The organism is Pseudonocardia sp. TRM90224, from assembly GCF_021245725.1.
Classification (GTDB): domain Bacteria; phylum Actinomycetota; class Actinomycetes; order Mycobacteriales; family Pseudonocardiaceae; genus Pseudonocardia.
Genome location: NZ_JAJGSX010000014.1, coordinates 1 through 230,686, shown reverse-complemented (window position 1 = coordinate 230,686; position 230,686 = coordinate 1). Strand labels below are relative to the sequence as shown.

General features: G+C 72.1%; 193 protein-coding genes, 2 tRNA genes and 4 pseudogenes (1 of these 199 cut by a window edge). 103 read left to right on the top strand and 96 right to left on the bottom strand.

Annotated features, from left to right (window positions below):
* A pseudogene (locus tag LL648_RS21195) lies at positions 1 to 414 on the top strand (superoxide dismutase); it begins 185 nt to the left of the window's first position.
* Positions 415 to 431: 17 nt separating this feature from the next.
* Here LL648_RS21195 and LL648_RS21190 read toward each other — a convergent pair.
* Positions 432 to 1,772: an FAD-binding oxidoreductase gene (locus LL648_RS21190; protein ID WP_232664368.1), complete on the bottom strand. Its 1,341-nt coding sequence runs from the start codon at positions 1,770 to 1,772 to the stop codon at positions 432 to 434.
* Positions 1,773 to 1,835: 63 nt separating this feature from the next.
* Between LL648_RS21190 and LL648_RS21185 the strand changes: the two genes are divergently transcribed.
* Positions 1,836 to 2,786 (top strand): helix-turn-helix transcriptional regulator, encoded by a 951-nt coding sequence (locus LL648_RS21185; RefSeq protein ID WP_232664367.1) that lies wholly within the window; start codon positions 1,836 to 1,838, stop codon positions 2,784 to 2,786.
* A gap of 124 nt (positions 2,787 to 2,910) precedes the next feature.
* Here LL648_RS21185 and LL648_RS21180 read toward each other — a convergent pair whose 3' ends face one another.
* Positions 2,911 to 4,479: a phytoene desaturase family protein gene (locus tag LL648_RS21180; protein ID WP_232664366.1), complete on the bottom strand. Its 1,569-nt coding sequence runs from the start codon at positions 4,477 to 4,479 to the stop codon at positions 2,911 to 2,913.
* 24 nt (positions 4,480 to 4,503) lie between these two features.
* Between LL648_RS21180 and LL648_RS21175 the strand changes: the two genes are divergently transcribed.
* From LL648_RS21175 to LL648_RS21165, 3 genes are all read left to right on the top strand, one after another.
* On the top strand, positions 4,504 to 5,238 hold the full coding sequence (locus LL648_RS21175) for a 2-phosphosulfolactate phosphatase (RefSeq protein WP_232664365.1): 735 nt from the start codon (positions 4,504 to 4,506) through the stop codon (positions 5,236 to 5,238).
* Positions 5,239 to 5,257: 19 nt separating this feature from the next.
* Positions 5,258 to 6,049 (top strand): MBL fold metallo-hydrolase, encoded by a 792-nt coding sequence (locus LL648_RS21170; protein ID WP_441344307.1) that lies wholly within the window; start codon positions 5,258 to 5,260, stop codon positions 6,047 to 6,049.
* A gap of 120 nt (positions 6,050 to 6,169) precedes the next feature.
* Positions 6,170 to 8,731, top strand: a complete 2,562-nt coding sequence (locus tag LL648_RS21165; RefSeq protein WP_232664363.1) for a carboxylate--amine ligase/circularly permuted type 2 ATP-grasp protein — start codon at positions 6,170 to 6,172, stop codon at positions 8,729 to 8,731.
* Positions 8,732 to 8,742: 11 nt separating this feature from the next.
* On the opposite strand, the gene LL648_RS21160 is transcribed toward LL648_RS21165, so the two are convergent.
* Together LL648_RS21160 and LL648_RS21155 are read right to left on the bottom strand one after the other, a co-directional pair.
* Positions 8,743 to 9,435 carry a YdcF family protein gene (locus LL648_RS21160; RefSeq protein WP_308190366.1) on the bottom strand — a complete coding sequence of 231 codons (693 nt, stop codon included), beginning with the start codon at positions 9,433 to 9,435 and terminating at the stop codon, positions 8,743 to 8,745.
* Positions 9,436 to 9,437: 2 nt separating this feature from the next.
* Complete coding sequence (locus LL648_RS21155; protein WP_232664362.1) at positions 9,438 to 10,229, bottom strand: LLM class flavin-dependent oxidoreductase; 792 nt, start codon at positions 10,227 to 10,229, stop codon at positions 9,438 to 9,440.
* Between the two features lie 42 nt (positions 10,230 to 10,271).
* On the opposite strand from LL648_RS21155, the gene LL648_RS21150 reads away from it, so the two are divergent.
* Together LL648_RS21150 and LL648_RS21145 are read left to right on the top strand one after the other, a co-directional pair.
* A complete protein-coding gene (locus tag LL648_RS21150; RefSeq protein WP_232664361.1) occupies positions 10,272 to 12,053 on the top strand; it encodes an N-acetylglutaminylglutamine amidotransferase in 1,782 nt (593 codons plus the stop codon).
* Entirely contained in the window at positions 12,054 to 13,877 is a 1,824-nt protein-coding gene (locus LL648_RS21145) for a S9 family peptidase (RefSeq protein WP_232664360.1), read from the top strand.
* On the opposite strand, the gene LL648_RS21140 is transcribed toward LL648_RS21145, so the two are convergent.
* Complete coding sequence (locus LL648_RS21140) at positions 13,852 to 15,360, bottom strand: serine/threonine-protein kinase (RefSeq protein ID WP_232664359.1); 1,509 nt, start codon at positions 15,358 to 15,360, stop codon at positions 13,852 to 13,854. The two genes, LL648_RS21145 and LL648_RS21140, sit on opposite strands and share 26 nt — an antisense overlap.
* Before the next feature lie 329 nt (positions 15,361 to 15,689).
* Positions 15,690 to 15,935: pseudogene (locus LL648_RS46005) on the bottom strand (transglycosylase family protein); the annotation flags it as partial.
* 479 nt (positions 15,936 to 16,414) lie between these two features.
* On the opposite strand from LL648_RS46005, the gene LL648_RS21130 reads away from it, so the two are divergent.
* Positions 16,415 to 16,849, top strand: a complete 435-nt coding sequence (locus tag LL648_RS21130; protein ID WP_232664358.1) for a CBS domain-containing protein — start codon at positions 16,415 to 16,417, stop codon at positions 16,847 to 16,849.
* A 50-nt stretch (positions 16,850 to 16,899) separates the two neighbouring features.
* Here the strand turns inward: LL648_RS21130 and LL648_RS21125 are convergent, their stop codons facing one another.
* Positions 16,900 to 17,514, bottom strand: a complete 615-nt coding sequence (locus tag LL648_RS21125) for a mycothiol-dependent nitroreductase Rv2466c family protein (protein ID WP_232664357.1) — start codon at positions 17,512 to 17,514, stop codon at positions 16,900 to 16,902.
* A gap of 158 nt (positions 17,515 to 17,672) precedes the next feature.
* On the opposite strand from LL648_RS21125, the gene pepN reads away from it, so the two are divergent.
* Positions 17,673 to 20,240, top strand: coding sequence for an aminopeptidase N (pepN, locus tag LL648_RS21120; protein ID WP_232664356.1), 2,568 nt, complete (start codon positions 17,673 to 17,675; stop codon positions 20,238 to 20,240).
* Between the two features lie 6 nt (positions 20,241 to 20,246).
* Here pepN and LL648_RS21115 read toward each other — a convergent pair whose 3' ends face one another.
* A complete protein-coding gene (locus tag LL648_RS21115; RefSeq protein WP_232664355.1) occupies positions 20,247 to 20,702 on the bottom strand; it encodes a hypothetical protein in 456 nt (151 codons plus the stop codon).
* A 254-nt stretch (positions 20,703 to 20,956) separates the two neighbouring features.
* Between LL648_RS21115 and LL648_RS21110 the strand changes: the two genes are divergently transcribed.
* Entirely contained in the window at positions 20,957 to 21,211 is a 255-nt protein-coding gene (locus LL648_RS21110; RefSeq protein ID WP_232664354.1) for a hypothetical protein, read from the top strand.
* 7 nt (positions 21,212 to 21,218) lie between these two features.
* Positions 21,219 to 21,890 (top strand): phosphatase PAP2 family protein, encoded by a 672-nt coding sequence (locus LL648_RS21105; RefSeq protein ID WP_232664353.1) that lies wholly within the window; start codon positions 21,219 to 21,221, stop codon positions 21,888 to 21,890.
* Here the strand turns inward: LL648_RS21105 and LL648_RS21100 are convergent.
* The 8 genes from LL648_RS21100 to LL648_RS21065 form a co-directional block, all read right to left on the bottom strand.
* Positions 21,877 to 22,416: a pyridoxamine 5'-phosphate oxidase family protein gene (locus LL648_RS21100; RefSeq protein WP_232664352.1), complete on the bottom strand. Its 540-nt coding sequence runs from the start codon at positions 22,414 to 22,416 to the stop codon at positions 21,877 to 21,879. The two genes, LL648_RS21105 and LL648_RS21100, sit on opposite strands and share 14 nt — an antisense overlap.
* Before the next feature lie 533 nt (positions 22,417 to 22,949).
* Complete coding sequence (locus LL648_RS21095; protein WP_232664351.1) at positions 22,950 to 23,447, bottom strand: DUF5130 family protein; 498 nt, start codon at positions 23,445 to 23,447, stop codon at positions 22,950 to 22,952.
* Positions 23,434 to 23,679: an aa3-type cytochrome oxidase subunit CtaJ gene (gene ctaJ, locus LL648_RS21090; RefSeq protein WP_232664350.1), complete on the bottom strand. Its 246-nt coding sequence runs from the start codon at positions 23,677 to 23,679 to the stop codon at positions 23,434 to 23,436. The genes LL648_RS21095 and ctaJ overlap by 14 nt, the downstream gene beginning before the upstream one ends.
* 36 nt (positions 23,680 to 23,715) lie before the next feature.
* Entirely contained in the window at positions 23,716 to 25,152 is a 1,437-nt protein-coding gene (locus LL648_RS21085; protein WP_232664349.1) for an amidase, read from the bottom strand.
* A 183-nt stretch (positions 25,153 to 25,335) separates the two neighbouring features.
* On the bottom strand, positions 25,336 to 26,367 hold the full coding sequence (locus LL648_RS21080) for a glycoside hydrolase family 6 protein (RefSeq protein ID WP_232664348.1): 1,032 nt from the start codon (positions 26,365 to 26,367) through the stop codon (positions 25,336 to 25,338).
* 86 nt (positions 26,368 to 26,453) lie between these two features.
* Complete coding sequence (locus tag LL648_RS21075) at positions 26,454 to 27,554, bottom strand: glycoside hydrolase family 6 protein (RefSeq protein ID WP_232664347.1); 1,101 nt, start codon at positions 27,552 to 27,554, stop codon at positions 26,454 to 26,456.
* Positions 27,551 to 29,500: a kelch motif-containing protein gene (locus LL648_RS21070; RefSeq protein WP_232664346.1), complete on the bottom strand. Its 1,950-nt coding sequence runs from the start codon at positions 29,498 to 29,500 to the stop codon at positions 27,551 to 27,553. The genes LL648_RS21075 and LL648_RS21070 overlap by 4 nt, the downstream gene beginning before the upstream one ends.
* The gene (locus tag LL648_RS21065; protein ID WP_232664345.1) at positions 29,497 to 31,275 is read right to left on the bottom strand and encodes a glycosyltransferase family 2 protein; all 1,779 of its coding nucleotides are present in this window, start codon (positions 31,273 to 31,275) and stop codon (positions 29,497 to 29,499) included. Before LL648_RS21065 ends, LL648_RS21070 begins: the two co-directional genes overlap by 4 nt.
* A gap of 651 nt (positions 31,276 to 31,926) precedes the next feature.
* Between LL648_RS21065 and LL648_RS21060 the strand changes: the two genes are divergently transcribed.
* From LL648_RS21060 to LL648_RS21015, 10 genes are all read left to right on the top strand, one after another.
* A complete protein-coding gene (locus LL648_RS21060) occupies positions 31,927 to 33,081 on the top strand; it encodes a glycosyltransferase family 2 protein (RefSeq protein ID WP_232664344.1) in 1,155 nt (384 codons plus the stop codon).
* A gap of 1 nt (position 33,082) precedes the next feature.
* Positions 33,083 to 34,165 (top strand): GNAT family N-acetyltransferase, encoded by a 1,083-nt coding sequence (locus LL648_RS45295; RefSeq protein ID WP_232664343.1) that lies wholly within the window; start codon positions 33,083 to 33,085, stop codon positions 34,163 to 34,165.
* Positions 34,166 to 34,178: 13 nt separating this feature from the next.
* A complete protein-coding gene (locus LL648_RS21050) occupies positions 34,179 to 35,129 on the top strand; it encodes an NAD-dependent epimerase/dehydratase family protein (protein WP_232664342.1) in 951 nt (316 codons plus the stop codon).
* 170 nt (positions 35,130 to 35,299) lie between these two features.
* A complete protein-coding gene (locus tag LL648_RS21045) occupies positions 35,300 to 36,394 on the top strand; it encodes a Gfo/Idh/MocA family protein (RefSeq protein WP_232664341.1) in 1,095 nt (364 codons plus the stop codon).
* Positions 36,391 to 37,410, top strand: coding sequence for an NAD-dependent epimerase/dehydratase family protein (locus tag LL648_RS21040; protein WP_232664340.1), 1,020 nt, complete (start codon positions 36,391 to 36,393; stop codon positions 37,408 to 37,410). The genes LL648_RS21045 and LL648_RS21040 overlap by 4 nt, the downstream gene beginning before the upstream one ends.
* Positions 37,407 to 38,543, top strand: coding sequence for a DegT/DnrJ/EryC1/StrS family aminotransferase (locus LL648_RS21035; protein WP_232664339.1), 1,137 nt, complete (start codon positions 37,407 to 37,409; stop codon positions 38,541 to 38,543). The genes LL648_RS21040 and LL648_RS21035 overlap by 4 nt, the downstream gene beginning before the upstream one ends.
* Positions 38,540 to 39,649 carry a DegT/DnrJ/EryC1/StrS family aminotransferase gene (locus tag LL648_RS21030; RefSeq protein ID WP_232664338.1) on the top strand — a complete coding sequence of 370 codons (1,110 nt, stop codon included), beginning with the start codon at positions 38,540 to 38,542 and terminating at the stop codon, positions 39,647 to 39,649. The genes LL648_RS21035 and LL648_RS21030 overlap by 4 nt, the downstream gene beginning before the upstream one ends.
* Positions 39,646 to 40,239: an acyltransferase gene (locus LL648_RS21025; RefSeq protein ID WP_232664337.1), complete on the top strand. Its 594-nt coding sequence runs from the start codon at positions 39,646 to 39,648 to the stop codon at positions 40,237 to 40,239. Before LL648_RS21030 ends, LL648_RS21025 begins: the two co-directional genes overlap by 4 nt.
* Positions 40,240 to 40,325: 86 nt before the next feature.
* Positions 40,326 to 41,147: a hypothetical protein gene (locus LL648_RS21020; protein WP_232664336.1), complete on the top strand. Its 822-nt coding sequence runs from the start codon at positions 40,326 to 40,328 to the stop codon at positions 41,145 to 41,147.
* Complete coding sequence (locus LL648_RS21015) at positions 41,147 to 41,980, top strand: polysaccharide deacetylase family protein (protein WP_232664335.1); 834 nt, start codon at positions 41,147 to 41,149, stop codon at positions 41,978 to 41,980. Before LL648_RS21020 ends, LL648_RS21015 begins: the two co-directional genes overlap by 1 nt.
* 143 nt (positions 41,981 to 42,123) lie before the next feature.
* Here LL648_RS21015 and LL648_RS21010 read toward each other — a convergent pair whose 3' ends face one another.
* The 3 genes from LL648_RS21010 to LL648_RS21000 all read right to left on the bottom strand — a co-directional run bounded on the left by LL648_RS21010 (position 42,124) and on the right by LL648_RS21000 (position 45,645).
* Positions 42,124 to 44,304: a terpene synthase family protein gene (locus LL648_RS21010; protein WP_232664334.1), complete on the bottom strand. Its 2,181-nt coding sequence runs from the start codon at positions 44,302 to 44,304 to the stop codon at positions 42,124 to 42,126.
* A gap of 19 nt (positions 44,305 to 44,323) precedes the next feature.
* Entirely contained in the window at positions 44,324 to 45,085 is a 762-nt protein-coding gene (locus LL648_RS21005; RefSeq protein WP_232664333.1) for a bestrophin-like domain, read from the bottom strand.
* A gap of 155 nt (positions 45,086 to 45,240) precedes the next feature.
* Positions 45,241 to 45,645 carry a hypothetical protein gene (locus tag LL648_RS21000; protein ID WP_232664332.1) on the bottom strand — a complete coding sequence of 135 codons (405 nt, stop codon included), beginning with the start codon at positions 45,643 to 45,645 and terminating at the stop codon, positions 45,241 to 45,243.
* A 706-nt stretch (positions 45,646 to 46,351) separates the two neighbouring features.
* On the opposite strand from LL648_RS21000, the gene LL648_RS20995 reads away from it, so the two are divergent.
* The 3 genes from LL648_RS20995 to LL648_RS20985 are packed head-to-tail and all read left to right on the top strand — an operon-like array spanning position 46,352 to position 50,217.
* Positions 46,352 to 47,767 carry a family 2B encapsulin nanocompartment shell protein gene (locus tag LL648_RS20995; RefSeq protein ID WP_232664331.1) on the top strand — a complete coding sequence of 472 codons (1,416 nt, stop codon included), beginning with the start codon at positions 46,352 to 46,354 and terminating at the stop codon, positions 47,765 to 47,767.
* 3 nt (positions 47,768 to 47,770) lie between these two features.
* On the top strand, positions 47,771 to 49,177 hold the full coding sequence (locus LL648_RS20990) for a family 2B encapsulin nanocompartment shell protein (RefSeq protein WP_232664330.1): 1,407 nt from the start codon (positions 47,771 to 47,773) through the stop codon (positions 49,175 to 49,177).
* Positions 49,174 to 50,217 carry a family 2 encapsulin nanocompartment cargo protein polyprenyl transferase gene (locus LL648_RS20985; RefSeq protein WP_232664329.1) on the top strand — a complete coding sequence of 348 codons (1,044 nt, stop codon included), beginning with the start codon at positions 49,174 to 49,176 and terminating at the stop codon, positions 50,215 to 50,217. Before LL648_RS20990 ends, LL648_RS20985 begins: the two co-directional genes overlap by 4 nt.
* 87 nt (positions 50,218 to 50,304) lie before the next feature.
* Here LL648_RS20985 and LL648_RS20980 read toward each other — a convergent pair whose 3' ends face one another.
* The 3 genes from LL648_RS20980 to LL648_RS20970 all read right to left on the bottom strand — a co-directional run bounded on the left by LL648_RS20980 (position 50,305) and on the right by LL648_RS20970 (position 56,363).
* On the bottom strand, positions 50,305 to 54,000 hold the full coding sequence (locus tag LL648_RS20980) for a lipopolysaccharide biosynthesis protein (protein ID WP_232664328.1): 3,696 nt from the start codon (positions 53,998 to 54,000) through the stop codon (positions 50,305 to 50,307).
* Positions 54,001 to 54,195: 195 nt separating this feature from the next.
* On the bottom strand, positions 54,196 to 55,332 hold the full coding sequence (locus LL648_RS20975; protein WP_232664327.1) for a glycosyltransferase family 4 protein: 1,137 nt from the start codon (positions 55,330 to 55,332) through the stop codon (positions 54,196 to 54,198).
* On the bottom strand, positions 55,329 to 56,363 hold the full coding sequence (locus tag LL648_RS20970; RefSeq protein WP_232664326.1) for a glycosyltransferase family 2 protein: 1,035 nt from the start codon (positions 56,361 to 56,363) through the stop codon (positions 55,329 to 55,331). Before LL648_RS20970 ends, LL648_RS20975 begins: the two co-directional genes overlap by 4 nt.
* A gap of 373 nt (positions 56,364 to 56,736) precedes the next feature.
* On the opposite strand from LL648_RS20970, the gene LL648_RS20965 reads away from it, so the two are divergent.
* The 9 genes from LL648_RS20965 to LL648_RS20925 all read left to right on the top strand — a co-directional run bounded on the left by LL648_RS20965 (position 56,737) and on the right by LL648_RS20925 (position 68,850).
* Positions 56,737 to 58,302: a sugar transferase gene (locus tag LL648_RS20965; RefSeq protein WP_232664325.1), complete on the top strand. Its 1,566-nt coding sequence runs from the start codon at positions 56,737 to 56,739 to the stop codon at positions 58,300 to 58,302.
* 51 nt (positions 58,303 to 58,353) lie between these two features.
* Positions 58,354 to 59,568, top strand: coding sequence for a glycosyltransferase family 4 protein (locus tag LL648_RS45790; RefSeq protein WP_232664324.1), 1,215 nt, complete (start codon positions 58,354 to 58,356; stop codon positions 59,566 to 59,568).
* Positions 59,565 to 60,404 carry a hypothetical protein gene (locus LL648_RS20955; protein WP_232664323.1) on the top strand — a complete coding sequence of 280 codons (840 nt, stop codon included), beginning with the start codon at positions 59,565 to 59,567 and terminating at the stop codon, positions 60,402 to 60,404. The genes LL648_RS45790 and LL648_RS20955 overlap by 4 nt, the downstream gene beginning before the upstream one ends.
* Before the next feature lie 26 nt (positions 60,405 to 60,430).
* Complete coding sequence (locus LL648_RS20950) at positions 60,431 to 62,515, top strand: O-antigen ligase family protein (protein ID WP_232664322.1); 2,085 nt, start codon at positions 60,431 to 60,433, stop codon at positions 62,513 to 62,515.
* A 67-nt stretch (positions 62,516 to 62,582) separates the two neighbouring features.
* Positions 62,583 to 63,689: a hypothetical protein gene (locus LL648_RS20945; protein WP_232664321.1), complete on the top strand. Its 1,107-nt coding sequence runs from the start codon at positions 62,583 to 62,585 to the stop codon at positions 63,687 to 63,689.
* A gap of 91 nt (positions 63,690 to 63,780) precedes the next feature.
* Positions 63,781 to 65,937 carry an FkbM family methyltransferase gene (locus tag LL648_RS20940; protein WP_232664320.1) on the top strand — a complete coding sequence of 719 codons (2,157 nt, stop codon included), beginning with the start codon at positions 63,781 to 63,783 and terminating at the stop codon, positions 65,935 to 65,937.
* A gap of 124 nt (positions 65,938 to 66,061) precedes the next feature.
* The gene (locus LL648_RS45290; protein ID WP_232664319.1) at positions 66,062 to 67,270 is read left to right on the top strand and encodes a carboxylate--amine ligase; all 1,209 of its coding nucleotides are present in this window, start codon (positions 66,062 to 66,064) and stop codon (positions 67,268 to 67,270) included.
* A gap of 75 nt (positions 67,271 to 67,345) precedes the next feature.
* The gene (locus LL648_RS20930) at positions 67,346 to 68,446 is read left to right on the top strand and encodes an amidohydrolase family protein (RefSeq protein WP_232664318.1); all 1,101 of its coding nucleotides are present in this window, start codon (positions 67,346 to 67,348) and stop codon (positions 68,444 to 68,446) included.
* The gene (locus LL648_RS20925; RefSeq protein WP_232664317.1) at positions 68,446 to 68,850 is read left to right on the top strand and encodes a Rieske (2Fe-2S) protein; all 405 of its coding nucleotides are present in this window, start codon (positions 68,446 to 68,448) and stop codon (positions 68,848 to 68,850) included. The genes LL648_RS20930 and LL648_RS20925 overlap by 1 nt, the downstream gene beginning before the upstream one ends.
* 180 nt (positions 68,851 to 69,030) lie before the next feature.
* Here LL648_RS20925 and LL648_RS20920 read toward each other — a convergent pair whose 3' ends face one another.
* Complete coding sequence (locus tag LL648_RS20920; protein WP_232664316.1) at positions 69,031 to 70,113, bottom strand: Ldh family oxidoreductase; 1,083 nt, start codon at positions 70,111 to 70,113, stop codon at positions 69,031 to 69,033.
* A complete protein-coding gene (locus LL648_RS20915) occupies positions 70,110 to 70,883 on the bottom strand; it encodes an RraA family protein (RefSeq protein WP_232664315.1) in 774 nt (257 codons plus the stop codon). The genes LL648_RS20920 and LL648_RS20915 overlap by 4 nt, the downstream gene beginning before the upstream one ends.
* A 182-nt stretch (positions 70,884 to 71,065) precedes the next feature.
* On the opposite strand from LL648_RS20915, the gene LL648_RS20910 reads away from it, so the two are divergent.
* Complete coding sequence (locus tag LL648_RS20910) at positions 71,066 to 71,800, top strand: polysaccharide deacetylase family protein (RefSeq protein ID WP_232664314.1); 735 nt, start codon at positions 71,066 to 71,068, stop codon at positions 71,798 to 71,800.
* A gap of 5 nt (positions 71,801 to 71,805) precedes the next feature.
* Positions 71,806 to 72,801: a polysaccharide deacetylase family protein gene (locus LL648_RS20905; RefSeq protein WP_232664313.1), complete on the top strand. Its 996-nt coding sequence runs from the start codon at positions 71,806 to 71,808 to the stop codon at positions 72,799 to 72,801.
* Positions 72,802 to 72,874: 73 nt separating this feature from the next.
* On the opposite strand, the gene LL648_RS20900 is transcribed toward LL648_RS20905, so the two are convergent.
* On the bottom strand, positions 72,875 to 73,930 hold the full coding sequence (locus LL648_RS20900) for a GNAT family N-acetyltransferase (RefSeq protein ID WP_232664312.1): 1,056 nt from the start codon (positions 73,928 to 73,930) through the stop codon (positions 72,875 to 72,877).
* A gap of 324 nt (positions 73,931 to 74,254) precedes the next feature.
* Between LL648_RS20900 and LL648_RS20895 the strand changes: the two genes are divergently transcribed.
* From LL648_RS20895 to LL648_RS20875, 5 genes are all read left to right on the top strand, one after another.
* Positions 74,255 to 76,090, top strand: a complete 1,836-nt coding sequence (locus LL648_RS20895) for a right-handed parallel beta-helix repeat-containing protein (RefSeq protein WP_232664311.1) — start codon at positions 74,255 to 74,257, stop codon at positions 76,088 to 76,090.
* Between the two features lie 211 nt (positions 76,091 to 76,301).
* The gene (locus LL648_RS20890) at positions 76,302 to 77,654 is read left to right on the top strand and encodes a sensor histidine kinase (RefSeq protein WP_232664310.1); all 1,353 of its coding nucleotides are present in this window, start codon (positions 76,302 to 76,304) and stop codon (positions 77,652 to 77,654) included.
* A gap of 21 nt (positions 77,655 to 77,675) precedes the next feature.
* Entirely contained in the window at positions 77,676 to 78,374 is a 699-nt protein-coding gene (locus LL648_RS20885) for a response regulator transcription factor (RefSeq protein ID WP_232664309.1), read from the top strand.
* Between the two features lie 316 nt (positions 78,375 to 78,690).
* A complete protein-coding gene (locus tag LL648_RS20880) occupies positions 78,691 to 79,659 on the top strand; it encodes a hypothetical protein (RefSeq protein ID WP_232664308.1) in 969 nt (322 codons plus the stop codon).
* 163 nt (positions 79,660 to 79,822) lie between these two features.
* Positions 79,823 to 81,373, top strand: coding sequence for a right-handed parallel beta-helix repeat-containing protein (locus LL648_RS20875; RefSeq protein ID WP_232664307.1), 1,551 nt, complete (start codon positions 79,823 to 79,825; stop codon positions 81,371 to 81,373).
* Here LL648_RS20875 and LL648_RS20870 read toward each other — a convergent pair.
* From LL648_RS20870 to LL648_RS20850, 5 genes are all read right to left on the bottom strand, one after another.
* Positions 81,327 to 83,258: a glycosyltransferase family 2 protein gene (locus LL648_RS20870; RefSeq protein ID WP_232664306.1), complete on the bottom strand. Its 1,932-nt coding sequence runs from the start codon at positions 83,256 to 83,258 to the stop codon at positions 81,327 to 81,329. The two genes, LL648_RS20875 and LL648_RS20870, sit on opposite strands and share 47 nt — an antisense overlap.
* 278 nt (positions 83,259 to 83,536) lie before the next feature.
* Positions 83,537 to 84,130 (bottom strand): HNH endonuclease, encoded by a 594-nt coding sequence (locus LL648_RS20865; RefSeq protein ID WP_232664305.1) that lies wholly within the window; start codon positions 84,128 to 84,130, stop codon positions 83,537 to 83,539.
* Positions 84,131 to 84,275: 145 nt separating this feature from the next.
* A complete protein-coding gene (locus LL648_RS20860; protein ID WP_232664304.1) occupies positions 84,276 to 85,403 on the bottom strand; it encodes a cystathionine gamma-lyase in 1,128 nt (375 codons plus the stop codon).
* Positions 85,384 to 86,400: an NAD(P)H-dependent glycerol-3-phosphate dehydrogenase gene (locus tag LL648_RS20855; RefSeq protein WP_232664303.1), complete on the bottom strand. Its 1,017-nt coding sequence runs from the start codon at positions 86,398 to 86,400 to the stop codon at positions 85,384 to 85,386. Before LL648_RS20855 ends, LL648_RS20860 begins: the two co-directional genes overlap by 20 nt.
* A complete protein-coding gene (locus tag LL648_RS20850; RefSeq protein ID WP_232664302.1) occupies positions 86,397 to 87,104 on the bottom strand; it encodes a lysophospholipid acyltransferase family protein in 708 nt (235 codons plus the stop codon). The genes LL648_RS20855 and LL648_RS20850 overlap by 4 nt, the downstream gene beginning before the upstream one ends.
* A 174-nt stretch (positions 87,105 to 87,278) precedes the next feature.
* On the opposite strand from LL648_RS20850, the gene cofC reads away from it, so the two are divergent.
* From cofC to LL648_RS20835, 3 genes are all read left to right on the top strand, one after another.
* Positions 87,279 to 87,950: a 2-phospho-L-lactate guanylyltransferase gene (gene cofC, locus LL648_RS20845; RefSeq protein ID WP_232664301.1), complete on the top strand. Its 672-nt coding sequence runs from the start codon at positions 87,279 to 87,281 to the stop codon at positions 87,948 to 87,950.
* Positions 87,951 to 88,275: 325 nt separating this feature from the next.
* Positions 88,276 to 90,636, top strand: coding sequence for an RNA degradosome polyphosphate kinase (locus LL648_RS20840; protein WP_232664372.1), 2,361 nt, complete (start codon positions 88,276 to 88,278; stop codon positions 90,634 to 90,636).
* Positions 90,633 to 91,583, top strand: a complete 951-nt coding sequence (locus LL648_RS20835) for an NUDIX hydrolase (protein ID WP_232664300.1) — start codon at positions 90,633 to 90,635, stop codon at positions 91,581 to 91,583. Before LL648_RS20840 ends, LL648_RS20835 begins: the two co-directional genes overlap by 4 nt.
* 90 nt (positions 91,584 to 91,673) lie before the next feature.
* Here the strand turns inward: LL648_RS20835 and LL648_RS20830 are convergent, their stop codons facing one another.
* From LL648_RS20830 to leuC, 3 genes are read right to left on the bottom strand one after another with little or no spacing between them, the layout of a single operon-like run.
* Entirely contained in the window at positions 91,674 to 92,213 is a 540-nt protein-coding gene (locus LL648_RS20830; protein ID WP_232664299.1) for an HU family DNA-binding protein, read from the bottom strand.
* Positions 92,214 to 92,261: 48 nt separating this feature from the next.
* A complete protein-coding gene (gene leuD, locus LL648_RS20825; protein ID WP_232664298.1) occupies positions 92,262 to 92,855 on the bottom strand; it encodes a 3-isopropylmalate dehydratase small subunit in 594 nt (197 codons plus the stop codon).
* Positions 92,855 to 94,267, bottom strand: a complete 1,413-nt coding sequence (gene leuC, locus LL648_RS20820; RefSeq protein ID WP_232664297.1) for a 3-isopropylmalate dehydratase large subunit — start codon at positions 94,265 to 94,267, stop codon at positions 92,855 to 92,857. The genes leuD and leuC overlap by 1 nt, the downstream gene beginning before the upstream one ends.
* A 58-nt stretch (positions 94,268 to 94,325) precedes the next feature.
* Between leuC and LL648_RS20815 the strand changes: the two genes are divergently transcribed.
* Both LL648_RS20815 and LL648_RS20810 read left to right on the top strand, forming a co-directional pair.
* Positions 94,326 to 95,027, top strand: coding sequence for an IclR family transcriptional regulator (locus LL648_RS20815; protein ID WP_232664296.1), 702 nt, complete (start codon positions 94,326 to 94,328; stop codon positions 95,025 to 95,027).
* A 331-nt stretch (positions 95,028 to 95,358) separates the two neighbouring features.
* Positions 95,359 to 97,149: an Hsp70 family protein gene (locus LL648_RS20810; protein WP_232664295.1), complete on the top strand. Its 1,791-nt coding sequence runs from the start codon at positions 95,359 to 95,361 to the stop codon at positions 97,147 to 97,149.
* 62 nt (positions 97,150 to 97,211) lie between these two features.
* Here the strand turns inward: LL648_RS20810 and LL648_RS20805 are convergent.
* The 3 genes from LL648_RS20805 to gltX form a co-directional block, all read right to left on the bottom strand.
* A tRNA-Glu gene (locus LL648_RS20805) sits at positions 97,212 to 97,284 on the bottom strand.
* A 63-nt stretch (positions 97,285 to 97,347) separates the two neighbouring features.
* Positions 97,348 to 97,419 (bottom strand) — tRNA-Gln (locus LL648_RS20800).
* A 64-nt stretch (positions 97,420 to 97,483) separates the two neighbouring features.
* Positions 97,484 to 98,980: a glutamate--tRNA ligase gene (gene gltX, locus LL648_RS20795; RefSeq protein WP_232664294.1), complete on the bottom strand. Its 1,497-nt coding sequence runs from the start codon at positions 98,978 to 98,980 to the stop codon at positions 97,484 to 97,486.
* 65 nt (positions 98,981 to 99,045) lie between these two features.
* On the opposite strand from gltX, the gene LL648_RS20790 reads away from it, so the two are divergent.
* Complete coding sequence (locus LL648_RS20790) at positions 99,046 to 100,365, top strand: FAD-dependent oxidoreductase (RefSeq protein WP_232664293.1); 1,320 nt, start codon at positions 99,046 to 99,048, stop codon at positions 100,363 to 100,365.
* A 112-nt stretch (positions 100,366 to 100,477) separates the two neighbouring features.
* Here LL648_RS20790 and LL648_RS20785 read toward each other — a convergent pair whose 3' ends face one another.
* Together LL648_RS20785 and cimA are read right to left on the bottom strand one after the other, a co-directional pair.
* Positions 100,478 to 101,242: a GNAT family N-acetyltransferase gene (locus LL648_RS20785; RefSeq protein WP_232664292.1), complete on the bottom strand. Its 765-nt coding sequence runs from the start codon at positions 101,240 to 101,242 to the stop codon at positions 100,478 to 100,480.
* Positions 101,243 to 101,266: 24 nt separating this feature from the next.
* Complete coding sequence (gene cimA, locus LL648_RS20780) at positions 101,267 to 102,901, bottom strand: citramalate synthase (RefSeq protein WP_232664291.1); 1,635 nt, start codon at positions 102,899 to 102,901, stop codon at positions 101,267 to 101,269.
* Positions 102,902 to 103,270: 369 nt separating this feature from the next.
* Here cimA and LL648_RS20775 point away from each other — a divergent pair, with 369 nt between their 5' ends.
* Positions 103,271 to 104,236, top strand: a complete 966-nt coding sequence (locus LL648_RS20775; protein ID WP_232664290.1) for a hypothetical protein — start codon at positions 103,271 to 103,273, stop codon at positions 104,234 to 104,236.
* 88 nt (positions 104,237 to 104,324) lie between these two features.
* On the opposite strand, the gene LL648_RS20770 is transcribed toward LL648_RS20775, so the two are convergent.
* From LL648_RS20770 to LL648_RS20740, 7 genes are all read right to left on the bottom strand, one after another.
* Positions 104,325 to 104,855 carry an LppU/SCO3897 family protein gene (locus LL648_RS20770; protein WP_232664289.1) on the bottom strand — a complete coding sequence of 177 codons (531 nt, stop codon included), beginning with the start codon at positions 104,853 to 104,855 and terminating at the stop codon, positions 104,325 to 104,327.
* Between the two features lie 90 nt (positions 104,856 to 104,945).
* Positions 104,946 to 105,989, bottom strand: coding sequence for a 3-isopropylmalate dehydrogenase (locus tag LL648_RS20765; RefSeq protein ID WP_232664288.1), 1,044 nt, complete (start codon positions 105,987 to 105,989; stop codon positions 104,946 to 104,948).
* A 248-nt stretch (positions 105,990 to 106,237) separates the two neighbouring features.
* Positions 106,238 to 109,531, bottom strand: coding sequence for a S8 family peptidase (locus LL648_RS20760; RefSeq protein WP_232664287.1), 3,294 nt, complete (start codon positions 109,529 to 109,531; stop codon positions 106,238 to 106,240).
* Between the two features lie 162 nt (positions 109,532 to 109,693).
* Positions 109,694 to 111,295, bottom strand: a complete 1,602-nt coding sequence (gene serA, locus LL648_RS20755) for a phosphoglycerate dehydrogenase (RefSeq protein ID WP_232664286.1) — start codon at positions 111,293 to 111,295, stop codon at positions 109,694 to 109,696.
* A gap of 351 nt (positions 111,296 to 111,646) precedes the next feature.
* Positions 111,647 to 112,651 (bottom strand): ketol-acid reductoisomerase, encoded by a 1,005-nt coding sequence (gene ilvC, locus LL648_RS20750; RefSeq protein WP_232664285.1) that lies wholly within the window; start codon positions 112,649 to 112,651, stop codon positions 111,647 to 111,649.
* Between the two features lie 48 nt (positions 112,652 to 112,699).
* The gene (ilvN, locus tag LL648_RS20745) at positions 112,700 to 113,209 is read right to left on the bottom strand and encodes an acetolactate synthase small subunit (protein WP_232664371.1); all 510 of its coding nucleotides are present in this window, start codon (positions 113,207 to 113,209) and stop codon (positions 112,700 to 112,702) included.
* Positions 113,209 to 115,146 carry an acetolactate synthase large subunit gene (locus tag LL648_RS20740; RefSeq protein ID WP_232664284.1) on the bottom strand — a complete coding sequence of 646 codons (1,938 nt, stop codon included), beginning with the start codon at positions 115,144 to 115,146 and terminating at the stop codon, positions 113,209 to 113,211. Before LL648_RS20740 ends, ilvN begins: the two co-directional genes overlap by 1 nt.
* A 429-nt stretch (positions 115,147 to 115,575) precedes the next feature.
* On the opposite strand from LL648_RS20740, the gene LL648_RS45285 reads away from it, so the two are divergent.
* Both LL648_RS45285 and ilvD read left to right on the top strand, forming a co-directional pair.
* Complete coding sequence (locus LL648_RS45285; protein WP_232664283.1) at positions 115,576 to 115,971, top strand: PH domain-containing protein; 396 nt, start codon at positions 115,576 to 115,578, stop codon at positions 115,969 to 115,971.
* 6 nt (positions 115,972 to 115,977) lie between these two features.
* Positions 115,978 to 117,819, top strand: coding sequence for a dihydroxy-acid dehydratase (gene ilvD, locus LL648_RS20730; protein ID WP_232664282.1), 1,842 nt, complete (start codon positions 115,978 to 115,980; stop codon positions 117,817 to 117,819).
* A 95-nt stretch (positions 117,820 to 117,914) separates the two neighbouring features.
* On the opposite strand, the gene LL648_RS20725 is transcribed toward ilvD, so the two are convergent.
* Positions 117,915 to 121,742: a hypothetical protein gene (locus LL648_RS20725; RefSeq protein ID WP_232664281.1), complete on the bottom strand. Its 3,828-nt coding sequence runs from the start codon at positions 121,740 to 121,742 to the stop codon at positions 117,915 to 117,917.
* 5 nt (positions 121,743 to 121,747) lie between these two features.
* Positions 121,748 to 123,040, bottom strand: a complete 1,293-nt coding sequence (locus LL648_RS20720; protein ID WP_232664280.1) for an MFS transporter — start codon at positions 123,038 to 123,040, stop codon at positions 121,748 to 121,750.
* A 199-nt stretch (positions 123,041 to 123,239) separates the two neighbouring features.
* Between LL648_RS20720 and LL648_RS20715 the strand changes: the two genes are divergently transcribed.
* On the top strand, positions 123,240 to 123,602 hold the full coding sequence (locus LL648_RS20715; RefSeq protein WP_232664279.1) for an L-rhamnose mutarotase: 363 nt from the start codon (positions 123,240 to 123,242) through the stop codon (positions 123,600 to 123,602).
* Positions 123,599 to 125,032 (top strand): L-fucose/L-arabinose isomerase family protein, encoded by a 1,434-nt coding sequence (locus tag LL648_RS20710; protein WP_232664278.1) that lies wholly within the window; start codon positions 123,599 to 123,601, stop codon positions 125,030 to 125,032. The genes LL648_RS20715 and LL648_RS20710 overlap by 4 nt, the downstream gene beginning before the upstream one ends.
* A 568-nt stretch (positions 125,033 to 125,600) precedes the next feature.
* Here the strand turns inward: LL648_RS20710 and LL648_RS20705 are convergent.
* A complete protein-coding gene (locus LL648_RS20705) occupies positions 125,601 to 125,858 on the bottom strand; it encodes a hypothetical protein (protein ID WP_232664277.1) in 258 nt (85 codons plus the stop codon).
* Between the two features lie 246 nt (positions 125,859 to 126,104).
* Here LL648_RS20705 and LL648_RS45785 point away from each other — a divergent pair.
* A pseudogene (locus tag LL648_RS45785) lies at positions 126,105 to 126,287 on the top strand (putative RNA methyltransferase); the annotation flags it as partial.
* 54 nt (positions 126,288 to 126,341) lie between these two features.
* Complete coding sequence (locus tag LL648_RS20700; protein WP_232664276.1) at positions 126,342 to 127,007, top strand: 23S rRNA methyltransferase; 666 nt, start codon at positions 126,342 to 126,344, stop codon at positions 127,005 to 127,007.
* A gap of 26 nt (positions 127,008 to 127,033) precedes the next feature.
* Here LL648_RS20700 and LL648_RS45280 read toward each other — a convergent pair whose 3' ends face one another.
* Both LL648_RS45280 and LL648_RS20690 read right to left on the bottom strand, forming a co-directional pair.
* Positions 127,034 to 127,240: a histone-like nucleoid-structuring protein Lsr2 gene (locus tag LL648_RS45280; protein ID WP_232664275.1), complete on the bottom strand. Its 207-nt coding sequence runs from the start codon at positions 127,238 to 127,240 to the stop codon at positions 127,034 to 127,036.
* Positions 127,241 to 127,470: 230 nt separating this feature from the next.
* Positions 127,471 to 129,057 (bottom strand): hypothetical protein, encoded by a 1,587-nt coding sequence (locus LL648_RS20690; RefSeq protein ID WP_232664274.1) that lies wholly within the window; start codon positions 129,055 to 129,057, stop codon positions 127,471 to 127,473.
* A gap of 395 nt (positions 129,058 to 129,452) precedes the next feature.
* On the opposite strand from LL648_RS20690, the gene LL648_RS20685 reads away from it, so the two are divergent.
* Complete coding sequence (locus LL648_RS20685; protein WP_232664273.1) at positions 129,453 to 131,978, top strand: condensation domain-containing protein; 2,526 nt, start codon at positions 129,453 to 129,455, stop codon at positions 131,976 to 131,978.
* Between the two features lie 78 nt (positions 131,979 to 132,056).
* Here LL648_RS20685 and LL648_RS20680 read toward each other — a convergent pair whose 3' ends face one another.
* From LL648_RS20680 to LL648_RS20665, 4 genes are read right to left on the bottom strand one after another with little or no spacing between them, the layout of a single operon-like run.
* The gene (locus tag LL648_RS20680) at positions 132,057 to 132,989 is read right to left on the bottom strand and encodes a carbohydrate ABC transporter permease (RefSeq protein ID WP_232664272.1); all 933 of its coding nucleotides are present in this window, start codon (positions 132,987 to 132,989) and stop codon (positions 132,057 to 132,059) included.
* Positions 132,986 to 134,323 carry a carbohydrate ABC transporter permease gene (locus LL648_RS20675; RefSeq protein WP_232664271.1) on the bottom strand — a complete coding sequence of 446 codons (1,338 nt, stop codon included), beginning with the start codon at positions 134,321 to 134,323 and terminating at the stop codon, positions 132,986 to 132,988. Before LL648_RS20675 ends, LL648_RS20680 begins: the two co-directional genes overlap by 4 nt.
* Positions 134,324 to 134,326: 3 nt before the next feature.
* Positions 134,327 to 135,628 carry an ABC transporter substrate-binding protein gene (locus LL648_RS20670; protein WP_232664270.1) on the bottom strand — a complete coding sequence of 434 codons (1,302 nt, stop codon included), beginning with the start codon at positions 135,626 to 135,628 and terminating at the stop codon, positions 134,327 to 134,329.
* A 10-nt stretch (positions 135,629 to 135,638) separates the two neighbouring features.
* Positions 135,639 to 136,826 (bottom strand): ABC transporter ATP-binding protein, encoded by a 1,188-nt coding sequence (locus LL648_RS20665; protein ID WP_232664269.1) that lies wholly within the window; start codon positions 136,824 to 136,826, stop codon positions 135,639 to 135,641.
* A 167-nt stretch (positions 136,827 to 136,993) separates the two neighbouring features.
* Here LL648_RS20665 and LL648_RS20660 point away from each other — a divergent pair, with 167 nt between their 5' ends.
* Together LL648_RS20660 and LL648_RS45275 are read left to right on the top strand one after the other, a co-directional pair.
* Complete coding sequence (locus tag LL648_RS20660) at positions 136,994 to 137,698, top strand: response regulator transcription factor (protein ID WP_232664268.1); 705 nt, start codon at positions 136,994 to 136,996, stop codon at positions 137,696 to 137,698.
* On the top strand, positions 137,674 to 139,128 hold the full coding sequence (locus LL648_RS45275) for a sensor histidine kinase (protein ID WP_232664267.1): 1,455 nt from the start codon (positions 137,674 to 137,676) through the stop codon (positions 139,126 to 139,128). Before LL648_RS20660 ends, LL648_RS45275 begins: the two co-directional genes overlap by 25 nt.
* On the opposite strand, the gene LL648_RS20650 is transcribed toward LL648_RS45275, so the two are convergent.
* The 3 genes from LL648_RS20650 to LL648_RS20640 form a co-directional block, all read right to left on the bottom strand.
* Complete coding sequence (locus LL648_RS20650; RefSeq protein WP_232664266.1) at positions 139,102 to 140,055, bottom strand: DMT family transporter; 954 nt, start codon at positions 140,053 to 140,055, stop codon at positions 139,102 to 139,104. The two genes, LL648_RS45275 and LL648_RS20650, sit on opposite strands and share 27 nt — an antisense overlap.
* A complete protein-coding gene (locus tag LL648_RS20645) occupies positions 140,052 to 140,555 on the bottom strand; it encodes a MarR family winged helix-turn-helix transcriptional regulator (protein ID WP_232664265.1) in 504 nt (167 codons plus the stop codon). Before LL648_RS20645 ends, LL648_RS20650 begins: the two co-directional genes overlap by 4 nt.
* A gap of 121 nt (positions 140,556 to 140,676) precedes the next feature.
* Positions 140,677 to 141,066, bottom strand: a complete 390-nt coding sequence (locus LL648_RS20640; RefSeq protein ID WP_232664264.1) for an NUDIX domain-containing protein — start codon at positions 141,064 to 141,066, stop codon at positions 140,677 to 140,679.
* A 62-nt stretch (positions 141,067 to 141,128) separates the two neighbouring features.
* Here LL648_RS20640 and LL648_RS20635 point away from each other — a divergent pair, with 62 nt between their 5' ends.
* The 3 genes from LL648_RS20635 to LL648_RS20625 are packed head-to-tail and all read left to right on the top strand — an operon-like array spanning position 141,129 to position 143,121.
* Positions 141,129 to 141,923 (top strand): DUF1206 domain-containing protein, encoded by a 795-nt coding sequence (locus tag LL648_RS20635; protein WP_232664263.1) that lies wholly within the window; start codon positions 141,129 to 141,131, stop codon positions 141,921 to 141,923.
* A 51-nt stretch (positions 141,924 to 141,974) separates the two neighbouring features.
* Positions 141,975 to 142,511: a bifunctional nuclease family protein gene (locus tag LL648_RS20630; RefSeq protein WP_232664262.1), complete on the top strand. Its 537-nt coding sequence runs from the start codon at positions 141,975 to 141,977 to the stop codon at positions 142,509 to 142,511.
* A gap of 40 nt (positions 142,512 to 142,551) precedes the next feature.
* Positions 142,552 to 143,121, top strand: a complete 570-nt coding sequence (locus LL648_RS20625; protein ID WP_232664261.1) for a DinB family protein — start codon at positions 142,552 to 142,554, stop codon at positions 143,119 to 143,121.
* A gap of 207 nt (positions 143,122 to 143,328) precedes the next feature.
* On the opposite strand, the gene LL648_RS20620 is transcribed toward LL648_RS20625, so the two are convergent.
* Both LL648_RS20620 and LL648_RS20615 read right to left on the bottom strand, forming a co-directional pair.
* Positions 143,329 to 144,495, bottom strand: a complete 1,167-nt coding sequence (locus LL648_RS20620; RefSeq protein ID WP_232664260.1) for an MFS transporter — start codon at positions 144,493 to 144,495, stop codon at positions 143,329 to 143,331.
* Between the two features lie 72 nt (positions 144,496 to 144,567).
* Entirely contained in the window at positions 144,568 to 145,149 is a 582-nt protein-coding gene (locus LL648_RS20615) for a TetR/AcrR family transcriptional regulator (protein ID WP_232664259.1), read from the bottom strand.
* Positions 145,150 to 145,238: 89 nt separating this feature from the next.
* On the opposite strand from LL648_RS20615, the gene LL648_RS20610 reads away from it, so the two are divergent.
* Positions 145,239 to 146,213 (top strand): ABC transporter substrate-binding protein, encoded by a 975-nt coding sequence (locus LL648_RS20610; RefSeq protein ID WP_232664258.1) that lies wholly within the window; start codon positions 145,239 to 145,241, stop codon positions 146,211 to 146,213.
* Between the two features lie 3 nt (positions 146,214 to 146,216).
* Here LL648_RS20610 and LL648_RS20605 read toward each other — a convergent pair whose 3' ends face one another.
* Both LL648_RS20605 and LL648_RS20600 read right to left on the bottom strand, forming a co-directional pair.
* Positions 146,217 to 147,224, bottom strand: a complete 1,008-nt coding sequence (locus tag LL648_RS20605) for a TIGR03557 family F420-dependent LLM class oxidoreductase (RefSeq protein WP_232664257.1) — start codon at positions 147,222 to 147,224, stop codon at positions 146,217 to 146,219.
* Between the two features lie 345 nt (positions 147,225 to 147,569).
* Complete coding sequence (locus LL648_RS20600) at positions 147,570 to 148,514, bottom strand: EamA family transporter (protein ID WP_232664256.1); 945 nt, start codon at positions 148,512 to 148,514, stop codon at positions 147,570 to 147,572.
* 39 nt (positions 148,515 to 148,553) lie between these two features.
* Between LL648_RS20600 and LL648_RS20595 the strand changes: the two genes are divergently transcribed.
* Entirely contained in the window at positions 148,554 to 149,093 is a 540-nt protein-coding gene (locus LL648_RS20595; protein ID WP_232664255.1) for a CGNR zinc finger domain-containing protein, read from the top strand.
* 381 nt (positions 149,094 to 149,474) lie between these two features.
* On the opposite strand, the gene LL648_RS20590 is transcribed toward LL648_RS20595, so the two are convergent.
* The gene (locus LL648_RS20590) at positions 149,475 to 150,506 is read right to left on the bottom strand and encodes an FAD-dependent oxidoreductase (RefSeq protein ID WP_232664254.1); all 1,032 of its coding nucleotides are present in this window, start codon (positions 150,504 to 150,506) and stop codon (positions 149,475 to 149,477) included.
* Between the two features lie 39 nt (positions 150,507 to 150,545).
* Between LL648_RS20590 and LL648_RS20585 the strand changes: the two genes are divergently transcribed.
* Positions 150,546 to 151,313: a class I SAM-dependent methyltransferase gene (locus tag LL648_RS20585; protein ID WP_232664253.1), complete on the top strand. Its 768-nt coding sequence runs from the start codon at positions 150,546 to 150,548 to the stop codon at positions 151,311 to 151,313.
* Positions 151,310 to 152,788 (top strand): 1,4-alpha-glucan branching protein domain-containing protein, encoded by a 1,479-nt coding sequence (locus tag LL648_RS20580; RefSeq protein ID WP_232664252.1) that lies wholly within the window; start codon positions 151,310 to 151,312, stop codon positions 152,786 to 152,788. Before LL648_RS20585 ends, LL648_RS20580 begins: the two co-directional genes overlap by 4 nt.
* Before the next feature lie 70 nt (positions 152,789 to 152,858).
* Here LL648_RS20580 and LL648_RS20575 read toward each other — a convergent pair whose 3' ends face one another.
* On the bottom strand, positions 152,859 to 153,935 hold the full coding sequence (locus LL648_RS20575) for a Gfo/Idh/MocA family protein (protein WP_232664251.1): 1,077 nt from the start codon (positions 153,933 to 153,935) through the stop codon (positions 152,859 to 152,861).
* Between the two features lie 86 nt (positions 153,936 to 154,021).
* Between LL648_RS20575 and LL648_RS20570 the strand changes: the two genes are divergently transcribed.
* Both LL648_RS20570 and LL648_RS20565 read left to right on the top strand, forming a co-directional pair.
* Positions 154,022 to 154,627: a TetR/AcrR family transcriptional regulator gene (locus LL648_RS20570; protein ID WP_232664250.1), complete on the top strand. Its 606-nt coding sequence runs from the start codon at positions 154,022 to 154,024 to the stop codon at positions 154,625 to 154,627.
* 10 nt (positions 154,628 to 154,637) lie between these two features.
* Positions 154,638 to 155,903, top strand: a complete 1,266-nt coding sequence (locus LL648_RS20565) for a glycosyltransferase family 4 protein (RefSeq protein ID WP_232664249.1) — start codon at positions 154,638 to 154,640, stop codon at positions 155,901 to 155,903.
* Here LL648_RS20565 and LL648_RS20560 read toward each other — a convergent pair.
* Together LL648_RS20560 and LL648_RS20555 are read right to left on the bottom strand one after the other, a co-directional pair.
* On the bottom strand, positions 155,900 to 156,058 hold the full coding sequence (locus tag LL648_RS20560) for a hypothetical protein (RefSeq protein WP_232664248.1): 159 nt from the start codon (positions 156,056 to 156,058) through the stop codon (positions 155,900 to 155,902). The two genes, LL648_RS20565 and LL648_RS20560, sit on opposite strands and share 4 nt — an antisense overlap.
* A gap of 95 nt (positions 156,059 to 156,153) precedes the next feature.
* On the bottom strand, positions 156,154 to 156,915 hold the full coding sequence (locus tag LL648_RS20555) for an acyltransferase (RefSeq protein ID WP_232664247.1): 762 nt from the start codon (positions 156,913 to 156,915) through the stop codon (positions 156,154 to 156,156).
* A gap of 59 nt (positions 156,916 to 156,974) precedes the next feature.
* Between LL648_RS20555 and LL648_RS20550 the strand changes: the two genes are divergently transcribed.
* Both LL648_RS20550 and LL648_RS20545 read left to right on the top strand, forming a co-directional pair.
* Entirely contained in the window at positions 156,975 to 157,811 is an 837-nt protein-coding gene (locus LL648_RS20550; RefSeq protein ID WP_232664246.1) for a ribokinase, read from the top strand.
* Positions 157,808 to 158,743 (top strand): nucleoside hydrolase, encoded by a 936-nt coding sequence (locus tag LL648_RS20545; protein ID WP_232664245.1) that lies wholly within the window; start codon positions 157,808 to 157,810, stop codon positions 158,741 to 158,743. The genes LL648_RS20550 and LL648_RS20545 overlap by 4 nt, the downstream gene beginning before the upstream one ends.
* A 10-nt stretch (positions 158,744 to 158,753) precedes the next feature.
* Here the strand turns inward: LL648_RS20545 and LL648_RS20540 are convergent, their stop codons facing one another.
* The 5 genes from LL648_RS20540 to LL648_RS20520 all read right to left on the bottom strand — a co-directional run bounded on the left by LL648_RS20540 (position 158,754) and on the right by LL648_RS20520 (position 162,973).
* On the bottom strand, positions 158,754 to 159,356 hold the full coding sequence (locus LL648_RS20540) for a LuxR C-terminal-related transcriptional regulator (RefSeq protein WP_232664244.1): 603 nt from the start codon (positions 159,354 to 159,356) through the stop codon (positions 158,754 to 158,756).
* A 194-nt stretch (positions 159,357 to 159,550) separates the two neighbouring features.
* Positions 159,551 to 160,216, bottom strand: coding sequence for a response regulator (locus tag LL648_RS20535; RefSeq protein ID WP_232664243.1), 666 nt, complete (start codon positions 160,214 to 160,216; stop codon positions 159,551 to 159,553).
* Between the two features lie 26 nt (positions 160,217 to 160,242).
* Positions 160,243 to 161,403: a MacS family sensor histidine kinase gene (gene macS / locus LL648_RS20530; RefSeq protein ID WP_232664242.1), complete on the bottom strand. Its 1,161-nt coding sequence runs from the start codon at positions 161,401 to 161,403 to the stop codon at positions 160,243 to 160,245.
* Positions 161,404 to 161,428: 25 nt separating this feature from the next.
* Positions 161,429 to 161,947 (bottom strand): hypothetical protein, encoded by a 519-nt coding sequence (locus tag LL648_RS20525; protein WP_232664241.1) that lies wholly within the window; start codon positions 161,945 to 161,947, stop codon positions 161,429 to 161,431.
* A 66-nt stretch (positions 161,948 to 162,013) separates the two neighbouring features.
* Positions 162,014 to 162,973 (bottom strand): class I SAM-dependent methyltransferase, encoded by a 960-nt coding sequence (locus LL648_RS20520; protein WP_232664240.1) that lies wholly within the window; start codon positions 162,971 to 162,973, stop codon positions 162,014 to 162,016.
* Between the two features lie 58 nt (positions 162,974 to 163,031).
* On the opposite strand from LL648_RS20520, the gene LL648_RS20515 reads away from it, so the two are divergent.
* The gene (locus LL648_RS20515; protein ID WP_232664239.1) at positions 163,032 to 163,595 is read left to right on the top strand and encodes a Uma2 family endonuclease; all 564 of its coding nucleotides are present in this window, start codon (positions 163,032 to 163,034) and stop codon (positions 163,593 to 163,595) included.
* On the opposite strand, the gene LL648_RS20510 is transcribed toward LL648_RS20515, so the two are convergent.
* Genes LL648_RS20510 through LL648_RS20500 form a run of 3 tightly spaced genes read right to left on the bottom strand, consistent with a single transcriptional unit; the run spans position 163,592 to position 165,614 of the window.
* A complete protein-coding gene (locus LL648_RS20510; RefSeq protein ID WP_232664238.1) occupies positions 163,592 to 164,371 on the bottom strand; it encodes an enoyl-CoA hydratase/isomerase family protein in 780 nt (259 codons plus the stop codon). The two genes, LL648_RS20515 and LL648_RS20510, sit on opposite strands and share 4 nt — an antisense overlap.
* Positions 164,372 to 164,409: 38 nt before the next feature.
* Entirely contained in the window at positions 164,410 to 165,105 is a 696-nt protein-coding gene (locus LL648_RS20505; protein WP_232664237.1) for an alpha/beta fold hydrolase, read from the bottom strand.
* Between the two features lie 2 nt (positions 165,106 to 165,107).
* Complete coding sequence (locus tag LL648_RS20500; protein ID WP_232664236.1) at positions 165,108 to 165,614, bottom strand: pyridoxamine 5'-phosphate oxidase family protein; 507 nt, start codon at positions 165,612 to 165,614, stop codon at positions 165,108 to 165,110.
* 56 nt (positions 165,615 to 165,670) lie between these two features.
* On the opposite strand from LL648_RS20500, the gene LL648_RS20495 reads away from it, so the two are divergent.
* On the top strand, positions 165,671 to 166,297 hold the full coding sequence (locus LL648_RS20495; protein WP_232664235.1) for a winged helix-turn-helix transcriptional regulator: 627 nt from the start codon (positions 165,671 to 165,673) through the stop codon (positions 166,295 to 166,297).
* A gap of 27 nt (positions 166,298 to 166,324) precedes the next feature.
* Here the strand turns inward: LL648_RS20495 and LL648_RS20490 are convergent, their stop codons facing one another.
* Positions 166,325 to 167,143, bottom strand: a complete 819-nt coding sequence (locus tag LL648_RS20490) for an ABC transporter ATP-binding protein (RefSeq protein ID WP_232664234.1) — start codon at positions 167,141 to 167,143, stop codon at positions 166,325 to 166,327.
* A 49-nt stretch (positions 167,144 to 167,192) separates the two neighbouring features.
* Here LL648_RS20490 and glgX point away from each other — a divergent pair, with 49 nt between their 5' ends.
* From glgX to LL648_RS20470, 4 genes are all read left to right on the top strand, one after another.
* A complete protein-coding gene (gene glgX, locus LL648_RS20485) occupies positions 167,193 to 169,208 on the top strand; it encodes a glycogen debranching protein GlgX (protein WP_232664233.1) in 2,016 nt (671 codons plus the stop codon).
* Positions 169,209 to 169,330: 122 nt separating this feature from the next.
* Positions 169,331 to 169,549 carry an FmdB family zinc ribbon protein gene (locus tag LL648_RS20480; protein ID WP_232664232.1) on the top strand — a complete coding sequence of 73 codons (219 nt, stop codon included), beginning with the start codon at positions 169,331 to 169,333 and terminating at the stop codon, positions 169,547 to 169,549.
* A gap of 171 nt (positions 169,550 to 169,720) precedes the next feature.
* Positions 169,721 to 170,068 (top strand): hypothetical protein, encoded by a 348-nt coding sequence (locus tag LL648_RS20475; protein WP_232664231.1) that lies wholly within the window; start codon positions 169,721 to 169,723, stop codon positions 170,066 to 170,068.
* A 5-nt stretch (positions 170,069 to 170,073) separates the two neighbouring features.
* Positions 170,074 to 170,619 carry a LysM peptidoglycan-binding domain-containing protein gene (locus tag LL648_RS20470; protein WP_232664230.1) on the top strand — a complete coding sequence of 182 codons (546 nt, stop codon included), beginning with the start codon at positions 170,074 to 170,076 and terminating at the stop codon, positions 170,617 to 170,619.
* Between the two features lie 84 nt (positions 170,620 to 170,703).
* On the opposite strand, the gene glgP is transcribed toward LL648_RS20470, so the two are convergent.
* A complete protein-coding gene (gene glgP, locus LL648_RS20465; protein ID WP_232664229.1) occupies positions 170,704 to 173,238 on the bottom strand; it encodes an alpha-glucan family phosphorylase in 2,535 nt (844 codons plus the stop codon).
* Positions 173,239 to 173,365: 127 nt separating this feature from the next.
* Here glgP and LL648_RS20460 point away from each other — a divergent pair, with 127 nt between their 5' ends.
* The 8 genes and pseudogenes from LL648_RS20460 to glgB all read left to right on the top strand — a co-directional run.
* The gene (locus LL648_RS20460) at positions 173,366 to 173,782 is read left to right on the top strand and encodes a hypothetical protein (RefSeq protein WP_232664228.1); all 417 of its coding nucleotides are present in this window, start codon (positions 173,366 to 173,368) and stop codon (positions 173,780 to 173,782) included.
* Between the two features lie 41 nt (positions 173,783 to 173,823).
* Positions 173,824 to 174,501, top strand: a complete 678-nt coding sequence (locus LL648_RS20455; protein WP_232664227.1) for a TetR/AcrR family transcriptional regulator — start codon at positions 173,824 to 173,826, stop codon at positions 174,499 to 174,501.
* A gap of 217 nt (positions 174,502 to 174,718) precedes the next feature.
* Positions 174,719 to 176,692, top strand: coding sequence for an alpha-1,4-glucan--maltose-1-phosphate maltosyltransferase (locus tag LL648_RS20450; RefSeq protein ID WP_232664226.1), 1,974 nt, complete (start codon positions 174,719 to 174,721; stop codon positions 176,690 to 176,692).
* A gap of 162 nt (positions 176,693 to 176,854) precedes the next feature.
* Positions 176,855 to 178,384: a serine/threonine-protein kinase gene (locus LL648_RS20445; RefSeq protein ID WP_232664225.1), complete on the top strand. Its 1,530-nt coding sequence runs from the start codon at positions 176,855 to 176,857 to the stop codon at positions 178,382 to 178,384.
* Positions 178,385 to 178,531: 147 nt separating this feature from the next.
* Positions 178,532 to 180,271 carry a maltose alpha-D-glucosyltransferase gene (gene treS, locus LL648_RS20440; RefSeq protein ID WP_232664224.1) on the top strand — a complete coding sequence of 580 codons (1,740 nt, stop codon included), beginning with the start codon at positions 178,532 to 178,534 and terminating at the stop codon, positions 180,269 to 180,271.
* On the top strand, positions 180,268 to 181,668 hold the full coding sequence (locus LL648_RS20435) for a maltokinase N-terminal cap-like domain-containing protein (protein ID WP_232664223.1): 1,401 nt from the start codon (positions 180,268 to 180,270) through the stop codon (positions 181,666 to 181,668). The genes treS and LL648_RS20435 overlap by 4 nt, the downstream gene beginning before the upstream one ends.
* A 10-nt stretch (positions 181,669 to 181,678) precedes the next feature.
* Positions 181,679 to 183,280, top strand: coding sequence for a beta-N-acetylhexosaminidase (locus LL648_RS20430; RefSeq protein ID WP_232664222.1), 1,602 nt, complete (start codon positions 181,679 to 181,681; stop codon positions 183,278 to 183,280).
* Positions 183,281 to 183,432: 152 nt separating this feature from the next.
* Positions 183,433 to 185,580 (top strand): annotated as a pseudogene (gene glgB, locus LL648_RS20425) (1,4-alpha-glucan branching protein GlgB); the annotation flags it as partial.
* Between the two features lie 755 nt (positions 185,581 to 186,335).
* Here glgB and LL648_RS20420 read toward each other — a convergent pair.
* A complete protein-coding gene (locus tag LL648_RS20420; protein ID WP_232664221.1) occupies positions 186,336 to 187,529 on the bottom strand; it encodes a glycosyltransferase family 87 protein in 1,194 nt (397 codons plus the stop codon).
* Positions 187,530 to 187,606: 77 nt separating this feature from the next.
* On the opposite strand from LL648_RS20420, the gene LL648_RS20415 reads away from it, so the two are divergent.
* Complete coding sequence (locus LL648_RS20415) at positions 187,607 to 188,980, top strand: neutral zinc metallopeptidase (protein WP_232664220.1); 1,374 nt, start codon at positions 187,607 to 187,609, stop codon at positions 188,978 to 188,980.
* A gap of 24 nt (positions 188,981 to 189,004) precedes the next feature.
* Here the strand turns inward: LL648_RS20415 and LL648_RS20410 are convergent, their stop codons facing one another.
* The 3 genes from LL648_RS20410 to LL648_RS20400 all read right to left on the bottom strand — a co-directional run bounded on the left by LL648_RS20410 (position 189,005) and on the right by LL648_RS20400 (position 191,507).
* Complete coding sequence (locus LL648_RS20410) at positions 189,005 to 189,910, bottom strand: tetratricopeptide repeat protein (RefSeq protein ID WP_232664370.1); 906 nt, start codon at positions 189,908 to 189,910, stop codon at positions 189,005 to 189,007.
* Between the two features lie 114 nt (positions 189,911 to 190,024).
* Complete coding sequence (locus LL648_RS20405; RefSeq protein ID WP_232664219.1) at positions 190,025 to 190,606, bottom strand: DUF4190 domain-containing protein; 582 nt, start codon at positions 190,604 to 190,606, stop codon at positions 190,025 to 190,027.
* Between the two features lie 22 nt (positions 190,607 to 190,628).
* Positions 190,629 to 191,507 carry an SCO6745 family protein gene (locus LL648_RS20400; RefSeq protein ID WP_232664218.1) on the bottom strand — a complete coding sequence of 293 codons (879 nt, stop codon included), beginning with the start codon at positions 191,505 to 191,507 and terminating at the stop codon, positions 190,629 to 190,631.
* A 238-nt stretch (positions 191,508 to 191,745) separates the two neighbouring features.
* Here LL648_RS20400 and LL648_RS20395 point away from each other — a divergent pair, with 238 nt between their 5' ends.
* A complete protein-coding gene (locus LL648_RS20395) occupies positions 191,746 to 192,039 on the top strand; it encodes a hypothetical protein (protein ID WP_232664217.1) in 294 nt (97 codons plus the stop codon).
* Positions 192,040 to 192,136: 97 nt separating this feature from the next.
* On the opposite strand, the gene LL648_RS20390 is transcribed toward LL648_RS20395, so the two are convergent.
* Positions 192,137 to 192,445: a thiamine-binding protein gene (locus tag LL648_RS20390; RefSeq protein WP_232664216.1), complete on the bottom strand. Its 309-nt coding sequence runs from the start codon at positions 192,443 to 192,445 to the stop codon at positions 192,137 to 192,139.
* 152 nt (positions 192,446 to 192,597) lie between these two features.
* Here LL648_RS20390 and LL648_RS20385 point away from each other — a divergent pair, with 152 nt between their 5' ends.
* The 3 genes from LL648_RS20385 (at position 192,598) to LL648_RS20375 (ending at position 195,428) form a co-directional block, all read left to right on the top strand.
* Positions 192,598 to 193,101 carry a MarR family winged helix-turn-helix transcriptional regulator gene (locus LL648_RS20385; RefSeq protein WP_232664215.1) on the top strand — a complete coding sequence of 168 codons (504 nt, stop codon included), beginning with the start codon at positions 192,598 to 192,600 and terminating at the stop codon, positions 193,099 to 193,101.
* A 327-nt stretch (positions 193,102 to 193,428) separates the two neighbouring features.
* Complete coding sequence (locus LL648_RS20380) at positions 193,429 to 194,322, top strand: hypothetical protein (protein WP_232664214.1); 894 nt, start codon at positions 193,429 to 193,431, stop codon at positions 194,320 to 194,322.
* Positions 194,319 to 195,428: a helix-turn-helix domain-containing protein gene (locus tag LL648_RS20375; protein WP_232664213.1), complete on the top strand. Its 1,110-nt coding sequence runs from the start codon at positions 194,319 to 194,321 to the stop codon at positions 195,426 to 195,428. The genes LL648_RS20380 and LL648_RS20375 overlap by 4 nt, the downstream gene beginning before the upstream one ends.
* An 8-nt stretch (positions 195,429 to 195,436) precedes the next feature.
* Here LL648_RS20375 and meaB read toward each other — a convergent pair whose 3' ends face one another.
* Entirely contained in the window at positions 195,437 to 196,393 is a 957-nt protein-coding gene (meaB, locus tag LL648_RS20370) for a methylmalonyl Co-A mutase-associated GTPase MeaB (protein ID WP_232664212.1), read from the bottom strand.
* Positions 196,394 to 196,411: 18 nt separating this feature from the next.
* A complete protein-coding gene (locus LL648_RS20365; protein ID WP_232664211.1) occupies positions 196,412 to 197,602 on the bottom strand; it encodes an acetyl-CoA C-acetyltransferase in 1,191 nt (396 codons plus the stop codon).
* Between the two features lie 208 nt (positions 197,603 to 197,810).
* Here LL648_RS20365 and mce point away from each other — a divergent pair, with 208 nt between their 5' ends.
* The 3 genes from mce to LL648_RS20350 all read left to right on the top strand — a co-directional run bounded on the left by mce (position 197,811) and on the right by LL648_RS20350 (position 200,767).
* Entirely contained in the window at positions 197,811 to 198,242 is a 432-nt protein-coding gene (gene mce / locus LL648_RS20360; RefSeq protein WP_232664210.1) for a methylmalonyl-CoA epimerase, read from the top strand.
* Positions 198,243 to 198,350: 108 nt separating this feature from the next.
* Positions 198,351 to 199,682 (top strand): crotonyl-CoA carboxylase/reductase, encoded by a 1,332-nt coding sequence (ccrA, locus tag LL648_RS20355; protein WP_232664209.1) that lies wholly within the window; start codon positions 198,351 to 198,353, stop codon positions 199,680 to 199,682.
* Between the two features lie 98 nt (positions 199,683 to 199,780).
* Complete coding sequence (locus LL648_RS20350; RefSeq protein WP_232664208.1) at positions 199,781 to 200,767, top strand: hypothetical protein; 987 nt, start codon at positions 199,781 to 199,783, stop codon at positions 200,765 to 200,767.
* 16 nt (positions 200,768 to 200,783) lie between these two features.
* On the opposite strand, the gene LL648_RS20345 is transcribed toward LL648_RS20350, so the two are convergent.
* The 4 genes from LL648_RS20345 to nucS all read right to left on the bottom strand — a co-directional run bounded on the left by LL648_RS20345 (position 200,784) and on the right by nucS (position 205,189).
* Positions 200,784 to 201,068 (bottom strand): hypothetical protein, encoded by a 285-nt coding sequence (locus tag LL648_RS20345; RefSeq protein WP_232664207.1) that lies wholly within the window; start codon positions 201,066 to 201,068, stop codon positions 200,784 to 200,786.
* A 7-nt stretch (positions 201,069 to 201,075) separates the two neighbouring features.
* The gene (locus LL648_RS20340) at positions 201,076 to 202,860 is read right to left on the bottom strand and encodes a 3-hydroxyacyl-CoA dehydrogenase family protein (protein WP_232664206.1); all 1,785 of its coding nucleotides are present in this window, start codon (positions 202,858 to 202,860) and stop codon (positions 201,076 to 201,078) included.
* A 75-nt stretch (positions 202,861 to 202,935) separates the two neighbouring features.
* Positions 202,936 to 204,438 carry an aldehyde dehydrogenase family protein gene (locus tag LL648_RS20335; protein WP_232664205.1) on the bottom strand — a complete coding sequence of 501 codons (1,503 nt, stop codon included), beginning with the start codon at positions 204,436 to 204,438 and terminating at the stop codon, positions 202,936 to 202,938.
* Between the two features lie 91 nt (positions 204,439 to 204,529).
* Positions 204,530 to 205,189, bottom strand: coding sequence for an endonuclease NucS (nucS, locus tag LL648_RS20330; protein ID WP_232664204.1), 660 nt, complete (start codon positions 205,187 to 205,189; stop codon positions 204,530 to 204,532).
* A 90-nt stretch (positions 205,190 to 205,279) separates the two neighbouring features.
* On the opposite strand from nucS, the gene LL648_RS20325 reads away from it, so the two are divergent.
* Positions 205,280 to 206,488, top strand: coding sequence for an amidohydrolase family protein (locus LL648_RS20325; protein WP_232664203.1), 1,209 nt, complete (start codon positions 205,280 to 205,282; stop codon positions 206,486 to 206,488).
* On the opposite strand, the gene LL648_RS20320 is transcribed toward LL648_RS20325, so the two are convergent.
* Entirely contained in the window at positions 206,454 to 207,476 is a 1,023-nt protein-coding gene (locus LL648_RS20320) for a helix-turn-helix transcriptional regulator (protein ID WP_232664202.1), read from the bottom strand. The two genes, LL648_RS20325 and LL648_RS20320, sit on opposite strands and share 35 nt — an antisense overlap.
* 43 nt (positions 207,477 to 207,519) lie before the next feature.
* Between LL648_RS20320 and LL648_RS20315 the strand changes: the two genes are divergently transcribed.
* Both LL648_RS20315 and LL648_RS20310 read left to right on the top strand, forming a co-directional pair.
* Positions 207,520 to 208,047, top strand: coding sequence for an NUDIX domain-containing protein (locus LL648_RS20315; RefSeq protein WP_232664201.1), 528 nt, complete (start codon positions 207,520 to 207,522; stop codon positions 208,045 to 208,047).
* 96 nt (positions 208,048 to 208,143) lie between these two features.
* Positions 208,144 to 209,307 (top strand): acyl-CoA dehydrogenase family protein, encoded by a 1,164-nt coding sequence (locus tag LL648_RS20310; RefSeq protein WP_232664369.1) that lies wholly within the window; start codon positions 208,144 to 208,146, stop codon positions 209,305 to 209,307.
* Positions 209,308 to 209,423: 116 nt separating this feature from the next.
* Here LL648_RS20310 and LL648_RS20305 read toward each other — a convergent pair whose 3' ends face one another.
* Positions 209,424 to 210,668, bottom strand: coding sequence for a cytochrome P450 family protein (locus LL648_RS20305; RefSeq protein WP_232664200.1), 1,245 nt, complete (start codon positions 210,666 to 210,668; stop codon positions 209,424 to 209,426).
* Positions 210,669 to 210,697: 29 nt separating this feature from the next.
* Entirely contained in the window at positions 210,698 to 211,387 is a 690-nt protein-coding gene (locus LL648_RS20300) for a TetR/AcrR family transcriptional regulator (protein WP_232664199.1), read from the bottom strand.
* A gap of 103 nt (positions 211,388 to 211,490) precedes the next feature.
* Between LL648_RS20300 and LL648_RS20295 the strand changes: the two genes are divergently transcribed.
* Entirely contained in the window at positions 211,491 to 212,288 is a 798-nt protein-coding gene (locus tag LL648_RS20295) for an FHA domain-containing protein (protein WP_232664198.1), read from the top strand.
* Between the two features lie 3 nt (positions 212,289 to 212,291).
* Here the strand turns inward: LL648_RS20295 and LL648_RS20290 are convergent, their stop codons facing one another.
* Complete coding sequence (locus tag LL648_RS20290; RefSeq protein ID WP_232664197.1) at positions 212,292 to 213,824, bottom strand: hypothetical protein; 1,533 nt, start codon at positions 213,822 to 213,824, stop codon at positions 212,292 to 212,294.
* Positions 213,825 to 213,960: 136 nt separating this feature from the next.
* Between LL648_RS20290 and LL648_RS20285 the strand changes: the two genes are divergently transcribed.
* Together LL648_RS20285 and ehuB (LL648_RS20280) are read left to right on the top strand one after the other, a co-directional pair.
* Positions 213,961 to 214,734, top strand: a complete 774-nt coding sequence (locus LL648_RS20285; RefSeq protein ID WP_232664196.1) for an enoyl-CoA hydratase-related protein — start codon at positions 213,961 to 213,963, stop codon at positions 214,732 to 214,734.
* Positions 214,735 to 214,905: 171 nt separating this feature from the next.
* Positions 214,906 to 215,775: an ectoine/hydroxyectoine ABC transporter substrate-binding protein EhuB gene (ehuB, locus tag LL648_RS20280; protein WP_232664195.1), complete on the top strand. Its 870-nt coding sequence runs from the start codon at positions 214,906 to 214,908 to the stop codon at positions 215,773 to 215,775.
* A gap of 111 nt (positions 215,776 to 215,886) precedes the next feature.
* Here the strand turns inward: ehuB (LL648_RS20280) and ehuA are convergent, their stop codons facing one another.
* Genes ehuA through ehuB (LL648_RS20260) form a run of 4 tightly spaced genes read right to left on the bottom strand, consistent with a single transcriptional unit; the run spans position 215,887 to position 218,926 of the window.
* Positions 215,887 to 216,651 (bottom strand): ectoine/hydroxyectoine ABC transporter ATP-binding protein EhuA, encoded by a 765-nt coding sequence (gene ehuA, locus LL648_RS20275; protein ID WP_232664194.1) that lies wholly within the window; start codon positions 216,649 to 216,651, stop codon positions 215,887 to 215,889.
* A 4-nt stretch (positions 216,652 to 216,655) separates the two neighbouring features.
* Entirely contained in the window at positions 216,656 to 217,315 is a 660-nt protein-coding gene (gene ehuD, locus LL648_RS20270) for an ectoine/hydroxyectoine ABC transporter permease subunit EhuD (RefSeq protein ID WP_232664193.1), read from the bottom strand.
* Complete coding sequence (gene ehuC, locus LL648_RS20265; RefSeq protein WP_232664192.1) at positions 217,312 to 218,013, bottom strand: ectoine/hydroxyectoine ABC transporter permease subunit EhuC; 702 nt, start codon at positions 218,011 to 218,013, stop codon at positions 217,312 to 217,314. Before ehuC ends, ehuD begins: the two co-directional genes overlap by 4 nt.
* Positions 218,014 to 218,020: 7 nt before the next feature.
* The gene (gene ehuB / locus LL648_RS20260; protein ID WP_232664191.1) at positions 218,021 to 218,926 is read right to left on the bottom strand and encodes an ectoine/hydroxyectoine ABC transporter substrate-binding protein EhuB; all 906 of its coding nucleotides are present in this window, start codon (positions 218,924 to 218,926) and stop codon (positions 218,021 to 218,023) included.
* A 115-nt stretch (positions 218,927 to 219,041) separates the two neighbouring features.
* On the opposite strand from ehuB (LL648_RS20260), the gene LL648_RS20255 reads away from it, so the two are divergent.
* From LL648_RS20255 to LL648_RS20245, 3 genes are all read left to right on the top strand, one after another.
* Positions 219,042 to 219,902 carry a hypothetical protein gene (locus LL648_RS20255; RefSeq protein WP_232664190.1) on the top strand — a complete coding sequence of 287 codons (861 nt, stop codon included), beginning with the start codon at positions 219,042 to 219,044 and terminating at the stop codon, positions 219,900 to 219,902.
* Positions 219,903 to 219,957: 55 nt separating this feature from the next.
* Positions 219,958 to 221,058, top strand: a complete 1,101-nt coding sequence (locus tag LL648_RS20250; protein WP_232664189.1) for a serine/threonine-protein kinase — start codon at positions 219,958 to 219,960, stop codon at positions 221,056 to 221,058.
* 143 nt (positions 221,059 to 221,201) lie between these two features.
* Complete coding sequence (locus LL648_RS20245) at positions 221,202 to 223,133, top strand: serine/threonine-protein kinase (protein WP_232664188.1); 1,932 nt, start codon at positions 221,202 to 221,204, stop codon at positions 223,131 to 223,133.
* A 35-nt stretch (positions 223,134 to 223,168) separates the two neighbouring features.
* On the opposite strand, the gene LL648_RS20240 is transcribed toward LL648_RS20245, so the two are convergent.
* Together LL648_RS20240 and LL648_RS20235 are read right to left on the bottom strand one after the other, a co-directional pair.
* A complete protein-coding gene (locus LL648_RS20240; protein WP_232664187.1) occupies positions 223,169 to 223,393 on the bottom strand; it encodes a hypothetical protein in 225 nt (74 codons plus the stop codon).
* Between the two features lie 40 nt (positions 223,394 to 223,433).
* Entirely contained in the window at positions 223,434 to 225,428 is a 1,995-nt protein-coding gene (locus LL648_RS20235; RefSeq protein WP_232664186.1) for a protein meaA, read from the bottom strand.
* 133 nt (positions 225,429 to 225,561) lie between these two features.
* Between LL648_RS20235 and LL648_RS20230 the strand changes: the two genes are divergently transcribed.
* The 5 genes from LL648_RS20230 to LL648_RS20210 all read left to right on the top strand — a co-directional run bounded on the left by LL648_RS20230 (position 225,562) and on the right by LL648_RS20210 (position 230,413).
* Entirely contained in the window at positions 225,562 to 225,882 is a 321-nt protein-coding gene (locus tag LL648_RS20230) for a DUF2007 domain-containing protein (protein WP_232664185.1), read from the top strand.
* Between the two features lie 114 nt (positions 225,883 to 225,996).
* Positions 225,997 to 227,250, top strand: a complete 1,254-nt coding sequence (locus LL648_RS20225; RefSeq protein ID WP_232664184.1) for an ABC transporter substrate-binding protein — start codon at positions 225,997 to 225,999, stop codon at positions 227,248 to 227,250.
* Positions 227,251 to 227,254: 4 nt separating this feature from the next.
* The gene (locus LL648_RS20220) at positions 227,255 to 228,184 is read left to right on the top strand and encodes a carbohydrate ABC transporter permease (protein ID WP_232664183.1); all 930 of its coding nucleotides are present in this window, start codon (positions 227,255 to 227,257) and stop codon (positions 228,182 to 228,184) included.
* Positions 228,174 to 229,064 (top strand): carbohydrate ABC transporter permease, encoded by an 891-nt coding sequence (locus LL648_RS20215; protein WP_232664182.1) that lies wholly within the window; start codon positions 228,174 to 228,176, stop codon positions 229,062 to 229,064. Before LL648_RS20220 ends, LL648_RS20215 begins: the two co-directional genes overlap by 11 nt.
* Positions 229,065 to 229,078: 14 nt before the next feature.
* Positions 229,079 to 230,413, top strand: a complete 1,335-nt coding sequence (locus LL648_RS20210) for an alpha-L-fucosidase (protein WP_232664181.1) — start codon at positions 229,079 to 229,081, stop codon at positions 230,411 to 230,413.
* Positions 230,414 to 230,686 lie beyond the last annotated feature (273 nt).

The window sequence follows — 230,686 nt, the reverse complement described above, 5'->3', positions numbered from 1 at the left end:
GGAGAAGTCGCTGGCCTTCAACCTCGGCGGCCACGTCAACCACTCGATCTTCTGGACGAACCTCTCCCCCGACGGCGGCGACAAGCCGACCGGTGCGCTCGCGGCGGCGATCGACGAGCAGTTCGGGTCGTTCGACGCGTTCCGCGCGCATTCCAGGCCAACGCGCTCGCCATCCAGGGGTCGGGCTGGTCGGTGCTGGGATGGGACCCGCTGGGCCGCAGGCTGCTGGTCTTCCAGCTCTACGACCAGCAGGCCAACATCCCCGCCGCCGTCGTGCCGCTCGTGCTGCTCGACATGTGGGAGCACGCCTTCTACCTGCAGTACCGCAACGTCAAGGCCGAGTACGTCGACGCGTGGTGGAACGTCGTCAACTGGGCCGACGCGCAGGCGCGGTTCGACGCCGTCGCCGGCTGACCCGGCGCGCGGGCAGCTCAGAGCGGCACGCGGCCCGGGAACACGTTCGCCGGGTCGCGCTGCTGCTTGAGCTCCCGCAGCCGGGTGAGGTTCGCCTCGCCGTACACCGACCGCGCCTCCAAGGGGGCGCGGTCGGTGCCGTACACGAGGTTGGGCAGCACCCCGAGGGTCCACGGCTCGGCCGCCGACATCAGCCGCTCGTGCACCGGCCGCGCCGACGCCGCATCGCCGCCGAACGCGGGCGAGACGAGGGAGAAGAGGTAGCCGGCCTCGCGGTGCCCGATCGCGGCCCCGAACTCCGGCTCCCTGGTCATCGCCCCACCCATGTGCTTGATCTGCACGACGCAGAGCACCGGCGCGGTCGGCCCGCCCAGCTCGACGGCCGCCGCGCCCACCGCCGGGGCCAGCTCGGTGAGCAGCGCGTTCGTGCCGGTGTAGGAGTGCGGCTGCGCCGGCTCGTTGTGGATCGTCCCGCTCTCGGTGAAGGGCAGCTCGCGCATGGTGTCGACGAGCGGCGTCCCGATCTCGCGCATCGGCGCGACCAGCTCCGCCCCCTCGGCGGCCGGGCCGGCGTGGGTCACGGCGAGCGTTCCCACGTAGCGCCCGCGCAGCTCCTCGGGGATCGCGGGGATGTCCGGGAACGGCATCAGCGCGACCGACGACGAGGTCGCCTCCGGCAGCCCGGCCGACCAGGAGCGGAACGCGTCGAGCAGCGCCGGCACGTCGTCGCCCGCGAACGAGAGCCGGCCGCCGTACACCGTCCGCAGCGGGACGAGCCCGATCTCCAGTGCGGTCGCGATCCCGAACGCGCTGCCGGCGCCGCGCAGCGCCCAGAGCAGGTCGGGGTCGTTGCCGCCGGTGACGTGGCGCAGCTCGCCGTCGGCGGTGACGAGGTCGACGGCGCGCAGGTGGTCGGCCGCGTAGCCGTAGCGGCGACTGAGCAGGCTGAGTCCGCCGCCGAGCGTGTAGCCGGCGACCCCGACGCCCGGGAACGAGCCGGAGAGCGGCGCGAGCCCGTGCACCGCAGCCTTCTCGACCACGTCGCCCCACCGGGCGCCGGCCTCGACCCGCGCCGTGCGGGTGGCGGGGTCGACGGTCACGCCGGCCATCCGGTTCGTGGTGACGACGATCCCGCCGTCGTCGGCGACGAGCCGGCCGTGGCCGGTCGACTGGACCGAGAGCGGCACCCCGCGGCCGGCCGCGGCGCGGACGGCGGCCTGCACGTCCGCCGTCCCGGTAGCGCCGACCACCAGCTCCGGGCGGTGCTGCACACCGAGCTGGAAGCCGGAGAGCTCCTCGTCGAATCCGGGCTCGTCCGGCCGGAACACCGGTCCCGCTGTGGTGATCTTCGTTGTCATGGGACCCACGCTAGAAGCCCTTGAGGACAGCATCGGTCCTCAAGCAGTGTCAGAATCGTCGATGTGACGACCACCATGCCCGCCCGGCTCTTGCGCCTGCTGGCGCTCCTGCAGGGCCGCCGCGAGTGGCCCGGTGGCGAGCTGGCCGCACGGCTCGGCGTGACCACGCGGACCGTCCGCCGCGACGTCGACCGGTTGCGTGAGCAGGGCTATCCCGTCGACAGCACGACGGGCACCGCCGGCGGCTACCGGCTCGCCGCCGGCACCGAGCTGCCGCCGCTGCTCCTCGAGGACGACGAGGCGGTGGCGGTGGCGCGCGGGCTGATCGTCGCGTCCGGCACCGACGAGGCTGCGATGCGCGCGCTGGCAAAGCTGAGCCAGGTGCTGCCGGCCCGGCTGCGCAACGCGGCGGCTGCAGTTGCCGAGGCGACGGTCTCGCTGCACAGCAGCCCCCGCACGCACATCGACCCCGGCCTGCTCACGACGCTCGCCACGGCGTGCCGCGACCACGAGCTGCTCACGTTCGCCTACGAGCGCCGCGACGGCGCCGCGTCCCGCCGACGGGTGGAGCCGTACCGCCTGGTCGCCGTGGTGGGGCTCTGGTACCTGGTGGCGTTCGACGTCGAGCGGGACGACTGGCGCACGTTCCGCGTCGACCGCCTCACCGATCCGACCCCGACGAAGCTGCGGTTCCGGCCGCGCGAGCTGCCGGAGGAGGGGATCGGGGCGCACATCGTCGCCGGCGCGTTGAACGCGTCGTACCGCTTCTCCGGCGTGGCACTCGTGCAGGCACCCGCGGCGGAGGTGCTCGCCCGGCTGCACAACCCGCTGCCGGGCAAGGTCGAGGAGGTGGACGAGCGGACCTGCCGCGTGCGGCTGGGCTCGCACAACCTCTCGCAGATCGTGGCCGAGGTCGCTGCGTTCGAGGCCGACTTCACGCTGCCCGACGCCCCCGAGCTGGCCGGCCACCTGCACGACTTCGCCCAGCGACTGGACCGTCTGCGACCCCCGTAACGCCGGGGCTGGGGAGGGCAGGAAAGCCACTTTCCTGCCCTGTGAGGGCCGGAAAGTGGCTTTCCTGCCCTCGCGGGCGCAACGCACCCCCCGGCCACCTGGTGGGCCGGATGGGGTGGCCGGCTCAGGTGTCCGCGAGCACCACCATCGCCGCGTTGCGGCCGTTCACGCCGATGACGCTCCCGCCGGGGTGGGTTGCGGCACCGCAGAGGTACAGGCCCGGCACCGGGGTCCGCGGCGCGAAGCGGCGGTCCCACATCTGGTCGGGGAGGCAGTCGCCCTGGAAGATGTGGCCGCCGGTGAGGCCGATGCCCGCCTCGATGTCGGGTGGGCCGAGCACCTCGCGGTGGACGATGCAGTCGGCGATGTCCGGGGCGAAGCGGGCGACCTCGGCGATCGCGGCGTCGCCGATCTCCTCGCGGCGGGTCGCCCAGCTGCCTCCGGCGAGCTCGTAGGGCGCGTACTGGGCGAAGACGCTCATCACGTGCATGCCGTCCGGCGCGACCGTCCGGTCGTAGTGCGACGGGAAGTAGACCTCGGCCCACGACGGCGCCGCCCGGCCGGCCACGGCCTGCTCGAACGCCGCCTGGGTGGCCTCGATGCCGGAGGTGATCGTCACCATGGCCCGGTACGGGTGGTCGGAGCCGGGCGCGGCGCGGAAGCGGGGCAGCGCGCGCAGCCCACAGTTGATCTTCACGACCGGGCTGGACGACCGCCATGCGTCCACCCGCGACCGCCACTCGGCGGGCAGCTCACCCGCGCAGAGCGCCGCCGTGCGCTTGGGGTCGGCGTTGGAGACGACGGTCGCAGCCCTGATCAGCTCGCCGCCGGCCAGCCGCACACCCTCCCCCGGCTCCACCGCCCCGACCTCGACGCCGGAGGCGAGCACCGCCCCGTGCTCGACGGCGGCGTCGGCGAGGGCGAACGACACCCTGCCGGTGCCGCCGCGCACGTAGCCCCAGCGGCCGTCGGCGAGCGTGCCCATCGAGTGCATCGCGTGCACGGCGGCGGTGCCCGGGTCGCGCGGCCCGGCCCACGTCCCGATCACACCCTGCCCGTGCAGCAGCGCACGCAGCCGCTCGTCGGCGACGTGCTCCTCCACGACGTCGGCGATCGAGCGGTGCAGCAGCACGTCGAGCGCCTCCTGGTCGTGCCCGAGCAGCTCCGCCAGCTCCGCGCGGTCGGGGCTGTCGCCGAGCCAGCTGTCGCGCGGGCCGGTGCGCAGCGCGAGGCGGATCCGCTCGAACAGCGCCTCGTAGCGGCGGAAGCCGTCGACGTCCGCCGGCGCCAGCGCCGCCACCTCCGCCTCGGTGCGCTCGGCGTCGGACCAGAGCGCGATCGACGTCCCGTCGGGGAACGGGCACCAGAGGCTCGGGTCGAGCATCGCGAGGTCGAACCCGTGGCGGCGCAGGCCCAGCTCGTCGACGACCAGCGGGTGCAGCAGCCCGACGACGTACGCGCAGGGGCTGATCACGAACCGCTCGTCGGCGAACGGCCGCTCCAGCGTCGCGGCCCCGCCGAGCTGCTCGCGCCGTTCCAGCACGAGCACCGAGCGGCCGGCGCGGGCGAGGTAGGCGGCCGCGGTCAGTCCGTTGTGGCCGCCGCCGACCACAACCACGTCCCATCGACGCGCCGCCAGCTCGGTGATCGGCATCGGGAGCCCGACCTTGCCGGAAACCTGCTGCACCGTCATGTCCGGCGACGCTACCGTCCGACGGTGATCGCCGAGGCCCGGATCGAACACCGTCAACATGATCATCGGACCCGGATGGAGTGGGGTCTCGTGGGCGCCGAGCTGCTGGCGGCCGAGTGCGCGGTGGTGATCGTGATCGACGTGCTGTCGTTCAGCACGTCCGTCGACATCGCCGTCGGGCGCGGCGCTGCGGTGCTGCCGCAGCGCCACTCCGATCCCGACGTCATCCGGGCCGCCGAGGCGGCCGGGGCCGTCCCGGCGGGCGCGCGCGAAGGTCGAGGGCCGTCGTTGCGCCCGGCGTCGCTGACCACGCTGGAGCCGGGCACGCGCCTCGGGCTGCCCTCACCCAATGGCGCGACGCTCTGCGCGGCCGTCGCCGCTGGGCCGGCGGTGCTCTTCGCGGGTTCGCTGCGCAACGCGTCGGCGGTGGCCGCGGCAGCGCTCGATGCCTCGGCCGGTGGCCCGATCGGTATCGTTCCCGCTGGTGAGCGCTGGCCCGACGGCACGCTGCGCCCCGCGATCGAGGACGTGCTGGGCGCCGGCGCGATCGCCGCAGGCCTGCCGGACCGGTCGATCGAGGCCGAGCTCGCCGTCGCGCAGTTCGAGGTGGCCCGGCAGCGCGAGCTGGCCGACGTGCTCGCCGGGGCCTCGTCGGGGCGGGAGCTGATCGCCGACGGGTACGCGGCCGACGTCCGGCTCGCGGCGCAGCTCGACACGAGCGACGCAGCCCCCCGCTTGCGCGACGGGTTCCTCTGCTGACGCCAGGATGGCCCCCAGGATGAGCCCGAGAACGAGCCCTGTGGACGGCACCTGGACCGAAGTCGCCGACGGGGTGCTCGCCCGCCGGCACACCGAGCTGGACCTGACCACCGGCGTCGTGCTGGGCACCGAGCGCACGCTGGTGATCGACACCCGCGGCGACGCGCGGCAGGGTGCCGAGCTCGCCGCGGCCGTGCGCGCGCTGACCCCGCTGCCCTGGACGGTCGTGATCACGCACGCGCACTTCGACCACTGCTTCGGCACGACCGCCTTCCTCCCGGCGCCCGTGCTCGCGACCCCGGGCTGCCGCACGGCGATCGTCGCGAGCGCTGCGGCGCAGCGGCGGGATTGGGTCGCGCACTACCGCGGCACCGGCGACAGCACGACGGCGGACGCGCTGGCGGCGACGGAACCGGTGCTCCCGGATCCCGCCCCGGCCACGCTCGACCTCGGCGGGCGCAGCGTCGAGCTGCTGCACCTCGGCGCCGGGCACACCGACCACGACCTCGTCGTGCACGTGCCCGACGCGGGCGTCGTGTTCGCGGGCGACCTCGTCGAGCAGGGGGCGCCGCCCGACCTCGGCGACGCCGACCTCGCCGCCTGGCCGCACACCCTCGACGCGCTGCTGGGGCTGCGCCCACGGACGATCGTGCCCGGCCACGGCGACCCCGTCGACCCGGCGTTCGTGGCCGAGCAACGCGATCAGCTCGCGACCGTCGCCGCGCTGCACGCCGCCGTCGCCCGCGGTGAGCTGACGGCGGCCGCCGCGGCCGAGCGCTCGCCGTACCCCGGGGTGCGCTGGCCGGAATGACACACCGTGATGGAGGCTTCTCTGCACCTCCTCGACGGTGCAGGCTCCCTGCGTGCCGAGACGACGTCGGGTGACCTGCCGGCAAACCCACCGCAACATTCGAGCCATAGCGTCCCGCCCATGAGCGATCTCCCTCTCCTCGGCGCGGAGGAGGAGTTCCACGTCGTCGACCTGGCGACCCGCCGCTCCGCCCCCGAGGTCGACGCGCTGCTCGCGCAGCTGGACGGTGCCGAGTTCGCTCCCGAGCTGCAGCGCTCGCTCGTCGAGACGAACACGCCGGTCTGCGCGACGCTCGACGACCTGCGCCACCACCTGCAGCGGCTGCGCGGCAAGCTGGAGTCGGCCGCGCGGCCGCTCGGGCTCGGTGTGGTTGCGGCGGGCACGGTGCCGCTGGTCGACACGACGAGCGACGCGATCTCGGCGGGCGCGCGCTACGAGCGCATGCAGCACGAGTACCAGATGCTGGTCGCCGAGCAGCACATCTGCGGCGCGCAGATCCACGTCGACGTGCCCGACCGGGACGTCGCGGTGCAGGTCGTGCGCCGGGTCGCGCCCTACCTGCCGACGCTGCTCGCGATCTCCGCGAGCTCGCCGTACTGGCGCGGCCGCGACAGCGGGTACGCGAGCTTCCGCAGCATGGTGTGGTCGCGCTGGCCGACGGCCGGGCCGCCCGGCCATGTGGAGACGGCGGCGGACTACGACTCGATGGTCGCCGAGCTGATCGCGTCGGGCACGATCAGCGACCCCGGGATGGTCTACTTCGACATCCGGCCGAGCGCCCACCTGCCGACCGTCGAGCTGCGGGTGTGCGACGCGTGCCCGCACGTCGACGACGTCGTGCTGATCGCCGGCCTGTTCCGCGCGCTCGTCGGCAAGGCCCGCCAGGACCTCGACGACGGGCTGCCGCTGCCCGAGTCCCGCCACGAGCTGCTGCGCGCCGCGAGCTGGCGGGCCGCGCGGTCAGGGCTCGAAGGCGACCTCGTCGACCTCGTCGGGCCGTCGCTGGTGGCCCCTCCGCTGGTGATCGGACAGCTCGTCGACCAGCTCCGCCCCTTCCTCGAAGAGCTCGGCGACTGGGAGCAGGTGCTGGAGCTGTCGCGGGCCGCGCTGGCTCGGGGCAGCGGGGCCGCGCTGCAGCGCAGGGCGTTCGGCCGGCGCGGTGAGCTGGTCGACGTCGTCGACGCGCTGATCGAGCACACGCAGGGCCGCGTGCCCGCGCACGAGCCGCCCACGACGGTGCCGGACACCCCGCAGCTGCTGGCCGCCTACCACCCGACCTCCTACGACGAGGCCGTCAGCGCCGGCAGCCAGGTGTTGCCGCACTACGGGTGGATGTTCCGGACGCTCGACCGGCTCGGGCCGCGTGGCCTGCTCGCGGCCGAGGCGGCGCTGCGCACGGAGCAGAAGGCCCGCGACGTGACGTTCCGCGTCGGCGACGGCGAGCCCGACCGGCTCTTCCCGCTCGACCTCGTGCCGCGGATCGTCACGGCCGAGGACTGGGCGGGCCTGACCGCGGGGCTTGAGCAGCGGGTTCGCGCGCTGGAGGCGTTCATCCGCGACGTGTACGGCGAGCGCGCCATCGTGACCGACGGGGTGATCCCGGCGTCGGTCGTCGACAACGCGCCGGGCCGCAGCCGTCTCGGCAAGCTCTCCCCCGCCGACGCCGTGCGGATCGCGGTGGCCGGGATCGACCTGGTGCGCGACCGAGCCGACCGCTGGCTCGTGCTGGAGGACAACCTGCGGGTGCCGTCCGGGATCGGGTACGCGGTGATGAGCCGGCGGCTGATCCGCAGCGCGATGCCCGACCTCGAGCCGCCCGCCGGTGTCGTGCCGCTGGAGGAGGTCCCGGACCAGCTGCACAACGCGGTGCTCTCCGTCACCGAACCGGACGAGCCGGGCCACGACGAGGTCGCGCTGCTCTCCGCGGGCTCGCGCGACTCGGCGTTCTTCGAGCACCGCCTGCTCGCCGAGCGGATGGGCGTCCCGCTCGTCACACCGCGCGAACTGCAGGTCACCGAGCACGGCGTGTACCTCGTCGGCACCGGGGCGCGGCGACGGCTCTCGGCGCTGTACCGGCGGCTCGACGAGCGCGATCTGCTCGCCGCCCGTGGCGCCGACCAGCGGCTGATCGGGCGCGCGATCGGCAACGCCGTGGCCCGGGGCAGGGTCGCGATGCTGAACGCGCTGGGCAACGGTGTGGCCGACGACAAGCTCGTCTACGCGTACGTGCCGGCGATGATCGCGTACTACCTCGGCGAGGACGTGCTGCTCGACAACGTCCCCACCTACCCTTGCGTCGACCCCGAGCGGCGCGCCGAGGTGCTCGACCGCCTCGACGAGCTGGTGCTGAAGCCCGTCGACGGTTACGGCGGGCAGGGCATCGTCATCGGACCGCACGCCGAACCGGCCGAGCTCGCGGACGTCGGCGCGGCGATCCGGGCGAACCCGGCCGGCTGGGTGGCGCAGGACCTCGTCCAGCTCTCGACGCACCCGACGTTCAGCGAGGGCAAGCTCGAACCGCGCGCTGTGGACCTGCGCGCATTCGTCCTGCAGTCGCGGCGGGGAACAGGCACGCACGTCGAGGTGCTCCCCGCCGCCCTGAGCCGGGTCGCGCCGGCGGGCAGCCTGATCGTCAACTCGTCGCGGGGCGGGGGCGCGAAGGACACCTGGGTGTTGCGGTGACGGCGGGCGGATCAACCCCGGACGAGGCGGCTCGTGTAGCCCCGGTCGACCAGGCGCGAGTAGGCCTGCTCGACCTCCAGCGGGACGTCCTGCTCGGCCGCGAAGCCGTGCTTCGGGTATTCGAGGATCCGTTGCAGGTCCCCGACCACGTTGTCGATCACGAGCCGCGCATCGCCGATCTTCGCCGCGTAGTCGGGCAGCGGCGCGGGATCCGAGGCACACCGCACCTCGATCTCCGGCCAGACCTTCGCCGCGGTCACGAACGCGCGGCGCTGCATGTACGGCTTGCAGATCACCAGCGCCGTCCGGAGCCGCAGGCCGGCGGCGGCGACCAGCTCGCGGGTGAACACGAAGTTCTCGCCGGTGTGGGTTGCCCGGTCCTCGACGAGGATGGCCGTGTCGGGCACGCCCAGCTCCAGCGCGCGTTCGCGGAACTGGACCGCCTCGCCCCTGGGGAACCAGCTCCGTGTCGACGGGCTCGTGTCGCCGGTGAACACGACCAGTGGGAACAAGCCGGCGTGGAACAGCTCGGCGGTGCGCACCGCGACGCCGATGTCGTGGCTGCCCAGCCCGATCGCCAGGTCGCACGGCGTGAGCTCGTGGCACATCAGGTGGAAGTCCCACACGAGCTGGGCGTCGGCCCAGTCGGCCCTGGTTGGTTCGGCACTGCTCGGTTCGGCGCCGCTCGGGTCCGTCCCAGGCACCGTCAGAGGCTCGCGATGGCGGCGATGAGCGGTTCGGGATCCGGCTGCTCGCCGGTGCCCTGGAAGATCACGGTGTCGGCGCCGGCCTCGTGGAACTCCTGCGCCCGCTGCGCGATCTGCTCCCCCAGGTCGGCGGCCGACGTGTCCAGCTCGTGATAGGCCGCGATCCGCGGGGCGCCCTCGCGACCCGCGGCGGCCCGACCTGCGGTGACGGCCTCGGCGCCGGCCCGCACACCGTCGACGGAGAGGCCGGAGTCGAGCAGGACGCCGTCGGCGACCTCGCCGGCCAGGTGCAGCGTCTTCGGGCCGCGGGCGCCGATCAGCACCGGCGGCACCTGCGCCGGCGGCCAGTCGAGCGCGACCCGTTCCAGGTGCACGAACCGGCCGTCGACGTCGACGGTCTCGCCCTGCAGGAGCGCCCGCACCGCGCCCGTGTACTCGCGCAGCAGCGTCATCGGCGACGGCACACCGGCGCCGACCTGCGCCATCCAGTCCAGCACCCCGTGCCCGAGGCCGGGGACGAACCGGCCGGGGAACAGGCGCGCGAGCGTCGCGATCTCCATCGCGGCGAGCGCGGGGTTGCGCAGCGGCACCGGCAGCAGCCCGACGCCGACGGTCAGGTCGCGGCTCCAGGCGAGCGCGGCCGCCGCGGTGGTCAGGCCGCCTTCGAGGAAGCAGTCCTCCCAGACCCACAGCTCCGCGACACCCGCCGCCTCCGCCGACTCCACCACCCGGCGCAGGTCTTCTGGAGGGGACTGCGGCCGGAAGACGACACCGAGCTTCGGAGCGATCATGGGCCCATTCCACCACGATGAGCCGGACCCAAGGAGGCAACCATGTGCGGTATCGCCGGGGAGATCCGGTTCGACGACGGGCAGCCCGACGTCGATGCCGTCGGCAGGATGACTGCGGCGCTGCAACCACGCGGACCGGACGGCGCCGGCCTGCACAGCGCCGGGGCGACCGCGCTCGGCCACCGCCGCCTCAAGATCATCGATCTGTCCGAGCGCGGTGCGCAGCCCATGGTCGACCCCGAGCTCGGCCTGACCGCGGTGTTCAACGGCTGCATCTACAACTACCGCGAGCTGCGCGCCGAGCTGGAGGGCTTTGGCTACCGGTTCTTCTCCGAGTCCGACACCGAAGTGATCCTCAAGTCCTTCCACAGGTGGGGATCGCGGTGCGTCGACCGGTTCCTCGGCATGTTCGCGTTCGCCGTCGCCGAGCGCGATACCGGCGTGCTGACGCTGGCCCGCGACCGGCTCGGGATCAAGCCGCTGTACGTCGACGAGTCGGCCGACCGGCTCCGGTTCGCCTCGACGCTGCCTGCGCTGTTGGCGGGCGGCGGCGTCGACACGTCGATCGACCCGGTCGCGCTGCACCACTACATGACGTTCCACTCGGTCGTCCCCGCGCCGCGCACGATCCTGGCCGGCGTCAAGAAGCTCCCGCCGGCGACGATCCGGACGATCCGCGCCGACGGCACGTCGAGCGAGCACGTCTACTGGCGTCCCGACCACACCCGGCGAGCGGGCGACGCGGCCATGACCGAACGGGACTGGCGCGACGCCGTGCTCGAAGCGCTGCGGCTGGCCGTGCGCAGGCGAATGGTCGCCGACGTCCCGGTCGGAGTGCTGCTGAGCGGCGGCATCGATTCGTCGCTGGTCGTCGCCCTGCTGGCGCAGGAGGGGCAGACCGGGCTGAAGACGTTCAGCGTCGGCTTCCACGCGACGGCGGGCGAATCCGGCGACGAGTTCGCCTACTCCGACCTCGTCGCCGACCACTTCGCCACCGACCACCAGCAGATACTCGTCGAGCCGTCGCGGATGCTGCCGGCCGTCGACAGCACGATCGCGGCGATGTCCGAGCCGATGGTCAGCCACGACTGCGTGGCGTTCCACCTGCTCTCCGAGGAGGTCGCGAAGTCGGTCACCGTGGTCCAGTCGGGGCAGGGCGCCGACGAGGTCTTCGCGGGGTATGCCTGGTACCCACCGCTGGCCGGCGTGCCCAGGCACAGAGCGGCCGCCGAGTACGCCGCCGTCTTCACCGACCGGTCGCACGCCGCGCTCGCCGAGATCCTGGAGCCGGACTGGCTGCTCGAACACGACCCGAGCCGGGCGTTCGTCGACGCGCACTTCGCCGAACCCGGCGCCGACGAGGCGCTCGACGCGGCGCTGCGGATCGACTCGACGGTCATGCTGGTCGACGACCCGGTGAAGCGCGTCGACAACATGACGATGGCGTGGGGCCTCGAAGCGCGGGTCCCGTTCCTCGACCACGAGCTCGTCGAGCTGGCGGCGGCCTGCCCGCCCGCGCTCAAGCTCGCCCAGGGTGGCAAGGGTGTGGTGAAGGCGGCCGCGCGCGGCGTCGTCCCGGACGGCGTCATCGACCGACCCAAGGGCTACTTCCCCGTCCCCGCGATCCGCCACCTCGAAGGGCCGTTCCTCGAACGGGTGCGCGCCGCCGTCACCGATCCCGTCGCGAAGGCGAGGGGCCTGGTCCGCACCGACTGGCTGGATGCGATGCTCGCAGATCCGAACAGCAAGCGGACCAACCTCGGCTCGAACGCGTTGTGGCAGGTGGCGTTGCTGGAGATGTGGCTGCAGGAGATGAGGATCTAGTTGGTTGAGGGCACGGGGCTGTTCGGCCCGGCGTACACGCAGCCGGGGCTGTCCCCGGACGGCACGCGGCTCGCGTGGGTGTCCGACCGCGGCGGCCGGCCGCAGCTCTGGGTGGCGCCGCTGCCGGCCGACGGCCCGCTCGACGAGCCGCACGAGCCGCTCCTGCCCGACACCGACGTCGTTGCGCTGACCTGGTCGCCCGACAGCTCCTCGATCGCCGTGCAGATCGCGCCGTTCGGGGGCGAGCGCACCAGGGTCCGGATAGTCGACGCGGCCACGGGCGCCGGCCGCGACCTCGCGACGGGCGCCGCGGCGGCGACCCTCGGCGCGTGGTCGCCGACCGGGCGTCAACTGGGGATCACGATCCTGTCCGAGCACAGGAACGACGGGCAGGCCTGCCTCGTCGACCTCCGCGACGGCACGTCCACGGTGCTCACGAGCGGGCCCGCCGCCAAGGTCTGCGCCGTGAGCGGCGACGGGCGCCGCGCCGTCATGCGCACCGGAAAGCGCGGTGCGCGCGGGCTGGAGCTCGTCGACCTGCGCTCGGGACGGCGCACGAACCTGCTGCCGGGCGGCGCGCTCGTCGCCGAGGCGCGGTTCGGGATCACCGGGCACCAGCTGTACGTCCACACCGACGCCGGCCGTGACCGGGCCGCGCTGCTCGCGGTCACACTGCGGGGATCGGCGGTCTCGGGCGTCTACCCGGTGGCGGAGCGGGACGGCGACGACCTGGACATGGTGGCGCTCGACCCGGCCGGCGCCCGGGCGGCGCTGGTCTGGAACGTCGGCGGCCGCAGCGAGCTGGAGCTGCTCGACCTGCGCTCCGGCCGGCTCGAACCCGGCCCGCCGATCCCCGGCGACGTCGTCACCGGCGCCGGGTTCACCCGCGACGGGCGGGCGCTGGTCGTCGCGAGCGAGGGCCCGACCGTCCCACCTCGGATCTCCCGGGCCGGGCTCGGCTCGACGGTCACCGAGCCTTTGCTCCCTGCGGCGCCGGCCGTCACGTCAGGGCTCGTGGATCCGGTGCCGCACACGTTCCGGGCCGACGACGGGCTCACTCTCTCGGGCTGGCTGCTCCGCCCGGCCGGCGCCGTCGGGCCGGGCCCGACGATCATCTGGCTGCACGGCGGCCCGGAATCGCAGGAGCGGCCGACCGCACAGCCGCTCTTCCAGGCGCTGGTGGCGGCGGGGATCTCGGTCTTCGCCCCGAACGTGCGCGGGTCGAGCGGCTACGGGCGGCGCTTCGCTGCGGCCGACGACCTCGACCGCCGGTTCGCCGCGATCGCCGACGTCCGCGCCGCGGCCGACCACCTGACCAGCGCCGGGCTGGCGGATCCGGACCGGCTGGGTGTCGCGGGCCGCTCCTACGGCGGCTACCTGACGCTGGCGGCGCTCGCGGCGTACCCGGAACGGTTCGCCGTGGGCGTCGACATCTGCGGCATGTCGGACCTCGCCTCGTTCTTCGCCCACACCGAGCCGTGGATCGCGAGCGCCGCGACGACGAAGTACGGCGACCCGGATGTCGACGCCGCGCTCCTGCGTGAGCTCTCGCCGCTGCACCGGGCGGACCGGATCAGGGCTCCGCTGCTCGTCGTGCACGGCGAGCACGACACCAACGTCCCGATGATCGAGGCGACTCAGATCGTCGAGGCGCTGCGCGCGCACGGCCGCACACCCGAGCTGCTCCGGTTCGCCGACGAGGGGCACGAGATCCACGACCGGGCCAACCGCGAGGTCTTCGTCCGCGCTGTGGTGGCGTGGGTGGCAGCGGCGCTGCTCTCGCCGCGCCCGGCGGCGGCTATCCCTGCGAGAAGTCTTCCATGATCATGACGCCGTTCGGCCTGTTGATGACGAAGCTGTAGGGCTCGCTGCTCGTCGTGCCGTCCTTCCGGACGAACACCACGGTGGCGCGGACGAAGTCGGGCCCGGTCTCCCGAGGGTTGTCCAACCGCACCGAATCGAACTGGGCCCAGAAGCTGTCGAAGCCGGCCCGCCCGTTCGACTTGGCTTGCGCACGGGGGCTCAGCATCGCCCACGCGGCCTCGGTGTTGCCCGGAAGCTGGGCGTAGTAGTTCTGGACGTAGGCGATCGCATTGTCCGCCGCCGGCGGGGCCGTGGTCTGGGCAGTGGTTGTCGGAGCGCCGGTCGGCGGGGCGGCAGCGCTGGGCCCGGCGGAGGTGCTCGGCTCCGCGCCGGTGCCCGTGCCCTGGCTCGCCAGGTTGTTGTTGGCGCTGAGCATCGCGGCGGTGGCGCCGCCCGCGAGCGCGAGCACCGCAACACCGGCGATCAGCAGCATCGTCCGGCGCCGGCGGCGGGTCGCGGCCGGAGCGGGCGGTCGGCCGGCGGGAACCGGGCCGGCCGCCGCGGGCCGGGCCGGCGGGGTGGGCGGGACGTCGGCCATCGTGGGCGGCCCGCCATCGGGGTCCAGCAGCGCGGTGCCGCCGCCGAGCTGGATCGGGCTGCCGCCGTCGAGCGCGGCCAGCGCGTCGCGCGCCTGCGCCGCCGACGGGCGGTCCTCCGGGTCGGCGCTGAGCAGCCGCATGATGATTCCGGTGAGCTGCCCGGCGTGCTTCGGCGGCGGCACGTACCCGGTGGCAACCTTGTGCAGCAGCGCGTAGGCGTTGTCGTCGAGCCCGAACGGCGGGGTGCCCTCGACGGTGGCGTAGAGGGTGGCGCCGAGCGCGAACACGTCGGACGCCGAGGTCGGGGTGCGGCCCTGTGCGACCTCCGGCGAGAGGAACGCCGGGGTGCCCGCGATGAGGCCGGTGCGAGTGAGCTGCACGTCGTCGACGGCGCGCGACACCCCGAAGTCGGTGAGCTTGACCCGCCCGTCCTCACCGATCAGAACGTTGCCGGGCTTGATGTCGCGGTGCACCACACCGGCCAGGTGGGCGGCCGCGAGCCCGTCGGCGACGTCACGGCCGATCTTCGCGGCCTCCGACGGCGAGAGCGGACCCTTCTCCGCGATCACCGCCGAGAGCGACTTCGACGGCAGGTACTCCATGACCAGCCACGGTCGGTCGTCGTGGACGACGACGTCGAACATGCTGATGACGTGCGGGTGCTGCAACCTGGCGCCGATCCGGCCCTCGCGCAGGATGCGCTGCCGCGACTCCTCGAGTGCGTCGCCACCCGCCACCGTGGGCGGCGCGGCCGCCGCGAGCAGCTCCTTCACCGCCACCGTGCGGTTGAGCAGCTCGTCGGTGCCGCGCCATACAGCACCCATGGCGCCGGCGCCTATCCGCTCGTCGAGGCGATAGCGGCCACCGACTCGGACAGGCTCAGCGGTGGGCGCTTCCTCAGTCATCTTGACCAGGGTAGCGAGGACCCCCGTCAGCCCGCCGTCAGCTCCCCACCCGAGCGGGTGTGGCCGTGCACACGGCGGGGGGAACGCCGGCGCGTCGTGGCCCGACGGGGCCGGCGGGGAGGGCAGGAAAGCCACTTTCCGGCCCTGTGGGGGCAGGAAAGTGGCGTTCCTGCCCTCACGGTGCCTGCGCGTTCGGGCGCGGCACGGTGCACGGTGCACGGTGCACGGTGCACGGTGCGGGACGTGACCACGTCACGCGTCGGCGGCGGGTGGCTGGTGGAGATGCCGGGAAAGTGGCTTTCCCGGCGTCGTGTGGGTCTCGCACCCATCTACCGCGGCAGCCCCAGCTTCGCGGCGCACGCGGGCCACGAGCCGTAGCCGCCGCGGTCGTCGCGGACCCGGGTGGCCACTTCGATCTGCTCCTCGCGGGTGGCGCGGTCGGCGCGCGGGGCGAAGTCGGTGCCGCCGTAGTCGCGCCACGTCCCGTCGTCGAACTGGAGGCCGCCGTAGTAGCCGTTGCCGGTGTTGATCGCCCAGTCCCCGCTCGACTCGCAGGCCGCCAGCGTGGTCCAGACGGGGTCGACCCCGGACCCGGAGCGGGGCGCAGTCGGGCAGCCGCCGCCGCTGCGCCCCCGCGTCTCGGACGTCGTCGCGGACCAGTCGCAGCCGGCCGGCGGAGCGCCCGTCGCGAGCAGTGCACCGACCGTGGTCGTCGCCCCGAGCACGAGCACCGCGAGGGCCGCTGTCGACAGCGGACGGACGACACGATCGGTCGGCATGCGCCGGAAGGTAGGCAGGCCGGGGGCGGGTTCGCGGCCGAACAGAAGAACTCGTTCACGATCGCGAACGACACCCGATCGGGGTGCGCGAACCCGATGGGATTGCATGGCGCACACCCGCGGCGACCGCTCGGCGATCGGATCCGGACAACCCAGGATCATCCGTACGTCGAGCGGGTGACGCAGGCGACGCCGCCACACGGACGAGCCGGATTCGGCGCACCATTATCTCGTCGCAGCGACCCTGCTCAAGGCAGTTGATGAAAGGGGAACCGATGAAGATCGCGGACATCCTCGACACCAAGGGGCATACGGTGCATTCCGTACTCCCTTGGCTGACGGTGGCCGAAGTCGTCGATCGACTCGGCCGGTCCGGTGTCGGTGCCTTACTGGTTTGCGACGAGAACCGCGCCATCCGCGGGATCGTCTCCGAGCGGGACATCGTCCGCGCCCTCGGCAAGCACGGCGCCGCGCTGCTCAGCATGAGCGTCAGCGACGTGATGACGCGCCACGTGCGCACCTGCGAGCCGGACGAGACCGTCGCGCACGCGATGGCCCAGATGACGGCCGGGCGCTACCGCCACCTCCCGGTGGTCGACAAGGGTCGACTGGTCGGCATGGTCAGCATCGGTGACCTCGTGAAGAACAGGGTTCGGGAGATGGAGCTGGAGACCGGCGTCCTGCGCGACGCCGTCATCGCCCGCTACTGACGAGTCGTGGTGCTTCCGGCGGATCTGCCGGAAGCACCACAAAACGACCATCAGCTGAATTCGGGCTCTTCCGTCCGCGTCCGCTTGAGCTCGAAGAAGTGCGGATACCCCGCCAGCAGCCTGGCGCCGTCGAAGACCCTTCCGGCGTCCTCACCACGCGGGATCCGGGAGAGCACCGGCCCGAAGAAGGCGACGCCGTCGATGTGGATCGTCGGCGTACCGACGTCCATCCCGACCGGATCCATCCCGCGGTGGTGGCTGGCCCGCAGCTCCTCGTCGAAGTCGGTGCTGTGCGCGGCGTCGGCGAGCGCGGGCGAGAGGTCCAGCTCCGCCAGCGCCTCCTTGATGACGACGTCGAAGTCCTTGTTGCCCTCGTGGTGGATCCGCGTGCCGAGCGCCGTGTACAGCGGCTCGAGGATCTCCGGGCCGTGCTCGCGGGCCGCCACGATGGCCACCCGCACCGGGCCCCACGCCTTGTCCATCGACGCGCGGTAGCTCTCGCTGAGGTCGCGGCCCTCGTTGAGGACCGAGAGGCTCATGACGTGCCAGACGATCTCGACGTCGCGGACGTTCCGCACCTCGATCATCCATCGTGAGGTGATCCACGCCCAGGGGCAGAGCGGGTCGAACCAGAAGTCCACACGCGTTGTCTCGCTGCTCGTCACCCGACGACTCCCATCCCTATGCTTCAACGTTCAACGTGTGGTGCAACCGACGATCCCCGTGTGCTGTTCCCTCGGTCGGGGCCATATCGTCCGGACATCCCGGCCGCACCGTGGTTGGATCGCAGCCGTTGCAGTTGAGAAGAAGGAGCTCCCGCCGCATGGCCCCGCCCAACTTGACCCGCACCGACGCCGAGCTACGGGCGGAGCTGCTCGCGGTCGCCGAGTACACCGTCGATCTCGACCTGACCGACGGGGGAGGCAAGCCGGGCGACACGACGTTCAGCACGGTCACGACCGTGCGGTTCACCTGTCGCGAGCCCGGTAGCAGCACCTGGATCGACTTCGTCGGCGCCGGCGTGGCATCGGCCGTGCTCAACGGCACCGATCTGGACGTCTCCGGCTACCGCGAGGACGACGGCATCGCCCTGCCCGACCTCGCCGCGGAGAACGAGCTGCGCGTGGTCGCCACCGGCCGGTACATGAACACCGGCGAGGGCCTGCACCGGTTCGTCGACCCCGTCGACGGTGCCGTCTACCTGTACTCGCAGTTCGAGACGGCCGACGCCAAGCGCATGTTCGCGTGCTTCGACCAGCCCGATCTCAAGGCCAGGTTCACGATCTCCGTCAACGCGCCGTCCGGGTGGGAGGTGATCTCGAACGCCGAGGTAGACGCCGCCGAGGACGGGCCGGGCGGCGGTGTGCTCCGCCGCTTCGCGCGCAGCGAGATCATGAGCACCTACCTGGTCGCGCTCATCGCCGGGCCCTACAGCGTGTGGCGCGACGAGTACGTCGACGAGGGCGGGACGATCCCGCTCGGCATCTACTGCCGGGCGTCGCTCGCGGCCCACATGGACGCCGAGCGGCTGTTCACCGAGACCAAGCAGGGTTTCGGCTTCTACCACCGCAACTTCGGCATGCGGTACCCGTTCGGCAAGTACGACCAGCTCTTCGTCCCCGAGTTCAACGCGGGCGCGATGGAGAACGCCGGTGCCGTGACGTTCCTCGAGGACTACGTCTTCCGGTCGCGGGTCACACGGTTCCTCTACGAGCGGCGCGCCGAGACCGTGCTGCACGAGATGGCGCACATGTGGTTCGGCGACCTGGTCACCATGCGCTGGTGGGACGACCTGTGGCTGAACGAGTCGTTCGCCACCTGGGCATCGGTGCTCTGCCAGGCCGAGGCCACCGAGTACACCGAGGCGTGGACGACGTTCGCGAACGTCGAGAAGAGCTGGGCGTACCGGCAGGACCAGCTGCCCTCGACGCACCCCATCGCGGCGGACATCCCCGACCTGCAGGCCGTCGAGGTCAACTTCGACGGGATCACCTACGCGAAGGGCGCCAGCGTCCTCAAACAGCTCGTCGCGTACGTCGGCCGTGAGGAGTTCCTTGCGGGGCTGCGCAGCTACTTCGAGGCCAACGCCTGGGGCAACGCCACGTTCGACGACCTGATCGGCGCGCTCGAGCAGGCGTCGGGGCGTGATCTGTCCGGGTGGGGCGCCGAGTGGCTCAAGACCACCGGCCTCAACATGCTGCGCCCGTCGTTCGACGTCGACAGCGACGGCGCGTTCACCCGCTTCGACGTCGTGCAGGGCGGCGCGCGGCCGGGCGCGGGCGAGACCAGGACGCACCGGATCGCCGTGGGCGTCTACGACGACGACGAGACCGGCAAGCTCGTGCGCGTGCGCCGGGTCGAGGTCGACATCGCCGGCGAGCGGACGGCCGTCCCCGAGCTGGTCGGCGTGCCCCGCGGGAAGCTCGTGCTGGTCAACGACGACGACCTGACCTACTGCGCGCTCCGGCTCGACCCCGAGTCGCTCACCACCCTCATCGACCGCATCGGCGACATCGCCGAGCCGCTGCCGCGGACGCTGTGCTGGTCGGCGGCGTGGGAGATGACCCGCGAGGCGGAGCTGAAGGCGCGCGACTTCGTCTCGCTCGTCGCGGGCGGGTTCGGCAAGGAGACCGAGGTCGGCGTTGTGCAGCGGCTGCTGCTGCAGGCGCAGACGGCCATGGCGTCCTACGCCGACGAGCAGTGGGCTGCCGAGCGCGGGTGGCCGCTGCTCACCGACGCGCTGCGGTTCCGGCTCGACACCGCCCCGGCCGGCTCCGACGCGCAGCTGACGGTGGTCAACGCCCTGGCCAACGGCGTGCTGAGCCAGCAGCTGCTCGACCGGATCCGCGGCTGGCTCATCGACGTCGACGTGCCGGAGGGGCTCGTCGTCGACACCGACCTGCGCTGGCGGCTGCTGCACGCGCTCGTCGCGCACGGGGCGGCGGGCGAGCCGGAGATCACCGACGAGCTGGAGCGCGACCCGACCTCCACCGGCCAGCGGCAGGCGGAGCGGGCCAGGGCGCTCGTCCCGACGCCGGAGGCGAAGGAGCGGGCGTGGCAGCGGGCCGTCTACGACGACGACCTGCCCAACGCCGTGCAAGAGGCCATCATCATGGGCTTCAGCCACCCGGTGCAGCGCCACCTGCTCGGTGGCTACGTCGAGCGCTACTTCGACGCCGTCGCCGAGGTGTGGGCGCGCCGGACGAGCGAGCGCGCGCAGTCCGTCGTGATCAACCTGTTCCCGTCGTGGGCGGTCGAGAAGCCGACCATCGACGCCGCCGACGCGTGGCTCGCCGACGAGTCGCACCCGCCGGCACTGCGCAGGTTGGTGTCGGAGGGCCGCGCGGGCATCGTGCGAGCGCTGGCGGCCCGCGAGTTCGACCGCTCCTGACCTCGCCTACTCGTGCGGGGGCGGCGGTGGCGCGGCCGTCGGGGCCTGCACCGGGCTGGGGGTGCGCAGCAGCTCGGCGGCGTTCGGGGTGGTCTTCAGCACGGGCGCGGTCGGTGCGGTCTTGTTCACCGCGACCCTGCCGACGACCGGCACGCTCTTGGCGGCCCCGAGCACCTCACCAGGCGCTTGCCGCGCCACATGCACACCCGCGACCACCAGGTACGCCGCGAACATCGTGCCGGCGACCCAGGCCGCGGCGGAGACCGCGCGGCGCCGGCGGCTGAGGGCGGCGGGCGGGAGCGGCGGAATCGTCGCGTTCCAGGAGATCTCGAGCGACACCTGGTCGACCGGGGGGCGCGGCCGGGGGACCCGCACCTCCCACCTCGACGCCCACTCGGCCGTGCAGTTGGCGCTGTTGATGCTGTCGGGTCCCGGCGCGGGGCCGGTTCGTGCCTCACCCATGATGGGTCCTCCAGGCGGCCGCACGCCGGCAGCGGGGGAACCGCCGGGGCAGCCTGATCAGTGCGCGCTCCGGGGAGCTGGAGCGGCGCTACCCCGCTTGTCATGTGCGGCGGCGCTGGCGTTACCCGGATCCGGCTGAAATCTTGCTGGAAGTGTGTGAGATGCGTCCGGTTGCCGCAGTGGGGTGCGCGAAATAGCCGTCCGCAGGGTTCCAGTTTGGCTCCGCCTAACCTGGGCCCCGGTAGGTTTGAAACATGTCCACCGTGGATCACCGGCGACCGACGCAGCGCCCTCGTAGATCATCCGTTGCAGAGACGCTCGTGCTCATAGGGCTCACCTGGATCGTCGCTGCGATCTTCGTCGTGCTCGTTGCTAACGGCACCTCGTTCGGGCCGGTCGTGCTCGTGCTCTCGTGGACCCACGGCCTGCATCTCGGCGACGTCATCGCGCTGTTCGTGGCCTCGGCCGCCGCGTTCGTCGTCACCGCCGCACTCGTCGCCCGCCGCTGAGACCGCCATGACCACGACATCACGCGAGCGCACCACCTCACCTGCGGTGCCGAAGCCCATGCGGGCGACGCTGCTGGCCATGATCGGGTTGGCCGCCGTCGTCTTCACCGTGCTCGCGGTGCGCTACGCGGGCGACTCGGAGCCCAGCCGGTTCGACGAGCGCGCCGAGGGCGTCGTCGACGCCGCGACGAACGACCGCTCCCGGCTGAGCAGGCTGATCATCAGCCTGAGCCCCGTGCACATGATCGTGCTCATCGCGATCTTCGTGGTGATCTGCCTCGCCCTGCGCCGCTGGCGGCTCGCCGTCGTCGCGCTGCTCGGCCCCGGCCTCACCGGCATCGCGACGACCATGCTCAAACCGCTTGTCGGGCGGACGCTCGAAGGCGGCTTCGCCTACCCGAGCGGCCACACCGCCGCCGCTACCGCGCTCGGGATCGTCACGGCGCTCATCGTCGTCTCGCTGTGGCTACCCGACCGCTTCGTGGGTGTGCTCGTGGTGCTCGGCTTCGCCGGGCTCGCCGGCTCGGCGATGGCGGTGGCGCTGGTGACGAACAACTTCCACTACCCGACCGACACGATCGGCGGCTTCTGCATCGCGGTCGTCGTGGTGCTCGGCGTCGCGCTGATCGTCGACCGGATAGCGGAGATGCGGCGCGGGAAGCCGGTCACGCCTGCTTGAGCAGTTTCTCCGGCGTGTTCGCGTAGACCGCCATCCAGGTCGGGCGCAACCGGAAGTAGACGACGTCGGACCACCAGTCGGACGACCAGTCGGACGACGAGTCGCCGTAGCAGTCGAGCAGGTGATCGTGGATCTCCGGCCAGTCGGGGTGCTCGGTGCCGTCCGCGGGATGCACGGTCTCGACCTCGCCGTGGACGAAGACACCCAGCTCCTCCCCGCGGACGTGCGCGACGCTCGCGGCGGGCCGGACGCGCAGGTGCTTCGCCTTTGCCGCACTTCTCGCAGTGCCGAACACCCAGCGACCATGCAAGAAGTGCCCGTCGACGGCGCTGACCCGCGGCTCGCCCTTGGCGGTCACCGTCGACAGGACCAGCACGCACATCCCCGTCAGCACGGACACTGCCTGCTCCGCGGTCAGGCTCCGCTCGCCGGGCGTGATGATGGAACGCAGGTGCGTGGTCGAGCGGGCGAGCGAGGCGTCGAGAAGGTTCTGCAGGTCGTGGATTTCACCATCGGTCTCGTACACGTCGCTCAGCATGGCGTCGAAACCTGACAGGTCGTGTACAGGAAAGTCCGCCATGGCCCTCTGGGCCGCCACGAGGGATGAGAATCCGTGCCGGAGTGCGGCTCCGGGTACACGACCGCAGACCGGGGTGGGTGCCCGAACCGGGCGCGCAGGGCGCTCGTGCACAGGTTGGTGCCGCCGTGCACAGGTTCGAACCTGTGCACGGGGAGGCGAACCTGTGCACGAGCGACCCGCGGCCAGGGGCGGGGCTGTGGTGGCCGGCCGGGGTGTGTGCGTTGCGCACGCGAGGGCAGGAAAGCCACTTTCAGGCCCTCACAGGGCAGGAAAGTGGCTTTCCTGCCCTCCCCAACCCGGGGGTCAGCGGCGGCGGCGATTCACCTCATGCAGCCGTGATCCCCGTTCGGTGATGGCGGCCTGCCCATCCTTGCCCCGCCGACCGCCCCAAGGTCCAGGATGGACGTCACATACCTGGTGGTGTCGTCACACAAGGCATGACCTGTGTGACGACACCACCAGGTTTGTGAGGTCGGACGTCAGTGGGTGCGGCGCCGCCCGCCGGCCTGGTCGGCGAGCATGCGCAGGCCGTTGAGGAGGCCACCGAGCAGGTCGCCCTCCTTGAACGAGGCGACCATGCTCATCACGGCGAGCTTGGCGCCGCGGTCGGGCAGGCGGACGCGCGCGTCCGGCCCGGTGATCACCTCGACGACGCGCTGGCCGGGGCTGACGGCCACCAGCACGGCGCCGCTGGAGCCCTCGAGCTGGCCGTGCAGCTCGGCGGCGCGCTCGCTGGGGGTCTCGCCGAGGTCACCGAGGTAGACGCTGAAGCGCAGGCCGGTCTCGCGGCTGGTCAGCGTGAGCGCCTCGTCGAGCCGGGCGAGCTGGACAGGGCTGAACGGCTGGTTCTTCCGCGACGGCTCCTGGAACACCTCGGCCGCCGACACGCGGCCGGAGGCGGTGACGACCGCGCCGGTCGGGAGGGACTCGGGATCGACGACCGCGACCTCGCCGTGCCCGTGCTCACCAGCTGCCACGATGTCCTCCTCGAACAGTCGGTCCGCCCGCGGCAGCCGCGTGGCCGTCGACCGGCGGGAGCTGGGCGCCCGCCGGGTTCGCGGTCCACCACAGCGGCTCGTGCGGCCACGGCTGACCGGCCCGGTACCGCGGCCTGCGGGCCATCCGGGGTGCGACGACCAGCAGCGCGATGAGCAGGTACAACCCGACGCTGGGCACCACGAAGTAGAGGATCGTCTCCAGCACGCTCACAGTCGTAGAACGTAGTCGATGCGGGCCGCGGCGCACTCACCAGGTAGGAGGACGTCGATCACCCCGGCCGGCGGCGGCCGACAGCTGCGCACCCAGCGCGAGCAGCAGCGCGTCGTCGCCCGCTTGCCCGACGAGCTGCACCGATACGGGCAGCGGTGGCCCGTCGTCCTCGCCCGCCCACGTGAGCGGCAGGCTCAGCGCCGGCTGCCCGGTGATGTTGTAGGTGGCGGTGAACGGCGAGAAGCGCTTCTGCCGCTCGAAGTCCTCCGCCGGGTCGCCGCCGGCGGTGAACCAGCCCACCGGCCGCGGCAGCTGGGCCAGCATGGGCGTCAGCACGACGTCGACGGCCGCGTGCGCAGCGACGACCCGCCGCGTCACCGCGATGGCCGCCTGCGTCGCGGCGAAGTACTCCGGCCCGCTCACCGCGGACCCGCGCTCGCGCCACCAGCGGGTCAACGGCATCAGCAGTCCCTGCGCGGCTTCCGGCACGGGGTGGCCGTGCGACATCACCGCCCACAGCACCTCGAACGCGGGCAGGAAGTCCTCGGGGATCCCGTTCTCGATGTCGTCGACGATCTCGTGCCCGAGCCCCGCCAGCAGCGTCGTGGCCCGCTCGTACGCCTCCATGCAGGCCGGGTCGACCTCGACGCCGGGGACGGGCGGGCGCGCGTAGCGGCCGATCCGCAGCCTGCCCGGTTCCGCGAGCCGCGCGTGCTCGAGGTACGTCCCAGCCGGCCGGGCCAGCAGCGGGTACGGCTCCCCCACGACGGCGACGGCCAGCGCGTCCAGCATTGCGGCCGCATCGGTGACCGTGCGCGCGAGCGGGCCCGAGACCGACATGCCGAGCGGGTCGCCGCCGGTCGGGCCGCGCGACACCAGCCCGCGGGTGGTCTTCAGCCCGACCAGCCCGCAGCACGCGGCCGGGATGCGGATCGAACCGCCGCCGTCGGTGGCGTGCGCGAAGGGCACCAGCCCGCCCGCCGTCGCCGCGGCCGCGCCGCCGGACGAGCCACCGGCCAGCCGGCCCGTGTCCCACGGCGTGACGGCCGGCGGCCGGCCCGCAGGCTCCGTGTAGGGCGGCAGCCCGAACTCGGGGGTCGCGGTCTTCCCGAGGCTGATCGTGCCCGCCGCACGCAGGAGCCGGGCCGCGTCGTCGTCGACCTCGGGCACGTACGCGGCGTACACCGGCGACCCGAACGTCGTGACCACCCCGGCGGTGACCGCCAGGTCCTTGATCGCCGTCGGGACGCCGAGCAGCGGCGGGAGCTCGCCGCCCGCGGCGAGCAGCCGGTCGGCCTCCTTCGCCTGCAGCATCGCCGCCTCGGCGGTGACGGTGACGAACGCACCGAGCGTCCCGTCCAGCTCGTCGATGCGGCGCAGGTGGTGCTCGACGAGCTCCGACGCGGAGAACTCGCCGCCGCGCAACCCCGCGGCTTGGTCGAGAGCGGACAGGTCGTGGAGAGCTTCGGTCACGCCTGTGGGTCTACACGCCCGGGGGCGGCAGGACCAGGCACGCCGGGCACGACCTCGCACGCGCCGGACCGGCCGCCGCACCGTCGGGCCGAGGGCAGGAAAGCCACTTTCCGGCCCTCACAGGGCAGGAAAGTGGCTTTCCTGCCCTCCCCAGGGCGCCCCGGGAATCGAGACCCGTCCGCGCTAGCTCTTCGCCCGCTCCGCGAGCCCGAGGGCGTACTCGGGCCACCACTTGCCGGCGTCGGGCTCGCCCGGGCGGCAGGAGCCGTCCGACTCGCCGACCCGCTTGATCCAGAGGAAGGCGTCGGCGAGGGGCTCGCCGGTGTCGGTCGTGGGGGCCTGGCCCAGCGCGCGGCCGGGCGGGTTGCACCACGCCGGGCCGCCGTCGACCTCGTGGCCCTCGGCGCGCCCGTTGCCGTTGCGGCCGGTGTCGACGACGAAGTGCGTGCCGCCGAGCGCGTTGGAGAGGTTGCGGCCGTACTCGAGGATCGTGTCGGTGGGGTAGAAGTTCGCGACGTTGAGGCTGAAGCCGTCGGCCTTGCCCACGCCGCTGTTCTTCAACGCGCCGGCCAGCGCGCCGACGTCCGGGATGAACCCGGGGTTGCCGGCGTCGAGGTAGACGGTCGCGCCCGCACCCTTCAGCACCTCGACGGCGTCGGAGAGGAGGCCGGAGCGCTCGCCCTCCTCGTCGACGCACTCGCCGAGCTCGTGCGGGACGGCGTCGGGCTCCACGACGATCATGGCGCGCGAGTCGCCGAGGTTCTCCGCGACCTCCCGGATCCAGGCGCGGTAGTCGTCGGCGTCGTCGGCGCCACCGCCGGAGAAGCTGCCGCAGTCGCGGTTGGGGATGTGGTAGGCGACCAGCAGCGGGCGGGCGCCGGCGGCTTTCGCCTTGCCGACGTAATCAGCGACGTCCGCACCGATGTGTCCGGTGGGTTTCGTCAACCAATGCGCGATCGGCTCGGCCGCCATCTTGCGCATCTTCTCCGCGTCGGCGGTGCGTCCTTCCGATTCCCACTGGGTGGCCTGGCGGGCCGCGGGGGCGTCGGGTTCGACGTAGAGACCGGTCGACGGCTGGACCGTCCCGGTCGAGGCAGGTGGGTTGGTGACGGTCGGCGGCGCAGTCGTGCAACCAGCGGCGACGACGAGCAGCGCGCCGGCCAGCAGCGGCGAAATGCGCCTCGCGATGATCGACGAGGTGGGTCGGCGGGACACGTCACGAGTCTTGCAGTACCGGTTCACCGAAGATTCCCCCACCCCTCTTGGTCGCAAATCGACATATGCCGCCACGCTTATAGGCCCTAATCGTTCGGGACCAGTCCGAGCGCGTAGTCCGGCCACCACTGCCCGGCCGCGGGCTCGCCGCGGTTGCACTCGCCGTCCGACTCACCAACCCGTTTGATCCACAGGTAGGCGTCGACGACCGGATCACCGGTGTCGGTCGACGGGACCTGCCCGATCGAGCGGCCCGGCGGGTTGCACCAGCCCGGCCCGCCGTTGATGGTGTTGCGGCCGTCGCGCCCGTTGCCGTTGCGGCTGGTGTCGATGACGAAGTGGGTGCCACCGAGCGCGGCCGACAGCTGCTTGCCGTACCTGATGACCTCGTCGGTCGCGTAGTAGTTGGCGACGTTCAGGCTGAAGCCGTCGGCGTCGTTGATCCCGCTGCGCTTGAGCGCACCGGCGAGGTCGCGGACGTTGGTGATGAAGCCGGGGTTGCCGGCATCGACGTAGACCTTGACCGGCCCGGCGCCCTTGAGCACCCGCACCGCGTCGGAGAGCAGCTCGTCGCGTTCCGCGGCGGTGTTCCCGGCCGAGGCGCAGCCCAGCAGCTCGTGCGGGACGGCGTCCGGTTCGAGCACGACGGTCGCCTCGTGGCCGCCCAGCGCACCTGCGAGCTCCCTGATCCACGCCTTGTAGTCCGCGCCGTTCTCCGAGCCGCCGGCCGAGTACTGGGCGCAGTCGCGGTCGGGGATGTGATAGGCAACGACCAGCGGTTTCTGCCCGACGGCGCGCGCCTTGGCCACGTAATCGGCGATCTGCGCGCCGACCTCGCCCGTCTTCGCCGTGGCCCATTGCGCGATCGGCTGCTTGGCCAGCTGGCCCATCCGCTCGGCGTCGGCCGTGCGGCCCTGCGCGGCCCACTCGGCCTGCTGCCGGGCCGCGGGTGACGCCGGGTCGACGTAGTAGCCCGATGCGGAGGGCAGCGGCTTCACCTGGAACGGCGCCTCGCCCCCGCCGCCGCCGGTCTCCTGGGGCATCGGCCCGCCGAACGCGAAGATCGCGACGGCGGCCACGACGACCGCGCCGACGACGGCCCCGACGAGCACGGCACCCGGCCTGCGGGGGGCGGGCTCCGGATCGGATTCCGGATCCCGCCCCGGGCGATGTCGGGTCGGGATCACCGGACCAGTATCCAATGCGCGACCGACGGCCGGCCTTGGGCGTCGACCAAGAAGAGCATGTAGTACCCCGGTGGCACGAGCGCCTCCTCGGCCGGGATGGACAGTTGCAGCTTGCCTGCGCCGCCGTTGGCGATGTCGAGCGCGACGGTGCGCGCGTCGAGGTCCGTGACGTGGGTCGCGGCCCCTGGACGGATCAGCCGGGCCTTCTTGATGTCGGCCGCCTGCGGGCTGCTGACCGTGATCTTCGAACCGAGCTTAGCCTCCGTCGGCGCCTCGGAGACCACCGGCTGCGGTCCGTTGAAGAGGTACGGCGGGGTGAAGATCTCCAGCCGCTTCTCGAACTGCGCGGGCTTGAGGTCCTGCGGGTCGCGGAACAGCGCGTTCCCACCCATGGTCATGACCTGGCCGTTCGGCAGCAGGATCCCCTCGGAGTGGTAGTCCCGCCCGACGGTGGGGTCGGCCGCCTGGGTGAGCGTGTTCGTGTCCGGGTGGTACAGGCTCGCCAGCAGGTTGTGGCTGCCCCCGCGGCCGCGGTAGTTGCGCGAGCCGTTGCTGATCAGCAGGGAGTCGTCGGGCAGCTGCACGACGTTCGGGTAGCGCGTGGGTGCCGGCAGGTTCGGGCCCGGCTTGTACTCGGGCTTGGCCGCCTTGAGGTCGATGACGTCGATGCGCGCGGTGGACAGCGGCGACTCGCCGACGCCACCGCCGCCGACGACGATCACCTTCTGGTTCTGGACGGGACCGGCGAACGCCGTGCCGCTGGTCTCCATCAGCTCCGGGTCGCGCAGGCCCGTCACCGGCTGGAACGTGTTGCCGTTCAGGTTCCAGAACCCCGGGATGCGCCCCTTGTCGGCGGGCCCGTATCCCGCGTTGGACCCGGAGTAGAACAGGACGTCCTTCTTCGCGGTCTGCAGCAGCGCCGGGTAGGTCGGGAAGTACTGGTAGAGGTCGGGCCGCTCGGTCCAGACCTTCTTCACGGGGTCGTAGATCTCGTTCTGGCCGGGCAGGATCTGCCCGGTGCCGTCGAGGCCGGAGACCGACAGCACACCCTCCGGCAGCGCCACCAGCGACGGGTACCACCGCTTGTGGACCATGTCGCCGACCTTGACGTACTGCTCGGTGAACGGGTCGAACTCGTAGGTGTCGGCGATGCCCTGGAAGTCCTGCTTGTCCAGGTTGATCTTCTGCGCGAGCCCGTAGAAGTTCTTCGCGTCGGCGCCAGCCAGCCCGTTGATCGAGTACTGGGCCTGCGTCTCCGTCGAATACGCGGGGCCCTCGAGCTCCGACTCGACCCAGACCGTCGTCTGGCTCGCCGTGACCGTCGCCGTGCCGTTGCGCGCGATCTTCTTCTCGGCGGGCGGCAGCGTGAACGCGTTGGTCGCCTGGTACTTGCGGCCCTCCGGCGAGACGAACTCCGTGCCCTTCTCGAACGTGCGCCCGGCATCCGGGAACTCGTTCTTGACGACCATCGCGCCGGCCGCCTTCTTGACGTTCGGCGGGAGCAGCTCGTAGCGCTGCGTCCCGCCCGCAACGAGCAGCTTGCCGTCGGGCAGGAACGTGTGGCCGGAGCAGAACATGTCGGCGGGGGTCGGCACGATGTGGCTCGACCCGGTGACCGGGTCGTAGACGAGCGACTTGAACGTGCCGGCGTCGAACATCTTCTGGTCGTTGCCGGAGCCCGCGATCAGCAGCAGCTTCCCGGTCGGCAGCATCGCGGCGTGGATCGCGTTGACCTGGAGGTCCTCCGGGAGCTCGATCACGTCCCAGCGCCCGTACTGCGACTGGTACTCCGGGCTGTTGATCAGCATCTGGTGCTGGATCTGCTTCACGAAGGCGATCGCGGGCGGCACGTTGACCGCCAGCAGGATGGCGGGAAGGCCGATCAGGGCGATCGCCTTGCGCCGCTTGCGCATGCCCCGTACGGCCGCCTTGATCAGCTTCCTCATGCCACCGCTTTCATTCTCTCCGTCGGCCCGTCGACCATCACACCGACTGCACTGCCGGTGCTGCGGCCCTGCTGGACCGGCGCCAGGACCGGCTGCGCGCCGGTGGCGCCGGCGCTCGGCCTGTCGAGCCAGCACAGCATCGCGGGCATCAACGCGATCAACAGCGCGAGCGAGGGCCACATGAGCACGTCGACGTTCGCGTAGCCCTGAACGAACGCCGCGATGATGGCACCGCCGAGGATCGCGGCCCACAGCAGGTGCCTGGAGAACGTCCAGATCCCGTCGGTGCTGCTGGCCACGGCCTTGGGCGTCACGACGAACCGGGCGGGCCGGCGCAGCAGCGTGGCGATGAGGCCGGAGGCGTAGATCGGCGCGGTGAGCACCGACATCAGCATCCCGCGCAGGCCCGGCGAGCCCTCCTCCTCGAACGGGCTCACGTTGAAGCGGCGGTTGCGCACGTAGACCCACAGCTGGAAGAGCGTCGCGTCGATGTAGAGCGCCAGCCACAGCTCCGGCGGCACCACGATGCCCGAGGCGCCGAGCGTCAGGTAGATCACCGCGTTGACCGCGCCGAGGATCCAGCCCAGCGCCATCGACGGGTAGAACGCCGTGATGAGCAGGTAGTGCAGCGGGCGCAGGCCGCCGAGGCGGTGCTGGCGCCGCCAGAACGCGCCCGAGAGCAGCTCGAACGTGCCGCGCGACCAGCGCAGCTGCTGACCGAAGTAGTCGCCCCACGACGACGGGCCCTCACCGACGGCCACGACGTCGGGCGTGTAGACCGAGTGCCAGCGGCCGCCGGTCGCCGGATTGCGCCGGGAGTGCAGCGCGAGGCCGGTCGCCATGTCCTCGGTGATCGAGTCGCGCAGGCCGCCGATGACGCTCAGCGCGTCGATCCGCACCGCGTTGTTGGTGCCGACGAGCATCGCGGCGCCGTAGGCGTTCGCGGCGCGCTGGATCACCGAGTGGAACGGGAACTGCTGCGACTCGGCCGCCTTGGTGACGAAGTTGTCGACGTTCGCGTAGCACTGCGGGCCCACGACGTAGGCCACGTCGGGGTCGCGGAAGTAGCCGAGCATGCGCTCCGCGTATTCGGGGACCGGCACGTGATCGGGGTCCACCGACATGAAGACGTCGTAGCGGTAGCCGTGCTTGTCGATCCAGGCGTTGTAGTTGCCGTGCTTGGTCTTGGCCTTGAAGGCGCCCTTCGGCTGGTTGTACTCCTGGATGCCCTTCCGGCTGAAGTGCCGCACACCCTCGGCCTGGCACATCGCCTTCACCTGCGGGTCGTCGCCCTCGTCGAGCAACCAGACGTCGAGGCGCCCCGGGTAGCGGATCCGCCGGGCGGCGCGCAGCGTCGCCCGCACCATCTCGATCGGCTCCTTACCAGGAACGATCGTTGTGATGAAAGCCACCCGCATGCTCGGGTCCGGGCGCACCGGGATCGGATCCCGGGCGATCAGCGATGCCAGCGACAGAGAAAAGACGTTGACCAGTCGAAGACCTTCGACGAGTGCCACCGAAACGATCACGAAGATATTCGCCGCATTCGTGACCGGCGTGAACTCGTCGAACTCGGGACGGTGCGCCGGCAGGAACAGCCAGACGACGAACACGACCTCGATCGCAACGTTGATCAGGACGACCAGCAGGGTGCGCAGGACGGCCGACTTGCCGCCATCCGCGTCGACCCGCCGGTATTGCACCTGGTAGGGACCCTCCGGCGGCTCAGTGATCCGCCCGGCGAGCCGGGTGAAGTCCTTTCGCGACGGTGCCACGGCACCGCGATCCGCCCCCCGTGACCCGGTCGCGCCGCTTCCCCCGGCGACCAGATCCATGGATCTCTTGAACACCTTTCCACCCCTATGCCTTGACGTCCTTGCAATGCGGAGGACGGTCAGCGCCGACCGGGGAGCGATCCGTCGAGTTCGACGGGTGGCGCACCAGCCCTCTACCAGTCGATCGGCAGGCCCTCGGAGCCTGTTACCGAATTCAACCGGAAGCTGGTACCCCTATTGCTGAAATCCGCTCCACGAGCAGGGCACATTCCCCCGATGGAGACCTGCAACACATCGGACGCGACTCCGGTGACGGCCCCCCTTGGCCCGCCTCCGGTCCCCTGCCGGTCCGTCCCCACACCCTTCAAGACGTCCGAGACGCCAGTAGGTTGCAACAGCCTGTCGAACGCTGCCCAGATCGAGCCCGGGCGCCGACCTGACCGAGGGGACGGCCGGCCGCTCACCTGAACAGGCCGTAACTGCGGGGTCGCGCTACCGTTACCCCGACCGGGCGATGCCGCTGTACTCCAGCGGGCAGCCAGCACGTCATCATCCTGCAGCTGAGCAGAGGACTCCTCGAGCAAGCCGATGGGTGGTCACGTGTTCGGGGGCGGACATGACGGGTTGGAAATCTGCGGAGGACCGTTGTCTTTGCCGAACGTCAGGCCCGAGCAAGGGCCGACCGACTCTGGGCCGACCGACTCTGGGCCGACCGACTCCGGGCCGACCGACTCCGGGCCGAACCCTGGCCCGACCGTCGACGTCGCCGTGCCGTGCTACCGGTACGGCGAGATGCTGCCGACGGCCGTGCGCAGCGTGCTCGACCAGGAAGGTGTCACCGTCCGGGTGCTGGTGATCGACGACGCCTCCGGCGACGGGAGCGCCGACGTCGCGGCCGAGCTGGCCGCCGCGGACGACCGGGTCACGGTGAGCGTGCACGAGCAGAACCGCGGCCACATCGCCACCTTCAACGAAGGCGTCATGGAGTGGGCCGCCGCCGACTACACGATGCTGCTCTCCGCCGACGACGCACTCCCGCCCGGCGCGCTGCGCAGGGCGACGGCGCTGATGGAAGCCGATCCCGACGTCGCCTTCGTCTACGGCAACGCCCTGGACTGGGACGGCAGCCTGCCGCTGCCGCCCGCCCGCACCGCGGGCGCGGAATGGAAGATCTACTCCGGTCAGGAGTGGCTGCGGCGCCGGTTCGCGCTCGGCGTCAACCCGGTCTCCTCCCCGGCCGCCATCGTGCGCACGTCCGTGCAGAAGCAGGCCGGCGGGTACGACCCCGAGCTGCTGCACACCAGCGACCTCGAGGTGTGGATGCGGCTCGCGCTGTACGGGAAGGTCGGCTTCATCGCCCACGCTGACCAGGCCTACGTCCGTGGACACGCGTCGAACATGTCGGTTGCGTACGAGGATCGCGACGGCGGCGTCGGCGACCTGCGGATGCGGCTGCTGGCCTACACGACGCTCGTGCGCAAGTCGGCCGGTCGGCTGCGCGACGCCGAGCGGCTGGAGCGCAAGGTGCGGCGCAGGCTGGCCGGCGACGCGCTGCTGCGGGTGTCGCGCTCCTACGACAAGGGCCGGTACGACGAGCGCGCGGCGCGGCTGCTCGTCGAGTTCGCGAGCGAGACGGTCGGCGGCGCGGCCCAGCTGAACAAGCTGCCGGAGTGGCACGCGCTGCGGGTGCGCACAACGCTCGGCCAGAAGGCGTCGGCGATGCTGAGCCCGCTGGTGCTGACGGCAGCCGCACGCCGGTTGCGACAGGTGTGGCGCCGGCGCCGGCTCGATCGAGCAGGGGTCTGAGGTGCCCGAGGCGTACTCCGGAGATGCTCGATTTGCGGCGGAATGGGACGAGCTCGCCACGCGGGTGTCGGCCACCCCGTTCCACCGGCCCGGCTGGTTCAAGGCGTGGTGGACGGCGTTCGGCTCGGGCCGGCCGGAGGTGCTCCGGGTCCGCCGGGCCGGGCGGTTGGTCGGCGTGCTTCCCGTGGCCCGCAGCCGGGGTCGGCTGGCCGGCCTCACCAACTGGCACACGTTCGTGTTCGGGCCGGTCGCCGAGGACGAGCAGGCCTGGACCGACGTCGTCGACAAGGCGCTGCGCGGCGGGCTCTGGTCGGTCGAGCTCGGCAACCTCGTCGACGACGACGCGCAGCAGGTGGTCGCGCTCGCCCGGGACCGCGGGTTCCGCGCGCACCGCTCCCCCCTGCAGCGCTCACCCTTCATCCCCGTCGACCGGCCGTTCGACGACTACCTGAAGCACCGCGACCAGCGCTGGCTGCGGCAGTTGCAGAAGCGCCGCGACAAGCTGGCGCGCGCCGGCACGCTGGAGCTGACCGTGCACGACGGCTCCGAGAACCTGCCGGAGCTGCTCGCCGAGGCCTTCCGCATCGAGGCGTTGGGCTGGAAGTCGGAGAACGGGACGGCGATCCTCTCGCGGCCCGACACCACCCGCTTCTACACCGACCTCGCCGGGTGGGCGGCGGAGCAGGGGATCCTGCGCCTCGCGCTGATGCGGCTCGACGGGGTCGGCATCGCCGCCGACCTCGCGCTGGAGCAGGACGGCGTGCACTACTTCCTCAAGACCGGCTTCGACCCGGCGCACCGCAAGCTGGCGCCGGGGCTGATCCTGCGCCACGACATGATCGAGCGGGCGTTCGACCTCGGGCTGCGCTCGTACGAGCTGCTCGGCTCGGCCGAGCAGTACAAGTTGCAGTGGACCGACCAGGTGCACGAGATCGACCACGTGCTCGCCTACCCGCCCTCGGCTGCCGGTCGCTCGGCGATGCTGGCGTCGAAGGGCCTGGAGGTCGCCCGGCTCACCGCTGCGGCGGCCAAGCACGTGGGCACGGCCGGGAGGGACGCGCTGAAACGCAGGATGTCGAGGTGACTACGCTTCGACCGTGCGAGCAGTGGTCACCGGCGGTGCAGGCTTCATCGGATCTACGGTCGTCGACAGGCTGGTCGGTGGTGGCGCCGAAGTGCTGGTGCTCGACGACCTCAGCAGGGGGTCGCGCTCCAACCTGACGGCGGCGATGAGCGCGGGCGCCACGCTCGTCGAGCTCGACATCCGCGATGGCTCGGCCGTCGAGAAGGAGATGCGCGACTTCCGCCCCGAGGTCGTGTTCCACCTCGCCGCCCAGATCGACGTGCGCGCGTCGATGGTCGACCCGGCGCGCGACGCCGACATCAACGTCACCGGCTCGGTCAACGTCTTCGCCGCGGCGCACACCGCGGGCGCGCGCCGGGTGGTGAACACCTCGACGGGCGGTGCGATCTACGGCGTCACCGACGTCGTGCCGACCCCGGAGACCGTGCCGGCCGACCCGGAGTCGGCCTACGGTGTCAGCAAGCTCACGGTCGAGCGGTACGCGCGCTGGTTCCGCCGGGCCCGTGGCCTGGACGTCGTCACGCTCCGCTATGGCAACGTCTACGGTCCGCGGCAGGATCCGCGCGGTGACGCCGGCGTCATCGCGATCTTCTGCGACGAGCTGCTCGCCGGGCGCCGCCCCATGATCTTCGGCGACGGCACGCAGACCCGCGACTACGTCTACGTCGACGACGTCGCGGCCGCGAACGTCGCCGCGGCGACCGCCGAGCACCTCCAGCACGACACCTACAACGTCGGCACCGGCACCGAGGTCAGCGTCATCGAGCTGTTCAGGGCGCTGTCGGCGCAGGTCAGCGGCGGCGCGGCAGGGCAGGACCCGGAGTTCGCGCCGGCGCGGCCCGGTGAGCTGCAGCGCAGCTGCCTCGACGTGAGCCGCGTGCGTTCCGAGCTCGACCTGCCGCCCGCGACCGATCTCGCGACGGGCACGGCGCGCACGATGGAGTGGGTCCGCTCGATCCGCTGACCGCCCCGGCGGCCCGTGGGGCCGTGCCGGCGCTACGTGGCGCAATGCCATAGTGGAGGCCGTGCCAGTGCCCGGGAGGGCCCGGCGTGCACGATCGCGTGCAGCGCGCCGCCCGCGAACACCGTGGTCGCGTGCTCACTGCGCATCAATCGACTGCAGAGAGGACGACTGTGACATCCGCACCTCCACGCCTCGGCGTCGCGGTGATCGGCGCGGGGTACTGGGGTCCGAACCTGGTCCGGAACGCGCAGGCGACCCCCGAGCTCCAGCTGCGGTACCTCTGCGACCTCGACGCTGCCCGCGCCGCGAAGGTGCTCGGCGAGTACTCGACGGTCCAGGTCGCCACCTCGGTCGACGAGGTGCTCGCCGACCCAGCAGTCGACGCCGTCGCGATCGCGACGCCGGCCGCCTCGCACTACGCGGTCGCCATGGCGGCGCTGGAGGCCGGCAAGCACGTGCTGGTCGAGAAGCCGCTCGCGCCGACGTACGACGAGGGCCGCGCGCTCGTCGAGACGGCCGACCGGCTCGGCCAGGTGCTGATGATCGACCACACGTTCTGCTACACGAACGCCGTCCAGCAGCTGCGCCAGATGATCCACGGCGGTGAGCTCGGCGAGCTGCAGTACCTCGACTCGGTGCGGATCAACCTCGGGATCGTCCAGCGCGACGTCGACGTGCTGTGGGACCTCGCGCCGCACGACCTGTCGATCTTCGAGAACATCCTGCCGCCCGGCGTCACGGCTGTGGAGGTCGCCGCGCAGGGCTCCGACCCGGTCGGCGCCGGCCGCGCGTGCGTCGCGTACCTCACGCTCAAGCTCTCGAACGGCGTGCTCGCGCACGTGCACGTGAACTGGCTGTCCCCTACCAAGATCCGCAACATGATCATCGGTGGCTCGCAGCGGATGGTCGTCTGGGACGACCTCTCGATGAACCAGAAGCTGGCCGTCTACGACAGCGGCGTCGGCATCTCCGCGGAGACCCTCGACCTCGACGACCGGGCCGCGACGATCGTCTCCTACCGCAACGGCGACATGGTGGCGCCCGCCATGCCGAACAACGAGGCGCTGCGCGGGGTGATGGCCGAGTTCGTGGCGGCGATCAACGAGAAGCGCGCGCCGCTGACCGACGGCTGGTCGGGCCTGCGCGTGCTCGCGATGCTCGAAGCCGCGTCCACGAGCCTGAGCAGCGGCGGGGCGTTCGTCCCGATCCGCGACGTCGACCAGCCGGCACACCTTTCGGCCGGGAGCAACGGAGTGATCGCGTGAGCGAGCGTGCGAGCGAACCATCGGCACTGACAACTGCACAGCCGATCGACGGCCAGCGCATCCTGGTCACCGGCGGCGCGGGGACGATCGGGTCGGCGCTGGTCGACCAGCTCGTCGATGCCGGCGCCGCCGAGATCACCGTCATCGACAACTTCGCGCGCGGCCGCCGGGAGAACCTCGCCGCGGCGCAGGCCGCGGCCGGCGACAAGCTCGCGATCGTCGAGGGCGACATCAACGACCGCAAGCTCGTCGAGTCGCTCACCGAGGGCGTCGACGTCGTGTTCCACCTCGCGGCGCTGCGCATCACGCAGTGCGCCGAGCAGCCGCGGCTCGCGCTGGAGTCGCTGGTCGACGGCACGTTCAACGTGATCGAGGCGGCGTCGGCGGCCGGTGTCGGCAAGGTCGTCGCGTCGTCGTCGGCCTCGGTGTACGGCCTCGCCGAGTCGTTCCCGACGACCGAGCGGCACCACCCCTACAACAACGACACGTTCTACGGCGCCGCGAAGGCGTTCAACGAGGGCATGCTGCGCAGCTTCAAGGCGATGCAGGACCTCGACTACGTGGCGCTGCGCTACTTCAACGTGTACGGCCCGCGCATGGACACCCACGGCGTCTACACCGAGGTGCTCATCCGCTGGATGGAGCGCATCGGCCGCGGCGAGGCCCCGCTGATCTTCGGCGACGGCCAGCAGACGATGGACTTCGTGCACGTCCACGACATCGCGCGGGCGAACGTGCTGGCCGCGCAGGCCGACGTCACCGACGACGTGTTCAACATCGCGAGCGCCACCGAGACGAGCCTCGCCGGGCTCGCCGAGGACCTGCTCGCGGTGATGGGCTCCGACCTGAAGCCAGAGTTCGGGCCCGCGCGCGCCGTCAACGGCGTCACCCGCAGGCTGGCCGACATCTCCCACGCCGAGGAGAAGCTCGGCTGGCGCCCGGAGATCGACCTCAAGACGGGCCTGCGCGGGCTCGTCGAGTGGTGGACGAGCGCATCGGCGGAGGCCAAGGCATGAGCGGTATGTCCATCCCCGTGATGCGGCCGTGGCTGGGCGAGGAGGAGGCGGCCGCGGTCGCCGACGTCGTCCGCTCCGGCTGGGTCGCGCAAGGCCCCCGGGTCGCCGAGTTCGAGAAGGCGTTCGCGCAGTTCGTCGGCGCCGAGCACGGTATCGCGGTCTCGTCGTGCACGACCGGGCTGCACCTGTGCCTCTACCTGCTCGACGTGCGGCCGGGCGACGAGGTCGTCGTGCCGTCGTTCTCGTTCATCGCGACGGCCAACGCCGTGCGCTACTGCGGGGCGACCCCGGTCTTCGCCGACGTCGACCGGCAGACCGGCAACCTCGACCCCGCGTCGGTCGCCGCGGTGATCACCCCGCGCACCAAGGTCGTGCTGGCCGTGCACCAGGGCGGCCAGCCCGCCGACATCGACGCGCTGCGCGCCGTCTGCGGCGGGATCCCGGTCGTCGAGGACGCCGCGTGCGCCGCCGGCTCGACGCTGCAGGGCCGCTCGGTCGGCGCCGGCGCGCTGCTGGCCGCGTGGTCGTTCCACCCGCGCAAGCTGCTCACCACCGGTGAGGGCGGGATGATCACCACCGACGACGCCGACTGGGCAGCCCGGCTGCGCAGGCTGCGTGAGCACGGCATGACCGTCTCGGCCGCCGACCGGCACGCCAGCGGCAAGGTCGTGCTCGAGGGCTACGCGGAGACCGCGTTCAACTACCGCATGACCGACCTGCAGGCCGCGATGGGGCTCGTGCAGCTGCACAAGCTGCCGGAGATGGTGGCGCGCAGGCGCGAGCTCGTCGAGCGCTACGCCGAGATGCTTGCCCCGATCGACGTCCGCCCGGTGCGCGATCCCGAATACGGCACGAGCAATTTCCAGTCGTACTGGGTGGAGCTGCCCGAGTCGGCCCCGTCGGCCGCCGATGTGCTGGCCGCGCTCGCCGCGGAGGGCATCTCCGGGCGGCGCGGGATCATGGCGTCGCACCTCGAAGGCGCCTACGCGGGCCACCCCCATGTCGAGCTGCCGGCGACCGAGCACCTCACCGCCCGCACCGTCATCCTTCCGCTGCACCACGAGCTGACCGCCGACGACCAGAAGCGTGTTGTCGAGGCGCTCGCAGGGGCGATCCGACAGGGAGCGTCGTGAGCCAGAACATCCCGCTCGTCGACCTCGGTGCGCAGCACCGCCAGGTGGCCGACGAGGTGGCGGCCGGTTGGGCCGACATCCTCGCCCGCACCGCCTTCGTCGGCGGACCCGCGGTCGCCGCGTTCGAGGCCGAGTACGCGCAGTACATCGGCGTCGAGCACTGCATCGGGGTCGGCAACGGCACCGACGCGATCGAGTTCGCGCTGCGCGCGCTGGACATCGGCGCCGGCGACGAGGTGATCGTCCAGGCCAACACGTTCATCGCGTCCGTCGAGGCCATCGCACGGGCCGGCGCCACGCCGGTGCTCGTCGACTGCGTCGAGGACACCGCGCTGATCGACACCGACAAGGTGGCCGACGCCGTCACGCCGCGCACCCGCGCGATCCTGCCCGTGCACCTCTACGGCCAGGCCGCGGAGATCGAGCAGCTGCAGGCGAACCTGCCGGAGTCGATCGCGATCGTCGAGGACGCCGCGCAGTCGCAGGGCGCGCGCCGCAAGGACGCCGCCGCGGGCGCGCTCGGGCGGATCGCCGCCACCAGCTTCTACCCCGGCAAGAACCTCGGTGCGTACGGCGACGCCGGTGGTGTGCTCACGAACGACACCGAGCTGGCCACCAGAGTGCGGCTGCTGCGCGACCACGGTTCGCCGCGCAAGTACGAGCACACCGTGCTGGGCTTCAACAGCCGGCTCGACGCGCTGCAGGCCGTTGTGCTCTCGGCGAAGCTGAAGCGGCTCGACGGCTGGAACGACGCACGCCGCCGCGCCGCCGACCGCTACGACGCGCTGCTGAAGGACGTCGAAGGCGTCGTCCCGCCGGTGGTCGCGCCGGGCAACGAGCCGGTATGGCACCTCTACGTGGTGCGCGTCGCCGAGCGCGACCGCGTGCTCGCGCAGCTGCAGGCCGACGGCATCGGCGCCAGCATCCACTACCCGACACCGGTGCACCTGACCGGAGCGTTCGCGGACCTCGGCCACAAGGCCGGCGACTTCCCGATCACCGAGCGGATCACCAGCGAGATCATCTCGCTGCCCCTGTTCGCCGAGATCACCGAGGCGCAGCAGCAGCGGGTCGTCGAGTCGCTGGTCGCCGCGGTGCAGGGATGACCGGCACGCTCTCGGGGGTGCGTGTGCATCCCCAGGGACTCTGCGAGAGCGACGAGGTCGGCGAGGGCACCCGCGTCTGGGCGTTCGCGCACGTGTTGGCGGGCGCGAAGGTCGGGCGCGAGTGCAACATCTGCGACTGCGCGTTCGTCGAGGACGGCGCGGTGCTGGGCGACCGAGTGACCGTCAAGAACGGCACGCTCGTCTTCCGCGGTGTGACGTGCGAGGACGAGGTCTTCCTCGGGCCGAACGTGCTGTTCACCAACGACATGCGCCCGCGGGCGGCCAACCGGCTCGCCGCCGAGGACCTGCTGCCGACGCTGGTGCGCCGCGGCGCGTCGCTCGGCGCGGGTGTGGTGGTCGTCTGCGGCACCGAGATCGGTGAGTACGCGTTCGCCGGTGCCGGCGCCGTCGTCACGAAGGACGTGCCGGCGCACGCGTTCGTCGCCGGCAACCCCGCGGTGCAGAAGGGGTGGGTGTGCCGCTGCGGCGCCCGCCTCGACGAGTCGCTCACCTGCACGGAATGCGGAAAGCGCTATGTCCGTGACGGGGCGGACGGCGTAATGCTCAGCGCCGAGGACGCGAAAGACTGACAGGGCCAGCCAGAGCCAGCCAGGGCCGGCGCAGCCGCGACGAGCGCCTGCGGCAGCAGGGCAACCGAAGGAGTCGGGCCGTCGTCATGGCATCTTTCCGCACCCGGATCGGCCGGTTCGTCGCGGCGGTTCGGCGGCGGCTCGCTTCGATGCGGCAGACGTCCGACCCGTCGAGCGGGCTTCGCATGGCCAAGCTCGGGGTCGAGATGGTCCGGCCCGATCTCGCACAGCCGGTCGCGCAGACGGCGGTGCCGCTGCGGGTGAAGGACCTGGAGGGCGACCCGGTGCGGCTGCGGCCGCGCTCGCGCGACGGCAACGCGTTCGACATGGTGTTCCAGGAAGGCCTGCACCTCCCACCGCCCGAGATCGACGGACCGCTCGGCCGGATCGCCGTGTTCGGCGCCAACATCGGCCTCCCGCTCGCCGACCTCGGCATGCGCTACCCGTCGGCCCGGCTGCTGGGCGTCGAGCCCGACGCGGAGAACGCGGTGCTCGCCCGCGCCAACGTCGCGCCGCTCGGCGACCGCTGCACGATCGTCGAGGCCGCGGTGTGGTGGGAGGACGCGACGCTGACGGTCAGCTGGACGCACGACGCGTGGGGGTTCGACCTCGCGGAGGCCGCGGAGCCGGGCACGCCGACCGAGGTGATCGAGGCCGTGGCCGCGCAGCGCCTGCTCGACGGGTTCGCCGGCGGCAAGCCGGTCGACTACCTGCTGGTCAACATCGAGAGCGCGTGGCACGAGCTGCTGAGCCACGGCGAGTGGACCCGCGACGTCCGCTGCATCAAGATCGAAGTGCAGACCCGGTACGACGATGCCGTACCGCTGCTGGAGCGGCTGGGTTATACGGCGAGGATGGAGCGCCTCGGTTGGGGCGCGTTTGCCATCGGGGTGAAGGAGGTGGCGTGATGAGTTTCGTCGAGAGAGCGCGCAAGTCGGTACGGTGGCGTGCGGACGCCGCTCGCGACAAGGTTGCGGAGGCCCGTGCCCTCAGCGAGCGCACGGTGATCTCCCGGACGGCCGGGCGCACCGCGCCGACGAGCCGGATCCTCTGCTACCACACGGTCGGCATGCCCGAGATGGGCATCAACGACATCACGTTGCGCCGCCTGGAGCAGCAGCTGGCGCACGCGCGCAACGTCGGGTACCGGTTCGTGCCGGCGATGGAGCTGGTCGACGACGCCGTCGCAGGCCCGTCGGGCTCGAACGACCCCGCCGACCTGCGGCTCGCACTGACGTTCGACGACGGGTTCCGCAGCATCCTGACCACGGTCGCGCCGCTGCTCAAGAGCCTCGACATCCCGTGGACGGCGTTCGTCGTCAGCGGGTTCGCCGACGGGCGCGGGCGCAACGGCTACGACGACTTCCTCGACTGGCGCGAGATCGAGAAGCTGGCCGACGACGGCGTCACGATCGCGAGCCACTCGGTGACCCACCCGAACTTCTCGACGCTCTCCCCCGGCGAGATCGTCGCCGAGCTCGCCGAGTCGCGCGAGGCGCTGCGGCTCAACCTCGGCATCGACTCCACGGAGTTCGCGATCCCGTTCGGCCAGTCCGGCAACTGGCCGGCCGAGGCGCAGGCCGCAGCAGCGCAGGCCGGCTACCGCACCGTCTACGCGCAGTCGGTCGAGCGCCGCCCCGCCGGCACGGTCGCACGCACGTTCGTCACGAAGTTCGACGACGAGCGCATCTTCCGCGCCGCCCTCGCCGGCGCCTTCGACCGCTGGGAAGAGTGGTTCTAGCACCCCAACTTCCCCACCGTTTTGGGTGGATGCGCGCCCGTACGGCGCGCAAGTGCCCAAAACGGTGGGGAACTTGCCCACCGTTTTGCCAACCTGCACGCCCTTTCGGGTGTGTAGGTAGGCAAAACGGTGGGGAAGTTCGGTCAGACCCCGATGCGCAGCCCTGCGGTCCCGAGGCCGCTGGGGGCGAACGGGGCGCGCGAGCGGCGCAGCGCGACCTCGTTGTAGCGGTCGCAGCCGTGGTGCCAGGCGAGGATGCCCGACATCCACGACTTGAGGTCCTCGCCCCGCTCGACGAGCGCCTCGCGCACCTCCTCGGCGAGGTCGTGGTCGTCGAACATGGCCGGCATGTCGACGGCGAGGATGTGCTCGAACTGCTCCATGCGGGCCTTCATGAGGTCGGCGACCATGTCCCGGGCCGTCATGCGGTCGACGTCGAGGAAGTTCTCGACGACCAGCACCAGGTTGTGCACCTCGCCCTCGAACTCGACCTCCTTCTGGTAGGAGAAGAGGTCGTTGGTGAAGCACGCGTAGTCCTGCGCGGCGGTCTCGAGCTCCCGCAGCACCCTGGTCTCGTAGAGCTCCAACGGCACGAGATGCGCGTGCGCGAGCTTGCCGAGGCTCGCGGTGAGGTCGGCGCCGAACGTCATGCGGCGCATCTCGATGTAGTCCACTGGGTCCGGCACCCGGTTCTGGGTCTGGTTGGCCAGCTCCCACAGCCAGCTGCCGGTCATGTCGGCGACGGCGGTGCGGAACCGCTGCCGGGCGTCGGACGTCATCGGCTCGGCAGTCCGCACCCAGAGGTCCGCGAGACCCCGCTCGATCGGGGTCAGCGGCTCCGGGGTGGCCCCGAGGTCGAGCGGCATGAACAGCTGGAGCCGCTCGTGGCAGAGGCGGGCCGCCGCCTCGTTGCGGGAGTTGCCGAAGAGCAGCGGGAACAGGTCGTCGCCGTAGGTGCCCCAGGCGAGCCAGTCGGTGGAGAGCTCCAGCTGTTCGAGGCTCGCGTCCGCGTTGAGGTGCGACGCGCAGTAGGCGAAGTCGAACCCGACGAACCGCGGCTCGTCCCAGACCCCGGCCACCTCGACACCCGGCAGCGAGTCGAAGAAGCCCATCCGTCGCGCCCACTCCAGCCCGTGCCTGCGCACGTCGTCGAGCAGCGGGGAGCAGGTGGCGGGGAACGGCATGTACAGCTCGGGCAGCGGGAGGTGCCCGACCGACGTGAACGGCATGTGCGTGTGCTGGTGGGCGCGGCGGCGCAGCCCCGGGCCCGTGGTGAACAGCGTCGACGCCGACATCCCCAGCCCGGCCGTGGTGGCGCCGCGGCGGGCGCCCTTGTTCATGTACCGGCTGGAGCGCATGTGCCACTCGTGCCCGCCCGACTGCCAGTCCTGCAGCCCCTTCACGTACGCGCCGACGCCGAGCTGCTCGTCCGGCGGGATCGCGTTGCTCACCAGCAGGTCCGGCACCTCCACCAGCGCCGTCGTCTCGAACTGGAGCATGCGGGAGGTCAGCAGGTCGTTGACCTTGTCGGCGGCCTCCTGCGTCGAGCAGTCGAAGAACCGCTCGAAGACGAGCACGGCGTTGGAGTTCTCCCCTTCCTCCTGCACCTCCCGCTGGTAGGAGAACAGGTCGTTGCGCAGGTGCACGGCATCGGCGAACGTGTCGCACAGCACCCGCATCGGACGTGAGGCCGCGATCGCGGCGGGCACCTCGGCGTCGACGGCGTGCTCGACGAGGTTCGCCGACCACGGCGCGCCACCGACCCGCCTGCGCATCTGGACGTACTCGATCGGGTTTGCGATCCGGCCGATCTCGATGTTGTCCAGCTCCCACATCGACTCGACCATCAGGTTGTGGGTGCTGGTGGTGAACCGGCGCTGCCAGTCGCCCGACCGGTGCGGCGCGGTGCGGCCCCAGAGGTCGACGAGCCCGGCCTCGGCGGGGTTGGTCGGCTCCGGCGCCTCCCCCTCCCCACCCATGAACAGCTCCAGGCGGTCGAGGTAGGCCTTCGCGCCCGCAACGTCCCGCGAGTACTTGAACTCCTCGAGGAAGTGGTCGTCGAAGAAGAAGACCCAGACGTACCAGTCGGTGATCAGGTCGAGCATCGTGGCGTCGCAGTCGGGATGGGTGTACGCGCACAGCAGCGCGTAGTCCATGCGGGCCAGCGCCACCTCCTCCCAGACGAGACCGCCGCCGGGCTTCTGCGCGTCGAGCATGCCCATGCCGCGCGCCCACTCCATGCTGTGCGCGCGGGCCTGTTCGAGGTGGGGATTTCGGCGCGCCGGGTACGAGAGGTAGAAGTCGGGCAGGGTGAACGCCTCCACGGCGGTCCTTTCTGGCAGGTCAGGTGGGCGAGCGCATTTCGGCGACGGCGTCGACGAAGGCATCGGGCTCGACGCCGAAGGCGCCGTCGAGCGGGGTTCGCAGCTGCAAGGCGATGTAGATGGTCGCGCCGACGGTGAACGCCAGCACGCCGACGACGACGAGGTTGATCGGGCGCCCGCTCATGCCGACGGCCAGCGGGAACGCGATCACCAGTGCCGCCCCGATGAGCGTGGCCACCAGCAGCACGGTGTTGAACGTGTTGTCGCCGGCGGCGAGGTCGACGCGGCTGCGGTGCGCCTCGTCGATGTCGCGGACGTCGCGCAGGCCGTACTCCCGCGCCACCCCCGACGCGCCCTCGGTCGGCAACGCGATGAACTCCGTGCGGATCGCGCGCACGAGGTCCGGGATCGTGTCCTCCGTCTCGCCCTGCCGCAGCAGCTGCCACTCGCGGTCGGCGACCGTGACGGCGTACTCGCGCAGCAACCCCTGCAGCGCCGATCGGTTCGGCTCCGGTGCGGCGTCGGCCTGCCAGTAGGCGTCGACCACCGCGTCGGCCTCCGCGGCCGCGTTGCTCTCGATGTCGGCGCCCTGCTGCCAGGCGAAGACGATGTAGAACGCAAGCACCACGGTGAACAGCGCGCTGAGGATGCCACCGGCGAAGGACACCGAGTCGGAGTCGAAGTCGCCGTCCGCGACCTCTTTGCGGCGGGCCAGAAAAGCGGCCACGACAACGGCGAGCAACGTCGGTGCCGCGACCGCGACAATGAAGTCGACAATCACAGTTGAGCCTCGTCAGTTGTCGGAGAACACCCCGGAACGGGAGGCGGAGCCACTCCAAGCTATGCCGCACCCGGGTGGGGGTCGAGACGCCCGATCGCAATCGCTCCGATCGTGTGAACAACTCGCAAGTATCTGTACTCCCCGGAGTGGGGCGACTAGGAAGTGTGACGGCCACGCTCGGAAGGGCAGCTGATGACAACGCGGCGAGTGCTCGCGGTGACCATGATCGTATTAATGATCGGAATGATCGGCGCCCCGGCTGCAACGGGCGCCGATACCGGTGCCGTTGCCGTCACCACCGGCTTCACCCCGGCCTCGGCACGGCCCGGCGACCGCATCACCCAGAGCGCCAGGGTGAGCAACGTCGGCACCGCTGTGCTCGTCCGGCTCATCGTGGAGCTGTCGGCGGCACCGGGCTGCAGGTGGCTCGTCCCGCTGCTGCTGCCCGGCCAGAGCAGGACCTTGTCGTGCGCGGGAACCGCCCGCGCCGGCGCCACCCTCACCGCCACCGTGAGCGGCGAGACCCAGCTCGGCATCGCCGTCTCGGCGCGGGCCAGCACGCTCCTGCCCGCACCGCCCCCGCCGCCCCCACCGCCGGTGGCCGCGCCGCCGCCGGCACCGCCGGCCCAACCGCCGCCGGCACCTTCAGAGCCTCCTCCGCCCAGGTCAGAGCCACCACCGGCAGAACCACCCGCCCCTGCTCCGATTCCGGAACCCGCTCCGGCGCCCGCGCCCGCACCGTCGCCGGCACCCGCACCAGCACCTGCCCCAATCGCCGCCCCGCCCCCTCCGGCCGCGCCGGCGCAGCCACCTGTCCAGCCACCCGCACCCGCTCCCGTCGGAGGCGCCCCTGCCGCCAGTCCAGCGCCGGCTCCCACGCCGGCTACCCCACCTGCCCTCCCACCGGCCCTCTCATCGACCCCCTCGTCGGCAGAGCCCGGCGGTCCGGTCGCCGCACCGGCGGCAGATGCGCCGCCGCCCGTCGCGGCCGCGATCGCCGAGCGCGCCGCCGCACCGCGGGAGCGGCCGACGCGGTCGGTGGCGATGACGGCCGCCGTGATCGCAGTGCTCGGAGTATTCGTCATGTCAGTTTCTGTTGGCGCATTGTCCGCGGTACTGCGGGTGCGTTGATCAAATCCCCTGAGTCACTGGCTTAACAATTCATGATCACCATTCCGGAAAGAACACTTCACGGCCGCCTGCACACGGTCCGATTCCGCCCACTTCGACACATTTCCAACACTCCGCAGATTGGTGGTATGTGTGATGACAACAACCGAACCCCTCGACGCCCAGGCACCCGAAGTTCCGCCGCGCACGAGCCTCGACACCTCAGCCGCCCGAAATCTCGCGACGACGACGAAGTCCGTCCCGCAGATGCAGGGAATCACGTCCCGGTGGCTGCTCCGGATGCTGCCGTGGGTGCAGGCCGACGGTGGTGTGTTCCGGGTGAACCGCAGGCTCAGCTACACCGTCGGCGACGGCCGGGTGGAGTTCACCACGACCGGCGCCGAGGTCAAGGTGATCCCCCGGGAGCTCGGTGAGCTGCGGCTGCTGCGCGGCTTCGACGACGTGGAGGTGCTCACCGCCCTCGCCGACCGGTTCGTCCAGCGCGAGTACTCGCCCGGGGACGTGCTCGTCGAGGAGGGCGGCCGGGCCGACCAGGTCTTCCTCATCGCCCACGGCAAGATCAACAAGCTCGGCCGGGGCAAGTACGGCGACCAGACCGTGCTGGGTGTGCTCGCCGACGGCGACCACTTCGGCGACGGCATGCTGGCCAACGCCGACGAGCAGTGGGAGTACACGGCCAAGGCCGTCACCCCGTGCACCGTGCTCACGCTGAGCCGCCAGGCCTTCGACGAGATGAACGGCAACGCGGGCGGGCTGCGCTCGCACATCCAGCACCGGCTCGCGGCCACCGACCGGCCCCAGAACGCCTCCGGGGAAGCCGCTGTCGACGTCGCCGCCGGCCAGGACGGCGAGTACGACCTGCCGCAGACGTTCGTCGACTACGAGCACAGCCCTCGCGAGTACGAGCTGTCGGTCGCCCAGACCGTGCTGCGCGTCCACAGCAGGGTCGCCGATCTCTACAACAAGCCGATGAACCAGACCGAGCAGCAGCTGCGGCTCACGATCGAGGAGCTGCGCGAGCGCCAGGAGCACGAGCTGGTCAACAACCGCGACTTCGGGCTGCTGCACAACGCCGACCTCGGCAACCGCATCCACGCCACGAGCGGCCCGCCCACGCCCGACGACTTCGACGAGCTGCTGTCGATCGTCTGGAAGGAACCCGGCTTCTTCCTCGCCCACCCGCGGACGATCGCGGCGTTCGGCCGCGAATGCTCCAAGCGCGGCCTCTACCCGCAGAGCGTCGAGATGGGCGGCAACCACGTGCCGGCCTGGCGCGGCGTGCCGGTGCTGCCGTGCAACAAGATCCCGATGAGCGAAGCGCGAACCAGCTCGGTGATGCTCGTGCGCACCGGCGAGGCGAACCAGGGTGTGGTCGGCCTGCACCAGACCGGCCTGCCCGACGAGTACCAGCCCGGGCTCAACGTCCGCTTCATGAACATCGACGAGAAGGCCGTCATCTCCTACCTCGTCAGCGCCTACTACTCGGCGGCCGTGCTGGTGCCCGACGCGCTCGCCGTGCTCGAGAACGTCGAGATCGGTCGCGAGGACTGACCTGTGACGACCACCCCCGAGCTGGCGGAGCCCCCGCCGCCGACGAGCCTGCAGACCTCGACGGCGCGCAACCTCGCCACCACGACGAAGTCCGTCCCGCACATGCAGGGGATCACCCCGCGGTGGCTGCTGCGCATGCTGCCGTGGGTGCCGGTCGACGCCGGCACGTACCGGGTGAACCGGCGGTTGTCGTCCACCGTCGGGGACGGCCGGGTCGAGTTCGTCCAGACGGGCTCGACCGTGCAGGTCATCCCGGAGGAGCTGGGCGAGCTCGCCGCGCTGCGGGCGTTCACCGACCCGTTGACGCTGACCGCGCTCGCCGGGCGGTTCGAGCAGCGCAGCCTCGAACCGGGCGAGGTGCTCGCCACCGCGGGCAGCCCGGTCGAGGAGATCGTGCTCATCGCGCACGGCAAGGTGACCAAGCTCGGCACCGGCCCGTACGGCGAGCCCGCCTCGCTCGGCTCGCTCGGCGACGGTGACCACCTCGGCGACGAGCTCCTCACAGACCGGGAGAGCACGTGGGCGTTCACCGCGAAGGCGGTGACGCCGTGCGTGGTGCTGGCGCTCTCCCGGACGACCGTCGCGGAGTTCCTCGACGTCGCGCCGGCGCTGCGGGCGCACCTCGCCGAGCTCGGCAGCAGGCCGGGGCCGGCCCGCAACAAGTACGGCGAGGCCGTCGTCGAGCTGGCCGCCGGGCACACCGGCGAGCCGGTGCTGCCGGCGACCTACGTCGACTACGAGCTCGCGCCACGGGAGTACGAGCTGTCGGTCGCGCAGACCGTCCTGCGCGTGCACTCGCGGGTGGCCGACCTCTACGGCAAGCCGATGGACCAGACCCAGCAGCAGCTGCGCCTCACCGTCGAGGAGCTGCGCGAGCGGCAGGAGCACGCGCTGCTCAACGATCCCGGCTTCGGGTTGCTGCACAACACCGCGTTCGCGCAGCGCGTCCAGACCCGGGAAGGGCCGCCTGCGCCCGCGGACATGGACGACCTGCTGAGCCGGCGCCGCAGCACGGCGTTCTTCCTGGCCCACCCGCTCGCGATCGCGGCGGTGCGCCGGGAGTGCAGCCGGCGCGGCATCTACCCGACCGACGTCGTGGTGGAGGGCGAGCGGCACACCGGCTGGCGCGGCGTGCCGGTGCTGCCGTGCGACAAGATCCCGATCAGCGAGCACGGCACCACGTCGATCCTCGCGATGCGCACGGGCGAGGAGTCGAGCGGCGTGATCGGGCTGCTCCCGACCGACCTGCCCGACGAGCACCAGCCGGGCCTCTCCGTCCGCTTCACCGGGATCGACGCGAAAGCGGTCATGTCGTACCTGGTCAGCGCCTACTACTCGGCCGCGGTGCTGGTGCCCGACGCGCTCGGGGTGCTGGAGAACGTCGAGATCGGACGGAGGGACCCGGCATGACCGCAGCAACCAGGAACGACGCCGGTGACCTGCTCACTGCCGTGCGGAGGCGGTGGGAGCCGGCGCTGCTGCGTGCGGTGAACACGCTGCCGAACGCGATGCAGCACGTCGCCGGCTACCACCTGGGCTGGTGGGACGAGGACGGCGCGCCGGCAGGCGCAACCGGCGGCAAGGCGATCCGGCCCGCGTTGACGCTGCTGACGGCGGCGTCCATCGAGGGCCGGATCGACAGCGGGGCCGACCCCGTGACGGCCGCGGTGCCGGCCGCCGTCGCGGTGGAGCTGGTGCACAACTTCTCGCTCCTGCACGACGACGTCATGGACAACGACCTGACCCGCCGGCACCGCCCGACCACGTGGGCGGTGTTCGGGGTCGGCCCCGCGATCCTGGCGGGCGATGCGTTGCTGTCGCTCGCGATGGACGTACTCGCCGCCTCGGACCATCCGGCGTCGGCGCCGGCGGTGCGGATGCTCAGCAGCACCGTGCAGGCGCTCGTCGACGGGCAGATCGCCGACCTGGCGTTCGAGCGGCGCACGGACGTCACCCTCACCGAGTGCCTCCGCATGGCCGAGGCCAAGACGGGCGCCCTGCTCGGCTGCGCGTGCGCGCTGGGTGCCCTGCTCGGTGGGGGTTCGGAGCTGCAGGTGCAGGAGATGGGCCGGTTCGGCTGCCAGCTCGGGCTGGCGTTCCAGCTGATCGACGACCTGCTCGGGATCTGGGGCGACCCCGAGACCACCGGCAAGCCGGTCCGCAACGACCTGCGGTGCCGCAAGAAGTCGCTGCCCGTCGTTGCCGCATTGACCTCGGAGACCGCGGCCGCCGCGAAGCTGCGCACGCTGTACTTCGACGACGCGGTGCTCAGCGAGGACGAGCTGGCCCGCGCCGCCGACCTCGTCGAGGAGGCCGGTGGCCGGGCGTGGTGCCAGCAGCGGGCCGACTCGCTGCTGGCCGGCGCGCTGCAGCGGCTCGACCGGATTGGCGAGGGCGCGACGAGGGACCTGCGCGCAATAGCCGAGCTGATCGGAAGGCGGGATCACTAGTGCGGGGTGTGAGCGTCGACAACGACGTTCTGGTCGCTTGGAACGTTTCAAAACAGCCAGAACGTCGTTGTCGACGGTTCCCGTGGCTCAGGTGCGCGGGCGGGACGGCGGTGCCGGCAGGGGGCGGGGCTGCGCCTCCGGCTGCTCGGGCGGTTCCGGCGCGCGCCGGCGGCCACCGCCGTTCGGCGGGGCCTCGCCCCGCCGCGCGGGTCGGGGGTCGTCGCGCTCCTGCGTCGGCAGCAGCTCCGTCGACGACGGCTCCTCCTGCGGTCGCCGCCACGCCACGGTGGGCGGTGCCTGCGGGGGGCCCGCTCGCCGCGGGCCCTGCGGCTGTTCCGGGTTGACCGGCCCGTTCATCGGCGTGCGGCGTGGGGGCTCGGGTGACGGTCCGGCCGGGCGGCGTGGTGGCACTCCGCGTTCCGGGGCGTCGGGGTCGACGCGCCGGCGCCGCGGCTCGTCGTCGGCGTAGCGGGGCGGCCGGCCGGAGCCCTCGGCGCGGGTCGGCAGCACGTGCTCGCCGGAATCCTGCCCGGAATCCTGTCCTGGGCGCTCCCCGTTCCGCCGCCTCGACGGCGCCCCGGTCCGCGGCGGCAGCGCGTGGCCACCGTCGCCCTGGTCGGGGCCTTCCGGCCGTCGGCGGCCACCGCTCGCCGGTTCGCCACGCGGGACGGGCCGCTCGCCGGTATGGCCGGGCCGCGCGGGGCCGTCGCCGTTGGCCGGCAGTGGTCGACGCGGCAGGGGCCGCTCGCCGGTCTCGTGGCCGGGACGAGGCCCGTGCCTGGGCACCTCGCGCTCGCCGGAGGTGGCTCCGCGCACGGGGCCGGGACCAGGGCCGGGTCGCCGCGGCGGCAACGGGTGCTCGCCGGAGACCGGGCCGCGCGGCGGCATCGGCCGCTCACCCGACTGCCCACCCGGCTGCCCACGAGGTGGCATCGGACGCCGCGGCGGCATGCCGTTCTCGCCGGTACCGGGCGGACGCACCGGTCGCTCGCCCGACGGACCGGCGCGGGTCGGGCCGTGCGGCTCGCCCTCCGGCTCCGCCAACCGCCTGCGCCCCGGCTGCGGCGGGGACTGCGGTACGGACGGGGGCATGGGCGGGGGCTGCTGGATCGGCTGGCCGACGGTCGGCGCACCCGGGTGCAACGGACGCTCGTCCGAGTCGTCGAGCTCCAACCGGCGGCGGCCCGACTGGGGCGGCATCGGCGGCATCGGCTGCGCAACCGTCGGCGACCCGGGACGACGGGGCGGCAACGGACGCTCGTCCGAGTCGTCGAGCTCCAACCGGCGGCGGCCCGACTGGGGCTGGGGCGGCATCGGCGGGAGCGGCTGCGCAACCGTCGGCGAACCAGGGCGCCGCGGCGGCAACGGGTGCTCGTCGGAATCCGGACCCCGCGACACCCCACCGAACCGGGGCGGGATCGACGGCTCGTCGTCCGGGTCCCGCCGCCGCCGGCGGCCCGACACCGGCGCCGGCGCGCCCGCGGGGCGCGGCGGCAGCGGGTGCTCGCCGGACTCGGGACCGCCGAAGCCGTCGCCCCCGCGGGGCACCGGCCGCTCCCCGGTCCCGCCGGCGCGGCGCGGCGGCGGCCCGAACCGGGGCGCCTCGTCGCCGGGGCGCCGGCGCGGCAGCGGCCGGTCCCCCGTATCGGGGGCGGACCTGCGCGGCGGAAGCGAATCGTCGAGGCCCTCCGCGCGGGCGTCGAGCGGCATCTCCCGCGAACGGCGTCCCGACGGCGGGCCGGGCTCGTCGGGCCCGCCCTTCGAAAGGGGTGCCTTCTGCTGGGGAATCGCCTGCGTCCGCACGTCCGGTGGCTGCGGCGCCTCCTGCTTCGGCATCGCCTCCGTCGGCGGCGCGGGCTGGGCCGGGCCGAGCTGGGCTGAACCGGGCTGGGCTGAACCGGGCTGGGCTGCAGACTGCGCCGGCAGCGCCTGCGTCTCGAGGTGCGCCGTGCGCATCGACGGCGGCGGGGGCTGCGGGCGGCGCGGCCGGCGCGGCGGCGGAGGCGGCATCGGCCGCTGCGGCTGCCGCGCTCCGCGCAGGCGGATCTCCATCGTGTCGTCGACGGAGTAGACCGGCAGCAGCATCGTCGGCTGGTCGAAGTCGAACGTCGGGCGGCGGCGCGGGACGAGGACCTCGCCGCTGTCGAGGTCCTCGTCGTCCTCCTCCTCTTCGTCCTCCTCGTCCTCGTCGTCGGTGTCGCCGCCGCGGCCGAGCTTGGCCATGACACCACCGAGTGCGCGCTTCATCAGGTGCGGCGCGACCACCGTCATCGCGACGAGGAACATCACGAAGAACAGCAGGATCTCGCCCAGCAGCACGACGAAGCCGAGCAGCCGCCCGAACGACTCGGCCTGGACGAAGTGGGTCTCCAGGTACCAGGAGGCGAAGGCGGCGGCGCCGGCCGCGATCGTCGGCGGCACCAGCATCCACAGCAGCCTGCCGACGGAGAACGGCAGCACCACCCGGGTGAGCCCGACGATCACGACGCCGAGCACCAGCTCGGTGACCGACATCGCGATGCCGACGCCGATCAGCCCGAGCGGCAGCAGCGCCGCGAGCATGCCGATGCCGCACACCAGGCTGATCGCGGTGGTCCAGTTCAACAGCTGCGGCCGGCCGGCCGCCTTGATCACCTCGCTGCCCGCGGCCTGCAGTGCGATGCCGACGCCGTAGCCCGCCATCGCGATCATCGCGATGCCGGACTCGCGCCACTTCTCACCGAGCACGAGCACGACGGCCGGCTGACCGAGCGCGAAGATCAGCCCGGCCACCGCGATCGAGAACAGCCAGCTCAGCTGCATCGCGGAGAGGAACGACTTCTTCAGCCGCTCCGGGTGCTTGGCCAGGCGGGAGAAGGCGGGGAAGAGGATGTAGGACCCGATCTGCACGACGGCGAGCGCCGGGATCTGGGAGAGCCGTTGCGCCTGCCGGTAGTGCCCGAGGTCGGCGTTGCTCAGCCGCCCGACCAGCGCGTTCTCCGCGATCGTGCGGATCCGCTCGGCCAGGCCCTCGATCATCAGAGGGAAGGCGAACTTCGCCATCTCGCGCCACAGCTTGTACGACGGGCGCCCGACCCCCGGCCGCCACTTGGCCAGCCACCACGTGAGCACCACCCAGATGCCCATCGAGACGTACTGGCCGACGACCATCGACCAGACGCCCCAGCCCATCGCCGCCAGGGTCGTGGTGACGGTCGCGTAGCCGATCACGCGGGCCGGGTCGACGATCACGCGGCGCTTGAAGTTGAGCTGGCGCTGCATCAGGCCGTCGGGGACGTTCGTCAGCGAGTGCAGCACGAGCGTGCCGGCGGTCAGCGCGGCGATCGAGGCGATGACGTCGCTGGCGTCGGTGTAGTAGCTGCCGATCAGCGGTGCGACGGCGACCGCGGCGAGCGCGAGCAGCACACCGGTGGTCAGGGTGACCCAGAAGACGGTGTCGGCGGCGTCCTCGATGTCGTCCTCACGCTGCACGAGCGCGAGCCGAAGCCCGCCCTCCGAGACGCTCACCAGGAAGCCGGTGAGCACCGTGCCCGCGGCGAAGATGCCGAGCTCCGCCGGCGAGAGGAAGTTCGCCAGCAGGAAGGTCTGCACGAACGAGACGATCTGGGTGACCAGCAGCGTGATCGCCGAGAGCTTCGCGCCGACGCGGACCTTGCTCTCGATCTGGTCGTCGTCCGGGACGTCGGTCGCGGACTTCTTCTCCGCCTGCACGACCTGCGTCCGGACGGATCCGTCGGCCTCGGCAGCCTCTTCCGGATGATCGCTCGGCCGATGTCTCCCCACCGCTACACCGGCCCGTTGGAGGTCGCCCGGACCGTTCCGAGGCATGGGTTCGGGCAGGCGGCATCCACCGACCTGCTCGACCCTGTCCCCACGATCTCCCTCGGATTCATCCGTGACGGCGCGTCCCCCGATGGCAGGGTAACCGCGCCCGTCTCACACAGGTAAATCGTCGGAACGGCTCCCGTTATTGAGGAGTCACCTTCGCTGGGATCGAACCTGCAGGTAGAGGCGGTGCAGACGCTCTGCCGTGACGTCGGCCGAGAAGTGGTGCTCAACACGCTCGCGGCCGGCTTCACCCATCCGGCGACGCGCCTGCGGGTCGCGGATGAGCTTCTCGAGCGCGTCGGCGAGCCGCTCGGGATCCTTCGGCGGCACGACGGTGCCCGTGCGGCCGTGCTCGACGGCCCGGGCGATGTCGCCGACGTCGGTCGCGACGACGGGCAGCCCGCTCGACATTGCCTCCAGCACCGAGAGCGGCATGGCCTCCCACCACGACGGGAGGCAGAAGATGTCGGCCTGCGCGTACTCGGCGGCCATCTCGCCGGGTTCGCGGGTGCCGAGCAGCTTCGTCCACTCGGGCAGGTGGTCGCGGACGGCGGTCTCGGCATCCGGGCCCTCGTCGGGGGTGCCGCCGAGCAGCCGCAGCTCGTGGTCGACGCCACGTTCCTTCAAGATCCGCGACGCCTCGGCGAGATCGAGCACGCCCTTGCGTGGGGTCAGCAGCCCCACGTAGAGGATGCGCGGCGGCTCGTGCGTCTCCTCCACGGGCGGCGCCGCCAGCGGCACGCCGTTGTCGACGAGCTCGACCTTGCCCGCCGGCAGCACCGACTCGAGCACCTTCTGCCCCGCCGTCCACACCGCGACGACCCGCTTCGCCGGCGCCATCGCCAGCCGCATCAGCACCCGGCGGACCGGGGTGGACAGCCAGGTCTGGATGTTGCCGCCGTGCGCGTGGACGACGACGGTGGCGCCGCGGCTGCGTGCGGCGAGCGCGAGCAGCGAGGCGCGCAGCACCGTGACCGAGGGCGCCAGCGCCGAGTGGATGTGCACGATGTCCTGGCCCGCGGCCATCCGGCGCACCGCGAGCGCGTCCTGCAGCGTGCGCTGCAGGTTGCCCGTGGTGACCTTGCCACCCTCCGGGGTGCCGGAGTGGGCGACGTTGAGGAAGCTGACGTCGTGCGTCTCGGCGAGTGCGCCGGCACGCAGCATCTCCAGGAAGGTCGGGATGCCGCCGCGGTCGGGCGCCGACTTGCCGACCAGCAGCACGCGCAGCGGCCGTCGACCGGCGAGGTCCATCCGAGGGCCTGCAGAACTCGGTTCAGGAACGGTCATCGGCTTTTCCGCAGCTTCCCGACCAGCGCGGACGCGACTCCCGCCCAGAACCCCACGCCCCAGCCGATGTGCATCGCGAGGAACGCCGGAGCGACGTTCGCGCGCTCGGCGGGCGTCTCGAGGCTCGCCGCGGTGCGCGCGGACGCCGCGGCCAGCGCGAGCGCGTACGGCGCGACCATCGCGGCGGCCCGACCCGGGCGCCGGGTCGCGACGAGCGCCGCGAGCCCGAGGTAGCCGACGAACGCCGGCACCAGCACGTGCCGCGGGCGCATCGACTTCGGGTGCATCATCGCGACGGCGACCTTGCCGTGCCCGTACCGGCGGTACTGCCGGTAGAGATCACCGAGCGTCTGGCGGGAATGCCAGGTGATGACGATCGCGGGGTCGAACAGGAGCCGGTGCCCGGCGGATCGCAAACGGTAGTCGAACTCGTAGTCCTCGTTCGCGACGAGCTCCTCGTCCCATCCACCGAGCTCACGAACGAGTGCCGTCGGATATGCCCCGAATGGGATGTGGTCGACCTCCTGGCGTTCCACACCGTGGTGGTAGACCGAGCCGCCTACCCCGAACGGGCTACCCAGAGCGGCGGCGATGGCCCGCCCGGCCGGAGTCACGCCCCGGCCGTCCTTGCGCCCCCCGACGCCGCCCCAGTTGCCTTCGCGCAGCCGGGAGACGGCGAGCCCGACGTACTCCGGTTCGACCGTCGAGTGCGCGTCGACCCGCACCAGCCAGCGGCCCCGGGCCGCGGCGAGCGCGGTGTTGAGCGAGCGCGGGATGCCGCCCTGCGGGTTGTGCACCACCTCGATGCGCGGGTCGGCGGCGGCACGAGCCTGCACGATCGCGCCCGTCTCGTCGCGCGACGCCCCGTCGATGACGACGACGACCTGCAGGTTCTTGTAGTCCTGCCCCTGCACGGCATCCAGACACGCGCCGATGAACCCGGCTTCGTCGCGGGCCGGGACGACGACCGTCACAAGATCTTCGACGGTCGCCTCCACCGCGGTGGGTGATGCCCCGCTCGGGTACGTCACGGGCTCTTCCTTCTTCCGGGTACGCGCTGAACGACGGTGCGGGACGGTACCGGCAGCACCGGCCGAGACGGCTCCCGCCCCGCGGCGCTCACATGGTGGCAGGTCTCTTCGTCATCAACTTCCCCGCCCGTGCGAAGCAACCTCCATCGAGTGCAGGCGTCGGTAACTGTGAGAAGTCGGGCTGTTCCGATGGCCCGGATGATTCACCCGATCGAGGACTGCTTGCCCACGCGGAGTATCCCGAGCGGTGAAACGTCTTTAAGGAAAGTGGCGATAGGCGTGTGAGTGCCGGCCCGATAGAGGGTGCATCCAGCTGGGTCCAGCCGGATGTGGGGGCCGTGCCGTACGAGGAGGACGGATCAGATTGACCGAAGTGTTCGACTCTGCGAGGGACACCACTCCCGCCGCGGTCGCACCTCGCCGGGCGCCGGCCGAGGATCTCTCGGCGCGCTCGACCTTCAGCACGCTCGTCGCATCCGCTGAGCTGGTCGCGCTCGCCATCGGCACCGCGGCCGCCGTGCTGTGGGCCGGTCCGCTGCCCGCGCTCACCATCGGCATCGCGACCGTGATCGGCCTCATGGCCTCGCGTCGGCACGCGTGGCGGTTCACCCCGTCGCTGCTGAACGACCTGCCCGGCACCGCGCTGCTGGTCGCCGTCCCGACGGGACTGGTCGCCGCGGTCCTGACCCCGCTGACCGCGGGCGAGCCGCTGGGCGCGATCAAGACGGGCGCGCTGCTGTTCGCGCTGCTCGTGATCGCCCGCGGCATCACGTTCACCGCCCTCCGCCGGCGCCGGCTCGCCGGCCGCGACCACCTGCGCGCGCTCGTCGTCGGGTGCGACGACGCCGGGGTCCGGCTCGGGCACAGCCTGATCCACCACCCGGAGTACGGCGTGCGGGTGGTGGGCTTCGTCGACGACGACCGGCCGCTGCTGGCCGACCTCGGCCCCAAGCTGGGCTCCGTCGAGTCGCTCCCGGTGCTGGTCGGACAGCACTCGATCGACATCGTGCTGGTCGCGTTCGGCGCGCACGCCGACGACTCGGTCGTCGACGCCGTACGCGGCCTGGGTGGGGCCGACTGCGAGGTCTACCTCGTGCCGCGGATGTACGAGCTGAACCACCACAGCCCGGTCTCGGAGCTGGTCGACGGCATCCCGCTGGTGAAGCTGCGCCGCCCGACGCACAGGTCCGCGTCGATGCGGGTCAAGCGCGCGATCGATGTCGTCGTGGCCGGCATCGCGTTGGTGCTGGTCAGCCCGGTGCTGGCCGCGATCGCCGCCGCCGTGCGCCGGGAGACCGGGCCCGGCGTGATCTTCCAGCAGGAGCGGATCGGGCTCAACGGGAAGCCGTTCGTGCTCTACAAGTTCCGCTCGCTGCAGCTGGCGACCGGCGAGGGCGACGTGCGCTGGAACATCGACACCGACACGCGGCTCGGCCCGGTGGGCAGGTTCATCCGGTCCACGAGCCTCGACGAGCTGCCCCAGCTGGTGAACGTGCTGAAGGGCGACATGAGCCTCGTCGGCCCGCGCCCCGAGCGTCCGTACTTCGTGGAGCGGTTCAACGAGACGATCCCCGGCTACCGCTACCGGCACCGCGTGCCGGTCGGCCTCACCGGCTACGCCGCGGTCAACGGGCTGCGCGGCGACACGTCGATCAGCCAGCGCGCGCACTTCGACAACCTCTACGCCGAGTCGTGGTCGCTGTGGCTCGACCTCAAGATCGCGCTGTGGACCGTGCAGCAGCTCATCCCGCGTCGTACGCCGGAGGCGGTGCTGCCGGTGCCGAGCCCGCCCACGCTGCAGGGTTCGAGCGACACCGTTGCCGCTGACGCGGTCGTCGGCGACGCGATGGCCGTCGATACGGTGTCGGCGGTCGACCCGGTGCCGACCGTGGATTCGGTGACGACGGAGCCAGCGCCGAGCAGTGACAAGCGCCAGTAACAACAAGGCGCGCTCGCTCGGCAATTCGCACGGAACGGGAGGAGGTGCCCTGTGCGCGTCCTCCAGGTGATCGACTCGTACTCGTACGGTGGCGCGGAACGGCTGCTGGCGACGCTCAACGGAGTGGCGCCGGCAGCCGGGCTGGAGATGACGGCGGCGAGCCTCTCGCCCTACACCGTCGAGCGGACCGCGAGCCTGCCCCTCCTGGAGGCGGCCGGTCTGCAGCCGTCGTTCATCGGGGTGCGCAAGCTGCTCGACCCTTCCGGCATCCGGAAGATCGTGGCCGCCATCCGCGCCTCCGGCTGTGACGTCGTGCACGCGCACCTCGGCACGTCGACGACGCTCGTGCCGCTCGCGGCCAAGATCGCGAAGGTCCCGTGCGTCAGCACGCTGCACCACCTGCCGCGCGCCGAGAAGCCGCTGAGCGGGAAGGTCAAGGACCACCTGCACATCCGCTGCGGCGAGCGCGGGCACGCGCTGGTGTTCGTCTCCGATGCTGCGCGAAACGCCGCCCGCCGCATCTACGGCCGGCCGTTCGGCAATTGGATCACGCTGCACAACGGGGTCGACCTCTCCGCGTTCCGCCCGCCTGCGGGCCCCGGCCGCGACGAGCTGCCCGCCGACCTCGGCATCGCGCCGGGCACCCCGGTCGTGACGATCGTCGCCGCGCTGCGCGAGCCGAAGGGGCACGAGTTCGCGCTGCGCGCGTGGCCCACCGTGCGCGCGGCGGTCCCCGGCGCGACGCTGCTGATCGTCGGCGACGGGCCGCACCGCGCCACGCTGGAAGGTCTCGCCGCGGGGCTCGGCGAGGGTGGCGAGAGTGGCAACGGTGTGGTGTTCACCGGCGCCCGCGAGGACGTGCCCGCGTTGCTGCGCGGCTCGACGCTGGCGCTGCTGCCCTCGCTCACCGAGGCGCTGCCGACGTCGCTCATCGAGTCGGCCGCAACCGGGCTGCCCGCCGTCGCCACCACCGTCGGCGGCACCCCCGAGGTCATCGAGCACGGCAGCACGGGAACGCTCGTCGCGCCGCGCGACTCCGAGGCGCTGGCCTCGGCGGTCGTCGAGCTGCTGGGCGACGCCGATCGCCGGGAACTCTTCGGACAGGCGGCACGTAGACTGGCCGAGGAACGGTTCGACCTGCTCGGCTGGGTGGGTCGGCTGTCGGACCTGTACGACACCGCTCTGCGCACGAGCCGGACCCGGGGCACCCGGCCGCACCCGGATTCCGACCGGGCAATGCGCTCGGAACATCGAGGAGTGACGTGAACGAGGATCGGCTCACCCGCCGAGCGCTGATCACCATCCTCCTGAGCGGGCTGGCCACGGCGGTTGTAGCGCTCATCGGCGTAGCGGCGTCCGGCGTGCTGCCCGACCAGGTCTACCGCGCGCAGTCGGTGGTGGTGCTCGCCCCTGCCGGCAACGCGGCGTCGGGCGAGAACGCCTCGCTCTGGGAGTCGCTCGGCGGCGGTACGCAGAGCCAGATCGCCGCCGCGATCTTCGCGTTGCCGAAGTTCCAGGACCAGGCCGCGGCCGCGGCCGGCGTCGAGCCCGACAAGATTTCGGTCACCGCCGGTGTCGTCGAGAGCTCCGTGCTGATCAACATCAAGGTCGACGCCCCGACGGCGGCCGCCGCCGAGACGGCCGCCGACAAGATCGTGGAGCTGGCCCGGCCCGAGATCGTCGCTTCGATCGGGCAGTTCCAGGTCAACCCCGTGCAGCCCGCGTCGGGCACCGCCACCCCGGCCGGCATCCCGGCCGGCCAGATGCTGGTGGTCGTGTTCATCGGCGGCCTGCTGGTCGGCTCCGGCGTCGCGCTCGTGGTCACCAGGGCCCGCAGCCGCAAGCAGGAGGAGGCCGTCGCCCCCGCGTACGAGAGCGGTGAGTTCCGCCTCCCCAACAGCGGTGAGTTCCGCCAGCCCAACAGCGGTGAGTTCCGCCTGCCGAACCCGCCGCCGCCACCGCGGCGCGCGCCGCAGCGTCCGAACGAGCGTCCGAGCGAACGCCCGAGCGAACGCCCGAACGGTCGGCCCGGCGGTCCCAACGGCGCGTACGGCGGTCCGCCGCCCCGCCGCCCGGCTGGCGACCCGCCCCGCCCGCGGTGACCCGGTGGTGATCGCATGGTGACGGCATGGTGATCGCCCCGCCGGCGCCTGCGCCCATCCGTAAGAGCGACGACGAGCGGAAGGCGATCCGTCTGCCGCTCGGCCTCACTCCGGTGCACATCGGAGTGCTCGCCAGCGGTTTCGGCGCGTTCGTCCTGATCTTCGGGCTCCTGATCGGCCCGACGACGGCGCTGATCGCCTTCGCCGCGCTCGTCGGCGGCGTCGTCGTCGCGACCGCGATCGTGAAGCCGTCCGTCGCACTCGGGATCATGCTGGTCAGCGAGTACGCCAACCTGAGCGGCGTCTTCGAGAAGTACGTCCCCGGCAGCATCTACCTCGCGACGCTCGGACTGTCGATCCTGTCGGTGGCGGTGGCGTTGTGCCGGAGGAAGTACCGCAGCCGGCTGCGCCGCAACTGGTGGGTGCCGGCGGCGCTGCTGACGGCGTACTCCGTCTCCGAGATCCCCGCCACGCTGTTCACGCAGGCCACCGACGAGACCGCGAACTCGCTCGACGGCTCGCTCAAGAACATCCTGTTCATCACGGTCATCCTGCTGCTGATGCAGATGTCGGACCGGCCGTGGATGATCGCGTCCTCCATCGTGATCCCGCTGGCGCTGCTCTGCGTCCTGATGGCGGTCAACCAGTACGTGCTCAACAACTCCACCACGCTGTTCGGGTTCTCCAACATCCAGTCGTTGGCCGGCGCGTCGATCGCCACCCCGCGCCACGCCGGGCCGCTGCCCGACTCGAACTACTGGGGCCGCTTCCTCGTCATGGGGTTCCCGCTCGCCATGGCGCTCGCGCACCGCGCCGCGGCGGCGAAGGATCGGCTGCGGTGCACCATGTGGATCGTCGCGGTGCTGTGCATGGGCGGGGGGATCTACCTCACCCAGTCGCGCGGCACGCAGCTCGGCATCGGCGCGGCCGTCGTCGTCTGGGTCATCGCGACCGGCCCCGCGATCCGCCGCAAGGCGATGTACCTCACGCCGCTGCTGCTGCTCGGGTTGCTGGTGCCCGGCGTCGGCGACCGGCTGCTGACCCTGACCGAGACCCTGACCGGCCCGTCGTACGCCGCCGACGAATCGCTCGTCGAACGGACCAACCTGCAGCAGGTCGCCTTCAAGATCTTCCAAGAGAACCCGATCTTCGGGGCCGGGCCGGGGTCGTTCGGCGTCGTGCTGCCGAAGTACGCACCGCTGAGCTCCGCGGGCTCGACCGGCGGCGTCACCTCGCCGCACACGCTCTACCTGCAGATCCTGTCGGAGAGCGGGATCGTCGGCATGCTCGGCTGGCTCGTGTTCATCGGCGGCACGATGTGGCTCGCCCTGCGCGCGGCGCAGCGCCTCGGCGGCGCTCGCGACGACGGGCTCGGCGGCCGGCCGAGCCGCGCGCTGGCCGCCGCCGCACTGGCGTCGGTGGTCGGCTTCTCGGTGGCGAGCATCTCGCTGCACATCTCCTACGCCCGCACGCTGCTGCTGATCTGCGCGTTCGCCGGCTACCTCTACAGCGCCGTCCGCGCCGACCCGCGGCTGGACACCCCGCTGGCGCAGATCGCCACGCGGCGCATGCGCGACGGCTTCCGCTTCGGGATGGTCGCCACCATCGCCACCGCGATCGCGGCATCCATCGTGGCCGCGACCCTGCTCTCCGCGCTCAGCCGCACCACCTACGTCGCAGAGACCGTGCTGGTGCTCAAGGTGACCGAAGGCGTCGGCAACTGGGAGGGCTACCTCACCGACATCCGTCGCCGCCCGTTCATCATGCCGACGTTCGCGGGGACGCTGCAGGGCACAGCGCAGCCGGGCACAACCGTGATACCCGATCCCACCAGGGGGATCATGACGGTGCACGCCGAGGGCAGCAGCCCCAGCGAGGCCGAAGCGCGACGCAACAAGACCGTCGACGGCGCCATCACGGCGTACACCCGTGCGGGCATCCTCGGTTCGTTCACGCCTGGCGTACTGGAGGTCAAACCGGTCACGCAGAGTGCAGCGGTGACCGACGGCGTCATCCGAATAGTGCTCATCGCGACACTCGTCGAGATCGCCGTCGTTGTCACGTTGTGCACGCGTATCCGCAGGCAGGAGCGCCGCCAAGGCACCGCCTGACCTGGCTGGCCGGGCTGGCCGGGCTGACCGGCTCGACCGGCCTGGCGGTACGACTGCGGGTTGCGCCGTGACCCGGCACCGGTTCGCCGGCGCACCGCTGCAGCGGCGGATGCTGGCCAGCGTGCTGGGCGTCGTGAGCGTCTCGGTGCTGGTCAGCGTGTTCGTCTCGCGGGTTGATGCGCGGAAGCCCGTCGAGCCCAACGGCTTCGACCTGGTGATCTCCGAGCCGGCATCGGACGATCCGCTGCCGCGCTCACTGACCCGCGACACGAGCCGCGACGGTGCCGGCCGCACGATGCTCTACAACGGCGCCGGCAGCCCGTGGGTCGGGCGGATCGCGCCCGACGCCGCCGTCGACCCCGCGTCGGACACCTACGTCCGCGGGTTCGCCTCCGACGAGTTCGTGCTCTCGCACAAGGTGTGGACCGTCCCGATCTACCACGCCGACGCCGGCACACCCCGGCGCAACGTGCCCCTGACTGCCGAGTGGGCGCTGGTCGACGCGCTGCCGAACGTGCCGGTGCCGCCCGACGCCCGGCCCGATCCGATGGACGACGCCCAGCTCGCGATCGTCGACAGCTCGACGGGGTGCGTCTACGACTTCTGGGGCGCCTCCGGCACGGGCAGCGGGCTGACCGCGCAGTGGGGCAACGCGATGCCCGTCGAGGGCTCCGGCGTGTACCCGGACGGCCTCGGGTCGCGCGCGTCGGGCATCTCGGCGGCCGCGGGTGTCATCACCGCCGACGAGCTGCGCCGGGGCTCGATCGAGCACGCGCTGGCGTTCGCCTACCCGAAGACGAAGGCGGGCGGGCCGGTGCCGCCCGCGACGAAGAGCGACGGCACGTCCACCGATCCATCGGCCCTCCCGGAAGGCGCCCGGGTGCGGCTCGACCCGGCCGTCGACGTGACGAAGCTGGGGCTGAACAGGACCGAGCTCGCGATCGCGCGCGCACTGCAGCGCTACGGGATGATCCTCGTCGACACCAGCGGCGGGTTCACCATCTACGTGCAGCACCCGCAGAGCCTCCCGGCCGGCACGTACGCCGGCGTGCTGCCCGACACCGACTGGATGGACCTCGGCAAGATCCCCGTCGACAGGTTCCAGGTGATGGATCTTCCAGCGCAGACCACCGACCGCTCTGGCCTCATCCGTAACAGGTGCAACAAGTTTTGACCGGTTCATCCGCACCGTGCGGGGGTCCGTACGGTGTGCGGATGCACGACTTCCGCGCTCGGCGGGCCACCGCCGCCGAGAGGTGCTCCCGATGACCCGGCGCCGCATCGCCTTCGTCGAGTTCACGCCGTCCGGCGGGCTGTTCCAGTTCACGGCGCAGCTCGCGACGGCCCTCGCAGAGCAGGGCAACGAGGTCCACCTCTTCACCGGGCCCGACCCGGAGCTCGGCTCCGAACACCCCGATTTCCACATCCACCCGGTGCTGCCGACCTGGCACCCCGGCGACGTCGGCACGGTCAACAAGGTCGTGCGGAAGCTGCGCCGCGGCGTGCGGGCCGCACAGCTCGCCACGGCCTGGCTCGTGCTGCTGCGCCACCTGCGCCAGGTCCGGCCCGACGCCGTGGTGTGGTCGGCGTGGCGGTTCAGCCTCGACGCCATCGGTGTGCTGCTGACCAAGCGCGCGCTGCCGTCCGCGACGCTCGGGATCGTCGCTCACGAGCCGCTGCCACGGCTGCGCTCCGACCGCACCGTCATGAAGACCGGCCCGCTGCTCGACCCGACCTTCGAGCGGGCGTGGCGGAGCATGAAGGTGGTCTTCGTCCTCGGCGAGGGCGCCCGCGCGCGGGTGTTCGAGCGCTGGCAGCCGTCCGGCCCGGTGATCGTCATCCCGCACGGCGACGAGTCGGCCCTGCGCGGCAACCACCCCGTGCCGAACGCCGCCGAGACCGACCCCGTGGTGCTGTTCTTCGGGTCGATGAGCACGTACAAAGGCGTCGACGTGCTGCTCGACGCCGTACCGGAGATCCGTGCGGCGGTCCCGGAGGCGCGGATCGTGCTCGCCGGCGCCGCCGGGAGCGTCGGAGAGAGCGAGCTGCAAGCCCGCTCGGCAGCGCTCGGCGTCGACGCCCGGATCGGGTACGTGCCGAACGACGCCGTCGCGACGCTCTTCGCCGAGGCCAGGGTCGTCGTCGTGCCCTACCGGTGGGCCAACCAGAGCGGGGTCGTGCACCTCGCCTACACGTTCGAGCGCCCCGTCGTCGCCTCCCGGGTCGGCGACATCCCCACCGTCGTCTTCGAAGGGGAGACGGGCCGCCTGGTGCCGCCGGAGGACCCGCACGCGCTCGCCGGCGGTGTGATCGAGCTGCTGCGCGACCAGGCCGCGGCCGGGCGGATGGGCGCGGCCGGCGCGGCGTGGCTCGCGTCGGAGGCGTCGTGGAAGCGCGTCGCCGAGCGGGTCGACGAGGGCTTCGACCGCGCGGGATCCACCCCGGACCGCCACGACCCGGCACCGCTGCCGAGGGTGCCGCCGCCCGTGCTGCTGCGCGCCTCCGGCCCGACGGTGCGCGACCAGCTCGTGACCGGCGCGATCCGGCTGGCGTTCGCGGTGGTGAACCGGACGGCCCGCCGCGGGCACTACGCCGTCTGCCGCAACCTCGGCCGGCTGGCCTCGGCCGACGCGTACGTCGAGTTCCAGGTCCCCGGCGGTGGCCGCTTCCGCATCCACCCGACCGACGGCTACTGGATGCGCCCGCTGCTCGTGCGCCGCACCTACGAGCCGGAGCTGCACCGGGTGATCGGCACAGCGGTCGACGCCGGCATCCCGTTCCTCGACTGCGGCGCCAACCTCGGCTGGTGGTCGGCGTTCGCCGGCGGCCGGGCGCCCCGGCCGACCGAAGTGCTCGCCGTCGAGGGCTCGCCGTCGACGTACCGGAAGCTGGTAGCCACCGCCGAGCTCAACGGCGGCTCGTTCCGCCACCGCCACGCCGCGGTCTGGTCGAAGAGCGGCGAAACGATCGAGTTCGTCGAGTCGGACGTCAGCGCCGCCTCCGGCATCGCGCAGACCCGGCCGGGCGACGCGACCGGGGGTCGGGTCGCCGCAGTGCCGACGAGCACGCTCGACGAGCTCGCGGAAGAGCTTGCCCCCACCTCGGGGCCGGTGGTGTGCAAGTTGGACGTCGAAGGTGCCGAGCTGGTCGTCCTCGCGGCGTCGCAGCGGCTGTCGCAAGGTGATATCGCGCTTTTGTACGAAGACCATGGAAACGACCCCGAGAGCACCGTTTCGCAATGGTTGTTCGAGCGCGGCTATACCATTCATGCGGCGTCCGAGGACGGTCGGCTGCGGCGACTCGCCGACCTGCAAGCTGTGAAAACGCTGAAAGTCGACCCGGCGTGGGGCTACAACTTCGTTGCGTGGGCCCCCGGTGGTAGCGCCGAAGCAGCGTTCAGCGCGCTCACCGACCAGGACTGACCCTCAGCGGAACGGCACGATGTCAACCCCCTAAAATGGGGGAGCGTACGGAGTGTCTTGTCCGGCAGGGCGTGAATCGGCCGGCCGCACCGTGAACAGCGTTGCATATTGAGGAGCCTTGGCCGTGCCAAACGCACCCGGTCCACCTGTCGTCCTGCTCGGTGGCGACACGAACGCACTGGCCATCGCCCGCAGCCTCGGGGCCTTCGGAGTCACGGTGCACGGGATCGGCGTCGCGCCCTACGTCGAGCGCTCCCGCTACCTGACCCCGATCCGGCCCGCCGGCAGCGGGAAGCCGGAGGACGTGTGGGCCCGGTTCCTCCTGGGCCCGGATGCCCAGCGCCACCGGGGCTCGGTCCTCATCGCGACCAGCGACATCGGCATCACCATGCTCTGCCGGTACCAGGCCGAGCTGGCCGAGCTCTACACGTTCGACAAGTTCGACGCCTCAGCGCAGCTGGGCATGCTCGACAAGCTCTCGACGTACGAGGGCGCCCGTTCGGCCGGTGTCCCGACCCCGCTGTTCTGGCGGGTCGATTCCGAGTCCGACATCGAGACGTGGCGCAACGAGCTCGTGTACCCGCTGATCGTCAAGCCGCTGCTGTCGCACGAGTACAAGGCGCGGTTCCCCGGGGTGACCAAGTTCCGGCTGGTGCACGACCACACCGAACTGCTGTCGGCGTACCGGGAGCTGGCCGCAGCGGGGCTCGCGGTCATGCTCGTGGAGAAGATCCCCGGCTCCGACGAACAGCTATGCAGCTACACGACGTACGTCGACTCGTCGGGCAGCCCGACGTTCGACTACACCAAGAGCATGTTGCGCCGGAACCCGCCGAACGAGGGCCTCGGTTGCTACCACATCACCGACTGGAACCCCGAGGTGCGCGAGGTCGGGCAGCGGCTCATCGAGCACGTCGGCCTCCGCGGGGTGTCGGTCTCGGAGTTCATCAGGGACACCCGCGACGGCAAGCTCAAGCTGATCGAGTGCAACGCCCGGTTCAGCGCCGCCGTCCCGCTGACCGTCGCGGCAGGGCTCGACCTCCCCAAGCACGTCTACCTGCGGACCATCGGCGAGCACCACGAGCTGCCCAGCGACTACACCACGGGCCTGCGGATGCTCTACCTCTCCGACGACGTGCGCTCCTTCCTCGCGCTGCGCCGCCGGGGTGAGCTCTCGCTCGGCGGTTGGATCCGCAGCCTGGCGCACCGCCAGACCTTCCCGATCTTCCGCTTCGACGACCCCGCGCCGGCCATCGCGCGTGCGGCTCAACGCCTCGGCAAAGCGGCCACCCGGGCGCTGCCGAAGGCGTCGCCCCGGCGTCAGGCAGCGTGATCCGCACAACGGCAAGAGGCCATTCACCCGCTGTTAGCATCGACCGTCGACCCCTGACGTAGAGAGGTTGCTGACGTGACCACCACCGCCTCGCCACGCGAGACGCCGGCAGACGCACTCTCGGAGCCGCCCGCCCGACGCGGCATCATCGACACCGACGTGCACCCGAACCCGCGCAGCGCCGACGAGATCCGGCCTTACCTGCCGCCGCAGTGGCGCAAGGGTTTCGTCGCGCCGCGGCGGCCGTTCTTCCACAACCCGATCCACGCCAACCGCCTCGACAGCACCCCGCCGGACGGCGGGCCGGCCGCGTCGGACCCGGCGTTCCTGCGCGAGCAGCTGATGGACACCTACGGCGTCTCGCACCCGATCCTGGTGCCGCGGACGTTCTGCAACATCCACCCGAACCCCGACTACGGGTCGGCCATCGCGGCTGCCTACAACGAGTGGCTCGCCGAGACCTGGCTCGGCACGTACAACTACGACGGCGCGTTCAAGGGCTCGATCACGATCAACCACCACGACCCGCTCCGGGCCGCGGAGGAGATCGAACGCTGGGCGGGCCACCCGCACATGGTGCAGGTGGTGACCGACTCCGGGGCGCGCGCTCCGCTGGGGCAACGCCAGTACTACCCGATCTACGAGGCGTGCGAACGGCACGGTCTGCCGTTCGCGATCCACCCGGGTTCCGACGGCATCGGGCTCAACATCATGCCGACCCCGGGCGTGCCGACGCACTACATCGAGTACCACTGCGGGATGGCGCTGGCCTTCCAGGCGCACCTGCTCAGCTACCTCACCGAAGGGGTGTTCGAGCGGTTCCCCACGCTGCGCGTCGCGATGCTCGAAGGCGGTGTCGCGTGGGTCGCGCCGCTGATGTGGCGGCTCGACGCGTACTGGCGGGCGCTGCGCCGCGACACGCCGTGGATCACGAAGCCGCCGTCGGAGTACCTGCGCGACCACGTGCGGCTGTCCACCCAACCGCTCGAACGGCCGGCCAAGGACGCGCACCTGCTCTCCCTGTTCGACGCGATGGACGCCGAGCACATCCTGATGTTCTCCAGCGACTACCCGCACTGGGACTTCGACTCCCCGACCAGGGCGTTCCCCAAGATGCCCGAGAAGCTCCGCAACGCGATCATGACCGACAACGCCAGCGCGCTCTACGGTCTGTGATGCCGTCCCACGCCATCGCCAGGGTCAGCGAGCTGCCGCCGGGGGAACGCAAGATCGTCGAGATCGACGGGCGCTCGATCGGCGTCTTCAACGTCGAGGGCCGGTTCTACGCCCTGCGCAACACCTGCCCGCACCAGGGCGCGCCGCTCTGCCTGGGCGCGCTCGGCGGCACCGCCGCACCGAGCCGGCCCGGGGAGTACATCTGGGAGCGGGAAGGCGAGATCCTCTCCTGCCCGTGGCACGGGTGGGAGTTCGACATCACCACCGGCCGGAGCATCTTCAACCCGCACCGGACCCGCGTGCGGAGCTACGAGGTGACCGTCCACCCCGACGAGGAGCCCGACCCGGGCGTCGACAGCTTCCCCGTCAGCGTGCAGGACGGGGTCGTGCTCCTGCACGTCTGACCCGCGGGGCCGGGCGTGGCGCACGCGAGGGCAGGAAAGCCACTTTCCGGCCCTCACAGGGCAGGAAAGTGGCTTTCCTGCCCTCCCCCAACTCCCGGGCGAGCTGCCTCGGCACAGTCGGCATCCCCGCCCGCAGGGCGCCTACCCCCGAGCACCCGGGGTGGGGTCGGAGGCACCCGGCTAACGCGACGCGACCGTGCCCGCCCTGCCCGCCGCCCACGCGGCCTGCTCGACGAGCCCGTACCGCTCGCACGCCTGCGCCAGCCTGCGCAGCTCGTTGACGGCGAGCGGGATGCCCTCGGCGGCACGCTGCTCGGCTCGGCGGGCCGCCAGCTCCCCGCTGAACCGCACCCGTTCGACACCCTCGGCCGGACGCAGCGCGTGCATGCGGTCGACCATCGCCTCGACCCGGGCGAGGCTTTCCTCGCGGGGGCCGAGGCACCACGGATCGATCACCACGACGACGTGCCCGATGTTCTGCGGGCGGTCCATGGCGCCGTAGGTCTCTGCGATCTCGTCGTCGAACTCGGCGCCGCCGAGCATTCCCGCCAGCAGCGCGATGGCGACCGAGAGCCCCGACCCCTTCGCGCCGCCGACGGGCAGGACGCTGCCGAGCAGGGCCGCCGCCGCGTCGGTGGTCGGCCGGCCGTCGGCGTCGACCGCCTCGCCCGGCGCGATCGGCACGCCCGCGTCGGCGGCGCGCCGGATCTTCGCGCGGGACGCCCCCGTCGCCATGTCGTGGACGTAGGCGCCGTGGCGACCCAGCGGAATGCCGATCGCGATCGGGTTGGTGCCCAGGAAGGGTTCGGCCGCCCCCGCCGGCGCGACCACACGGGGTCCGTTGGACAGGACGAACGCCACCATCTCCTGCTGCGCGGCCCTGAGGGCGTAGAACCCGGCGGCGCCGAGGTGCGTGGACCGACCGACGCCGACCAGGCCGATCCCGTGTTCCCTGGCGAGCCGGACCGCGAGATCGGTCGCCGTGGTCGCGGCAGCCGGACCGAGCGCGAACCCCGCGTCGATCCGCCGCACGGCTCCCGATCCCGCCACCTCGGCCAGCTCCGCCGTGCCGTGGGCGAGCCCGAGCGAAACCCGCTCCAGGTACGCCGGCAGGCGGTAGACCCCGTGGGCGTCGAGGCCCCGCAGGTCCGCGTAGAGCAGCACCTCGGCGACGGCGGCAGCGTCACCGCCCGGAACGCCGAGCCCTTCGAGGCTGCCCGCGACGAACGTCGCGAGCTCGCCCGCAGGAACCCGGACGATCACCGAGCGCCGGTGTCGACGCCCGGGTCGATGGGGCAGGCGTTCGCTTCGAGCTGCTGGTCGACCCAGGAATTGCTGAACTCGCCGCGCTGCACGGCCTCCAGGTAGGCGGCGTTGCCCCCGACGTAACGACGCAGCCGTTCGAGCAGCTCGGCCGCCACCTGCTGCGGCACGATGACGACCCCGGCCTTGTCGGCGACGACGACGTCACCGGGGTTGACGACAACACCGCCGCACGCGATCGGGTAGTTGATCTCGCCGGGGCCGCGGTGCAGCGGCCCGACGGGCGTCGTGCCCCGCGCGTACACCGGCATCCCGATCGGCTCGATGCTGGGCAGGTCGCGGATCATCCCGTCGACGACGAACCCCGCGATGCCGCGGTGGCGCGCCTTCGTGGAGATCACGTCGCCGATCACGGCGTAGGAGTGCGAGCCGTTCGCCGTGACCACGACGACATCGCCTTCCTTGGCCACGTCGAGCGACTTGTGCACCATCAGGTTGTCCCCGAGGTACGCCCGCACCGTGCAGGCCAGCCCGACCAGCGTCTCGTCGCCGCCGGCGAGACAGCGGATCTCCGCGTCGAGCGCGTAGAGCCGGTTGAGCAGGTCGGAGATGTCGGTGGTGCTGAACTCCCGGAACGCCTGGACGAGCTCGTCGGGCAGGCGCGGGAAGTCGAGCCGGATCCGGAAGCCGGGCCCGGGATGGATCGACGCGGAGTCCGGGACTCTCCTCCCGGTCGTCGACGTCGTATCCGGCCCCGTTGACACGGTCATGTCGCCTCCTGGTCGCTCGGCTCGATCCCCCTGGGCCGCCGGCAGCGCGGCGCCCTGACGGCCGTTCGCCCGCCATGGTAGATCGACGGTGATCGCCGCCGGACGGCATGCCTCCGGGAGACACCGCGGGGACGGCGTGGGCCGCGGCGGGGGCGGCTCGACCGTCTGGAATCCTCAGGCGGGTGAGCATCCTCTGCTACCACTCGGTGGCCCGTGGCTGGGACGACCCGGTGTCGGTCGAGCCGGACGACTTCGACCAGCAGTGCGCCGCGCTGAGCCGCTCGACCGACGTCGTGCCGCTCCCGGCGGTCGTCGACCGGCTCGCGGCCGGTGGGAGCGTCCCGCGCGGGCAGACGGTGCTGACCTTCGACGACGGGTTCGCCGACTACGTCGAGCACGCCGTGCCGATCATGGAGAAGCACGGGCTCACCGCGACCATGTACATCGTCGCCGGCTCGATCACCGACTCCGGGGTCGAGGTCAACTGGATCACCGGGCTGGACGCCGCGAAGGCACCGCCGCTGATGACCCGCGAGCAGATCGTCGAGCTGCACCAGCGCGGCTGGGACATCGGCAGCCACACCATGGCCCACCGCGACCTCCCGACGCTGTCGGAGGCCGAGTGCCTCGCCGACCTCACCGAGAGCCGCGAGTTGCTCTCCGACCTGCTCGGCGCGGCCGTCACGACGCTCGCCTACCCGTTCGGCCACCACGCGCCGCACGTCCGCCGCGCCGCGGAGCAGGCCGGGTACGCGTGCGCGGTCGCGCTGCCCGACGCCCCCGAGGAGGCCGGCCCGTTCTCGGTGCCGCGGACCGGCATCTACCGGGGCAACCCGATGTGGAAGTTCCGGGTGAAGACGAGCGGGTGGTACGCCGGCGTGCGTACCTCCCCCCTCTACCGCCTCGTGGGGAGTTGACCCGGATGTCTCGCACCGACCGGCTGGCGGCGTTGCTGAACCGGAGCGGGCTCGACCGGCTCGCCCGGCTGAGCTGGCGCGGCCTGCTCGTCCTGAACTACCACCGCATCGGCACGCCCAGCGAGACCGACGACCCCGACCTCTACAGCTGCACGGCCGATGACTTCGACAAGCACGTCACCGAGCTGGCGAAGCGGTTCGAGATCGTCACCGCCGGCAGCACGCAATGGCAGACCGGCGGCCCGGCGCGGCGGATCGCGATCACGCTCGACGACGGCTACGCCGACCAGAACGTCGGCGCGGAGATCCTGCACCGGCACGGCGTCCCGGGCACGTACTTCATCACCACGGGCTTCATCGACAAGCCGCAGCACGCGTGGTGGGACGAGATCGCGTGGCTCACCGGGACCCCCGTCGACCTCCCGGCGTCGCAGTGGCTGCCCGACGGGCTCGCCGCGGCCGGGCTGGACCCGACCCGCTACCGCCGGAAGGTCAACGCGGCCTACAAGGCGAAGGCGGGCGAGAAGGGCGAGGAGTTCCTCGCGGCGCTCGCCGGCTGGACCGACCGGCCGCGCCTCGACCAGCACGTCTCCGCCGACCGCTGGATGACGTGGGACGACGTTCGCACCCTCGCCGAGAGGGGCATGGAGATCGGCGCGCACAGCGTGACCCACCCGGTGCTCGCGACGCTCACCGCGCAGCGCCAGCGCGAGGAGATCGAAGGGTCGGTGCGCCGCCTCACCGAGGAGCTGCGCTCGCCCGTCGACCTGTTCAGCTACCCGGTCGGCGCCCGCACCAGCTTCGACGCGACCACCCGCGCGCTGCTGACCGAGATGGGCGTGCGCCGCGCGTTCAGCTTCTACGGCGGGGTGAACGGCAGGGAGCACACCGACGCGATGGACGTCCAGCGCGCCGGGGTGTTCGGCGACCACACCCCCGACGTCGTGCAGGCGATGTCCGCCGTTCCCGGCATCCTCTGCTCGCCGTCCCGCTACGCCTGAAACTTCCCCACCGTTTTGTGCACTTGCGCGCTCTGGGAGCGCGCAAGTGCACAAAACGGTGGGGGGATTCGGGTCAGCCCCGGCCGGCGAGTGCGCGCAGCTTGCGACCCAGCGGCGCGTCGGCGCCGACGAGCGGGCGCAGGCCCGCCTTCGCGACCCGCTTCGCCCGCCGCGGCAACGAGCCGAGCGACGGCGCGTCGACCGAGCCGGAGCAGACGACCACGTCGCCGGTCTGCATGGCGTCCTTGTAGTCGTGGCGCCCGCGGCCGAGGTCGACCGTGCCGACGCCGCGCTTCGCCGCCGCCTCCGCCAATTGGAACAGCAGCAGGATGCCCGGGGAGTACTTCCCGAAGTCGTTGTCGTAGGCGGGCAGCCACCACGAGAGCACCGAGCTCGACCAGAGTCCCGCGTGCGCCGCGATCGGCCGGTCGCCCGCGTACAGCACCGACAGCGCGCCGGAGCAGCCCGCCGCCCGGCTGCGCACCACGTCCTCGACCAGCCGGACGATCTTCGGGTCGGCGAAGCGGTCCCACTCGCCCAGCTGCGCGTACTGGCCCGACTTCCACCGCTTCAGCGCCTCGAGCGCCTCGGCGTCGTCGCTCTCGAACTCGAACCGCAGCTCGCCGACCTCACGCTCCAGCTTGCGCTGCTTGCGGAAGGTCGAGGCGAACCACTTCTTCGAACGGCCGCGCAGCGCCTCGATGTAGGCCTCGTAGCCCTCGCCGAGCTCGATGATCGGCGACGACTGGCGCTGCGTCCGGTACGCCCCGGGGGGCAGCTGCCCCTCGACGAGGCACTCGAAGTCCCACCCGGCCAGGCCGCTGCGCCGAAGCAGCTCAGCGACGGCCGGCGCGTGGCCGGGGGCGTGCACGAGCGCCTCGCAGTCGGAGAGGGTGTGCCCGATCGGCCGCGCGACCGCGCCGTGCCGCTCGTGCGCGAAGAACCCGACGATCCCGCCGTCCTCCTCGAACACGGTGACCCGCGCCTCCGGGCGCACCGCGCCGACCGCGATGGCGAACTCGGGGGCGAGGAACGGGTTGGCGACGACGCCGGAGCCGTCCAGCAGACTCCGCCAGCGCTCCAGCTCCGGTCCCCCCAACTCGGACGGCCGAACCGTGGAGCAACGCACGACGAGCACTCCTTCCAGGATGTGTGGACCATCTGTGCCGGCCACGAGTCTTCCATGCGCCGTTCGGCGGACAGCCGAGACTGGAACGTCGCAACCTTGCACCGGCGATCGACCGTCCACCGATCGGACGCGTCCGCCGACCTCGACACCATGGACACGTTCGACTGAGAACGGCGACAGCACGCTACCCTCCGTCACTGCTGGCGTGGACGTGCAGGGGGCACCGGCCACGGCAGCACCGCTCCCCGCGGAAGGACCCCCTGACCCCACATGTCCAGACATAGAATGCCGGCGGATCCCAACCGCCGGAACTCCGAGCTCGGCATGGCGGACCACCCATCCGCCCTGCTCGAACCAGTCGGGCACCACCGGACCGACGACGCCCCGAACGACGTCGAACCCGGCTGGCGCACCGCAGGCAGCACCGATCGGCACGCCGACTCGTACACCGACCTGTACACCTATCGCGACCAGGGGTACGAGTACGCCGACGACAACTACGGCGACACCAAGTACGAGCCCGCCGCCGAGCACGGCGCCGCCCAGCACGAGGACGACGCCCGGTACGAGGACGCCCGGTACGAGGACGCCCGGTACGAGGACGCCGAGTACGACGACGCGGACTACGTCGACGACGAGCGTGACGAGTACGACGACGACTACGACGACGCCCCGCAAGACGGCCCGGAAGACGGCCCGGAAGACGGCAACCACGACGCGGACGACGCCGAGGCCGCGACGGCTCTGCACCCGGTCGCCGCGGCGGACCCCGACGAGGACGACTACTCGACGGCCCTCGTCGAGCAGGACTCCCCGACGGCCGCCACCGCGATCGTCAGCGCCACCGGCTCGCACCGCAGGGTCGCGCCGGGCAAGCGGCGCCGGGCCGCGGCCCGCTCGTCGCGCAGGCGTCTGCACATCGTGGTCAGCGCGCTGGCCGCAGTCGCGTTGCTGACGACGGTCGCGGTGCTGCAGATCGGGCCGATCGGCCCGTTCAACCCCGCCGCGCAGACCAGCGATCTCAACGCGCCTGCGCTCGACGACCTCCCGGCCGCGGCGCCGATCCCGGCGGCCCCGGCCACCGACGCACCGGCGGAGGCGCCGCCCGCTCCGGCGGAACCCAGCAAGGTGCCCGCGGCGAAGAAGGAGACGTCCGGCGGGGGCGGCGCCCCCGGCAAGCGGGCGGTCGCCCGCATCGAGCAGGGCGGCGGCCAGGTCATCAACGTCGGCAGCGGCGGCAGCATCAGCTCCGCGGCGTCGAAGGCCGGCCCCGGCGACACCGTTGTGATCGCCGGCGGCACCTACAACGAGTCGCTCGACATCCAGAACGACGGCAGCAGCAGCGCCCCGATCACCTTCCAGGCCGCGCCCGGGGAGAACGTGGTGCTCTCCGGCGGCGCGAGCAACGGCGGGATCATCCACTTGAGCGGCCGGTCGTTCATCCGCCTGATCGGGCTCTCGGTGCGCGGCTCCGACGGGTTCGGGATCGTCGGCGACGGCGCGAGCAACATCACCGTTCGCGACTGCGAGGTCTCCGGCTCCAGCAACGGCGGCGTGGTCTTCACCAACGGCTCGAACATCACCGTCGAGCACTGCGACGTGAAGGGCAACAACTCCGCAGGTGAGGGCGCTTCGCACGAGGCGATCACGTTCGAGGGCGTCAACGGCTTCACCGCTCAGAACAACGTGGTCCGCGACAACGGCGAAGAAGGCATCGACGCGAAGTACGGCTCGAAGAACGGCAAGATCCTCAACAACACGTTGACCGGGAACCGCGGGCCGAACATCTACATCGACTCCGCTTCCAACATCACGATCTCCGGCAACACCATCAGCAACGCGACGGGTTCGAGCAAGGCCGGCATCGGCCTCGCGGTCGAGGACCTCGCCGACGTCCGCCAGACGTCCGGGATCAAGATCACGAACAACGTGGTGAAGAGCAATGCGGGCGGCGGCGTGAGCTTCTGGGCGGAGTCCAGCGGAACGTTCTCCGACATCCAGATCCTGAACAACACGCTCTCCAACAACGGCCGCGGTGGGATCGACATCCTCGGCGGCAGCTTCGGCGGGAACAACGTCCAGCGCGGCAACACGTTCTCCGGCAACGCCAGCGAGATCTCCGGCGACTCGGGGGCGTTCTCGTCGGGCGGGGGCGAGTAGGGCGACCGCTGGTCAGGAAAGCCACTTTCATGCAACCACGTTGCACGAAAGTGGCTTTCCTCATGCCCTGAGCGGCCGGTGAACGGACGGCCCGTTCGACCACCTGACGTGGGCGAATGGTCCGCTTCTCAGCTCGCACCACACCCTGGCGACGCATCCGCGCCGCCTTTCGGGACATCATGGTGTCTCCGCCACCATGAGGGAGCGTGCCGTGCGAAGACGGATCGTGCTGATGACGGTGCTGGTGTCCACCGTGGCCATCAGCCTGTTCGCGCTGCCGTTCGCAGCCGTCTGGCAGCGCTTCTACACGCAGATCGAGCTCGCCGAGCTGGAGCGCGACGCGCACTCCGTCGCGGCCGATGCGCTCGACGACCTGCGCGACGGCGAGGTGCCGAACCCGCACTGGCTCGAGGACAACATCACCGCCGCGATCTACTCCCCCAACGGGCAGAAGCTCGTCGGGGAGGGCCCGCAGACCGCCGACGCGCCGGTCCGGAAGGCCATGCGCTCCGACAAGATCGAACCCGACCAGCTGGAGGACGACCTGGTCGTCGCGGTGCCGATCTACCGCAACCACGACGAGCAGCTGCTCGGGGTGGTGCGCGCCTGGACGCCGTCCACCGACGCCAACGCCCGGATCGCCGATCGCTACCTGCAGATGCTCGGGCTGGCCGCGGTCGCGCTGCTGGCGACGTGGCTGCTGGCCCGGTACCAGGCCCGCAGGTTGTCCGTGCACGTCGAGGACCTCTCGAAGGCCGCGCTACGCCTCGGCGACGGCGACTTCACCGTGGAGGAACGGGTCGTCGGGATCGCGGAGATCGACCAGGTCCGGTCGTCGCTGAACGCCACCGCGTCGCGCCTCGACGCGCTGCTCGCCCGCGAACGGGCCTTCTCGGCCGAGGCGTCCCACCAGCTGCGCACCCCGCTGACGGGCCTGCAGCTGCGGCTGGAGGCCGCGCTGCGCTCGCCGGGCCACGACCACACGCACGCGATCCGGGCCAGCCTCGCCGAGGTCGACCGGCTCGAACGCACCATCGCCGACCTGCTCGCGCTCGCCCGCGGCAACCGGCAGAAGGGGGTGCTCGACCTCGCCGGGCTGCTCACCGAGGTGCACCAGGTGTGGGGGCCGCGGCTGGGCAGTCAGCGCCGCGCGCTGCGGTTCGCGGTGGCGGAGAACCTTCCGGTCGTCGAGGCGTCCACAGCGGCGATCCGGCAGGTGCTCACCGTGCTGCTCGGCAACGCGACCGAGCACGGGAAGGGCACGGTCACCGTTGCGGTGCGCGACATCGAGGAGGCCGTCGCGATCGACGTCGCAGACCAGGGCAGTGTCAGCCAGGGCGAGGGCAGCGACCTGTTCGAGCGGCGCGAGCCCGACGCCGACGGGCACGGGATCGGGCTGGCCCTGGCCCGCAGGCTGGTCGAGGCGGAAGGCGGCCGGTTGCAGCTCAGCCGCCCGTCGCCGACGACGTTGACGGTGTTCCTCGCCGCCGGTCGGCGGTCCACCGGGTCCACCCCGCCGGCCGGGATGCCGACATCCGTGCCGCTGGTCCGGAGCCGGCCCTGAGCGCGCAGGTAGGGTGATCACGTGGCGAGGCTGCTGCTTGTCGAGGACGACCAGACCATCGGGAAGGTGCTCGAGACGAGCCTTGCCACGTCGGGGCACGACGTCACCTGGCACATGACCGGTCGCGGGGCGCTCAACCACGCCGCCGCCCAGCAGCTCGACCTCGTCCTGCTCGACCTCGGTCTGCCCGACATGGACGGCGTCGACGTCTGCCGGCGGGTCCGCGCCCTCCAGCCGGGCTGTGTCGTGGTGATGCTGACCGCACGGCACGACGAGATGGACGTCGTCGTCGGGCTCGAAGCCGGCGCCGACGACTACCTCACGAAGCCGATCCGGCTCGGTGAGCTGCTCGCCAGGGTGCGGGCGCACCTGCGGCGCGGCGGGGCCGGCGCGCAGCCGACCGGGGTGCTGGTCGTCGGCGACCTGACCGTCGACACCGGGCAGCGGCGGGTGCTGGTGAAGGGCCGCGAGGTCGTGTTGCGGGCGAAGGAGTTCGACCTGCTCGCCCGGCTCGCCGCGGAGCCAGGGGTGGCGCTGAGCCGCTCCACGCTCATGGAGGACGTCTGGGACGCCCACTGGTCGGGCTCCACCAAGACGCTCGACGTGCACGTCGCCGCGCTGCGCCGGAAGCTGGAGGCCTTCGCGCAGGGCGCGCCGCGCCTCCCCCGCGTAGCCACCCTCCGCGGCTACGGCTACCGGCTGGAAGAAGTCCCGGCGTAAACCGGCGCGGGACGGCACTGTGCCCGCCCTCCCCGACCCGGGTGAGCCGTCTCGGCGCAGTCAGGCTCCCGCCCGCAGGGTGGCCACCCTCCCCCGAGCACTCAGGGCGCGTCGGGGGCGCCGGGAAAGCCACTTTCCCGGCCTGTGGCGCTGGGAAAGTGGCTTTCCAGGCAACGTGTGCGGGACGCACGCGTTGCCCCCTGAACGACGTCTCGTGAGCGCGAACACACGCCCCTGACCTGCGGATCCACAACTTTGTCTGACGGCTTGCAATCGCCTTGCCGTGCGCTAACCATCGCCTCCCGACACTGGTCACATGATGCTGATCGGCGAGCGCACCCCAGGATTCGCGCCGGCCCCGGCGCGGCTGGTGGCGCGGACGCGGGCCATGGCGGTCCGGTCGCTCGTCGCTCGCACCGTGCGGGAGCGTCTCTCCCGCCGCCAGCACGCCGAGCAGGCGCGGCGTGCCGCTGCCGCGCAGATGCGCTGGATCACCGCCGCCCGCGAGCTCGACGTCCCCTCGCGCCGGGTCGCGGACCGCGGACTGGAGCTGCTGGCCGGCTCGGAGCGGTTCGTCGTCGGCCCGACCCGCTGGTCGCTGGAGCAGTCTGAGGCGCTCGAGGCCACGCGCGACCGCGCCGCGACGCTCGGCATGCTCGAGGCGAACGGCCTGCCGGTCGTCCCCCACGTGCGCTGCACGATCGCCTCGCTCGACACCGCGTTCGCGTTCATCGCCGCCGCGCGCCGCCCCTGCACGCTGCGCCCCGCGCTCACCCCAGGAACCGGCACCGGCACTGCCACCGGGACCGGCGCCACCTCGGGCATCACCGGCGAGCGTGCGCTCATCCGTGCCGCGGCAGATGCAGCCGCGGCATGCGCGTCGGTCGGCAGCACAGGTCCCCTCGCTGTGCTGCCGGCCGCCGCGCGCGGCCTCGACCGCGTGCCGCTGATGGTCGAGGAGGACGTTCCGGGCGAGCGGTTCCGCGTGCTCGTGGTCGACGGTGTGGCCGTCGACGCCGTCCGGATCCACCCCCGTACCGGCCCGGTCCGCGCCGGCCTCAACGCGCAGACGCTCACGGAGTGTGTCCGTGCGGTCGAGCACGTCGGGGCCCGCATGGCGGGTGTCGAGCTGGTCGTCAGCGACCCGACGGTCGCGCTGAGCCGTGGCGGTGGGTGCATCCGCACCGTTGCCGTGACCACCGATCTCACCGCGCACCAGCCGGAGTCGGGCTTCGATCCGGCCCGTGTAGTGCTCGAACGGTTGTCGGTGCCGTCACCCGCCTAGGTCGGCCCCCTCACCCGTCCGGCTCACACTTCTCCAAATCGCTCCGCGTCGTCACACGAGTCGCTACCGTCCCTCACGTCTCACACGACGGTGCAGATCGGCGAGAGGACCGGCGGTCACGATGTACGCAGAGCGACGAGAACACCCCCGCAGCAGCGGGCGCGTGATCGCGACGGTGCTCGCGGTCGCGGCCACCCTGGTCACCCTCTGTACTGCCAACGGCGATTCGGTCGTCTGGCAGACCGGCGCGGTCGACGGGTTGGGCGACGGGCCCGCTCCGGACCGTCGCCACTTCTCGACCTCCGAGCACGCCGGCAAGGTCCCGACCGCACCCATGCCGCACGGCCGCAGGGTGATCACCGAGCAGGCGCCCACCTCCGGAAGGACGATCAAGGTCGCCAAGGACGGCTCCGGCGACGCGACCTCCGTGCAGGACGCCGCCGAGCAGGCGCAGGCAGGCGACACCGTGCTCATCTCCGCAGGTGAGTACCCGGAGGCGCTCGCCCCGCCCCGCGACGGCTCCAGCGGCGCGTACATCACGTTCCAGGCCGCGCCGGGCGCCGCGGTGGTGCTCGACGGCAGCGGCGGCGAGTCGGCGGGCAACGGCCTGGTCGACCTGAGCGGCCGCTCCTTCATCAAGCTCGTCGGCCTCAGCTTCAAGGGCTCCTCGACGCACGGCGTCTACGCCGAAGGCGCGAGCGACATCGTCATCCGCGACAGCGAGGTCGACGGCTCCACCAACGGCGGGATGGTCTTCCTCGGCTCCTCGAACATCCTCATCGAGCACAGCGAGGTGCACGGGTCGAACTCCGCGGGCACCAGCGCGTCGCACGAGGCGATCAGCTTCGACGGCAGCGACGGGTTCGAGGTCGCCTACAGCGTCGTGAGCGACAACGGCGAGGAAGGCATCGACGCGAAGTACGACTCGCGCAACGGCAAGATCCACGACAACACCGTCAAGAACAACCGCGGCCCCAACATCTACGTCGACTCCGCCAACACCGTCGAGGTCTACAACAACCTCGTCGTCGGGACGACGGAAGGCAGCAAGGCGGGCATCTCGCTCGCCGTGGAGGACCTCTCCGACTCGCGGCGCACGTTCGGCGTCAAGGTCTACAACAACGTGGTCGTGAACAACGCGGGTGGCGGCATCGGGTTCTGGACGGAGTCGAGCGGCAGCTTCGAGGACATCCACATCGTCAACAACACCGTCGCGAACAACTCGAACGGCGGGCTCAACATCGTCTCGGGCGACTTCGGCGGCAAGAACCTGCTGCGCAACAACATCTTCTCCGGCAACGACGAGGACGTCGCGGGCGGCGCCGACGGGTTCACCGCCGACCACAACCTGTTCTCCGAGGGCGGCATCGGCTCGGCGCTGATCAACGGGGTCGTCCGGTTCGTCGACACGACGGCCGACGACCTGCGGCTCACGCCGGGCTCGGCGGGTGTCGACGCGGGCTCCACGGCCGACGCGCCGCAGTTCGACATCACCGGCGCGAAGCGGCCCACCGACGGCAAGATCGACATCGGCGCCTACGAGCTGAGCGGTGACGGCGCACCGACCCGCACCGACATCCAGGCGGGCGCGGATCCGCCGGAGGTGGTCGTCCCGCAGGTGCCGGCGCCGGTGGCGCCGGCCGCGCCGTCGCCTGGCGAGGAGGGCCTCAGCCCGGCATCCGGTTCCGCGCAGCGGGCGCAGTCGCGTTCCTGACCGGGAGCGCCCTGCCGGGGCCGGGCGTTCCGGGCGCCCCGGTGAACGGGCGGGTGCCCGCCCGCGGTGCCGGCGACGGCATCGGCTGCGGGCGGCCCACACCGTGCGCGGCGACGTGCAGCGCGGCGGCGTGGGTGACCGCCGCCACGGGCAGGCCACCGGTCACCGGCGGCGCCTCGTCCGGCTCCCGGTCGATGATCCAGATCGCGATCGGGATGAGTGTGATGAGCATCGCGAGCGCAGGCCACATCATCACCTCGATCGACGCGTACCCGAGCACCACCGACGCCGTGAGCGCGCCGGCGAAGAGCACCGCCCACTGCAGGTGGCGGCGGAAGGTGACGAGCTTGTCGCGCGTGACGGCGTCGCTCTTCGGCGTCACGACGAACTTCGCGGGCCGGCGCAGCAGGGTGGCGATGAGCGAGCTGGCGTAGATCGGCGCGCAGATCACCGACATCGCCATCCCGCGGATGCCTGGCGAGTTCTCCGCCTCGTACGGGCTCACGTTGTAGCGGCGGTTGCGGATGTAGACCCACATCTGGAAGGCCGTGGCGTCGATGTAGAGCGCGAGCCACAACGCCGGCGGCACGACGACACCGCTCACCCCGAACGACAGGTAGAGCACCGCGTTGATCGCGCCGAGGATCCAGCCGATCGCCATCGAGGGGTAGAACGTGGTGATCAGCAGGTAGTGGAAGAGCTTGCCGAAGCCGAGCCTGCGCGCGCGACCCCAGAAGTTGCTCATCAGGATCTCGAACGTGCCGCGCGACCAGCGCAGCTGCTGGCTGAAGTAGTCCGACCAGGACGACGGGCCTTCGCCGACCGCGACGACGTCGGGGGTGTACACCGAGCGCCACTTCGCGCCGGTCGCCGGATTGCGCCTGCTGTGCAGCGCAAGCCCGGTCGCCATGTCCTCGGTGATCGAGTCGGAGAGCCCGCCGATGCAGAACAGCGCGTCGAGCCGCACGGCGTTGTTCGTGCCGACGAGCATCGCGGCGCCGTAGGCGTTCGCGGCGCGCTGGATCACCGAGTGGAACGGGAACTGCTGCGACTCCGCCGCCTTCGTCACGAAGTTGTTGAAGTTCGCGTAGCACTGCGGGCCGACGACGTAGGCGACGTCCGGGTCGCGGAAGTAGCCGAGCATGCGCTCGGCGTAGTTCGGCAGCGGCACGTGGTCGGGGTCGACCGAGAGGAACACGTCGTAGCGGTAGCCGTGCTTGTCGACCCAGGCGTTGTAGTTGCCGTGCTTGGTCTTCGCCTTGAAGTGGCCCTTGGGCTGGTTGTACTCGGGGACGCCCTTGCGGCTGAAGTGCCGCACGCCCTCGGCCTGGCACATCTCCTTGACCTGCGCGTCATCGCCCTCGTCGAGGAGCCACACGTGCAGCACGCCGTCGTGGCGGATCCGCCGCGCGGCGCGCAGCGTCGTGCGCACCATCTCGATCGGCTCCTTGCCCGGCACGATCGTCGTGAGGAACGCGACGCGCATGCGCGGGTCGGGCCGCACCGGTATCGGGTCCCTCGCCAGCACCGTCGCGACCGACAGCGAGATCACGTTGATCATGCGGAGCAGCTCGACGATGCCGATCGACGTGAGCACGAAGATGTTCGCCACGATCGCGAACACGGTGCCGTCCTCGACGTCCGGGCGGTGCTGCGGCAGCAGCAGCCAGACGACGAAGGCGACCTCGATCAGGATGTTCGCGGTGATGATGAGGATCGAGCCCAGCCAGCGCCCGCGACCGGACTTGAGGTGCACGCCGCGGTACTTGACGCGGTACTGCTCACCCTGCGGCGGCTCGGTGATCTTCCCGGCGAGCGTGCTGAAGTCGCGCAGGTTGGCCGCCGCCATGATCACGGTCGGCGCATCAACCGAACTCTCGCGCACCCTCATCCCTTCGCCTAACGACCGGGGACCCACCCAAGTGACAAGCACCCACGCACGCCACGGGCGTGGCGACCGGAGATGCACGCCGCCGAGCAGCAAGATCGACGCATCTCCGCGCGGAGCCGCGGGACGTCGACGGGCTCCGTCACCCGGGCCGACGCGAGGGCAGCCTATCCGCCCATTGGGGTGAACGTACCGCCGGGTGGCGGGCTACACAGCGTCAACCGGGCGTTTCGGACCGGCCGGGGCCGCTGCGACCCGACCCTGGAACGATCGCGTCAGGCAGCGGCACCCAGCCACGGCTCCCATGCGGGCAGCGGCTCGACGGCGAGCACGAGCACCCCACCCGCTGTCCGGCTCGGGGCGCCGGGGGTGAAGTCGAGCATCCAGCCGAGCTCCTCGATCAGCCGGTCGGCCTTCTTCGAGTTGCAGGCACGGCAGGCCGCGACGCAGTTCTCCCAACTGTGCTGGCCGCCCCGGCTGCGCGGGACGACGTGGTCGATGGTGTCGGCGCGCTTGCTGCAGTACGCGCAGCGCCGACCGTCGCGGCGCAGCACGCCGGCCCTGGTCATGGGCACCGCGCGGCGGTAGGGGACGCGCACATAGCGGGACAGGCGCATCACCGACGGTGCGGGGATGGTGAGGTTCTCGGAGTGGAAGGCCTCGTCGAGGGCGGCCTCCACGCACTCGGCCTTGCCGGTGAGCATGAGTACGACGGCGCGCTTGGCGGTGACGACCGCCAACGGTTCGAACGTCGCGTTGAGAAGCAGGACCCGGGACCCCTTCGGGACCACGCTCGGGTGCGGCGCGATCCCCGGTGCCTCCCCTGGCTCGAGGCCGGCACCGATGGGGTCGGGTTGTCGATGCTTCACGCGACCACCTCCATGCGGCTGGAGCAATTGCTCCTGCCCAGATCAGACCATAGAGGGAGTGGGTTACGCACGTGTGATAAGGACTCGAACACGTCCCGGCGTGTCAGGTGATCTTTCGGGTGAACCTCGCGCGACGGGGTGCGCGTCACGCACCGGCGGCGGCGTCGAGCGCCGCGCGCACGTCCGCGACCAGGTCAGCGGTGTCCTCGCACCCCGCGGAGAAGCGCAGCAGCGCCGGGTCGACGGCGTCGCCCCACCGCTCCCGCCGGTCGACGGTGCTGCGCGGGCCGCCGAAACTCGTCGCCGAACCGACCAGGTTCGAGGTCTTCAGGAACGCCGCGACCGCCTGCTCCGACGCGAGCGTGAACCGCAGGACGCCGTTCCACCGCCGCATCTGCGCGGCCGCGACGGCGTGCGCCGGGTCGCCCGCCAGCCCCGGCCACCGGACGTCCGACGCCGCGGGGTGGGCCAGCGCCAGCTCGGCGACGGCACGCGCGTTCTCCGCCTGCCTGGCCAGCCGCAGGTCGAGCGTCGCGAGCCCGCGGTGGGCGAGCCAGGCCTCCATCGGCCCCGGCACCGCTCCCCCGCGCGAGCGCGCCTCGCGCAACCTGGCGAGGAGCGCCGGGTCGCGGGCGGTGACGTGGCCCAGCACGACGTCGCCGTGGCCGGCGAGCGCCTTCGTGTCGCTGGCGACGGTCAGGTCGGCACCGAGGTCGAGCGGCACCTGGCCGAGCGGGGTCGCGGTGGTGTTGTCGACGGCGAGCAGCGCGCCGGCCGCGTGCGCGAGCGCGGCGACCGCCGCGATGTCGACGACGTCGAGCCCGGGGTTGGACGGCGTCTCCAGCAGCACGAGCCCGGCGCCGTCCATCGCCGCGGCCCAGTCGCCGTTCGTCGGCACCTCCCGGACCTCGACGCCCAGCGGCGCCAGCTCGGCGTGCGCGAGGGAGCGCGCCAGGTAGTAGCCGTCGGCGGGCACGACCAGCGCGCCGCCGGTCGCGCCCAGCCGCAGCACGGCACCGATCGCGGCCATGCCGCTCGCGAACGCGACGCACCGACCGCCGTCGAGCGCGCCGATGGCGGCCTCCAGCGCGCGCCACGTCGGGTTGTCGGCGCGGCCGTAGAAGTCGGCGGGCGCCGGGTCCCCAGGCACGCCGAGCTCGAACGTCGAGGAGAGCACGGGACCGGGGTGCAGCGGGGCGCCCAACGCGGCCGCGACGTGCCCGCCGTGCACGCACCGGGTGCCGTCGCCGGCCCTACTCGGGTCGGGGTGCACGGCTGATCAGCTCCTTGCCCATCTCCGCTGCCGAAAGGCCCTCGTGGCAGACCCGCCGCACGGCGTCGGCGATCGGCAGCTCGACGCCGTACCGCTCGGCCAGCTCGCAGATCGAGAGGCACGACTTGACACCCTCCGCGACCTGCCCGTGGTTGGCTGCCTCCGCCTGTTCGAGCGATTCGCCGCGCCCGAGCCGTTCGCCGAACGTCCGGTTGCGCGAGAGCGGCGATGAGCAGGTCGCCGCGAGGTCGCCGAGCCCGGCGAGGCCCGCGAACGTCAGCGGGTCGGCGCCGAGCGCCATGCCCAGTCGGGAGATCTCGGCGAGCCCGCGCGTGATCAGCGAGGCCCTCGTGTTGTCGCGGAAGCCCATGCCGGCGGCGATGCCGCAGGCGAGCGCGATGACGTTCTTGCCTGCGCCCCCCAGCTCGCAGCCGGTCACGTCGGTGTTGGTGTAGGCCTTGAAGTAGTGGTTGGTGCACGCCATCTGCACGGCGACAGCGCGGTCGTGGTCGTTGCAGGCGATCACGGTCGCCGTCGGCTCCTCCGCGGCGATCTCCAGTGCGAGGTTGGGCCCCGAGACGACCGCCACCTGCTCCTCGTGCACCCCGGCGACCTCGACGATCACCTCGCTCATCCGCTTGAGCGATCCCAGCTCGACGCCCTTGGCGAGGCTCACGACCGTGCGCCCCTGCGGCAGCAGGTCGCGCCAACCTTCCAGGTTCGCGCGCAGCTTCTGCGACGGAACGGCGAGCACCACGGCGTCGGCACCGTCGAGCGCTGCCGCGGGGTCCGTGGTGGCGCTCAGGCGATGTGGCAGCTCGACGCCCGGCAGGTAGTCGGGGTTGCGGTGGCGTTCGTTCACCGCCGCGGCGACCTCGGCGCGGCGGGCCCACACCACCACCTCGCGCCCGGCGTCGGCCATCACCTTGGCGAACGTGGTGCCCCACGACCCCGCCCCCAGCACCGCAACGCGTCGCACGTCGGCAGGATGCGTCATGAAGCAGCTCCCTTGCGGAAGAACTCGGAGGGGGCCGGTTCGCCGCGCACCTCGGCGAGCAGCTCCCTGACCCTGGTCATCAGCATGTCGGTCACCTCGCGCAGCAGCGCCGCGTCGAGCGGGCGCTCGCGGTAGGCGGACAGGTCGATCGGCTCGCCGCAGCGCACCGTGATCGGCTTGCGCGGCAGCGGTCGGAACTTCTTGTTGTAGCCGTCGTACACCTCGCGGGTGCCCCAGTGCACGGTCGGCACGATCGGGACGTCGGCGGAGAGCGCAAGCCGTGCCACACCCGTGCGCGAGTGCATCGGCCAGCCGTCGGGGTCGCGGGTGATCGTGCCTTCCGGGTAGATCACCACGACCTTGCCGTTCTTGAGCGCCTCCGTGCCGGCCCGCAGGCTCTGCTGCGCGTCGATCGTCTCCCGGTAGACCGGGATCTGCTCGCTCCCGGCGAGCGCCCACCCGAGCACCGGTGCCTTCCAGAGGCTGTGCTTCGCGAGGAACCGCGGCACCCGGCGTGCCCTGTGCACCACCAACCCGGTGAAGACCGGGTCGAGGTGGGAGATGTGGTTGGCGACGATCAGCGCGCCGCCCTGCAGCGGGATGTTCTCCTTGCCGACGTAGCGCGCGCGGCCGACGAGGAACTCGATGGGATAGAAGAACACGGCGCAGAAGTTGATCCAGAAACCGCCCTTCTCACGCTTCACCCGCGATTCCTCCACTCCGGTCCGGGACCGCGAGTCTTCCTGGCCGAGCGACGCTGGTCCACCACCGGGTGCCGGCGTCACATCGATCGAGTCACATCCGCGGGCCGATCACCACCCTCCAACGCGTGCCACCATGGAGGAGTGCCAGAGGAACGCCCCAGAGGAATGCCTGGGATGAGCCACGACGTCGATCTCGTCGTCCCGGTCAAGCAGCTGCAGCTGGCCAAGACGCGCCTGCGCGGCGCCGTCGACGACGGCGCCGGTGAGCCGGAGCTGCACGCCCGGCTCGCGCTGGCGCTGGCGCACGACACCGTCGCGGCGGTGCGCGCAGCCCGCCGCGTGCGGCACCTCGTCGTGATCAGCTCCGATCCCGTCGTCGCTGCCGAGCTGGGTGTCGTCGGGGTCGAGGTGGTGCCCGACGGCCCCGTCGCGGGTTTGAACGCCGCGTACGAGCACGGTGCCGCGCTGCTGCGCTCGCGCGATCCGCAGTGCGTCGTCGGGGCGCTGCAGGCAGACCTGCCGGCGTTGCGCCCGGCCGAGCTCGACGCCGCGATCGGGGCGGCGCTCGCGGTGTTCGCCGGCGGCACCGCACGGCGGGCGTTCTGCGCCGACGCCGACGGGACCGGCACGACGTTCCTGCTGGCCGCGCCCGGCATCCCGCTCGCGCCCCGGTTCGGCGCGGGCTCGGCCGCGCGGCACGCCGCCGATGCCGAGCCGCTCGTCGGTACGTGGCCGGGCCTGCGCCGCGACGTCGACACCGGGGACGACCTGCGGGCCGCGACGGAGCTGGGGCTGGGACCGAACACCCGCGGGGTGCTGACGCCGTGCCCGGTGCGCCCCTGTTGAGCGCACGGCGAGCGGCACCTCCGGCGATCGGGGGTCCGGAGGCGCCGCTCGCACATCGGCGGGAGGCGGACGTTGGGAGCGGGCTGCCTGGCACCCGGACTCGGGATACGAGTGCCGGGCAACCCGCGCAGGGAAAGGCTATGACTGTGGAGGACGGGCGAGCATGATCCTCAGTGAGACTTGCGATCTTCTTAAGGTTCTGTTGTGACGTGCCGCACGCGTGCAGCCGTCCGGCCCGGAGATTCACCCGGATACCGGTGTACGCGGCTCACACACCGGCTGCTGGTGAGCAACAATCACCACCGTGGGTGACGACGTGAGCAGCATGCCGGATCAGGAGCCGGCCAAGCGCGCCGCCGGCCAGCGTCGGACCCCTCGCCCAGCGACCAGACGGGTGGCCGCCGCCGCGCGGGCCGGCGCCGGCGCGGCGACGCAGGCACCCGCCCGGCCCAGCGGCCCGGACAAGAGCGCGGATCAGACCGGGGACAAGGCGCGCACCGTCGCGCCTGCTCCGGCAGCGACGGGCAACGGCACCGACGCGCCGAGCAAGCCGGCTCAGACGGGTGCCGCGGTCCCGGTGAGCCCGCCGGCGCGCACGGTCACACCCGCGTCGGAGATGCCCGACGACCGCTACCTCAACCGCGAGCTGTCGTGGCTCGACTTCAACGCGCGGGTGCTCGCGCTCGCGGAGGACCCCAGCCAGCCGTTGCTGGAGCGGGCCAAGTTCCTCGCGATCTTCGCGTCGAACCTCGACGAGTTCTACATGGTCCGGGTGGCCGGGCTGAAGCGCCGCGACGAGACCGGGCTGGGCGTGCGCAGCGCCGACGGCATGTCGCCGCGCGAGCAGCTGGCCAGGATCGCCACCCGCAGCCAGGCGATCGCCGAGGCGCACGCGCGGGTCTTCCTCGACCGGGTGCGCCCGCGGCTCGACGAGGAGGGCATCCGCATCCTGCGTTGGGACGACCTGTCCGACGACCAGCGGCTGCGCCTGTCCGACTACTTCTCGGCGCAGGTCTTCCCGGTGCTCACCCCGCTCGCGGTCGACCCGGCGCACCCCTTCCCCTACATCTCGGGGCTCTCGCTCAACCTCGCCGTCACCGTCCGCGACCCGCAGGGCCGCACCGAGCACTTCGCCCGCGTGAAGGTGCCGAACAACGTCCCGCGGCTGGTGCGGGTCGCGACCGGCGACTCCAGCGTCACGTTCCTGCCGATCGAGGACCTGATCGGCGCCCACCTCGGCGACCTGTTCACCGGGATGGAGGTCGCCGAGGTGCACGCGTTCCGGGTGACCCGCAACGCCGACCTTGAGGTCGAGGAGGACCGCGACGAGGACCTGCTGCAGTCGCTGGAGCGGGAGCTGGCGCGGCGCCGGTTCGGGCCGCCGGTGCGGCTCGAGGTCACCGACACCATGTCGGAGCACATGCTGGAGCGGCTGCTGCGCGAGCTCGACGTCGACCCGGCCGACGTCGTCACCGTGCCGGGGCTGCTCGACCTGACCGCGCTGTGGGCGTTGCACGCGGTGGATCGCCCCGACCTGAAGGACGACACGTTCGTCCCGGCGACGCACCCTGCGTTCGCCGACCGCGAGACCCCGCGCAGCGTGTTCGCCACCCTCCGCGAGGGCGACGTGCTGGTGCACCACCCGTACGACTCGTTCTCGACGAGCGTGCAGCGGTTCATCGAGCAGGCGGCCGCCGACGACAACGTGCTCGCCATCAAGCAGACGCTCTACCGCACGTCCGGCGACTCCCCCATCGTCGACGCCCTGATCGACGCTGCCGCGGCCGGCAAGCAGGTCGTCGCGCTCGTGGAGATCAAGGCGCGGTTCGACGAGCAGGCCAACATCCGGTGGGCGCGAGAGCTGGAGAAGGCGGGCGTGCACGTCGTGTACGGCCTGCTGGGCCTCAAGACGCACTGCAAGACGTCGCTCGTGGTGCGCCAGGAGGGCTCGACGATCCGCCGCTACTGCCACATCGGCACGGGCAACTACAACCCGAAGACCGCGCGGCTCTACGAGGACCTCGGCGTGCTGACCGCCGATCCGACGATCGGCGCCGACCTCACCGACCTGTTCAACTCGCTCACCGGCTACTCCCGACAGACGTCCTACCGCAGCCTGCTGGTGGCGCCCTACGGCGTGCGCCGCGGCATCGTCCGGCGGATCGAGGACGAGGTCGAGGCGCACCGCGCCGGCAACCCGGCGGCGCGCGTGCGGATCAAGGTGAACTCCCTGGTCGACGAGCAGGTGATCGACGCGCTCTACCGCGCGTCGCAGGCCGGGATGCCGGTCGACGTCGTGGTGCGCGGGATCTGCGCGATCCGGCCCGGCCGGCCGGGGCTCTCCGAGAACATCCACGTGCGCTCGATCCTCGGACGGTTCCTCGAGCACTCCCGCATCTTCCACTTCGGCGCGGCCGACGAGTACTGGATCGGCAGCGCCGACATGATGCACCGCAACCTGGACCGGCGGGTCGAGGTGCTGCTGCGGGTCGCGGAGCCGGCGCTGGCCGGGAAGCTGGCCGACGTGCTCGACTCGTGCCTCGACCCGGCGACCCGCTGCTGGACGCTGCACGCCGACGGCTCCTGGGAGCCGTCGCCGTCGCCGGACTCCGGGGTCTCACCCGTCCGCGACCACCAGGCCGAGATGATGGCGCGCCACGCCACGCTCTCGGCAGACACGTCGTGAGCGACGGCTCCCACGGGACCGACGACACCGACGGCACGGCGGCGGAGGGCCTGATCAGGGCGGCGGGTTGCGTGCTGTGGCGGCCGGGTGATGACTTTGCAACGGGTGGCGAGCCGCAGGTGGCGCTCGTGCACCGGCCGCGCTACGACGACTGGTCGTTCCCGAAGGGCAAGCTCGACACCGGCGAGACGATGTCGGCCGCCGCGGTGCGCGAGGTCGAGGAGGAGACCGGGCACCGCGTCCGGCTCGGGTCGGCGCTCGGCGACGTGCGGTACGAGGTGGCGGACGGCCGCAAGATCGTCCGGTACTGGGCGGGTGAGGCCGTCGGCGGCGCCTTCGAGCCCAACGACGAGACCGACGAGCTGCGGTGGGTACCGGCGAGCAGCGCGGCGAGGCTGCTCTCGTACACGTTCGACATCGACGTGCTGCGCCGCTTCACCACGATCGGCGCGCCGACGTCGACCGTGCTGCTGGTGCGCCACGCGAAGGCCGGCAGCCGCAACCAGTGGGACGGCGACGACGACCTGCGCCCGCTCTCGGGCTCCGGCCGCGAGCAGGCGGCCAGGCTCGGCCGGGTGCTGCCCCGGTTCGGGCCCGACCGGCTGGCGAGCGCACCGCCCGTGCGCTGCCGCGAAACGATCGCGCCGCTCGCCGCCGCGCTCGGCGGGATGCCCGTCGCCGACGAGCCGTTGCTCGGCGAGGAGGGTTACTGGGACCATCCCGCCGCCGGCCGCGCGCGGCTGGCCGAGATCACCGCCGAACCGGGCGTCACGATCGTCTGCAGCCAGGGCGGGGTGATCCCCGACGTCGTCGCCGCGCTCGCGGACTCGAGCCCCCGCCCGCTGCGGATCGACACCACGGACGTGCCTTCCAAGAAGGGCAGCATCTGGCTGCTGTCGTTCACCGGGACGGAACTGCGCGCCGCGGACTACTACGCCCGAGCCTGACCCGAACTCCCCCACCGTTTTGCCAACCTGCACGCCCTCGGAGGTCTGTAGGTAGGCAAAACGGTGGGGAAGTTGGGGTGGACTCGCGGGCTACTTCTTGTTCTTCGACGCTTTCTTGCCCTTGTCTGCCTTCGCGGACTTCTCGGACTTGTCGGCCTTCGCGGACTTGGCCTTCGAGGTCTTGTCCTTGCCGTTCTTGCCGGTCCCGTTCTTCTCGGTCCCGTTCTTCGAGTCGTCCTTCTCCGAGCCGTTCTTGGCCGCCTTGCTCGGGGCGGCGGCGGTGAACGACGTCGTCACCTTCGCCCGACGGCTCGCCGGCTTCGCGGCGGGCGCAGGGGTCGCCGGGGCCGGGGTCGAGCCGCCACCGACGGCGGTGCGGAAGGTGGCGCCGGGGCGGAAGGCCGGCACGGTGGTGGCCGAGATCGAGATGGGCTCGCCGGTGCGCGGGTTGCGCGCGGTGCGGGCCGCGCGTGCCCTGCCCTCGAAGACGCCGAACCCGGTGATCGACACCGAGTCGCCGCCCTGCACCGTCTCCACGATCGTTTCGAGGAGACCGTCGACCGCCGTGGCCGCCGTCCGCCGGTCGCCGAGGCGCTCCGCGAGCGCGTCCACAAGCTGCGTCTTGTTCATAGCCCGTGACCGTAAGGCCTGCTCAGGGCCTTTTGCCAGCAGGCGCGCTCAGGCAGGTGCCGTACGGGGCATCCTGGATGGACGAGCGGCTTCGAAAGCCGCGATGTGATCGGCGTGGCGCAGGGTGAGGCCGATGTCGTCGAGGCCTTCCAGCAGCCGCCAGCGCGTGTAGTCGTCGATCTCGAACGCGACGGTGAGATCACGCGCCTGCACGGTCTTTTCCCGCAGGTCGACGGTCACCTCGGTGCCGGGCTCGTTCTCCAGCAGCTTCCAGAGCAGCTCGACGTCGGGCTGCGCGACCTGCGCGGCGAGCAGTCCCGCCTTCGCGGAGTTGCCGCGGAAGATGTCGGCGAAGCGCGAGGAGATGACCACGCGGAAGCCGTAGTTCATCAACGCCCAGACGGCGTGCTCGCGGGACGAGCCGGTGCCGAAGTCGGCCCCGGCAACGAGCACCGAGCCCCTCGAGAACGGCTCCTGGTTGAGGATGAAGCTCTCGTCGGCTCGCCACGCCGAGAACAGGCCGTCCTCGAAACCGGTGCGGGTGACCCGCTTCAGGTAGACGGCCGGGATGATCTGGTCGGTGTCGACGTTGGCGCGCCGCAGCGGCACGCCGATGCCGGTGTGGGTGGTGAACGCGTCCATCAGGCCAGGTCCTCCGGCGAGCTCAGGGTGCCGCGCACCGCGGTCGCGGCCGCGACCAGCGGGGACACCAGGTGGGTGCGGCCGCCCTTGCCCTGGCGGCCCTCGAAGTTGCGGTTCGACGTAGACGCGCTGCGCTCGCCCGGCGCCAGCTGGTCGGGGTTCATGCCCAGGCACATCGAGCAGCCCGCCGAGCGCCACTCGGCGCCGGCCGCGGTGAACACCTTGTCGAGGCCCTCCTGCTCGGCCTGGAAGCGCACGCGCATCGAGCCCGGCACGACCAGCATCCGGACGCCCTCGGCGACCGTGCGGCCGTCGATGATCTCGGCGGCGGCGCGGAGGTCCTCGATCCGACCGTTGGTGCACGAGCCGACGAAGACGGTGTCCACCCGCACGTCGCGCAGCGGGGTGCCGGCCTCCAGCCCCATGTAGGCGAGGGCCTTCTCCGCGGAGACGCGCTCGTTCTCGTCGACGATGGCCGCGGGATCGGGCACGCTCTCACCCAGCGGGAGGCCCTGCCCGGGGTTGGTCCCCCAGGTGACGAACGGGGTCAGCGCGTCGGCGTCGATGTCCACCTCGGCGTCGAAGGTCGCGTCGTCGTCGGTGCGCAGCTCGCGCCACGCGGCGACGGCGACGTCCCAGTCCGCGCCCTTCGGCGCGTGGTCGCGGCCTTCGAGGTAGGCGAACGTCGTCTCGTCCGGGGCGATCATGCCGGCGCGCGCGCCCGCCTCGATCGACATGTTGCAGATCGTCATCCGCGCTTCCATCGACAGGTTGTCGATGACGTTGCCGCGGTACTCCAGGACGTAGCCCTGGCCGCCGCCGGTGCCGATCTTCGCGATCATCGCGAGCACGACGTCCTTGCTCGTGACGCCGGGCCGCAGCGCGCCGTCCGCGCTGTTGACGTTGATCGCCATCGTCCGGAACCGCTTGAGCGGCAGCGTCTGCGTCGCGAGGACGTGCTCGACCTCGGAGGTGCCGATGCCGAACGCCATCGCGCCGAACGCGCCGTGCGTCGAGGTGTGGCTGTCGCCGCAGACGACGGTGGTGCCCGGCTGGGTCAGCCCCAGCTGCGGACCGATGACGTGCACGATGCCCTGCTCGGCGTGGTTCATCGGGTAGAGCGTGACGCCGAACTCGGCGCAGTTGCGCCGCAGTGTCTCGACCTGCGTGCGGGAGACCTCGTCGGCGATCGGGGCGAGCACGTCGAGCGTGGGGACGTTGTGGTCCTCGGTGGCGAGCGTCAGGTCGGGCCTGCGCACCTTCCGACCGGCGAGCCGCAGCCCGTCGAACGCCTGTGGGCTGGTGACCTCGTGCACGAGGTGCAGGTCGATGTAGAGGAGATCGGGCTCGTTCCCCTCACCCCTCCTGACGAGGTGCTGCTCCCACACCTTCTCGGCCAGTGTGCGTGCCACGCAGCCCGCCTCCTAAACTCTCTCGACTTCTCATAGATTGGGAAGTTAGTATCGGCTTGTGAGACAGCATAGCGGTATCGGCGTGCTCGACAAGGCCGTGGGGGTGCTGCGGGCGACCGCGGCGGAGCCGTGCGGGCTCGCGGAGCTGTGCCAGCGCACGGGCCTCCCGCGCGCCACGGCGCACCGGCTCGCGGTCGGGCTGGAGGTGCACGGGCTGCTGCACCGCGGATCGGACGGTCGGTGGCGCCCCGGGCCCACGCTCGCCGAGCTCGCGGCGGGCGGCGTCGACCCGCTGCTGGAGGCCGCGGCCGCGGTGCTGCCGCGCCTGCGCGACATCACCGGCGAGAGCGTGCAGCTCTACCGCCGCGACGGCAGCCAGCGCGTCTGCGTCGCCACCGCGGAGCCCGCGAGCGGCCTGCGCGACACCGTCCCGGTCGGCTCCCGCCTCCCGATGACCGCCGGATCGGGCGCCAAGGTGCTCGCCGCGTGGGCCGAGCCCGCCGTGCAGCGCGCGGTGCTCGCCGATGCCACGTTCGGCGAACGTGTGCTCCTCGACGTGCGCCGGCGCGGGTGGGCGCAGAGCGTCGCCGAGCGCGAGACCGGCGTGGCGAGCGTCTCGGCGCCGGTGCGCGACGGCGCCGGCCAGGTGGTCGCCGCCGTCTCCGTCTCCGGCCCCGTCGACCGCATCGGCCGCCGCCCCGGCGTGCGGTGGGCCGCCGACCTGCTGGCGGCGGCGGAGGCACTCCAACACCGCCTCTGACCGGGCCACGCCACCCCCGCCCAACCGCCCACCCCGGGGCGCAACGACTACGGAGCGAGGGCAGGAAAGCCACTTTCCGGCCCTCACAGGGCAGGAAAGTGGCTTTCCTGCCCTCCCCCGCGCAACGATCACCCTGCGGTGTCACCGTTCCCCCACCCGGACGATCGGCGGCAAGCGAAACCGCTAACGTGACCTCCCACCGGCTCGATGGATTCACTGAGGGTCATGTCGATCGACTTTCGAGGTCCGACGAGCCCTGAGGCACAGCGGCCGCGTGGCCGGGCACAGCAAGGAGTGCAGTGAGCGACCCTGCGACGGCGGAGCACAGCCGATGAGCTACGTGCTCGGTATCGATGTGGGCACCACGCGGAGCGCCGCGGCCATCGGCCGCACCGGGCCCCACTCCGGCGACATCGAGGTGGTGACGCTCGGGGACCGCTCCAGCGCGGTGCCTTCGGTGATCTACCTCGGGGACGACGGCGCAGTGGTCGTCGGCGAGGCCGCCGAGCGCAGGGCGGTGACCGATCCCGACCGCGTGGTGCGCGAGTTCAAGCGCCGCATCGGCGACCCGACGCCGGTGATGGTCGCCGGCCGCCCGTGGGCGCCCGAGGAGCTCTCCGCGCGGCTCGTGCGGTGGGTCGTCGACAAGGTCGCGCAGCGCGAAGGCGGCCCGACCAACCGGATCGCCATCGCGCACCCCGCCGCGTGGGGCGCGCACAAGAAGGACCTGCTCGGCGGCGCGCTGGCCAACCAGGGCCTGCCCATCACGTTCATCGCGGAGCCGCAGGCGGCCGCGCTGCACTACGCCTCGGCGGAACGGGTCGAGCCGGGCTCGACGATCGCGGTGTACGACTTCGGCGGCGGCACGTTCGACGCCGCCGTCGTGCACAAGGAGGCGAACGGGTCGTTCAGCCTGCTCGGCCGACCGGAAGGGCTCGAGCACCTCGGCGGGATCGACTTCGACGAGGTCGTGTTCCAGCACGTCGTCGAGGGCATGCCGGAGGCGTTCGAGAACCTCGACGAGACCGACCCCGCCGTGCTCTCGGCGGTGGCGGCCATCCGGCGCGAGTGCACCGACGCCAAGGAAGCGCTCTCCAGCGACACCGAGGTGTCGATCCAGGTGCTCATGCCCGGTGCGCGCGGCACGGTGCGGCTGCACCGCAGCGAGTTCGAGGCCATGATCCGCATGCAGGTGGAGGAGACCGTCTCCTCGCTGCGGCGCGCCATCACCTCCGCCGGGGTCGCCCCCGAGCAGCTCACCGCGGTGCTCCTGGTCGGCGGGTCGTCGCGGATCCCGCTCGTCGGGGAGATGGTCTCCGAGCAGCTCAACCGCCCGGTCGCCGTCGACGCCGACCCGAAGAACGCCATCGCCAAGGGCGCCGCGCTCTCCTTGACCTCCTACGGGACGTCCCGCACCGGCGGGCACGCGCCGTCGCCGCGCGGTGGCCGGCCCCCGCTGGGCGCCGCGTTGGGGGCCGCAGCAGGAGCTGCCGTGCCGCCGCCGCACCCGGGTGGGGCGTCGGGCTCGTACCCCGGATCGTCGGGCGGGTACCCGGCACCGCCGACCGAGCGGCTCTCCACCACCGGCGGCATGCAACGCCGGCACGCGGCGCCGCCCCCTCCGCCGCCGCGACCGCCGGTCTTCCCGGAGCGCCCGGCCCAGGACTACGGCTACGCCGGGGCCGGCGACTACCCGGAGTACGACGACTACGACGGCGAGTACGACGGCGCCGAGTACGACCCCGAGCCGCGTTACGGGCGCGAGCGCGGCGGCAGCCCCGTGCTGCTGGTCGGCGGTGGCGCGGCTGCTGCGGTCGTCGCCGTGATCGCCGCGGTGTTCCTCTGGCCGACGAGCGGCGCATCAACACCGACCGGCGTCGGCGCACCGCTGCCTCCGACCTCGGCGGCGGCAACGACGACGACCGAGGCACCGACCACCGCGCCGCCGACCACCCGCTCGCCGCGGCCCGAGCCGCCGCCGCGCACCACGCCACCGCCGACCACGACGACGGTGCCGCCCACGACCACCACCCCGCCGACGAGCACCTCGGTGCCGCCGTCGTCGACGACCCCGCCGTCGTCGACCGGGCCCACGACCGAGCCCGACGAGGACAACCGCTAGCCGCGGGCGCAGCGGGCAAACGAAAAGGCCCGTTCCGGCGAACCGGAACGGGCCTTTCGGTGTAGCCCCGACGGGATTTGAACCCGCGCTACCGCCTTGAGAGGGCGGCGTCCTAGGCCGCTAGACGACGGGGCCGTGGAAACAACATCTGCAGTTGTGCTACCTGGAGTGTATCTGCTGGGATACTGCATATTCCCGCTGGGGTACCAGGACTCGAACCTAGACTAACTGAACCAGAATCAGTCGTGCTGCCAATTACACCATACCCCAATTGCTCACGTTCATCCGGGTCCTCAGCTGATGGAACCGGTGTCCGTGCCCTGCGGTGGATACTCTAGCCGAGGCCTCCCGCGCGCTCCAAACCGGCCCTGATGCGCGCGAGTGAACGCTCCTTGCCCAGCAGTTCCATCGACTCGTAGAGCGGCGGCGACACCGTTCGGCCGCTGACGGCGACCCGCACAGGCCCGAACGCCTTGCGCGGCTTGAGCCCCAAACCGTCGACGAGAGCAGCCTTGAGGGCCTCCTCGATCGCGGGCGTCGTCCACTCCGCCAGCGCATCCAGGCTGGTCAGAGCGGCGTCGAGGATGGGAGCGGCATCGGCGCCGAGGTTCTTCGTCGCCGCTTCCTCCTCCGGCGCGAAGGCATCCTCCGCTACGAACAGGAACCGCAGCATCCGCGCGGCGTCGGAGAGCACGACGCTGCGCTCCTGCACGAGCGGCGCCGCGGCGGCGAGCACATCGCGCTGCTCCGCCGTGATCGTGCCGGTCGTCACACCTTCTGCCACCAGGTAGGGCTCAACCCGCTTCGCGAACTCCTCGACCGGCAGCGCACGCAGGTGCGCGGCGTTGATCGCCTCGGCCTTCTTGAGGTCGAAGCGCGCCGCATTGCGCGAAACGCGGGAGATCTCGAACGCCTCGGTCATCTCGGCCATCGAGAAGATGTCGCGGTCCTCCGCGATCGACCATCCGAGCAGCGCGAGGTAGTTGAGCAGGCCTTCCGGTGCGAATCCGCGATCACGGTAGAAGAACAGGTTCGACTCGGGGTCGCGCTTGGAGAGCTTGCGATTCCCCTCACCCGTCACGAGCGGCAGGTGGCCGTACCGGAACGGCCCGTTGCCGACGCCGATGCGGGCCAACGCCTCCAGAAGCGCGATCTGGCGTGGCGTCGACGGCAGCAGGTCCTCGCCCCGCAGCACGTCGGTGATGCCCATGAGCGCGTCGTCGACGGGATTGGTGAGCGGGTAGAGCGGGGTGCCGTCGCCGCGCGCGAGCACGAAGTCGGACACCGTGCCCACGCGGAAGGTCACCTCGCCGCGGACGAGGTCGTCGAACGTGATGTCGCGGTCGGGCATGCGCAGGCGGTAGACCGGCAGCCTGCCCTCGGCGCGGAAGGCGGCGCGCTGCTCGTCGGTGAGCTCGCGGTCGGCGTTGTCGTAGCCGAGCTTGGGGTCGCGCCCCGCAGCGCGGTGGCGCGCCTCGATCTCCTCCCCCGAGGAGAACGACTCGTACACCTCGCCCGCGGCGACCAGCTTGGCGAGCACATCGGTGTAGATCTCGCGGCGCTCGCTCTGCCGGTACGGGCCGTGCGGACCGCCGACCTCGGGGCCCTCGTCCCAATCGAGCCCGAGCCAGCGCAGCGCGTCGAGCAGCGCGACGTACGACTCCGCGGAATCGCGGCTGGCGTCGGTGTCCTCGATCCGGAAGACGAACGCGCCGCCGTTGTGGCGGGCGTGCGCCCAGTTGAACAGTGCGGTGCGGATCAGGCCGACGTGCGGGGTGCCGGTCGGCGATGGGCAGAACCGGACCCGGACGGCGTTCGCGAGCTCACTCATGGTCCGGCCAGCCTATCGGGGGGCGTCTCTGGCGCCGACGGCATTCCCGGTCTAGAATTCAACGCATGACGAAAAACGAGCGCACGACCTGCCTCGTCGTCGGAGGCGGACCCGCCGGGCTGGTGCTCGGCCTGCTCATGGCACGGGCGGGCGTCGAGGTGACGGTGCTGGAGAAGCACGCCGACTTCCTGCGCGACTTCCGCGGCGACACCGTCCACGCGTCCACCCTCAACCTGCTCGACGAGCTGGGTCTGGACGACCGGTTCGCCGCACTGCCGCAGCGCGCGATGACCCGCGCTCAGGTGCAGCTCGACTGCGGGATGGCCCGGGTGGCCGACATGTCCCGCCTCCCGGGCCCGCACAAATACATCGCGATGGTCCCGCAGTGGGACTTCCTCGATCTGATCGCCGACGAGGCCGAGACCGAGCCGTCGTTCACGCTGCGCCGCAACGCCGAGGTGATCGGGCTGCTGCGCGACGACGGCCCGCACAGCCGCGTCGCCGGCGTGCGCTACCGCGACCGCACCGACGGCTCCGAGCACGAGCTGCGGGCGTCGCTCACCATCGGCTGCGACGGGCGCGGCTCGGTGGTCGCCGCCGAGGCGGGGCTGGTGCCGCGCTCGTTCGGAGCGCCGATGGACGTGTGGTGGTTCCGGCTGCCACGCGAGCAGGGCGACCCCGAAGGCGGCGTCATGCGCGTGACCAGCGGAAACTTCGCGGTGCTCATCGACCGCGGCGACTACTGGCAGGCCGCGTACCTCATCGGCAAGGGCAGCGACGCGGTGCTGCGCAGGGAGGGCATCGACGCGTTCCGCGCGCGGCTCGCGGCGTTGGTCCCGTGGCTCGCCGAGCGGCTCGCGACGATCACCTCGTTCGACGACGTCAAGCTGCTCGACGTGAAGCTGAACCGGCAGCGACGATGGGCCGTCGACGGGTTGCTGCTGATCGGCGACGCCGCGCACGCGATGTCGCCGGTGGCCGGGGTCGGCATCAACCTCGCGGTCGCCGATGCCGTTGCGACCGCGCGGCTGCTGGCGCCGGCGCTGCGCAGCGGCGGCATCGTCCCGCTCTCGATGCTGCGCGCGGTGCAGCGCCGGCGCTGGTGGCCCACCGCGCTCGTCCAGGCGGGCCAGCGACTCGCGCACAACGTGCTGATCAGCGGGCCGGTCGCCGTCGCGAGCTCGCCCGCGGGGAGCACGGCGCCGGCTTCCGGGCTGCTCGACGACAACCCGCAGGGGCTGGCCCGCATGGAGGACCTGCCGCTACCGCTGCGGCTCCTGCGCCGCTTCCCGGTGCTGCAGGGCATCCCGGCGCGGATCGTCGCGATCGGCCCGCTGCCGGAGCACGCGCCGGCGTGGGCCCGGCGCAGCAACGCCCGCGCCTGACGAGTGGGCGCCGGCGTGGGCCCGGGGAGGGCAGGAAAGCCACTTTCCGGCCCTCACAGGGCAGGAAAGTGGCTTTCCTGCCCTCTCAACTGGAGTTGCGTGCGCTGGGCCGTCAGCTCTGGGCGATCGCGCACTCGCCGACCTTCGTGAAGCCGGTGCGTCGGTAGACGCGGCTCGCGCCGTCGTCGCCGGCAGCGAGGAAGACCAGCGCCGCGCCGGCCGCGCGGGCCGCGCTCGCCAGCACGGCGGTCACGGCGGCGGCGATGCCCTTGCCGCGGTGGCGGGCGTCGGTGGCGATCCCGGTCAGCTCGACGACGTCGCCGCTGCGCTGCGCCGATCCGGCCGCCACGGGCCCGTCCGGTCCGGTCACCAGGAGGCGCGCGATCGTCCCCGCGGCAAGGTCGGCGCGCAGCGCAGCGAGCGCGCGCTCGTTCATCCCACCCGGCGGTGCGGCGCCGAACGCGTTGGCCGTCACCGCGAGCGCGGCGCTCGCGGCGGACTGCAGGTCGCCGTCGGCGGGGCCGAGCAAGCGGGCGGTGCAGCCGACCGGGAGCTCGGCGGCAGCGGGCTCTCCCTCGAGCACGAGCAGCGGGCATACCTGCACCGACAGCCCGGCCCGCGACGCCACGTCCGTCATCGACGGGGCGGCGGCCGGCACCCACTCGAACGCCTCCGGCACCCGCAGGGCGCGTTGACGGGCCCGCATCCGCGCGACGTCGGCCGCGGTGACCGGCCCACCCCCGGGGATCGGTCGCGCGTAGAGCGGCCAGCCGGGGCCGTTCCGGCTGAACAGCCGCAGCGGGCCGTCGTCCGTGACCGTGGCCCAGGTGCGCGGCACGGCGTCGCAGAACAGGTCGATCCGCTGCAGGACGTCCACGCCCCCGGATACTGCCAGGCCCTGTCAGACGCCGATCAGCGCGCGGTCGCGGCCCGCGGCGTGTGCGAGCGCGTCGACCAGCGCCAGCCACGAGGCCTCGATGATGTTGCCGTGCACGCCGACCGTCGTCCACGAGCCGGACGGGTCGGTCGACTCGATCAGCACCCTCGTGACGGCGTCGGTGCCGTGCCCGTCGCCCGCGCCGCCCGGGGTGAGGATCCGGACCTTGTAGTCGGAGAGCTCCATGTCCGCGAGCCACGGGCACGACGGCGCGAGCGCGGCCCGCAGCGCCGCGTCCAGCGCGTTGACCGGCCCGTTCCCCTCCTGCGTCGCGATCAGCCGCTCGCCCCCGACGACGAGCTTGACCGTCGCCTCCGCGACGACCGCGCCGTCGGCCCGGTGCTCGGTGATCACGCGGTAGGACTCCAGAGTGAACGGCGCGGGGTTCTCGTCGCCCAGCGCGGAGCGCATCAGCAGCTCCAGCGACGCGTCGGCGGCCTCGTAGGACCACCCCAGCGCCTCGCGCTCCTTCACCGTCGAGACGACGGACGACACCGCGTCGGGGCGGCCGGCCAGGTCGACGCCGAGCTCGGTGCCCTTGAGCTCGACGCTGGCCCGGCCGGCCATCTCGGTGACCAGCACCCGCTGCCCGTTGCCGACGTCCACAGGGTCCATGTGGTTGTACAGCTCGGGGTCCACCTTGATCGCACTCGCGTGCAGGCCCGCCTTGTGGGCGAACGCTGACGTCCCGACATAGGCCTGGTGGGTGTCGGGAGCGATGTTGGCGATCTCCGCCAACGCGTGCGAGGTGCGGGTCAGCTCGCCGAGCGCGCCGTCCGGTAGGACGGGCATGCCCAGCTTGGTCACGAGGTTCCCCACTACGGCGAAGAGGTCGGCGTTGCCGGCCCGCTCCCCGTAGCCGTTCGCGGTGCACTGCACGTGCGTCGCACCGGCCTGCACCGCGGCGACCGAGTTGGCCACCGCGCAGCTCGTGTCGTCCTGGCAGTGGATGCCCAGCCGGAAGCCGGTGCGCGCGGCGACGTCGCGCACGACGGCGGCGATGCCGAGCGGGAGCATCCCGCCGTTGGTGTCGCAGAGCACCATGACGTCGGCGCCGGCCGTCGCGGCAGCGTCGAGCACCCGCAGGGCCGTCTCCGGGTCGTGCGCGTAGCCGTCGAAGAAGTGCTCGGCGTCGAGGAAGACGCGCCGACCCTCGCCGCGCAGGAACGCAACGGTGTCGGAGACCATCGCGCAGGCCTGCTCGACCGAGGTGCGCAGCGCGCGTTCGATGTGGCGCCGGTCCGACTTCGCCACCAGCGTGACGACGGGCGCCTGACTGTCCAGCAGCGCCTTGACCTGCGGGTCGTTGTCGGCGGTCAGGTCGGCGCGGCGGGTGGCGCCGAACGCGACCAGCACCGCGTGGCGCAGCTGCAGCTCCCCGGCCGCGGCGCGGGCGAAGAACTCGGTGTCCTTCGGCAGCGCACCCGGCCACCCGCCCTCGATGAACCCGACGCCGAGCGTGTCCAGCGCCGTCGCGACCGCGATCTTGTCGGCGACCGAGTAGCTGATGCCCTCCCGCTGGGCGCCGTCGCGCAGCGTCGTGTCGAAGACGTGGAACGTGTCTCCGAGCGGGGTTGCGGCGGGCTGGGTGCGGGACATGATCCTGGCTCCTGGGCGGGTTCGACGACGTGATCGGGCAACAAAAAAGACCCCCCGCGAATGCGAGAGGTCTGCGCGTCGGCCTGGTGCTGCTAGCCGACGCGCCTGTCGATAATGATCACGCAAGAGTGGTGCACGCCGGCAGCATGGCACGACTCGTCCCGCGATGTCACACATCTGTTCCACATCGTGGGACGTGGTGGTGAGGTGGGCGGCGGATCCACACCCACGCCCCCGCCCCCGGGCCCGGCTCCTCCGGGAGGGCAGGAAAGCCACTTTCCTGCCCTGTGAGGGCCGGAAAGTGGCTTTCCTGCCCTCACTTTTGCGATTCGGCCACGCCGCGACCCGCGGTCGCGAACCATGGCCGGCATGGCTCGTGACATCGACTTACCATTGCTGAAACTACGCAAGGCCTGCCCGACCGGCGTCGCGACGGCTCGCCAACTCGTCGAGCTGGGCTGCTTGGAGCGAACCGTCTACAAGCGTTGCCTCGACGGCGGTCCTTGGCAGCGGATCCTGCCCGGCGTCGTTCTCCTCTTCACCGGCAAGCCGACACGCGAGCAGGAGGTCCACGCAGCCTCGCTGCTGTGCGGCCCCGACGCCGTCATCACCGGGATCGAGGCGTGCTGGATGCACGGCGTGCGGCGCGGACCGGTCCGAGATCGCAAGCGTGAGGTCCACGTGCTCGTCCCCTCGACGCGGCAGGTGCGTTCGGTCGACTACGTGCACGTCGAACGCACGGAACGGCTCCCGCTCGGGATGCAGCGCGGGGCCGTTCGCATCGCCCCGTTGGCTCGGGCGTGCACTGACGCGGTGCGACGGCTCCGCTCACCCGGCGAGGTCACCGAGCTGTTGTCCGACGCCGTGCAACGGGGCCTGTGCACTATCGGCAGGCTGGGTGAGGAGCTCGAGGCGAGTTCGCGGCGGGGCACTGCCGTACCGCGGAGGGTGCTTTCCGAGCTGGCGATCGGGGTCCGGTCAGCTGCCGAACGGGAGGCCCGTGTGCTGTGGAGGGCGAGCGGCTTGCCGGAGCCGCTGTGGAACGTTCCCGTGTACCGCGCCGATGGGCGCCTGCTCGGGATCGCCGACTGCTGGTTGGACGACGTGGCGATGGTGTGGGAGATCGAATCCAGCGAATGGCACCTTGCGCCCAGCGATCACGACCGGACCGTCGAGCGTGCCGCGGCCTTCACCGCGGCGGGCGCGGTGTACACGGCCACGAAGCCGAAGCGGCTCCGAACCGACGGTCGTGCCGTGATCGAGACGCTGCGCGCCACCTACCGTCAGGCCGCCCAACGCCCACGCCCCCCGCTCCGGGTCGAGCGGGCGGCGTGAGCCGGGAGGGCAGGAAAGCCACTTTCCTGCCCTGTGAGGGCCGGAAAGTGGCTTTCCTGCCCTCAACCCAGCCACGGACGGATGCGCGTTAGACGGGCTGCTCGAAGCAGACGGCGACCTTGCGCACCGCGTACACGGTCCCGCCGTTGGCGCACGCGGACTCGTCCGTCGCCCCCTCGACCGTCTCGCCGATCTTGACGACGGCGGGGTCGCCGCCCACGCAGGCGTGCTTGGTGGGGCCGGCGTCGCTCAGCTTGTAGCACTGGCCCTTGGCCCAGTCGATCTCGAGGCACAGCGCCCCGGTCTGGGCTGTGAAGATCTCTTCGAAGTAGACGGCGTCGGTGTCCTTCGAGCAGTCTTCCTGCTTGGGCGCCTTGCCGGTCACCCGGTGCGTCGACTCGGCGCTGCCGCACGGCGCCGGTGTTGCGCTGGCGTTCGCCTCCGAGCCGCCCAGCGTGAGGCACTCCCCGACCTTCACGCTGACGTCGACGGATCCACCGGTGTCGGCGGGGTGGGGCGGCTCCGGTGTGCCGCAGGCGAGTGTGGCGAACCCGACGACGAGCAGCGCCGCTGCGGAGAGCAGCGCTCTGACGACGTGGGTACGCAAAGGGATGATCATCGGTTTGCTTTCCGGTGAGATCGATCCCGCAATCAGTCGATCACGGGCGGAGGGAAGCTACCGCCCGTGACCGACAAAACCGGACGAATATCAGACGCTCGGCGCCGTGACGTGCGCGCTCACCAGTGCCGCGAGCCGGTCGCCGATGGAGCGCGTGTGGCCGGTGGCGGAGTGGTCGCGGGTCGCGAGGTCGAACGCGACGGCCGCCTCGATGCGCCGTGCCGAATCGGACTGGCCGAGGTGGTCGAGCAGCAGCGCGACCGACAGCACGGCGGCCGTCGGGTCGGCGATGCCCTGCCCCGCGATGTCCGGCGCGCTGCCGTGCACCGGCTCGAACATGCTCGGGTTGCGGCGCGAGACGTCGAGGTTGCCGCTCGCGGCGAGCCCGATGCCGCCGGTGACGGCGGCCGCGAGGTCGGTGAGGATGTCGCCGAACAGGTTGTCGGTGACGATCACGTCGAAGCGGCCCGGGTCGGTCACCAGGTGGATCGTGGTCGCGTCGATGTGCTGGTACGCCACGCTGACCTCAGGGTGCTCCAGCGACACCTCCTCCACGATCCGCGACCACAGCCGCCCGGAGTAGGTGAGCACGTTGGTCTTGTGCACCAGCGTCAGGTGCTTGCGCGGGCGCCGCGACGCCCGCGCGAACGCGTCGCGCACGACCCGCTCGACGCCGAACGCCGTGTTGATGCTGACCTCGGTCGCGATCTCGTTCGGGGTGTCCTTGCGCAGCAGGCCACCCGTGCCGACGTACGGCCCTTCGGTGCCTTCCCGCACGACGACCATGTCGATCTCGGCGTTGCCGGCGAGCGGCCCGCGCACGCCCGGGTACAGCCTGGCCGGCCGCAGGTTCACGTGGTGGTCGAGCTCGAAGCGCAGGCGCAGCAGCAGCCCGCGCTCCAGGATCCCGCTGGGCACGGACGGGTCGCCGACCGCGCCGAGCAGGATCGCGTCGTGACCCTGCAGCTCGGTGAGCACCGACTCCGGCAGCAGTTCCCCTGTCGAGTGCCAGCGTGCGGCACCGAGGTCGTAGGTGGTCGTCTCCGCACCGGGCGAGACCTCGTTGAGGACCTTCAATGCCTCGTCGATGACCTCCGGCCCGATGCCGTCGCCCGGAATGACCGCAAGGCGCATGCCCTCTGTCCTCTCTAGCCCGCTCACTCTGGCCCCCATACAGCAGGGCTGCACGTTACCGGCCGCAACGATCCCGACCCTCTGTCAACCACCCGATCGAGGTCGCCCCGTCGGGTGGAGCTGTGGTCGATCCTGTTCGCCGCAAGACCGCGACCAGGTGAGTCCCACCATCCGAGCGGGCCATTGTGCCCGCTCTCACATCACCCGGTCACCGCCACTTGCCGCTGGTACCGGTCCGACCACGCCGGTCAGAGTACGAGCCACCCAACTGGCCCACTCTCGGGGGAACGGTTTCCGGGCCCTCGCACGGCGGCGAGCCGGTCGGGCTTCCACCTGTTGATCGGCCACGGGGCGCCGGCGCCCTCCTCCGATGCCTCCTCCGGGTCCCCGACGACGGCGACCCGCGCGCCGGTGCCGTTCTGGCCGTGCACGACCAGCAGCGGCCCGTTCGAGGGACGGTCCAGCGTCAGCCTGGTACGCGCATCGGCGGGTTGCAGCGGGGTCGTCGAGCCCGCTACGGCGACGGGCGGCGCGAACGGGTCGACGCGCAGGATCCGGTCGGTGGCGTCGACGAACCCGTCGTCGCTGCCCGTCGGCCCGTACTCGCCGTGCACGACCACGCGGTACCGCATCGGGGCCGAGCGCTGCGTCGCCGGGTCGATGCCGAGCGTCGTGAGCCGCACGGGCAGCACCCACGCGTCGGTGTCGAAGACGTTGCTCGACGTGGCGCCGTCGAGCCCGTTGACCGGTTCGGTCGCCAGCTGCTTCCCGCTGCGCAGGTCGGTGGTGCGCGCGACGAGCAGGTCGGTGTCGGTCAGCGTCACCAGTTCCGTCGCGAAGTCGGGCCGGTTGTCGCCATCGACGTCCATCTCGACGGTCGGCACGGTGAGCGACCCGACGTTGTACAGGTCGGCCCACGTCGCCACGGCGAACGTCAGCAGCGCGTCCTGCGGCCGCCCGGCGGCCTTGGCGGCGGCCACGGTCGAGGAGACCCCGATGTAGCGCAGGTCGCCGCCGGTGCCCGTGGCGTTGGCGACGCAGCCCGAGACGACGTCGCTGCCCTCGCAGATCGGCAGCTTCGGGCTCTCCGCCGCGAGCGCGAACACCCCGACCCGCGACCGGTAGGCCTCGCGGCCCTCGCCCTGTGCCACGCCGGTGCCGCGCAGCTCGACGTTCCGACCGGTCACGGTCGCCGTCAGGTCGGAAACGGGTTTCGGCGCGACCGACACCGGCACCCGCAGTGTCCCGCCGGGCCCTTGCAGCACGACCCGGCCCGACGCGTCGGCGAGGTACTGCCGTGCCTGGCCGTCCTGGGTGAGTTCGATGGTCGGGTCGGCGGTGCGGCGCAACGCGCGCGGGTCGTCGATCCGCATCGTGACGTCCAGCAGCGCCGAGCCGCCTGCCGGCACGGTGACGGCCGCCGGCGTGACGGCGATCCGCACGCCAGGGGTGGTCGTCACGGCCTCGTAGGCGGCGGTGAGGGCGGCCGGGGCCGGGCCGTAGTTCGTCACCGCGATCCGCCGCGAACGTTGGAGCGGCTCCCCCGGGCGGGCCTCGACGACCCCGAACGTCACGCTGACGGCGCCCGGCTTCTCCGCATCGGCCGCGAGCAGCGTCGTGGCGAGCGCCGCGCGGGCGTCGATCCGGCCGGCGCCGACCCGCATGGGCGCGAGCCGGTTGCCGGTGCGGTTCTCCCCGGTGAACACGTCGGCGGTGGCCGTCCCCATGATCGCCGCCTTGAGCTGGGCCGGTGACCAGTCCGGATGCTGTTCCTCGACCATCGCGGCGACGCCGGCGACGAACGGGCTCGCCATCGAGGTGCCCGACATCCTGGTCCGCCCGCTGCCGGTGCCGACCGCGACCGACGTGATCGACTCCCCCGGTGCCGCGACGTCCGGCTTGACGGTCGGCGCGCGCACCCCGCGGGCGCTGAACGTGCTCGGGGTATCGGCGATCTCGGGCACCGTGACCTGCTGCGATCGGGAGAGCTTCCCCGACATCCGCACCTGCGTCGGGCCTGCCGCAACCGCGGCAGTCAGTGCGGCCGTCCCGGACTTCGTCATCTGGAACATCGGCACCTCGGCGTTGCCGGCGATCTTGATGGAGCCGAAGTCGGACCGGCCGGAGGCGATGACCACACCGACGGCACCGGCCGCGGCGGCGTTCTCGGCGCGCGGCTGCGAGCCGCAGATGCGCTTCGTGTCCTCGTCGAACCACTCCAGCCACACGACCGCGCCGCGCGCGCGGCCGGCGTCCTCCGGTCCGTACGCGTTGCAGCCCTGCGCGTTCGCCGAGCTCAGCTGCACGACGGGCCCGGTGACGTCGAGCGTCTCGTAGCGCTCGTAGCCGATGCTGTACTGGCCCGCGACCGGCCCCTTCCCGGCGATCTCGATGCCGTCGAGCAGCACCCCGGGGTCGCGCACGCTCGCGACGGCGAGCGCGTCGGGGCTGTTGCCGGGCGAGCCGCCGGCGTCGTAGGAATCGCCCGCGTTGCCGGCGGCCGCGACGACGAGCACGCCGTTCTCGGTGAGCACCCGCACGAAGTCGTTCACCGGGTCGTCGACGGCGCCGAACTCCGAGCCCAGCGAGAGGTTGACGATGTCGAGCCGGTCGGCGAAGTCGCCGTCGCCATCCGGGTCGAGCGCGTGGTCGAGCCCTTCCGCGGTGAGGTCGGTCGACCCGGAGCAGCCGAAGACGCGGATGGCGTAGATCGACGCTCCGGGTGCCGAGCCGGGTCCGATCCGCATGGCGTCGAGCTGCTCGGGGGTGAGGGTGCGCGGGTCGCCGCGGAACGTCGCACCGTTCGCGTCGACGCCGTAGCCGGCGGCCGTGCCCGCGACGTGCGAGCCGTGCCCCTCGCAGTCCATGGGGTCGTCGTCGGGCGTGGGGACGGTGCGGGCGGGCTGGTCGGAGTCGGCGTCGTAGTCGTCGCCCGCCAGGTCGACGCCGCCGACCACCTTCTCCGTGGGGAACTGCCGGTCGTCCGAGGTGAAGGCCTCGACGGTGCCCGGCCCACCGAAGTCGGCGTGGGTGTAGTCGACACCGGTGTCGACGATGCCGATCCGGACGCCCGTGCCCAGCCGTCCGGTCTGCTGCCAGGCCCGCAGCGCCCCGCCGAGCTGGTCGGCGCTCGCGTTCGACGGGTACGCGGTGGTCAGCTTGCGCACCGAGCGCACCCCGGGTTGCGCGGCCAGCAGGCGCGCAGCGGCCGGCGTGGCGCGCAGCGCGAACCCGGGCACGGCGTTGGTGGTGCGGAAGACCGCGGAGCCTGCCTCGTGGCCACGCAGCCCGGCGAGCATCTGGTCGATCCGCGCCCTGATGGTCGCGCGCGCCGCACGCGCGGCGTCCCTGGCGCGGGCCCGGTCGCCGGGGCCTGCCGCGAGGTACTGCTGCAGCGCCGACGGCCCGTCGAGCTCGACGAACACCGTGCTCATGGGCAGCGGCGGAGCCGCAGCCGCCACCCCCGCCGGCATCGCCGCAAAACCCACCGTCAGTGCCAGTCCGGCCGCGACGACCATCGTGCGCCAGCGCCGTCGCGCCACCCGTCCGTCCCCCACCCAGCCGCCCTCACCACCGGAGCCATCCCGGCGGTCAGCGGGCAACCTATGGCGGTGGCCCGGCGCCGATCGTGCGCCGCTCTGACGGGCAGCCGATCGTGTGGATTACCGGCCCCGGTCGAGGGACACGCGCGCAGGGTCGAGCATCTAGCCGTCGAAGGAGATCAACCGGGTGGTCCGGGCGCCGACGGAGGCGCCGATCGGCTCCAGCACCCCCGGGTCGACGGGCCGGTCGACCCGCAGCAGCATGATCGCGTCAGTGCCGTCGGTGGTCTGGCTGATCTGCGCCGCCTCGATGTTCACCGCGGCCTCGCCCAGCAGCGACCCGACCCGGCCCATGACGCCCGGCCGGTCGGCGTACTCGAGGAGCACGACATCGCCCTCGGCGCGCAGGTCGAAGTGGCGGCCGTTGACCTCGACGAGCTTCTGCACCTGCTGGCGCCCGGTCAGCGTGCCGGAGACGGAGATCGACTCGCCGTCGGGCATCGCCGCGCGCAGCTGCACGACGCTGCGGTGGTTCTCGCTCTCCGGCGCGGTCGTCACCTCGACGGCGACCCCGCGGTCGGCGGCCAGCGCCGGCACGTTCACGAATGTCACCTGCTCCTCGACGACCTGCGTGAACACACCGCGCAGCGCGGCGAGCGCGAGCACGGAGACGTCGTCGGCCGCGAGCTCACCGGCGACGTCGACGGTCACCGACGTCGGCAGCCGGCCCGCGACGGCGTGCAGCACCGTCCCGAGCTTCTGCGTGAGCGGCAGCCACGGCCGCACCTCCTCGCCGACGACGCCGCCGGCCTGCACGTTCACGGCGTCGGGGACGAACTCGCCGGCGAGCGCGAGCTGCACCGAGCGTGCGACGTCGGTGCCGGCGCGGTCCTGCGCCTCGTCGGTCGAGGCGCCCAGGTGCGGCGTGACGACCACCTGCGGCAGCTCGAAGAGCGGGCTCGACGTCGTGGGCTCGGTGAGGTAGACGTCGATCCCGGCGCCGCCGACGTGCCCGCTGCGCACCGACTCGGCCAGCGCGTCCTCGTCGATCAGCCCGCCGCGGGCGGCGTTGACGATGAGCACACCCGGCTTGGTGAGCGCGAGCTGGTCCTTGCCGATGAGCCCGAGGGTCTCGGCGGTCTTGGGCAGGTGGATCGAGATCACGTCGGAGCGCTGGAGCAGCTCCTCGAGCGTCAGCAGCTCGATGCCGAGCTGGGCGGCGCGGGCCGGCGCGACGTACGGGTCGTACGCGACGAGCTCGACGCCGAACGCGGCGAGGCGCTGCGCGACCAGCTGGCCGATCTTGCCGAGCCCGACGACGCCGACGGTCTTCCCGTTGAGCTCGACACCGCTGTAGGAGCTGCGCTTCCACTGCCCGGCCCGCAGGCTCGCGTCGGCGGCGGGGATGTGGCGCGCGGTCGCGAGCAGCAGCGCGACGGCGTGCTCGGCCGCGGAGACGATGTTGGAGGTCGGGGCGTTCACGACCATCACACCGCGCGCGGTGGCGGCGGGGACGTCGACGTTGTCGAGTCCGACCCCGGCGCGCGCGACCACCTTCAGCCTGGTGGACGCCGCGATCACCTCGGCGTCGACGTTCGTCGCGGAGCGGATGAGCAACGCGTCGGCATCGGCGATGGCGGCCAGCAGCGCCGGCCGGTCGGTGCCGTCGACGTGGCGGACGTCGACGCCGTCGCCGAGGAGGGCCACCGCCGACTGTGCGAGCTTCTCGGCGAGCAGGACGACGGGGCGGCGGGCGTTGGTCACGACGGTTCCAGTGCTCCTGAGTCGGTGGCGGGGATGGGAACCGATCCTAGTGGCGCGCGCCGCCGGCGTCCCCTCTGGCGTTGGCGGAGCCGCCGGTCGAAAATCCACTTTCCGGACACTTCGGACTACGACCGGACAATGGGACCCAGCTGCCTCCCGCCGGCGCGGGCGCGCGACCGTCGGTAGGGGTGCCTGGAAAGTGGCTTCCCGGCGTGTGGGGCCGGGAACGTGGCTTTCCCGGCAACGTGTGCGTTCCGCACGCAAGGGCAGGAAAGCCACTTTCCGGCCCTCACAGGGCAGGAAAGTGGCTTTCCTGCCCTCCCGGCGGAGCCGGGAGGGCAGGCTTGCGGATCAGGTGGCCTTCGAGCCCACCCAGCTCATGAGGCCGCGGAGCTTCTCGCCCACCTGCTCGATGGGGTGCTCCTGGCCCTCCTTCTGCAGGCGCGTGAAGTTCGGGCGGCCTGCGTCGTCCTCGGCGACCCACTCGGCGGCGAAGCGGCCGTCCTGGATCTCGGCGAGGATCTTGCGCATCTCGTCCTTGACGGCCGGGGTGATCACCCGCGGGCCGCGGGTGAGGTCGCCGTACTCCGCGGTGTCGGAGATGGAGAAGCGCTCGTTGGCGATGCCGCCCTCGTACATGAGGTCGACGATCAGCTTGAGCTCGTGCAGGCACTCGAAGTAGGCGATCTCCGGCGCGTAGCCGGCCTCGGTGAGCACCTCGAACCCGGTCTGCACCAGCGCGGCGGCACCGCCGCAGAGCACCGCCTGCTCGCCGAACAGGTCGGTCTCGGTCTCCTCCTTGAACGTGGTCTCGATGACGCCGGCGCGCGCGCCGCCGATCGCCGCCGCGTAGGAGAGCGCGAGCGCCTTCGCGTTGCCCGACGGGTCCTGCTCGACCGCGATGAGCGCGGGCACACCCTTGCCGTCGACGAACTGGCGGCGCACGAGGTGGCCGGGACCCTTCGGCGCGACCATCGCCACGTCGACGTCGGCCGGCGGCTTGATCAGGTCGTAGCGGATGTTGAAGCCGTGCCCGAAGAAGATCGCGTCACCGGCCTCGAGGTTGGGCGCGATGTCCTCGGAGTAGATGTGGCGCTGCTTGGTGTCCGGCGCCAGGATCATGATCAGGTCGGCCCACGCGGACACCTCCGAGGGGGTGCCGACCTCCAGGCCCTCGTCGGTCGCCTTCTGCCGCGACTTCGAGCCCTCCGGCAGGCCGATCCGGACGTCGACGCCCGAGTCGCGCAGCGAGAGCGAGTGTGCGTGGCCCTGGCTGCCGTAGCCGATCACCGCGACCTTGCGGCCCTGGATGATCGAGAGGTCGGCGTCGTCGTCGTAGTAGATGTTCACGCTCATGACGGGTACGGAGTTCCTTTCGGGTACTGATTCAACGGAAGTTCGAGTTCACCGGACGGCGGCGGCCGCGGTGATCGACCGGGGACCGCGGCCGACGGCCACCATCCCGGATTGCACCATCTCGCGGATGCCGAACGGTTCGAGGTTCTTGAGCAACGCCGCGAGCTTCTCGGCGGTTCCGGTCGCCTCGATCGTCAGCGCCTCCGGCGTGACGTCGACGGCCTTGGCCCGGAACAGGTTGACGATCTCCAGCACCTGGCTGCGCACGCCGGGGTCGGCCCGCACCTTCACCAGCAGCAGCTCACGCTGGACCGAGGCGGCCGGCTCGAGCTCGACGATCTTGATGACGTGCACGAGCTTGTTGAGCTGCTTGGTGACCTGCTCGAGCGGCAGGTCGTCCACGGCGACGACGATCGTCATGCGCGAGACGTCCGGGTGCTCGGTGGGGCCCACGGCGAGCGACTCGATGTTGAAGCCGCGCCGCGAGAACAGCCCCGACACCCTGGCGAGCACGCCCGGTCGGTCCTCGACGAGCACCGACAGCGTGTGGCGCTCCATCATCCCTCGTCTCCCTGCTCCTGATGTGGCCGCGCCTCTGCGATCACCGCGTCGACCGCCGCGTCGTCGGCGACGAGCTCGTCACCGTCGAACAGCGGCCGGATGTTGCGCGCGGCCATGATCTCGCTGTTGCCGGTGCCGGCCGCGACCATCGGCCAGACCTGCGCGTCGGCCCCGACCACGAAGTCGATCACGACGGGCTGGTCGTCGATCTCCATGGCCTGCTTGATGACCCGGTCGACCTCTTCCTTCGACTCCGCGCGCAGCCCGACGCACCCCATCGCCTCGGCGAGGAGCTTGAAGTCGGGGATCCGGTGCTTGTGCGTGCCGAGGTCGGTCTGCGAGTAGCGCTCCTTGTAGAACAGGTTCTGCCACTGCCGGACCATGCCCAGGTTGCCGTTGTTGATGATCGCGACCTTGATCGGGATGCCCTCGATCGCGCAGGTCGCCAGCTCCTGGTTGGTCATCTGGAAGCAGCCGTCGCCGTCGATCGCCCAGACCACGGCGTCGGGACGGGCCATCTTCGCGCCCATCGCGGCCGGCACCGCGAAGCCCATCGTGCCGAGACCACCGGAGTTGAGCCACGACCGCGGCTTCTCGTACTTGATGAACTGCGCGGCCCACATCTGGTGCTGCCCGACACCGGCGGCGTAAACGGCGTCCGGGCCGGCGATCTGGCCGACCCGCTCGATCACGTACTCCGGGGAGAGCGAGCCGTCGGTCGGCCACGAGTAGCCGAGCGGGTAGGTGCCACGCAAGTCGTCGAGGTAGGCCCACCACTGCGCGAGGTCGCGGTGCCCGTGCTCGGTGCGCTCCGCCGTGACGGCCGTGATCAGCTCGGTGATGACCTCCTTGCAGTCGCCGACGATGGGGACGTCGGCGCGGCGGTTCTTGGAGATCTCCGCGGGGTCGATGTCGGCGTGCACGATCTTCGCGTCGGGCGCGAAGCTCGCCAGCTGGCCGGTCACCCGGTCGTCGAACCGCGCGCCGAGCGCGACGAGCAGGTCGGACTTCTGCATGGCCGCCACCGCGGCGACCGTGCCGTGCATCCCCGGCATCCCGACGTGCTGCGGGTGGCTGTCGGGGAACGCGCCCCGCGCCATCAGCGTCGTCACCACCGGGATGCCGCTGAGCTCGGCGAGCTGCAGCAGCTCCGCTGACGCCTGGGCCTTCAGCACACCACCGCCGACGTACAGCACGGGCTGCTTGGCCGCGCAGATCAGCTTGGCGGCCTCGCGGATCTGCTTCCCGTGCGGCCGGGTCGTCGGCCGGTAACCGGGCAGCCGCATCTCGGCGGGCCAGGTGAAGGTCGTCTGCTCCTGCAGGACGTCCTTCGGGATGTCCACCAGGACCGGGCCGGGTCGGCCGGTGCTGGCGAGGTGGAAGGCCTCCGTGATGGCCCTCGGGATGTCCTTCGCGTCGGTCACCAGCATGTTGTGCTTGGTGACCGGCATCGTGATGCCGGTGATGTCGGCTTCCTGGAAGGCATCCGTGCCGATCAGCGGGCGGGATTGCTGCCCGGTGATGGCGACGAGGGGGATCGAGTCCATGTGCGCGTCGGCGATCGGCGTGACCAGGTTCGTCGCCCCGGGCCCCGACGTGGCCATGCAGACCCCGACCCTGCCGGTGGCCTGCGCGTACCCCGTCGCGGCGTGCCCGGCGCCCTGCTCGTGCCGCACGAGGACGTGCCGTACCCGCGTGGAGTCGAGAAGCGGGTCGTAGGCCGGGAGGATGGTGCCGCCGGGAATGCCGAAGACGACCTCGCAGCCCACCTCCTCCAGCGAGCGGACGAGCGACTGGGCGCCCGTCATCGGCACGGCGTCGAACCGCGGCGCGGTCTCGCCGCGCGGCGCGGTGGCGGCCTGCTGGCCCGGGCGTCCCGGCGGCGGGGCCGGTTTCGGTCCCGCCGTTCCGGATCGGGGCGTTGCGGTGGTCATTTTGCGGTCAGCCTCACTGCATGGGAGTCAGACATGAAAAAACCCCCGACCGCCGGGTCCGGCGGAACGAGGGTGGCGCGTCGACGACCGAGTGCTCGCTCAGGCGTTGACGCGCCTGCGAAGTACGAGCACCCGGTTGGTGGACATGCCCGCGACGCTAGCCGCCGTCCGGATGATGCGTCAACCCACTGGGAATGGGGTACCAGATCGTGGGACGAGTGCGAGGACGTCCGACTGTGCGAGCCCCTCTGAACCAAGGCGCGTCCCGGCTCCGCCGCAAGGGCAGGAACGCCACTTTCCTGCCCCCACAGGCCCTGAACGTGGCTTTCCTGCCCTCCCGATGGCCCCTCTCCACGGCACCGGAGTAGCGCCGTTCGGCGGGCACCCGGCGGGCGCATCGTCAACCCCGGGGGTGCGACGATGGACGGCGTGAGTTCCACCGATGACGGCCCCGCCCCGCGCGCCGTCTTCCGCGTCTCCCCGCTGGTCGTGCTCGTCGCGCTGGCGTTCGCGTTCTGCGCGACGCCGTTCGCGTTCGGCGCTCCGTACCTCTGGCTGATCTACCTGCTGCCGCTCGGCATGATCGTATGGACGCTGCGCGTGCGGACCGTCGCCGATCCGGAGGCCGTGACCGTTCGCAGCCTCGTCAGCGGGCGGCGCGTACCGTGGAGCGAGATCAGCTCGCTGCGACTGGGCAACCGCACCCGGGTCAGCGCGGTGCTGACCGATGGCGCGGAGCTACCGCTCCCGGCCGTCCACGTCCGCCATCTGCCCCAGCTTTCCGCCGCGAGCGGCGGCAGGCTTCCCGACCCTGCTGGAGAGTGAGCCCTGATGCCGGCTCTGCGTTCCCGCGTCACCACCCACGGCCGCAACGCCGCCGGCGCCCGTTCGCTGTGGCGCGCCACCGGCATGACCGACGACGACTTCGGCAAGCCGATCGTCGCGATCGCCAACTCCTACACCCAGTTCGTCCCCGGCCACGTGCACCTCAAGGACCTCGGTGACCTCGTGGCCGGCGCGATCCGGGAGGCCGGTGGAGTGCCGCGCGAGTTCCACACGATCGCCGTCGACGACGGGATCGCGATGGGCCACGGCGGGATGCTCTACTCGCTGCCCAGCCGCGAGGTGATCGCCGACGCCGTCGAGTACATGGTGAACGGCCACGCCGCCGACGCGCTCGTCTGCATCTCCAACTGCGACAAGATCACCCCCGGCATGCTGAACGCCGCCATGCGGCTCAACATCCCGACGGTGTTCGTCTCGGGCGGGCCGATGGAGGCCGGCAAGGCCGTGGTCGTCGGCGGGGTCGCGCAGGCGCCGACCGACCTGATCACGGCGATCGCGGCGTCCGCTTCGAGCGCGGTCGACGAGGCCGGGCTGACCGAGGTCGAACGCTCGGCGTGCCCGACCTGCGGCTCCTGCTCCGGCATGTTCACCGCCAACTCGATGAACTGCCTCACCGAGGCGCTCGGGCTCGCGTTGCCGGGCAACGGCTCGACCCTCGCCACCCACGCCTTCCGCCGCGAGCTGTTCCTGCAGGCCGGGCGCACGGTGATGGAGCTGGCGACCCGCTGGTACCGCGACGACGACGCGAGCGCGCTGCCCCGCAACATCGCCACGAAGGCCGCGTTCGAGAACGCCATGGCGCTCGACGTCGCGATGGGCGGCTCCACCAACACCGTGCTGCACGTCCTCGCCGCCGCGCAGGAGGGCGAGATCGACTTCGACCTCGCGGCGATCGACGCCGTCTCGCGCCGCGTGCCGTGCCTCGCGAAGGTGTCGCCGAACTCCGATTACCACATGGAGGACGTGCACCGGGCCGGCGGAATCCCGGCGATCCTCGGCGAGCTGCGCAGGGCGGGACTGCTCGACACCGAGGTGCACACCGTGCACTCCCCGACGCTGGAGGCGTGGCTCGACGAGTGGGACATCCGGGCCGAGGCACCGTCGGAGCGGGCCGTCGAGCTCTTCCACGCCGCGCCGGGCGGGGTGCGCACCACGCAGGCGTTCTCCACCGAGAACCGCTGGTCGTCGCTCGACACCGACGCCGCAGGCGGCTGCATCCGCGACCGCGAGCACGCCTACACCGCTGACGGCGGCCTCGCGGTCCTGCGCGGCAACATCGCCCCAGACGGCGCGGTGATCAAGACGGCCGGCATCCCGGAGGACATCTGGCGCTTCGAGGGGCCCGCGCGGGTCGTCGAGAGCCAGGAGGAGGCCGTCTCGGTGATCCTCACCAAGCAGATCCAGGCCGGTGACGTGCTCGTCGTCCGCTACGAGGGCCCGTCCGGCGGGCCGGGGATGCAGGAGATGCTGCACCCCACCGCATTCCTGAAGGGTGCCGGCCTGGGTGCGAAGTGCGCGCTCATCACCGACGGCCGGTTCTCCGGCGGCTCCAGCGGCATCTCGGTCGGCCACATCTCGCCGGAGGCGGCGCACGGCGGCGTGATCGGGCTGATCGAGGACGGCGACACCGTGCTCATCGACGTCCGCAGCCGCACCCTCGAGGTGCAGGTGGACGAGGCGGTGCTGGCGGAGCGCCGGGCCAAGATGGAGGCCTCGGAGCGGCCGTGGCAGCCGACGGAACGTACGCGCCCCGTCAGCAAGGCGCTGCGCGCCTACGCCGCGCTCGCCACCAGCGCGCACACGGGTGCCGTCCGCCGCATCCCGTAGAACTTCCCCACCGTTTTGCCAACCTGCACGCCGTTCAGGGTGTGCAGGTTGGCAAAACGGTGGGCAACTTCGGCGCAATCCCCCATCGTTGGGGGCTAGTGGGTGTGCAGGGTGACGGGGCCGAGCAGGCCGGTGCGCACCTGGCCCGCGTAGACGCCGGACGTGGGTGAGGCGTCGTCGAGGTAGCCGGCCAGCGTGCCGCGCACGACCACCTCGATCGTGTTGGCGCCGGGCCGCAGCAGGCCGGTGATCTCCGTGCGCCACGGCCCCCAGACGAGCCGGTCGGCGAGCACGCCGTTCACCGAGACGTCGGCGGTCCCGCGCACCTCGCCGAGGTCGAGCACCGTCCGCCCACCGGGTTCGACCTGCACGGACGTCGTGTAGGTGACCTGTCCGCCGAGCGCTCGCAGCCCCAGCTCCGCCCACGGGACGAGCGGCATCTCGGCGGCCACGACCTCCACCTCGACCGGGCCGTCGAGCAGCGCACCCGCGCGTCGCCCGCCTGCCGCGGCGAACCGGAGCAGCACCGGCCCGCGCACCGGCGCCGCGAACCGCACCCGACCCCCTGCGTCGGGCTTGTGCTCCGCACCACCGACCTCGACGACGACGTCGAGCGCCGTCGGGATCCGCAGCCCGACCGTTCCGGGTGGCGCGAGCATCCGCAACGTCTCCGTCCGCGGCCCACCCGGCGCGATGTCGGGCACGAGCGGCAGCACCACCCCGCCGGACGCGACCGCGGGATCGAGCCACGCCGCGCCGGGCAGCGGGTGCGACCGGGGCCGCTGGCACACGAACCGGGGGTCGCCGCCGTGCCACCGGCGCGCCACGAGCGGCACCGGACGGCCGTCCCGCGTCGCCCGCCAGCCCGCACTGCCGCTCACGAGGCCGAGCCCGGCAGAGTCGAGCGTCGCCGCCGTGGGGTCGCCGCCGTGCTCCGTCAGCCGCAACGTGATCATGTTCGAGCCGGCCCGCAGGTGCGTGCCGACGTCGTTGCTGTGCACCCGGATCTCGCGGTGCTCCGGGTACGGGTTGAAGTCGCCCTGCAGGCCCACCTCGACCCCGTTGACGACCACCGCGCACGACCCGTTCGACCCGACCTGGATCTCGGCGTCGGCAGGTATCGCCGCGAGCTCGACGTCCACCGTGACCTCGCCGGCGTCGCCGGGAACGGCCGGCCCACCGGGCCGCAGCCACTCCGGCCGCCGCGCCGCCTCGACGTCGGTGACCACCGCGAACCCGGCCCGCAGCGGCCCGTCCCGCTCAGCGGTCAACTCGATCTCGACGAGCACCGTGCGCCCGCCCAGCTCCCGCGGCAGCGGGCTGAACGACTGGTGCCCCTCGCCGACGACCGCCAGCTCGATCCCACCTGCCCGGACCCGCCGCGCGGCACCGGCGCCGACCATCAGCGCGAGCCCGTCGACGTCCGGCAGCTCCAGGTGCGTGCGCACGTCGAGCCGGTCACCGGCGGCGACGGCCCGCCGGTCGAGGAACTCCTCGGGCACCACGCCCTTCGGCCCCAGCGTCTCGGCGTGCACCGGGTCGTTGCGGATGCCGCGCGAGAGCGACCACTCGGCCGGCTCCCACTCCCCGCCCCCGTGCCGGACCTGCGCAAACGGCCCGAAGCCCGCTGTCACCGGCGCCCACCCGCCTGCAACGGCGTGCTCCAGCTGCCACACCTCGATCGGGAGCGTCCCCGTGCGATCGGCCGCGGCGAGGTCGCCCCAGCGGTTGTCCAGCGTCGACTCGGCGAGCCCGGTCCACGGCCCCACGACCGCGACCGTCTCCGTCACCGGTCCCAGCGGTTGCGCCGTCGGCTCCGGCAGGTGCTCGGCGAGCACCAGCAGCGCCACCGCGCCGTCGTCGAACGGCACCTCGACCGTCCAGCCGCCGTCCGACGCCACGACGGCCAGCTCCGTGCGCCGCCCGCTGCCGGGCGACCAGCTCTGCGCACGCGGCCGCTCGATCCCGGTCACGCGGACGGTCGCGGTCCGGCCCCGCGGCGGCACGAACCGGTACCCCGTCGTGCGCAGCCGGTCGTTGTACTCCTGCCAGTCGAAGCCGCTGTCGACCCAGGAGCCCTCGAAATCGAGGATCGGCGCGACCGTCCCACTCTGCCCGTCGTGCGCCATCAGTGCCACGACGTGCGCCGACCCTGCCGCCCGCAGGACGAACGGTGCGTCGGCCGACACCTGGACGGGCCCGCGCAGCACGGCGTCCGGCACCGCGGCCGCGGCGTCGACGGCCACCAGCCCCGCGACGCCCGCAAGCGCGTCCGGAACGGCTCCGACCACAACCACCCGCCCACCCGCCGCCGCGAGCTCGGCGAGCCGTTCCGCCGCGGCCGGGAGCAAGATGCTCACCGATGGGACCACGACGGTCCGGTAGGTCTCGTCCGCGATCCGCAGGCCGCCGTCGACGACGGTGCCGCGCGCGATCGTCGCCTCGTCGAGCGCGTCGTGGTCGATCCCGGCCGATTCCAGCACGCCACGCCGCTCCGTGAGCCACGAGTTGACGCCATTGAGCTCGCGGAACGTCCGCTCGGCCAGCACGGCGGGCGGCAGCGGCCCGGCCAGCGTGAGGTGCGCCTGCGCGGTGCTCGTCGGCGAGAGCAACGCGACGTCGCAGACGTGCCGGCCCGCGGTCAGCATCGAGCACACGCGCGCGACCGCCGTCGCGAAGACGTCGTAGGACGGCCAGTACGGCTGCCGCCAGCACGTCGACGGCGGCGCCCACTCCCACCACCCGCCGACGGTGGCGTAGTAGACGGCGTGCGGGTCGTAGAGCGTGGCGCCGCGGCGGAGGAACGCGGAGAGCCAGTCGTAGGTCTCCTCGAGCGTGCCGCCCCAGCCGGAGGAATGGAACGCCTCGATCCACACCCGCTCGTGCCCGTTCGCGTGCGCGAGCGAGCTGTGCACCTTCGCGTCGCCCCAGTGGTCGCTGCCGGGCGCGCCGTACCCGGCGTGCAGCCCGAGGTAGTCGCCGTAAGTGCGGACCCCGCCGATGGGGTCGCCCTCCCTCGCCGGGGACGCCTGGTCGAAACCGCAGGTCAGGCCGCGTTCGGCGAACCACGAGTCGTGCTGGTCGAAGAAGCCCCGACGGGCCAGCGTGGCGCGGTGCTCGTGGTAGTCGCGCCGCACCGCCGCAGCCTCCGGCGAGCCGTCGGGCTCCCACAGCGCCCAGAGCCGCGGCAGCAGGTCGTAGCCGTACCGCTCGGCGAACGTCGAGGCGAAGTCGCGGCCCCACGTCGGCATCGGCGGCAGCTCGTCCTGGAAGAACCCGCCGATGCTGCTGCCGAACCAGCGCCCCACCGCCCGTTCCAGCGTGCCGTGCACCTGGTCGAGCAGCGCGGCGCAGGCCTGCTCGTCGAAGTAGTCGAAGCCGCTGCGGCCCGCGTGCACCACCGTCACCTCGGCCGGCGCACCCGCCCACTCCGCGACGCCGTCCACGATCGGGACGTCGACGCGCACCCCGCCGGCGATCGCGTACGCCGCGAGCGCGGTGTGCCCCGGCGGCGGCCGCAGCGTCACGTCCGTGCCGCTGCCGCGCGTGCGGAAGAGCGCCGAGCCTGCGAACCCCGGCTCTGCCGCGATCAGCCTGCCCTGCAGGTTCGCGCCGGAGAACCCGATCTGGTCGTACATCCACAACGTGAACCCGAGCTCGGCGGCGTCGGCGCAGGCCTGGTCGAACAGCTCCAGCCACTCCGGGGAGAGGAACGGCGGGTCGTCGGCGACCGACCCGAACATCGGCCCGGTCGGGGCGAGGCAGAGCACGACTGCCTGCCGCACCCCGCCCGCCACGAGCCGTTCCATCTGCCAGCGCAGCCGCTCCCGGGTGACCTTCGCGCCGCTCCACCACCAGATCGGCAACGGACCGTACTCGGGCCGTGGGTCGGTGAACCGCGCCAGCAGATCCTCAGGGGTCACGCCCGTCACGTCGCGGCGCGCTCCCGCTCGATCTGCTCCAGCGACTTGCCGGCGGTGTCCGGCATCCAGAAGTACCCGACGATGCCGCTGACCAGCAGGAACGCCGTGAGCAGCAACGCGACCGGGCCGATCTCCACGGCCGCGAGGATCGGCACGAAGAAGCTCCAGATGCCCAGCACCGTGCGCGCGACGCCGAACGTGAAGCCCTGCGCGGTGCCGCGCAGCATCGTCGGGAACAGCTCCTGGCTGAACACCTTGTACGTCGGCTCGCCGGCGAGCGCGGCGCCGATGCCGAACAGCACGATGTTCGCGATCACCACCGGCACGCTGAACGGCAGCACGAGGTAGAGCGCGTAGGACGCGACCTGCAGCACCGCGCCGGTGGCCCACATCGTCCGGCGGGTGGCGTAGCTGCGGTCGTTGACCCGCATGAAGATGAAGACGGTCGCGAGGATGCCGATCACGAAGCCCGCGCAGGAGAGCGCAACACCGGCCGCCTGCGTCCCGGCGCCCAGCGTCTCCACGACGTACGGCGTGAAGATCCCCGCCGTGCCCGCGGCGAGCCCCCAGAACGTGTAGATCGTTCCCGTCCACACCAGCGCACGCAGGTTCGGCCCGCGGAAGAGCTCCTTCACCTGGCTGCCGAGGGCGCTGGCCGCGCCGGAGGCCGCCGTCCACCGAGCCGACTCGACCATGCCTCTGCGCATCGCCCAGGTGATCAGCGCGACCACGAAGAGCTGCAGGAACACGATTCTGGTGCCGAGCAGGCCCAGCGGCGAGAGCACGAGCGCCATCACCAGCACCACGACCGGCCCGAGGTTCCAGGCCACCTGCGTGAGCCCGATCAGCCGGCCCCGGCCCTTCGCCGGCGACAGCTCGCCGACCAGCGCGAGCGACGTCGGCACGTCCGCGCCGACCGCCACGCCGACGATGAAGGTGCCGGCGAAGAGCATCACCGGGTCGACCGCCAGCGCGATGAGCAGGATGCCGAACGCGTAGACGAGCAGGTCCCACTTGTAGATGCGCTTGCGGCCGAGCTTGTCGCCGAGCCGACCGCCGATGAACGCCCCGACCGCGCAGCCGATCGCGTTCGGACCGATCGCCGCGAGTGCGCCGACCCCGAAGCTGCTCAGGCCGAGGTAGGCCTGGAAGAGCGTGAGGCCGGCACCCAGCGCGACGATCGAGCCGGCGTCGAGGTAGGACGCCATCGCGGCGAGCGCCGACCACTTCCACTGCTGCTTGCTGATCGTGGCGCCGTCCTCATCGGGTTCGATCCCTACGGCGTCAGGTGAACTCATGGGCCGTTCTCCTCGTCATCATCGACGGACTCGGCGCTGGCGTTGATCGACTACAGAGTTGAAACGTATTAAGCGCAGGACCATAGCCACGCCGAATGAGGTCCACAAGCCCGAACATCGGTCCATCTTGACGGTCCTCGCTGCCAGCCCTATCGTTCCCGGCACCGCGGAGTGAAACGTTTCATCAGGAGATCCCGCCGTGCGCTACTGCTTCCTGCTCCAGGTGCGACCCGACCGGCTGGCGGAGTACCGCGAACGACACCGCGCCGTGTGGCCGGAGATGCTGGCAGCGCTGCGCGACGCCGGATGGCGCAACTACTCGCTCCACCTGCGCGACGACGGCCTGCTCGTCGGCTACGTCGAGTGCGACGACCTGGCGGCCGCGCAGCGCGCGATGGCCGCGACCGACGTCAACGCGCGGTGGCAGGCCGAGATGGCTACGTTCTTCACCGGGCTCGACGGCAGGGCACCGGACGAGTCCTTCCTCGTGCTCGACGAGGTCTTCCACCTCGAGTCCCAGCTCGCCGCAGAACATTCGGCAGTGCAGGAGGGGTCGCCATGACCGCGCTCACCAGGGTGCCACCGCGCCGGACGACGATCGGGCTGGTCGCGGGTGGGCTCGGCGCCTACTGGCCGCAGTTCCCCGACCTGCTGCCGCAGCTGCGGCGCTCGGCGGAACGGGTGTCGCAGCGGGTGCGCGAGCTCGGCGACGTCGACGTCGTGGACGTCGGGTTCATCTCCGACGCGCAGGAGGGCGCGGCCGCCGCCGAACGGCTCCGCGCCGCGGGCTGCGACCTGATCATCGGCTTCCTGACGACGTACATGACGGCGTCGATGCTGGTGCCGGTCGCGCAGCGCAGCGGATCGCCGGTTCTGCTGATCAACCTGCAGCCCACGGAGAAGATGGACCACAAGTCCTTCGACACCGGCGCCTGGCTCGCGTACTGCGGCGCGTGCCCGCTGCCGGAGATGGCCAACGCGTTCGAACGCGCCGGCGTGGCGTTCCGGTCGGTCTCCGGCTACCTGGAGGACGAGCGGGCGTGGGCCCGCATCGGGCGCTGGGTGGCGGCCGCCGGGGTCCGCGGCGCGCTGCGCCACGGCCGCCACGGGCTCATGGGCCACCTCTACCCCGGCATGCTCGACGTCTCGACCGACCTGACGTCCGTGACGACGCAGCTCGGCGGGCACGTCGAGGTGCTGGAGCTCGACGACCTGCGGGTCCGCGTCGACGGGGTCACCGACGACGAGGTGAAGGACCGCATCGCGCTCGTCGAGGACGTCTTCGACATCGACGCCGGTGTGAACCCCGACGACCTGGCGTGGGGCGCACGCGTCTCGGTGGGGCTCGACCGGCTCGTCGACGAGTTCGCGCTCGACTCGATCGCCTACTACCACCGCGGTCTCGGTGGCGAGCAGCATGAACGCCTCGGCGCGGGAATGATCCTCGGCGCGTCGCTGCTGACCGCGCGCGGCGTTCCGGCCGCCGGCGAGTACGAGCTGCGCAACTCGATCGCGATGCTGGTGATGGACAGGCTCGGAGCGGGCGGCTCGTTCACCGAGCTGCAGGCGCTCAACTTCGTCGACGGCGTGGTGGAGATGGGCCACGACGGCCCCGCGCACCTCGCGATCAGCTCACGTCGCCCGCTGCTGCGCGGGCTCGGCGTCTACCACGGGAAACGCGGCTGGGGTGTGTCCGTCGAGTTCGACGTGAACCACGGCCCGGTCACCGTGTGCGGGCTGGGGCAGCGCCGCGACGGCCGCTACGTCATGGTCGTCGCCGAGGGCCAGGTGGTGCCCGGACCGCTGCTCGAGATCGGCAACACGACGTCGAGGGTCGACTTCGGCTGCGACCCCGGCGAGTGGGTCGACGCCTGGAGCGCCTCCGGCGTCGACCACCACTGGGCGCTGGGCACCGGCCACCGCGCGGCGGACCTGGCCGCCGTCGCCGAGCTGCTGGAGCTGGAGTTCGTGCAGGTCCGCGTCGCGTCCTGAGCGCGAGCCGGGGTGAGCGGGTGAGTCGACACCTTCGGCACGGTGAGTCGACACCTTCGGCACGGTGAGTCGACACCTTCGGCACGGTGAGTCGACACCTTCGGCACAGTGAGTCGCGCGTTCCGGGCGACGAGGTGAGGTGGAGAGGGCAGGAAAGCCACTTTCAGGCCCTCACAGGGCAGGAAAGTGGCTTTCCTGCCCTCGCGTGCGCAACGCACACATCCCGACCGGCCGGCCGTCGCGGCCCGGGTCGGGCCCGGGTCGGTCGTGCACAGGTTCGACTCCTCGTGCACAGGTTCGAACGTGTGCACGGCACCATCAACCTGTGCACGAGCGCCCTGCGCCGGCAGTCCGTGCACCCACCCGTCGGGCCGGAAGTGAACGAACGGCACTTTCGTCCACTAGGTATGGACGAAAGTGCCGTTCGTTCACCGACCCCACCACAGCCGTACCCCCGAGTGCCGCGCCCAGCACGGATTCACATCCCTCGTGGCGGCCCGGAGGGTCATGGCGGACCTTCCTGACCTTCCCCACGCGCCGCACAGGGCGAGCGCAGCGAGCCGACCGCTCAACGCGGCTGCCCCTCGATCGCGTCGAGCCGCTGGACGAACCGCACCACGGCGCGGCCGACCGGCCCGGCCTCCGATCCGGCTGGCAGGTCGCGACCGATGCAGTCGAGCAGTTGACCCACGGCCAGCAGCACCTGCTGTTCCGAGCGGTCCTGCTGCCGCAGCGCCCGGCGGCGCAGCTGGTGGGAGGCGTGCAGGCACACCTTGCCGACCGATCCCGGCCCCGCCGAGTTCGGCACGTTCGACGCGATCGTCACTGATCAGCCCTCCTCGCCGGCGCAGCACCGGCGGAGCAGGTTTGCCCACCGCTGCGCCCGGCAAACGTGCTGGTTAAGCTCCGCGTATGGGTCTGTTCCCGACGAAGCGTCCCCGCACCGCCTGAGGCGGTGCACTCCGCCGACCGGGTATGAGTCCGGTCGGCCTCTGACGCGTGTCGACATGGACCCGACGAGCAGACGTGTCACCGCCGCGTTCCCCTTCGACCTTCCAGGGACGACGCGGACGTGGAATCGAACATCGCCGGCCGGCAGGCCGGCTCCTCACCGACCCGGGAGACACCCCCGGCACTCGCCGCTGTAGCTGGGTGGCTGAGGTGCCCCAGTTGCTCTTCGGCCGGGCTGCGCTGCGCGGACCGCAGCGTCGAGTGCTCGTCGGGGCATTCCTTCGACATCGCTCGCCAGGGTTACGCCTCGCTGATCACCGGCCACCGGCGCCACCGCCATGCCGGTGACGGACCCGGCATGGTGGCCGCCCGCGAGCGCTTCCTCGGTCGGGATCACTACCGGGCCCTGCGCTCGACGGTCACCGCGCTCGCGGTGGAGAACGCGCCATCCGACCCCGGGCTGATCGTCGATCTCGCCGGCGGGACCGGGCACTACCTCGCGCCTGTCGTCGACGCCTGTCCGGACTCGTGGGGCCTGACCACGGATCTCTCGAGTGCGGCGCTGCGCCGCGCCGCGCGCGCCCATCCGCGAGCGGCGGCCGTCGCTGCCGATGTGTGGCGACCGCTTCCGCTGATCTCGGAGTCCGCCGCGGTCGTGCTCAGCGTCTTCGGCCCGCGTCCGGCCGCGGAGATCCGGCGCGTTCTGAAGAGGGACGGCGTGGTGATCGTGGCCAACGCTCTTCCGGAGCACCTGCAAGAGCTTCGTGATCTCGTCGGCACCATCGGGGTGGACCCGCGCAAGGCCGAGCGGATGAGCGAAGCCTTCAGGGCCTTCGAGCGGGTCGCCCACCAGGTCGTGTCGTGGCGCTTGGCGCTGGACCGGGACGACGTGGAGGCTGCCGTTGCGATGGGCCCCAACGCCCGCCACCTCGACCCGTCCCGCCTGCTCGCCACCGCCGCGGAGTTGCCGGCCGTGGTCGGGGTGAGCGCCGCGATGGAGGTGACGGTGCTGCGACCGAGCTGACCGCGGGCCGGCACGCAGACGAACCCTCAGGTCGAGCGGCGGCCGGCGGCCGGCCTGGACGTCTTGCGCCGGCCGGCGGCGACGTACGGGGCCAGCACCTCGCGCAAGGTGGCGCTGTTCGCCGCGGAGAGGTCGATCTCGTAGAGGTGCCCGTCGAGCCCGAAGGTCATCTGTTCGACGGCCTCCCCGCCGTCGAGATCGTCCACCAGGGTCACGGTCGTCTGCCGAGTCACTTCGTCGTCCTCCTCGGAGCGGCGTCTGCGCAGGGGAGCATCTGCGCAGGGGCATCGACGGGACGTTCCGCATTCCGGGGAGACATCCGAACCCGCGCGCCGACGCGGCTTCGATGCGCGCACCGGCTCGTCGTCGAGCGAGCCTGCATGAGTTCTACGACAGAATCCGGAAGCCGTCAATCTACATTAGACATGACGTACCGCGGGTGCCGTCTCCGTCGGAGATCCATTCAGGCCGGTGGCCCGACGTCGCGCCGCTGGGTGTACGACAACGCGCCAACCCCGCCGAACAGCACCATCACCGCAGGCAGGATGCCGATCGAGTGGTCGACGCCGGTGAGCACCAGCGCGGCGTAGCCGACCATCACCGCACCCGCGAGCCCGCACAGCACCCGGAACCACACCGGCCGCTCGGCACGGACCCTCAGGTACCAGACCACCAGCCCGTTGCCGCCGGCCGCGCGGGCCCGCTCGTAGTCGAGCGCGTCGTCGAGCGCGACCGCCTCCGCGATGCGGCCGGTGAACGACATCGGGTTGAGGCGCACCGATCCATCGGCACCGGCCGCCCACGCGTGCACCGCCGCCGGCGCGCTGCCCAGCTGGCCCGGCAGCCGCGGCAGGTCGAGCAGCGCCGCCAGCCGGTCCAGCGCGGCACGCGGCTCCGCGGTGGTCGTCAGCAGCTCGACCAGGTCGACGGCGTTCTCGGCCGCCGACGGGAAGGCGGTGGCCAGCTTCTCGACCGCAACCTCGGCCTCGGCCTCGAACGGCGACCACGGCGCCGCACCGCTCGACGACGAGCGCCACTCGTGCCCACCGCGGCGCCGCCCGGACCGGGTCGCGAGGAACCCCGCACGCCACGGGCCCCACCAGAGCGCGATCGCGGACTTGCGGGTGGCGGTCGTGAGCGCGGCGACGAGCTCGTCGGGGCGCCGCTTGGGGTCGAACTCCGGCACCAGCGCCGACCAGCCCTCCCCGACGGGCAGCACCCAGCCGGCGACCTTCGTCAGCACGGCGATCTCACGGACCTCGCCCGCCGGGTGCGGCAGCAGCACGACGGCGGTGTCGCGGCCGATCGCCGAGTCACCAGGGCGCAGGTCGCCGGGACGCAGGTCGCCGGGGCGCACCTCGGCGAGCACCCCCGGCGACGTCCGGCCGCGCGGGCGGTCGCCGCGGCCCGGCTCGACGCGTTCCGCTCCCCCCGCACCGCGCTCCAGCGCCGAGTGCCCGATCCCCGAGGTGGAGATGCCTACCGCACGGCACGCCCTGGCCAGCACGGCGTTCACCGGCTCGCGGTACAAGGCGATCTCGATCTCCTGCTGCGTCTCCGCGGCTCCGTCCGCGGCGAGCGCGGCGTCGACGGCCGCCTGCAGATCGGCCGGCATCGGGTCGTTGCGCACCGACGCCAGCGCGAGCGCCGCCTCCGGCCGCCCACCCACCTGCGCGATCCACTCGGCGTCGGCGTCCCACGCCTTCCGGGCGGCCAAGTACTCCACGGGGTCGCTCGGCGGGAACCAGTGCACCGACCAGCCGATCGCGCCCTGCCGGCCGGACGGGTCGACGACCCCCAACTCCGCGACCTCTTCGTCGTCGCCGACGAGCAGCCACGCCGGCACGTCCAGCGCCATCACGACCTCGGCGAGCTGGCCGGCGAGCGCGTCGACGCTCACCCGGCGGGGAACGTCGGGCAGCACCGTCACGACGCCCGGGCCGTCTGGCCCGTCCGGGCTCTCCAGCAGCCACCCGCCCAACCCCGCACCTCGGACGGCGGCGCGCACGTCCTCGACCGACGCACCGATCACCGCTGCATACGTGCCCACAGATCCCCCCGCGGCATCACGGCCGGTTCCCCCGAACGACGGCCCACGAACGACGGCGCACTGTAGTGGACGCCACCGACAGCGCCGAAAGCCCCGACGGCGCCTGCTTTCAGCTCGATCTGTCACCTGTTTAAGGCGCGGTTGAGGCGGCCTTCCCTAGCGTGATGTGCACCGTTTGGTGGGGAGCACCGTGGCTGACATCGCGACAGAGCAGGGACCGTGAGGCGCATCGCCTGCCGGTGGCGCCCGCGCGCGGACCGGCCCGCGCCGCACCGGCCCGGTCCGTCGGACCGCCCCTGGTTCCCGCGGTGCCCGCGGCCGGCATGACCGCCGGCCGCAGTGCGCGCCACCCGTCGCACCGATCCCCGCGCGTCCCCGACCTCCGGAGGTGCCCAGTGCTGCTGCCCAGCCTGGTGGAGCCCGTCCCGCTGACGGCCGTCACGACGGCCGCACCCCTGACCGCGCAGCAGCGCCGGATCTTCGCGCTGCACCGCTCGGGTGCCGCGGGCACCTCGGTCCTTTGCCGGACGGCACGGCGCCTGCGCGGGCCGCTCGACCGCGTGGCGCTCGACGCCGCGCTGGTGGCGCTGGTGGGCCGCCACGTTGCGTTGCGCACCGCCGTCCGGCAGACCGACGACGGGCCGGTGCAGCTGGTTCTGGCAGCTCCGACAGCGAGCCCGCTGGAGTTCGTCGACCTGAGCGAGCACGTGCGTCCCCTCGACGCCGCGCGCCGGCTCGTCGACGCATTCGCCGAGCAGCCGCTGCCGTTCGGACCGGCCCCGCTGCACCGCGTCGGGCTGGTCCGGATCGGCGCCGACGACCACGTCCTGGTGTGGAGCCTGCACCGCATGGTCTGCGACGAGCACTCGCTCGCGCTGCTGGAGGAGGAGCTGCTCGCCCTCTACGGACGGGGCCGGCTCGAGCCGGTACCCGTCCAGTTCCCCGAGTACGTCCGGTGGGACACGCGTCGCGACCGCTCCCCCGGCACGCACTACTGGGCCGAGCGGCTCGCCGGGGCACCCACCGAGTCGACCCTGCCCGCCGACACCGCCCGCAAGCCCGGCGCGCCCGCACGGGCCGGGCGCGCGACCCTGCAGCTGGACGCGGAGCTGTCCGCGGCACTGCTCGGGGTCGCCCGCCGGCAGCGCTGCTCGCCGTCGGTGCTCTTCGCCGCCGCGATGACGGCAGCGCTCGCGCGGCACACCGGCGAGCCGGACGTCGTGATCGGGATGCCGACGAGCGACCGCTGCCTCCCGGGCCTCGACCGCTCGGTCGGCCCGTACGAGACCGTGCTGCCGATCAGGGCCGACCTCACCGGGGCGACGTGGCGCGAGCTGCTCGCCCAGCTGCGGGCCACGACCCTGAGCGCCCTGGCCAACAACGCTCTCCCGGTCGGCGGCCGGCCGCCGTTCCGCACCGCACTCGTGTTGCGCCGTCCGGCGCCGACGGAACCGGTCGCCGGGCTGCTCCGCGAGCCGTGGCCGCTCCCTGCGCCGACCGGCCCGCTCGACCTCACCCTGCAGGTGACGGTCGCCGAGCGCACCGAGCTGACCTGCGAGTACTCCGGCGACCGGTACACGCGTGCGGCGATCGAACGGTTCCTCGACCACGTCGCACGCATGCTCGTCGCGATGACGACCGACCTCGACCGGAACCCCGCCGCCGTCCCGCTGCCGGACGGGCACCGCCCGCCCCCGGTCGGGGCGTCGCCGGCCCGGGTCGCGACGCCGGTGCTGGAGCGCTTCCACGAGATCGTCGCCGACCAGCCGGACGCACCGGCGATCATCACCCCGCGCGAGACCCTCACCTACGGCGACCTCGACCGGATGGCCGCGTTCGTCGCGGAGCAGGTGCGCGGTGCCGGACTGGTCGGGGTGGCGCAGACGGCCGGGTTCGACGCCGTCGCGGGGCTGCTCGGCGCGTTCACGGCCGGTGCCGCCGCGCTCCCGCTCGACCCCGACGAGCCGCATCGGCACGCGGCGCTGCTCCGTGGGAACGGCGCCGACGCCGTGCTCGGCAACAAGGCGATGGGCAGGGCCGCCGCCCCGGCACGCCCGGCCGCCGTCCCCGCCGGGCTCGCGCTGGTGTTCGGCGCTTCCGGTCTGACGATGGACCACTCCGCGCTCGCCCGGCTCACGACGTCGCTGCGCGCGACGCCGGGCTTCGGCGCGGGCGAGCGCGTGCTGCTGCTGCGGCCGCTCTCGACGGAGGCCGGGATCGCCGCGATGCTCTCGGCGCTGACGTCCGGCGCCGCGTTGGTGCTGCACCCCGGGGCCGCCGCGTTCGACGCGCGCAGGCTGGTGCGGTTCTGCGGCCGGCTCGGTGTCACCGCGGTGGACGCGCCGCTCGGGTCGTGGGAGGCCTGGACGGCGGCGCTGACCGCGGGCGACTTCCGGGTGCCGCACGACTGGCCGGTGACCACCATGACGGTCAACGGCGGCCGGGTGGCGCTGCCCACGCTGCGGGCGTGGGCGGCGGCGACCCGCCAGCGCGTCACGTTCGTCCACCGCCGCGGCCCGGCCGAAGCGGCCGGCTGCGCGACGGTCATGTGCACCGTCGCCGGCGGTCGCCACGGCGGCAGCCACCTGCCCGTCGGACGTCCGCTCCCGCACGTCGAGGCCCACCTGCTCGACCCGGCCGGTGTGCCCGTGCCGCCCGGCGCCGTGGGCGAGCTCCACCTCGGCGGTCTCGGGGTCGGTCTCGGGACCGGCCGGTACCTCGTCCGCACGGGCGAGCGGGCCCGCCGGCACGCGGACGGCACGCTGGAGCTCGTCGACGAGCCGGCCGGCGATGGGGCGGCTCCGAGTGCGGTTGCACCCCTTGCCACGCACGTGACACCCACCGCCATGACGACGCCCAGCCGGTACACCGGCGTCCTCGCCTCCGCACGCCGGATCTGGCAGCCGGCACAGGCCTGCTGAGCAGGCCCGAACTCCCCCACCGTTTTGCCAACTTGCACACCGTTTCGGGTGTGCAGGTTGGCAAAACGGTGGGGGACTTTACTTCGTCGAGCCCGCCAGCACGCTCTGCACGAAGTAGCGCTGGAACGAGAAGAACACGACGAGCGGCACGAGCATCGAGAGGAACGCGCCGCTCGCGAGCACGTCGATGTTGCTGCCGAACTGCCGCAGCTGCCCGCGCAGCGCGACGGTGATCGGCGCGGAGCTCTGGTCGGCGAACACCAGGGCGACGAGCAGGTCGTTCCACACCCAGAGGAACTGGAAGATCGCGAGCGACGCGATCGCCGGCTGCCCGATCGGCAGCACGACCTTCCAGAAGATCCGCCATTCGCGCCCGCCGTCCATCCGCGCCGCCTCCAGCAGGTCGCGCGGGATGCCGGCGAAGAAGTTGCGCAGCAGGAACACCGCGAACGGCAGCCCGAACGCGACGTGGAACATCACGACGCCGACGATCGATCCGTAGAGCCCGATCGCGCCGAGCAGCCTGGCGACGGGGATGAGCGCGACCTGGACGGGCACCACGAGCAGCGCGACGACGCCGATCATGATCCAGTCGCGGCCGGGGAACTCGACCCACGCCAGCGCGTACGCCGCGAGCGAACCGATCACCACCACCAGCACCGTCGACGGCACGGCGATGAGCAGGGTGTTCCAGATGGACCGGACGAGCCCGTCGTCGGCGAGCAGCTCGGCGTAGTTGGCGAGCGTCAGCTCAGCGGGTGCCGTGAGCACCGTCCACCAACCGCTGGCGGCGTTGCTGCTCTCCGGCCGCAGCGACGCCGCCAGCAGCCCGAACACCGGCATCAGCCAGAACACCGCGACCAGCCCGAGCCCGACCCGCAGCATCGGACCGCCGAGCCGGTGCACGATCCGCGGCGCGAGCGGCGGCCGGCGCTGCGGGGCGCGCCGCGAGCGCACCGGCTCCGCCGACCCCTCCCGCCCCCGGTGCTCGGCGCCGACGACGGATGTCATGAGCGGTCCCTCCGGAATCGCCGGATGTTGAACACCATCGCGGGCAGCACGAGCAGGAAGAGCAGCACGGCCAGCGCGCTGCCGATGCCCTGGTCACCGCCGCCCGGCCCGAACGCCACCTGCCAGATCTGCAGCGCCAGCACGTTCGCGTCCTCCTGCGCCGACCCGGGCGCGATGACGAAGACCAGGTCGAACACCTTGAGCACGTTGATCACGAGGGTCACGAAGACGACGAGCAGCACCGGCGAGAGCAGCGGCACCGTCACACGCCGGAACACCTGCCACTCGGTCGCGCCGTCGACCCGCGCGGCCTCCAACGCGTCGCGCGGGATCGCCGCGAGCCCCGCCGCGATGAGCGTCATCGCGAAGCCCGCCATGATCCACAGCCAAGCCGAGATGATCACCGGTGTGATCAGCGCCGGCCCGAGCCACGTCAGCCCGCGGAACGGCTCGGCGAAGTTGGTCGCCGGCAGCCGGACGGTGTAGCTGCCTGGCGCGAGGTCGGGAACGGTGAAGCGGCCGTCGTCGCCGGTCGTCGTCGTGGTGACCACCTGGTCGCCCGCCAGGACCTCGACGGTCACCCCGGGCATGCCGCGCTCACCGCCGTCCACCCGGCCCGGCACCCCGCCGGCGCCCGCCCCGGCATCGAGCCACACCAGCCCGCGCAGCCCGGTGCCCGCGCCCGGCGTCACCGCGGGCGCGGCCTGGGCGGGCAGCGCGTCCGGCGCGAACCCGGTCAGCGGCACGGCGAGCACGTCCTGCGCGCCGACCTGCCCGACGCTGCCGAGCCCACCGCCCGGCAGCTCGACCAGCGCGCCGTCGCGCGGGCGGACCCCGGGGTACGGCGACGACGGCGCGACGAGGTCGTGCCCCGCGACCAGCACGGCGTTGACGAGCCCGCGGTCCGGGTCCTCGTCGTAGACCAGCCGGAAGATGATCCCCGAGGCCACCAGCGAGATCGCCAACGGCATGAACACCACCAGCCGGAACGCCGCAGCCCACCGCACCCGTTCGGTCAGCACCGCGAGCACGAGCCCGACCGACGTCACCAGCGTCGGCGCGACGACCACCCAGATCACGGTGTTGCGCAGCGCGACGAGCGTGCGCGAGTCCGTCAGCGCAGTGGCGTAGTTGCCGAGGCCGACGAAGCCGGTGCCGCGGGCGTCGAACAGGCTGCGCCCGATCGAGTAGACCGTCGGGTAGGCGACGAACACCAGCAGCAGCAACAAGGCCGGGGCGAGGAACAACAGCGCCAGCCGCGGGCTGCCACCTGGTTCGGTGTCACCCTCGGTGTCGTTCCAGGGGTGGCTCTTGCGGGAGCTGAACACGGACATCGTTCAGCCCGCCGCGTAGACGGTCGCGGCTTTGGCCTCGAGCGCGGCGAGGATCTCGTCGACCGCGGCCGGATCGGCGAGGTGGTCCTGCATGGCTTTCCAAAACCCGTCGCCCTTCGTGCCGCCCAACGCCGTCGGCATCAGGTCGGACATGTCGAACCGCAGCGTCCGCGCACCCTTGAGCTCCTCGGCGATCGAGCGGCTGATCGCATCGGGGTAGTCGGACAGCTGCACCTGCTCGTTCGGCGAGATGAACCCGCCCTGCTCGACCCACACCGACGCCGCCTCCGCGCTCGCGAGGAACTCGACGAGCGCGCTCGCGGCCGGCTTGTTGCTGAACACGACCGCGGTGTCACCGCCGCCCACCACCGAGTCCTGGTCGCCGATCTGCGGGAACGGGAAGAGCTTCGCGTCCTCGCCGACGACGGCCGAGGTGCTCTTGTTGATCGCCGCGGCGACGAAGTCGGCCTCGTAGACGAACGCGGCGGAGGGCCGGTCGCCGAACACCTTGACGACCGAGCCGGTGAACTCGGTCTGCAGCGCGCTCGCGATCCCGCCGGGGATGAACTCGGGCCGCAGCACCTCGTTCAGCTTCTGCAAAGCGGTGCGCACCGAAGGGTGCGTCCACGGGATGCGGTGCGCGGCGAGGTCGTCGTACATCTGCGGGCCCGCGGTCTGCAGGTAGACGTTCTCGAACCAGTCGGTGAGGGTCCAGCCGTCCGCACCGCCGACGGCCAGCGGGGTCTCCCCGACGTCGGCGCGGTTGCGGAGCACGTCGACGAAGTCGTCCCACTGCAGCGGGGGTCGGAAGTCGGGGCCGAGCGTGTCGGCGTCGTACCACATGATCGACTTGTTGGCGGCCTTGAACGCGACTCCGTAGAGCCGCCCGTCGTAGGTCCCGAGGTCCCTCCACGACGGCGCGAAGTCGGCCTCGACGAGCCGGGCGGTCTCCTGGCTGAGCGGCACCAGCGCGCCCTCCTTCGCCAGCGTCTTGACCAGGTTGGGCTGTGCGATCACCGCGACGTCCGGCGGCGCGCCGCCGGCCAGCCGGGTGGCCAGCACGGTCGGCAGCTCGTCGCCCGCCGACGTGTAGGTGACCGTCGCGCCGGTCTTGCGCTCGAACGCGTCGAGCACCTTCTCGAACGCCACCTGTTCCTGGTCCGACCAGACCGCGGCGACCTCGATGGTCTGCCCGCTCAGATCACCGTCGGCGGCACCGCCCTCACCGCCACCGGCGCAGCCGGCGACCATCAGCAGCACCACGGCGGCGCAGGCGGCACAAGCAACGGCGGGGTGTTTCGGCATGGGTGTCTCCTCACCAGTCGCCGATCGCCAGCCCGGTCTCGGGATCGAAGAAATGCAGGCTGTCGACGTCGACCCGGACGGAGATCGACTGGCCTTCGTAGACCCGCGTGCGCGGGCTGAACCGCCCGACCAGCACCGTCGCGCCCCGCCGCGTGCGCACCGCGCCCGACTCGCTGTCGAGCTTTGCCTGGTCCTCCGTGGTCACCTGCTCGGCGTCGATCGGGAAGTGCACCATCACGTCGGCGCCCATCGCCTCGACGATGTCGGCGACCGAGTGCAGCGTCGCGCCGTCGAAAGCGCCGACGACCTCGGCGTCCTCCATGTTCTCCGGGCGGATCCCGACGACCACCTTCCGCCCGTCGTACGAGCGCAGCGCGGGGCGGGCGTGCATCACGGCAGGCGGAACGATCAGCCGGTGCGGCCCGAAGGTGATCGACGCGCCGGCAGGCTCGATCGTCAGCTCCGCCGCGATCATGTTCATGCCCGGGGCGCCGATGAACCCCGCGACGAGGATGTTCTCCGGCTTGTCGTACAGCTCCTGCGGCGACGCGACCTGCTGGAGCACCCCGGCGCGCATGACCGCGACCCGGTCGCCGAGCGTCATCGCCTCGGTCTGGTCGTGCGTCACGTAGACGGTGGTGACGCCGAGGTCGCGCTGGATCCGCGCGATCTGCGCCCGCATCTGGACGCGCAGCTTGGCGTCGAGGTTCGAGAGCGGCTCGTCCATCAGGAACGCACGCGGCTCGCGCACGATCGCCCGGCCCATCGCCACCCGCTGCCGCTGCCCACCGGAGAGGTGCCGCGGCTTGCGGTGCAGGTGCGGCACCAGCTCCAGCACGTCGGCCACCTCGTTGACCTTGCGCTCGATCTGCGCCTTCGGCGTCTTGCGCAGGCTCAGGCCGAACGCGATGTTGTCGAAGACCGTCAGGTGCGGGTAGAGCGCGTACGACTGGAACACCATCGCGACGTCCCGGTCGCGGGCGGGCATGCCGTTGACGACGCGGCCGCCGATGCGCACTTCGCCCTCGGTGATCTTCTCGAGGCCGGCGACCATCCGAAGCGCCGTCGTCTTGCCGCATCCCGAGGGCCCGACCAGCACGAGGATCTCCCCGTCCATGATCTCGAGCGACAGGTCGGTGACGGCACGGGTGCCGTCCGCGTAGACCTTCCCGACCCCCACCAGCTCGATGCCAGCCACGACCAAACTCCGTCCACCGATGGCCGCGGGGCGTGACGCCCGGCACGGCAGATCTTCGCGAGCCTAGGCAGTGTTGCTTCAACAGCGCCTTAAGGAGGTGCCAGTACGGGCTGAAAGGTGAAAGCTACGTCACTCCTTCGCGGCCGCCGTCCGCTACCTTTTGCGTCATGTCCCTGGTGTTGCTGGTCGAGGACGACCACGCGGTGCGCACGGCGATGGCTGGCGCCCTGCGGAGCCACGGGCACGTCGTGCAGCCGGTCGGGAGCGCGCTCGATGCGCTGCGCACCATCACCGACGACCACGTCGACCTCGTCGTGCTCGACCTCGGGCTGCCCGACCTCGACGGGTTCGAGGCGCTGCGGCTGGTCCGCGGCATCACCGACGTCCCCGTGATCATCGCGACCGCGCGGCGCGACGAGCCGACGATCGTCCGGCTGCTCAACGCCGGCGCCGACGACTACCTGGTGAAGCCGTTCTCCACCGAGCACCTCACCGCTCGGGTGGCCGCCGTGCTGCGTCGCTCACGCACCGTGGAGCCGGCCGACGAGTCACCCGTGCGGATCGACGAGCTGCAGGTGGACGTCGCGCGCCGGGAGGCGACACTCGCCGGCACGCCGCTGACACTCACCCGACGCGAGTTCGACCTGCTCGCCTACCTCGCGACGCACCTCGGCCGGGTCGTGTCGAAGTCGGAGCTGTGCCGCGAGGTGTGGAAGCAGCCGAACCTCCGCCTCGACCAGACGATCGACGTGCACCTCTCGTGGCTGCGGCGCAAGCTCGGCGAGAGCGCGTCGGCGCCGAAGTACCTGCACACCGTGCGCGGTGTGGGCGTCAAGCTGGTGGAGCCGTGCGACAGCTCGTCCTCCGCCTGATCCTCGCGACGGCAGCAGCTGCCGTCATGTTCGCCGTGGCCGCCGCGCTCGTGCTCGACGGCGTCCGCGACAACGCTGCCGCCCGCGCCGGGGCCGAGGCCGACATCGGGGCCGTGACCAGCCTCGTCGAGGTGACGGGTGACGACGAGGCGCTCCGCCGTGGCATCGCCCGCACCGGATCCGGGCGCGAGGGCAGGCTCGCGGTGCACGTCGACGGCCGGACGGTCGGGACGTCGTGGTCGGCTGCGCTGCCCGAGCCGGTGCGGGCTGCGACCACGCCCGTCGAGCTGGCGGTCGACGGCGGAACGGTGCTGGTGCGCCCGATCGACGGGGCGCGGCGGGCCGTGGTGGAGGCGTTCGTCCCGAGCTGGCGGCCCGGGGCCGGCACGCTCGGCGTCGCGGCGATGCTGGCCGCGGCGGGTGCGGTCGGCGCCGGGATCGGCGCGGTCCTGTGCGTCAGGGCGCTGCGGCCTGCCGTCACCGACCTCACCGAGCTGACCTCGACGGCGCACGCCATCGCGCACGGCGACAGCGGCGACAGCGGCGACAGCGGCGACAGCGGCGACAGCGGCGACAGGAAGGTCGACCCGCCGCGGTACCGACCGATGACCACCCCGGAGACAGCGGCGCTGGCCGAGGCGATCGACACGGTCGCCCAGCACATCGACGACGCCCGCACCCGCGAGCGGCGCATGGCCGCCGACCTCTCGCACCGGCTGCGCACCCCGCTCACGGCGCTCGCGCTCGACGTCGGGACGATCGGCGACAGCCCGTCAGCGCAGCGGGTGCGCCGCGCGGTCGCGTCGCTCGACCAGGACGTCGACGCGCTGATCAGGGCGACCCCGGTCGAGCAGCCGACCGACGCCGTCTGCGACGTCGTGGAGGTGGTGCGGCGCCGGATGGACTTCTGGTCGGTGCTCGGCCAGCACGGCGGCCGCAGCTGCGAGGTCACCCTGACCGATCCGCCCGCGCGCATCGCGCTGCCGGAGGACGACCTCGCCGCGGTCGTCGACGCGCTGATGGGCAACATCTTCCGGCACACCCCGGCCGGGGCGGCCTTCGCCGTGTCGGTGGTGCGGCACGCCGGCTGGATCAGCCTCGTCGTCGACGACGCCGGCCAGGGCATCGTCAACCCCGCGGCAGCACTGCGGCGCGGGCACAGCAGCGCCGGCTCGACGGGACTCGGGCTGGACATCGCGCGCGACGCCGTCGAGGCGACGGGCGGCACGATCCACCTCGAACGAGCCGCGCTCGGCGGTGCCCGCATCCGGCTGCGGTTCGGCGAGACCGGCGCCGACCACCACGACCCGCACGAACCGCGGGCGTGGCGGCTCTGGCGGATGCTGCGGCGGGAGAGCCGCGCGACGGCGAGCGCCGCCCCGGCGTCGACACCGGCGTCGGCGTCAGCGCCGGCCGGCGGCGGCTGGTAGCGGCGTCCCGGCGGGCCCGGTCGTTTCGACGCTCGGCTCGTCCTTCGTCGCGGGGAAGAGCACGATCCCGACCACGACCAGTGCCGATCCGACAATGTGCCACACCGTCAGCGTCTCGCTCAGCAGCACGACGGCGCTGAGGACGCCGATCACCGGAACCATGTTGAGGATCAGGCCGGCCATCCCGGCCGGCACGTGCCGGATCGCGCTGTTGTAGAGCAGGAAGCTCAGCGCGAAGCACACCCCGCCGACGAAGATCGCGGCGAGCCAGAACTGCGGCGCGACGGCCGTCGGGAACGGCTCGCGGCCCGTCAGCCACGACCACAGGCCCAGCGGAGCGACGAAGAGCGTGCCGTACGTGAACTGGTAGGTGGTCATCGTGAGCGGGTCGACCGTCGGCGCGACCTTCGCGGCGAGCGTCACGTAGACGGCCGCGGCGACCGAGCCGGCCACCACGATGAGATCTCCGACGGCGAACCCGACACCGCCCCCGAGCAGGTCGTGCCCGCCCAGCGCGAGCACGCCGGCGACCGCGAGGAGCAGGCCGAGCAGGCCGCGGCCGCCGATGCGCTCGCCGAGGAAGATCGCGGCGAGGACCAGCACGAAGATCGACTCCGTGACGCCGAGCAGCGACGCGTTCGCCGCCGTCGTGAAGGTGAGGCCGAGGGTGAGCCCGCCGTACGCCAGCGCGGGCTCGAACAGCCCGAGCAGCGCGAACCGCAGCCTGTCCCGGGCCGGACGTTCGCTCGGAGCAGCCCGGCCACGGATGAGCAGCACGGCCCACAGCACGATCGTCGCCGCGGCGAGCTTCACCACGAGCATCGTCATCGGGCCGAAGCCGCCGAGCGCGAACTTCGTCGCGGTGGTCGCGAGGCCCCAGCCCACCGCGGCCACGACCAGCACGAACCGGAAGTACCAGCCGTTCATGAGACACCCACCTCCACCGGGCAACGGTCCTGCGGGCAGGCCGCGTAATCGCAGAAGCGGCAGATCCGATCGGCGCGGGCACGATCGGTCGCCAGCGCCGTCAGCACCGGCTCCGCGACCGCCGCGAGCGCCCGCTGCTCCTCCTCGTCGAGCGGGGCGAGCGCGGCACGCAGGACCTCGCGGCGCTCGGCGACGACCCGCTCGGCGGCCGTCGAGCCGTCGCCGGTGAGCCACAGCGCGACGCTGCGCTTGTCGAGCCCGGGCCGCCGTTCGACCAGCCCGGCGGCGACCAGCCGGTCGACGAGCCGCACACCTCCGGAGCCGGTGATGCCCAGCACCTTGCTCAGCTCGTCGACGCGGCAGCCGGGCACGTAGTGGATCGTCGCCAGCGCCGCGGCACCGCTCGGCCCGTGCACGCCGGCCCGCCGGGTGGCGTCCTCCAGCGCGTCGGCGAGCGCCACCACCATCGCGGCAACGAGGTTCGCGGAGCGGTCATCCATGTCCTCGACAATACCTGACTGACTCAGTCATCACTCAACGAAGCCGCAAACTTCCCCACCGTTTTGGGTGGATGCGCGCCAAATCAGCGCGCAAGTGCCCAAAACGGTGGGGAAGTTCGGGTCAGAGTGCGCGGCGGACGTGGTCGACGAGGTCGAGCGCAGCGGCCTCGGCCGGCGTGCGCCACGTGTGGTCGTCGTGCTCGCCGGCGCGGAGCACAACCGCGCGGTCGGGCTCACGCTCGGCGACGTCGAAGAAGGTCGCGTGCACCGTCATCGGCCGCCCGCCGAGGTCGGGCCAGCTCTGCCGCGAACGCTCACCCGTGACGGCGACGGCGAGGCCGGTCTCCTCCGCGATCTCGCGGACCGCGGCGCGCTCCGGCGGTTCCCCCGGCTCGATGGTCCCGCCCGGCAGCTCCCAGCGGCCGCCGAGGAACACCGCGGGGTCGCGCCGGACGAACAGCACCGCGTCGCCGCGGGTGACCCAGCCGTATGCGAGGTGGAGGTCGGGCATGCGGTGATCGTGGCGCACGGGATGTGAGGTGTCGGTGGACGGCGTCCGGGGAACAACTGTCCGTGCCCCGACGGCTGCGACGAGAGGACGGCACGAGCGCCACCCTGCTGCCGCGGGCGGGACTGGTCGCGAACGGGCTCATGCACCTGCTGGTGGCGTGGCTCGCGCTGCAGGTCGCGTTCGGGCGCAACCAGCGCGCCGACCAGACCGGAGCGCTGGAGGCGATCGCGGCGCAGCCGCTCGGGCGGGTGCTGCTGTGGGGGCTGACCGGCGCGTTCGCCGCCGTCGTCTGCTGGCGGGCCACGGAGGTGTTCGGCCGGCACCCGCCGGCGTCGAGCACGGCCCAGCGGGTGGGCAAGCGGCTGTTCGCGGCCGGCCAGGTGGTGCTCTACGGCGTGCTGACCTTCCTGGCCGCGCGCGTGGCGGCCGGTGCGCCGGGTGGGACCGGCGGCAGCGGCGTCACCGTGCAGCTGCTGCAGCTGCCGTACGGGTCGGCGATCGTCGTGGCCGCCGGGGTGGCGATGCTGGTCACCGGCGGGGTGATGGTCGTGAAGGGCGCTCGCATGTCGTTCGAGTCGGACATGGACATGCGCGCGGTCGGGCCGCGGATGCGGACGTTCATCGAGCGGCTCGGCCAGGCCGGCGCCGTCACGAAAGGGGTGGCCGTCGCCGTCATCGGCGGGCTGGTCGTCGCCGCCGGCACCACCTACCGACCCGAGCAGGCCGAGGGGCTCGACGCCGCGCTCAAGACGATCGCCGGCCAGCCGTTCGGGCCGGTTGCGCTCGTGGCGGTGGCGGTGGGCCTGACCTGCTACGGGATCTTCGCGCTGTTCGACGCCGTCCTGCACGAGGTGTGATCGGAGGTTTCCGATCAGCCAGCGCGGCTACCCCTAAGACGGGAAGGACAGGTGAGCACCGTGCCCGAGGTCCAGGTCATGGCCATCGCACTCGACGCGCTCCACGGAACTCCCGTGCTGCTCATCCAGGAGCGCGGCGGGGCGAACCGCATCCTGCCCGTCGCGCTGGACCTGCCGGAAGCCGTCGCCATCGAGTCCGAGCTGGAGGGCAGGCACTCGCCGCGCCCGGCGACGCACGAGCTGGTCGGGCTGATCGTCGACGCGCTCGGGCGTCGCATCGACCACGTCGACCTCGACGCACCCCAGGACGGCGGCCTCGAGGCGGAGCTAGTGCTGGACCAGGACACCCGGTTCCCCGCCCGGGTGAGCGACGCCGTCGCGGTGGCCCTGCACGACGGGGTGCCGATCAGAGCGAGCGACGACCTGCTCGACATCGCGGAAGCGCTCGACCTGACGATCGTCGTACCCGGTGGCGCCGAAGCCACCGACGCGGCGCCCGAGCCGGAATCCGATCCCGAGACCGGGGCGCCGCCGATCACGGAGGCGGAGATCGCGCAGTTCAGCGCCGAGCTGGACGAGCGCACCTAAACCTGTTGCACGCCGGGCGGCCGCGGGCTTGCCTGACACCATGTCGCACACCGCCGAGCCGGACAGCCCCCTCGAGCGGACGTTCGGCTGGTGGGACATGTTCGTGGCGCCGCAGGACGACCCACGCACGGACGGCGGCTTCGTCGGCGAGCGCGACACCCTGCTCGGCTACCTCCGCAACTTCCGCCTGACACTGCGGATGAAGTGCGCAGGTCTCGACGCCGAGGCGTTGGCGCGCCGGTCCGTCCCGCCGTCGAACCTGTCGCTGCTCGGGCTGGTGCGCCACCTGGCGGGCGTCGAGCAGACGTGGTTCCGCATCCGCATGGCCGGCGAGGACGTGCCGCGGCTGTACCGGACCGACGACGACCCCGACAACGACATCAACGGCGCGGTCGGAGACCCGGACGTCGTCGTCGAGGCGTTCGCGGCATGGGACGCGGAGATCGCGTTCGCCGAGCGCTACGTCGAGACGGTGGTCGACCTCGGCGCCGCGGGCAAGGCCGGCGACCCGCTGCGCGACGTGCTCGTCCACATGATCGAGGAGTACGCCCGCCATTGCGGGCACGCCGACTTCCTCAGGGAACGCATCGACGGCCGCGTCGGCCAGTAGCCCGAGGTGAGTCGACACCTCCAGCACGGCGAGTCGACACCTCCAGCACGGCGAGTCGACACCTCCAGCACGGCGAGTCGACACCTCCAGCACGCCGGCACCGTGCCGAAACGCGCAACTCACCGTGCCGAAACGCGCAACTCACCGTGCCGAAGCGCGCGACTCACCGTGCTGAAGGTGGCGACTCACCGTGCCAGAAGTGACAACTCACCGGGCTGGAAGTGGCGACTCACTTGTTGCGCGGCCGGCCGTGCTCAGCGCCGCGCCGGCGAGCGTGACGGCCGCTGCGACCAGCGCGATCGCCGCGGCGCCCCAGCCGGCGGCGAGGACGAGGCCGCCGAACCAGCCGGCGAAGGCGGCCGCCAGCTGGTAGGCCGAGGCGTTGACGGCGATGGCCAGCGTCGGCGCCGCCTCGACCGCCGAGCTCGCCGCTGCCAGCACGCGGGTCTGCATGCCGGGGACCACCGCGAACCCGAGCGCCCCGACCAGCACGACGAGCCCCACGGTGGCCGGCCGGTTCGCGCTGACCGCCCACAGCGCCACCAGCGCGACGGCGAGCGCGGCGAGCAGTGCCGGCTGAGCGATCCGCGGTGCCAGGTCGGCGAGCCGCCCGCCGGCGAGGTTGCCGACCGTCGCACCGACGCCGTAGGCGAGCAGGAGCAGCGGGACCGCGCCGGGTGCGAACCCGCTGACGTCGACGAGCAACGGCGCGAGGTAGGTGAAGACCGCGAGCAGCCCGGCGTTGCCGACGGCGGTGACCGCGATCGCGAGCAGCACCCCGCGCGAGCGGAGCACACCCAGCTGCGCGAACCCGCCGCTGCCGGCCCGCGGGACGTCCGGCACCGTGCGCAGCACGAGCAGCAGCCCCAGCACGCACCAGACCGCGATCGCGAGGAACGTCGCCCGCCAGCCGTACGCGCCGCCGATCACCGTGCCGATCGGCGCGCCGAGGATCATCGCGAGGTTCATGCCCAGCGCGAGCATCGCAACCGTCGATGCCTGCTTCCCCGCGGGCGCGGTGGAGGTCGCGACCACCAGCGCGGACGCGAAGAAGGTGGCCGTGACCAGCGCCGTCGCGATCCGGGCCGCGAACAGCACCGGGTAGGACGGGGCGAACGCCGAGGCGAGGTTCCCGACCACGGCGACGACCAGCAGCACGGCGAGCAGCGGCTTGCGCGACGCGGAAGCCGTCCAGATGGTCAGCAGCGGTCCGCCCACGATCATCCCGAGCGCGTAGGCCGTGACGAGCAGGCCCGCGGCGGGGATCGGGACGGCGAGGCCCGCTGCGATGTCCGGCAGCAGCCCGGCGATGACGAACTCGCCGGTCGTGACGCCGAAGACGCACACCATCAGCGCGAACACGGATCTGGACACTGTTCCCCCTTTTCTTGACTGACCAGTACACAATGTGGGCGCACCGCAACCCGGCCGCTACACCCCGGCGGATCAGAGTGCGGCGACGGCACCCTCGACGACGTCCAGCAGCGCCTGCCGGTCGGCGGTGACCTTCGCGAGCGCGCGCAGACCGTAGTAGGCACTCTGGAAGGTGCGGGCGACCTGCATCGGCGGCCGATCGGTCCGCAGCTCGCCGGTGCGCTGGCCGACCGTGACGAGATGGCAGATCGCCTGTTCGAGGTCGTCGAACTGGCGCCGGACGAGCGCGGCAACAGTGGCGGTGCGGCCGCACGCCTCCGTCGCGGCGTTGAGCGCGAGGCAGCCACGGCGGCCCGGATCGGCGAGGTCGGCGTCGATCACACCGATCATCAGCTCACGCAGCGCGCCCTTCACCGTCGCCGCCGGCTCGGCGAGCATCTGGAGCTGCCTCGCGCCCGCCGTCGCGGCGTAACGCTGAATGGCCTGCTCGTAGAGGCGGTGCTTGCTGCCGTAGGCGTTGTAGAGGCTGCCCCGACCGAGGCCCGTGCGCTCGCACAGCTCCTGTGTCGACGCACCCTCGTAGCCGCGCTCCCAGAACACGGTCATCGCCGCGTCGAGCACGGCCGTGTCGCTGAACTGCCTCGGCCGCCCCATGTGACGAAGGCTAACCACTTCTGTACAGATCAGTCAACAATGTGTCGGCTACTCTCTGCAGCCAGGTAAGGCTTACCGAAGGAGGGTCCATGGCGAGGCGGGTGATCACCGCGTTGGCGGCGGGGCTGGTGCTGGCCGGGCTGGCGGGATGCGGCACGGCCCCCGAGGCTGCCGCGCCGGCTGCCGCCGACGGGTTCCCGATCACGATCAGCGACGCCATGGGGCAGGTGACGATCCCGACGAAGCCGGTGCGCGTCGCGGCGCTGGACGCCAGCTACGTCGACGCCGCGATCGCGCTGGAGGCGCAGGTCGTCGCCTTCACCGCGTACCGGGGGATCAGCGACAAGCTGCCGGACTACCTCGGCCCCGACGCGCAGACCTACGGCAAGGACGCGCGGTCCGTCGGCGAGCTCTCCAACCCGAGCCTCGAGGCGATCGCGCAGGCCGACCCCGACCTGATCGTCTCGGCGAAGGTCCGCCACGAGCAGCAGCACGCGCAGCTGCAGGGCATCGCACCGACGGTGTTCAGCGCAACGACGGGCCCGACGTGGAAGGAGAACATCCGGCTGCTGGGCCGGGCGCTGGGCCGGCCCGAGATGGCCGACGCGAAGATCGCCGCCTACGAGCAGCGGGCCCGCCGCATCGGCGACGCCGTCCGGGCGAAGCTGGGCCGCAACCCGACGATCTCCGTCGTACGGTTCGCCGGTGAACCGACCGTCCGGCTCTACTCGCCGACGTCGTTCTCCGGGACCGTGCTCACCGACGCCGGGTTCGCGCTCAACCCGACCGCGACGGGCGTCGAGGCCGGCAAGATCAGCGCCAACCTCAGCCCCGAGCAGATCGGCGCGCTCGACGCCGACAACATCTTCGTCGCCACCTGGAACGACGAGAAGGGCGAGTCGGCGAAGCAGGCCGAGCAGTTCCGGTCCAACCCGCTCTGGGGCACCCTGAAGGGCAAGCTCCAGACCGTCCAGGACCTCACCTGGATGACCGCCGTGGGCCTGCAGGGCGCCCACGTGATCCTCGACGACATCGCGACGACCTACGACGTGCCGAAGGAGTAGCCCTCAGCGGGGCCGCAGCTTGATCTGCGCGTCCTTGGGTTCCCCGAACTCCTCCCGCAGCGCGGGCAGCAGCTGCGCAGCGGCGAACTCGAGGAACTCCACCTGCGTCTCGCCGCCGATCTGGGCCAGCGCGACGTGGGAGTAGCCGGCGTCGACGAACGGGCGCACTGCATCGACGTGCGCCGTGACGTCGGGCCCGCAGGGCAGTGCCGCGCGCACGTCCTCGGTGCGCACCGCCTGCGTCGCCGCCGCGAAGGCGGACGGGCCCGGCAGCTCCGCGTTGACCTTCCAGCCGCCGGCGAACCAGCGGAACAGCTCGTGCGCCCGCTCCGCCGCCGTGTCGACGTCGTGCCCCCAACTGATCGGTTGCTGGCCGATCGCCGGCACGTCGTACCTAGCCGCCTTGGTGAAGGCGCTGCGCAGCTCCGCGTCCGGCTCCACGGCCACCATCGCGTCGCTGACCGGCCCGAACGTCTCCACCGACTGCTCACCGGAGACCGCGACCGCGATCGGCACACCCTCGGCCGGCCGGTCCCACAGCTTCGCCGAGTCGACCCTGAAGTGCTCACCCACGTAGTTGACGTAGCCGCCGTCGAGCAGCGCCCTGATGATCGGCACGGCCTCGGCGAGCATCTCGTGCCGGACGTTGACCGGCGGCCAGCCGCGCCCGACGACGTGCTCGTTGAGGTTCTCGCCCGCACCCAGGCCGAGCGTGAACCGGCCTTCGGAGAGCAGCCCGATCGTCGCGGCCTTCTGCGCCACGACGGCGGGGTGGTAGCGGATGATCGGGCAGGTCACGTAGGTCATGAGCCCGACCCGCTCGGTGGCCGTCGCCACCGCGCCGAGCACGCTCCACGCGTACGGGGAATGCCCCATCTCGTCGAGCCATGGGAAGTAGTGGTCGCTCATCACCTCGAAGTCGAAGCCCGCCCGCTCGGCGGCGACCGCGTCCTGCACGAGCTCACGGGGCCCGCGCTGCTCGCACAGCAGGGTGTAGCCGAATGCCGTCATGCGCACGGCTACCCCGCAACACCCGCGCGGACACCACGCCAGTGGCCTCCGGCTCCGCCGGAGGTTCAGGAGAGTCCGCCACGGCCCGCCGGGCCGCCACAAGGGATGTGATCCGTGCCGGGCGGGGCCCGGCCAGCGGACGGGCGTGTGCCTGGAAAGCCACTTTCCCGGCGCGTGGGGCCGGGAACGTGGCTTTCCCGGCAACGTGTGCGTCTCGCACCCATCCCGCGTACACCCGGGGCACGCGGGCGGGAGACCGTCCAGCGCTCACCGGCTCGCCGTAGACCAGTGGATCCGAAGGGCATGGCGGACTTCCCTGGCAACACCGGTTGCGGCGCCTGGACGTCACGCTGCCCGGGGTTCGCCCAGCTTCACGAAAATCACACCGGCCAGGATCAGCGCCCCGCCGACCACCTGGACCACCGCCGGTACCTGCCCCAGCAGCACCCAGGCGAACACCAGCGCGGCGAGCACCTCCAGCAGCGCGAAGAACGACCCGAGCCGCGACCCGAGCCGCCTCGACGCCGCGATGCCCGCGACGTACGCCAGCGCGGTGGAGACGAGGCCGAGCGTGAGCACCGGCACCCACCAGTCGACGGTGAACCCCTGGAACACGACCGGCGCCGTTGTCGCGGTGAACGGCAGGATGCCGACCGCGCCGGCCAACGACAACGCGACCCCGCCGACGAGCAGCCCACCGGCGGCCAGGACGCTGCCCGGCAGCCCGTTGTCCTCGTGGGAGGAGAGCACGAAGTAGGTCGCGGCGCCGACCATGGCGGCGAGCGCCCAGAGGATCCCGACGACGCTGACCTCCGCACCGGAGAGCAGGTCGAGCACGAGGAAGAGCCCCACGAGCCCGAAGGCGGCGCCGACGAGCGTCAGCACACCGGGCCGCTGGTCCTGGCGGGCCCAGAGCCAGCCCACGATGGCGACGGGCGCGGTGAACTCGATCAGCAGCGCGACCCCGACCTGCATGTGCGAGACGGCGTTGAAGTACGCGAGCTGGCACCCGGCGACGGCGATCAGCCCGTAGGCGACGATCAGCGCGAGGTTGCGGCGCACCAGCCCCCACCGGCCGCGCAGCTGCACCACGGCGATCGGGACGAGCAGCAGCGCGCCCAGCACGATCCGCACGGTGACCGCGGCGGCCGCGGTCCACCCGGCGTCCATGAGCCCGCGCGCCAGCGTCCCCGAGAGGCCGAAGGACCCCGCGGCCAGCACGGCGAACCCGAGCCCCGCTGTGAGCCTGCTGGGAGCCGGAATCGCCGTGTCATGAGTAACTGTCGCCATGGCTCATGACGTTATGCGGCGTGCGTGTAAGATGTCAATGTGGCATTCGCTCATGACACCAACGCGTCGTTGCTTGCTGCCGTCGCGCTCGTGAACTCAGCGGTCGAACCCGACACCATGACCACGCTCGCGGACCTCGAAACCTTCTACGTCACGCACGGCTACACCGGCTCCAGGACGCGCGACCAGGCCGAGCTCGACGCCGTCCGCGCGCTGCGCGCCCCGATCCGCGCGCTGCTGACCAGCAGCCGCGACGAGGCCGTCGTGATCGTGAACAAGATCCTCGCCGAGCTCGACGCCGTCGTCCCGCAGCTCGTGCGGCACGACGCGTTCGACTACCACCTGCACGCCGTCCACGAGGACGCGCCTTTCACCGACCGGATCGCCGTCGAGACCGCCATGGCGATGGTCGACGTGATCCGCACCGACGAGATGAGCCGGCTCTCCGTGTGCGCCGACGAGACCTGCGACGGGCTCGTCGTCGACCTCTCCCGCAACCGGTCACGTCGCTTCTGCAGCACGACGTGCGGCAACCGGGCCGCAGTGGCCGCCTACCGGGCGCGCAAGTCGGGCTCGTAGCCGGATCACGACCAACCCCGCGGCCAGGGGCGGGGCTGTGGTGGCCGGCCGGGGTGTGTGCGTTGCGCACGCGAGGGCAGGAAAGCCACTTTCCGGCCCTCACAGGGCAGGAAAGTGGCTTTCCTGCCCTCCCCAACCCGGGGCGTGAGCTGCGCGAACGGCACTTTCGAACGATAGGTTGGCCTGAAAGTGCCGTTCGCGCACATCCCGGCGGTCGCCGAGCGGGCGGGATCGTGAGTTGAGTGTGCCCAGGGCTGCCGCGACAGCCCTGAGCACACTCCCGATCAGCCAGTGCCTGGATCCCGGGGTGCCGGTCCACCGCGGTGGCTGCGGCGATCCACCTGACAGCCACTTTCCCGGCACGACGCGCGGGCCGTCCCCTCACATACTGGCACTGGCCGCCGTGTTCGCCTCCACCCGCTCGCGACGGGCCAGCTCGTAGCTCGCGAACGCGGTGGCGAGGTCGGGCCCGTCGCGCAGCGCCTCGGCCAGCGCGACCGCGTCCTCCAGCGCCATCGACGCGCCCTGGCCGGTGGCGGGCGACGCGGCGTGCGCGGCGTCGCCGATGACGATCATCCGGTCGCGGTGCCACATCCGGACGTTCGCGAGGTCGTATGCGTTGGTGACCAGCGCACGGCGCGACGCCGAGACGATCGCCGACGGGAGCCGTCCGACCGACAGCAGCTCGGTGAGCTCGGCGACGATCGACCGGGTCGTTGCGGCGGCCAGTTCCGCGCGCCCGAGCGCGGGGCCGAACGCGCGGGCGAACCACCACGTGCCCTCGCGCTCGGTCGCGATGGCGCCGAAGGTGGCCGCCGCTTCCCGGACGAAGTGGATGCGGTCGACCGGCTCGCCGACGGCGTCGGAGTACCCGTAGTACACGCGGTGGCCGACGTAGCGGGGCGGCGCGGCCGCCGGGTCGATCATCGTCCGGACGGCCGAGCGCACCCCGTCGGCACCGACCAGCAGCTCGCCGGTCGCGACGGCGCCGCTGCCGAACGTGAGGCGGACCTCCTCGGGCGTCGTCTCGGCGGCACTGAGCCGCTCGCCGTATCGGATCTCGATCCCCCGGCGCTGCGCCTCGGCGCACAGCACGGCACAGAGCGCCGCGCGGGTCAGGTACCGGTACCCCGGCCCGTCCGCGCTGCCCAGCGGCCTGCTGGCGATCTCGGTCCCGTCGGCGGCGCTGAGCAGCAGCTGGCGCAGCGGCTCGCTCGCGTCACGCACGGCCGCGTCGGCATCGAGGCGCGCAAGAGCCGCCATCCCGTTCTCGGCAACAGCGAGGAACGCGCCGGCATCCGCGTCGCCCTCCGCGCCGGCCTCGTGCACGACGACCTCGGCGCCGTTCGCGTGCAACCCCAGCGCCACCGCCGTGCCCGCAATCCCGGCACCGACCACATGCGTCACAGGCATCACACGCGTGACGATATCGACCTGATGTGGACCATCACCATGCTGTCTGACACCGTCGCGGGCGTGAGCGCCCACCTGCCGTTGACCGGCGAGCGGACCGTGCCGGGCATCCCGGAGGAGAACTACTGGTTCCGCCGCCACGAGGTCGTCTACCGGGCCGTCGCGCCGCGGTGCGCCGGCGCGGTGGTGCTGGAGGCCGGTTGCGGCGAGGGGTACGGTGCCGACCTGCTCGCCGAGGGAGCCCGCCGGGTGCTCGCGCTCGACTACGACCCGACGACCGCTGCACACGTGCACTCCCGCTACCCGCGGGTGGCGGTCGCGCGGGCCAACCTCGTTGCGCTGCCAATCGCCGACGCCGTGTGCGACGCGGTGGTGTCGTTGCAGGTCGTCGAGCACCTGTGGGAGCAGGAGCAGTTCCTGCGCGAGTGCCTGCGGGTGCTGCGCCCCGGCGGCGAGCTGCTGCTCTCGACGCCGAACCGGATCACGTTCTCCCCCGGCCGCGACACCCCGCTCAACCCGTTCCACACCCGCGAGCTCTCCGGCGCGGAGCTGGCCGCCATCGTCGACGACGCCGGCTTCACCTCCGTGCAGGTGCTGGGGCTGCACCACGGCCCGCGGCTGCGGGCGCTCGACGCCGCGCACGGCGGCTCGCTCGTCGACACCCAGGTGCGCCTCGCCGTCGCCGGCACGGCGTGGCCGGCCCGCCTGCTGGCCGACGTCGAGTCGGTGACCTGCGCCGACTTCGAGCTGTCGCCCGCCGATGTGGACGCGAGCCTCGACCTGCTCGTGCTGGCCACCCGGCCGTGAGCGACTCGACGGTCGGCACGTTCTGCCTCGTCCTGCACAGCCACCTGCCGTGGCTGGCCCACCACGGGCGGTGGCCGGTCGGCGAGGAGTGGCTCTACCAGTCGTGGGCGCACGCCTACCTCCCGGTCGTCGAGGTCGTCTCGCGCCTCGCCGAGGAGGGCAGGCGGGACCTGTTGACGCTCGGCGTCACGCCCGTGCTCGCCGCGCAGCTCGACGACCCGCACTGCCTCGACGGGATGCACCACTGGCTCGGCGGCTGGATGCTGCGCGCGCACGACGCCGCGGCCCGCCTGCCCGACCTCGCCGCCTACGAGCACCGGCAGGCCGCGACCGCGCTGGAGTCGTTCGAGCGCGGGTGGCGCCACGGCGCGTCACCGGTACTGCGAGGGCTCTCCGACGCGGGCGCGGTCGAGCTGCTCGGCGGGCCGGCAACACACGCGTTCGGCCCGCTGCTGCAGCCGGAGGTGCGTGCGTTCGCGCTGGAGACGGGGCTGGTCGACACGACCGTGCGGCTCGGCACCCGCCCGGCGGGGATCTGGGCGCCGGAGTGCGGCTACGCGCCCGGCATGGAGGACGGGTACGCGGCCGCGGGCGTGCGGCGCTTCCTCGTCGACGGCCCGGCACTGCGCGGCGAGACCGCGCTCGCCCGCACGGTCGGCTCCTCGGACGTCGTCGCGTTCGGGCGCGACCTCGACGTCACCTACCGGGTCTGGTCGCCGCGCTCGGGATACCCGGGCGGGCGCGACTACCGCGACTTCCACACGTACGACCACCCCTCCGGGCTCAAGCCGGCGCGGGTCACCGGCCGGTCGGTCGCACCGGAGCGCAAGCGGCCGTACGACCCGCAGCGCGCGGCCGCGGCCGTCCGGCGCGACGCCGCCGACTTCGTCGCAGTCGTCCGCTCGCGGCTCGTGGACCTGCAGGAACGGCTCGGCCGCCCGGCGCTGACCGTCGCGGCGTTCGACACGGAGCTCTTCGGGCACTGGTGGCACGAGGGGCCCGCCTGGCTCGACGCCGTCCTGCGCCTGCTGCCCGCGGCCGGGGTCCGGGTGACCAGCCTGCGCGGCGCGGTGGACGCCGGGCTGGTCGGCGGCCCGGTCGACATCCCGGAGTCGTCATGGGGATCGGGCAAGGACTGGCGGGTGTGGGCGGGCGAACAGGTCGCCGACATCGTCGGGCTGAACGAGCAGGTGCAGAAGACCCTGCTGAGCAGCGTTGCGCCGGGCGCAGCCCGCGACCCGCTGCGCGACGCGCTCGCGCAGGAGGCGCTGCTCGCGCTCTCCAGCGACTGGGCGTTCATGGTCAGCAAGGACTCCGCTGCCGGCTACGCCCGCGAGCGCGCCCACGGCCACGCCCAGCACGTCGCGGAGCTGGCCACGCTCCTGCGTGCCGGGCGCCGCACCGCGGCGACACGCCGGATCGCACAATGGCCGGCCACGCCGTTCGGCACCGTCGACGCCCGCGGCCTGGCATAGAAGTTCCCCACCGTTTTGCCAACCTGCACGGGCAATTCGGCGCGCAAGTAGGCAAAACGGTGGGGAACTTTCAGACGGTGCGCCGGGTGCCGTCGGCCGCGGATGCCCTGACCGCGTCGAGGAGGCGGTGCAACCGCACCGCGGCCGCGAAGTCGGGCGTCGCGCTGCCGCCGGTCTCGATGTCGTCGGCGAGCTGGGCGTAGAGGGCGGCGACGTTGGTGTGCGGGCCGACGGCACCGGGATCGACCAGCTCGGTCCACTCCCCCTCACCGGCCCGGATCCCGAGCAGCTTCAGCCCGCCGATCTGGATCTGGGCCAGCCGCGGGTCGGTCGGCGCGGATACCACCGCGAGGCGGCCGCCGGTCCCGACGACGTCGATGCGCGTGCCCGGGTCGGCCGGCACGGCGTCGACGATGGAGGCGGCGAACGCGGCGCCACCACTTGTCCGCCCGGCGAGCACCATCGCGTCCGGGCTGGTCGCCGTGCCGGGCGCGCCGGTCTCGATCACCGTGAAGTCCGGGTGCTGCACCGACAGGCCCGCCGCGACGTCGACGATCGGCCCGACGATCTGCTGCACGGCGTCGAGGATGTGCCCGCCGAGCACCTCCACCAGCCCGGCGCCGTTGGACCGGTCCATCGTGTACGCAGCCCACGCGGGGATCGCGCCGCCCGCACCCTTCGCCCGCCCGGCGGTGACGTTCACCGAGGTCACGCGCCCGACGAAGCCCTCGGCGACCAGCTCGGCCGCCCGCACGACGGCGGGCGCGAACCGGGCCTGCAGCCCGACCGCGGCGTTCACGCCGCGCGCCGCGGCGGTGAGCGACTCGGCCTCGGCCGTGTCGAGCGCGAGCGGCCACTCGCTGAGCACGTGCTTCCCGGCGTCGAGCACCGCGGTGATCAGCTCGGCGTGCATCGGCACCTTCACGGTGATCGCCACCAGGTCGACGTCCGGATGCGCGGCCAGCTCGCGGGCATCGGTGAACCAGTGCGCCGCCCCGAACTCCGCCGCGGCACGCCGCGCGCTTTCCTCCCGGCTCGTCGCGACGGCGGTGAGCGCGAACCGCGGATCGGCCAGCAGCGCTGGGACGTGTGCCACCGCCGCCCAGCTGCGTTCCGGGCTGGCTCCGACGACCCCGACCTTGATCATGACACTCCCCCGGAAGCGGACGCACACCGTCCGCTTGCCCGGCCAGCATAACCGGACTTCGTAGGTCCGCTTGCTACCGTGTGCCCATGACCGCCGTCGACCGGCTGCTGGCCAGCGGCCCCACCCCGCGCGCCGACGCCCACCGGAACGTCGAACGGCTGGTCGCGGCTGCCCGCGAGGCCGTGGCCGAGATCGGGACGGGTGTCACCGCGCACGAGATCGCGCAGCGCGCCGGGGTCGGCATCGGCACCTTCTACCGGCGACTGAGCTCCCGCGACGACCTGCTCGCGGCGATACTGCTGGAGTCCATCGAGGAGGGCCTGCGGCTCGCCGCCGAGGCGCTCGACGAGCCCGATCCGTGGGCCGGCTTCACCGGGTTCGCCACGGCGTTCGTCCAGCTGCGCGCGGTGAGCTGCGGGGTGAACAACGCCCTCGCCGGCCGCGCGACCGTCGAGCTGCCCCTCGACCAGGTGCGCGACGGCATCCGCAAGCTCGTCGAACGCGCGCAGCGGCACGGCGCTTTGCGCGCCGATGTGACGTGGGAGGACGTCGCGTTCCTGCTCGCCGGGACGACCGTGGACCACACGATCGGGCTCTCGCCGGCCGCAACGCCTGACAACGAGCAGTGGCGACGCAGCGTGCGGGTCGTGCTCGACGGTCTCGCCGCACGTCCCGGCCCTACCGGCGGGTAAGTTCCCCCTCGTGCGGGTGCTGATGGTGTCGTGGGAGTACCCCCCGGTCGTCGTCGGCGGGCTGGGGCGGCACGTGCATGCGCTCGCGACGCAGCTCGCCGCCGGTGGCCATGACGTCGTCGTGCTCTCGCGCAGGTCGACCGGGACGGACGCGGCCACCCACCCGACCGTCGACGAGGTCGTGGAGGGCGTCCGCGTGCTCGCCGTCGCCGAGGATCCCGGCCACTTCGAGTTCGAGCGCGACATGGTCACCTGGACCCTCGGTATGGGCCACGCACTGCTGCGCGCGGCGCTGACCAGGCTCGATGACTGGCGCCCGGACGTCGTGCACGCGCACGACTGGCTGGTCGCACACCCCGCGATCGCGCTCGCCGACGTGTTCGGCGTCCCGCTCGTGGCGACCTTCCACGCCACGGAGGCCGGCCGCTACGCGGGCTGGCTCTCCTCGCGACTGAGCCAGCAGGTGCATTCGGTCGAGTGGTGGCTCGCGCACCGCGCCGACACGCTGATCACCTGCTCGGCTGCCATGCGCGACGAGGTCGCGGAGTTGTTCGAGCTCGACCCCGCCCCGATCACCGTGGTGCACAACGGCATCTCACCGCGCGCGTGGCGCGTCGGCCCGCAGCGCGTCGCGGCGGCCCGCGAGCGGCACTCACCCTCGGGCGCGCCGATGCTGCTCTACTTCGGCAGGCTCGAGTACGAGAAGGGCGTGCAGGACCTCATCGCGGCGCTGCCGCGGGTCCGTCGCGCGCACCCGGGCGCGAAGCTGCTGGTCGCCGGGACCGGAACGGCGACGGAGATGCTGGTGGCGGCCGCGCGCTCGCACCGGGTGCGGCGCAGCGTCACGTTCCTCGGGCACCTGCCCGACGCCGACCTCGCCGCCGCGCTCGCCGCGGCCGACGCGGTGGTGCTGCCGAGTCGCTACGAACCGTTCGGGATCGTGGCGCTGGAGGCAGCTGCCGCGCGGGCGCCGCTCGTCGCCTCGACGGCCGGCGGGCTCGGGGAGGTTGTGGTCGACGGGAAGACCGGGCTGTCGTTCCCACCAGGAGACGTGCCGGCGCTGGCCGCGGCGATCACGCGGGTGCTCGACGACCCGAAGGCGGCGGCGCGGCGGGCCGGAGCGGCGCGGAGCCGGCTCGGCGAGGACTTCGACTGGACTCGCATCGCGGCGCGGACTGCGACGCTCTACGCGTCGGCGTGCGCCGGCGGACCCGTCGAGCTCGGGCGACCCAAGATCCCGACGGGCAACGTCTTCGGGCGTTCGCAAGACAGCTAGGCGGCGTCCTCACGCATCGCGGCGAGCGCGGCATCGGGGTACTCGGCGACGAGCTCGAGCACCAGGTCGTCGCGGTCCTCGGCGACGGCATCGTTGACGGCGGCGGTGTAGCGGGCCTCCAGTGCCTGGAGCCGGCGGACCGTTGCGTCGTTCATGGCGCGGACTTCCTCTCGGGCGGCGGGACGCTCTCATACAGTTGAACGTACGAACCCGAGTCTGTGTTTCCGGATCTGATACAGCTCACATCGATTCAGAAAGAGTTAAGGTCCTTTTCGAGCCTGCGTTGGACTGCCGCGGCGGTCTTGTTCGCGATGTCCGCAAGTGCCGCACGCTGCTCCGTGGCGGCCTCGTAGTCGGCCAGCCGGTTGCGCACGACCCGCGCCGGGGCGCCCACGGCGATCGAGTACTCGGGGATCTCGCCACGCGCAACGGCGTGCGCGCCGAGCACCGAGCCGCGCCCGACCCGCGTGCCGCGCAGCACCGAGACCTTGGTGCCGACCCAGCAGTCCGGCCCGATCCGCACGGGCGTCTTGACGATGCCCTGGTCCTTGATCGGGATGTGCACGTCGGCGATGCGGTGGTCGAAGTCGGTGACGTACACCCAGTCGGCGATGATCGTCGCCGCGCCGATCTCGACGTCGAGGTAGCAGTTCACCGTGTTGTCCTTGCCGAACACGACCTTGTCGCCGATCCGCAGCGAGCCCTCGTGGCAGCGCAGCGAGTTGCCGTCGCCGATGTGCACCCACCGGCCGATCTCCAGCCGTCCGTAGCCGGCGCGCGCGTGCAGCTCGACGCGCTTGCCGAGGAACACCATCCCGCGCAGCACGACGTGCGGGTTGGTGAGGCGGAACCGCAGCAGGCGGGCGTACCGCACGAGGTACCAGGGCGTGTACGCGCGGTTGCGCAGCACCCACCGCAGCGAGGCGATGGTCAGGAAACGGGCCTGGGCCGGGTCGCGCCGCAGCGCGCGACCCCAGCGGTCCCGCATCGGCGACCCCCACATGCTCGTCATCCCCGAACCATAACGACCGCGCGCTTGCCCGCCGGGTCATGATCGGCCATCGTGCGGAGGTGCCCCGGATCGTCGTCGTCGGAAGCGTGAACCTCGACCTGACAGCGGAGGTGGACCGCCTCCCCGAGCCCGGTGAGACGCTGGCCGCGGGCGCGCTGCGCAGGGTCCCCGGCGGCAAGGGCGCGAACCAGGCGCTCGCGGCGCGCAGGCTCGGCGCCGACGTCACGATGGTCGCCGCGGTCGGCAAGGACACCGCGGCGGACGAGGCGCTGGCGATGCTGCGCGCGGAGGGCGTCGACCTGACCGCCGTCCGCGTCGACCCCGAGCTGCCGACCGGCCACGCGCTGATCACGGTCGACGCGGAGGGCGAGACGACGATCATCGTCGCGGCCGGCGCGAACGCCCGGCCGGCGGTCGAACCGGCCGATCTCGCGGGCGCCGACGCCGTCCTGACGGTGCTGGAGGTGCCCGACGAGACCGTCGCCGTGGTCGCCGAGCACGCACCCGGGTTCCGCGTGCTGAACGCGGCGCCGTCCCGTCCGGTCGATCCCGGGGTGTTGCGACGGCTCGACCTCGTGGTGGTCAACCGCGCCGAGTTCGCCGCGCTCGACGGGCTCGACGCCGCTGGTGCCGTCGCCGTCACCTACGGCGGGGAGGGCGCGGTGCTGCGCCGTGGCGGTGTCGAGGTGGCCCGCGCCGAGCCGCCGCCGACCACCGTCGTCGACGGGACGGGCGCCGGCGACAGCTTCACCGCGGCGCTGACCGTCGCGCTGCTCGCCGGACGGTCCGACGCCGACGCGCTGCGCTACGCGTGTGCCGCAGGTGCGCTGACGGTATCCCGCCGCGGCGCGCAGCCGTCGCTCCCGACGGCGGCCGAACTGGAAGGAATGCTGTGAGCCGAGCTGTGATACCGCTGGTCATCGACACCGACCCGGGCGTCGACGACGCCGTCGCGATCATGCTGGCGGCGGCGTCGCCGGAGGTCGATCTGCGTGCCGTCACGACCGTCTTCGGCAACGTCCCGCTGCCGAACACGACGGCGAACGCGCGGCGGGTGCTCGCACTCGCCGGGCGCGACGACGTGCCGGTCGCGGCGGGCGCGGCCCGCCCGCTGGTGCACCCGCAAGCCGAACGGGCCGAGGCGTGGCACGGCGACGACGGACTGGGCGGCCGGGCGAGCGAGTTGCCGGAGCCGGGCGCGGAGCCCGACCCGCGTGGCGCCGTCGCCGTGCTGGCCGCCGTGCTGCGCGAGTCGGCGGAGCCGGTGACGATCGCGCCGATCGGGCCGCTGACGAACATCGCGCTGCTGCTCGCCGTGCACCCGGAGCTCGCGCCGCGCATCCGCCGGATCGTGTGGATGGGCGGCTCGCTCGGCGCCGGCAACACGACGGGTGTGGCGGAGTTCAACGCCCACTGCGACCCCGAGGCGGCGCACCGCGTCCTGACGCAGGCGGACGTGCCTGTCACGATGGTGCCGCTGGACCTGACGATGAGCTGCCCGGCGGGCCCGGAGTGGATCGGGGCGCTCGCCGCGGGCGGCCCACGCGGTGAGGCGCTCGCGCAGGTGATCACGCACTACCGGACGGCGTTCCGGACGCGATACGGGATCGACGCCGTCGCCGTGCACGACGCCGTGGCCGTGCTCGAGGCGATCCTGCCCGGGACGCTCACCCCGACGTCGATGGCGATCCGGGTGGCCTGCGACCTGGGACCGGCGCGCGGCGCAACCGTCGCGGGCGGAGCGGGGCCGCACGTCGGCGTGGCCCTGGACGCCGACACCGACGCGGTACTGGCCGAGATCCTCACCCGGCTCCGCACGCTCGGGTAGCCGTCGCCGCTCAAGCGAGCCCGTGCTCGATCGCATACCGGACGAGCGCGGCCCGGTTGGGCACGGCCAGCTTGCGCAGCACGTGCTGGACGTGGTTCTCGACGGTGCGCGGCGAGAGCACCAGCCGTGCCGCGATCTGCCGGCCGGTCAAGCCTTCGACGATGAGCCGCAGCACGTCGGTCTCGCGCTCGGTCAGCTGCGGCAGGCGGGCGCCGGCGGGCCGGCCGTGGGCCTCCAGCACGACGTCGGCGAGGCCGGGACTGAAGACGGCCTCACCCGCGGCGGCGCGGTGCAACGCGGCCTCCAGCTCGGCGACCCCCGACGACCACACCAGGTAGCCCGCCGCGCCGGCACGCACGACGGCGAGCACCCCGGTGTGCTCCGCTGTCCGTGCGACGGCCAACACGGGCGCGGCAGCAGCCGTCGCCGCGACCGTCTGCGTGCCGTCCGGTCCTGCCGTGTCGAGATCGACCACGACGACGTCCGGCTGCTGCTCCACGACCGTCCGCGCGGCTTCCTGTGCCCCGATCGCCCGCCCGACGACGTCGACCCCGCCGATCGACAACGCGACGCCCACCCGGGACCCGGGAGCTGCGACGATCACGATGCGCATCTGGCGGAGGGTAGCGACGCGGACACGGGCGCAACACGTCCGTCCAGAGAGGTCCGGAGTGGGAGCGCACACACCACCGGACATCCGGCGCTGCGTTGCGTGCGATGCGCACGGAAGTTCCGGAAAGCCACTTTCAGGCCCCCACAGGGCAGGAAAGTGGCTTTCCTGCCCTCCCCTGCCAAACCGGTGAGGGCTCAGTCGTCGTCGGCCAAGCCCTTCTCGATCGCGTAGCGGACGAGCTGGGCGCGGTTGTGCAGCTGCAGCTTGCGCAGGGTGTTCTGGACGTGGCTCTCGACCGTCCGGTGCGAGACGACGAGCCGCTCGCCGATCTGCTTCGCCGTCATGCCCTTCGCCACCAGCCGCAGGACCTCGGTCTCGCGGTCGGTGAGCATCGGCACGGCGGGCTCGCCCGACGCGGCGGCGGGCTCGCCCGCGAGCCTGCGGTACTCGCCGAGCACGAGCCCCGCGAGGCCGGGTGTGAACACCGGGAAGCCCTCGGCGGTGCGGTGCACGGCGGCGAGCAGCTCCTCGGCACCGGCCGACTTCACGAGGTAGCCGGTGGCGCCGGCCTTCACGGCCTCCAGCACGTCGGTGTGCTCCCCGCTCGCGGAGAGCACGAGGATCCGCGTCTCCGGCAGCTTCGCGAGGATGCCCTCGATCGCGGTGACGCCGCTCGTCGCGCCGAGGTTGAGGTCCATCAGCACGACCCGCGGGCGCGTCGCGTTCGCGATGCGCACGGCCGCGTCGGCGTCGGCCGCCGTCGCCACGACCTTCAGCCCGCGCTCGGTGAGGTCGCGCGCGACCCCTTCGCGCCAGATCGGGTGGTCGTCGACGACCATCACCGTGATCTCGTCAGCCATCGGCGTCCCTCCTCGTTCCCCGGCGCTCACCGGGCAGCCCGCCTGGGCAGGTTGATGATCCATTCCGTCCCGCGGCCGGGCCCGGTGTCGCAGGTGAGCGTGCCGCCGAGGTCGTTCACGCGCCCGCGCATCGACATCGCGACCCCCAGCCTGCCCTCCGACTCGGCCGCGGCGAGCCGGCCGGCCGGGATGCCGGGGCCCTCGTCCCGGACGCTGATCTCCACGGCGTCGCCGGTGTCCTCCAGCAGCACCCACGCCGGCGCGTCCGGCCCGACGTGCAGCGCGACGTTCGCCAGCGCGGCACCGACGACGGCCACCAGCTCATCGACGGCACGCGCGGGCATCTCCACCCGGTGCGCGGGGGCGGAGACGGTGACGCGCGAGGTGCCGAGCATGCGCAGCGCTGCGGCGAGGTCGCGCCTCCCGTGCACGTCGACCGGCGCCGGCCCCGCGGTGAGCAGCGTGCGAAGCGCGTACTCCTGCTCCCCCGCGAGCCTGCCCAGCTCGCCCGCGGCGCCGCCGAGCTCGGCGCCGCGCCTGCGGACGTACCCGAGCACCTGCAGGACACCGTCGTGCACAGCACGGGCAAGGCGGTCGCGTTCCATCATCGCCGCTTCGGACGTGATCGCCGCCCGCAGCCGCTCGGCGTTGCGGCGCACGACCGTCGACGCGAACCCGATCGACACCCCGACCAGCACGAGCAGCTGGACGTCGGGCAGCTCCGCCTCGAACCGCGCCTGCACCAGGAACAGCATCACCGACAGCGCCGCCGCCCCGGCGAGGCCGCCGCGGACGCCGAACGCCAGCGCGAGGGCCAGCACGGCGCCGGGAGTCCAGATCGAGCCCATGACCGACTCGTCGGAGAGCACCTGCGCGCGGGTCTGGACGAACGGCGTGGTCGCCATGACCCCGACGGTCACAACGAGATCGGCGATCGCCAGCCGGCCGCGCGGCATCATGCCGAAGTAGCCGTAGCCCGTCACGACGGTCCATGCCGCCATCACCGCCAGCACGGCGACCGCGCCGGCCGGGGACGCGAAGTTGCCGAGCGTGTAGAGCACGCCCCCGATCGAGCTCAGCAGCGTGAGCACCCGGTAGACCAGCAGCCCGCGCCACAGCGGTTCGAGCGGGCGGTCCATGTCGGCCGCCGACGGCATCTGCCGCAGGTAGTCCGGCGGCGGGGTCAACGGACCGGCCTCCGACGTGGGCCGATCACGGGGCGGTCCGGCGCTCGCCGTCGGGCCACACGCAAGGCGCCTCGCCGGTCAGGGTCAACGTGCTGGCGTCGACGAGCGCGGTCAGGCGGTAGCCCCCAGGACCCGCCGCTTCGAGGCCCGCCGTGCCGGTCGGCTCGGTGTGGGAGCGCACGACGATCCATCCGCTCCCGACCAGGTGCTGAGCCACGCGCTCCAGGGTGGCAGCGGGATCGGCGCCTGCGGGAAGCGGCCCCACGGAACTGAGCTCGGGGCGCCGCTTGCCGCTCGGTGTCGTGAAGTCGAGGTCGAGCCACGTGCACGAGCCGGCCGATGCCTGCTCGGCCACGGTCTGCGGCACCATCGAGACGGCGCGCGCCGTGCTCTCGAGCACCCCGCGAACCCGCCCGGACGCCTCCGCTGCCGTCTCCGTGGGACTCGTCTGCACGGCGATCACGACGGCAAGGGCCGCCAGCGCGATCGCGATCAGCAACACGGGGAGGTTCAGCGCGCGCCGCAGCATCGTCGTCCGGCTCATCGGACCATCGTGGACCGTCGCGTCGATCACCGAATCGGTAGGACTACGGCTAGGCCGTGCCTCGCGTCAGCCGGGCCGCTTGGTGCCCGTCACAAGCGCGTTGTAGAACCACCCACGCGGGACGAACCGGGACATCACGGTGTCGTCCAGCCACGAGAGGCGCTGCCAGCTGCGGTAGGCGAACATCGCCCAGCCCCACCCGAGCTTGCCGGGCGGCACCGCCGCATCGAACGTCCGGACCGGCCAGCCCAGCATCGCCGCGGTGAACTCCTCGGTCGCGGCCCGGACGTCCTGCGCGCCCGCCCGCCGCGCTGTCGACTCGAGCTCGGCGGGGTCGAAGACGTGGATGTCGACGACCGCCTCCAGCGCGGCCGCGCGCGACGACTCGTCCAGCTCGGCCTGCGGTCGCCGCCACCCCTGCAGCGCGGGGATCCGGGTGACCGCAGTGGTCGCCTTCCAGGTCAGGTTGCCGAGGCGGCGAGCGTAGAAGTCGCCGACCTTCGTCGGCTCGCCGGCGAACACGAACCGCCCGCCCGGCTTGAGCACGCGCAGCACCTCACGGAACGCCAGCTCGACGTCCGGGATGTGGTGCAGCACCGCGTGCCCGACGACGACGTCGAACGAGTTGTCCTCGTACGGGATGCGCTCGGCGTCGGCGACCCGGCCCTCGACGTCCAGCCCGAGGTGCTCGGCGTTGCGCAGCGCGGCGGCGACCATGCCCGGTGAGAGGTCGGTGACGGCGCCGCGCTTCGCCAGCCCCGCCTGCATCAGGTTGAGCAGGAAGAACCCGGTACCGGAGCCCAGCTCCAGCGCCCGCTCGTACGGCCAGCCGTCGTCGTCGGCGATGCGGCGGAACCGACCGGCCGCGTAGGAGATGCAGCGCTCGTCATAGGAGATCGACCACTTGTCGTCGTACGAGCCCGCCTCCCAGTCGTGGTAGAGGACGTTCGCGAGCTTGCGGTCCTGCCACGCCGCCTCCACCTCCTCCGCGGAGGCGTGCGGGTTGGGCGCCGGGTCCTTACTCATGGGTAGATAGCGTAAACGGCGTCTTACCGGTCGCCCAGCCACCGCTACCATTGTCTCGATGACTGAAGCGTTCGCGACGACGATGCCCCCGGGCGGCTGGACGGTCGACGACCTCGACAGGTGGCCTGAGTCACAGCTGCGCCATGAACTGACAGATGGGGCCTTGACCGTGTCGCCGTCGGCGTCGAACCTGCACCAGTCCGTCCAAGGTCGCTTGTTCGCGAGGCTCGATGAGCTCGCTCCGGATCCGCTCGTGGCTGCGCAGATCGTCGAGATCCGCTTCGGTCGCCAGCTCACCCGCATCCCCGATGTGCTCGTCGTTCACTCCGACGAGCCGAGGCGACACTGGTTCGCACCGTCCGAGGTGCTTCTCGCGGTCGAGATCGAGTCGCCCGGATCGCACACCGAGGATCGGGTGACCAAGCCCGCCATCTACGCCCAGCACGGCATCCCGGCCTTCTGGCGCATCGAGCTGGAGCCGCTGCGCGTGCGCATCTTCCGGCAGGGCGAGGGTGACAGCTACCGGGAGGTCCTCGGAGGCGGCACGGAGCGACTGAAGGTGACCGACCCGTTCGACATCGACATCGCGCTCGTCGACCTGCTCCCACGCTGGGCCCGCTAGCGGCCCTCGAACTGCGCCTTCCCCGGCCCGTTCTCGACGAACGAGGCCATCCCGACCCGCCCGTCCTCGGTCGCGAAGAGCGCGGCGAAGGCGTCGGCCTCGATGTCCAGCCCGGTGCGCAGGTCGACGTCGAGGCCGCCGTCGATGGCCTTCTTCGCCGCGGCGAGCGCGACCGCGGGGCCGTTCACGAACTGCTCGGCCCACCGGCGGGCGGCGGCGTAGACCTCGTCGGCCGGCACGACCTCGTCGACGAGACCGATCGCCAGCGCCTCCTCCGCCTTCACCATCCGGCCGGTGAAGATCAGGTCCTTGGTCCGGGACGGGCCGATGAGCCGCGCCATGCGCTGCGTGCCGCCACCGCCGGGGATGATCCCCAGCAGGATCTCGGGCTGGCCGAGCTTCGCGTTGTCGCCGCAGATGCGCCGGTCGCAGCCCAGCGCGACCTCCATGCCGCCGCCGAGCGCGTAGCCGGTGATCGCGGCGACCGTGGGCTTGGGCACCTCCGACAGCGCGCCGAAGCACGCGTTGAGCCGCCGCGCGACGGGTGCGATGTCGGCGAACGACATCGACGCCATCTCCTTGACGTCGGCGCCGGCCGCGAAGACCTTCTCGCCGCCGTAGACGATCACCGCGCGGACGTCGGCGCGCCTGCTCGCCTCCTCGGCCGCGGCTTTCAGCTCCTCCTGCACCTGCCGGCTGAACGCGTTCATCGGGGGCCGGTCCAGCCGGATCGTGCCGATCCCGCCCTCGACCTCAAGGTTGACGAACTCGCCCACGCCGCTTCCTTCCGTCGTCCGCTGCCTCGGTCGGGACCCTACCCGCGCTCGGCCGTCAGGAGGTCCACGAGCTCGATCGGGCGGCTCAGCGCCACCAGGTGCCCGCCGGGCAGCTCCTCGATCTCCAGCCCGAGCCGCTCGGCCACCAGCTTGCGCTGGAACTCGACTGGGAAGAACCGGTCGTCGCTACCCTGCAGGAAGCGCGTAGGGACGTCCGGCCACGCCGCGAGGGGCCACGGCTTCCCGAACGGGGTGTCGGACTGCAGCGGCGGCGGGCCGGCCTTCGCCTCCTCGACGATGTGCTCGGGGACGTCGTGGAAGAACTCGATCCAGGGGTCGAACGGCGCGTCGGGGTCGCGGCCGTCGCGCAGCGCCATCTCACGGGCCGCCGCGCCCTGCCCGGTGGCCTCCCACCACTCGCCCGCCGACTCGCCCGGCTTCGGCGTCATGGCGTTGACCAGCACGATCTCCCGCACCGGCAGGCGCTCGGCCACCAGCCCGGTGGTGAAGGCACCCATCGACTGCCCGACCAGCACGACGTCGCCCGCAGGCCGGTCGCCGATCGCCGCGACGACGGTGTCGACGTACTCCGCGAGCCCGGCGGTGTCGTCGGCGCCGGGCAGCTCGACGGGCAGCGCCTCGTACCCGCGCTCCTCCAGCAACGGCACCACCCGGTGCCAGTACCAGGCCTGCCCGGTCGCGCCGGGGATCAACACGTACGTCGTCCCACTCATGGTCACTGCCCTCGCTCGGCGAACTCGGACGCGCTGCCCCCACCGGGGAACCGCGAGACGAAGTCGAGCACACCCACCCAGCTCGGGCGAACGGCGATGCGCGCCATCCGCACGCCGGGCCGGTCCGAGTCGGCGATCGTCGCCTCGGCCTGCTCCGGTGTCGCCGCGTAGCGGCGGTGCGCTTGCACGTACTCCGGGACGAGCCCCTCGACGTCGGCGACCTCGGCCCGGCCGCGCAGGAGCAGCACCTGCGGTGGGGCGACCGGGGTGTCGATGGTGATCGCGACGTCCGGCCGGGCGCGCAGGGCCGCGATCTTGCGGGCGCCGGCGAAGGTCGCGAAGACGATCTCGTCGCCGGTCCACTGGAACATCATCGGGAAGACCCGGGGAGTGCCGTCGGCGGCGGTGTACGCGAGGCGGGCGAGCTCCGTCGAGTGCAGCAGCCGCTGGGCGACGTCGGTCGATATCAGGTCGGGGTGGCCCTGGGGCAGGGTGGTCGAAGAAGACATACTCCTAGATTAGGAGTGCTTGCTTTGATTACGCAAGAGATTGCTACGATGCAGCGATGGCCGGGAAGCGGAACTACGACGACCCGTGCGGGATGGCACGCGCCCTCGACATCGTCGGCGAGCGGTGGGCCCTGCACGTCGTGCGCGAGCTGCTGCTCGGCCCGAAACGGTTCTCCGACCTGGTCAGGAGCCTGCCGGCGGTCAGCCAGAACGTGTTGTCCCAGCGTCTGCGCGAGCTCGCCGAGGCCGGTGTCCTGCACCGGCGCCGGATGGGCCCACCGGTCAGCGCGAACGTCTACGAGCTCACCGATCGCGGCCAGGAGCTGCGGCCCGTCGTCATCGAGCTCGCCCGCTGGGGCAGCCGGCTCGCCACCACCGCGGTCGGGGAGCTCTCGGCCGACGCGCTCGCCATCGCGATGCTGACGACCTACGACGGCATGGCGAAGGACGCGCTCATCGAGCTGCGGCTCGGTGAGGAGCGGTTCCGCGCGGAGATCCGCGACGGGCGGTTCGACATCACCCGCGCCGAGACGCCGCACGCCGACGCGGTGATCACGACCGACGCGGCGGCGCTGCGATCGGTCGTGTTCGGCGGCCGCCCGCTCGACCCGTCAGCCGTCACCGGCGACCTCGACGCCGCGCAGGCGTTCGTCCGCCACTTCCCGCGCCCGGCGATCACCTGACCGAACGGCTGGGTTCGCGCCGGGGTTTCAGCGGCGCCAGGCGGTGTAGCGGCCGCGGCGGCGCTGCACGGTGAGCGGCAGGCCGAAGGTGGCCGAGAGGTTGTCGTCGGTGAGCACGTCGTCGAGCAGCCCGGCCGCGACGACACCGCCCTCGCGGATCAGCAGCCCGTGGCTGTAACCGACGGGGATCTCCTCGACGTGGTGCGTGACGAGCACCGAGGCAGGCGCATTCGGATCGGCGGCGAGCGCGGTGAGCCGCGCAAGGAGGTCCTCGCGGCCGCCGAGGTCGAGCCCGGCCGCGGGCTCGTCGAGAAGCAGCAGCTCGGGGTCGGTCATCAGGGCCCGCGCGATCGTCGTGCGCTTGCGCTCGCCCTCGGAGAGGGTGCCGTACGTGCGCTCCACGAGCGCGCGCATCCCGAGCGCGTCGAGCAGCTGATCGGCCCGGTCGGTGTCGGCGGAGTCGTACGCCTCACGCCACCGACCGAGCACGCCGTACCCCGCGCTGACGACGACGTCGCGCACCGTCTCCTCCGGCGGGACCCGCCCGTTCAGCGCCGCCGACGACAGCCCGATCCTGGTGCGCAGCTCGAAGACGTTCACCCGGCCGAGGCGCTCGCCGAGCACGTGCACCGTGCCGACGGTGGGGTGCAGCTCGGCAGCCGCGAGCCGCAGGAGCGTCGTCTTCCCCGCGCCGTTGGGGCCGAGCACGACCCAGCGTTCGTCCAGCTCGACGGCCCAGTCGACGTCGTGCAGCAGCGTCGAGGCACCCCTGCGGACGCCGACGCCGTCCATCCGCACGACGAGATCGGTCAGGTCGGGAGTGTCGCTGCTGCGCTGGGTGAGCATCGACTCAGGGGATGATCCGGACGCGGCCACCCCTCTATCCTCGCCGATCGTGCCTGTCTTCCCTCTGGGTGCCCATGCCGACAGCGGCGGGGTGCGCTTCGCTGTGGCCTCCACCAGCGCGGATGCCGTCGAGGTGTGCCTTGTGGACGGGACGGGCGACACGCTGGGTGAGCGCCGCGTGACGCTGCCGGAGCGGACGTTCGGCGTTTGGCACGGTTACGTTCCCGGCGTCCGACCGGGCCAGCGTTACGGCTATCGGGTGCACGGCCCCTACCGTCCGTGGGACGGGCTGCGGGCCAACCCGGCGAAGATCCTCGTCGACCCGTACGCCCGGCGGATCACCGGCGGCATCACCGACATCGTCGCGGCGCGCGGCTGGGCCGACGACCCGATGACCGGGCCGCAGAGCACGGTCGACTCGCTCGGGTACGTGCCGCTCTCGGTGGTCTCCGAGCCCGACGTGCTCGCGCCGCTCGAGCGGCCCGACGTTCCGTGGTCGGAGACCGTGATCGCCGAGCTGCACGTGCGCGGCTTCACCAAGCTGCACCCGGAGGTCCCGCCGGAGCAGCGCGGCACGTACCTCGGGCTCGCCCATCCCGCCGTCGTCGAGCACCTGAAGAAGTGCGGGATCACGGCCGTCGAGCTGCTGCCCGTCACCGCGATCGCGGACGAGCCGCCGCTGCTGGAGCGCGGCCTGCCCAACTACTGGGGCTACGCGACGCTCGGCTTCCTCGCACCGCACGCCGGCTACGCGAGCGTGCCCGGCGCGGAGATCGACGAGTTCCGGACGATGGTCGACGCGCTGCACGCCGCCGGTATCGAGGTGATCCTCGACGTCGTCCCGAACCACACGGCCGAGGGCGGGGTCGGCGGCACGACGCTCTCCTACCGCGGTCTCGACGCGCCCGCGTACTACTCGCTCGGCGGCAACGGGCACGACGCCGACATCACCGGCACCGGCAACACACTCGACTCCGGTTCGCCGACGGTCATCCGGCTGGTCTGCGACGCGCTGCGGCACTGGTCGACCGTGTTCGGCGTCGACGGCTTCCGCATCGACCTCGCGAGCGTGCTGGGCCGCCCGCACTCCGGCGCGTTCCACCCGGACGCCCCGCTGCTCACCGCGATCGCGACCGACCCCGTGCTGTCGGGCCGCAAGCTGATCGCGGAGCCGTGGGACGCCACCGGTGAGGGCTACCGGGTCGGCGGGTTCGGGGTGGCGTGGTCGGAGTGGAACGGGCGCTACCGCGACGCGGTGCGCGACTTCTGGCGCGGCCACGGCGGCATCGGCGAGGTCGCGTCGCGCCTGATGGGCAGCTCAGACCTGTACAAGGTCTCGGGCAGGCGGCCGTGGGCGTCGATCAACTTCGTCACGGCGCACGACGGGTTCACGTTGCGCGACCTCGTCTCCTACGAGCACAAGCACAACGAGGCCAACGGCGAGTCGAACCGCGACGGCACCGACGACAACCGGTCGCAGAACTTCGGCGTCGAAGGCGAAACGTCGTCGCCGGTGGTCGTCGAGCGGCGCCTCGCCGCGGCGCGGGCGCTGTTGGGCACGCTGCTGCTGTCCAACGGCACGCCGATGCTGCTCGGCGGCGACGAGCTCTGGCGCACCCAGGGCGGCAACAACAACGCCTACTGCCACGACAACGAGATCTCCTGGGTGGACTGGACGCCCAGTACCGCCGCGGACGCGCTCACGTCGTTCGTCGCCCGTGCGGCGCAGATCCGCCACAGCTCACCCGCGCTGCACCGCGACAGGTTCTACCGCGACGGCGAGGTGCTGTGGTGGCACCCGGACGGCAGGCGGATCGGCGGCCACGACTGGCACGACGGCGGGCTGCGCAGCCTCGGCCTCCTGCGCGCGGAGTGGCTGCTGCTCCTGCACGCCGGCGACAGCGCCGTGCCTGCGACGCTGCCGCCCGACGGCGCGTTCGTCCCGATGCTGGACAGCACGCGGCCGGGCGGGGCGCCCGTGACGAGCCGTCCCCTGCCCGGCGGGACGACGATCACGCTCCCGCCGCACTCGCTGATCCTGCTCCGCCTCACGACGGCGTCGTAGCCGGCGGGTGGTCGGGGGAGGGCCGGAAAGCCACTTTCAGGCCCTGTGGGGGCCAGGAAAGTGGCTTTCCTGCCCTCCCGGCGGAGCCGGGAGACCGCCCCGTTCCGGGCTAGACTCCGCCCGTGCCGCGTTACGAGTTCCGCTGCCGGGAGTGCGCGCAGACCTTCGAGGTCAGCCGCCCGATGAAGGCGTCCGGCGAGCCCGCACCCTGCCCCGAAGGGCACGCGGACACCGTCAAACTGCTCTCGACGGTCGCCGTCGGCGGCCGTAGCAGCGCGGTCGGCAGCGGCGCACCGGCGGGCGGCGGTGGGTGCTGCGGCGGCGCGTGCGGCTGCCGCTGAGCTACCGATCGTGGTGTCGGCGCGGTGACGACCTGCCGTACCGCGGGTAACAATCCGCAGGCTCTCGATCACCCGATCGGTGACGGGCCCTATCCTCCGGTGCCGTCGGAGCGGCGCGACTCCTGATCGGGGAGCCGGTTCGAGCCTCCGGCGGCGACCATAGGGGACGGTATGAGCAACATCCTGAGCAGCGGGCAGAGCCTGAACATCGGGGACAGGCTGTTCTCGCCGAGCGGGCAGTACTGGATCGGCGTGCTCGAGGAGGACGGCAACTTCGTCCTCAACGGTCCCACCGGCGCGGTGTGGAGCTCCGAGAGCTGGAACAAGGGCGGCGTCCGCGTCGACATGCAGCCCGACGGCAACCTCGTCCTCTACACCAACGACAACCAGCCGGTCTGGGCGTCGAACACCGACTCGCCCGGTGCGCACTTCGCGATCCAGGACGACCGCAACATCGTCGTCTACGCGGCCGACGGCAGCGTCGCGTGGTCGCCCAACACCTACGAGAGCGGGGAGTGACCGCAGTGGGCAACTCTCTCGAGAGCGGCTCCAGCCTTCGCCTCGGCGACCGCATCCACTCCCCCAACGGCAGGTTCTGGATCGGCCTGCTGGAGGAGGACCAGAACGTCGTGCTCAACGGCCCCACGGGCGCCGTGTGGAGCACGGAGAGCTGGAACAAGGGCGCCGACCGGCTCGACATGCAGGCCGACGGCAACCTCGTGCTCTACACCAGCACGAACGACGTGGTGTGGGCGTCGGGCACGGGCGTTCCCGGCTCGCGGTTCGTCATCCAGGACGACCGCAACGTCGTGATCTACGCGCCCGACGGCAGCGTGGTGTGGTCGCCCAACACCTACCTCTCCGAGGCGGAGCAGGCGGCCGACGCGGCGTCGGCGGCCCCGGCGGCGCCGGAGCAGCGCACCTACGTGGTCGAGTCGGGTGACACCCTCTCGGCCATCGCGGAGCGCTTCTACGGCAACGCGAACGACTACCGCCGGATCGCGGAGGCCAACGGCATCGCGAACCCGGACCTGATCCACCCCGGTCAGCAGCTCGTCATCCCGAACTGACGGTCCGATAGAAACTTCCCCACCGTTTTGCCAACCTGCAGACCCCGGAGGGCGTGCAAATAGGCAAAACGGTGGGGAAGTTCGTCAGCCGGCGAGGACGATCTTGCCGAGCTCGGCGTGCGAGGCCAGCAGCGGGTGCGCCGGCAGCACGCGCACGGTGTAGCCGGTGAGCCCCGCGTACGGCAGCGGCACGACGGCCTCGAACCGCTGCCCGTCCGCGACGCCGTCGGCGGCACCGACGTGCGCCATCGCGACGGCCTCGGCCCCGCGCAGGTCGTCCGACTCGTCGACCTGCCCGACGACGGCCTGCACGACGACGTCGGTCGGGTCGAGCCCGGCCAGCGCGACGGTCGCCCGCACCGTCATCGGCGCCCCGACGACGGGCGTGTCCGGCAGCCCCGACGCGTCGACGCCCAGCACCTCGACCGAGGGCCACGCCGCGTTGAGCCGGCTGCGGTAGGCCGCGATCTCCTTCGCGCCGGCGAACCCGTCGGCCGCGACGCTCGCCGCCGCGCGCGCCGCGGGCGCGTACAGGTCCTCTACGTACTCGCCGACCATCCGGGACGCCTGCACCTTGGGCCGCAGGCTGGTCAGGGTGTGGCGCACGAGCTCGACCCACCGCGTCGGGACGCCGTCGGTCCGCTCGTAGAACGCCGGGCCCACCTGTGTGGCGAGCAGCTCGTAGAGCGCGTTGGCCTCGAGGTCGTCGCGACGGGTCGGGTCCTCGATCCCGTCGGCCGTCGGGATCGCCCAGCCGTTGCGGCCGTCGTAGAACTCGTCCCACCAGCCATCGCGGATGGAGAGGTTGAGCCCGCCGTTGAGCGCCGACTTCATGCCCGAGGTCCCGCACGCCTCCAGCGGGCGCAGCGGGTTGTTCAGCCAGACGTCGCAGCCCCAGTAGAGGTAGCGGGCCATCGACATGTCGTAGTCGGGGAGGAAGACGATCCGGTGGCGCACCGCGGGGTCGTCGGCGAACTGGACGATCTCCTGGATGAGCGCCTTGCCGCCGTCGTCGGCCGGGTGCGACTTGCCCGCGACGACGAGCTGGACGGGGCGGTGCGGGTCGAGCAGCAGGTCGCGCAGCCGCTCCTTGTCGCGCAGCATCAGCGTGAGGCGCTTGTACGTCGGGACGCGCCGGGCGAAGCCGACGGTCAGCACACCCTCGTCGAAGACGTGGTCGGTCCAGCCGAGCTCCGGGGTGGACGCGCCGCGCTGCAGCCACGCCTCGCGCACCCGGCGCCGCACCTCGCCGACCAGCTTGGAGCGCAGCGCGTTGCGCAGCTGCCACAGCGATTCGTCGCCGACGTGCGCGAGGTCGCTGCCGGGTTCACCGATCAGCTCGGTGATCTCCCGCGCCTCCCAGGTCGCGCCGTGCACGCCGTTGGTGACCGAGCCGATCGGCACCTCGTCGGCGTCGAAGCCCTCCCACAGGTTGCCGAACATCCCCCGCGAGACCGCGCCGTGCAGCTGCGACACCCCGTTGGACCGCTGCCCCAGCCGCAGCCCCATGTGGGCCATGTTGAACATGCCGGGGTTCTCCTCGGCGCCGAGCGCGAGGATCCGGTCGGTGGGCACACCCGGCAGCAGCTGGCCGTCGAAGTAGTGCCGCACCAGGTCGATCGGGAACCGGTCGATGCCCGCGGGCACGGGCGTGTGGGTGGTGAACACCGTGCCGGCGCGGACGGTGGCAACGGCCTCGTCGAACGAGAGCCCCGGCCCGTCCTGCAGCTCGCGGATCCGCTCCAGGCCGAGGTAGCCGGCGTGGCCCTCGTTTGTGTGGAACACCTCGGGCTGCGGGTGGCCGGTCGACGCGCAGAACGCGCGCACCGCCCTGACCCCGCCGATGCCGACGAGGATCTCCTGCTTGATGCGGTGGTCCTGGTCGCCGCCGTAGAGCCGGTCGGTGACGGCCCGCAGGTCGGGCTCGTTCTCCTCGATGTCGGAGTCGAGCAGGAGCAGTGGCACCCTGCCGACGGCCGCCTGCCACACCCGCGCGCGCAGCAGCCGCCCGCCCGGCATCGCGACCTCGACGAGCACGGGCGCGCCGGCGCCGTCGAGCAGCAGGTGCAGCGGCAGCCCCTGCGGGTCGAGCACCGGGTAGTGCTCCTGCTGCCACCCGTCGAGCGAGAGCGACTGGCGGAAGTAGCCGGAGCGGTAGAGCAGCCCGACGCCGATCAGCGGCAGCCCGAGGTCCGACGCCGCCTTGAGGTGGTCGCCCGCGAGCACGCCGAGGCCGCCGGAGTAGTTCGGGAGCACCTCGGAGACGCCGAACTCCATCGAGAAGTACCCGATGGCGGCCGGCAGCGACGCGTCCCGCTCCCGCTGGGCCTGGTACGCCCGCGGCTCGTCGAGGTACGCCGCGAGGTCGTCGGCGAGCCTGCGCACGGTCTCGACGGCGTCGGTGTCGGCGGCCAGCTCGGCCAGCCGTGCCGACGGGATCTCACCGAGCAGCCGCACCGGGTCGTGCGCCGCCCGCTCCCACGCATCGGGGTCGAGGGTGGCGAACAGGTCGTGGGTGGGGGCGTGCCAGCTCCAGCGCAGGTTTGTGGCCAGGTTCTGGAGTGGGGCAAGCGCCGCCGGCAGCTGGGCGCGGACGGTGAACCGCCGAAGAGCTCTCACGGGCGTGGAGCGTAGTTGAATCGATGGCGGGATCGTTCAAGATGGACGCAGCTCACGCACTTGAACGTGTTCAAAGAGCCTGCTAGCTTGACGGACATCTACTTGAACACGTTCAAAAGGAGATCCCATGACGTACACCGTGGTCGCTTATCTCGCCTACCTCGCGATCGCGCTGCCGATCACGGTGTGGGTCGTCCGGGCGCTCGGCCACCACGGCGGGGTGTTCCTCGTCGACGTCTTCCCCGGACAGGAGGAGCTCGCCGCGTCCATCAACGCACTGCTGAAGATCGGTGCCTACCTGGTGAGCCTCGGGTTCGTGCTGCTGTTCCTGCGCACCAGCGGCGAGGTCGCCTCGCCCAAGGAGCTGGTCGAGGAGATCAGCTGGAAGATCGGTGTCGTGCTGCTCGTGCTCGGCGGCATGCACCTGCTAAACGTGCGGGTCTTCCAGTCCGTCCGGCGCCGCAAGTGGCTCGAGACCAACCGGCCGGTCGCGCCGGCGGCACCGGCCGCCCCGGCGCCGATGTACCCACCGGCCGCGCGATGACCGCGAAGGTCCTCCCGCTGATGACCGGTAACCTGCGCGTCGTGGGCGAACCAGCCAGCCCCCGATCTGCCCGCGGCGAGCAGACGAAGGCCGCGATCGTGTCTGCCGCGCTCGACCTGTTCAAGGAGCGCGGCTACGAGAAGACGACCATGCGTGCCGTCGCCGACGCCGCCGGCGTCTCGCTCGGCAACGCCTACTACTACGTCGCGACCAAGGAACACCTGATCCAGGCGTTCTACGACCGCATGTCGGAGGCGCACACCGAGGCGGCCGCCGGGGTGCTCGCCCGCGAGAAGACGTTCGCGCGCCGGCTGGCGGGGGTCTACGAGACGTTCCTCGACGCCGCGGAGCCCTACCACGAGTTCGCGGGCAAGTTCTTCAAGAACGCCGCGGAGCCGACCAGCCCGCTCTCGCCGTTCAGCCCCGAGTCGGCGCCCGCGCGCGAGGCCAGCATCGGGATCTTCCGCGAGGCCGTGCGCGGCTCCGACGTCAAGGCACCGGCCGCGGTGCTGGCGGAGCTGCCCGAGTTGCTCTGGCTGCTGCACATGGGCGTCGTGCTGTTCTGGGTGCACGACACGAGCGAGGGCCAGCAGCGTTCGCGCATGCTCGTCCGCCACGCGGTGCCGCTCGTCGACCGGTTGGTCCGGCTGACCCGCGTCCCCGGTGTGCGTGGTGTGGCCGACGACGTGATCGGACTCGTCCGCTCCCTGAAGGGCTGAGCACCGTTCGGTCCGTTATGCCTGGCAGGATCGTTCAAGATGTGCGTCACCAGCACTGGACGTACCCGCTCCGGCAGTGGACCCTTGAGGTGCCACGCGGGCGCCGGTGACGATCACGTGAACTCCACGCGGCCACCGGCGACCCGTTCCAAGAGGCGACGGAGCGGGTAGGTAGGTTTGTGACTCACGCAACGGGGTGCCATGTGGGGGTGAGCCGATGACGGGTCGGCTGGGAATCGATGACGTCAGCCCCTCGGTCAGCGGCGGCCGCCATCCGAGCAAGGCCGTCGTCGGCGAGGTCGTTCCCATCGATGCGGCGGTGTGGCGAGAAGGCCACGATGCCGTCGCGGCGAACGTCGTCTGGAAGCAGGTCGGCAGCCGCGGCGCCGCCCAGCACATCCGGATGACCCCGCACCCCACCGAACCCGACCGGTTCATCGCGGCGATCAGCGCCGACGAGCCCGGCCTGTGGACGTTCCGGGTCGACGCCTGGAGCGACCCGTGGGCCACCTGGCGCCACGCCGTCACCGTGAAGCTCGAGGCCGGCCAGACCGCCGAGGAGCTCGCGAACGACCTCGAGGTCGGCGCGCGGCTGCTGCAGCGCGTCGGTCGCCGTCCCGCCGAGCGCCCGTTCCGCGACCTGCTCTTCGGCGCGGCCAACGCGCTGCGCGACACGGCGATGCCGCTGCACGCCAGGGTCGCGCCGGCGATGTTCCCGGCCGTCGAGACGATCATGACCGAGCGCCCGGTCCGCGAGCTGATCACCAGGGGCCGCCCGCAGCAGGTGTACGTCGACCGCGACCGCGCGCTCTTCGGCTCCTGGTACGAGATCTTCCCGCGCTCGACCGGCGGCCGCGACGAGAAGGGCCGCGCGGTGCACGGCTCGTTCGTCACCGCGGCGAAGGAGCTCGACCGCATCGCCGCGATGGGCTTCGACGTGGTCTACCTCCCGCCGATCCACCCCGTCGGCACGGTGCACCGCAAGGGCCGCAACAACAACGTCAACGCCGGCCCCGGCGACGTCGGCTCCCCGTGGGCCATCGGCTCGGCCGAGGGTGGGCACGACGCGATCGACCCCGAGTTGGGCACGATCGACGACTTCGACGCGTTCGTCGCGCGCACGCAGGACCTCGGCATGGAGGTCGCGCTCGACTTCGCGCTGCAGTGCGCCCCCGACCACCCGTGGGTCGAGGAGCACCCCGAGTGGTTCACCGTGCGCCCCGACGGCACCATCGCCTACGCGGAGAACCCGCCGAAGAAGTACCAGGACATCTACCCGATCAACTTCGACAACGACCCGGCCGGGATCTACGCCGAGGCGTTGCGGGTGGTGCTGCACTGGGTCGAGCACGGCGTGAAGATCTTCCGCGTCGACAACCCCCACACGAAGCCGCCGAACTTCTGGCACTGGCTGATCTGGCAGGTCAAGGCGCAGTACCCCGACGTGTTGTTCCTGGCCGAGGCGTTCACCCGCCCCGCTCGGCTATTCGGCCTCGCGCGGCTCGGGTTCACCCAGAGCTACAGCTACTTCACGTGGCGCACGACGAAGGCCGAGCTGACCGAGTTCGCGCAGATGCACGCCCAGCGCGCCGACGAGTGCCGGCCGAACCTCTTCGTCAACACGCCCGACATCCTGCACGAGTCGCTGCAGACCGGCGGGCCGGGAATGTTCGCCATCCGGGCGACGCTCGCCGCGACCATGGCCCCCACGTGGGGCGTCTACTCGGGCTTCGAGCTGTTCGAGTGGGAGCCGGTGAAGCCCGGCTCCGAGGAGTACATGAACTCCGAGAAGTACGAGCTGCGCCCGCGCGACTTCGCGGCCGCGATCAACGAGGGGCGCTCGCTCGAGCCCTACATCACCCGGCTCAACGAGATCCGGCGCGCCCACCCCGCGCTGCAGCAGCTGCGCGAGATCCACTTCCACCACGTCGACAACGACTCGATCATCGCCTACTCGCGGACCGATCCCGCGAGCGGCGACACCGTGCTCGTCGTCTGCAACCTCGACTCGCGCAACGCTCAGATGGGCACCACGTCGCTCGACATGCCGGCGCTCGGGCTGGGCTGGCACGACCGGATGACGGTGCACGACGAGATCAGCGGCGAGACGTACGACTGGGGCCAGCACAACTTCGTGGGTCTGGAGCCCTGGAACCACGTCGCGCACGTCCTGCGGGTGCAGCGCGCCTGACCAACTTCCCCACCGTTTTGGGTGGATGCGCGCGTTTTCGGCGCGCATGTGCCCAAAACGGTGGGGAACGTTCGTGTAGGGCCGATGAGACGGTCTTGAAACCACCGCCGTTCATAGTGGTCGCATGGCGCCGGACCGGCCGGCGCCGACGCTGGGAGTGCGATGCTCGAGGGAATGTTCGGGCCTTACCAGCTCGACACCCTGCTCGGGCGGGGCGGGATGGGCGAGGTCTACCGGGCGTACGACACCCGGCGCAAGCGGGTCGTCGCGCTGAAGCTGCTCGCGCCGCACCGCGCCGACGACCCGGCCTTCGTCGCGCGGTTCCGCCGCGAGTCGGAGTTGGCGGCCCGCCTCTCCGAACCGCACGTCATCCCGATCCACGACTTCGGCGAGATCGACGGCCGCCTCTACCTCGACATGCGGCTCGTCGAGGGCACCGACCTGCACCAGCTGCTAGGAGAGGAAGGCCGACTCGCGCCGGAGCGAGCGGTCGGGCTGGTGCGGCAGGTCGCCAGCGCGCTCGACGCCGCGCACGCCGCCGGGCTGCTGCACCGCGACGTCAAGCCGTCGAACCTCATGTTGGTGAAGGACGACGAGGGCCCCGATTTCGTGTACCTCGCCGACTTCGGCATCGTCGGCGAGGTCGACGCCACCGACGGCAAGAAGATCACCGCGACCGGGGTCGCGCTCGGCACCGCCGCGTACATGGCGCCGGAGCGGTTCGACGGCGCCGGCGACCACCGCGCCGACGTCTACGCATTGGGCTGCGTGCTCTACGAGCTGCTCACCGGCAAGCGGCCCTACGTCGCCGACTCGTTCATCGCGACGATGACGATGCACATCCGCGGGGCGGTGCCGCGGCCGTCGGTGGACGGCCTGCCGCTGGCGTTCGACCAGGTCATCGCGACCGCGCTGGCGAAGACGCCGGATCGGCGCTACCCGAGCGCCGGCGCGCTGGCCGCTGCCGCGCAGGCGGCGCTGACCGCTCCCGAGGTGACGGAGCAGCTCACCGTGCGGGAACGGGCGGTGGCCGCCGCGCCCCCGTACCGACCGGCGCCGCCTCCGGTGCCGCCCCCGGCAAGACCCCCGGCAACATGGCCGGATCCGGCCGTCCACGCGCCCGAGCCTGTCTTTCCGGCGCAGTCGCCGCAGCCGCGCCGGCGGGTGCGGCGCCCGATCGTGCTCGCGGCGAGCGGGATCGTGCTGGTCGCGGCGACCGTCACGGCGGTTGTGCTCTCCAGCGGCGCTCCGAACCGGCCCCTGGCCAGCACGCCGAACCCCTCGACGACAACGACTCAGCCCCAGCCCACTCTTCCGCCGGCCGACCCCACCGCGCCCAAGTCAGATCCCTTCGCAACGGACCCGACCTTCAGCAGCAAGACGATCGCCCCACCGCCGCCCGCTAGGACAACCCAAGCCGCACCGCAGCCGCAACAAGGTGCGCCGCGCCCGGCGATCGCGAAGGCGGAGCTGGAGGCCGAGGTCGAGAAGGTGGCTGCGCCGACCTTTGACAATCAGGAGGTCCACGCCGTATGCGACGGTGATCTGCCTCCGGTGGTCGGGGGGCAGCAGACATGCCTTCTCACCATCAAGACGGAATACGGACCCGACCAGCAGAGGGCAACGCTCACCGCGGTCGCACCGGCTCCAGGTCAAGGGAACTTCCACGTGGCCTACGCACCCGCGAGGTAGTCCGTCCCCCTCCGTCGGGCACGGAAATGACAGCTACCCTCATGTCCGTCACCTCGCCCCGTCCTGCGCGTCGGCAGTCCGCCGGGTATGACTGGCCGGGTGCCTTCCCCCTCGCCCGCCCCCGCCCGGTAGGAACGCGATATACCCATGTCGACCGACACCTCGGCCGCCGCTGCCGACGACCAGCTGCCTGAGACCTCATCCGACGACTACGCCCATGCGCGGGCGCTCGACGTCGATCCCGAGTGGTTCAAGCGAGCCGTTTTCTACGAAGTGCTGGTCAGGGCGTTCTCCGATTCGAACCGGGACGGCACGGGCGATCTACGAGGGCTGACCGAGAAGCTGGACTACATCCAGTGGCTCGGGGTCGACTGCCTCTGGCTGCCGCCGTTCTACGACTCGCCGCTGCGTGACGGCGGCTACGACATCCGCGACTTCCGGACCGTCCTGCCCGAGTTCGGCACGGTCGAGGACTTCGTGACGCTGCTGGACGAGGCGCACAAGCGGGGCATCCGGGTCATCACCGACCTGGTCATGAACCACACCTCCGACACGCACCCGTGGTTCGAGGAGTCGCGGCGCAACCCGGACGGCCCGTACGGCGATTTCTACATGTGGGAGGACGACGACTCGCGCTACCCGGAGGCGCGGATCATCTTCGTCGACACCGAGGCGTCCAACTGGACGTACGACCCGGTCCGCGGCCAGTTCTACTGGCACCGCTTCTTCTCCCACCAGCCCGACCTGAACTACGACAACCCCGCCGTCCAGGACGCCATGCTCGACGTCCTGCGGTTCTGGCTCGACATCGGCATCGACGGGTTCCGGCTCGACGCCGTGCCCTACCTGTACGCACGGGACGGCACGAACTGCGAGAACCTGCCGGAGACGCACTCGTTCCTCAAGCGGACCCGCAAGGTCATGGAGGACGAGTACCCGGGCCGCGTGATGCTGGCGGAGGCCAACCAGTGGCCGTCGGACGTCGTGGAGTACTTCGGCGACGCCGAGGTGGGCGGCGACGAGTGCCAGATGGCGTTCCACTTCCCGCTGATGCCGCGCATCTTCATGGCCGTGCGCAGGGAGAACCGCTTCCCGATCTCGGAGATCCTGGCCCAGACGCCGGCGATCCCGTCCGGCTGCCAGTGGGGCATCTTCCTGCGCAACCACGACGAGCTGACGCTCGAGATGGTCACCGACGAAGAGCGCGACTACATGTACGCGGAGTACGCCAAGGACCCGCGGATGAAGGCCAACATCGGGATCCGGCGCCGGCTGGCCCCGCTGCTGGAGAACGACCGCAACCAGCTGGAGCTGTTCACCGCGCTGCTGCTCTCGCTGCCGGGCTCGCCCGTGCTCTACTACGGCGACGAGATCGGGATGGGCGACAACATCTGGCTCGGCGACCGCGACGCCGTCCGCAGCCCCATGCAGTGGACGCCCGACCGCAACGCGGGCTTCTCCTCGTGCGACCCCGGCCGGCTGTACCTGCCGGTGATCATGGACCCGCTCTACGGCTACCAGGGCGTCAACGTCGAGGCGCAGCTCAACTCGACCACGTCGCTGCTGCACTGGACCCGGCACATGATCGAGATCCGCAAGCGCCACCAGGCGTTCGGCCTCGGCGAGTACCACGAGCTCGGGGGCTCGAACCCGTCGGTGCTGGCCTACGTCCGCAGCCACGGTGACGACGTCGTCCTGTGCGTCAACAACATGTCGCGGTTCCCGCAGCCGGTGGAGCTGGACCTCTCCGCGTGGCAGGGTTGTGCACCACACGAGCTGACGGGTGGAGTCCCGTTCCCCCGGATCGGCGAGCTCCCGTACCTGCTCACCCTGCCGGGCCACGGGTTCTACTGGTTCTCGATCACGCCTGCGGAGGAAACTGCATGACCCTGGTTGAGGAGCTTCCCCACCTGCTGCCCGAGTGGCTGCCACAGCAGCGCTGGTTCGCCGCGAAGGGCCGGCCGCTGCGGTCGGTCGCCATCGCGGCGAGCACACCGCTGATCAGCGATGGGGAACCGCTCCTCGACCACGTCCTGCTGGCCGTCGAGTTCGACGACGCCTCCCCCGTCCAGCACTACCAGCTGCTCGTCGCGCGCTGCGACGCGCCGCGCGGCGAGCTGGAGCACGTCGTGATCGGCCAGGTCGACGGCAAGATCGCCTACGACGGGCTGTGGGACAGCCGGGTCACCGAGTGGTTGCTCGACGCGATCCGGGCCGGGCGCACGGTCGGTGAGCTGCGGTTCGCCGCAGAGCCCGAGGCCGACATCGCCTCGGGATCCCCGGGGCGGGTGCTGGGCGTCGAGCAGTCGAACACGTCGGTGTCGTGGGGCGAGAAGTCGATCCTCAAGCTGTTCAGGCGGGTCGCCCCGGGCGTGAACCCCGATCTGGAGCTGCACCGGGCGCTGCGCTCGGTCGGCAGCAACGAGGTCGCGGCGTTGCAGGGCGCCGTCGAGGGAACGCTCGACGGCGAGCCGGTGACGCTGGCGATGCTGCAGGACTTCGCCGCGAACTCGGCCGACGGCTGGTCGATGGCGCTGGCGAGCGTGCGCGACCTGCTCGCGGAGGCCGACCTGCGCGCCGACGAGGTCGGCGGCGATTTCGCGGCGGAGGCCTCGCGGCTCGGCGAGACGATCGCCGTGCTGCACGCCGAACTGCGCGAGGCGGTCGGCACGGGTGAGCACGACGCCAGCGCGCAGGCCGGATCGTGGCACGAGCGGCTCGACGCCGTCGCCGACCAGGTCCCGGCGCTGGCCGCGTACGTCGAACCGATCCGCGCGGTCTACGACTCCGTCGCCGCGCTCGACCTGCCGATCCCGACCCAGCGCGTGCACGGCGACCTGCATCTCGGCCAGTCGCTGCGCACCCCGAAGGGCTGGCTGGTGATCGACTTCGAGGGTGAGCCGTCGAAGACGATCGAGGAGCGGGTCCGCCCCGACAGCGCGCTGCGCGACGTCGCGGGGATGCTGCGCTCGTTCGACTACGCCGCGTTCCACCAGCTCTCGCAGTGGGAGCCGGCCAGCGTCTGGGCCGAACCGGAGCACGACTCGCAGATGGCGTGGCGGGCCAACGAGTGGTCGGCCCGCAACCGCTCGGCGTTCTGCGACGGCTACACGCTGCGCGCCGGCGCCGACCCGCGTGACCAGTCGGCGCTGCTGCGGGCGTTCGAGCTGGACAAGGCCGTCTACGAGGTGCTGTACGAGACGCGCAGCAGACCCTCGTGGGCGCCGATCCCGCTCGCGTCGATCAAGAGGCTGACCGGGGAGGCCACGCGCGTCGATCGGTAGCGTGCCGTAGGTGCTCCCCACCGATCAGGCTGATCAGGTCGATTCCTGCTGGCCGCCGTTGCCCTCTGCCAGGCGCGGCGCCGGCGATGTTCCCATCCCGTCGCGGGTGGCGCTGGAATGCGCCGACGATTGGTCCAATCATGCGCTCGACCGCTTCTCCTACCTGAACGTCCGGCCCGCGACCGGGGCGGAGGAGCTCACCGTCCGAATTGTGCGCGACCCGGCGCTGCGCCACGAGCAGTTCCGGCTCGACGTCCGGCCCGGAAGCGTCGACGTCGTGGCTGCGGACCGGGCCGGCGTCGGTCACGCGGCGACGGTCGTGCGACAGCTGCTGCCGGCCGACGCCTGGCGGCGCACACCCGTCGAGCGCGGCTCGTGGGTGCTGCCCGTCGTCGCCGTGGACGAGACGCCCGCGTACCCGTGGCGCGGGTTCATGCTCGACGTCGCGCGGCACTTCGTCCCGAAGCAGGACGTGCTGCGGCTCGTCGAGCACCTCGCCATGCACCGGCTCAACCGGCTGCACCTGCACCTGACCGACGACCAGGGTTGGCGGGTCGAGAGCCTGCGCCACCCGCGCCTGGCCGAGGTGGCGAGCGGGCGCGCCGAGACCGTGATCGGCGTGCCGGGGGTCAGCGAGCCGCCGAGCTTCGACGGCACCCCGCACGGCGGCTACTACTCGGTCGCCGACCTGCGGGAGATCACCGCGCACGCCGCGCGCCACGGCATCGAGGTCGTGCCGGAGATCGACCTGCCCTCGCACGCGGACGCGTTGATCGCCGCATTGCCGGAGCTGGCGGTGCCCGGAACTGCACCGCGGCCGGTCAACCCCACCTGGGGCGTCATCGGCAGCCTGATCAGCCCGCTCCCGGCGGCCCGCGCGGTCGTGGCGGAGCTGCTCGCCGAGGTGGCCGACGCCGTCGACTCGCCGTACCTGCACGTCGGCGGGGACGAGGCGCCGCTGGACGAGTGGGCCGGCTCGGCCGCGGTGCGCGATTACATGCGGGCGAGCGGGCTCGCGTCGATCGCCGAACTGCAGTCGGAGGTGTACGGCTTCCTAGGCCGTACCGTCGAGGAGCTCGGCAGGCGACCCGTCATGTGGGACGAGGGCTTCCACGTCCACGGCATCCCCGCCAGCACGATCATCATGGCGTGGCGGGCGCAGAGCCACGGCGTCGGAGCGCTGCGGGCAGGCCACGACGTCGTGATGGCTCCGGTCGACGGCACGTACTTCGACTACAACGAGTCGGGCGACGACGAGCCGCTCGCGCTCGGCGCTGGGCAGGACATCGAGCACGTCGCGGCGTTCACCCCGACGATCCCCGCCGACGTCCCCGGCGCGCTGCTGGGCGTCCAGGCGCAGCTGTGGACGGAGTACACCCCCGACACCCGTACCGTGGCGTACCGGACGTTCCCGCGCCTCGCCGTCCACGCCGCGAACGCCTGGACGGGGGAATCGACACCGTGGCCGGGGCGGCGCGACGAGCTGACGACGCACCTGGCCCGCCTCGCCGCGGCGGGCATCGAGTACCGCCCGCTCGCCGGCCCGCACCCCTGGCAACGTGGCGGAACGGGGCGCCGGAAGGCGATCAGCCCCCACCGGGTGAACGAGTAGACCGCCCGCCTCCATAGCAGCACACAGCGACCGAATCGTTGCAGCCAGGCTCGGCGGTTGGGGCCCATGGGCAATAAGGTGCGCTGGTGGATCGCGAGGAGAACACGACCCAGACGATCGAAGTCGATCCCAGCCCGCCCGACCGCGGCACGATGGAGCGGGTGCTCGGCGGAGCGCACCACGACCCGCACGCGGTGCTCGGCGCGCACCCGCACCCCGACGGCACGGTCGTCAGGGTGCTGCGCCCGCACGCCGACGAGGTGCACGTCGTGCGCGAAGGCGGTGAGGGACACCCGCTGGTCAAGGTGCACGACGCCGGGCTCTTCTCCGGTGTCGTGCCTGGTACGTCCGCGGACTACCGGCTGGCGGTGCGGTACGGCGAGCGGGTCGACATCGTCGACGACCCGTACCGCTGGCTCCCGACTCTCGGCGAGATCGACCTGCACCTGATCGCGGAAGGCCGCCACGAGCGCCTCTGGGACGTGCTCGGCGCGCACGTGCGCCAGTACGACACCCCTGCCGGGCCCGTCACGGGCACCAGCTTCGCCGTGTGGGCACCGACCGCGCAGGGTGTGCGGGTCACCGGCGACTTCGACGGCTGGAGCGGCTGGGCGCACCCGATGCGGGTGCTCGGCAGCACCGGCGTGTGGGAGCTGTTCGTGCCGGGCATCGAACCCGGCACCCGCTACAAGTTCCGGGTGCTCGGCAAAGACGGCCGCTGGCGCGACAAGGCCGACCCGCTGGCGTTCCGCACGGAGATCCCGCCGGCCACGGCGTCCGTCGTCGACGAGTCGACGTACGAGTGGGCCGACGGCGAGTGGATGCAGGCGCGAGCCGGGCGCGAGGCGCACGCCGAGCCGATGAGCGTCTACGAGATGCACCTCGGCTCGTGGAAGCAGGGCCTGACCTACCGGGAGATCGCGCACGAGCTCGTCGAGTACCTCGACAAGACCGGCTTCACCCACATCGAGCTGCTGCCGGTCGCGGAGCACCCGTTCGGCGGGTCGTGGGGCTACCAGGTCACCTCCTACTACGCGCCGACGGCGCGGTTCGGCACGCCCGACGACTTCCGCTACTTCGTCGACCACCTCCACCAGCACGGCTACGGCGTGATCGTCGACTGGGTGCCGGCGCACTTCCCGCGCGACGAGTGGGCATTGGCGAAGTTCGACGGCTCACCGCTCTACGAGCACGCCGACCCGCGCCGCGGCGAGCAGCCCGACTGGGGCACGCTCGTCTTCGACTTCGGCCGCCCCGAGGTGCGCAACTTCCTCGTCGCCAACGCGCTGTACTGGCTCGACGAGTTCCACATCGACGGCCTGCGCGTCGACGCCGTGGCCTCGATGCTCTACCTCGACTACTCGCGGCCGGAAGGGCAGTGGCTGCCCAACGTCCACGGCGGGCGGGAGAACCTCGACGCCGTCGCGTTCCTGCAGGAGATGAACGCGACGGTCTACCGCCACCACCCCGGGATCATCACGATCGCCGAGGAGTCGACGGCGTGGCCGGGCGTCACACGTGCGACGCACCTCGGCGGGCTCGGGTTCGGGTTCAAGTGGAACATGGGCTGGATGCACGACACGCTCGACTACACCGGGCGCGACCCCATCTACCGCGGCTACCACCACAACCAGATGACGTTCTCGCTGATGTACGCGTTCAGCGAGAACTTCGTGCTCCCCATCTCGCACGACGAGGTCGTGCACGGCAAGGGCTCGTTGTGGACCCGGATGCCTGGCGACGCCTGGAACAAGGCGGCGGGGGTCCGTGCCCTGCTGGCGTACATGTGGGCGCACCCCGGCAAGCAGCTGCTGTTCCAGGGCAGCGAGTTCGGCCAGGAACGCGAATGGTCGGAGCAGCGTTCGCTCGACTGGCACCTGATGGACGACCCGCTGCACGCGGGCATCCAGGCGATGGTGGGCGACCTGAACCGGGCCTACCGCTCACTGCCGGCGATGTGGACGAAGGACACGACGCCAGAGGGCTTCTCCTGGATCGACGCCAACGACGCCACCGGGAACGTGCTGAGCTTCCTGCGCCACGGCGTCGACGCCGACGGCAAGTCGGTGGTCATGGCGTGCGTCGCGAACTTCTCGGGCACCCCGAACCGCGACTACCGGGTGGGGTTGCCGTTCGCCGGTCGCTGGCGTGAGGTGCTCAACACCGACGCGGAGGCGTACGGCGGTTCCGGGGTCGGCAACCTCGGCGCTGTCGAGGCCGACCAGACGATGTGGCACGGACGTCCCGCGTCAGCGCTTCTGCAGCTGCCGCCGGCCGGGGTGTTGTGGCTGGTCCCGGAGCCGTTCGAGGGCGCGGTGCGCCGGCGTGCTGCGGCGGCCGACCCAGAAGCGGCCGGTACCGAGACGGCCCGCACTGGGACGGCCGGCCCAGACACGGACAGCGCGGAGCCGGACAGCGCGGAGCCGGCCGCCGCAGAGGCAGCCGTCGCAGAGGCAGCCGTCGCGGAGACGGCGGCGCCGGTCGCAACTGCGGAGCCGGTTGCCGAGTCGATCGTCGAGGTGTCGGACGCGCCTGAGGCGGCCGCCGATGAGACGTCGGCCCCGGAACCGGTGCCGGACGTGACGCCTCCGGCGGACGCGGCCGCAGCGGCCCCGGCCCCGGCCCCGGCCCCGGCCCCGGAGACCGTCCCCGAGGAGGTCGCGCCGGAGGTGCCCGAGGCCGGGACGTCCGAGGTCGAGGTCACCGCGCCGGTGGAGGCGCGCGTCGACTCAGCGCCGGTGGAGGCGCGCGTCGACTCAGCGCCGGTGGAGGCGCGCGTCGACTCAGCGCCGGAGGCGGCGCGCGCCGACTCAGCGCCGGAGGAGGCGCGCGCCGACTCAGCGCCGGAGGCGGCGATCGTCGACTCCGCTCCTGCCGCACCGGTCACCGCCGACCTGCCGGTCGTTGCGCCGCCGACTCCGGAGGGCTGGCCGGCCGACATCGCGGATCTGCTCAAGCCGCCGCCGAGGCACGCGCTCGCGCCGGTCGAGGACGAAGCTGACGTAGAGGCAGAGCCTGCGGTTGCGGATGCCGTCGAGCCAGGACCGCTCGATGGTCAGGCGACGCGCGCCGAGGCCGTCTCGGCCGTCGAACAGGACTCGGCCGAGTCGTCGGATCCGGATCCCGGCGACGCCGCGGACCGCAGCAACAGGGCCCAGTAGCCCACGAGCACGGCGCAGTAGAGCGACCGCCCGATGTCGGCAACGGTGCCGTCGGGCGGGAACTCGGCGTTCCACGAGACCGGGATCAGCGTCACGGCGAGCGCCACCGTCGCCGCGGCGTGGTGCCGCATCGCGACGAGCACGAGCACGCCGGGGAACAGCAACAGCAGGTAGTTGTGCCAGGCGATCGGGGAGAGCAGCAACCCGGCGGCGAGCACGGCCCACACCGCGGTGCCCGAGGGGTCGATCCGGTCGCGCCGCCGCGCGCACCACACGCAGGTCGCCCCCACCACGATCAGGCCGGCGACGGTCCCCAGCGCGGGAGGCAGCCCGAACCGGACGGCGAGCCCCGGAAGCGAGGCGTTGTCGACGGAGTCGGGCACCCCTTCCGCGATCGCGATCCGGACCCACTCGATCGCGGTGGACGGCCCTGCGAGCAGCGCGCCGAGCACGGTCGCGCCCGCCGCGGAGCCCATGCCCGCCCACGCGGGCGCCCAGCGCCGTTGCAAGGCGGGGAGCAGCAGGATCGGGGCGAGCGACGGTTTCAGCGCGACCGTCACCCCGAACAGGACGGCACCGAGCACCGGCCGCCCGCGGCGCTGCGCGGTCCACCCCGCGACGAGACCCGCCAGCAGCAGCGGGTAGATCTGCCCGAGCACGAGCGTGCCGTGCAGCGGTGAGGAGAGCAGCACGATCCCGAGCACAACCGCCGTCGCCGGCGTCCCGAGCTGCAGCTCACGGGCGACCACCAGCACCGAAGCGGCCACCACGAGCACGCTGAGCAGCACGAACACCCGGTATGCCAGGAGCGCGTCGAGCGCTGCGAACGGGCTGAGCAGCACCGTCATCAACGGTGGGTTGAGGTTCGTGAGCTTCGCCGGGGTGTCGTAGATGTCGGCGCCCCGGGTGAACGCGACGGCCGAGTGCCAGAACGTGTCGAAGTCCAGGTGCAGCTCACGCATGTCGGTCGAGGGCAGCTTCGTCACGAGCGCGTCGGGATGCCGGATCGTGAGCGCCACGGCCAGCGTGACGGAGACGGTCGCGAGCAGACCCGCCACCGTCCACCGCACGCGGGTCGGTTGTGACACGGCTCCCGACGTTATCCGTATGGGTCGAGTTGCGCCGAACCGCTCCCCCGCGGCCGGCGCGCGAGGATGATGCAGCGGTGTCCGCAAGCGGTCGGCTGGTGTCGCTGGTGAGCATCGTGCTCGCGTCAGCGCTGGTCACGGGCTGCGCAGAGACGTTCGACACCCGGCAAGTGCCCGACGGGCAAGGTGCCGCGACGTCGATGGCGGCCTCGGTGGCGACGTCGGTGGCAGCCGCACAGTCGGTCCCGCCCGAGGACGCCGCAGCCTCGGCCGCTGTCGAGGAGCTCCAGCGGTTCTGGCGCTCCGCCTTCCCTGCGTCGTTCGGCAGGGAGTGGGACGACATCGCGGTGTTCGCGCCCGTCCGCGCGGACGCCCAGCACGCGCCGTGCGCGACGCGGGCCGGCGCCATCAGCGGCCAGGCCTACTACTGCCCAGCAGCCGACGCCGTGGTGTGGGACGCCGAGGAGCTGGTCCCGTCGCTGCACGAGCGGTTCGGCCCGGCGGGCGTGGCCGTCGTGCTGGCCCACGAGGTCGGGCACGCCGTCCAGACCCGGCTCGGCGTCGATGCGGCACAGGTCGCGCAGCCGGAGCGGTACCCGACGATCCTGCTCGAGGCGATGGCCGACTGCTACGCAGGCGTCGCGCTGGCGCACCTGGCGGCGAACCCGGTGACCGGCCTCCCGTTCGGGGTGGCCGAACGCGACCGGGCCGTGCTCGCGCTCGTCGGGTTCCGCGATCCGGTCGGGGTCGACGCCGGCGACCGCAGTGCACACGGCAACGCGCTCGACCGGGTCTCCGCGCTACAGGACGGCTACGCCGCCGACCCGCGTGTGTGCGCGACGATGAGCCTGGACAACCGGACGTTCACCCAACGCCGCTTCACCTCGGGGGCCGACCAGGCCCGGGGCGGTGACCTGCCAGTTCCGGCGCTGCTCGCGGCCGTCGAGGAGGACGCGCGGCGATGGTTCACCGCGGTGGGATCCACACGGGCGCCGGAGTGGAGGGCACCCGCGCTGCGCCGCCGCCCGACCGCAGCGTGCGACACCACCGCGCTCGCCGCGCAGGGACCCGCCCGGTTCTGCGAGCGCGACGGCAGCGTGTCGGTCGACCTCACGGAGGTGACCTCCGTGCACCGGCGGATGGGCGACTACGCCGGCGGGGTGCTGGTGGCAAGCCGCTACGCGCTCGCGACGGCAACGGCCGCCGGAGCGCGGGCCGACGGCACCACGGCCGTCTGCCTCGCCGGCGCCTACACGAGCAGGCTCATCGACCTCGAGGAGTCGTTCGCGCTGTCACCTGGCGACCTCGACGAGGCCGTGCAGGTGCTGCTGGCCGTCGACTGGGCCGCACGCGACGCGCACGGCGCCGTCGACCCTGCCGACCACGGCTACGAGCGCGTCGCACACTTCCGGCTCGGCCTGCAGGGCGGGCCGGACGCCTGCTTCCGCTGACCGCGCCCCGATCAAACCACGCGGTCAGAAGAGCGCTCGGGCGAGCGCCCGCCGGGCGGCGGTCACCCGCGTGTCGTCCGAGGGGTACAGCTCGAAGAGCCCGACGAGGTGCTCACGGACCTGGTCGCGCTCCTCCCCGAAGGTGCGCCCGACCAGCCCGACCAGCCGCGCGAAAGCGGCCTCGGTCGAGTCGGAGGCCACCTCGGCGTCCGCCGCGGCCAGCTGGGCGTCGATGTCGTCGGGCTGCGCGTCGGCACGGGCGATGGCAGAGGGGTCGGCCTTCTCCGCCCGCGCGAGGAAACGCACCTGCGCCAGCGCGGCGTTGGCCTGCTCGTTCGTCGGCTCGACGGCGAGGATCTGCTGGTAGGCGGCCTCGGCCTCGTCGTAGTCGCCACGCTCCAGCGCGTCCTCCGCGGCCGTGAACCGCGGGTCCTCCGGCTCCTCGACGGGCTCGTCACCTGCCGTGGCGGCCTCGGCCTCGGCGATACCGGGCATGCGGTCGCGCAGAGCATCGAGCAGCGAGGTGATCCACTGCCGGACCTGCGGCTCCGGCTGAGCACCGTTGAACGCGTCGACCGGCTGGCCGCCGACCACCGCGACCACCATCGGGATCGACTGCACGCCGAACGCCTGCGCGATCCGCGGGTTGGCGTCGATGTCGACCTTCGCGAGCACCCAGGCACCGCCGCCGGCCTCGGCGAGCCGCTCCAGCACCGGCGACAGCTGCTTGCAGGGCTGACACCACGTCGCCCACAGGTCGACGATGACGGGGACGTGCATCGAGCGTTCCAGCACGTCGGCCTGGAAGCTCTGCTCGGTGACGTCGATGACGAACTCGCTCGCTGCGCCTGCGCCGTCCGGCGCGGCCTGCTGACGTGCGGCAGCCTCCGAGCGGGCCTTCAGTGCTGAGAGGTCGACCGCACCCGCCATGGCGGACGAGAGCGCAGCCGTCTGTGTGCGTGCGCGTGGATCAGGTCGGGACACGTATTCATCCTGGCACGGAGGCGCCAGTGGGCGCTGCTCGGCCGACGTGACGGGCGGGTGTCAGGGGCGGGGAGCGCCCACCGCCGCGACTACGACTATCAGCAGCAGAAACGCCACGCCGATCAGGCCGAGCACGATGCCGGCGATCGCCATGCCGTCGCCGCTCTCCCCCGTCCGGCGGATCTGGCTGCGGGCGACGAACCCGAAGACGAGCGCCAAGATGCTGCCCAACCAGTAGATCCAGATGATCCCCAGCACCAGCGACGCGATCGCGAACCCGTTGGTGGCGACGTGCCGGACACCCCATCCGTACGCCGGCGGATAGGCGCCGTACGGCTGCGGCGGGTAGTACGGCTGCTGGTGGTACGGCTCCGGATAGGGCGGGTAGGGCTGCGGGTAGGGCTGGGGGTACGCCGGCAACTGGGGCTGCGCCGACGGGTAGGGCCCGGCGGCGGGGTTGAGCTGCGTCGGCGCGTACGGCTGGGCCGGCGGGTCGGGCTGCACCGGGTTGCCGGTCAGCGGGTCGACGACGAACGGCTCGTAGCCGGGGGCCTGGCCATGCTGGTGGGCGCCGGACGGGCTGCCCCACGAACCTTGCTCCCCCGGACCGGGCGGCCAGCTCTGCGCGGGCTCCTGCGTCATGGCTCGATCATGTCACCGACGTTCACCCGGCCGTGGTCAGCGGCCGCAGCGCCATGGGATTGACGGTGGGGAACTCGCCTGCCGCGACGATCGTCGCCACGACCGGGGCCACGAGCTCGACCAACCTGCCGGCCCGGTCGGCGCCGACGGCCTCCCACGGGGCTGCCGCCAGCGAGTCGGTGTGCTCCTCGACCTCCGCACGCAGCGCGAGCCCGGCCGCGGTCGGGCCGCCGGCGCCGTCGAGCAGGTCGCGCCCGGCGAGCCGCTCGACCGCAGCCGCCCACTCCGCCTCCGGCCATCCGCGGCGCTCCCGCAACCAGTCGGCGTCGATCGCGTTGTCGGCCGCGAAGAGCACCAGCGCCTCGGCCGGGTCGAGGCCCGCGGCGAGCAGCGCCGCGACGTGCCCGTCGCCGCGGTGCTCCCGCAGCACCGTCTGCGCATGCCACAGGACGAGGTGCGGCTCCTGCGGCCACTCCAGCCGGGCGTTCGCCGCCGCCAGCGCCCGACCCGCGGTCGGGGCGGCCCGCGCCGCCTCTTGCGCGATCGCGGCCGCCTCGGCGAGCTCGGGCGAGGCGAGCGTCTTCGACCCGAGCAGCCGACGCAGCGCCGCGTCGATCCCGGCGAGCCGGATCTCCAGGAACCGCTCCGGCGCCGCGGCTTCCCACACCGTCGGTACCGCACGCGCCACCATCGCGGCGCTGAAGTTGTAGAACAGCGCAGTGACCAGCTCCGCCGACGCCGCGCCCAACGGTGCCGCGCGCATCGCGAAGTAGCTCGGCCAGAAGCCCTTCACGCCCAGGTCGGCGCAGGCTTCCCGCGGCTCGCGGCTGACGTAGACGACGACATGGACGGGTTCGAGCGCCCGCCACATCCGACGCGACAGCGATCCCTGATCGTCCATGGCCGAACAGTAGGACGTCCCATCATGTCGGGCCACCGTCAGCCGATCAGGTCGTCTTCAGTGACCGTCCGCAGTCACCGAACGCGAACGGTTGCATACCGCCCGCTATCGATCACCGAACCGGTGGAGCACCAGACGCCACGGCGATTCGTTGATGAAGTGTGAGTGACGAATCGGTCGCTCTGCGTAGACATTCACCCGGCCGCACTTCGCGGCATCCCTCACCCGGAGGACCTGCATGAGCACGGAGAACACCGTCGCCGACCGCCTTCTCAACGATGCGCGCAAGAAGACCGCCAAGAACGAGAGCCCGATGCTGGGCAAGATCGCGCTGATCATCGGCATCATCGGCCTCGTCGTGAGCCCCGTCTCGATCCTCGGCTGGATCGTCGGAGCGTCCGCGGTCGTCACCGGCGCCATCGCCGTGAAGCGTCCGGCAGCGGCGAAGTTCGCGAAGATCGCCATCGCGCTGGGCGTGGCAGCCATCCTCGTCGGCGTCTTCTTCTACACCCTGAACATCGCCGTGCGCTGACGCGTCGGACCCGGGGCGACGATCCCCCTGGGATCGCAGGGGTCGCCGTTCGCGGCGACCCCTGCGGCATGTCCGGGGTCTTCCCGACAGGCGGAGCTCAGCGCCCCTCGAGCGCCTGCTCCACCCGCTCGACCTTCGACGTGAGCTGACCGGTGTAGCCGGGCCGGATGTCGGCCTTCAGCACGAGGCTGACCCGCGAGCTGTGCGCCTGGACGGCCTCCACAGCGCGCTTGACCACCTCCATCCCTTCGTCCCAGGTCTCGGCTTCGATCGTGGTGAACATCGAGGTCGTCTCGTTGGGGAGGCCGGACTCCCTGACGACCCGCACGGCGTCGGCGACCGCGCCACTGACGCTGTCGGACCCGGAATCGGACCCGGCCGGGGCGATGCTGAAGGCGAAGAGCATCCGCCCAGCCTGCACCACCACCCGCGCCGGATCACGCCCGCGATCGACGGCCCGCCCCGCGGGTGGCCGGCGGCGCGCGTTCCCGGCCGATCGCACGCGAAGGCGAGCCGCTGCGTCCGGTCGGAGGCATCGCACTGCTAGCGTCGCTGGTCATGACGTCCCGCAACCCGCTGCCGTTCGACCCGATCATGCGGGCCGCTGCGCTGTGGGACGAGCGGATCGGCCCGGCCGGGACGATGGCCGCGGTGACGAGCATCATGCGGGTGCAGCAGATCCTCCTCTCCGCGGTCGACGGCGCGCTGCGGCCGCACGGCCTCACCTTCGCGAGGTACGAGGCGCTGGTGCTGCTGACGTTCTCCCGGCGCGGGACGCTGCCGATGCGCGTGATGGGCGAGCGTCTCCAGCTGCACCCGACGAGCGTGACGAACATCGTCGACCGCCTGCAGGGCGACGGTCTCGTGCGCCGCACCCCGCACCCCACCGACCGGCGCGCCACGCTGGTGGAGATCACCGAGACCGGATCGGCGCTGCTCGAGGCCGCGACGAAGTCGGTGACCTCGATCGACTTCGGGCTGAGCGGGCTGACCGCGGAGCAGCAGGACGAGCTGACCGAGCTGCTCGGCCGCGTGCGCAAGGCCGCAGGCGACTTCGACTGACGCCTGTTCACAGGTCGCGCCAGTTCGCCCGGCGGTGCCCGCCGCCCGAACGGTCGGCCCGCCGGGCACCCGGCCACGCACGCATCGCGCGGGCGCCACCGCCCCGCCGCCCTCCCACCGGCCGAGACCGGCGACCGATGCAGAAGCCCGTCACGGCGCCCCCCGCCGATCCGGCTGCGACGCACAACGAACATCCGAGATCCATGGCGACCTCTCCCCCGAACAACTGTTGACGCCCTGTTGCGTCAACCCCATTGACATTAGCCCCCACCCCCGACAGTCTTGGATCCATCGGGTGACAGGGCGGGGTTCGGAGGGAGAGCAGACGTGCAAGGTCGGGTATTGCTGGCGGTCAGCGTGATCAGCGCGGTCCTGATCACGGTGGGCACCACCGTGGCGCTGGTCCTCCTGGAGCCGGCCGCGTCCAAGGGGGAGGCGCTCAAGACGGGCGGCCTCGCCGGTGGCGCGATCGTGGCGCTCTACGCGCTGTGGCTGAACGACAGGCGCCGGCGCACCGAGGAGGCGCGCCATGAGCTGGAGAGCGACAAGATCGCCGACGAGCGCTTCGCGCGCTCGGTCGAGCTGCTGGGCAACGAGGCCGACCAGGTCCGGGTCGGAGCGCTGCACGCGCTGGCGTGGCACGCCGATGCCACCCCGCGCTACCGGCAGACGGTCCTCGACGTCTTCTGCGCCTACCTGCGCCGTCCGTTCCACGATCCGGCGGCGTCCACGAACGGCACGCCGCCCGATCCCGCGGAGTTGCTGGCCGCCGATCGCGAGCGCCAGGTGCGCTCCACCGCGCAGCGGCTGATCGCCGACCTGTTGCCGTGGGGGCAGAGTGAGGACACCCGCGCCTACCACCTCGACCTGAGCGGGGCCCACCTCGAGCACTTCCGGCTGGAAGGGCGGCGGATCGGGCGGCTGGTCGCGCGCGACGCGCGGTTCGTCGGCATCACGCGCATGAACGAGCTGCAGGCGAGCAAACCGGTGCTGCTCACCGAAGCGAGCTTCGCGGGGCGGCTCACGCTGCGCGACGCCCGTCTCGAGGGCGGGCTGTCGTTGAAAGAGAGCACGTTCGCCGAGGAGGTCGCGCTCGACGGGGCCGCCGTCTCCACGTTCCTCGACGTGCGGACCACAGCGCAGCCGGCGCTCGTTGGCGGCCTCAGCGTGGCGCCCGGCACGCGGGTCGACGGCGACAGCAACGGGTGGGTGGCGACGTGAGCGAGGAGCCGGCACGCGGGCTGCGGGCGGCACGCCTCGCCCGGGGCTGGTCGCAGAGCCAGGCGGCGCGGGAGCTGTCAGCGCTCGGCACAGCCACCGGAGGTGCGACGGCGGCCCCGGCGAGCCTGAAGTCGCTGCTCTCGCGCTGGGAGAACGGGCACGCGCTCCCCGATCCGCAGAATCGCGCCCTGCTCGCGCAGCTTTACGAGCGCACACCCGCCGAACTCGGCATCGCGGAGCCCACCGATCCTGCGGCCGGGCGGAGCGAGGAGCTGATCGCCGAGCTGGCGACGGCCGCCGCGGCCGACTCGGGCGTCGTCTCGCTGTGGAAGGTGCAGCTCGCCGCCGCCCGCCGGCTCGACGACGAGCTGGGCGCCGCGGGGGCGGGGCGGGTGGTGCGTGCGCTGGTGGAGCAGCTGGAGAGCACCTACGCGCACAGCCTCACCCGGGCCGGACGGCAGCGGGTGGGCGTCGTGCTCGCCGCGGCGTCCGAGCTGGCGGGCGCGCAGGCGCTCGACCTCGGCCGGCACGACGAGGCGTGGCACCACTTCGACCGCGCGCGCACGATCGCGGCCGCGACGGAGCTGCCCCTCGTGGCGGTGGCCGCGACGGCCGGTCTGGCCTCGGTGCTGGTGGATCTTGGCAAGCCGCAGCTGGCGGCCGAGCTGCTCTCCGACGTCAGCTCCGAGGAGCAGCCGGCGGGCGTGGTGCGCCTCGCGGCGGCCAGAGGCATCACGAGCGCGGCCGCCGGTGAGGCGGCGGCGGCACGGGCGGCGTTCGCGGAGGCCAGGCGCGCGTTCCCGCGGGTCACGGTCGAGGTCGTCGAGCCGACGCTGCCCGCGATCGAACTCGCCGACCTCGACCGGTGGCACGGACACGCCCTCGCCGTGCTCGGCGACACCTCAGCGGTCGAACCGCTGGAGCACGCGCTCGCCGCCGAGCCGCGGTCGGCGCGCGTGCGCGCCGGTATCCATGCCGACCTGGCGGTGGCGCTGGCGCGGGAACACCCCGAGATGGCCTCCACCCACGCGCGCAGCGCGCGCGAGCTCGCGATGCGGATCGGATCGAGCCGCATCCCCCACCGACTCAGCGGGAGCACACCATGAGACGCGCGTTATCCGAGGCCGCTCGCCAGCTCGTCGGCAGCGGCGTACGGGTCGATGTCCCCGGCAACCACACGTTTGGCCAGCTCAGGGAGGCCACCGACACCACGGACGTCGCCTATCCGCGCACGCACCTCCGCAAGGGTGATCGCCTCGATCTCGGCCGCCGCGCGGGCGAGCCGGCCGCGTTCCCGCTCGCCGCTGGAGTCGAGCCACGCGCGGTGCTCGTCGAGCGCGGTGAGCACGTCGTCGATCCCTTCCCCACGTGCGGCGATGGTGCGCACCACCGGTATGCGCCAGCCCCGCTCCTCGCCGCCGTAGGAGAGCATGTGCCGCAGGTCGCGGACGGTCTGCGCGGCCCCGTCCCGGTCGGCCTTGTTGACGACGAACACGTCCGCCACCTCGAGGATGCCGGCCTTCGCCGCCTGCACCCCGTCGCCCGCCCCGGGCGCGAGCAGCACCACCGTGGTGTCGGCGAGCGCGACCACCTCGATCTCCGACTGGCCGACCCCGACGGTCTCGATCAGCACCACGTCGCAGCCGGCGGCGTCGAGCACACGCAACGCCTGCGGCGTCGCCCACGCGAGACCGCCGAGATGTCCGCGCGCGGCCATCGAGCGGATGAACACACCGTCGTCGGTGGCGTGCTCCGCCATGCGCACCCGATCGCCCAGCAGCGCGCCGCCCGAGAAGGGCGAGCTCGGGTCGACGGCGAGCACACCGACCCGCCGCCCCTGCGCGCGCAGCGCCGTCACCAACGCCGAGGTCGTCGTCGACTTGCCGACACCCGGCGGCCCGGTCAGCCCGACGACATGCGCGTGGCCGGTGTGCTGCGCAAGTGCCGAGGCCACCTCACGCAGCTGCTGCGACGCCTCCGAGTCGACGAGCGAGAGCAGGCGGGAGACGGCGAGCGGCTCGCCCCGCCTGGCCCGCTCGACCAGGTCGGCGATGTCGAACCGGCGCGCCATCTGCCCGACCGACGTCGCTCAGCCTGCCGAGGGCACGCGGATGATCAGCGCGTCGCCCTGGCCGCCACCGCCGCAGAGCGCGGCCGCACCGACACCGCCACCGCGGCGCTGCAGCTCCAGCGCCAGGTGCAGGGCGATGCGCGCGCCCGACATGCCGATGGGGTGCCCCAGCGCGATCGCGCCGCCGTTGACGTTGACCTTGTCGTCGCCGAGCCCGAGCTTGCGCGAGGAGACGATGCCCACCGCGGCGAAGGCCTCGTTGATCTCCACGAGGTCCAGGTCGCCCGGCGAGATGCCCTCCTTCTCGCACGCCTTCGCGATCGCGTTGGCCGGCTGCTCGTGCAGGCTCGCGTCGGGCCCTGCGACCACGCCGTGAGCCCCGATCTCGGCGAGCCAGGTCAGCCCGAGCTCCTCCGCCTTCGCCTTGCTCATGACGACCACCGCGGCAGCGCCGTCGGAGATCTGCGACGCCGACCCGGCGGTGATCGTCCCGTCCGAGGAGAAGGCGGGGCGCAGCCTGGCGAGCCCTTCCGCGGTGGTGTCGCCCCTGATGCCCTCGTCGGTGGCGAACTCGACCGGGTCGCCCTTCCGCTGCGGGATCGCGACCGGCGCGATCTCCTGCGCGAAGATCCCCTTCTCGGCCGCTGCCGCCGCGCGCTGGTGCGAACGTGCGGAGAACTCGTCCTGCTGCTCGCGGGTCAGCTCGTACCGGCCGTTGTACTTCTCGGTCGAGGCGCCCATCGCCACCTGGTCGAACGCACAGAAGAGGCCGTCGTGCGCCATGTGGTCGAGCATCGTGACGTCGCCGTACTTGTGGCCTTCGCGCGACTTGCCCAGCAGGTGCGGCGCCTGCGTCATCGACTCCTGCCCACCGGCCACGACGAGGTCGAACTCACCGGCGCGGATGAGCTGGTCGGCGAGTGCGATCGCGTCGATGCCCGAGAGGCAGACCTTGTTGATCGTCAGTGCCGGCACGTCCATGGGAATGCCACCGGCAGCCGCCGCCTGGCGGGCGGGGATCTGCCCCGCTCCCGCCGTCAGCACCTGCCCCATGATCACGTACTGGACCTGCTCGGGCGCGACACCGGCGCGCTCCAGCGCCGCCTTGATCGCCACCCCGCCGAGCTGCGCTCCGGAGAAGCCCTTGAGCGATCCGAGGAGCCGTCCCATGGGGGTGCGGGCTCCCGCGACGATGACCGAACCGGACACGATTCCTCCAGCAGCTTCGATGGCGGGGCACCTATGAGCGCCCTGAACAACTGGACCTACTGCGCGACGCTCGCTACGGCCCCAGCCGTTCAGGACCCTCCCAGACGATACCCGCAGGTAGCGCCCATGCTCCCGGTCAGCGAGCGGATCCGGTCCGTGATGAGGCGCACAACCCCACGTCAGCGCCCCGACGGCCTACATTGCGCCCATGACAGCTCATCAGGTGCTTGCGGTCGACCACGTCGGGATCGCGGTAGCCGACCTCGACGAAGCCATCCGGTGGTACGCAACGACGTTCGGGCTGGTTGCGACCCACACCGAGGCCAACGAGGAGCAGGGCGTCCGCGAGGCGATGCTCTCGGCGCCCGGCGACAGCGGAGCGGCCATCCAGCTGCTGGCCCCGCTGCGTCCCGATTCGGCGATAGGGAAGTTCCTCGAGCGCAACGGGCCGGGGATCCAGCAGCTCGCCTACCGCGTCGCCGACATCGAGGCCTCCTGCGCCGCGCTGCGCGAGCAGGGGCTGCGCTTGCTCTACGACGAGCCGCGCAAGGGCACGGCGGGTTCACGGATCAACTTCGTCCACCCGAAGGACGCCGGAGGTGTGCTGGTCGAGCTGGTCGAGCCGGCCGCCGCCCACTGATCGGGCGACGTGCTCCACATCACTTCTTTCCCTCACGATTCAGACGGGTACCATACTGCGCAGTAACTTTTGGGATACCAAGCAGACCTGAGCCAGCGGAGGCCAGCCGTGCAGGAGATCCTCGACGCGATACTCGCCGAGCAGTACGACGCAGTCGCAGGCCTGGACGTGCCGGAGCACTACCGCGGGATCACGGTCCATGCCGACGAGGCGGAGATGTTCGCCGGGATGCCCTCCCGCGACAAGGACCCCCGCAAGAGCCTCCACCTCGACGAGGTCGCCACCCCCGAGCTCGGCCCTGGCGAGGCGATCGTCGCCGTGATGGCCAGCGCCATCAACTACAACACGGTCTGGACGTCGATCTTCGAGCCGGTCTCGACGTTCGCCTTCCTGCAGCGCTACGGCCGGATCTCGCCGCTCACGAAGCGACACGACCTGCCCTACCACGTCGTGGGTTCCGACCTCGCTGGCGTGGTACTGCGCACCGGGCCTGGCGTCAACGCGTGGAAGCCCGGCGACAAGGTGGTCGCGCACTGCCTGTCGGTCGAGCTGGAGAGCCCCGACGGGCACGGCGACACGATGATGGATCCCGAGCAGCGCATCTGGGGGTTCGAGACGAACTTCGGTGGACTCGCCGAGCTGGCGCTGGTCAAGTCCAACCAGCTCATGCCGAAGCCCGCGCACCTGACGTGGGAGGAGGCAGCGGCACCGGGCTTGGTGAACTCCACGGCGTACCGGCAGCTGGTCTCCCGCAACGGGGCGGGGATGAAGCAGGGCGACACCGTGCTCATCTGGGGCGCCTCCGGCGGGCTCGGCTCGTACGCCACGCAGTTCGCGCTGAACGGCGGCGGTGTCCCGGTGTGTGTCGTCTCCTCGCCGGAGAAGGCCGAGATCTGCCGCCGGATGGGCGCGGAGCTGATCATCGACCGCAACGCGGAGGGGTACCGGTTCTGGCGCGACGAGCACACCCAGGACCAGCGCGAGTGGAAGCGCTTGGGCGCGAAGATCCGCGAGCTGACCGGTGGCGACGATCCCGACATCGTTTTCGAGCACCCGGGCCGGGAGACGTTCGGCGCCAGCGTCTACGTCGCCCGGAAGGGCGGCACGATCGTGACGTGCGCGTCGACCTCCGGCTACGAGCACACGTTCGACAACCGTTACTTGTGGATGAACCTCAAGCGGATCATCGGCTCGCATTTTGCGAACTACCGCGAGTCGTTCGAGGCGAACCGGTTGATCAGCCGGGGCAAGATCCACCCGACGCTGTCGAAGGTCTACCCGCTGGCCGAGACCGGGCAGGCCGCGATGGACGTGCACACCAACAGCCACCAGGGCAAGGTCGGCGTGCTGGCGCTCGCCCCCCAGGAGGGACTGGGTGTCACCGATCCCGAGCTGCGGGCGAAGCACGTCGACGCGATCAACCGTTTCCGCGGCGTGTAGCCGACACCCGTCCGAGGGCTGCCCGACCGGGTGATGCGCGTCGCGACAATGTGTGCAATCCCCCGACTCGCGACGCACATTTCGGTACGGTGAGTCCCATGGTCGGAGATCCCATGGTGCCCCCCGCCGACACCGGATTCGACGTCGTGCGCCGTGGTTACGACCAGGCTCAGGTCGATGCCCATCTCCATCGCATCGATGCCGAGATACGCATAGTCGCAACCGACCGGGCCGCCGCTGTCGACCAGGCGGCCCAGCTGACGAAGGAGCTCGACGACTCGCGGGCCCGCGCCGAGCGGTTGCGCGCGCAGGTCCGCACGCTCGTGAGCCCCCGGCAGAACGTCACGAGCATGAGCGAGCGGATGCGTTCGATGCTGCGTCTCGCCGAGGACGAGGTCGGCGAGATGCTCGCGCACTCCGAGACCGAGGTCGCGAAGCGGCTCAGCGATGCCGGCGTGCAGGCCGAGCAGATCCTCGAAGCAGCGCGCGCCGAGGCGGAGTCGATCCGTGTCGCCGCCACCTGCGATGCCGAGGAGTACACGCAGGAGCGCGCCAAGGCGCTCGCCGAGATCACCGCCGAGCGGCAAGCGTGCGCCGACACGATCGCCGCGGCCGAGATGACCGCCGCCGCGGAGCGGGCCGACGCCTGGGCCGAGTCGGAGGCGCGCCGCAAGCTGGTGGAGGAGGACTTCACCATCGCGATGGACCAGCGCCGCGCCGAGGCGCTCTCCGCGCTGAAGGCCGCGCGCACCGAGGCACGCCGCGCGATCGACGAGATGAAGGAGACGTCGGCGGCGCAGGCCCGCCAGGAGGTCCTGACCGCCCGTGCGCAGGCGCGCCGGATCATCGCGATGGCCGAGCAGCGCGCGAGCGACCTGCTGGCGCTGCGCCGCAGGCTCGTCGAGCAGCTGCACAAGACCCGCCTGATGCTGGAGCAGTCCACCGCTTCGCTCGACCTGCTGCGCGACGTCGACCCGAGCGACTCCATGGCCACCCCGCCGAACGGCACCCCCGTTGTCGTGCCGCCGTCGCCGCGGCGGCCGTCACCGGGCCGTCGTGCGTCGGAGCACGCCGGCGCCCGCTGACGTCCGGCCTCCGGCCTCAGCGGCGCGAACCCGGACGCCGGCGGTGCCGGGCCGTCCAGCAGCCGTTGTGCCAGTGGCGCCGCTCGTCGACCGAGCCGTACTCGGCGGCCGGCCACGCCACGATGTGCGGGGTCCCGGCCGCGATCAGCTGGTCGCAGCCGGGACAGCGGTAGCTTTTCACCGCCTGCGCGCCGGGAATGCTCCGCACGAGCCACTCCCCGTCGGACCCGCTCTCCGCGCGGGTCAGCGCGGCCGAGCGCAGGGGGACGTGCTCGTCGCGGCGCCGGTTCGACCGTGCCACGAGCTCGTCACCGCGCCGCGTAGTCCCGGAACCCGTGCCCGGTCTTGCGGCCGAGCCTGCCCGCCGTGACCAGGTGCTCCAGCAGCGGCGCCGGCGCGAACCCGGAGAGGCGGAACTCCAGGTAGAGCGAGCGCTCGATGGCCAGCGACACGTCGAGCCCGACGACGTCGAGCAGTTCGAACGGGCCCATCGGCAGCGCGCAGCCCGTCTTCATGGCGGCATCGATGTCGTCGGCCGTGGCGTAGTGCGCCTCGAGCATCTTCACGGCGTCGTTGAGGTACGGGAAGAGCAGCGCGTTGACGATGAACCCCGCGCGGTCGCCGCACGACACCGGCACCTTGCCCAGTCGCTCGCAGATCGCGAGCGCGGTGGCGGCGACGTCGGGCGCCGTGGTGATCGTGGAGACCACCTCGACCAGCTTCATGATCGGCGCGGGGTTGAAGAAGTGCAGGCCGACGACGTCCTGCGGCCGTGACGTGGCCGCAGCGCACTCCACGACCGGCAGCGACGACGTGGTGGTGGCGAGGATCGCGCCCGGCTTGCAGATCTCGTCGAGCGCGGCGAACACCGCGCGCTTGACCTCGAGCTCCTCCGCGATGGCCTCGACGACGAGGTCGACGTCGGCGAGGTCCTCCAGCCGGGTGGTGCCGGTGATGCGGGCGAGCGTCTCGTCGCGCTCCTGCTCGGTGAGCTTCCCGCGGACGACACCCTTCTCCAGCGACTTGCGGATGCCGCCGAGCGCAGCGTCGATCTTGGACTGGCTGCGGCCGCGCACGACGACGTCGAAGCCGGACTTCGCGAACACCTCGACGATCCCGGAGGCCATCGTGCCGGTGCCGACCACGCCGACCCTGGCGACCTCACGCACCGCGGCGTCGGCCGGGACGGTGCCGCTCGGGGTGAGCGCGTCGGGCACAACCTCCTGGCTGTGCGGCTTGGCGTAGGTGTAGAAGCCGCGGCCGCTCTTGCGGCCCAGCAGGCCCGCGGTGATCATCTGCTTCAGCACCGGCGCGGGCGCGTGCATCTGGTTGCGGGACTGCTTGTACATCGTGTCGAGGATCTCGTAGCTCGTGTCGAGCCCGATCAGGTCGAGCAGCGCGAGCGGGCCCATCGGGTAGCCGCAGCCGTAGCGCATGGCGGCGTCGAGGTCCTCGCGGGTCGCGTAGCGGCTCTCGTACATCCGCGCGGCGTGGTTGAGGTAGCCGAAGAGCAGCGCGTTCGCGATGAAACCCGCGCGGTCGCCGATGACGACCGGCACCTTGTCGAGCGTCGCGGCGAACTCCTTCAGGTCGTCGATGACGTCCTGCTCGGTCACGACGGTGCGCACCAGCTCGACGAGGCGCTGCACGGGCGCCGGGTTGAAGAAGTGCATCCCGACGACCTTGCCGGGGCGCCCTGTGTGCACGGAGAGCTCGGTGACCGACAGCGAGGACGTGTTCGACGCGAGGATCACGTCGGGGCGGCAGACCTTGTCGAGCTCGCCCAGAACGCCGGACTTGAGGTCGAGGCTCTCCGGGACGGCCTCCACCACCAGGTCGGCGTCGGCGAGGTCGGCGAGCGACGTGGTGGTGGTGATGCGGGCCAGCAGCTCGTCGGCGCCCTCCTGGGTGAGCTTGCCGCGCTTGATCGCCCTGGCCGTCGAGGACGCGAGGTGCGCGCGGCCGCGCTCGACGGCCTCGGCGTCGACCTCGGCGGCGATCACCTGGAGCCCGTTGCGGGCGAACACCTCGACGATGCCGGCACCCATCGTGCCGAGGCCGACCACGCCGACCGTCCGGAACTCGCGTGCCACGCGCCTACCTCCGCCGTTGGGGATGAGTTCCCGCGATCCTCGCATCTCCGGGCGTCGCGCGGGCGCTCGTGTGGGCTACCTCCCGTGCCGCATCTTGATCAACCCGACGAGCGTGGCCATGCCGCGGCTGGTGCGCTTGAAGCTGGTCACGGCGATGGGGAGGGCGAACTTCTGGCGTGCGACGGCCTGGGGCCGGGTGAACTCGCGCAGGCCGTCCTCGCCGTGGATGCGGCCGAACCCGGAGTCGCCGACGCCGCCGAACGGCAGGCTCGGGATGCCGGCGAAGGAGATCACGCTGTTGATCGCGACCATGCCGCAGCGCAGCCGCGCGGCGATCTCCTCCCCGCGCTTCTTGGAGAAGACCGTCGCGCCCAGGCCGTACCCGGTCGCGTTGGCGCGGCGCACCGCCTCGTCGAGGTCGGGTACGCGGTTGACCACCAGCAGCGGCCCGAACGTCTCCTCGGTGATGGCGCTGCTGTCCTCCGGGACGTCGAGGATCACCACCGGCTCGACGAACGGCGGGCGGATCGACTCATTGCCGCCGACGACGGCGCGCCCGCCCTTCGCGAGGGCGTCCTCGACGTGGCGGCGCACGACCTCCGTCTGCGCCGGCATGGTCATCGGGCCGAAGTCGCCGGCCGGGTTGCCACCGGGCCGCAGCGTGCTCGACTTGGCGACGACCCGCGCGGTGAAGGCGTCGGCGACGTCCTCCAACACGTAGACGCGTTCGACGCCGACGCAGGTCTGCCCCGCGTTCGACATCCCGCCCCACACGGCGGCGTCGGCGGCGGCCTCGATGTCGGCGTCGGAGTCGACGATCAGGGGGTCCTTGCCGCCGCATTCGATCAGCACCGGGGTGAGCGTCTCCGCGCACGCAGCCATCACGCGCTTGCCCGTGGCGGTCGAGCCGGTGAACGCGATCTTGCCGACCCCCGCCGAACGGCACAGCGCGGCGCCGGTCTCGCCGAAACCGGTGACGACCTGCAGCAACGGGTGGCCGTCGACGAGCTCGGCAAGGGTGTCGGCCAGCGCGACGCCGACGCCGGGCGTCAGCTCGCTCGGCTTGAACACAACGGCGTTGCCCGCGGCGAGCGCGTAGGCGATCGACCCCATCGGGGTGAACACCGGGTAGTTCCACGGGCCGATCACACCGATCACACCGATCGGGGCGTAGGTCAGCGAGGCCGCCTGGTTGCTCATGAGCAGCCCCGACGACACCTTGCGCCGCCCGAGCACCTTCTCTGCGTGCTTCGCGGCCCAGTCGAGGTGGTCGATCGCGAGCACCAGCTCCAGCTTCGCGTCGTCGAGCGGCTTCCCCGTCTCGTCGGAGACGACCTGCGCGAGCGCGTCGATGCTGCGGACCAGCGCCTTGCGCCATTCGCCCAGGCGGCGGCGGCGTTCGGCGTACCCGAGCGCGCCCCACCACTTGGCGGCCTCGACCGCACGGGCGACCGCAGCGTCGACAGCCGCGGCGTCGTGCACGGGGTGGGTGCCGACGACGTCGCCGGTGCGCGGGTCGAGCGACTCGAACGTCGGGGGCGCAGGCGCAGCCTCGGCGGGCACCTCGGTAGCGGTCATTACTCAAGAGTAATGCGAGCCGCGCGGCCCGTGTGGGCCGAAAGCGGCACGCATGTGCCGCCCGCCCGCTGGGGAGCGCGGCGCAGGCGGCTCAGAACAGCCGCAGGTCGGTGCTCTCCGTGCCGCGCAACGCGTCGTAGTCGACGACGACGCACCGGATGCCGCGGTCCTCCGCCAGTGTGCGGGCCTGCGGCTTGATCTGCTGCGCCGCGAAGATGCCGGCGACCGGGGCGAGGAGCGGGTCGCGGTTCATGAGTTCGAGGTAGCGGGTGAGCTGCTCGACGCCGTCGATCTCGCCGCGGCGCTTGATCTCGACGGCGACGCTGCCGCCGGCGGCGTCGCGGCAGAGCAGGTCGACGGGCCCGATCGCGGTCATGTACTCGCGGCGGACCAGCGTGAAGCCCTCACCGAACGCCGTCGGGTGGGCCGCGAGCAGCTCCTGGAGGTGCGCCTCGACGCCGTCCTTGACGAGGCCGGGGTCGACGCCGAGCTCGTGCTTGGAGTCGTGCAGCACCTCGTCGATCGTGATGACGAGCGACTCGTCGGCCTTGTTGCGCACGGTCCAGACACCCGGCTGCTCCTCGAGCCAGCACGGCGGGCTCATCCAGTTCAGCGGCTTGTAGGCGCGGTCGTCGGCGTGGATGCTCACCGATCCGTCGGCCTTGACCAGCAGCAACCGGGGCGCCATCGGCAGATGCGCGGTGAGCCTTCCGACGTAGTCGACCTGGCAGCGGGCGATGACGAGACGCACCTCACGACCCTATTGCCCGGGTGCGGCGGGCCCGAAGTCAGGTAGTCCACTACGTACGCCGCCCACGTCCCGCGGCGGGAGGCTCCCTGCATGATGCGCACCGCCATCCGAGCCGCCACCCTCTTCGACGGCGAGCGGCGGATCGACGATCCGCTCGTCGTCGTCGAGGACGGCCGGGTCGCCGAGGTCCGATCAGGGCATATCCAGCCGCCGTCCGACGCCGAGCTGGTGGAGCTGCCCGGGGCGACACTGCTGCCCGGCCTGGTCGACACCCACGTCCACCTGGCCTTCGACGGGGGCTGGGACCCGGTTGCCACGCTCGCGGAACGCGATGACGACGAGGTCATGGCCGCGATGGGAGTTGCCGCGGAGGCGCAGCTGCAGGCCGGCGTGACGACCGTGCGCGACCTCGGCGACCGCGACTACCTCTCGCTGCGCTTCCGGGAGGAGTTCACCGGCAGTACACCGACGGTGGTCGCGGCCGGGCCGCCGATCACCACCGACGGCGGGCACTGCCACTTCCTCGGCGGCGTCGCGGCCGGCGGGGTGCGTGGAGCGCGCGCGGCGGTGCGCGAGCACGCCGAACGGGGTGTCGACGTCATCAAGGTGATGGCCAGCGGCGGGATGATGACCGAGGGCACGCTGGTCCACGAGCCGCAGTTCGCTCCCGCGGAACTGCGCGCGATCGTCGACGAGGCGCACCGGTACGGCCTGCCCGTCACGGCGCACGCGCACGCCGCGCAGGCCGTCAGCGACGCGCTCGCCGCGGGCGTCGACGGGATCGAGCACTGCACCTTCATCACCGAAGACGGGGTGCGCCCGGTCGACGAGCTGATCGAGCGGCTCGTCGAGCGCAGGGTCGCGATCGGACTCACCGTGGGCATGCGTCCGGTGGAGGGCGCCCTCCCGCCGCCGTTGCTGATGCGCATCCTCCCGGACGTCATGGCGCTGTCGGCCCGGCTGATCCGGGCGGGCGCGCTGGTCGTGGCCGGCACCGACGCCGGCATCGCGCCGGTCAAGCCGCACGGTGTGCTGCCGGTCGGCCTGCAGCACCTCGTCGAGCTGGGGATGGAACCGTTGGTGGCACTGCGCACCGGCACCTCGGTCGCGGCCGGTGTGTGCGGGCTGGGCGACCGCAAGGGGCGGGTCGCCGCGAGCTTCGACGCCGACCTGCTCGCCGTCGACGGCGACCCGACCGTCGACATCACCGCGCTGCACCGACCGGTCGCGGTGTTCCAGAGCGGCCGGCGCGTCGACAGCGGGCTCATGGCCGATTCGCGAGCCCGGACCCGGCAGTAGCGGTGTTGTTCGCCGCGAGCGCCGCGCCCGCGGCGGCGAGCGCGGCACGCACCTCCGGCGGTTCGAGCGCCTCGATCTCGGCGCCGAGCCCGACGAGCTGCGCCGCGGCGACCTCGTTCGACTCGACGTCGAGCTCGACGACCCGCCAGCCGTCGGCGTCGGGCGGCGCGGCATGCGCGACGGCACGCAGCGCGGCGTCCGGGTCGGTGACGTTGATCAGCCAGCGCAGCGCGCGCGGCCCCAGCCGCAGGCGCACGGTGGTGCGCAGCATCGTGGTCTCGAACCGGGCCGCGGCGCCCGCCCACCACTCCGCGAGGTCGAAGCCCATCGGCCGCTCGAACCCCTCCCCCGACGGCTCGGCGGCGGCGATGCGGTCGACCCGGTAGGTCAGCAGCGTGTCGACGGGCCCGACCCGCCGGCCGCCGATGCTGCGCGCGACGACGTACCAGGTGCCGGCCTTCAGCACGAGCCCGAGCGGTTCGATCACCCGCTCCACGAGGTCGTCGCGACGGCGGTAGGAGATCCGCAGCTGTCGCTGCTCCCACACCGCCTCCGCGACCGCGGCGAGCTGGGTGACCTGCTGCGGCGCGTGGAACCACCCCGGCGCGTCGAGGTGGAACCGGGCCGCGACGGTGCTCGCGTGCTCGCGCAACCCCTCGGGGAGCGTCGCGAGCAGCTTCGCCTGCGCACCCGCGAGCGCGGCGCTCATGCCCAGCTCGGCGAGCACGTGCGGCGATCCGACCGCGAACAGCGCGGCCGCCTCCTGCGCGGTCATCCCGTCGAGCCGCGTGCGCCAGCCGTCGACGAGCCGGATGCCGCCTCCGCGGCCCGCCTCCGTCCAGATCGGGACGCCGGCCTCGGTGAGCGCCGCGACGTCGCGGTAGATCGTCCGCTCGGAGACCTCCAGCTCACGGGCCAGCTCAGCGGCCGTGGCCTCGCGCAGCCGCTGCAGCGTGAACAGCAAGGTGACCAGTCGTGACGCGCGCACCCCCAGATCGTGCCCGACTGGCCGGTCGGGCACCGTATCCGGCGTGGAGACGATCAGCAGCCGGCAGGTCTACGCGAACAGCTGGATGACCGTGCGCGAGGACGCCGTGCGCCGCGCCGACGGCACCGACGGCATCTTCGGGGTGGTCGACAAGCCCACCGCGGCCCTCGTGATCCCGCTCGACGGGGACCGACTGCACCTCGTCGAGCAGTTCCGCTACCCGGTCGGGCAGCGGCGCTGGGAGTTCCCCATGGGCACCGCGCCCGACCGGGCCGAGCAGGACCCGGCCGAGCTGGCCGCGCGCGAGCTGCGTGAGGAGACGGGCCTGGTCGCCGGGCGGATGGAGCTGCTCGGCAGGCTCGACATCGCGCCGGGCATGTCGAGCCAGCGCGAGCACGTCTTCCTCGCCACCGAGCTGACCGAGGAGAGCGCCCTGCGCGAGCACACCGAGCAGGACATGCGCACCCGCTGGTTCAGCGTCGCCGACTTCGAACGGATGGCCCGCGACGGCGAGCTCGTCGACGCGCAGAGCCTTGCCGCCTACTTGCTGCTCCAGCTGCACCGGCGCTAGCGCCCTCCGCTCCGGGAAGACAAACAAGCAGCCTTGACCGTTTTCCGGGCGGCGACGATGCTGGCGCTCGCGCCGACCGCCGAGCAGAGGATGACGATGGATCTTCGCGAGTCCGACGAGCAGCAACTCCTGCGCTCCTCCGTGGCGGCGCTGGCCGGCAAGTACGGCCACGAGTACCTCATGGAGAAGGCGCGGACCGGCGGCAAGACAACGGAGCTGTGGGCGGAGGCGGCCGAGGCCGGCTACCTCGGCGTCGCCGTGCCCGCCGAGTACGGCGGCGGCGGGGCGGGCATGATCGAGCTGGCGATCGTCGCCGAGGAGATCGCGGCCGCGGGGTGCCCGCTGCTGCTCATCGTCGTGTCGCCGGCGATCGCGGCGACCGTCATCGCGAAGAGCGGGACGACCGATCAGAAGGAACGCTGGCTGCCCCGCTTCGCCGACGGCAGCGTCCGGATGTCGTTCGCGATCACCGAGCCCGACGCCGGCTCGAACTCGCACCGCATCACGACGACGGCCCGCCGCGACCCCGAGGGCGCCGGCTGGCGGCTCTCCGGCACGAAGTACTACATCTCCGGGGTCGACGAAACCGACGCCACGCTGGTCGTCACCCGCATGGAAGACGCTGCGAGCGGCACGCTGCGGCCCGCGATGTTCATCGTCCCGAACGACACCCCCGGCATGACGTACCAGCCGATCGAGATGGCCATCCACAGCCCCGAGAAGCAGTTCACGGTGTTCTTCGACGACGCGCTCGTCCCGGACGACGCGCTGGTCGGCGGCGAGGAGGCCGGCCTGGCGGCGCTGTTCGCCGGCCTCAACCCGGAGCGGATCACCGTCGCCGCCTACACGAACGGCACCGCCCGCTACGCGCTGCGCCGCGGCATCGACTACGCCAAGGACCGCACGGTGTGGTCGACGCCCATCGGCGCGCACCAGGCCATCGCGCACCCGCTGGCGAAGGCACACGTCGAGGTCGAGCTGGCCAGGATGGCGACCACCCGCGCCGCGTGGTTCTACGACGCCGGTGACCACGTGGCCGCGGGCGAGGCCGCCAACATCGCCAAGTACGCCGCGGCCGAAGCTGCGATCAACGCCGTCGATGCCGCCGTGCAGGCGCACGGCGGCAACGGCATGGCCGTCGAGTACGGCGTCGGGACGCTGGTCGGCGCGGTGCGGACGGCCCGCATCGCCCCGGTCAGCCGCGAGATGATCCTCAACTACATCGCGCAGCACTCACTGGGGTTGCCGAGGTCGTACTAGGAAGCCGATCCGGGATGTGTGCGTTCCGCACGCGAGGGCAGGAAAGCCACTTTCCTGCCCTGTGAGGGCCGGAAAGTGGCTTTCCTGCCCTCCCCCGACCCGTCGGGTGAGCTGCGTCAGCCCAGGTGCAGCGGCAGCGCCGCGAGCCTGCGGATCCCCGGCACCGGGATCCACTCGGGTCGCTCGGCCGCCATCGAGAGCCGCGGGAAGCGGTCGAACAGCATCCGCAGCGCCACTTCCGCCTCCTGCCGGGCGAGCGCGGCGCCGAGGCAGTAGTGGACGCCGTGGCCGAAGCCGACGTGGCCGTCGCCGTGGCCGGTCGGCCGCCGCGTGAAGTCGAGGCGGTCCGGGTCGGTGAACTCGCGCGGGTCGTGGTTCGCGGAGACGAGCACGGCCTGCACGGCGTCGCCCGCCTTGATCGTCACACCGCCGAGCTCGACGTCCTGCACCGCGTACCGGAGCCGGGTCACCTGCACCGGGCCGCACCAGCGCAGCAGCTCGTTGACGGCAGCGGGCCACAGCGACGGGTCGTTGCGCAGCAGCTCCAGCTGGTCGGGGTGCTGCAGGAGCGCGAGGGTGCCCGCGCTGACGAGGTGCGCCGTGGTCTCGTGGCCGGCCATCACCAGCGTGATCACCATCGTGACGGTCTCGACCTCGGAGAGGCGGTCCCCCTCCTCGTCCTGCACCCTGATCAGCTCGGTCAGCAGGTCGTCGGCCGGCTCGGCCCGCCTGCGCTCGATCAGGCCGTGGGTGTGCTCCACCATCGCCGTCAGCGCCGGCCCGATCGAGCCGGGCTTGAACGACGTGATCTCGGCACCCCACTGCCGCCACTGCGGCCGCTCCGCCTCCGCCACCCCGACGAGCTCGCTGATCACCGTGATCGGGAGCGGGTAGGCGAAGTCGCGGACCAGGTCGGTCGGGTCGGTGAGCGTGTCCAGCAGCTCGGCCGTGATCTGCTCGACGCGCGGGCGCATCGCGTTGACCCGGCGCACCGTGAAGGCGCGGGACACCAGCTTGCGCAGGCGCGAGTGGTCGGCGCCGTCGACGTCGAGCACCGACTCGTTGATGTACGGCATCAGCTCGGGCGGCACCCCGAACTGCTCGACGATCTTGTCGCGGGCGTTCTCGACCACCATGCCCTCGACGGCCTTGGCGTTGTTGACGAACCGCGTGTCGCCGAGCGCGGCCCGGACGTCGTCGTACCGCGTGACGTACCACGCCGGGCCGCCGTCCATCCGCGTGCCGAGCACCACCGGCGCCTGCTCGCGCAAGCGGTTGTAGCCGGCCACCGGGTCGGCGATGAACTCCGGGTCCATCAAGTTGGGACCCGTCGCACCGACGGTGTCGGGTGTTGCGGTCATGGCCCACTCCCCCTTCTGCTGCTCCGGGATCACCGGACGCGGCGCTTCCATTCGTCGTCGATGTGCGTGATCAGCGATCGGTAGATCCCGGCGACCTCGCGCGCGACGTCGGGCGGCACGCGCCCGGGCACCTCGATCGCGGCCCGGACGGTCGTCGCGAGCAGGTCGGCCCGCTTCTCGACGTCCACGGCGGCGGGTGCGCCGTCGATGACGAAGAAACCGGTGGTCACGGCGGCGAACACGTGCAGCAGCTCATCGACGTCGAGGTCGGCGCGCAGCAGCCCGGCCGCCCGCAGCACCTCCAGCGCATGCCGCAACGCGCCCGAGCGCTTCTGGACCATCACGGTCATCGTGCCGCCCGCCTCTTGCACGAGCCGGCCGAGCACCTCCGGATCGCCCAGGTAGAGCGGGCGCGCGACCGGGTCGTTGGCGACCGCGAGGTACACCTCGCGCGAGGAGACCGACGGGAGCACGGCTTCCGGGTCGGACTCCATGCGGTCGACGAGGTTCCCGACGACCCGGCGGTGCGTGCGCAGCAGGACCGTGAGGAACAGCGCGTCCTTGGTCTTGAAGTGCAGGTAGACCGTGCCCTTGCCGATATGCGCGTGCCGCGCGACCTCGTCGATCGTGACGCGCTGGTACCCCCAGCGGACCAGCAGCTCGGCCGCGGCGTCGAGGATCCGCTCCACCCGCGCGGGAGGTTGCTCAGGTGCCGCCATGGGAGTCCTTCCGCCTCGATGACCAGATTGGTTTATCCAGTCATCGAGTCAGACTAGACCCTCCCGACGCAGGACGGCAAGAAGGACCCTGCATCCTGTTCCCGTGACCGGCAGCGCACCTCCCGACGACCAGGGCATCGAGCGACTCCTACCCACCAGCGGCAGCCTGGCCCGCGGCGTCACGTCCACCGTTCCCGGAACGATCGTCGCGAAGTCGGTCGACGGCGGCATCACCGTCGGGCCGCGCGCCGGCCGGACCATCCTGTTCGGGCGCAACGTCCACGAGGTGCACGTCTGCGTCGGCGGCGACGACCGGCGGGTGAGCCGCCAGCACGGCACGCTGATCTCCGACGGCGACGGCTGGGCGCTGCGCAACGCCGGTCGTTCACCGCTGCGCCTGCCCGGCCGGCTGGTCTTCCCGAACGAGCAGCCCTACCCGATGACACCCGGCTACACACCGGTCTTCGTGCCCGGCTCCCACGGGCGCGAGCACCTGCTGGAGATCTTCGTCGTCGGTCCGGCCGGCGACCGGCCACCCGCCCAGCACAACGGCATCACGATCGCGCCCGCGCTGTGGCCGCTCACCTCCGACGAGCGTCTCGCGCTCGTGGTGCTCGGTCAGCGCTACCTCATGCACGAGCCGAACCCGCAGCCGCTCACGTGGCAGCAGACCGCCGAGCAGCTCGCCGAGCTGCAACCGACGGCCGGCTGGACGGCCAAGCGCGTGGAGCACCTGGTGGCCAAGGTCAGAGGTCAGCTCTCCAAGGCCGGCGTCGCCGGCCTCGTCCGCGAGGAGGTGACCGGCCCGCTCGGCAACTCGCTGAACCACAACCTGCTCACCGAGCTGGTTGCCTCCACGACGCTCGTGCCGCCGGACCTGCACCGGCTGGAACGGCGCTGACGGTCACTGGTTACCGATCCAGAAGCAGCTGGTGTAGTAGCCGCCGGAACTGATCACCCAGGGCTGGTAGTGGTTGGGGACACCGTCCTGGAACATGATGTAGGTGCCCGCGCGGATCCGCACGTCCACGGTCGGCCGCCCATCGAACGTCTTGCACGCCTCGGTGTCGTTGGGGTAGGTCGGAGCGCAGACCGTGCACCCGGGCAGGTCGATCTCGAACGCCGTCGGGCCCGCGACGAGCAGCTTCATCGGCCCCGGTTGGGCGTTGTAGACCTTCATCAGGATCGTGCCTTCGGTGCCGAACGACGCGGGGACCTCGACAGCGGTCTTGCGCCCGTCGCCGACCTTCGCCGAGATCGCCACGGCCCGCCCCAGCTGCGCCTGCGGCGACTCGGGGTAGCCGGTAACCAGCTTGTTGATCGGCTCGACCGTCTCGAGGTACGCGCCGGCCCGGAACCGCTCCAGGCCGCATTCGAGCAGTGCGAGCACCCGGTCGTTGTTCGCAGCGCCGACAACCCCGCTCGTCTCGGCGGCGGGCAGGCCGACGAAGTAGTCGAGCACCGGGACCGACGGGCACCAGCGGCCCTTGACGAAGTCGCCCCGCCCTGCGGCGAACACCTCGGCGAACTTGCCGTCGACCTGCGAAGCCGCCGGCGTCGCGCCCAGCTCGCGGCGCACGATGAGCAGCGCGTCGATGGCGGTCTTCGCCGACGACACGCTCGGGCTCGTGCTCGCCATGGACTGCGCGGTGCTGGTCGCGAGCGCGATGTAGGTCTCGGCGAGCGCCGGCCGCGGGTCCATCCGGGGCTGCGGCACCTCCGTCAGCAGCTCCCGGTAGACCGTGATGGCCTCGGAGTAGTCGTCCGAGCGGCGCAGCGACTCCGCCCAGTCGCGGTAGGTGCCTTCGAGCCGGTCCAGGACGGTCGGCAGCAGCAGGCTCGACGGATGCGCGGTGCGGTGCTCCTTGAGCTTCGTCGTGACACCGCGGTAGTCGCCTTGGCCGGCCGACACGGCGGCCGTGAACTCGTCGCACTCGACCCGCTTCACCGCCGCCTCGGTGACGTACGGGCCGAACGTCAACTCGAAGGGCCCGGTCACGGTGTCGAACGCCGTGACGGCTGCGTTGCAGTCGCCGCGGCGCTGCGCGTCGAGGCCGGTCTCGTACGCGCTGCGGCCGGCGCCGTCGTAGACGAGGAAGCCGGCGACGAGCGCCACGATGGTGACGACGCCGGCAGCCGTGGACACGATCCGTCCGGCGACGGAGACGCGGCGCGGCGCCGTCCACATGGCCAGGCGCCAGCCGTCGATCGCCATCCAGAGCAACCACGCCACGCCGACCACGAGCCAGGGGCCCACCGCGGAGGCGGCGTTCGTCAGGAACGCCAGCACCACCAGCACCGCCGTGCCGAGGAGGTACAGGACGGCGCGCAACCATCGGCCCAGGTAGGCGTATCCGAGACCGAGGCCGCTGAGGTTCAGCAGCGCGGCCGCCGGCGGGAAGCGCGGCGGGAGCGGAGGCGGGTACGTCACCTCCACCGTCCGATCCGCCGAACCCCTCACGTCGTCGAGTTCCATCGTCCCCCCAGCCTCGCGCGCCCCCCGACCCGCGCACAGACAACCATGTGTGGGCGGGAGGGGTCCCGGGGCGGCATTCAGCGAAGTACCGTCGGGTATGGCCGATTACGAGCACATCCTGGTCAAGCAGGACGGCGACACCGTCCGGATCACCATGAACCGGCCGGAGCGGCGCAACGCGCTGTCCGAAGCGCACCTGCGCGAGCTGCTGGACGCGTTGGAGACCGCCGGTCGCAGCGATGCGACCGGTGTTGTGCTCGCCGCCGAGGGCAAGGCGTTCTCCGCCGGTCACGACTTCGCCGACGTCGCCGCCCGCGACCTCGCCGGCGTCCGCGACCTGCTGCAGCTGTGCACGAAGGTCATGCGGACCGTTCAGGAGATCCCGCAGGTCGTCATCGCGAGGGTGCAGGCCGTCGCGACGGCCGCGGGGTGCCAGCTCGTGGCGTCGTGCGACCTGGCCGTCGCGGCCGAGTCGGCGACGTTCGCGCTGCCGGGCGGGAAGGGCGGCTGGTTCTGCCACACGCCCGCGGTGCCGGTGGCCCGCAACGTCGGGCGCAAGCGGCTGATGGAGCTCGCGCTCACCGGCGACCCGATCGACGCGGCGACGGCCGCCGAGTGGGGTTTGATCAACTATGCCGTCCCGGACGCCGAGCTCGACGAGCGCACCGACGAGCTGCTCGCGCGCGCCACCCGCGGCAGCCGGTTCGGCAAGGGCGTCGGCAAGCAGACCCTCTACGCCCAGCTCGACCGCCCGGAAGCCGACGCGTACGCGATCGCAGTGGAGGTGATGGCGTCGCTGTCGCAGAGCGCGGGGGCGAAGGAAGGCATGGCCTCGTTCTTGGAGAAGCGGAAGCCGGTGTGGCCCGACTAAGGCGCTGCTCGCCCCGCCGGGTCGGGGGCCGGGGTGGGCAGGAAAGCCACTTTCAGGCCCTGTGAGGGCAGGAAAGTGGCTTTCCTGCCCACGCGTGCGGAACGCACACATCCTCTTTGCGGCTGCTGCCCGCTCGGCGGATCGGCGCCGGTCGCGCTAGTCTCGCGCGCCATGCTCACCCGCCGCCGCCTCCTCACGCTCGCCGGCGGCGCCGTGGCGGCCGCGGCCGCCACGGCGTGCTCGCCCGGCCGCGGCGGGACGACTCTGGAGAAGGCCCGCTACGACGGGGTGCTGCGGGTCGGCATCGCGGGCGAGCGCCCGTACGGCTACACCGATTCGGACGGGCGGGTGACCGGCGCGCAGCCCGAGGTCGCGCGGGCCGCGCTCGCGACGATGGGGGTCGGCGGCATCGAGGCCGTGCAGGTCACGTTCGACCGGCTGATCCCCGGCCTGCTCGGCGGCCAGTTCGACCTGATCACAGCAGGGATGACGGTGACACCGCGGCGATGCGGGGAGATCGCGTTCTCACGCCCCGACTTCCTGGCCGCGCCGGCGTTCCTCGTGCGCAAGGGCAACCCGAGCGGGATCACGACCTTCAGCGACGTCGCGCGTTCCCGAGCCAAGCTGGGCGTGCTCGCGGGCTCGGCCGAACGCGACTACGCGCTCGGTTCCGGCGTGCGACCCGACCGGCTCGTCGAGCTGAGCGGGCAGGGCGAGCTGGTGCGCGCGGTCGCCGACCGCAGCGTGACGGCCGCGGCCCTCACCGCGATCTCGCTGGCCGACGAGCTGCGCCGCAACCCCGACTCCGATCTGGCGGTGACCGCGCCGACCGTCCCGATCATCGACGCGACCCGGATCGTCCCCGCCGGCGCGTTCGCGATGCGCGCGCAGGACGCCGACCTGCGCGCGGAGCTCGATACGGCGCTGGGGGCGCTGCAGGCGTCCGGCGAGTGGCTGCGCATCACCGCGCCGTTCGGCTTCACGCAGGAGAACCTGCCGCCGCCCGACCTCACCACCGAGCACCTCTGCGGGCGGGACTAGCTGCAGCGCGCCGGGCGCGCTGCGTACACGAGGGCAGGAAAGCCACTTTCCGGCCCTCACAGGGCAGGAAAGTGGCTTTCCTGCCCTCCCGGCGGAGCCGACGTCGACCACCTATCCCCTGCTGAGCAGGGCGCTGAGGAACTCGCGCGTCCGCGGCTCGCGGGGTTCGGTGAACAGCTCCGCCGGCGGCGCTTGCTCGATCACGCGGCCGCCGTCGAACATCATCACGCGGTCGGAGAAGTCGCGGGCGAACCCCATCTCGTGCGTCACGCACAGGATCGTGATGTCGGTGCTGCGACCGATGTCGCGCAGCAGCGCCAGCACGCCGGCGACGAGCTCGGGGTCGAGCGCGGAGGTCACCTCGTCGAGCAGCAGCACCGAGGGCCGCATGGCCAGCGCCCGTGCGATCGCCACCCGCTGCTGCTGGCCCCCGGACAGCCGCGACGGGTGCTCATCCAGCTTGTCCGCGAGCCCGACGAGGTCGAGCAGCTCCTTCGCGCGCGCCGTCGCCTCGTCGCGGGAGAGGCCGAGCACGCGGGTCGGTGCCTCGGTCAGGTTCCCGCGCACCGTCATGTTCGGGAAGAGGTTGAACTGCTGGAACACCATCCCGATGCGCTTGCGCACCTGCCGGCTGTGCCGCTCGTCGGCGGGCACGAGCTTGCCGCCCTTCTCCATGTGCGAGAGGTAGGAGCCGCCGACGGAGATCGTGCCGGCGTCGATCGACTCCAGGCACATCAGCAGCCGCAGGATCGTCGTCTTGCCCGAGCCGGACGGCCCGATCAGCGTGACGTGCTCGCCCGGCTGCACCGAGAAGTTGAGGTCCGACAAGACGGTCCGGTCGCCGAAGCGCTTCTCGACGCCATCGAAGACGATCATGGGTTCAGACGGCGACACTGCGGCGCTCCAGTCGTCGGACCAGTATCGATGCGGGGTAGCTCAGCAGCAGGAAGAGCAGCCCGGCGATCGTGTAGGGCTCGGTGGGTCGGAAGGTCTCCGACGAGATCTCCTTGGCCGTGTTGACGACCTCGACGACGCTGACCGCGAGCAGCAGCGGGACCTCCTTGAACATGGAGATCACGTAGTTGCCCAGCGCCGGGAGCACACGCGGGACGGCCTGCGGCAGGATCACGCCGGTCCAGACCCGGCTGCGCGGCAGGCTCAGCGCGGCGGCGGCCTCCCACTGCCCGACGGGCACGGCGTCGATGCCGGCGCGGTACACCTCCGAGGTGTAGGTCGCGTAGTGCACGCCGAGCCCGATCACGCCGACGGCGAACGCGCTCAGCACGATCCCGACGTGCGGCAGGACGTAGTACAGGAAGAACACCTGCACCAGCAGCGGTGTGGAGCGGACGAACTCGACGAACGCCCAGACGAGCTGGTCGACGACGGGGATCCGGGCCCGCCGCACCACCGCGATGACCAGCCCCAGCACGAGTGCGACGAGCGACCCGAGCACGGTGATCTGGATCGTCACGAGCAGCGCTTCGAGCAAGCGCGGGAGGATCGAGAAGGCGTAGCCCCAGTCCCAGAGCGGCGTCATCCGACCGCCACCTCCGCCCGCGCCTGCCGGGAGGCACCGCGACGGCCGAGCCGGCCCGCGGCCACCCGCTCGAGCGTCCGCATCACCGCCGTGATCACCAGCGCCAGCAGCAGATAGATCACCAGCATCAACGTGAAGATCAGCACGATGTCGCTGCCGAAGTTGGGTACGAGCACCTGCACGCCGCGCTCGGTCACCTCGGAGACGACGATGAACGACAGGATCGCCGAGGACTTCAGCAGCTGGATGAACAGGTTGTTGAACGGCGGCAGCATCTCCACCACCGCCTGCGGCAGCACCACCCTGCGCATCCGCTGCGCCGGGGAGAAGCTCAGCGCCGTCGCGGCCTCGACCTGCGCGCGCGGCACCGACTGCACGGCGCCCCGGACGATCTCCGCGCCGTACGCGCCGTGGTTCAGCCCCAGCACGACGATCCCCGCGAACAGCGGGACCAGCTGGAACCCGACGAGCACCGGCAGCACGAAGAAGATCCAGAACAGCTGGACGACCTCGGACGTCCCGCGGAACAGCTCGACGTACACGCGGCTGACCGCCCGCAGCCACCGTTGCGGCGAGAGCAGCGCCAGCCCCGCGACGAACGACAGCACGATGGTCAGCACGATGCCGCCGAGCGTCGCGATGACGGTCGCGGGCACGCCGTCGAGCAGCACCGCGACGATGCGCGGCAGGTTCTCCATCAGCGGCTCAGCCGCCCGAGCAGAGGCGCTGCGTCGTGACGTCGGCCGCGGGCACGTTGTCCTTGCTGAACCCGAACGGCTCGGCGATCGTCAGCCACTGGCCGCTCTCGTGCAGCTTCTTCAGCTCGGCGTTGAACGCGGTCACCATCGCCTCGTCGCCCTTCCGGAAGACGAACGCGCCGGCCGAGACCGTCTCCTTGCCGTCGACGACGGGGAAGAACCCCTCGGTGACCTCGACCGCTGCACCGGCGTTCTTCTTCACGACGTCGTTGAGCGAGATGTTGGTGAGCGCCGCGGCGTCCGCCCGGCCCGCCGTGATCGCCTGCAAGAGCGTGTTCTGCGTGTCGAAGACCTGGATCTGGGCGTCGGGGACACCGCTCTTCTGCGCGTAGCCCTGCTCGACCGCACCGCTGAGCACGGCGAGCCGCAGGTTCTTCGCCTTGACGTCGTCGAAGGTGCGCACCGCGTTCGGGTTGCCGGTCGGCACGAGGAAAGCCGTCGGCGCGGTGTAGTCCGGGTCCGAGAAGACGGCGTTCGCACACCGTTCCGGGTTGATGAACATGCCGGCGGTCACCATGTCGAACTGCCGTGCGTTCAACGCGGGGATGAGCGAACCGAACTCGACGACGGTCGCCTGCGCGTCGTTGATCCCGAGCGCTTTCAGCACCGCGCGAGCGACCTCGACCGATTCGCCGGTGACCTTGCCTGTCGGATCGGTGAAGCCGTACGGGGCTTCGTTCGCGATCCCGACCTTGATCGTGCCCGCACTGCGCGCATTCTCGAGAATTCCGCCGCTACCAGTGCTGGTGCTGGTGCTCGTACAGGCCGACAGAACGGTCGGGGCGGCCAGGGCAGCCGCACCGACGAATGCCGATCGTCGCAGGAAATCGCGCCTGTTCCAGGTCTGCGTCATGATGTCCCCTTCCGTCGCCCGCGCGACACTAGGGGAATCCGGACACAGGGGCATGACGGAGCAACATCACCAGGGCAACGGGCGGCCCGCAGCGCGATGGTCCAGTATCGATGGCATGGTGTTGCGAATCGGCGGACTCCCCGTCTGGGTCGGGCCCTCCGACATGATCGCGGGGGCGCGGGCCGTGATGGGCTGGACGGACGATGCGGTCGAGCTGGTGGCGGCGCTCCCGCAGCGGATCACCGGGCTGCTCTCCGAGGCCGAGGACCTCGTCGCACGGATCAACGGCATCGCCGATGCCGCGGAGTCGATCGTCGCCAGGGCCGAGGGGATGGTCGGCTCGATCGACGGGGTGCTCGGTGAGGCGCGGACGGCCGTCACCGGGGCCGACACCGTGCTCACCGAGGCAGGTGCGCTGGTCAAGCGGATCGACCCGCTGCTCACCGAGGTCGGCACGATCACCGGCGACGCCGCGGCCGTGATCACCAAGGCCGACGCCGTCGCCGGCTCGGCCGCGGAGATCGTCACCGGCGCGGGCACCGTGACGGCGGAGGCGGAGGCCATCATCGCCACGGTCGGCGGGGTCACCGCAGGCGCCGAGGGCGTCATCCAGAAGGCCTCCGCGGTGGCCGACCGGGCGCACGGCGCGGTCGAGAACGCCTCCGGGGCGGCCGCCGACGCCGTCGAGCTGCTCGCGCTCTACCAGCCGATCGTCGAGCGCGGCGCGCCGCTGGCCCGCCGATTCGTCGAGGAGTTCTCCGAGGAGGAGCTGCTCGCCGCGATCCGGCTCGTCGACCAGCTGCCGCAGCTCACCGAGCACGTCGAGTCCGACATCATGCCCATCCTGGCCACGCTCGACCGGGTCGGGCCCGACGTGCACGAGCTGCTGGGCGTGCTGAAGGACGTGCGGATGGCGATCCAGGGCATTCCCGGCTTCCGCATGCTGCGCCGCCGCGGTGAACAGCAGCCCGGGTGACCGCGCGACCCGGATCGATCCGGGGGCGCCGGTGGAGGAGAGGAGGAGCTCGACGATGCTCGGGACGGTCGTGGCCGGCCGCTACCGGCTCGACGAGCTCATCGGCCGCGGTGGGATGGGATCGGTCTGGCGGGCCACCGACACGGCGCTGGGCCGGATCGTCGCGCTGAAGCAGGTGCACGTCGCGCACCTGCCCGACGAGGACGCCGACCTCGCCCGCGAGCGGACGATGCGCGAGGCGCGGATCGCCGCGGCGCTGAACCACCCCAACGCCATCACGGTGTTCGACGTCGTCGCCGACCACGGCGACCCGTGGCTCGTGCTGGAGTACCTGCGGTCGCGCAGCCTCGGCATGATCATCCGCGACCGCGGCCCGCTCGACCCGAGGGAGGCCGCCGTCATCGGTGCCGCGGTCGCCGCCGCGCTGGGCGCGGCGCACGCGGCCGGGATCGTGCACCGCGACGTGAAGCCGGAGAACATCCTCGTCGCGACCGCGGAGGGGCAGCCGATCGGCGCACGGTCGGTCGTGAAGCTCACCGACTTCGGGATCTCCCACGCCACGACCGTCCAGACGATCACGGCGACGGGCGCGCTCTCCGGCACCCCCGCCTACTTCGCCCCGGAGACCGCCCGCGGCGAGGGCACCGGGCCCGCCACCGACATGTACTCGCTCGGCGCGACCCTGTACGCCGCCGTCGAAGGCGCGCCGCCGTTCGGCCGAGGTCCCGCCGACAACGTGCTCGCGCTGATCGTCCGGATCTCGCACGGCGGGGCGACGGCGCCGGCCGGCGCCGGCCCGCTCACCGAGCTGCTGACCAGGCTCATCGCCGACGACCCGGCTGAGCGGCCGAGCGCGCTCGAGGTCGGCGCCGAGCTCGACGACATCGCCGACGGCGCGGTCGGACCGATCGGTGGCACCGGATTCACCGGAGCCCCGGCCGGAACCCCCGCCGGAGCCCCCGCCGGCAATCGGCCGACGGGCACGTTGGTCGGTATGCCGGCGCCACGGCAGCGGTCGCGGCGCTGGCCGGGCCTGGTCGGGCTGGCCCTTTTCGTCGTCATCGTCATCGTCAGCGCGGTGCTGACCTTCACGTCGTCGCCGCAGCCCAACCCCGGGCTCGCCCCGGCGACCCCGACCACGGTCACGGGCCCCTGAAGTTCCCCACCGTTTTGCCAAGTTGCAGACCCGCAACGGTGTGCAAATCGGCAAAACGGTGGGGAAGATCGGGGTAGCTTCCGTCGGACTATTCTCAGCGTGCGATCGCGGAGGGGGCACTCGACATGCAAGACGGTGGCGGCATGCGCGTAGCCGGCCGCTACCGCATGCACGAGAAGCTCGGCGAAGGCGGCATGGGCACGGTCTGGCGCGCCACCGACGAGCTGCTCGGTCGCGAGGTGGCCGTCAAACGGCTCAAGGTCATGGGCGAGAACGCCGCCGATGCCGCGATCGCCAGGGAGCGCACGATGCGCGAGGCGCGCATCGCCGCCGCGCTGCACCACCCGAACATCGTCACGATCTTCGATGTCATCGTCGAGGACGGCGAGCCGTGGCTGATCATGGAGTACCTGCCCTCGCGCAGCCTCGGCAGCATCCTGCGCGAGCGGACGGCGCTCCCGCCGGCCGAGGTCGCCGTCATCGGCGCGCAGGTCGCGGCGGCGCTGGCGGCCGCGCACGGCGCCGGGATCGTGCACCGCGACGTCAAGCCCGACAACATCCTGGTCGCGACCAGCGGTTTTGCGGTCCCCGACCAGCCGGTGCTGGGCCGCGGCAGCGTCGTCAAGCTCACCGACTTCGGCATCTCGCACGCCGCGACGGCGCAGGCGATCACCGCGACGAACGCGCTGAGCGGCACGCCCGCCTACTTCGCACCGGAGACCGCCCGCGGCGAGGGCACCGGGCCGCAGACCGACCTCTACTCACTCGGCGCCACGCTGTACGCGGCCGTCGAGGGGAACCCGCCCTTCGGCTCGATCAGCGACAACCTGTTCGCCATGCTCGCGCGGATCTCCCGCGGCAACCCGCCGCCACCACGGCAGGCCGGCCCGCTCACGGAGACTGTGCTGCGGCTCACCGCGGACAACCCGGATACCCGGCCGAGCGCGGAGCTGGTCCAGCAGAACCTCCAGTCGCTCGTCACCATGAACCAGCGCACGCCCAACATCGGACGCGCCGAGCCGACCATCGCCACTGCGCCACCACTCCGGTACGCCGCGCAGCCACCGGCTCCGTCGGCCGGGCGGTTCCGCCTGCTGCTCGCGGCGCTGGTGACGCTCGTCGTCGCCGCGCTCGTCGTCGCGGGGATCATCGTGGTGCGCGGCGCGTCCACCACCGTGGCCAACGGTCCTACGACCACGGCGGCCCCGACGACCACGGCGGCCGCGCCGGTCGTCCCGGCGGTCACCGATCCACGCACGGTCGACCCCTGCTCGCTCATCGACGTCAACGCCCTCGCCGCGCTCGGCACCGCGCTCGTCGACGCCGACAACGCGGTCTTCTCCGGCTGCGCCGCGGGCATCACGCTGCCGGCAGGCAAGTACGCGACGCTCTTCGCCGACATGGAGAACCCCGCACAGCTGCCCGACCCGGTGGGCGGGGTCGAGTCGCGGATCAACGGCCTGCTCGTCGCGGCCTACCCGCCGGAGGCGGCGCGCTGCGAGCGCCGGATCGTCCTGCCCGACCGCAACTCGGCTCGTCTCTACGCCGTGTCGAGCGGCGGCGTCGAGAGCAGCACGCTGTGCTCGATCGCGCAAACCGCGGCCGAATCGGCCGTCCGCACGCTGACCACGAAGGGCCTCGGCACGAGGTCGCCGATCGCGGAGACGAGCACCATCGCGGACCTCGCGGCTTGCACGCTGGTCAGCCCGGCCGAGCTGGCCGTCGTGCCCAACCTCGACACGTCCGCGCTCTCCGGCTTCGGCGGCTGGACCTGCACCTGGTACACCACCTCCGGCAACCCGATCACGCTCCGGATCGACTACTACCGCCGCGCTCCGCTCAGCGACAGCGACGGCAAGGCGGTCGACCTCCGCGGGCGGGCGGGCCGGGTGCTGTACACGCCCAACAGCGACTGCTTCGCCAACATCCCGCAGCGCTCCTACAACGTCGCGGGCGAGGCTCGCGCCGAGGTCGTCGGGGTGCTCGCCTACGGCTCGCAGCCGGAGGCGGAGCTGTGCGGCTACGTCACCGAGGTGGCGAAGGCCGTCGTCTCCCGGCTGCCACCGGCGAGCTGAGCCGTCCGCGCGGACGTGAGCCGTGACGCGGCCCGTCAGCGCTGAAGTAGAGCAGCCGCCGCGTTGAGTTCTGCCTCGGTGAACGCGCCGTACTCCTGCTCGCATGCATCGAGCGCCGGGCCGAGCAGCTCGTTGCGCAGATGATCGGCTGCCGCTTCCGCAAGCCAGCCGGACACGCTCGTCTTGGCCCGTGCTGCGGCCGCCCGGACCGCCGCCCCGAGGTCGGCATCCATGGTCACAGTGATCCGGGCCGCGTTCACGTGTGAAGTGATATCGCATCCCCGAGGAGGCACCACCCCTTTACCTCAGCTCGTGCACCCCGCGGATGATCGTCACGATCTCGTCCATCATCTCCGTGAGCTTGTAGTCCTTGGGCGTGAAGACGGCCGCAACCCCACGCTCGCGCAGCACCGCGGCGTCCTCGGGCGGGATGATGCCGCCGACGATCACCGGCACGTCGTCGGCGCCCGCGGCACGCAGCCCCTCGACGACCGCCGGCACCACCTCCAGGTGGGAGCCGGAGAGCACCGAGAGCCCGACGACGTGCACGCCCTCCTGGACGGCCGCGGCCACGATCTGCGAGGGCGTGAGCCGGATGCCCTGGTAGACCACCTCGAACCCGACGTCACGCGCGCGGACGGCGACCTGCTCGGCGCCGTTGGAGTGCCCGTCGAGCCCGGGCTTCCCGACCAGCATCCGCAGCCGGGTGCCCAGCTCGTCGCCCGTCGCCTTGACGCGCTCGCGCACGGCACCGATCTCGCCGGCGACGTCGGCGCCCGTGACCGCCGCCGAAACCCCGGTGGGCGCGCGGAACTCGCCGAACACCCCGCGCAGCACGCCGGCCCACTCCCCCGTCGTGACGCCGACCTTCGCGCACGCGATGGAGGCGTCCATCAGGTTGGTGTCGGTCTTGGCCGCGTCGCGCAGCCCGGCGAGCGCCTTCTCGACCGCGGCGGCGTCGCGGTCCGCCCGCCACTTCGTGATCGACTCGATCGCGGCGGCCTCCGTCGCGGGGTCGACGGTCTCGATCGCGGCGGCACCTTCCGCCTGCAGCGGGCTGGGTTCGGTCGTGTCGAACCGGTTCACGCCGACGACGACGTGCTCACCCGACTCCATCCGCCGCCGCCGCTCCGACAGCGACGCCACCAGCTGGCCCTTCATGTATCCGGTCTCGACCGCGGCGACCGCGCCGCCCATCTCCTGCACGCGGTCGATCTCCGCGCGGGCGCCCTCGACCAGCTCGGCCACCTTGGCCTCGACGACCCGGCTCCCGTCGAAGAGGTCCTCGTACTCCAGCAGGTCGGTCTCGAAGGCGAGCACCTGCTGCATCCGCAACGCCCACTGCTGGTCCCACGGCCGCGGCAGGCCGAGCGCCTCGTTCCACGCGGGCAGCTGCACCGCGCGGGCCCGCGCGTCGCGGCTGAGCGTCACGGCGAGCATCTCCAGCACGATCCGCTGGACGTTGTTCTCGGGCTGCGCCTCGGTCAGGCCGAGCGAGTTGACCTGCACGCCGTAGCGCAGCCGCCGCTTCTTCGGGTCCTCCACGCCGTACCGGTCGCGGGTGATCTCGTCCCACAGCCGCGCGAGCGCGCGCATCTTGCACATCTCCTCGACGAACCGCAGCCCGGCGTTCACGAAGAACGAGATGCGGGCGACGACGTCGGGGAACCGCTCGGGCGGCACCTGGCCGGAGTCGCGGACGGAGTCGAGCACCGCGACGGCGGTCGAGAGCGCGTACGCGAGCTCCTGCGCGGGCGTCGCCCCCGCCTCCTGCAGGTGGTAGCTGCAGATGTTGATCGGGTTCCACTTGGGGATCTCGCCGACCGACCAGGCCACCATGTCGGTGATCAACCGCATGCTCGGCGCCGGTGGGAAGACGTAGGTGCCGCGGGAGAGGTACTCCTTCACGATGTCGTTCTGCGTGGTCCCGGCCAGCGTCGCGCGGGGCGCGCCGTGCTCGTCGGCGACCGCGACGTACAGCGCGAGCAGCCACATCGCGGGCGCGTTGATCGTCATCGAGGTGTTGGCCTCGGCGAGCGGGATGCCGTCGAAGAGCGTGCGCATGTCGCCGATGTGGCTCACCGGCACCCCGACCTTGCCGACCTCACCCTTGGCGAGCTCGTCGTCGGGGTCGTAGCCGGTCTGGGTCGGCAGGTCGAACGCCACGGAGAGCCCGGTCTGGCCCTTCGCGAGGTTGCGCCGGTAGAGCGCGTTCGACGTCGACGCCGACGAGTGACCGGCGTAGGTGCGGATCACCCAGGGTCGGTCGCGCTCGTGGTCGGTCGGGTACGGCACCGGACACCTCCGCCATCGTGGTCGCCCGATCCTACTGGCGCGTAACCCGCAGCCACCTGCTCGAAGGATCGCCGTCACACCGCCGGATCGATCCAGCGGGCCGCGTGGTCACCCGATGTCGCACAATGGCGCCGTGGCGCCCTCGTTCGTCGTCGTGCTCGGTGCGCTGGTCATGGCCGGCGTGCTGTTCCTGCTGCTGCGCTGGACGTTCGGCACCGGGCGCGACCAGGTCGCACCGCACCTGCCCGACCCCGACGACCCCACCGGCGACGGCCTGCTGCAGGAGGTCACCCGCACGGGCGACGAGAGCGCGGCGGGTGTCCTGCGCTCCCGCCTGCGCGCCGCCGGGATCCGCGCGACCATCGGCAAGGCCGAGGCCGGGGCGTTCCGACTCCTCGTCTTCCCACGCGACGCCGCAGCCGCGCGGGACGTCCTGCGCCGCCCAGAAACATAGGACCTCTGAGCCGAAAGAGGTGGGCCTCTCGCCTTGACGTGTGACGCTGCGTACACCATCTTGGTCCGAGACATCGGATCTGTTGCGCGGTCACTCAGTGTTGAGGGAGTCCCAATGGGCACGACGAACAGCCGGCGGCGGGCGTTCGCCGGGATCGCGGCGGCCTGCGCGCTAGGTCTCGCGCTCGCCGGTTGTGGCGGCGGCGAGACCAGCGGAGCGGCCGGCGGGCCGACCAAGCTCGTCTGGAACATGTGGAGCGGCTCGACCGCCGAGACCGAGAACTGGACGCACCTCGCGGACATGGTCACCGCGAAGTACCCCGACATCACGATCGAGTTCCAGACGACCGGCTTCAACGACTACTGGACGAAGCTCGTCGCGCAGGCCAGCGGCGGCGAGACGGCGTGCATCCTCGGCGTCCAGTCGCTGCGCGCGCCCACGATCTCCTCGTTGCTGGTGCCGCTCGACCAGGAGAAGCTGCAGGCCGCCGGCATCAACCTGGCCGACTTCGACCCGTCGATCGTCAAAGGCCTGCAGGTCGACGGCGAGCAGCTGGGTGTGCCGTACGACTTCGGACCGCTGGTCATGTACTACAACGTCGAGGCCTTCCAGGCCGCCGGCCTCCCGGCGCCGAAGATCGGCTGGACCACCGACGACTTCATGACCGCCGCCAGGACGCTCACGAAGGACGGCAAGTACGGGTTCTCGCTCTACCCGAGCATCGACAACGTCACCCCGTGGTCGCTCTCGGCCTCGGGCACGCACCCGGTGGTCGACGGCAAGCTGAACCTCACCCAGCCCGGCTTCGAGCAGGCCACCCAGTGGTACGTCGACCTCGTCTCGAAGGAGAAGGTCGCCGCGCCCGTCCAGGCGACGAGCGAGGGCACCCCAGCACTCGACAAGTTCATCTCCGGGGAGTCGGCGATGACCGTCGACGGCCCCTGGCAGCTGATCAACACGGCCAAGAAGACCAAGTTCACGGTCGGCGTCGCACCGATGCCAGCCGGCGCGTCCGGCTCGCACAGCCAGGTCGCGGGCTCAGGGTTCGGCGTCTCGACCTACTGCGACCAACCGGAGGCCGCGCTCAAGGCGATCTCGGTGATCACCGGCCCGGAGGCGTTGCAGTACCTCGCCGAGCAGGGCCGCGCCTACCCGGCACGCACCGCGCAGCAGGAGAAGTGGTTCCGACCGGAGCTGGCCGGCGCGCGTGACGGCCTCCAGGAGGCGATCAAGAACGGCGTCTTCTCCCCGACCACCGCCAAGTACACGCAGGTCGCGCAGCTGTTCCGGCAGCACGGGGTAGCGGCGGTGAACGGGCAGACCCCGGTGCCGGAGTTCCTCGACCTCGTCCAGCAGCAGGCCGGCTGAGCGGATGGCCGTCCCTCTCGCAGCACCACCGGGCGCGGTCCGGGCCGCACGCGGGTCCGGGCACCGCCGCGGCGACGGCAAGGCCGCCGCAGGCTTCCTGGCCCCGAGCGGCGCGGGGTTCCTGGCGTTCACGCTGATCCCGGTCATCGGGTCGCTGGTGATCAGCTTCTTCGCCTGGCCCGTGCTCGGCCGCCGCAAGTTCGCCGGGTTCGAGAACTTCACCGACCTGATCACCGACCCGACGTTCCACCGGGTCATGCTCAACACGCTGGTCTTCGTGCTGGCGTACGTGCCGCTGAACCTGGCGGTCTCGCTCGGGCTGGCGCTGTGGATCAACTCGAAGATCCGCTGGCGCGGGCTGTACCGGTTGCTGTTCTTCATCCCGACGGTCACCCCGATGGTGGCGAACGCGCTGGTCTGGCGGCTGCTCTACCAGCCGAACGGGCTGATCTCGCAGACCTGGGAGACGGTCTTCGGCAGCCCGGCGCCCAACTTCCTCGGCGACCCGAGCTGGGCGATGGCCGCGGTCGTGCTGATGTCGGTGTGGCAGGGCTTCGGCTACAACATGCTCGTCTTCTCAGCGGGCCTCGACGCCATCCCGAACCAGATCCAGGAGGCCGCCTCGATCGACGGCGTCGGCCCGTTCCGCCGGCTCTGGAGCGTCACGCTGCCGATGCTCTCGCCGTCGATGTTCTTCGCGATGATCATGACTCTGATCACGTCTTTCCAGGTCTTCGCGCAGCCGCAGATCATGACCGACGGCGGGCCGGGCATCGCCACCGAGACCGTCGTCATGCACCTCTACCGCGAGGGTTTCATCCAGTACGAGCTGGGCACGGCCTCTGCCATCGCCTGGTACCTGTTCCTGATCATCATGCTGGTCACGGCGCTGCAGTTCGTCGGGCAGAAGCGATGGGTGCACTATGACGGCTGACCTCGCCACCCGCTCGACCGTGCCGGCGAAGCCGGACGAGCCGCCGCTGCGGCCCACCGCACAGCGCCTCGGCCCGCGCGGGATCTTCTCGCAGGTCCTGCTGACGCTCGTGCTGCTGCTGTTCCTGCTGCCCTTCATCTGGATGCTCTCGAACTCGGTGAAGCCGGGCGACGAGGTGTTCAGCAGCGGACTGCTCGGCTCAGAGGTGCGGCTGGGCAACTACGGGGAGGCGCTGGCGTACCTGCCGTTCGGCCGGTTCATGCTCAACGGCCTGTTCGTCTCGATCTCCGGGACGATCGTGGTCTGCGTGACGTCCGTGCTCGCCGCGTACGCCTTCTCCCGACTGCGATTCCGCGGCCGCGGCGCGATCTTCATGGTCTACCTGGCGACGCTGATGGTGCCGCACGAGGTCACCGTCGTGCCGCTGTTCATCCTCATGCAGCAGCTGGGCTGGGTGAACTCGTACGCCGCGCTGATCTTCCCGTGGGCGTTCTCGGCGTTCGGGACGTTCCTGCTCCGGCAGTTCTTCCTCTCGATCCCGCAGGAGCTGGAGGAGGCCGCCGTGATCGACGGGGCCAGCAAGCTGCGGATCCTCGTGCAGGTGATCGTGCCGATCGCGCGCCCGGCCATCGCCGTGCTCGCGGTGTTCACCTTCATCAACTACTGGAACAGCTACCTCTGGCCGCTGATCATCATCAACTCGCAGGAGAAGGCCACCATCCCGTTGGGCCTGAGCTACTTCCTCAGCCAGAACGGCAACGAGTGGCACCTGCTGATGGCCGGTTGCGCCATCGCCATGGCACCGACGGTGCTCATGGTCGTGCTGCTGCAGAAGCACCTCATCCGCGGCATCGCCATCTCCGGCATCGGCGGCCGCTGACCGAAGGGACATGCATGGACGAGCAGGTCGACTGGGGAGCGCTGGCCCGCCCGACACCGGGCTGGTTCCCCGACGCGAAGCTCGGCATCTTCATCCACTGGGGCGCCTACTCCGTGCCGGCGTGGGCGGAGCCCAAGGGTGAGCTGGGCACGATCGACCCGCAGACGTGGTTCCGGCACAACTCCTACGCCGAGTGGTACTGGAACTCGATCCGCTTCGACGACAACCCGGCCCGCGAGCACCACCGCGAGGTGTACGGCGACGCGCCGTACGACAACTTCCTCGACGCGTGGACAGTCGACGAGTTCGACCCGGCCGCGTGGTGCGAGCTGTTCGCGCGCACCGGCGCCCGGTACGTCGTGCCTACGACGAAGCACCACGACGGCATCGCGCTCTGGGACGCGCCCGGCACCGGCACCCGCAACACCGTGCACCGCGGCCCCCGCCGCGACCTGGTCAGCGAGATCGCCACGGCCGTCCGCGACGCCGGGATGCGGTTCGGCGTGTACTACTCGGGCGGTCTGGACTGGTGGGTCGCCGACCACCTGCCGGTGATCACCGAGCGGGCCAACCGGCAGCGTCCCAACGACGCCGCCTACGCCGCGTACGCGTACCTGCACGTCAAGGACCTGGTCGACCGCTACCGGCCGGACGTGCTGTGGAACGACATCGAGTGGCCCGACGCAGGCAAGCACAACGGAACCCTGGGGCTGGCCGAGCTCTTCCGGCACTACTACGCGACGGTGCCGGACGGCCTGGTCAACGACCGCTGGGGCGCCACCCACCGCGACTACGCCACCAGCGAGTACCAGCACCGCCTCGACTCCGAGTCGGCGCCGGCGTGGGAGAACTGCCGCGGCATCGGGCTCTCGTTCGGCTACAACCGGATCGAGGACGCCCGACATCTGCTCAGCGGGCGCGGCGTGGTGCGCCACCTCGTCGACATCGTCTCCCGCGGCGGCAACCTGCTGCTCAACATCGGCCCGACGGCGAGCGGCGCCATCCCCGACGGCCAGCGCGCGACGCTGGAGGCGCTGGCCGGCTGGATGGACGTCAACTCCGCCGCGATCCACGGCACGCGGGCGCTGCCGGCCGACATCGCGGGACCGTCCGACGAGCCGTGGGTGCGCTGGACGCGGGGCGAGAAGCAGGCGTGGGCGATCGTCGACGCCGGCGGCTCGGTGGTGCTCCCGGCGAACGCCGACCGGCTCGACGCCGCGGCCGCGACGCTGCCGGACGGCACCCCGGTGCGGGCGGAGGCGACCACCGGCGGGATCCGCGTCGAGCTGCCGGTCCGCGACCCGGAGGGCGACGAACCGCCGCTGGTGGTGGGCATGCCAGTGCGCTAGCCGGGCCAGCGCGCCCACCGCAGGGCTCCACGCAAGGGGATGCGTGCGTTCCGCACGCGTTGCCGACCACCCTGGGGCGGCACCTGGGGGGCAGGAAAGCCACTTTCCTGCCCTGTGAGGGCCGGAAAGTGGCTTTGCTGCCCTCGCGTACGCAACGCACACAACCCGGCCGGATACGCGCGAGACGCTCGCCGAAGGGTCGCGTCCCGTGGGGTGGTGGAGTTAGGGGTTCGCGGTCTTGGCGTGGTGATCACGACGGGGACGGCCATCGTG

Coding starts and splice junctions, on each gene's coding strand:
- LL648_RS20285 (WP_232664196.1), top strand. CDS start 213,961: ATGGCCGATTACGAGCACATCCTGGTCAAGCAGGACGGCGACACCGTC.
- LL648_RS20700 (WP_232664276.1), top strand. CDS start 126,342: ATGGTGGCCGCCCGCGAGCGCTTCCTCGGTCGGGATCACTACCGGGCC.
- treS (WP_232664224.1), top strand. CDS start 178,532: ATGTCGACCGACACCTCGGCCGCCGCTGCCGACGACCAGCTGCCTGAG.
- LL648_RS20405 (WP_232664219.1), bottom strand. CDS start 190,606: ATGACGCAGGAGCCCGCGCAGAGCTGGCCGCCCGGTCCGGGGGAGCAA.
- LL648_RS20775 (WP_232664290.1), top strand. CDS start 103,271: ATGGCTCGTGACATCGACTTACCATTGCTGAAACTACGCAAGGCCTGC.
- LL648_RS21140 (WP_232664359.1), bottom strand. CDS start 15,360: ATGACTGAGGAAGCGCCCACCGCTGAGCCTGTCCGAGTCGGTGGCCGC.
- LL648_RS21110 (WP_232664354.1), top strand. CDS start 20,957: ATGTCCACCGTGGATCACCGGCGACCGACGCAGCGCCCTCGTAGATCA.
- LL648_RS21155 (WP_232664362.1), bottom strand. CDS start 10,229: ATGATCGCTCCGAAGCTCGGTGTCGTCTTCCGGCCGCAGTCCCCTCCA.
- ehuB (WP_232664195.1), top strand. CDS start 214,906: ATGCTCACCCGCCGCCGCCTCCTCACGCTCGCCGGCGGCGCCGTGGCG.
- LL648_RS21190 (WP_232664368.1), bottom strand. CDS start 1,772: ATGACAACGAAGATCACCACAGCGGGACCGGTGTTCCGGCCGGACGAG.
- LL648_RS20390 (WP_232664216.1), bottom strand. CDS start 192,445: ATGCTCTTCGCCTTCAGCATCGCCCCGGCCGGGTCCGATTCCGGGTCC.
- LL648_RS20575 (WP_232664251.1), bottom strand. CDS start 153,935: ATGATCAAGGTCGGGGTCGTCGGAGCCAGCCCGGAACGCAGCTGGGCG.
- LL648_RS20225 (WP_232664184.1), top strand. CDS start 225,997: ATGGGCACGACGAACAGCCGGCGGCGGGCGTTCGCCGGGATCGCGGCG.
- LL648_RS20250 (WP_232664189.1), top strand. CDS start 219,958: ATGCTCGGGACGGTCGTGGCCGGCCGCTACCGGCTCGACGAGCTCATC.
- LL648_RS20905 (WP_232664313.1), top strand. CDS start 71,806: ATGTCTCGCACCGACCGGCTGGCGGCGTTGCTGAACCGGAGCGGGCTC.
- LL648_RS21180 (WP_232664366.1), bottom strand. CDS start 4,479: ATGACGGTGCAGCAGGTTTCCGGCAAGGTCGGGCTCCCGATGCCGATC.
- LL648_RS20215 (WP_232664182.1), top strand. CDS start 228,174: ATGACGGCTGACCTCGCCACCCGCTCGACCGTGCCGGCGAAGCCGGAC.
- LL648_RS20810 (WP_232664295.1), top strand. CDS start 95,359: ATGAGCTACGTGCTCGGTATCGATGTGGGCACCACGCGGAGCGCCGCG.
- LL648_RS21020 (WP_232664336.1), top strand. CDS start 40,326: ATGGCATCTTTCCGCACCCGGATCGGCCGGTTCGTCGCGGCGGTTCGG.
- LL648_RS20605 (WP_232664257.1), bottom strand. CDS start 147,224: ATGACGGCATTCGGCTACACCCTGCTGTGCGAGCAGCGCGGGCCCCGT.
- LL648_RS20210 (WP_232664181.1), top strand. CDS start 229,079: ATGGACGAGCAGGTCGACTGGGGAGCGCTGGCCCGCCCGACACCGGGC.
- LL648_RS20625 (WP_232664261.1), top strand. CDS start 142,552: ATGTCGCACACCGCCGAGCCGGACAGCCCCCTCGAGCGGACGTTCGGC.
- LL648_RS20540 (WP_232664244.1), bottom strand. CDS start 159,356: ATGCGCATCGTGATCGTCGCAGCTCCCGGGTCCCGGGTGGGCGTCGCG.
- LL648_RS20220 (WP_232664183.1), top strand. CDS start 227,255: ATGGCCGTCCCTCTCGCAGCACCACCGGGCGCGGTCCGGGCCGCACGC.
- ehuC (WP_232664192.1), bottom strand. CDS start 218,013: ATGGAGAACCTGCCGCGCATCGTCGCGGTGCTGCTCGACGGCGTGCCC.
- LL648_RS20610 (WP_232664258.1), top strand. CDS start 145,239: ATGGCGAGGCGGGTGATCACCGCGTTGGCGGCGGGGCTGGTGCTGGCC.
- LL648_RS20675 (WP_232664271.1), bottom strand. CDS start 134,323: ATGTCCGTGTTCAGCTCCCGCAAGAGCCACCCCTGGAACGACACCGAG.
- LL648_RS20555 (WP_232664247.1), bottom strand. CDS start 156,915: ATGACGAGCATGTGGGGGTCGCCGATGCGGGACCGCTGGGGTCGCGCG.
- LL648_RS21025 (WP_232664337.1), top strand. CDS start 39,646: ATGACCGGCACGCTCTCGGGGGTGCGTGTGCATCCCCAGGGACTCTGC.
- pepN (WP_232664356.1), top strand. CDS start 17,673: ATGGCCCCGCCCAACTTGACCCGCACCGACGCCGAGCTACGGGCGGAG.
- ehuA (WP_232664194.1), bottom strand. CDS start 216,651: ATGATCGTCTTCGATGGCGTCGAGAAGCGCTTCGGCGACCGGACCGTC.
- LL648_RS20505 (WP_232664237.1), bottom strand. CDS start 165,105: ATGAGTGGGACGACGTACGTGTTGATCCCCGGCGCGACCGGGCAGGCC.
- LL648_RS20840 (WP_232664372.1), top strand. CDS start 88,276: ATGCCGGATCAGGAGCCGGCCAAGCGCGCCGCCGGCCAGCGTCGGACC.
- LL648_RS20995 (WP_232664331.1), top strand. CDS start 46,352: ATGACAACAACCGAACCCCTCGACGCCCAGGCACCCGAAGTTCCGCCG.
- LL648_RS20450 (WP_232664226.1), top strand. CDS start 174,719: ATGACGGGTCGGCTGGGAATCGATGACGTCAGCCCCTCGGTCAGCGGC.
- LL648_RS20525 (WP_232664241.1), bottom strand. CDS start 161,947: ATGAGCCGGACGACGATGCTGCGGCGCGCGCTGAACCTCCCCGTGTTG.
- gltX (WP_232664294.1), bottom strand. CDS start 98,980: ATGAGTGAGCTCGCGAACGCCGTCCGGGTCCGGTTCTGCCCATCGCCG.
- LL648_RS20395 (WP_232664217.1), top strand. CDS start 191,746: ATGAGCACGGAGAACACCGTCGCCGACCGCCTTCTCAACGATGCGCGC.
- LL648_RS20950 (WP_232664322.1), top strand. CDS start 60,431: ATGGTGATCGCCCCGCCGGCGCCTGCGCCCATCCGTAAGAGCGACGAC.
- ilvC (WP_232664285.1), bottom strand. CDS start 112,651: ATGAGCGTGAACATCTACTACGACGACGACGCCGACCTCTCGATCATC.
- LL648_RS21170 (WP_441344307.1), top strand. CDS start 5,258: ATGAGCCCGAGAACGAGCCCTGTGGACGGCACCTGGACCGAAGTCGCC.
- LL648_RS20880 (WP_232664308.1), top strand. CDS start 78,691: ATGATGCTGATCGGCGAGCGCACCCCAGGATTCGCGCCGGCCCCGGCG.
- LL648_RS20570 (WP_232664250.1), top strand. CDS start 154,022: ATGACCGCCGTCGACCGGCTGCTGGCCAGCGGCCCCACCCCGCGCGCC.
- LL648_RS20640 (WP_232664264.1), bottom strand. CDS start 141,066: ATGCCCGACCTCCACCTCGCATACGGCTGGGTCACCCGCGGCGACGCG.
- LL648_RS20985 (WP_232664329.1), top strand. CDS start 49,174: ATGACCGCAGCAACCAGGAACGACGCCGGTGACCTGCTCACTGCCGTG.
- LL648_RS20615 (WP_232664259.1), bottom strand. CDS start 145,149: ATGGGGCGGCCGAGGCAGTTCAGCGACACGGCCGTGCTCGACGCGGCG.
- LL648_RS21035 (WP_232664339.1), top strand. CDS start 37,407: ATGAGCGGTATGTCCATCCCCGTGATGCGGCCGTGGCTGGGCGAGGAG.
- LL648_RS20515 (WP_232664239.1), top strand. CDS start 163,032: ATGACTGAAGCGTTCGCGACGACGATGCCCCCGGGCGGCTGGACGGTC.
- ilvN (WP_232664371.1), bottom strand. CDS start 113,209: ATGGAGCGCCACACGCTGTCGGTGCTCGTCGAGGACCGACCGGGCGTG.
- LL648_RS20325 (WP_232664203.1), top strand. CDS start 205,280: ATGATGCGCACCGCCATCCGAGCCGCCACCCTCTTCGACGGCGAGCGG.
- LL648_RS20305 (WP_232664200.1), bottom strand. CDS start 210,668: ATGACCGCAACACCCGACACCGTCGGTGCGACGGGTCCCAACTTGATG.
- ehuD (WP_232664193.1), bottom strand. CDS start 217,315: ATGACGCCGCTCTGGGACTGGGGCTACGCCTTCTCGATCCTCCCGCGC.
- LL648_RS20335 (WP_232664205.1), bottom strand. CDS start 204,438: ATGACCGCTACCGAGGTGCCCGCCGAGGCTGCGCCTGCGCCCCCGACG.
- cofC (WP_232664301.1), top strand. CDS start 87,279: ATGAGCCACGACGTCGATCTCGTCGTCCCGGTCAAGCAGCTGCAGCTG.
- LL648_RS20435 (WP_232664223.1), top strand. CDS start 180,268: ATGACCCTGGTTGAGGAGCTTCCCCACCTGCTGCCCGAGTGGCTGCCA.
- LL648_RS20410 (WP_232664370.1), bottom strand. CDS start 189,910: ATGGCGGGTGCGGTCGACCTCTCAGCACTGAAGGCCCGCTCGGAGGCT.
- LL648_RS20650 (WP_232664266.1), bottom strand. CDS start 140,055: ATGAACGGCTGGTACTTCCGGTTCGTGCTGGTCGTGGCCGCGGTGGGC.
- LL648_RS21150 (WP_232664361.1), top strand. CDS start 10,272: ATGTGCGGTATCGCCGGGGAGATCCGGTTCGACGACGGGCAGCCCGAC.
- LL648_RS21015 (WP_232664335.1), top strand. CDS start 41,147: ATGAGTTTCGTCGAGAGAGCGCGCAAGTCGGTACGGTGGCGTGCGGAC.
- LL648_RS20490 (WP_232664234.1), bottom strand. CDS start 167,143: ATGCTCACCCAGCGCAGCAGCGACACTCCCGACCTGACCGATCTCGTC.
- LL648_RS20895 (WP_232664311.1), top strand. CDS start 74,255: ATGGCGGACCACCCATCCGCCCTGCTCGAACCAGTCGGGCACCACCGG.
- LL648_RS20460 (WP_232664228.1), top strand. CDS start 173,366: ATGACGTACACCGTGGTCGCTTATCTCGCCTACCTCGCGATCGCGCTG.
- mce (WP_232664210.1), top strand. CDS start 197,811: ATGACAGCTCATCAGGTGCTTGCGGTCGACCACGTCGGGATCGCGGTA.
- LL648_RS20660 (WP_232664268.1), top strand. CDS start 136,994: ATGTCCCTGGTGTTGCTGGTCGAGGACGACCACGCGGTGCGCACGGCG.
- LL648_RS20310 (WP_232664369.1), top strand. CDS start 208,144: ATGGATCTTCGCGAGTCCGACGAGCAGCAACTCCTGCGCTCCTCCGTG.
- LL648_RS20385 (WP_232664215.1), top strand. CDS start 192,598: ATGACGTCCCGCAACCCGCTGCCGTTCGACCCGATCATGCGGGCCGCT.
- LL648_RS20670 (WP_232664270.1), bottom strand. CDS start 135,628: ATGCCGAAACACCCCGCCGTTGCTTGTGCCGCCTGCGCCGCCGTGGTG.
- LL648_RS20975 (WP_232664327.1), bottom strand. CDS start 55,332: ATGACCGTTCCTGAACCGAGTTCTGCAGGCCCTCGGATGGACCTCGCC.
- LL648_RS20855 (WP_232664303.1), bottom strand. CDS start 86,400: ATGACGCATCCTGCCGACGTGCGACGCGTTGCGGTGCTGGGGGCGGGG.
- LL648_RS20495 (WP_232664235.1), top strand. CDS start 165,671: ATGGCCGGGAAGCGGAACTACGACGACCCGTGCGGGATGGCACGCGCC.
- LL648_RS20720 (WP_232664280.1), bottom strand. CDS start 123,040: ATGAGTTCACCTGACGCCGTAGGGATCGAACCCGATGAGGACGGCGCC.
- LL648_RS20400 (WP_232664218.1), bottom strand. CDS start 191,507: ATGGACGATCAGGGATCGCTGTCGCGTCGGATGTGGCGGGCGCTCGAA.
- LL648_RS21130 (WP_232664358.1), top strand. CDS start 16,415: ATGAAGATCGCGGACATCCTCGACACCAAGGGGCATACGGTGCATTCC.
- LL648_RS21115 (WP_232664355.1), bottom strand. CDS start 20,702: ATGGGTGAGGCACGAACCGGCCCCGCGCCGGGACCCGACAGCATCAAC.
- LL648_RS20590 (WP_232664254.1), bottom strand. CDS start 150,506: ATGCCTGTGACGCATGTGGTCGGTGCCGGGATTGCGGGCACGGCGGTG.
- LL648_RS20645 (WP_232664265.1), bottom strand. CDS start 140,555: ATGGATGACCGCTCCGCGAACCTCGTTGCCGCGATGGTGGTGGCGCTC.
- meaB (WP_232664212.1), bottom strand. CDS start 196,393: ATGGCGCGCCGGTTCGACATCGCCGACCTGGTCGAGCGGGCCAGGCGG.
- cimA (WP_232664291.1), bottom strand. CDS start 102,901: ATGTCCCGCACCCAGCCCGCCGCAACCCCGCTCGGAGACACGTTCCAC.
- LL648_RS20300 (WP_232664199.1), bottom strand. CDS start 211,387: ATGGCGGCACCTGAGCAACCTCCCGCGCGGGTGGAGCGGATCCTCGAC.
- LL648_RS20790 (WP_232664293.1), top strand. CDS start 99,046: ATGACGAAAAACGAGCGCACGACCTGCCTCGTCGTCGGAGGCGGACCC.
- LL648_RS20600 (WP_232664256.1), bottom strand. CDS start 148,514: ATGGCGACAGTTACTCATGACACGGCGATTCCGGCTCCCAGCAGGCTC.
- LL648_RS20255 (WP_232664190.1), top strand. CDS start 219,042: ATGGTGTTGCGAATCGGCGGACTCCCCGTCTGGGTCGGGCCCTCCGAC.
- ehuB (WP_232664191.1), bottom strand. CDS start 218,926: ATGACGCAGACCTGGAACAGGCGCGATTTCCTGCGACGATCGGCATTC.
- LL648_RS20770 (WP_232664289.1), bottom strand. CDS start 104,855: ATGATCATCCCTTTGCGTACCCACGTCGTCAGAGCGCTGCTCTCCGCA.
- LL648_RS21165 (WP_232664363.1), top strand. CDS start 6,170: ATGAGCGATCTCCCTCTCCTCGGCGCGGAGGAGGAGTTCCACGTCGTC.
- LL648_RS21105 (WP_232664353.1), top strand. CDS start 21,219: ATGACCACGACATCACGCGAGCGCACCACCTCACCTGCGGTGCCGAAG.
- LL648_RS20560 (WP_232664248.1), bottom strand. CDS start 156,058: ATGAACGACGCAACGGTCCGCCGGCTCCAGGCACTGGAGGCCCGCTAC.
- LL648_RS20915 (WP_232664315.1), bottom strand. CDS start 70,883: ATGACCGTGTCAACGGGGCCGGATACGACGTCGACGACCGGGAGGAGA.
- LL648_RS20500 (WP_232664236.1), bottom strand. CDS start 165,614: ATGTCTTCTTCGACCACCCTGCCCCAGGGCCACCCCGACCTGATATCG.
- LL648_RS20350 (WP_232664208.1), top strand. CDS start 199,781: ATGGTCGGAGATCCCATGGTGCCCCCCGCCGACACCGGATTCGACGTC.
- LL648_RS20830 (WP_232664299.1), bottom strand. CDS start 92,213: ATGAACAAGACGCAGCTTGTGGACGCGCTCGCGGAGCGCCTCGGCGAC.
- ilvD (WP_232664282.1), top strand. CDS start 115,978: ATGCCGGCTCTGCGTTCCCGCGTCACCACCCACGGCCGCAACGCCGCC.
- LL648_RS20535 (WP_232664243.1), bottom strand. CDS start 160,216: ATGGCTGACGAGATCACGGTGATGGTCGTCGACGACCACCCGATCTGG.
- LL648_RS21070 (WP_232664346.1), bottom strand. CDS start 29,500: ATGAGGAAGCTGATCAAGGCGGCCGTACGGGGCATGCGCAAGCGGCGC.
- LL648_RS20475 (WP_232664231.1), top strand. CDS start 169,721: ATGAGCAACATCCTGAGCAGCGGGCAGAGCCTGAACATCGGGGACAGG.
- LL648_RS20245 (WP_232664188.1), top strand. CDS start 221,202: ATGCGCGTAGCCGGCCGCTACCGCATGCACGAGAAGCTCGGCGAAGGC.
- LL648_RS20520 (WP_232664240.1), bottom strand. CDS start 162,973: ATGAGTAAGGACCCGGCGCCCAACCCGCACGCCTCCGCGGAGGAGGTG.
- leuD (WP_232664298.1), bottom strand. CDS start 92,855: ATGGACGCGTTCACCACCCACACCGGCATCGGCGTGCCGCTGCGGCGC.
- LL648_RS20940 (WP_232664320.1), top strand. CDS start 63,781: ATGACCCGGCGCCGCATCGCCTTCGTCGAGTTCACGCCGTCCGGCGGG.
- LL648_RS20925 (WP_232664317.1), top strand. CDS start 68,446: ATGCCGTCCCACGCCATCGCCAGGGTCAGCGAGCTGCCGCCGGGGGAA.
- LL648_RS20680 (WP_232664272.1), bottom strand. CDS start 132,989: ATGACATCCGTCGTCGGCGCCGAGCACCGGGGGCGGGAGGGGTCGGCG.
- LL648_RS20710 (WP_232664278.1), top strand. CDS start 123,599: ATGACCGCGCTCACCAGGGTGCCACCGCGCCGGACGACGATCGGGCTG.
- LL648_RS20740 (WP_232664284.1), bottom strand. CDS start 115,146: ATGACCACCGCAACGCCCCGATCCGGAACGGCGGGACCGAAACCGGCC.
- LL648_RS20445 (WP_232664225.1), top strand. CDS start 176,855: ATGCTCGAGGGAATGTTCGGGCCTTACCAGCTCGACACCCTGCTCGGG.
- LL648_RS20765 (WP_232664288.1), bottom strand. CDS start 105,989: ATGCGCCTTGCGGTCATTCCGGGCGACGGCATCGGGCCGGAGGTCATC.
- LL648_RS20585 (WP_232664253.1), top strand. CDS start 150,546: ATGCTGTCTGACACCGTCGCGGGCGTGAGCGCCCACCTGCCGTTGACC.